The organism is Microbacterium sp. SL62 (assembly GCF_026672635.1).
Taxonomy (GTDB): domain Bacteria; phylum Actinomycetota; class Actinomycetes; order Actinomycetales; family Microbacteriaceae; genus Microbacterium; species Microbacterium testaceum_A.
Genome location: NZ_JAPPRM010000001.1, coordinates 1 through 230,686, shown reverse-complemented (window position 1 = coordinate 230,686; position 230,686 = coordinate 1). Strand labels below are relative to the sequence as shown.

The following is a 230,686-nucleotide window of genomic DNA, read 5'->3' as shown; positions in this document are numbered from 1 at the left end:
CGAGCCGTCCGGCGTCGGCGGGGTGTAATGCGGGGGAACCTGTCCGAGGTCGATGCCGGGGCCGCGCGGGGTACCGGGAGAAGGGAGGAGATGCTCAGGCGGTGAGACGGGGACCTCAACTCCATCGGAAGGCGCGGGGCCACGAGGGACAGGGAAACTTGCATCTCCACCTCGGTTGCCGCCGCCGAATGGCCGTTCCCCCGGATTATTCGCGCCCGGATCGGCCGCGTCGTCTTCTAGCTCAACCGCCCGCCCGCCGTCACCGGAGAGCGCGGCCGGAGGCGGCGTCGGAGGGGACATTCCGTTCAGGGTTTGGCTGATGGTGGTGAAGTCACCCTCTGCCTGTTGTTCGCGCTGTTGCGCGAGATAGGCGTTGAACGCCTGTACAGCTCCCTCTCCAGCCAGCAGCGAGATAGGTCCGAGGAATAGCGTCGTCCCCACCGCCGCCGAACGGACGACAGTCTCTTGACCTCCCGACAGGCTCCCCGCGGGTAAGGCCGAGAGCTTTTCCCTGGCCGCGTCCCGTTGGCCATTCGCGAGGCGGAGGGCTTCGTCGAGAGACCCCTCCAGATACGCGATCTGCTGTCCGATTGTCTCCGCCGCCGCGGCGAACTTCGCTTTCGCCGCCTCGGCGGCCTCGCCTTCGATACCCGGAAGCTGCACTGCGCCCGAGACAACCTTCCTGAGGGAGCTCAACTTTTCAACAAGATCTCGAGTCGCGGGCACGTCGAATGGCGCTCCACCTTCGGCGAGATTGATCAACGCTTGCTCGTACCGACCGGTCACGGCTGCTCAACTTTCTCTGGCGGGTCCGGCAAAACACGTCTGGGCCGACTCCTTCGAATCACGATGATGGCCGTTATCGCTCCGGCTGCGATGACTACCAAGCCGAGCCCTACCAAGACGAAGACCAGCGTGATATCAGGCACTGCCTGAGTGCTCGTCGGGCTGTCATCAGACCGAGGATTAACCTCTGCCGGGGATGTTGTGGATGGTTCTGCCACCGGAGGATACGCGGAGCCCCGGGCCGCGGCGTCTGCGATCTGCACGGCGGTCGGAGCCGCTTCGACTCGTCCGACCAAAAGATTGTCGTCGGGGTATGTCGTGGCGTCGACTTGAACGATGTTGGCTGGCCACACCAAACCGAAGCCAAAACCACTGGCCCGGTCATCCGACAATTCATGCGGTTCCCTGCCCGTATTCCGGAGCAGCGCCTGCACCAGCTGATTGGACGTGGCATTAGGCGAGCGCTGCTCTGCCAGGGCTAGAGTTCCAGCGACGAGAGGCGCCGAGAAGGATGATCCCGAGCCTCTTCCCGCGCTGTCCCAGCCGCCGCTGGAGGTACCCACTGTGGTGAGGCCCACCCCGGGGGCGACCACGGTGGTACGCGGATAGGCCAGCGAGCGACCGTCGTCGTAGGTGTTCAGTCGGCCCGCCTCGTCGACCGCAGATGCGACGATCACGCCTTGATATTCGCGGATTCCGGCGAGGTCTCGTGTGGTGGGATTGGGGCCCGAAGCGATCACGATGACGCCCTTGGCGATGGCGTTCGCGATGACGTCCGAGTCTCCGGGCTCCTTCCCCCCGGCGACCGAAGTCGTGATGATGTCGGCGCCATCGTCCAGGGCACGCTGTACGCCGAGTGCGACTGCGGTGAGTTGATCTCCGTACTCGGCGGCCGTGCAGGGCTCATCGTCCGTCTGAGTTCCGAGGCTGTAGAACGTCACCTCGGCGTCGGGCGCAATTCCGCGGATACTGCCGGGTCCTTGTCCACTACCAATGATCTGCGCCACCACGGTCGCGCCGTGTCCGGCGCCCACAGTGCGTTGTGTCGTGGTCGGTGCGGAAACTTCCGCGCAGAGTGGACGAGGGTCGACCTTCAGATTGCGACCCGCGAAGACGGGGAGATCGGGGTTGATATTGCTGTCTATCACGGCGATCTTCACGTCGGCGCCCGTCCACCCTTCGGCATGGATGGCGGCCACACCGTACGCGTCGTACCACCAGTCACCGGTAGTCGTGGCGCTCGCAGGCTCGGTGGGAGCCGTGACGAGGACCATCGCCATTGCGGCGGCGCCGAGGCCCGCCATCAGGCGAGTTCTCCAGCGGGGCCTCATCCGCCGAATCCTGACCTTGCGGCAGCGGCATCGCCGGATGAAGTGGACGTTTGTGTCGAGGGGACCGCCGGAGTCGTCCCGTTAGCGATGTCGTCGATGAGCGCAGCCGCGCTTTGAGCTTCATTGGCGCTGATCTGGTCGCGCTCGCGGAGCAGGGCGACAGCTTGTGCGAGCGCGTCGGCATTACGCAGGGCGAACTCGCGGACTTCCTGCACCCGTGCCGCGATCTCGGCGGCAACGCCCTCGAGCTTCTTCGTGTAGGCCTCGGGAGCGTCCTCTTCGCGGTTGCCGTGGACGACGGTGATCGCGGCGTCGTCGGGCAGCTCGTCGCTCGCTCGGCGGATGCGCGAGACGTGGTAGTCGCCCACTCCGTCTTCGACGCGGATCATTCCGAACATGTCCAGGTTCCTTTCGCGCGGCACGAACGGGGATCCTGACGGTCGCTGTGAGCGTCGCCCCCCGGTTTCGCTTGCGAGTCAATGATGGCGCATTCCCCGAGTCGACCACGCCTGTTATCCACAGCAGCCGCCCCTCCTCCCGCGCGCCATCGGATCACTGCTCAAGCCGCACCCCGGAACAGGGGCTCGTTGTGGCCTGCAGCGGGCGGAGCATGCCTCATCGGCGGGCAACCGCAGTCCTGCCACGAAAACCCCGCCGAACGAGCCCAGCGTGAAGCGCCCACGCGCGCACAAGGACACATCCCGGGGGAACAGGCCGCGCGTCAAAACGGCGGGGGTGTGCCGTCGTCGTCGGGGTCGGGTGGGGGTGGGTCGTCGGGGAGGAAGCGGACGGCGGGGGAGTAGGGGAGGGGTTCGTCGGTGTAGGTGCGGCCCGTGGGGCTGGTCCATTGGAGGATTCCGCCGGGGAGTTGTTTCACGCTCCAGCGGGTGAACTGCTTCTGGGTGTGGTGGCGTTGGCAGAGGTGGGCGAGGTTTGCGACGTGGGTGGGGCCGCCGAGGGCGTGGTCGCGGGTGTGGTCGACTTCGCAGCGGATGGCGGGGACGGTGCACCCGGGCCAACGGCAGCGGCGGTCGCGAGCGCGGAGGTAGCGGTCGATGGCGGTGGTGCGGTGGTAGGTGTCGGTGTGGAGGACGGCACCGGTGATGGGGTGGGTGATGACGCGGTCCCAGGGGAGGGTGGTGGCTTCGGCGAGGCTGCGGGCGGTGGCGGCGTCGAGGGGGCCGTGCCCGATGAGGTCGGCGGGGTCGTGATGCTCGGCGGTGGGGTCGAGGATCGTGAGGGCCGGGACGACGACCTGGACGCGGGCGCGGATGGCTCCGAGGGCTCCGGGACCGTCGTCGGTGCGGGTGGGGTCGGCTTCGGGGGCTGCGGTGAGGAGCAGGTCGGTGAGGATGTCGGCGCGCAGCTGCGCGGTGGTGCGTTCGTCGCTGGCTGCCTGCGGGTCGTCGAGGCGGGCGTCGATAAGGGCTCTGGCTTGAAGGGTGAGGCGGTCGTGAATTCCGATGGCGAGGACGGTGGGGAGGGTGGCGACGAGGTCCGACAGTCCGTCGGGGCCGGTCACGATCCTCACGCATCGGGTGTCGCGGCCGCGGTGGTGGCGCTCGGTGAGGGTGGTGGGGTGCAGGCGTTCGGCGAGGGCCGCGAGGCGTGAGCGGAGGCGCCCGGGGCTGAGGCCTTCTGCGGTGCTCACCGCGAGGGCGTCGAACTGTTCCCGCACCTCGACGGGGAGGGGTGAGCCGACATCGAGGATGGTGTTCACGTGGGTGCGGGTCAGAGCACCGGCCTCCCACGCCGACAACGTGTCGGGGTAGTCGTCGACGAGGGTCATCGCCCGGGTGATCTGGGTCTGCACGGTGCGGTCGGAGAGGTTCTCGGCCGCGGCGATCTCGGATGCCACCTCGCGCAGGGCGAGCTCGGCGGCGCGGGAGGACGCGCACTGTCCCGCCATGACGTCGAGGGCGAGGTGGCCGGCCTCGGCGAGGGCGAGGGCGCGGGCGCGGGCAGCGTCGGCTTCCGCGAGAGCGATGCTGGCGCGGCGGACCTCGTCGACGAGCGCCGACAGAACGCGGGGTCCGTCGGTGGGGTTCGTCGGGGAGGAGCCATCGTGCATGTGTGCATGCTAGCGGCGACCTCCGACATTGCGGCGGGGAGAAAACCCCAGGTCGGGATAAGTTACCGCGGAGTAGTCCTGTGGAGGAGCGAGGGTCCCGCGCAACCGTTTGGGAGTGAGAGGCGACGGGGCAGGAGCAGCCGTGACCGGTGGCTTCGAACGTCTCAGCCGCCTTGCGCGCAAGCGGGGGTGATGCCCGCTTGACCGGCGGCTTCGACGGGCTTAGCCGCCGCGCGGGAGCTGCCCGCGGCATCGACGTGTTCGCCGCCTCGCGCGGAAGCGGGCGGCGACTCTGTCCCCGACCACCGGCGAAACGCCAGCGAGCCGCAGCACTCATTTATCGCGCAGCGCCGCCCGCACGAACTCGACCGCATCGTCCGCGGAAACCCCGAGGCGGCGCACAGCCTCGACATATGTGCGCGCCGCACCCGCGGCGCGAGCGGATGCCGCATCGGCCCCCTTCACGAACGTGCCGGCACGGCCGCGCGTCTCGACGTAGCCCGCCTCCTCGAGTTCCTTGTAGGCGCGCGCGACGGTGTTCGCGGCGAGACCGAGCTCGGTCGCCAGAGCCCGAACGGGCGGCAGCCGCGTCCCCGCGACGAGCTCGCCGGCGTCGATCTGCGCGATGACCTGCGTCCGCACCTGCTCGAACGGCGGCACCGACGAAGTGGCATCCACGGAGAGATCCATCGCTCAGTCGTTCAGGCCGAAGAGGTCGAGAGGGTGAGTGAGGCGCCACCACGGGCTCGGCGGGTCGATCTCGCCGGTGAGCTTCACATCGACCGTGTCGGCGTCGACGGGACCGGTCGCGGTCAGCGTCCCCACGGTCGAGCCCGCCGTGGTGGTGTCGCCGAGGCTGAAGGACGTGGAGGTCTGCGCCGCGCCGCCGTTCCACAGCACGACCGTGGCTTCGGACGCGGTCACGAGATCGATGTCGGGACCCCACAGCGTCTCGGCCTTGCCGACCAGCGTCCCGGCGGGCACCGAGGGCTTCGGCTGCAGTTCCTGCTCGATGCGGGCGAAGAGGTCGCGCGCGGCCTGGTTGCGGCTGTCGGGCCCGGGCTGACCGAGCACGGCGGCGTACGCGCGCACGGTGGCGGTTCCGACGGTGATGTCTTTCGCGGTGAGCAGGTTCCAGGCATCGAGCGTGCCCGTCTTCACCCCGACCACTCCGGGGTCGGTCAGCAGAGCGTTGCCGTTCTTGAACGTGCCAGCCCCGGGCAGGGTCAACTCGGGGGTACGCACGATCTCGGCGATCACGGGATTGGCGAGCGCCCGCTCGGCGAGGGCGATGAGGGCGGAGGGAGTCGCGGTGTTGCCGGCTTCGATCCCGGTGGGGTTGACGATCGTGATGCCCTCGATGCCCCGTTCGGCGAGGTACTGGGTCGCGGCGGCCGAGAATTCGGCATCCGTTCCGAAGAGATCCGTCGACAGACGCTGCGCGTAGTTGTTGGCGGAGGCGATGAGCATGCCCTGCAGCATCTGCAGTTGGGTGAGGCTGCCGCCGGCGGGAACGTCGAGCGAGGATTCGCCCCGGGCCCGGTACTGCCAGTAATCGGCGCTGTCGGCCTGCGTGAAGCTGTAGCTTTTGCCCTGTTCTCCCGGGGCGAGGGGCAGCCGGTCGAGAACCACGAGCGCCGTGACGATCTTGGTGATGCTCGCGATCGACTCGGGAGCGCTGGCCGACGACGACAGGGTGTCGGGGACGCCGTCGATCGCGATCGCCGCTTCGCCCTCGGCGGGCCACGCCGGAACCGCCGCCGCGGCGGCGATCGGCTGCACGGCCACGGGGCGGGTCGTCGGCATGACGGCGTTCAACGGCCACAGCAGCGTCGTCGCGGCGTACGCGGCGATGATCAGCACGAAAAGAAGCGTGGGGATGACCGTGCCGGGGCGAAGGATCGGCCGACGGGCGCCGGCGAGCAGGTCCGCGGAGCGGGACGTGGCACCCGAGACGACGAAAGCGGGGGCCGGGCGCGGAGTGCTCGCATCGTCGGGATCGACCCACAGCAGTGCGCCGAGCGCGACCGGAAGAGGAGTGGCGGGAGCAGATGGCTCGCCCGTCACGGCGGGGGCGTCTCGGGAGGGGGAGTCGGATGCCGCGGGCTCGGTGGCCGCGGCGGATGCGCTGCCGGAGACCGAGGCCGAAGCCGTGACGGCGGGCGCACCGCCGAAGGGGGAGTCGGATGCCGCGGGCTCCGACGCCGCAGCGGGTGCCCCGCCCGTGAGGGAGTCGTTCGCCGCGGGGGTGGACGCGTCATGCGCCGCCAGCTCGGAGCGGACAGCCGGGGACGTGGCATCCGGAACCGAGAGGGCCGGGCCCAGGTCGTCCGTCGTGGACAGGGCGGGTCCGAAGTCGCCGGAGGCCGCCGCGCGGGGAGAAGAGTCCTGTGTACGCAGCGCACGCCGTGAGGCCGGAGTCTGCTCGTGCACCCGCCCACGCTACCCCGCCCTATACTCTTCACGACAACCACGGGAGTCCGGTGAGCCGGGCTGAGAGGAAGCGAATCCACGCTTCGACCGTCGAACCTGATCCGGATCATGCCGGCGCAGGGAGGAGAGAAATGCACACGTCCACGTCTGCCCTCGCGAACCGCTCTTCGGTCGCCACCACGGACCGTTTCCGGTGGCGCGTCGTCGACATCGTCGTCGCCGCCGTCCTCGGCGTCGCGATCGGCCTGCTCTTCTGGGGCTGGAACACCGTCGGCGGTCTCTGGTTCACCGCGATGGACGGCCTCACCCCGGGCCTCGGCGGGATCGCCGTCGGCATCTGGCTGATCGGCGGCGTCATCGGCGGCCTCGTGATCCGCAAGCCCGGCGCGGCACTGCTCGTCGAGCTGATCGCGGCGATCGTGTCGGCGCTGATCGGCAACGTGTGGGGCGTCACCACGATCTTCTCGGGGCTGGCCCAGGGCCTCGGCGCGGAGCTGATCTTCCTCGCCTTCCTCTACCTGCGGTTCACGCTGCCCGTCGCGATGCTCGCGGGTGTGGGTGCGGGCGTCGGCGCGTGGGTGCTCGAGCTCTTCCTCACCCCCAACCTGGCCAAGTCCGTCGAGTTCAACCTCATCTACCTCGGCACCCTCGCCGTCTCGGGTGCTCTGCTGGCCGGTCTCGTCGGCTGGCTGCTCGTGCGCGCCCTCGCCGCCACCGGAGCGCTCAGCCGCTTCGCCGCGGGCCGGGAAGCGCGTCGCGACGTCTGATGACGGGCCCCGCACGCGTCGACGTCGAGGGCTGGGGCTGGCGATACGCCGGTCGTAAGCTGCCCGCCACGCGCGAGGTCGACCTCGTCATCGAGCCCGGGGAGCGCGTCCTGCTGCTCGGCGCGTCGGGGGCCGGCAAGTCGACCCTGCTCGCGGGCCTGGCGGGACTGCTCGGCGGGAGCGACGAGGGGGAGACCACCGGCCGCATCCTCGTCGACGGCGCCCCGCCCGAGACGCAGCGGGGCCGCATCGGCCTGGTGCTGCAGGATCCCGAGGCGGGCATCGTGCTGTCGAAGGTGGGCGACGACATCGCCTTCGGGTGCGAGAACCTCGGCGTCCCCGCGGCGCGGATCCCCGCGCGGGTGGCCGAGGCCGTGGCATCCGTCGGTCTCGCCGTTCCCCTCGACCGCCCCACCAAGGCGCTGTCGGGCGGGCAGAAGCAACGGCTCGCCCTCGCCGGGGTGCTGGCGATGCGACCGGGACTCCTGTTGCTCGACGAACCCACGGCCAACCTCGACCCCGAGGGAGTGGCCGAGGTGCGCGTCGCCGTGGAGGGGGTCGTGGCGCACGAAGGCACGACCCTCGTGCTCATCGAGCACCGCACGGCGGTGTGGGCCGACCTCATGACCCGGGTCGTCGTGCTCGCCCCCGGCGGCGGAGTGCTGGCCGACGGACCGCCCGAGCGCGTGTTCGCCGAGTACGGGGACGCCCTGGCCGCCGCGGGTGTGTGGGTGCCGGGCCGCCCGGTCGACCTTCCCGTACTCGCTCCGGTCTCGGCGCCGGATGCCGTGCTGCGCGCGTCCGCCCTGTCGATCGGGCGGGAGAAGGGCGCCGTCGTGGCCTCGGGGCTCGACGTCTCCCTGCCGCGCGCGGCGGGGACGGTGATCACGGGACCGAACGGCGCGGGGAAGTCGACCCTCGCGCTCACGCTCGCGGGACTGCTCCCCGAACTCGCCGGGGAGGTCGTCGCCGCCGAAGAACTCGCCGCGCGCGGGGTCCGTCGCCCGGTGCGCTGGCGATCGACCGAGTTGCTCACCCGCATCGGGACGGTGTTCCAAGAGCCCGAGCACCAGTTCCTCGCCGCGACCCTGCGCGACGAACTCGCGGTCGGCCCCCGCGCTCTGCGCATGGCGCCGGCCGAGGTCGACCGCATCGTCGACGAGCTGCTGGAGCGCCTCGATCTGGCATCCCTCGCTCTCGCCAATCCCTTCACGCTGTCGGGGGGACAGAAGAGGCGGCTGTCGGTCGCGACGGTGCTCGCGGCCTCTCCCGAGGTGATCGTGCTCGACGAGCCGACCTTCGGTCAGGACCGCCGCGGGTGGATGGAGCTCGTCGCCCTGCTCCAGCGCGAGATCGCGCGCGGGCGCACGGTGGTCGCCGTCACGCACGACGCCGACGTGGTGCGTCACCTCGGTCAGCACCGCATCCGGATGGGGGATGCCGCGTGAGCGCCGTCACCATCGAGCGTCCGCGCACCGCCTGGCTCGACGGGGTGAACCCCGTCACGAAGGTCGCGATGGTGATCGTGCTGGCGGCCCCCCTGCTCGTCTCGATCGACGCCGTGAGCGCCGCGACGGCGCTGCTGCTCGAACTGATGTGCGTGCCGCTCACGGGACTGACCTTCGCCGCGGTCCTCGCGCGCCTCGTGCCCGTGATCGTCTTCGCCCCCGTCGCCGCGGTGAGCATGCTGCTCTATGCCCGGCCGGGGGGAACCGTGTACGGCACGTTCTTGTTCGCGACGGTGAGCGACGACTCGATCGCCCTCTCGCTCGCCGTGCTGGTGCGCGTGGTCGCCCTGGCCCTGCCGATCATCCTGATCTTCGCCCGCACCGACCCCACCGAGCTCGCCGACGCCCTCGCACAGGTGGCGAAGCTGCCCAGCCGCTTCGTCCTGGGCGTTCTGGCCGGAGCCCGGACGGTCGGCCTGTTCGTCGACGACTGGCGCACGATGAGCCTGGCCCGGCGCGCCCGTGGACTGGGCGACCGCGGGGCCCTCCGCCGCTTCTTCTCGATGGCGTTCGTGCTGCTCGTGTTCGCCGTTCGGCGCGGCACGAAGCTCGCCACGGCGATGGAGGCGCGGGGGTTCGGCTCCGACATCGAGCGCACGTGGGCGCGCCCCTCGACTCTCTCGGGTCGGGATGCCGTGGCCCTGGCCGCCGCGCTCGCGCTCATCGCCGTCGCCCTCGGGGCCGCGGTGGTGTCGGGGGCGTTCCGGGTGGTGGGGACGTAGACCTCCGTGGAGGGTCCGCAACGCTCGGCGCGGGTGGGCCGCCGGGCGGGGTGGACCGGAGGCGAGAGCTCGCGCTCGCCTCAGAACACGTACTCGAAGCAGAGCGATCGCGGCATCGTCTCGACGTAGGGCTCGTAGACGGGGATCGGCGTGAAGCCCGCGGCGGCGTAGACCCGCAGCGACTCGGGCTGCATGCGACCGCTCTGCAGGATGACACGGTGCGCACCTCCGCGCCGGGTGAGGTCGACCACGGTCGCGGTGAGCGCCGTGCCGATCCCGCGTCGACGGCCCGCGGGGACGACGATCAACCGCTTCAGCTCCCACTCCTCGCCGAGGCGGCGCAGGATCACGTGTCCGAGCGGCGTGTCGTCCGCATCGAGAGCCAGCAGCGTCGCGACGACCTGCTCGGGGTGCACGGCGAGGGCCTCTCCGCGTTTCGCCGCGACCTCGGGGGTGTCGTCGGCGTCGGCGTCGCGGTACCGCTCGTCGAGATCGGCATCCAGCGCGGCGCGCAGGGCGACCGCGCGGGGATCGTCGACGTCGACCTTCTCGATGCGGAAGTCCGGGAGATGCACCCATCGAGCCTAGGCGCACCGCGCGGCGACCACGGTGCGGGGCGAGGCCGACGCGTGCGGGACACGTCCGTAGGGAATGATCGCGGGGGTCGATCGGTTCGGACAGCGGCAGAATGAGCTCGGGGGATGCCATGGGATTGTCGTTCGGAATACTCGCGGTGAGTGTGGCCGTCGCGGGCGCCGTGATGTTCGTCGCCATGCCGCGGATCGGCACTCCCGGACCCATGACCCTGTTCCTGCGCTTCGCCGCCGTGGCCGGGGTGACGGCCGCGGGCTCCAGCGCGATGTACTTCATCTACGGCGCGGGGGGCGGCATCCTGACCCTCGTCCTGGGCGACGTGGCCATGGTGCTCGCACCGGCCCTGCTCATCGTCGCGTTGAGCGCTCTCGAAGGACGGCCCGCGCGGAGGACGTCGATCGGGATCCTCGTCCTCGCGCTGGCGGTCGCCATCGTGACCGCCACCGTGCCGCTTCCGGGATCCCTCGCCGTGAAGGCCGTCGCCGTCGCCGCGACCTGCGGCGCGTGCGCGTGGGTCGCGAGCCATTCGCGCGTCGAACCGTTCGGTCCGTTGCGTGTGATCGCCCTGACGAACGCCGTCTTCGCCGTCTATTCGCTCTCGCGGGCGATCGTGGGCGTCGTCGTCGGCTGGGATTCGACGCTGTTCCGCTTCGTCTTCTCGTTCGCCCCGGCGACGGTGCTCGGGGCGGCCGCGGTCCTCGCGATCGGAGCGGCGGTCGTCCGCGTGCGTTTCGGGCCGCGCGTCGCGGCGGAGGTCGCGCCGTGTCCCGCGGGAGCGGCGGTCGTCGTGGGGGACTGGGACCTGGCATCCACGGCCTACGGCCCGGATCGCATGCGAGGCCTCGTCGCCGACCTGCGCTCCGCGGCACGCGATCTCGACCCCGGCGCCGCCGATGTGCCGCGCGGGACCGAGACCACGGTCCCCGGCGCGGTCTCGGCCCTGGGCGCCCATCTGCAGACCGCGTACGGGTGGGAGCCCGAGCAGACGATCCTGCTCGTGGACGGCGCGACGACCGGCGCCGTCCGCACGCAGCCGGGGCGTCGGGCGAAGAAGAGGTGGGGCTCGGCGCGGTCCTGAGTCTCGACTACTGTGGTACTCGGTTTCAGCTTCGAAGGAGAACGCATGGATATCGCAGGAGCATCCGCCCTCGTCACCGGCGGCGCCTCGGGCCTCGGACTCGCCACCGCGCGCCGTCTGACCGAGGCGGGAGCGCGCGTCACGATCGTCGACCTGCCGACATCGAACGGGGCCGCGATCGCCGAAGAACTCGGCGGATCGTTCGCCCCCGCCGACGTGACGGATGCCGAGCAGATCGCCGCGGCCGCCGCCCTCGCCGCCGACGCCGGACCGCTTCGCGTCGTCGTGAACTGCGCGGGGATCGCGCCGCCCGCCAAGGTGCTCGACCGCGACGGGAACCCCTCGGCGCTCGCCGACTTCGAGCGCGTCGTCCGCGTCAACCTCGTCGGCACGTACAACGTCATCGCGCAGACCTCCGCCGTCATCGCGCAGACCGACCCCACCGACGGCGGTGACCGCGGCGTCATCGTGAACACCGCGAGCGTCGCGGCCTTCGACGGACAGATCGGCCAACCCGCGTACTCCGCGAGCAAGGGCGGCGTGCACGCGATGACGCTCCCCATCGCCCGGGAGCTCGCCCGCCACGGCATCCGCGTCGTCACCATCGCCCCCGGCATCATGGAGACGCCGATGCTCAAAGGACTCCCGCAGGCGGCACAGGACTCGCTGGGCCAGCAGGTGCCCTACCCCTCGCGCCTCGGAGCCCCCGACGAATACGCGCGCCTCGTGCTCGCGATCGCCGACAACGGCTACCTCAACGGCGAGACCATCCGCCTCGACGGCGCGATCAGAATGGCACCGAAATGACCGACGGCATCCTGCTCCACATCGAGGACGGGCTCGCGCGCGTCACCTTCGACCGGCCCGCCTCGCTGAACGCGATGGACTTCCCGATGGCCCGCCGCTGGCGTGAGGTCGCCCACGAGGTCACCTCCGACGCCGCGGTGGGAGCGGTGATCCTGGATGCCAACGGCCCGGCGTTCTGCGCGGGCGGCGACGTCGTGGCGATGTCGACCACGGGTGCCGCGGGAAGCGACGTGACCGAGACGGCGCACGCGATCCACGACGGCATCCGCACCTTCGCCGAGGCCCCCCTGCCGATGGTCGCCGCCGTGCAGGGCGCCGTCGCGGGCGGAGGGCTCGGGCTCATGCTCACGGCCGACTACATCGTCGCGAGCGAGAACGCGCGCTTCGTCAGCCGCTACGCCAACATCGGACTCACCCCCGACCTGGGCGTCTCGACACTGCTGCCCGCCGCGATCGGCCAGCGCCGCGCGCTGCAGCTGCTGCTGCAGGACCGCATGCTCACCGCCGCGGAGGCCCTGGACTGGGGTCTGGTGGCCGAGGTCGTGGCATCCGCAGATCTGGTGACGCGCGTCGACGAGATCGCGCGCTTCTGGCTCGAGGGGGCGACCGCCGCGTTCGGGCAGGCCACGCGCCTCGTCCGCGTGGGCGCCGCGCGCACCCTCGCCGAGAACCTCGACGACGAGGCCGCCACGATCGGCGCGGCTTTCGAGACCCCCGAAGCGCGCGCGCGGGTCGCCGCGTTCGCCGCCGCCTCCGCGAAAGGACAACGCTCGTGACGCTCGCCGGCAAGACCATCCTCATGTCGGGCGGCAGCCGCGGCATCGGCCTCGCGATCGCGCTGCGCGCGGCCCGCGACGGCGCCAACATCGCGATGCTCGCGAAGACCGACACCCCGCACCCGAAGCTCCCCGGCACGGTGCACACGGCGGCGGACGAGATCCGCGCGGCCGGAGGGCAGGCGCTGCCGATCGTGGGCGACGTGCGCGACGAGGCCTCGATCACCGAGGCCGTGATGCGCACGGTCGGCGAGTTCGGCGGTATCGACATCGTCGTCAACAACGCCAGCGTCATCGACCTCTCGGGCTCGCTCGAGCTCGCGACCAAGAAGTACGACCTCATGCAGGACGTCAACGTGCGCGGGACGTTCCTGCTCTCGCGCGCTGCGGTGCCCCAGCTGAAGGACGCCGAGAACCCGCACATCCTGTCGCTCTCGCCGCCGCTGAACGTCACGCCGAAGTGGCTCGGGGCTCACACGGGGTACAGCCTCGCGAAGTTCGGCATGACGATGGCCACCCTCGGGCTCGCGGCCGAGTTCGCCGAGGCCGGCATCGCGGCCAATACGCTCTGGCCGCGCACGACCATCGCGACCGCCGCCGTGCAGAACGTCATCGGCGGCGACCGGCTCATGGCCGTGTCGCGCACGCCCGAGATCTACGCCGACGCCGCCTACGAGGTGCTGATCGCGCCCGCGCGCGAGCGCACCGGGCAGACGCTCATCGTCGAAGACGTGCTGGAAGCCTCGGGCGTGACGGACTTCTCGGGGTACGCGGCCGTGCCGGGCACGCCGGATGAGGCGATGTACCCGGACATCTTCCTCGACTGACGCGCGGCGCGGGAGAGGCGGCGACGCCCCCTCGCGCCGCGATAAACGCCGATCCTCCCGAGACACGCAGTGCCGCGGCGTGTCTCGGGAGGATCAGCGTTTATGGGGCTGGGGCTGGTCGCTGGGGCGGGGCTGAGGGGCGGGGCCCGACCTCAGATCAGGCCCAGGTCCGCGAACGCGTTGTGCACGCCGTCGTCGAGAACCGCGGTGGTCACGCGGCCGGCGAGACGCTGGAGCTCGGGCACGGCGTTGCCCATCGCGACGGGCGTGCCGACCACCTCGAACATCTCGACGTCGTTCCAGCTGTCGCCGATGCCGATGGCATCCGTCGCCGACAGGCCCAACTGATCGAGCACCGCCGTGATCGCGGAGCCCTTGGTGACGCCGGCCTGACCGATCTCGCCGTTCGACCCGCCGGGCAGCGGGATCGAGCCCGGGATGACGTGGAAGCCCTCGCCGAGAGCGGCCGATGCGTGCGCGACGGTGTCGGTCGACGGGCTGACGAACACGGCCTTCGCGACGGCGTCGCGGTCGACCTCGGAGACCGGCCGCGGCTCGCGCCAGAGCGGCTGCTCGGGAGGCAAGCCCTCGGCTGCGAGCTCGGCGGCGCGCTTCTCGTGCCGTTCGCGGCGGTACTCGGTCATCACGGGACCCATGCCGGCGCTCGCGTACACGCCCCCGTGGGTCTGGAGGAAGTAGTGGATGCCGTGAGCCTCGAAGTAGCGCTCGAGGGCTTCGACGTCGGCGCGGGGCATCGGCTGCTCGACGATCAGGGCGTCCTCGTCGGGATCACCGCCGCGGGTCGCGTACGCGCCCCCGTTGGTGATCGCCCCGTCGAAGCCGATCGCCAGCACCTCGGGGTGGATGTCGCCCGCCGATCGCCCGGTGGAGAGCCACACGAGGTGGCCGTTCTCGCGCGCCTTCCGCACGGCGGTCACCGTCGAGGGGGCGATTACCGAACCGTGCTCGAGGATCGTGCCGTCGACGTCGAGGAAGGCGATGCGGGTCATGTGCACTCCACAGCGATCGGCGCCGGAGCGCGACCAGGTCGGGGGATCGACGCGGATGCCACGTCGAGAGCAGACGCCATCGGGCTCACGAGCACGGACGACACCGCCACCGTACGCGACCGGCGCCTGCGCCCGGCCCGCGGTTCGGCATCCGGCCCCTCACGTGCCCCCTCGTCCCCACGCCTCGCGTGCGGGGACTGGATCTGTCGCCTTCCGACCCGCGAAGCGACACAGCGTGACCGCTCAGGCGAGAGGGGACCGCGCCCAGCCGCGGTGTAGATGCGCCCGGTACCCTGGAAACCATGACCGAACAGCCCCCCGTGCGCACGACGACGCCTCGGCAGGTGCGCCCCGCGGGTGCCCCGGCCGACACCGGCATCCGCCAGGTGCGCCCCAAGACCGAAGGTTGGCAGCAGGCGAAGGACGAGACCGGTCGTCCGCTGCTGCAGTTCGCCAGCCCCAAGCGCGGCAAGCCGCCCGTGCACCTCGCCGACCTCACGCATGACGAGCGCATCGCCAAGCTCAAGGAGCTCGGTCTCCCGGGCTTCCGCGCGAAGCAGCTCGAGAAGCACTACTTCACGCACTACACGTCGGATGCCGCCGACATGACCGACCTCCCGGCATCCGGTCGTGAAGAGCTTGTCGCGGGAATGCTACCGCCCCTGCTCACCGAGGTGCGCCGGCTCGAGACCGATCGCGGCGACACGATCAAGTTCCTCTGGAAGCTGCACGACGGCGCCCTCGTCGAGTCGGTGCTGATGCGCTACCCCGGCCGCATCACACTGTGCGTGTCTTCGCAAGCGGGGTGCGGCATGAACTGCCCGTTCTGCGCCACCGGCCAGGCGGGACTGACCCGCAACATGTCGGCCGCCGAGATCATCGAGCAGATCGTGCGCGCCAATGCCCTCATCGCCGCCGGCGGCCTGGGCGGCAAGAAGCGCGACGACCACTCGCTCGACCGGGTCTCGAACATCGTGTTCATGGGCATGGGTGAGCCGCTTGCCAACTACGCGCGCGTCATGCAGGCGGTGCGCGTGATGGTCGACAAGGAGCACGGCCTGGGCATGAGCGCCCGCGGCATCACGGTGTCGACCGTCGGACTCGTCCCCGCGATCAAGAAGCTCGCCGACGAGGACATCCCGGTGACCTTCGCCCTCTCGCTCCACGCCCCCGACGACCACCTGCGCGACGAGCTCATCCCGGTGAACTCCCGCTGGAAGGTGGACGAGGCCCTCGATGCCGCGCGCGCCTACTTCGACAAGACCGGACGCCGCGTCTCGATCGAATACGCCCTGATCAAGGACATGAACGACCACGCGTGGCGCGCCGACCTGCTGGCCGAGAAGCTCAACGCCCGCGGTCGCGGCTGGGTGCACGTGAACCCGATCCCGCTGAACCCGACGCCCGGCTCGATCTGGACGGCATCCGAGGTGCCCGTGCAGAACGAGTTCGTACGCCGCCTCAACGACGCCGGCATCCCCACGACCCTCCGAGACACTCGCGGCAAAGAGATCGACGGGGCGTGCGGCCAGCTCGTCGCGACCGAAGAAGACGAGGCGGCCGCGGCGGTCACGCCGGTCGGCTGAACCGTGTCGGAACCGGGGGGAGCGTTCGCCCCCGGGCTGCGACAGGATGGGGACGATGTCTCCTCTTCGTCCTCGCCTCGTCACGTCCGCCCTCGTCGCCGCCGTCCTCTGGGTCGCCGTGGCCGGCGCGCGAGACGTCCTTCTTCAGATCCCGTCGGGCCTCGCGCAAGCAGCGAGCCTCGTGCCGCAGCTCGTCCCGACCACGCTGACCGTCTACCAGAGCGAGGGTGCGGGGCTCGTCCCGATCGTCGTGGGTGGCGTCGCCGTCGGTCTGCTCTCGCTGGCGTTCGCGGTGCTCGCCCGGCGCGGTGGGTCCACCTTCCTCAGCTCGTGGTTCGGGGTCGTCGTCGCGGGCGCCCTGGTCGGACTCGGCCTCGACCTCGGTGCGGGATGGTCGTGGCTCGCCATGTTCGGCCCCCGGGGGCTGTCGTCGAGCGGGTTCGGCGTGGCCGCGGCATCCGGCGCGCTGTGGGGACTCGTCGGCGGGTGGATCCCCGCCCTCATCGCGCGGGAACGGGGTGCCGTGGGCGATGCCTCCGCGTCGCGGCGGATCCTCGCGCCCCTGGTCTCGCTCGCCGTCGTCGCCGTGGTCGCGGTCGTCGTGACGGGCGCGCTGACCGATTCCGCGCGGGCGGCGGCGATCGCCGCCGAGGCCGCGGCGCAACGGGAGGTGGACGCCGCGCACAGTTTCGGGGCGCTTCCCGACCCCGATGCGCCCGGTGAGCCCGTGCCGGAGACGGCCGACGCGGTCCTCGACGTGGACGCCCAGTGGTGCACGCCCGACAAGGCCACGGTGCTCTCGGGAGAGCCCGACGCGGCGACCGGTCACCGCGGCATGCCGATCCGGTTGATGAACTTCTCCGACCAGCCCTGCGTGATCGAGGGATACCCCGACGTCGCCTTCGGCGATCAGAACGGGCACCTGCTCGACGTGACCATCGAGCACGGACGGTCGTTCATGGCCCAGGACCCGGGCCCGCTCCGCGTCGAGGTTCCCGCCGGGGGGTACGCGATCAGCATCCTCGGCTGGGATGCCGCCTCTCCGCACGGCGCGCTCGTCACCCATACGGTGTGGGCTGCGCAGACGCCCGGCATGGCCCGGGGGTCGTGGCCGATCGAACTCGACATCGTCGAGGGGTCCACCGTCGCCGTCACCGCGTGGACGGTCGACGTCGACCCGACGAGCCCGGGGTGAGCCGTCGCGTCCCCCGATCGGTGGATGCCGCGTCCACCGGCCCGTCGTTCCCGTCGCCGCCCCGCCCCGTCAGACTGAGGTCATGAGCGAGAACGTCGTCGAGGTCGAGAACCTCCGCAAGACCTACAAGGGCGGTCTCGAAGCGTTGCGCGGGGTGTCGTTCGACATCCGCCGGGGTGAGACGTTCGCCCTGCTCGGGCCGAACGGCGCCGGCAAGAGCACGGTCATCGAGATCCTCGAGGGCTACCGCGACCGCACGAGCGGCGAGGTGCGCGTGCTCGGCATCGACCCGCACCGCGGCGGCCTCGACTGGAAGGCGCGACTCGGCATTGTGCTGCAGAACACCGGCGAAGCGCCCACGGCGAGCGTGCGGGAGCTGCTGGCGCACTTCGCCTCGTTCTACCCGCGCCCGCGCGACGTCGACGAGGTCATCGCCTCGGTCGGGCTGAGCGAGAAGGCCAAGGTCTCGGTGCGCAAGCTGTCGGGCGGGCAGCGGCGTCGCGTCGACGTCGCTCTCGGCATCGTCGGCCGACCCGAACTGCTGTTCCTCGATGAGCCGACGACCGGCTTCGACCCCGAGGTCAGACGGCAGTTCTGGGACCTCATTCGCGACCTGCAACGCGAGGGCACGACGATCCTGTTGACCACCCACTACCTCGACGAGGCAGCCGAACTCGCGGAACGCGCGGCGATCATCGTCGGCGGAGAAATGGCATCCGTCGGTCGTATCGACGAACTCGGCGGACCGGATGCCCGTGTGCCTCTCGTGCGGTGGCGCGAGGGCGGTGAGACCCGCGAGCAGCGCACGCAGGATCCCGGAGCGGTGGTCGCCCAGCTCTACGCCCGTGTCGGCGAACCCGAGCGGCTCGAGGTCGTGCGCCCGAGCCTCGAAGACGTGTACCTCTCGTTCCTCGGCGACGAAGCGCGCCGCACGACCGCGGCGGGAGGCACCGCGTGAGCCGCGTGCTGCGGCTGGGTGCCGCCCGTGTCGCGTTCGAGGTGCGCTCGTACTTCCGCCAGGGCGACTCGGTGTTCTTCACGTTCCTGTTCCCCGTGATGATCCTGCTGATCTTCGCCGTCGCCTTCGACGCGCAGACCTTCGGCCCGCCCGGAGACGAGGTGGATGCCGCGCAGTTCTACCTCCCCGCGATGCTCGCCGCGGGCGTGCTGCTGTCGGGCCTGCAGAACATGTCGATCGACATCGCGATGGAGCGCAGCGACGGCACGCTCAAACGCCTCGGCGGAACCCCGCTGAGTCCGGTGTCGTACTTCATCGGCAAGCTCGGGCAGGTGCTGGTGACCGGATTCCTGCAGTCGGCGCTGCTCATCGTGGTGGCCGCGGTGTTCTTCGGCGTGCCGCTTCCGACCGCCCCGGAGCGCTGGCTGACCTTCGCGTGGGTGTTCCTCCTGGGCGTCACCACCTGCGCGATCCTCGGGATCGGCCTGTCGGCGCTGCCCCGCACCGGCCGGAGCGCCACGGGCGTCGTCATTCCGATCGTGCTGCTGCTGCAGTTCATCTCGGGCGTCTACATCAACTTCGCCGCCCTCCCCGAGTGGCTGCAGAACGTCGCGAGCGTCTTCCCGCTGAAGTGGCTCGCGCAGGGCTTCCGCTCGGTGTTCTTGCCCGAGAGCTTCGCGGCCGGCGAGCCGTCGGGCTCGTGGGACCACCCGCTGATCCTGCTGGTGACGGGTCTGTGGCTGGTGCTGGGACTCGCGCTCGTGCGGCTGACGTTCCGGTGGATTCGGAAGGACGCGTGATGTCGCAACTCACCGCCACCCCGGTCGCCGCCTCGGACGCGGCGGATGTCGGACTCCCCACGACGCGAGGGTGGATCGTCGCCTTCCTCGCGGCGGGAATCCTGGGTGCGGGCATCGCTGTGGCATCCGCGGTCGTCGCCGGCATCCCGTGGGCCTCGGCTGTCGCTGCGCTGACGCTTCTCGGGGCCTACACCGTGTTCATCCTGCTCGTGCTGCCCCGTCTGCTGCGGCGCGAGGCGGGGACGATGGGCGCGCTCGACGTGGTCACCATGGTGGTCACGGTGCTCGCGGTCGCGCTGTTGACCTCCCTCGTGCCGTGGCTCGCGATGCTGCAGTTCTGGGTCTTCCCGCTGCTGTGGACGCTGGCCGCGTCGACCCGCATCGCGGTGGGCGCGTGCTTCGTCTCGGCCGCGTCGATCTTCGCCGCGCTGCTGCCCTGGACCGGTGGAGAATCGTGGGCGGTCATGGCCTTCGTACAGGGCGCGTCGTTCGTCTCCGCCATCGTGCTGGGGCTCTGGATCAGCGGGATCTCGCGGTACGGCTCCGAACGCGACGCTCTCGTCACCGAGCTGACGGCAGCGCAGAGCGAACTCGCCTCTCTGCATCACGACGCCGGCGCGATGGCCGAGCGCGAGCGCCTCACCGCCGAGATGCACGACACGATCGCGCAGAGCCTCGCGGGGACGGTCATGCTCGCACAGCGCGCCCGGCGCGAGTTGGTCGAGGGAGCTCTGTCGCCGTCTACCCTCGAGCTCGTCGAGGAGGCCGCACGGGCAGCACTCGCCGAGACCCGAGAGCTGGTCGCCGGGGGAGCCCCCGCCTCGGTCGGGGCCGGCGGACTGACCGAAGCGTTGCGCACGGTGGTCGCGCGGGCCGTCCGCGAAACGGGTCTCGACGTCGAGCTCGTGACCTCGGTCGTACCGCCGCTCGATCGCGAGGCCGAGGTGGCGCTCCTGCGGTGCGCGCAGGAGGGCCTCTCGAACGCGAGACGGCACTCCGGCGCCCGTCGCGTCGAGGTGACTCTCGCCGAGCGGCACGGCGTCGTGGAGGTCGCCGTGCGCGACGACGGCGTCGGTTTCGACGCCACCGCCAGCGCGCACGGCTACGGCATCGAAGGGCTGCGTGCACGCCTGGGCGCCCTCGGCGGATCGCTCGAGGTCGACGGCACCCCGGGGGCTGCGACGGTACGCGCCGGAGTCCCTGTCAGGGCGGGACGCTCGTGATCCGCGTCGTCGTCGCGGACGACCACCCCATCGTGCGCGCGGGGCTCGTCGGCTTGTTGGACGCCGCAGACGGGATCGACGTGGTCGGAGCGGCCTCCGACGGGGTGGAGGTCGTGGACCTCGTCGAGAAGGAACGTCCCGACGTGGTGCTGATGGACATGCGGATGCCGCGCCGCGACGGCGACGAGGCGACCGCGATGCTGCGCGAGAGCGTGCCCGCGACGCGTGTCATCGTCTTGACGACCTACGAGAGCGACGACGTCATCATGCGCGCGATCGCCGCGGGGGCGAGCGGGTACCTGTTGAAGGCCGCTCCCGAAGCGGAGTTGATCGCGGGCATCCGCGCGGTCGCAGCCGGCGAGGTGGCTCTCGCGCCGAGCGTCGCCCGGGTGCTGGTGGGGCAGGCGGGGCGGGCGCCCGACATGCCGACGCTGACCCCTCGAGAGGTCGAGGTGCTCTCGCACGTCGCCGAGGGGCTGAGCAACCGCGAAATCGGCGTCCGTCTTCACCTCGGCGAGGCGACGGTCAAGACGCATCTGCTCAAGGCCTTCACAAAACTCGAGGTTGCGGATCGCACGCGCGCCGTCACGCGGGCGATGGAGCTCGGCATCCTGCGGTCGCCCTCGTGAGAGCTCGGAATCGGTCGCTTCCGACGATTCGTGGCGACACCTTCCGACCCCTCATGCGGATATCCGGATGCCGCGGCCCCGGTGTCGGTGGCCGGGTCTAGCGTGGAGGAATGGTCGCTTATCGCTATCTCGGCAACAGTGGATTCAAGATCTCGGAGATCACCCTCGGCAACTGGGTGACCCACGGCTCGCAGGTCGGTGACGACGCGGCGATCGCCACGGTGCACGCCGCCCTCGACGCCGGCATCACGACATTCGACACCGCCGACGCCTACGCCAACACGGCCGCCGAGACGGTTCTCGGCAAGGCCCTCGAGGGGCAGCGGCGCGAGTCGCTCGAGATCTTCACCAAGGTCTACTTCCCCACCGGCCCCGCTGGCCCCAACGACACAGGCCTCAGCCGCAAGCACATCATGGACTCCATCAACGGGTCGCTCAAGCGCCTGGGCACCGACTACGTCGACCTCTACCAGGCGCACCGCTTCGACTACGAGACGCCGCTCGAAGAGACCTTCCAGGCCTTCGCCGACATCGTGCGCCAGGGCAAGGCGCTCTACATCGGCGTCTCGGAGTGGACGGCAGAGCAATTGCGCGACGGGCACGCGCTCGCGAAGCAGCTCGGCATCCAGCTCATCTCGAACCAGCCGCAGTACTCCATGCTGTGGCGCGTGATCGAGGGCAAGGTCGTGCCCACCAGCGAAGAGCTCGGCATCTCGCAGATCGTCTGGTCGCCGATGGCCCAGGGCGTGCTGAGCGGCAAGTACCTGCCCGGTCAGCCCGTGCCCGAGGGCTCGCGCGCGACCGACGAGAAGAGCGGCGCCACCTTCATCAAGCGGTTCCTCCGCGACGAGACCCTCGAGGCCGTGCAGCGCCTCAAGCCGATCGCCGAAGAAGCCGGACTCTCGATGCCCCAGCTCGCGATCGCGTGGGTGCTGCAGAATCCGAACATCGCGGCAGCCCTGGTGGGTGCATCGCGACCCGAACAGCTCGCGGACACCGTGAAGGCGTCGGGAGTCACTCTGGATGCCGACACCCTCGCCGCGATCGACTCGGCCCTCGGCGACGCGGTGTACTCCGACCCCGAGAACACCTACGAGGTATCGCCGAAGCAGCGCGTGGCCTGACCCGCGGACGACGGTGGGGCGGGGCTTCGGCTCCGCTCCGCCGCGTTGCGACGCGAAGAGGGGCGCTCGGCTGCGCCTCAGGCGCCGCTCAGGAGAGGGCAGGGTGGGCGTCGTACTCTGTGCGAATGTCCTTTTCCGCTCACCGGCCGGGCCGCTTCGGCTCCGATGGCCGCATCGAGTTCACAACGGACGAGGAACGCGAGCAGTATCTCGACGACATCCTCGCCGCGCAGAACGCGGCCCACCGCCCCGCCGAGGCCCAGGACCACACGTCCGAGCCGTGGGGCGCGCCGCCCGCAGACGACGAGCCCGTCGACCCGTTCGTCGTCGACGCGCGCGACGCCGAGCCGGTCGAGACCCCCCGCGACGACGCCCCCGCCGACGACCACGACACCGTGGTGATCCAGCGCTCCCGCGCCGACGACGAGACCGCGGTGATCCCCGACGAGGTGCCCGAGCCTGCGGCATCCGTGCCCGCGGCATCCGAGCCGCGCCAGCCCCGCCTGCGCCGTCACGATCCTCGACGACCGCGTCTGTCGCTGATCCGCCGGATGGCGGTGCTCGGCGGGGCCGACAACGACGTCCTCGACGAGGTGCCTGAAGAGGTGCCGCGCTTCGTGCAGATGTTCCTCGTGCTCGCCGGAACCGCTCTGGTCTCGTCGCTGTCGATGATGTTCGCGCTGCTGACGGGAGTGCGCGTGAGCCTGTGGCTCGCCGTGCCCCTCGCGATCGTGTGGGGCCTCATCATCTTCAACCTCGACCGCTTCCTCACCTCGACGATGCGTTCGACGAAGAACATCTTCCGCCTGCTCGGCCTGGCCATGCCCCGCGTGATCATGGCGGCACTGATCGGCATCGTCGTGGCCGAGCCGCTCGTGCTGCAGGTGTTCCAGAACGACATCGTGCGCGAAGTGAACTCCACCAACGTCACGCAGGCCCTCACCGACCAGGATGCCGTCACCAGCGGCCCCGAGAAGCAGGCGCTCGACGCCGCGAGCGCGCAGGTGTCGGCGCTCGAGAACCAGGCGGCGACCGGCATCGTGACCGGAACCTCGTCGACCTCGGCCGAATCCGCCGCGGCTCAGCAGAGCGTCGATCAGCTCACGCAGCAGCTCGCCGCGCAGCAGACCGTCATCGACCAGGCGCGCGCGGTGTACCAGTGCGAGCTCACGGGCCAGGGCGCCGGCACGGTTCCGGGCTGTACGGGCGTCGCCGGCAACGGCGCGAGTTCCGACGCGGCGCAGGCGCAGCTCGCTCAGGCGCAGTCGGCCTACGACTCGCTGTCGACCCAGCTCGCGCAGGCGCAATCGACCCTCGCCGCCGCGAACTCCGCCGGGGCCGAGGCCGCCGCCTCGTCGGCCGACCAGAACAAGCAGCAGGCCGAGGACCAGCTGCCCGCCGCGCGGGCGCAATACGAGTCGGCGCTCGCCGCGTACAACGCGCGGGCGTCGTCCGTCGCCGACGGCAACGCGGGAGCGGTGGGCCTGCTCAGTCAGATCACGGCCCTCGAACGCCTGTCGGACCGCGAACCGACGCTGCGCTGGGCGCACTACCTGATCGCCGCGCTCTTCTTCATGATCGAGCTGCTGCCCGTGCTCGTGAAGGTGCTCACCGGGTTCGGTGGTCCCTCTCTGTACGAAAAGGCCGAGAAGATGCGCGGGCAGATCGCTCTCGACCGCGTCTCGGCGCGGACGTTCCGCAAGCGCGCCGACATCATCGCCGATGAGGCGAACCGCGTGCCGGCCACCGTCACCTGATGGTCGTGTGGAGCGCGGGACTGCTGCTGTACCGGCTGATGCCGGAGCCGCAGGTGTTCATCGCGCACATGGGCGGACCGTTCTGGGCGAAGAAGGACGCCGGTGCCTGGTCGATCCCGAAGGGCGAGTTCGACCCCGAATCCGAGGGGGCTCTGGATGCCGCGCGCCGCGAGTTCCGCGAAGAGCTCGGCGTCGAGCCGCCCCAGGTCGAGTGGGCGGAGCTCGGCACCTTCGTGTACGCCAGCGGCAAGAAGGTGGTCGTCTTCGTGGGGGACGGCGCCGGGTTCACGGCATCCGACTTCACGTTCGGCACATTCGAGATGGCGTGGCCGCCCCGCTCCGGGAAGACGGCCTCGTTCCCCGAGGTCGACCGCGCGGAGTGGATGGCTCCGGATGCCGCGCGCGAAGCGCTCGTGAAGGGCCAGCGCCCGGCGATCGACGCGCTCGAAGCCGCGCTGGCGGAGCTGCCCGCGTCCTGACGCGTCTCGGGCAGAACGCAGGAGAAACAGCGACGGCCCCGACGCCGACCCGCGGGATTGCGGGGGCGCCGGGGCCGTTCGCCTGAGAATTTCCGGAATTCTGCGCGCGCGGTCTGATCGGGCCTGCGGAGAGGGGCCGCGGCAGGTCGCGTGCAGAACGCAGGAGAAACGGCGACGGCCCCGACGCCGACCCGCGTGATTGCGGGGGCGCCGGGGCCATCGGCGTGCGGATCTCCGCAGTTCTGTACGCGAAGCGCGCCGGACACCGGCCCGCGGCGCCGCGCAAGAGCGGCACCGCGGGCCCGAGACATCACGGACGCAGCAGGATCTTGCCGACGCGGGGAGCGTCGCTCGCGGTGACGGCCTCGACGATGTCGTCGAGACCGAAGGTGGCCGCGACCGGGAGCGTCAGGGTGCCGTCGGCGAGGTAGCGCGACAGCTCGCCGAACAGGGCGCCGCGGGTCTCGGCATCCATCGTCTTGCTGACGACGCTGCCCCAGAAGCCCTTCACGGTGGCCTGGCGGAAGATGAGGTCTCCGGCGCCGAGTTCGAGCTTGCCGGCGCCCATCGATCCGAAGATCACGAGCGTGCCGTTCTCGCTCAGCAGCGACAGCACCTGGCCGGCCGCGGGGCCGCCGACCGAGTCGACGCCCGCGACGACCGTGCCGTCGCCGACGAGGGTGAGGGCCTGCTCGCGCCAGTCGTCGGCGTCGGTCGACACGACGTTGTCGATGCCCTGGGCGGCGAGCTCCTCGACGGCGCTCTGGCGGCGCACGAGACCGACGACGTTGACGCCGCGGGCTTTCGCGATCTGCGCGACCATGCGGCCGACGGCACCGTTGGCGGTGTTCTGCACGATCCAGTCGCCGGCCTTCAGGTCGAGCGAGTGCAGCAGGCTGATGGCGCTGAAGGGCATCGAGACGAGCTGCGAGGCGACCTCGTCGCTCAGGCCCTCGGCGACGGGGATGAGGCCCGCAGCCTTGGCGACGACCTGCTCGGCCCACACTCCGAAGGTGCCGCCGGTGGCGACGCGCTGGCCGACGGTCAGGTTCTCGACGCCCTCGCCGAGCTCCTCGATGACGCCGACCGCTTCGGTGCCGGCGCGGGCGGGGAGCTCGGGCTTGAAGCCGTACGTGCCGCGGATGGTCCACAGGTCGTGATTGTGGATCGGCGACATGAGCACGCGCAGGCGCACCTCACCGGGCCCGGGGGTCGGGGTCTCGACCTCTTCGGTTCCGACGACGTCGGCCGGCTCGCCGAACTCGTGGTGGATGACTGCGCGCATGGAATGCCTCCTGTGGTTATTTTGTAACGACCGGTCTAATATAGACCTCGGGCCTGCGAATGCAACCCGGAAGACGCTGCACAGCCGAAAGACGGAGGAAGAACATGGGCCGGATGCCGAGCTTCGAGCGCTCCGCCGTCGTCGACGCCGCGCGCGACGTGTTCTGGCGGCGTGGGTACGCCGAGACGGGTATCGCCGAACTCGAGGACGCCACGGGCCTGACCCGCTCGAGCCTGTACAACGCCTTCGGCAGCAAGCGCGGACTCTTCGACGCCGTCCTCTCGGCCTACCTCGACGATGTGGTCCGCACGCGCCTGCGCCCACTGGGCGGGGGAGACCCCGGCGCCCTCGAGGCCTATGTCGACGACATGCGTTCGGCCATCGAGGCCGACGCCCCGCGCGCTCGCCTGGGGTGCCTGCTGCTCAACGCCGGCTCCTCGCCCCTCGCGAGCGACGACGCCGAGGTGCGCACGCTCGTCTCGGACTACGCGGCCGAGATGCGCGCCGCGATCCGCTCGGCGGTCGCCGACCGTCGCCCCGACCTGACCCCGGATGCCGTGGACGCGCTCGCCGCGGTCTGCGCCTCGCTCGTGGTGGCCGGCCTCACCCTCGCGCGCGCCGATCGCGACGCGGCGCTGGGGACGCTGGCATCCATCCCCTCGACCCTGGAGTCGTGGGGGCGGAGCTGATTCCGCCGCGGCGCCCACTCGGGGTTCGGGTCAGCCCAGCTTGACGGCCGTGCCGTAGGCGACGACCTCTTGGAAGTTCTGCGCCACCTCGCTGGTGTCGAAGCGCATCGCGATCACCGCGTCGGCGCCGACGGCCTGGGCCGCCTCGACGAGACGCTGCTTCGCCTCGTCGCGGCTCTCCTGCAGCTGCCGGGTGAGACCTTGCAGCTCGCCGCCGAAGATCGATTTGAGGCCGGCGCCGAACTGCACCCCGATGTTGCGGGCGCGCACGGTGAGGCCGGTCACTTCGCCGTACACTTCGACGATCTGACGGCCGGGGACATCGTTCATGGTCGTGACGAGCATGCGCTCAGTGTGGCAGGTGAGGTAGCGGTGCGCGAGGGGGTGCGCGGAGGCACTTTGTGTATACCTAAGACGCATCCAGGAGCGGCATCTTCGCCGTATAGGGCGTAGATTGCATACACTGGAGGGATGACGGCGAGGGGGCAGCATGCGAGCGAGTGAACGCGCATATGCGACGCTCCTCGACGAGATCCAGACGGGGGTGCTTTCGCCGGGCACCGTGTTGGGCGAAGTCGACCAGTCCACCCGGCTCGGCGTCAGTCGCACCCCGCTTCGCGAGGCGCTGCGCCGGTTGGCATCCGATGGTCTCGTCGCTCAGGCCTCGGCCCGCGTCACCGTCGTCGCCGGCATCGACGTCGACGACATCCGCTCCCTCTTCGATCTGCGTCGCGCGCTCGAGACCGAGGCGGCGCGCCTCGCGGCCCGGCGCGGTGATCGCGGTGTTTTCCTCGACCTCGCGACCGAGTTCGCCGGCGTCAACACCGCGGACGCCGACGCGTACTACGCCCTCATCTCCCGCTTCGACTCCGCGATCGACGACGCCGTCGACAACGCCTACCTCTCCGCCGCGCTCCGGAGCGTCCGCACCCATCTCGTACGGGTGCGACGCATGGCGCGAGACAACCCCCTTCGCCTCTCGGCGTCGACGGGGGAGCATGAACTGATCGCGAGAGCGATCGGCGCCGGAGACCCCGAACTCGCCGCCCACGCCACCCACGTGCACCTGCACAACGCCCTCACCACCATCCTCGAAGCCCTCACGGAGGACCCCTCATGACGATCACCCACCACGTGCGCGTGCACCGCAGCGACGAGAACCTCGCCCGCGAGGGCCAGCTCGCCTGGGCCCTCGCGCGCGTCGCGGTCGACCCGGTGGCCGTCGACGACGACGTGACCGAGATGATCGTCAACCGCCTCATCGACAACGCCGCGGTCGCCGCAGCCTCGCTGACCCGTCAGCCCGTGAGCGCCGCGCGCCAGCAGGCGCTGGATCACGCTGTGTCGATCGGCGGAGCGGGCGCCACGGTGTTCGGCTGCGCGCTCGAGCGGCACTCCAGCCCCGAGTGGGCGGCCTGGGCCAACGGCGTGGCCGTGCGCGAGCTCGACTACCACGACACCTTCCTCGCCGCGGACTACTCGCACCCCGGCGACAACATCCCGCCCGTGCTGGCCGTCGCCCAGCACACCGGTCGCGATGGCGCCGCCCTCGTGCGCGCCCTCGCCACGGCCTACGAGATCCAGATCGACCTGGTGCGCGCGATCTCGCTGCACAGGCACAAGATCGACCACGTCGCCCACCTCGGACCCGCCGCCGCAGCCGGCATCGGCACCCTCCTCGGCCTCGACCAGGAGACGATCTACCAGGCCATCGGCCAGGCCCTCCACGTCACCACGGCCACGCGCCAGTCGCGCAAGGGCGAGATCTCGACGTGGAAGGCGCACGCCCCCGCCTTCGCCGGCAAGATGGCGATCGAGTCCGTCGACCGCGCGATGCGCGGCGAGACGAGCCCCTCGCCGATCTACGAGGGCGAAGACGGCGTGATCGCCTGGATGCTCGACGGCCCCGACGCCTCGTACGACGTGCCCCTGCCCGCCGAGGGCGAGAGCAAGCGCGGCATCCTCGACTCCTACACGAAGGAGCACTCCGCCGAGTACCAGGCGCAGGCGTGGATCGACCTCGCCCGACGCCTCGGGACCGAGCGCCCGGAGCTGCGCGACCCCGCCAACGTGGCATCCGTCGTCCTGCACACGAGCCACCACACGCACTACGTGATCGGGTCGGGAGCGAACGACCCGCAGAAGTACGACCCGACCGCGTCGCGCGAGACCCTCGATCACTCGATCCCGTACATCTTCGCCGTGGCCCTGCAGGACGGCGCGTGGCACCACGTCGACTCGTACACCCCTGAGCGCGCGGGTCGTGCCGACACCGTCGAGCTGTGGCACAAGGTCACCACGGCCGAAGACGCCGAGTGGACGCGCCGGTATCACTCCGAAGATCCTCAGGAGAAGGCGTTCGGCGGTCGCGTCGTCATCACCCTCACCGACGGGTCGACCGTGGAGGACGAGATCGCCGTCGCCGACGCCCACCCGCTCGGCGCGCGGCCATTCGCCCGCGAGGACTACGTGCGCAAGTTCCGCCTGCTTGCCGAGCCCGTTCTGCAGCCCGACGAGATCGAGCGCTTCCTCGAGCTCGTGCAGCGACTGCCCGAGCTGACCCCGGCCGAGGTCATGCGGCTCTCGATCGTCGCGAAGCCGGGCGTGCTGGCCCTGGCACCCGCGCCGAAGGGATTGTTCTGATGCTGTACGCCCAGACCACCGCGCAGCAGAAGCGTCGCGCGTTGCGCGAGAAGTTGGCATCCGGAGAAATCGTCCGGATGCCGGGAGCCTTCAACCCGCTGTCGGCTCGACTCATCGAGCGCAAGGGCTTCGAGGGCGTCTACATCTCGGGCGCGGTCATCTCGGCCGACCTCGGCCTGCCCGACATCGGACTGACCACGCTCACCGAGGTCGCCGGTCGCGGACAGCAGATCGCCCGCATGACGGAGCTGCCCGCGATCATCGACGCCGACACCGGGTTCGGCGAGCCGATGAACGTCGCGCGCACCATCCAGACGCTCGAAGACGCGGGGCTCGCGGGCACCCACATCGAAGACCAGGTCAACCCGAAGCGCTGCGGTCACCTCGACGGCAAGAGCGTGGTCGACGCCGACACCGCGATCAAGCGCATCCGCGCGGCGGTCGACGCCCGGCGCGACCCCGACTTCCTCATCATGGCCCGCACCGACGTGCGCGCCGTCGAGGGGCTCGATGCCGCGATCGACCGCGCGAAGGCCCTGGTCGACGCCGGCGCCGACGCGATCTTCCCCGAGGCGATGCGCGATCTCGGCGAGTTCGAGGCGATGCGTTCGGCGCTTGAGGTGCCGATCCTCGCGAACATGACCGAGTTCGGAAAGAGCGAGCTGTTCTCGACGCAGCAGCTGCACGACGCCGGCGTGAACCTCGTCATCTGGCCGGTCTCGCTGCTGCGCCTCGCGATGGGCGAAGCGGGTCGGGGCCTCGACGCCCTGGCATCCGAGGGTCATCTGCGAGAGCAGCTCGGACAGATGCAGCACCGAGCCGACCTCTACGACCTCATCGACTACGAGGGCTACACCCGCTTCGACGCCGACGTGTTCGACTTCACCGTCGAACGCTGAGGCCCCGCCTGGCCAGTGAGGTGACCATGTCCCGAAATGCGCGAACCATGTCCCAGAAGTGGTCGTCTGGACAGGGCTCAGACAACCGAAATCGGGACATGCGCCCCCGTACGAACACCGCACACGACTCAAGGGAGAGACGATGACCGACATCAAGAAGGGCCTCGCCGGGGTCACGGTCGACGAGACCGCCGTCAGCAAGGTGAACCCCGACACCAACAGCCTGCTCTACCGCGGATACCCCGTGCAGGAGCTCGCGGCCACGCAGTCGTTCGAGGCGGTGGCGTACCTGCTGTGGAACGGAGAGCTTCCGGATGCCGCGCAGCTCGCCGACCTGCGACGGGTCGAGCGAGCGCACCGGGCGGTGGCCGACGACGTCCGCGCCGCGATCGACCTGCTGCCCACGAGCGCCCACCCGATGGACGAGGTGCGCACCGCCGTCAGCGTCATCGGTGCTCGCGAGACGGCCGGGATCTCGAACGTGATGGATGCCGTGGGCACCCCCGAAGAGAACCTCGAGCGCAGCATCCGCCTGTGGGCGCAGCTGCCGGCCGTGGTCGCGTACGGCCAGCGCCGCCGCCGCGGCGAAGAGCTCATCGAACCGCGGGACGACCTCGACTACGCGGCGAACTTCCTGTGGATGACGTTCGGCGAGGAGGCCGACGGGGTCGTCGTCGACGCATTCAATCGCTCGATGATCCTGTACGCCGAGCACTCCTTCAACGCCTCGACCTTCACCGCGCGCGTGATCGCGTCGACCCTCAGCGACCTCTACTCCGCCGTCGTCGGCGCGATCGGCGCCCTCAAGGGCCCGCTGCACGGCGGCGCGAACGAGGCCGTGCTGCACGTGTTCACCGAGATCGGCTCGGCCGAGAACGTCGGGCCGTGGCTCGACACCGCCCTCGCCGAGAAGCGCAAGATCATGGGCTTCGGCCACCGCGTCTACAAGCGGGGAGACTCGCGCGTGCCCACGATGAAGGCCGCGCTCGACACCCTGGTGGAGCACTACGACCGCCCCGACGTCGCCGCCCTCTACGACGCCCTCGAGTCGCAGTTCGTCGAGCGCAAGGGCATCTACCCGAACCTCGACTACCCCTCGGGCCCCGCCTACGACCTGATGGGCTTCGACACGCTGACCTTCACCCCGCTGTTCGTCGCGGCGCGCGTGACGGGCTGGACCGCGCACATCCGCGAGCAGCAGGCCTCGAACGCGCTGATCCGTCCGCTGTCGGAGTACGTCGGCGCCGACGAGCGGCATATCGAGGGCTACGTTCCGGATGCCGACGACCTCGAGGCCCAGGAACGCCCCGAGGAAGCCGCGGGCTGATGTCGGCGCCCAGGATCGTCCTCGTCTCGGGAGCGCGCACGCCGATCGGGTCGTTCGGCGGCGCCCTGTCGGGCGTCGACGCGTACGAGCTCGGTGCGGTCGCGGTCTCGGAGGCCCTGCGTCGCGCCGGCGTCGCGAAAGACGACGTCGACGAAGTCGTCATGGGCTGCATCGCCCAGAACGGCCCCGACGCCTACAACGCGCGCCGCGTCGCGCTCGCCGCGGGGCTGCCCACGCGCGTGCCCGCCTTCACCGTGAACCGTCTCTGCGGCTCGGGCCTGCAGGCGATCTGGTCGGCGGCGCAGGAGCTGCGCTGGGGCGGCATCGACGTGGCCGTGGCCGGTGGTGACGAGAGCATGTCGCGCACGCCCTTCCTCGAGTACGGCGCCCGCGGCAACTCGCGCCTCGGCGACCGGACCCTGCTCGACGGCACGCTCGCGATCCTCACCGACCCCTTCAGCGGCCGACACATGGGAACGACGGCCGAGGTCGTGGCATCCCGATACTCCGTCTCTCGAGAAGAACAGGACGCGTTCGCCGTCGAGAGCCAGCGGAGAGCTGCGACGGATGCCGCCCGCGCGGCCTTCGCGGAAGAGATCGTGCCCGTGACCACCGGTGGCCGCAAGCCCGTCGAGGTCTCGGTCGACGAGCACCCGCGGCCGGGGACGACCATGGAAGCCTTGGCGGGGCTTCGACCCGCGTTCGAGAAGGACGGCTCGGTGACCGCCGGCAACTCCTCGGGCATCAACGACGGTGCCGCAGCGACGGTGCTGATGCGCGAGGACGACGTGCGCGAGCGCGGGCTGACGGGCCTTGCGACCCTCGAGGCCGTGACCACCGCGGGCGTCGACCCCGAGATCATGGGCTACGCCCCGGTCATCGCCCTGCAGCGGCTGTGGGAGCAGACGGGGCTCACCCCCGCCGACGTCGACGTGATCGAACTGAACGAGGCCTTCGCTGCCCAGGCGGTCGCGGTCATCCGCGACGGCGGCCTCGACCCCGAGAAGGTGAACCCCTACGGCGGGGCAATCGCTCTCGGCCACCCGGTCGGAGCGACGGGCGCGATCCTGACGGTGCGCGCGGCCCTCGACCTGCAGCGCCGCGACCTCGAGTACGCGGTCGTAACGATGTGCATCGGCGGCGGCCAGGCCCTGGCCGCGCTGTTGCGGCGGTGCTGAGCCGCCCGCCCCGCCCCGCCCCCGCGCGAGTCGCCAGAATTTGTCGCCGAGGGGTAGCCCGAAGCGACAATTCTTGGCGACTCACGCGGAGTGGGCGTGTGCGGGGGTTCGGAGAGACAGGAACACGTCGACCTCGTCTTCGGAGTCGAGGGTGAAGCCGGCGCGCTCGTAGAGGCGGCGGGCGGGGCTGCCCTGCAGCACGTTCAGGCGTGTCGGGCCGTCGTGCGGTTCGGCCAGCACCTGTCCCAGCACGGCGCCGCCGACGCCGCGACCTTGCAGAGCGGATGCCAGGTAGAAGTGCTCGATCCAGCGGGTCGCGCCGTCGGGCCGGACCGTGATGGAGCCGGCATCCGCCCCGTCGACGACGATGATGCGCGTCCACTCCGGGTGGAAGCCGTCGCGCAGGCGCTGGCGCACCCGATGTTCGTCGAAGCGGCCGAGGCGTTCGAGGTCGGCGCGCAGCACCTCGGCGCGCAGCTCGACGAGCCACTCGATGTCACCGGCGACGGCCGGGCGCAGGCGGAACTCCACCCCTGAAGCCTAGAACCGCGTGAGTCGCCATATTCTGTCGCCGGCGGGCCGGTCGAAGCGACACATTCTGGCGACTCACGCGCGGCGCGGCCCCGGGATACTGGTCGTATGAGCGTGTTCCTTCTGGGCGGCGGGCGCGATGTCGCGCGCTGCGGCGAGCTTCTGCGTCCTTTCGTCGCCGAGGCGCGAGAGCGAGCCGCGGATCGCGCGCCCGAGATCGCGCTGCTGCTCGTGCTCGAAGCCGACGACGATTCGTCGGTCGCGCGCTTCACGGCGATGCTCGAGAGCGCGGGCGCGGCAGCGGCGGAGATCCGCGTCGAGTCGATCGTCGAGGGTGAGGTCTTCGCGGCCGCGGCGCTCGAGGCCGATGCTCTGATCGTGGGCGGCGGCCTGACTCCGGCGTACCTGGACGCATTCAAAAAGATCCGGGATGCCGTGACCGACCGCGTCCGCGAGGGGATGCCGTACGCGGGGTTCTCGGCCGGTTCCGTGATCGCGGCGGGTCCGGCGCTCGTCGGCGGATACCGCGTGGGCGGGGTCGAGGTCGTGTCGGAGGACGCGGCCGAAGAGCTTGACGAGGTCGAGGTGCGCCCGGGCCTGGGGCTTCTGGACTTCGCCGTCGACGCCCACGCCGCCCAGTGGGGGACCCTGTCGCGTCTCGTGGCCGCGATCGACGCGGGGCTCGTCGCCGAGGGCGTGGCGATCGACGAGCACACGGCCCTGGTGATGTCGGCGCAGGCGGCCCCGGCCATCCGCGGCAGTGGGCAGGTCTGGCGCGTCGAGTCCGCGGCATCCGGAGTCCATGTCCAGGTGCTCCGCGCCTGACCGGAGCTGCCGCGTGAGTCGCCAGATTCTGTCGCTTGCGCGGGGACCGAAGCGACAAAATCTGGCGACTCGCGCGACGGGAAACGGCCCCCACCCCGAGGGGTGAGGGCCGTTCCGCTGCCCAAATCAGACCGTGCGACGGCGGCGCAGTGCGAAGGCGAGACCGCCCGCGACCACGAGCATCCCGCCCGCGAGGGCAATACCCCAGGGGCCCTGCGCGCCGGTCGCGGCGAGAGTGCCCGTGCGGGCGACCTGGATCGCGAGCGCGGGGAGCACGGTGCCGTCGGCGCGCGTGATGACGACCGTGTGCGCGCCGGGCTCGAGAGCCGCGGGCACGCTCACCCGGAAGGTCACTGTGCCCGAGGCATCGGCGGCCGGGATGCCGGTGATGACGATCGGCGTGCTGTTCAGCGTGGCCGTCAGCTGTTCGCCGGCGTTCAGCCCCGAGACGGTGACCGTGAACGATCCGCCCTGCTCGACGCGGGTCGCGCTCGCGCTCACCGTGACCGAGGTCGACGGCGACGACGTCGGTGTGCCGCCGGGCTGACCCGTGGGGCTCGTCGTCGGGGTCGGGGTCGGCGTCGGCGTGGCAGTTCCCTCGTCGACGGGCTTCGTGCCGGTCAGGTAGGCCCGACCCAGCGGCGACGGGGCGATGCTCTTCTTCGCGGTGAAGAAGTCGACGGTGGCCTGCAGGTCGATCTGACCGGAGTCGGCCTTGCTCGTGCCCTGTGCGAAGGCGGTGAAGTTGTCGCCGCCGGCCGCCAGGAACGAGTTGGTCACGACGCGGTAGGACGCCTTTTCGTCGATCGCCTTTCCGTTCAGCTGGACTGATGTGATGTGCGAGCCGGCGGCGGCGTTCGGGTCGTACTCGAAGGTGAAGCCCTTCGAGACGCCGAGCGCGAGCACCGGTCGCGCGGCACCCGAGGGCTGCCACTGCTGCTCGAGCACCTGCTTCAGCTGGGCCCCCGTGAGCGAGAGCGTCACCAGGGTGTTGCCGAAGGGCTGCACGTTCGCCGCCTCGCGGTACGAGACCGAACCGTTGTCGGAACCGTACAGCAGGTCGGCGCGCAGGCCGCCGGGGTTCATGAACGCGATCTGTGCGTCCTGTCCGTTGAACGAGGGGTTCTCGCTCGTAGCCCAGAGGTAGACGTCGGCCACGGTGTTGCCGAGGGTGGAGTACGCGCCGCGGTCTTCACCTCCGAAGCCGTTCTTCGCGCGGGTGATGTCGGCGGTGATGGTGCCGACCTCGACCTTGCCCTTCGTGTCGGCGGTGGCCTTGGCCTCGGCCACGATCTTCGCCGTCGCGGCCTGCGGATAGGCGATGTACTGCGTCACCGCGGGGTCGAGCAGCGCGCGCACTCCGGGCGTGATCGAGGCGAGCGTGCCGTTGGCATTCAGATCGATGTCGAGCGTGCCGAGGTTCGTGCCGTACGAGCCGGTCTGGATGACCGAGCGACCGCCGATGGTGCACGAGTACTTCTGGTGCGTGTGCGCCGAGACGATCGCGTTCACATCGGCCGAGGCGCCGCGGACGACGGCGCCGAAGTCGGTCGTCTCGGTCGCGATCGTGGTGCAGTCCGTGCTCTCGGAGCCGTCGTGGACCAGGACGATGACGATGTCGGCACCCGCCACGCGGGCGTTCTTCGCCTCGCGGTTGATGGCCTCGGTCTCGTCGCCGAACTCGATCGTGGTGATCTTCGACGGGTCGACCATGCCCGCGGTCTGGGGCGTCACGGTGCCGACGAACGCGACCTTCGTGTTGCCGACCTGCTTGATCGTGTACGGCTTCAGGGCGGGGGTCTTCGTGCCCTTGTTGTAGACGTTCGCCCCGAGGGCCAAATCGCTGAGGGCTCCCGAGTTGTTGCCGTAGGCCGGGATGACCCGACCGGTGAGGTCGGCGAAGCCGCGGTCGAACTCGTGGTTGCCCACCGCGCTGACATCGAGCGTCGCGGCCTTCAGCGCCTTGATCGTCGGGGTGTCCTGGTCGATGAACGACTCGAAGGCGCTCGCGCCGATGTTGTCACCCGCCGACACGAAGAGCGTGTTCGGGTTCTGCTGGCGGTACTTCTCGACGGCCCCCGCGAGCACGCCGGCGCCCGCGACGCCCCCGGTCTCCTGCAGCAGGCGACCGTGGAAGTCGTTGATCGTGAGGATCTGCAGGTCGGGCGTCTTCGGCTGCGTCGGGCGGACCTCGAACACGGTGGTGGTGCCCGAGACCTCGTTGCCGGTGACCAGCAGCGGCACGCCGGTCGGCGAACGCAGGGCCGACACGAAAGCGATGCCCTCGGGGCCGAGGTCTCCGGCGGCGGCCGTCTTGACGTCGGCTGCGGCGTTGCGGTTGTTGACGTACGTGACGTACGTCGCCTTGGTCGGGTCGGTGATGTCGTAGACCATCACGCCGCCCGCGCGCTCGAGGCCGATGAAGGCGTAGGTGCGACCGTCGACCACGCCGATCGTGACGTTCTCGGGCTCGGGGCCCTTGTCGTCGCTGCGGTCGTCGACGGTGTTGTTGTCGTTCGAGACGTTGAACAGCTGCGGGGCGACCTCTTTGAGCTTCTGCTCGAACTGGTCGCCCGAGTCGAAGACGAGGGCACCCTTGGTGTCCCAGATCGAGAACGAGCGGCCGCCGTAGGCGTACAGCTCGCTGTAGCAGCCGTCGGCGGTCTTGCCGAGGTCGGTCACGACCTTCAGCCGACCGAGGTCGGTGTCGGCCGAGCGGCCGGCCAGCGGTGAGGTGGCGCAGACCGCGCCGAGGCCGTTCTTGCCGAGGTCCTTGATGCGGGCCTCGTCGGTGAACGTGCCCCACTCGCGGCCGTCGCCCTCGTTCGCGGTGACGAGGTACGTCGCAGCCTTGCCGTTGGTGGTCGCCGAGTACGACGCAATCCCGTCCGGCATGTACAGGCCCTTCAGGCCCGCGACGGTGCGGATGTTCGCGCCGTCCTTATCGCTCGGGTCGAGTCCGACGGTGCCCCAGTCCTTGTAGCCGAGGGGCAGGATGCCGGTCACCTCGGCCTTCGTGAGATCCACCGTCGCGACGGCGTTGTTCTCCTGCAGGGTGACGTAGGCCACGGTGCCGTCGGTCGTGATGTACTCCGGCTCGAGGTTGCGCGAGACGCGGTTGGTCGACAGGGGCTCGGCACCTTGGTTCGGGGCGGCGACGTCGGGGCCGAACACGCGAACCTTGGAGTCGAGCGTCTTGCTCCCGCCGGGCTCGAAGGCGCGGAAGCCCGCCGTCTTGACGGCGCTCTGCGCGGGGGCCGACAGCGCGGACGACAGCGCGATGACGCTGACCGAGCCCTCGGGGTCGACCGAGAAGTTCGCCGCCGGCTCGCCCTCGTTGGCGACGACGGCGTAGGAGCCGTCCTTCGAGAAGGTCACCATGTCGGGAAGAGCGCCGACGGTGACCTCGCCGAGCTTCGCGCTCGCGGCATCCGTCTTGTTGGCGTCGAAGAAGACGAGGTGACCGGGGTCGGTCTTCGTGGTGGCTTCGAAGGCGATGACGCCGAGGCCGTCGTCGCGGACCGCGACCGAGTTGGCGACACCGTTCGAGGAGATGTCGAACAGCTTGACCGGCTTCTTGGGGTCGCTGTTGTCGAGCACCGTCACGGTACCGGCCTGCGCGTTGACGACGAAGAGGCGGTCGCGGAAGGCCTGGACGATCTCGGCCGCGGATTCCTTGTAGACGCCGGTGTCGTAGGAGCCGACCGGAGTGACCGACAGGGCGGCACCGGCGGCGCTGTTCGAAACGGGCTGGGGGACGATCGCGGCGGAGGCCGCGGTGGCGCTCGACAGGGCGAGCGCGCACACCGCCGCGGTCGTCGCGGTGAACGCGGCGGCGCGGCGGAGGAAGGTCGAAGGCATGGCTGTGTCCTCGGGTTCGGGTGGGGGAGCGACCCGCGCGGGCGGCGCGATCTTGTGGATTTTGCCTGCAATTCGTGACGACCCGGTGAACGGGGAGGGAACGCGCCGGCGTCGGTCCCCGATGCCTCCGGGCGGTCTTACGCTCGTCCCATGAGTGAGAACGTCTCGGCGGCCGCCCCCGGCGCGCACCCCGATGAGCCCCACCGCCAGGGACTCTCCCAACGCCTCAACTGGCTGCGCGCCGGCGTGCTCGGCGCCAACGACGGCATCGTCTCGACCGCCGCGGTCGTGGTCGGTGTCGCGGGCGCCACGAGCGACACCGGTCCGGTGCTCGTCGCGGGTCTCGCCGCCCTCGTCGGTGGCGCCATCTCGATGGCGCTCGGTGAGTACGTCTCGGTCTCGAGCCAGCGTGACAGCGAGCACGCCCTCATTCAGAAGGAGAAGCGCGAGCTCGCCGAAGATCCCGAGGCCGAGCTCGCCGAGCTCGTGGGCATGTACGAGGCGCAAGGTCTGTCGCGCGACACCGCGACGCGCGTGGCGAACGAGCTCACGGCATCCGACGCCCTCAAGGCCCACCTCTCGGTCGAGCTGAACATCGACGCCGAAGACGTCGTGAGCCCGTGGGCTGCGGCCTTCGCCTCGGCGGTGGCCTTCACGATCGGCGCCCTGCTGCCGCTCGCGACGATCCTGCTCGCACCGGTCGAGATCCGCGTGCCGCTCACCTTCGTCGCGGTGCTCATCGCGCTGGCGATCACGGGCTACGTCGCCGCCGTGCTCGGTGGGGCGCGACGCGGCCGGGCCGTGCTGCGGACAGTCATCGGCGGGGCGCTCGCGCTCGCCGCGACCTACGCGGTCGGTGCACTGTTCGGGGTCTCCGCGTCCTAATCGGTACCTCTATTAATTAGTAGGACGTCCAGGTATTCTGAGGGGAGCGACGACGCCGTCGCCTTCCGAAGGAGAGTCGCATGGACACCACCCCTGCTCCCGCGCTCGACGCCCCGTCGACCGGCACCCTGAGTTCCGACGAGCGCGACGCCATCCTCGACGCCGTGCGCGACTTCGCCGCGACCGAGTTCGCCCCGCACACCCTCGAGTGGGATGCCGAGAAGCACTTCCCCCGCGACGTCCTGCGCCGCGCGGGGGAGCTGGGTCTCGGCGGCGTCTACGTCAACGACGACGTGGGCGGCGCCGGGCTGTCGCGCACCGACGCGGTGGCGATCTTCGAGGAGCTCGCCTACGGCGATCCGACGGTCACGGCCTACATCACGATCCACAACATGGTGGCGTGGATGATCGACACCTACGGCACCGCCGCGCAGCGCGAGCGGTGGCTGCCGTCGCTGGTCGCCATGGAAGACCTCGGCGCCTACTGCCTCACCGAACCGGGTGCCGGGTCGGATGCCGCGGCCATCACCACCTCGGCCATCCGGCACGGCGAGACCTACGTGCTGACGGGGGTCAAGCAGTTCATCTCGGGCGCCGGCGAGGCGTCGGTCTACGTCGTCATGGCGCGGACCGGGGAGCCCGGAGCACGCGGGATCAGCGCCTTCATCGTTCCCGCCGACGCCGAGGGGCTGTCCTTCGGACCGAACGAGAAGAAGATGGGGTGGAACGCCCAGCCCACGCGCCCCGTGATCCTCGACGAGGTGCGCGTTCCCGCCGAGAATCTGCTCGGCGGTGAGGGGCGCGGCTTCTCGATCGCGATGAACGCCCTCAACGGCGGCCGCCTCAACATCGCCACGTGCTCGATCGGCGGGGCGCGCTGGGCGCTCGACCGTGCGATCTCGTACGTGCACGAGCGCTTCACGTTCGGCGAAGCCCTCGCCGAGAAGCAATCGGTCGTGTTCGCGGTGGCCGACATGGCGACCGAGCTCGAAGCCGCGCGACTGCTCGTGCGCGATGCGGCGACCGCGCTCGATGCGAAAGCTCCGGATGCCGCGACCCGGTGCGCCATGGCGAAGAGGTTCGCGACCGACGTCGGCTTCCGCGTCGCCAACGAATCGCTGCAGTTGCACGGCGGCTACGGCTACCTGCAGGACTACGGCATCGAGAAGGTCGTGCGCGATCTGCGCGTGCACCAGATTCTCGAGGGGACCAACGAGATCATGCGGCTGATCGTGGGCCGCAGCGTTCTCGCGGCGTAAGGTGCCCTCTCTCCGGTTTGGGGCGGATTCCGTCGCTCGGGGCGTGAAATCTCCGCCCCGAACTGCAGAATTCGCCCCGAAGCCACCCCGATCAGGGCTCACGCCGACGCGCCGCGGCAAGACCCCCGATCGATGTCGGTGGGGCGTGCGAGCATTCGAGGGCGGGCGAAACCGCCGCGACCATCACTCGAGACGACGGGAGTCACCATGACCGAGCCGGATGCCGGATACGAGACGATCCGCGTCGAGCAGCGGGGCCGCGTGGGGTGGATCTTCCTCGACCGGCCCGAGGCGCTGAACGCCCTCAACACGCAGTCGATGCGCGACGTGGTCGCCGCCGCCGAGGCCTTCGATTCCGACGAGGGCATCGGGGCGATCGTGGTGACCGGCAGCGAGAAGGCCTTCGCCGCGGGCGCCGACATCAAAGAGATGGAGCAGAAGTCGGGTCTCGACATGATGCTCACCGATCACTTCGGCGCGTGGGCGCGGTTCGCCGCCGTGCGCACTCCGGTGATCGCGGCGGTGTCGGGGTACGCCCTCGGTGGCGGGTGCGAGCTCGCCCTCATGTGCGACGTGATCCTGGCCTCCGACCGGGCGAGGTTCGGGCAGCCCGAGGTGCAGCTGGGCGTGATCCCGGGCATGGGCGGAACGCAGCGGCTCGTGCGTGCTCTGGGGTACTACAAGGCGGCCGAGCTCGTGCTGACCGGACGCATGATCGACGCCGCCGAGGCCGAGCGTGCGGGTCTCGTCTCGCGCATCGTGCCGTCGGCCGACCTGCTCGATGAGGCCGAGAAGGTCGCGCAGACGATCGCCGAGAAGCCGCTGCCCGCGCTGTACGCGGCGAAGGCGGCGCTCGACGTCGCGCTGGAATCGACCCTCGCCGAGGGCGTGCGCTTCGAGCGTCAGGCCTTCGCGGCCCTGTTCGACACGGCCGATCAGAAAGAGGGGATGGCGGCGTTCCGCGAGAAGCGCGCGCCGTCGTTCACGCACCGATGAGCGGGCGCGGGTGGTGGGAGCGAGTCGCGGGTGAGAACGCCCGCGGCGGTGCGCTGTCGTCCGCCCGCCCGCGCGCATCGCGGAGCGCGGCGCCAGGGATCGCGCCGGCTCAGAGCGGATCGGGCACGGGAGCCGGGTCGGCGAAGTCGCCCGCACCCTTGCGAAAGCGCGCGATGATCCGCACGAGCGCCGTCGCGTCGTCGTCGTTGAGGCCGAGGTCGGCGAACACGATGTTGAGCGCGTCCGTGGCCTCATCGACTCGCTTCCGCCCCTCCTCGGTCAGTGCGAGCAACGCCGCGCGGCCGTCGGTCGGATGCGGCTCGCGCGTCACGTACCCGTCGCGAGCGAGCCGCTCGACCGTGTTCGTGACGCTCGTCGGATGCACCTGCAGGCGCGCGATGGCGCTGGCCATCGGCATCCGCCCCTCGCGTGTGAAGGCGAGCAGTCGCAGCATCTCGAACCGCGAGAACGACAGGTCGAAGGGCTTGAGCGCGCGGTCGATCGCCGCCATCAGCAGCTGGTGCGCGCGGATCACCGAGGTCACCACCGTCATGCCGTCGGCGGCGTCATCCCAGCCGTGCGCGAGCCACTGGCGCTTGGCCTCGGCGATCGGGTCGACAGGCAGTCGTCGCGTCATCGGTCCTCCTCGCGATTCACGGTACCGCTCGCGCGGCTCGGGTACGCGGCATCCGGTCGCTTCGACGGGCTCGGCGACCTGGCCTGCGCGGTGGAGTCTCTCAGAACTCCGGCGCGTCATCCCGGTCCCGTCGACGGGCTCAGGGACCTGGCGTTCGCGGCTGGAGCCACCGACCACTATGCGCCCTGAACTCTCCCGTTGCCGCGAGGTCGCGGCATCCGCCCCCTCACCGAAGGAGCCCCGTCGATGAAGATCGTGGTCCTGATCAAAGAAGTGCCCGACACCTGGGGAGAGCGCCGGCTCGACCTCGAGACCGGGCTGACCGACCGCGCGGGCGCTGCCGCCGTGCTCGACGAGATCGACGAGCGGGCCGTCGAGGCCGCCCTCGCCTACGCCGACGGACACACTGGCACCGAGGTCGTGGTGGTCACCATGGCGCCGGCCACCGCGACGGCGACCGTGCGCAAGGCCCTCGCGATGGGGGCCACCTCGGCCGTGCACGTGGTGGACGACACCCTGCGCGGGGCCGACCTCGTGCTCACCGCCGAGGTGCTCGCCGCCGCGATCCGGCGCACCGGGTTCGACCTGGTCATCGCCGGAAACGTGTCGACGGACGGGGGAGGCGGCGTGTTGCCGGCGATGGTCGCCGAGCGGCTGGGCGTTCCGCAGCTCACGGCCCTGTCGAGTCTCGACGTCTCCGACACCGCAGTGTCGGGCGATCGCGTGAGCGACGCCGGCACCATGCGGGTCTCGGCGGCGCTCCCGGCCGTCGTGTCCATCACCGAGGCGATGCCCGAGGGGCGGTTCACGACGTTCAAGGGCATCATGGCGGCCAAGAAGAAGCCGTACGAGACCCTGGATGCCGCCGAACTCGGCGTCGAGGTCGAGGATCCCGCGGTCGCGCGGTACATCATGCTCTCCGTCGCCGAGAGGCCGCCGCGCGCGTCCGGCACGAAGATCGTCGACGAGGGAGACGCGGGCGAGAGACTCGCGGCCTTCCTCGCGGCCGAGGGGGTGGCGTGATGGCCACCGCTCTGGTGCTGCTCGAGGTGCTGCCTGGCGGGGCGCTCGCCGCCTCCGCTCCGGGCTTGCTCGCCGCCGCAGCGACCGTCGGAGACCCCGTCGCGCTGATCGCCTCGACCGCCGACTCTCTCGAGAAGGCGTCGGCCGAGGCGGCCGCGCTCGGCGCGACGCGCGTGCTCACCGCCGTCACCGACGCCGACGCCCTGACCGGTCCGGTCGTCGACGCGCTCGCCGCGGCGGTGGCGAGAGAGGATCCCGATCTGGTGCTCGCCTCGCACGCCGTCGAGTCGCGTGACGCGCTCGCGCGCCTGGCCGCGCGCCTACACATGCCCCTCGCCACCGACGTCGTCGGCGTCGGCCGCGACGACCTCGGTGTCGTCGCCCATCACGCGACCTTCGGTGGGGCCTTCACCGTCGACGGGGCTCCCACCTTCGGCCCCCTCGCCGCCACGCTCCGCCCCGGCTCCGTCGAGGCACGTCTCGACGCGCGACCGCTCGTGGTCGAGAGCCTCGAGGTCGCGGCATCCGGAACTCCCCACGCCCGCGTCGAAGGGTTCGCCGAGACCGCCGTCGCCTCGTCGCGTCCCGAACTGCGCGGGGCCGCGGCGGTCGTCGCCGGCGGTCGAGGCGTGGGTTCGCGCGAGGACTTCGCGCTCGTCGAGCAGCTCGCCGATGTTCTCGGTGCTGCGGTCGGCGCCTCGCGGGCCGCGGTCGACGCGGGCTACGTGCCCGCCGCCGCCCAGGTCGGGCAGACCGGGGTCACGGTGTCGCCGCGGCTGTACGTCGCGCTCGGCATCTCGGGGGCCATCCAGCACCGCGCGGGCATGCAGACCGCGCGCACGATCGTCGCGATCGACAAGAACCCGGAAGCCCCCATCTTCGAGATCGCCGACTTCGGTATCGTCGGAGACCTGTTCACCGTCGTCCCGCAGCTCATCAGCGCGCTCGACGCCCAGAAGAAGTCCTCCCGAGAGTAGATGGCGTCCACACCCCGCACCCCGCGACGCGGGCTGCCGCGCACCCCCGGCGGGGAGCCCTGGCCGCCCGCGGCCTCGGACGCGCCCGCAGTCGGCGACGGGGCCGAGGGCACGGATGCGGGTCCGCGCGACGGATCCGCCCCCGAGGCGCCCGTGGGTGCGCATCCGGTGCAGCCGTCCGAAGCCCCTGCCTCTGCGCCGGCCACTCCTGCCTCGCCCGAGGCCGAGGCGTCGCCCGCTCCCGGGTCGCCGGCGGCCGAGGCGCCAACCGCACCTGAGCCGGCCGCGGCGGATACTCCGGCGAGCAGTGTGCGGCGCGGGCTGCCGCGCGAGCCCGGCGGGGAGCCATGGCCGCCGGCATCCGCCGTTCCGCCCATCGCGGCGCATCCTGGTGCCGCATCAGCATCGGAGAATCGCGCCGGGACAGGATCGACCGACACCGCACGCCCGATCCCGGTGAGTGGATCCGATTCGAGCGCGGATGCCGGCAACCCGGCGCCCGTGATGGCGAGCGGATCCGGCCCCGAGGCCCGGAATGCCCACGCGTCCGCTCCTGGATCGAATGCCGCGACCCCGGTGGGCGAGGAGTCGACCGGCGTGCGTCGGGGACTCCCGCGCGAGTCCGGCGGAGCGCCCTGGCCGCCGGCATCCGCCGTTCCGCCCCCCTCCGCGCAGCCCGCCGCTGCCGAAGAGGAGAATCGCGCCGGAATCGAAGACGTCGAGCCCGCTCGTGCGATGTCGGTGAGCGCACCCGATTCCGGAGCGGATGCCGAGACACCGGCGCCCGCGACGGTGAACGGAACCGACTCCGGCGTGCAAGCCGGGACGGCGGCGCGTTCCGGCGAGACGGTGGCGGCGTCCGCCGCGTCGATCGACGCCCACGAGGTGAGCCCCGCCGCGTCGGCGAACGACGCCGTGGCATCCCCGCGCCCGCCCCTCACCGTTCCGCGAACGGTCTGGCCGGGAGCCGCGGCCCGCCACCGCGCGACGCCGCCCGCCCTCGCGCAGAAGCGTCCGACCGCCCCGCCGCGTGCCGGGGCGCAGACGCGGCTCGCCGACTTCTCACCGGTGCAGCTGCTCGGCTCGACCGCGGTGCTCGGTGTTTTCGCGCTGGCTCTCGTCGGCATCGCCGTGCTGATCGCGCGCTTCGTGCTCGCGATTGGGCCCGGGCGGGACTTCCTCGCGGCGTTCCCCGGCGAGTACCACCTGCCCGCCTCAGCGCCCGTGGGTCTTCCGGCCTGGCTGAACTGGTCGCACTTCCTCAACAGCTTCTTCCTGCTGCTGATCATCCGCACCGGGTGGCAGGTGCGGCGCGAGAAGCGACCGGCGGCGTTCTGGTCGCCGCGGAACAACAGGAAGCGGCGGATCAGCCTGGCGCTGTGGTTCCACCAGGCGCTCGACATCCTGTGGATCGCCAACGGCGTGGTCTTCGTCGTGCTGCTGTTCGTGACGGGGCAGTGGATGCGGATCGTGCCGACGTCGTGGGAGGTCTTCCCCAACGCGCTGTCGGCCGCCCTGCAGTATGCCTCTCTCGACTGGCCGACTGAGAACGGGTGGGTGAACTACAACAGCCTGCAGCAGTTGTCGTACTTCGCGATCACCTTCGTCGCCGCGCCCCTCGCGATCATCAGCGGCGTGCGCCTGTCGGGGGTGTGGCCCAAGGACGCCGAGCGGCTCAACAAGCTGTACCCGGCCGAGTGGGCGCGCAAGGTGCACTTCCCCACGATGCTCTTCTTCGTCGCGTTCATCGTCGTGCACGTCGCGCTCGTGCTGGCCACCGGGGCGCTGCGCAACCTCAACCACATGTACGCCGCGCGCGGATCGGAAGACCCCACCGCGTACACGAGCGACCCGACCGGATTGCTGATCTTCGCCGCCTCGCTCGTCGTGATGGCCGCGGCCTGGGTGGCGGCGCGGCCGGCGGTGCTCGTGCCGATCGCGCGCCTGTTCGGCGAGGTCAAGCAGCGCTGAGGCCGTCGCGGGTCGAGACCGCCGGGCCGGCGCGTCAGACGCGTCCGCGCGCCCGTAACCCCGCGGCGATGAGGTCCAGCCCCGAGGCGAAGTCGTCGTCGGCGAGTCCGCCCGCCGCGTCCTCTCGAGCCCCCGCGCTGTCGTACTGCAGGCGCTGCTGCTCGTGCCACACGAAGCCGAGTACGTAGTGCAGCACCGTGGTGGCGACCCGTCGGGCGGTCTCGTCGTCGAAGCCCTCGGCGGTCACGGTCGCCGCGAGTCGGTCGTGCGGCAGCGATGACCCCAGACCCATGGCCAACGTGCTCGAGACCACTTCGGCGCCGTCGCGGTAGGCCAAGAGGGCCTCGCGCAGGGCGCGGGCCTCTGCCGCGAGGTCGACGGAGGGGCCGGATGCCATGCGCCCGACGATCCGGTCGGACAGTTCCGCGAGCAGGGACTGCTTGTTCGGGAAGTGCCAGTAGAGGGCGCTCGCCTGCACGTCGAGGGCGGTCGCGAGACGTCTCATCGTGAGGTCGGGCAGGCCGTGGTCGTCGAGGATCTGCAGCGCGGTGCGCGCGACGTCGTCAGCCGTATGCCCTCGGGGTGCCATGCGAATGAGTATAGTGAACGCCGTTCAGTGAACACCGTTCAGGAAGGCCCCTCATGACTCGCACCCTCGACGCCACCGACCTCGCCCGCGTCGCCGTCTTCGCCGCGCTCATCGCCGTGCTGGGGCTACCCGGTAGCTTCCCGGTCTTCGGGGGCGTGCCGATCACGGCGCAGACGCTGGGCGTGATGCTCGCAGGGGCCGTGCTCGGGCCGTGGCTCGGCGCGCTCTCGGTCACCGTGCTGCTCGCGCTGGTCGCGGTCGGACTCCCGCTGCTCGCCGGCGGTCGTGGCGGCATCGCGGTGTTCCTCGGACCGAGCGCGGGCTACGCAATGGGATGGATCCTCGGGGCGGCGGTCATCGGCATGCTGGTGCACGCGGGCGGTCGGCGGCCCGTGCTGTGGCGGACGGCTCTCGCGATGGTCGCGGGTGGCGTCGTGGCGATCTACGCGGTCGGAATCCCGGTGCAGAGCCTCGTGACGCGGCTTCCCCTCGGCGAGACCGCCCTGACGAGCCTCGTGTTCCTGCCCGGCGACCTGCTGAAGGCGGCGGTGGCGACCGCGATCGTCGCCGCGCTGGTCCGGGCCTACCCGCGGGGCTTCCGCCGCACGTGGAGGCTCGGCGCGCACGCACCGGAGGCCGTCTCCGCGTGATCACCGTCGTCGACGGTGACGCACCCGGGCTTCTCGATCGCATCGCCGAGGTCCGTGCGGCCGGGCGTGCCGTGCTGGTCGCCGATCCCCGATGGAGTGCCGCGCAGCGCCACGACGTCGAGGCGCTGATCCGAGAGAGCGAGGTGCCCGCCGACGCGGCCTGGGCGACGCTCACCTCGGGAAGCCGCGGCGCCCCGCGCGTGGTGCTGCGCACGGCCGCATCGTGGAGCTCGTCGTTCGCGACCGTTGCGGCGCTTCTCGACGCGGGGTCGGACGAGGCGATCGCGCTGCCCGCTCCGCCGGCGGCATCCCTGACGCTCTTCTCCCTCGCGCACGCGCTCGCCGGCGGTCCCCGCCCCGTTCTGGGGGCCGACGTCGACGCGACGTGCGTTCACGCGACCCCCCAGGGCCTGCGCGCGCTCCTGGATGCCGGTGGGGCTCCGCGCCGCGCGCTGGTCGGCGGGTCGCACCTCGACCCGGCTCTGCGCGCGCGAGCCGCGGTCGCGGGTGTGGAGGTCGTGTCGTACTACGGTGCCGCGGAGCTGTCCTTCGTCGCGATCGACTCGGGCGAGGGGCTCCGTGCCTTTCCCGGCGTCGAGCTCGATGTGCGAGGCGGCGAGGTGTGGGTGCGTTCGCCTTTCGTGGCCCTCGGGTATCTGGGCGCGGGCGGACCCCTCGAGCGCGCGGGCGGGTGGGCCACCGTGGGCGACCGCGCCGAGGTGAGGGACGGCGGCCTGCACCTGCGGGGGCGGCGCGACGGGGCGATCCTCACCGCGTCGGCCACGGTCGTTCCCGACGAGGTCGAGGCGGCGCTGCGCGGCATCCCCGGAGTGCGGGATGCCGTCGTGTTCGGCATGCCGCGCCCCGGCGTCGGTGCGCTCATCGCCGCGTTCGTCGAGGTGGAGGGGGCCGGCCCCGACGATCTGCGGCGGGAGGCGGCCGCCCGGCTCCTCCCCGCCCACCGGCCGCGGCGGTGGTTCTTCGGCACGATCCCCCGCACGCTCTCGGGCAAGCCCGCGCGCGCCGACGTGGAGCGGCTCGCGGCCGGGACGGGACGGGTCCGTGACTGACCCGGTGATCGTCGCGGCACGCCGCACGCCTCTCGCCCTGCGGGGACGCGGGCTCCGCCACCTGGACGTCACCGCGCTGAGCGCCGCGGTGGTGTCGGCGGTCGCACGCGATGCTCGACACCCTCCGATCGCCGACGTGGTGATGGGCAACTGCACCGGACCGGGCGGAAACGTCGGACGTCTCGCCGCTCTCGCGGCCGGGTTGGGTCCGCACGTGCCCGGCGGCACCGTCGACCGGCAGTGCGGCAGCGGGCTGGCGGCCATCGCGGATGCCGCGAACGCCGTGCGCGTGGACGGGATCGCGCGCGTCGCGGGTGGGGTGGAGAGCGCGTCGACCGCGCCCCTGCGCGCGCTCGCGGGGGTGCCGTACGCGCGCGCTCCCTTCGCTCCGGCGGGCTTCGCCGACCCCGACATGGTGCAGGCCGCCGACGACCTGGCGCGCCACGACGGGCTCACCCGCGAGCGTCAGGACGCCCTCGCGGCTCGCAGCCACGCGCGCGCGGGCGCCGCCGACGCGGAGGGGAGGTTCCGCGCCGAGATGGTCCCGGTCGGCGGCGTGACCCGTGACGAGGGGGCGGGGGTGCCCCCGCGGGTGCTGCGCAGACTCGTCCCTCTCGTGGTCGGAGGCACCGTGACGGCCGGATCCTCGACCCGGATCGGAGATGGGGCGGCGGCTGTGATGGTCGCCCCAGCGGGTGCCGGCCTCGCCCTTCGCGCTGCCGTGATCACGGGGAGCGATCCGGCTCTGCCGGGGCTCGGGGCGGCTCCCGCGATCGCCGCCGTGCTCGCGCGGACGGGCCTCGGCGCCAGGGACCTCGCCGCGATCGAACTGGTCGAGGCGTTCGCCGCGCAGAGCATCGCCGTGCTGTCGCGCGTCGGGCTCCCTGACGACGACCCGCGCGTCTGCGCTGACGGCGGGGCGCTCGCTCTCGGGCATCCCTGGGGCGCGAGCGGAGCCGTCGCGGTCGTGCGGCTGTTCTCCCGACTGGTGCGTGCGGGGGCCGCGGACGGGACGATCGGCCTGGCCGCGGCGTCGGTCGGCGGGGGACTCGGTGTCGCGGCGATCTTCGAGGTCGTGCGATGACCCTTCGCTGCTCGCGCCTGACCGTTCGTCTCGACGGCCGGGGCGTCCTGGACGACGTCACCCTCGATCTCGGTGCGCGCACCATCGCCGTGGTGGGCGACAACGGCTCGGGCAAGTCGACCTTCGCCCGGGTCGTCGCGGGCCTCGTGCCGCGTGCCCAGGGCTCGCTCGAGGTGCTCGGTCAGGACCCTGATCGGGATGCCGCGGCCCACCGTCGCCGCGTGGCCCTCGTGCTGAGCAATCCCGATGCCCAGATCGTCATGCCCGTCGTCGCCGACGACATCGCCTTCTCGCTCCGCCCCGAGCGCCTCCCGCGGGGCGAGCGTGCAGCGCGCGTGAGCGCCGCTCTCGAGCGCTTCGGTCTGACCCAATTCGCCGACCGTCCGGCATCCGACCTGTCGGGCGGGCAGAAGCAGCTTCTCGCCCTCTGCGGCGCCTTCGTGCGGAATCCCGAGCTGGTTGTCGCCGACGAGCCCACCGCCTTCCTCGACGCCCGCAACGCCCGCCGGATCGCCGACCATTTGCTCGGTGACGGTTCGCACCGCGCCCTCGTGGTCACGCACGATCTCGCCCTCGCCCGACGGTGCGACGCGGCCGTGCTGTTCGCCGACGGCCGCCTGGTCGCCGCGGGCGCGGCATCCGGGGTCGTCGACCGGTACGAGGAGTCGCTGGCATGGTGAGCGGCTCCCGACCCGCGACGGGAATCGTGCATCGCCTGCCCGCGGGTCCGAAGATGCTCGCGGTGGCCGCGATCGCTCTCGCCATCGCGATGCTGCCGACCACCCTGTGGGCCGCGGGGGTCGCGGTGGCGGTCGCGCTGACGTGCGTCGTGGCCTCGGGCGTCGGGGTGCGGGCGTTCTGGCGGCAGGCGTGGGCCCTGCGCGGGGTCGTCGTGGTCACGGCCGCGGGGCAGCTGATCTTCCTCGGTGTCGAGCCTGCTGTCGCGAACACGGCGCGTGTGGCGGCGGCTCTGCTCGTCGCGGCGTTGCTCCCGCTGACGACGGGGGCGGAGGCGATGCTCGACGCCCTCGAGCGCGGACTCGCTCCGCTGGGGAGGATCGGAGTGGATGTCGAGCGCACGGCTTTGATGCTCGCGGTGACGACGACGACGATCCCCGTGCTGGCGCGACTGGCCGCAGAGGTGCGCGAGGCGCAGCGGGCGCGGGGTGTGCGACCGTCGCTCCGTGTCGCGGTCCTGCCGTTTCTCGTGCTCGCGCTGCGGCACGCCGATCAGCTCGGTGAAGCCCTCGCGGCGCGCGGGGTGCGCTGACGGAGCGCTCCGCCTCGCCGGGGCCGGAGGCGCCGCTCGACCGGTCGGTGCGGTGCACCCGAACCGTGGTGATCTCGCCGACGCGACCGCGCCACGACCCCTGCCCGGCAGCCCGACCCGCGCGCTCAGCCCGCGGCGGCCCGCCCCGCGGCGAAGCCCTCGGCGTACGCCTCGTCGGCGCCCTGGCGGAACATGTCGCGCGCGGGGTCGCGCACGATCGAGCGGGCGCCGGGCAGGTCGAGGTCGCCCACGAGGTCGGCGCGTCCGCGCACGATCGCGACCGGTCGGCGCGCGGCCTTGCCCTTGACGAGGTCGGTGGCGGCGGCGATCTCGTCGGCGACGCAGGGCAGGGTCACCACGAGGGGGCGGCCCTCGGCATCCGTCGTCCCGCGGAGGTCTTCGAACACGTGGATGCCGCCGGCTCCGATCGCGTGATCGGTCTGGCCTTCGCGCCACGCGCGCCCGAGGGTGTCGGTGACGATCACGCCCACGTGCGCTCCGGTCGCGGCGCGTAGCCCCGTGGCGAGGGCGCGGGCCGAGGCGTCGGGGTCGACCGGCAGCAGCAGCACGGTGCCCTCGGGGGTGTTGCTCGCGTCGACCCCGGCGGCGGCCGAGACGATGCCGAGCGGGTTCTCGACGATCCGCGTGACGTGCCCGGTGGGGGAGGTGCGGGATGCCACGAGACGCACGGTCTCGCGCGTGATGGCGTCTTCGCGGTCGTCGGCGCGGATGATGCGTCCCTCGGCCTTCGAGACGACCTTGCTGGTGACCACGACGATGTCGCCGTCGCGCAGGGCGCCGTCGTCGTCCGCGCGCGCAGAGACGGCATCCACGATCACCTGGACGAGGTCATCGCCCGGAGTGATCTCGCGGATGCCGTCGAGGGCCCAGATCTGCAGCACGTCAGCGGACGAAGCGCACCTCGGTGAGCTCCTCACCGAGGAAGGGCTCGGTGTGCGAGGCACCGTCGAGGGCGAAACCGTTGCGCTGGTAGAACCGGTGCGCGCGCGGGTTGTCGTCGGCGACCCACAGGTACGCGCCCTCGCCGCCGTCGATCGCGGCATCGAACAGCTGCTGGCCGATGCCGGTGCCGTGGTACGCGTCGAGCAGGTAGATGAAGTACAGCTCGCGCTCGCGGGGAGCGTCGTCGTCGCGGGCCGGACCCGAGCCGACGAAGCCGACGATCTCACCGTCGACGAGGGCCGCGTGCATGCGGTAATCCTCGCCCTGGGCGGCCCAGTGGGTCCAGAGCTCGGCCATGCGACGAGGCGAGACGGCCTCGAGGGCGGCTTTGCTGATCAGGTGATCGTAGGTCTCGTGCCAGCAGGTGGCGTGCACGCGACCGAGGGCCTCGGCATCCACATCTCTTACCGGACGGACGACGATGTCGGTTCGGGCTTCCGCAGTCATGGCGCGACTCTACGCGGGGCGTCGGCGCGGGTGAAATCGGGGCGGATCGGCCATCGGATGCGCTATGCGCCGCCGCGCCGGAGTTGTCGATGACGCACAACGACATCGCCGTTCCGTGGTCGAATCGCTACGCTCGCCCCTCGTGAACGTCCTCTGGCGCACCCTGCTGGTGCTCGCTCGTGCCCGCCGTCGCCTTCGTCGTGAAGGCCCCCTCGACCCCAACACCGTCGCGCGCATGTCCATCCGGGTGCTGCCCACCGACATCGACCTGTTGCGGCACATGAACAACGGCCGCTACCTGTCGCTCTTCGACCTCGGGCGCTGGGACCTGCTGACCCGCACGGGGCTCCTCGCGGCGATGACGAAGCAGGGCTGGTACGCGGTGGTCGCCGCCGAGACAATCACGTTCCGCCGCTCCCTCGAGCTGGGGCAGCGCTTCGAGCTCGAGACGCGACTGATCGGCCACGACGACCGGGCGGTGTACCTCGAGCACCGCGCGCTGGTGAACGGCGAGATCTACGCACGCGCGATGATCCGCGCGCGTATCCTCCGTCGCACGGGCGGCACGGTCCCGCACGACGAGCTGTTCGCCGCGGTCGGGCGTCCCGAGGGCCTGCCCGACATCGAGCCGTGGGTGCACGACTGGGCGGCGGGCTCGGCCCTCCCGTCGACGAAGCGCCCGGCGCCCAGCGTCTGGGAGTGACGCGGGCTCGCCATCACCTGCCGAAGCGGGCGTCGAGCCAGGCCACCTGCTTCATCCAGTGGCGGTGCCCGCCGCCCTCGTGGCCGTTGTAGGGGTACTCCTCGATGGCCGCATCGTCCGACGCGAGGGCGTGGAACGCGGCGAAGACGCCCGACGGCAGCACGACGTCGTCCATGAACGCCACCGAGAAGAACGCGGGCTGGGTGATGCGTCGGGCGAGGATCGCGCCGTCGACGTACGACAGGGTGCGCAGCACGCTCGCCGTGTCGTCACGATGCACCGCGAGATAGCGCGTGATCTCGGTGAACGGTGCTGAGGGCGTGCGCGTGATCGCGTTGGGGAAGTCGCACAGGAAGGGCACGTCCGGCAGGACCGCCGCGACCGCGTCGCCCGCGAGGGCCGCCGCGGCGATCGAGAGCCCGCCGCCCTGGCTGCCGCCGGTGACGGCGACCCGCGAAGGATCGACCCCGGGGAGCTCGCGCACCACGTCCACCAGGCGCACGGCGTCGGTGAACAGGCGGCGGTAGTAGTAGTCGTGCGGATCCCGGATGCCGCGCGTCATGACGCCGGGGAAAGCGGCCGCGGAGCCGTGGGGGTCGGGGGTGTCGCCGACGCTCCACGTCGACCCCTGGCCGCGGGTGTCCATGATGACGTGCACGTAGCCGGCGGTCGCCCAGTTCAGACGCTCTCCCGGCAGGCCGCGGCCGCCGCCGTAACCGATGTACTCGATGACGGCGGGCAGGAGCGCGTCGCCGTGCGGGCGCACGACCCAGCCGCGGATCTCGTCGCCGTCGAAGCCGGTGAAGGTGAGGTCCGAGACGCTCAGGGCGCGCACGGGGGCGTCGATCGGGGTCAGGGTGGCGGGCCGAGCCGCAGCGCGCGCCTCGGCGATCGTGGTCTCCCAGAACGCCTCGAGATCGGCCGGTGCCTCGAGGGCGGGGCGATAGGTCCGCAGAAGCTCGATCGGCATGTCGGTGAAGGTGACGGCCATGGTTCCTCCTGGTGTCCGGGGCGAACCGACAGTAGCAACGGGTGGCGTCACCGGGGGCGGCGGCCCCCGCTCAGCACCCGTGGATTCCGCGTCGTAGGCAACAAATGTGAGGCTTCACATTCTTGCCGCTTCGTCGGTCCAACGTTGCAAATTATTCTTGACAGTATTCCCAGCCGCCTCCAATATTGCGGATAGTGAGCGCTCACATTGAGATGCTCGCGTCGCGCCGGCCCCCGCCGGACACCCATCGTCGAGGAGGACGAGCATGGTGCTGTCACGACCTGTTTCCGAGGACCGGAGCCGGAGGGGCATCGTGCGACGCGCGGGCTCGCTCGTCGCGGCTGCCGCCGTCGTCCTGAGCGGCCTGGTCCCCGCCGCCGCCGCCTCGGCGGCGCCGCTGCCCACGCCGCTGGCGTCGTACGACTTCGCCGCGACGACCGGAACCACGGTCCCCGACTCCTCGGGGCACGGACACGACGCGGTCATCCGCGGCACCGGCTCGAGCGTCGACGGAGACGCCCTCTCGCTGCCGGGCGGAGCCTCGGGCTCCTCGGCCGCCTACGTCGAACTGCCCACGGGGCTCTTCGACGGCAAGAGCACCGTCACCGTCTCGGCCTGGCTGCAGGACCGCACCGGAGCGGGCAACCAGGCGGCGATGTTCTTCGGCACCACAGAGAACCTCCCCCAGCAGTACTGGCTGCTCAATCCCGCCAACCCGGCCGGTCAGGTCAAGTCGGTGCTGACGGACGGACCACGGATCGCGCAGCCCTGGACCCTCGAGCGGGGGATCGCGCCGACGGACGGAGCCCGCGGCATCCCGGGTCCCTCCGCCACCTCCGAGTGGGCGCTGTACACCACCGTGATCACCCCCACCTCGATCACCGCCTACCTCGGCGGCACCAAGATCGGCACGGTCGCCACCTCGCGCTCGGTCGCCGAGTTCGGCTCGGGCCTGGTCGCCTACATCGGGCGCTCCTCGTACCCCGACCGCGTGTGGAAGGGCGGAGTCCGCGACGTCGCGATCTTCGACCGCGCGCTCAGCGACGACGACGTCACGGCGCTCGTCGCACAGGGCACCCCCACGAACCAGCAGGACGTGGACACCGCCGCGCAGGCCCTCTCGATCCCGGATGCCGATGACGTGCGCGGCAACGTGACGCTGCCCGCGACCGGGACGAACGGGACGACGGTGACCTGGTCGTCGTCGAACGCGCAGGTCGTGACCGCCACGGGCGAGGTCACCCGGCCTGCCACGGGATCCGCCGCCGTGACCGTGAAACTGACCGCCACGATCGCGAAGGGTTCCAGCCAGACCACTCGCGAGATCGAGCTCATCGTGCAGCCGAAGCCGGCGGCGCAGAAGCTCGAGGGCTACTTCTTCCCCTTCTTCACGGGGGAGAGCACCACCACCGACGAGGAGATCTCGTTCGCCACGAGCCGCGGGGACGACCCGAAGAACTGGCTCACCCTCAACGACGGCAAGCCCGTCCTCACCTCGGACCAGGGGGAGAAGGGCATCCGCGACCCGTTCGTCATGCGCTCGCCCGACGGGGACCGCTTCTACATGCTCTCCACCGACCTGAACATGTTCGACCTCTACAACGGCGACTTCGGCCGCGCGCAAGAGGTCGGCAGCCGCAAGCTCAACGTCTGGCAGTCCGACGACCTCACGACGTGGAGCCCCCTGCGCCAGATCACCGTCTCGAGCGAGTTCGCGGGCAACACCTGGGCACCGGAGGCCACGTGGGACGCCGACCGCGGGGAGTACGTCGTCTACTGGGCCTCGAACCTCTACCCGAGCGCGTCCACCACGGGTCGCAAGGCGGCCGACACCTACAACCGCATGATGATGGTCACCACTCGCGACTTCGTGACCTTCAGCGAGCCGCAGCCCTGGGTCGACGTCAAGCGCGGCGCGGGCAAGGGCACCATCGACGCCACCGTCGTGCGCGACGGCGACACCTACTACCGCTTCATCAAGGACGAGGCGTCGATGACCGTGCGCCAGGAGCGCTCGAGCACGCTCACCGCCACGGTCACCGGATCGCTTCCGACCACGACGTCGACCCCCGGTTGGCAGCTCGTGAAGGAGCAGATCGGCGTCGGACAGCCCAACCCCTGGGGCGGCACGTTCACCAATGGCGAGGGTCCCACGGTGTTCGCCGACAACGCCGAGGCCGGTCACTGGTACATGCTCATCGACCAGCCGAGCTACCACGGCGGTCAGGGCTACATGATGTTCGAGACCCGCGACATCGCGTCGGGGAACTGGACCTCGGTTCTGGATGCCACCCTCCCGGCGCGCCCGCGCCACGGAACCGTCCTGCCGATCAGCGCGGCCGAGCAGCAGAGACTGCTCGCGGCGTATCCGACCGATGAGACCGCGGACTACTCGATCACTGCCGACCCGTCGAAGGACGGTGCCGCGATCGACGACGCGATGTACGGGGTGTTCTTCGAGGACATCAACAACGCCGCCGACGGCGGTCTGTACGCCGAGCTCGTGCGCAACCGCTCGTTCGAGTTCCTGCCCGTCGACAACCGGGGCTTCACGGGGATGACCGCGTGGACGCCGGTGGCCCTCGGCGGCGGCGCGGGCTCGGCGCAACCGGTCAACGACGACAAGCGCATGAACGAGCGCAACCGCACGTACCTGCAGCTCGACCTTCGCAACGGGGCCGGGACCTACGGCGTCGAGAACGCCGGCTTCGACACGGGTGTGGCCCTCACGAAAGACGAGACCTACGACGTGTCGTTCTGGGCGCGGACCACGGCGACCGGCGGAACCCCCGTCTCGCTCGTGCTGCGTTCGGCCGACGGCACCGCGCGGTCGAACCCGTTCACGGCGACCGTGGGCGGTGACGGCTGGGTGAAGTACCGCGGCTCCGTGACGGCGACGGCCACGACCGACGCCGCCCGCGTGCTCGTCCAGGCCGCCGGCACCGGGACGCTGCGCCTCGACGAGGTCTCGGTCTTCCCGCGCGACACCTTCATGGGCCGGACCAACGGTCTGCGCAAGGACGTCGCTCAGAAGATCGCCGACCTGCACCCGAAGTTCGTCCGCTTCCCGGGCGGATGCATCGTCAACGTCAACAGCCACGCCGACTACTCGGCCGGCTCCAACTACGAGCGTGCGCGCTCGTACCAGTGGAAGGACAGCGTCGGCCCGGTCGAGACCCGTGCCACCAACGCCAACTTCTGGGGGTACAACCAGTCGCTGGGCCTGGGGTACTACGAGTACTTCCAGTTCGCCGAGGACATCGGCGCCACACCCGTCCCCGACGTCCCCGCGCTCCTGAACGGGTGCGGACAGGCGCTGCAGGCGACCGATCCGGCGCAGCTGCAGCGGCACATCCAGGACACGCTCGACCTCATCGAGTTCGCCAAGGGCGACGTGACCACGACCTGGGGAAAGCTGCGTGCCGACATGGGGCACCCCGCTCCCTTCGCCCTCGATCGCATCGAGATCGGCAACGAAGAGAACTACCCCGAGGCCTTCATGGCGAACTTCGTGACCTTCCGGGATGCCATCGCCGCCAAGTACCCGGACATGATCCTGATCAGCAACTCGGGCCCGGACGACACCGGGGCGGTGTTCGATCAGCACTGGGCTCAGAACCGCGCTCAGAAGGTCGACATGGTCGACGAGCACTACTACAACGACCCGTCGTGGTTCCTCTCGAACAATCACCGGTACGACTCCTACGACCGTCAGGGTCCGAAGGTCTGGATCGGTGAGTACGCCTCCCTCGACAACCGCTTCGCCAACGCGCTGTCGGAGGCGGCGTACATGACCGGCCTGGAGCGCAACGCCGACGTGGTCAAGATGGCCTCGTACGCGCCGCTGCTCGCCGACACGAGCAGCACGCAGTGGCGGCCCGACCTGATCTGGTTCGATCGCGACCAGGTGTGGGGCTCGGCGAACTACGAGGTGCAGAAGCTCTTCATGAGCAACGTCGGTGACCGGGTCGTTCCGACCACGGCGGGCGGGGATCTGGCATCCACCGATCTCGCCGGCGCCGTCGGCCTGTCGACGTGGAGCACCTCGGCCCGGTACGACGACGTGAAGGTGACGACGCCCGACGGGAAGACGCTCTTCTCCGACGACTTCGCCGACAAGAACGACGACGGGTGGTCGAAGCTCGCGGGAGCCGGATCGTGGTCGGCCGCCGACGGCAGCTACGTGCAGTCCTCGACGACGGCGAACAACACGCTCGTCGCCGGCCCCGCACTGACCGCCACCGACTACGACGTCTCGCTCAAGGCCACGAAGCTCGCCGGCGCCGAGGGCTTCCTCGTCGGCTTCGGCGTGAAGGGGTCGGCCGACTACCTGTGGTGGAACCTCGGCGGGTGGGGCAACACCCGCAGCGTCGTGGAGAAGGCCGTGGGTGGGGCGAAGTCGATCGTCGCCGACACGGGCACCCCCCGCGTCGAGACCGGTCGGACCTACGACCTGCGCATCCAGGTGCGCGGCGCCCGGGTGACCCTCTTCGCCGACGGCGTGCAGCAGGGGCAGTTCACCAACACGGCGGTCGAACCGTTCGCGCAGGTCATGACGACGGACGACACGAACGGAGACGTGATCCTCAAGGTCGTCAACGCCCAGGCCAAGGCCGCGGTGACCACGGTGGATCTCGGTGGGCTCACCGTGCTCCCGACCGCGGACGTGACGACCCTGCAGGCGGCCCCGACGGCGCTGAACACGGCGACGTCGACGCCCGTCGCGCCGAAGACCTCGCAGATGCCGGTCTCGAGCACCTTCACCCACTCGTTCGAGCCGTACTCGGTGACGTTCGTGCGGATGCACACGCGTCCGGCCGACAAGACGGCGCCCACGGTGGCCGTGAAGACCGATCCGGTCTCGCCCGATGGAGCCGAGGGGTGGTACGTGTCGCCGCCGACGATCACGGCCACGGCGACCGACGACGTCGATCAGGCACCGCGCCTCGAGGTCAGTGCTGACGGGGGGAGCACCTGGGCGACGTACACCGGCGCGGTGACCCCGGCGGAGGGGACGTCGAACCTGACCTTCAAGGCCACCGACGCCGCGGGGAACGTCTCGCCCTTCGTCACGGCGACGGTGAAGGTCGACCGCACGGCCCCGACGACGACCACGACGGTGGATGCCGCAGCCCGCACGGTCACGCTCGCCGCGAGCGACAGCGGGTCGGGAGTGGCGCGTCTGGAGTACCGCGTCGGCGACACGGCGACCTGGACGACCGCGTCCGGAGGGCAGGCCGTTGTGAGCGTCGGTGCGGGCGCGACCACCGTGTCGTACCGGGCGGTCGATGTGGCCGGCAACATCAGCGGGACGGGATCGACCGCGGTCGGCGCGACCGCGGGAGACCCGACCCTGTCGGTCTCGGGCGACCTCGTCGCCGGGGGCGTCGTGACGGTGTCGGGAACGGGCTGGCCCACGAACGCCGACGGGGAGCTCGAACTGCGCTCCACTCCGGTGCAGCTGGGCGCGGTCCGCACCGATGCCGGTGGGGCGTTCCTCGTGAACGTCATCCTCCCCGCGGACACCCCCGCGGGCGCGCACCGGGTGATCGCGCGTATCGGCGGGGTCGAGGCAGCAGTGGGTATCGAGGTCCGGGCCGCCGCGGGTGGCGCCGCCCCCGTCGTTCCTGCGGCTCCGAGCGGATCGGCCGGTTCGGCCCCGTCGCCGCTGGCGGTGACCGGTGGGGTGGTCTCGGGTGCGGCCCTCGCCCTCGGACTGCTCGCGGTGCTGATCGGGGCGGCTCTGAAGCGTCGCCGCCGGGCGATCGGCTGAGGCCGGGCCGCCCGCAAGAAGGAACGAACGACGCCCCGGTCGCCGAGAGGTGGCCGGGGCGTCGGCGTTCCTCCGACGAGAAGAACGTTGCCCGGCCGCCGCATGGCGACCGGGCAACCCTGCTCGGAGACAAAAAGAATGTTGCCCGGCCGCCGTGAGGCGACCGGGCAACGGGGTACACCCGGAGGGGGATCAGCTCGTGAGCAGGCGCAGGCCGTAGGTCTGCAGGATCTCGTTCACGGGCTGGAAGTACGTCGTTCCGCCGGTCGAGCAGTTGCCCGAGCCTCCGGAGGTGACGCCCTGGGCCTGGTTGCCCGCGAGGAGCGAACCGCCGGAGTCGCCCGGCTCAGCGCAGACGTTCGTGCGGATCAGGCCCGAGACCGACCCCTCGGCGTAGCGCACCGTGGAGTTGAAGCCCTGGATCTGGCCGCAGTGCCAGCCGGTGGTGGAGCCCGAGCGGCAGACGGTCGCGCCGACCGCGGCCGTGGTCGAGCCCTTCACGGCGACGCTGCCACCCGCGTAGTTGGACACCGATCCGACCGGGGTGTGGTTGGGCGTGCTCACCCAGGCGTAGTCGTTGCCGGGGAACGACGAACCCTGGAAGGTGCCGTAGGTGGTGCTGTCGCCCGCGACGCCGCAGTGGCCGGCGGTGACGAACCCGCCCTGCACCGCGAAGCCCACGGAGCAGCGGCTCTGGTTGTTGATGTTGTAGGCGACACCGCCCTGGATCGTCGCGAACGTCTCGGGGGCTTGGGCTCCGGTCTCGAGACGGACGGCGCCCGCGGGGGCGTCGAGCGTGGCGACGAAGTCGGCGGCGGCCTGATCGCCGCCGGCGACCACATCGACGACGAGGTCGTTCGCCTCGACGTCGATCCACCACGAGGGGATGACGTCGGGCACGGGGCTCGACTCGATCTTCGCGGCGATCGCCTCGAGATCGTCGAGGGAGTGCTCCGCGGCGACGGGCACGGCGCCCGCATCGGCGGCGGCGGCGCGAGCGGCGTCGGTGGTCGCCGCGGCGTACACCGTGCGCGTGGACTCATCGAGCCACGTGCCCGCGAAGGCGTCGCCCGAGACGGCGGCGACCTCGTCTGCCGTGCCGACGGCATCGGCCTGGAAACGCAGGACGTCCTGCGCGCCGGCGACGTCGGTGCCGAGGTCGGCGGCCATCGCCTCGAGCAGCTGCGCGTCAACTCCGTCGACGGCCGCGTCGGGCGACGACGTGGGGGTCTGCGCCAGCGCGGGGGCGGTGGCGGCGGTGGTCAGGAACAGGCCGAGGGCGGCTGCGCCCACGACGGTTTTCGATATGCGGTTCACGTTGGAGTGACCTTCCATCCAGGGGGATAAATGGCGGGGTACCCACCGCCATACAAACACGACCCGGACGAAAAGCGAAGGAATTGCTATGAATATCTGATCGGAGTCCAACAAAAACGCTGACAGGCGCGGGCGGCCGATCCTCGGGTTGCGCGGCGGGCCGCCGAGGTGCCACGCGCGCGGTGTTTAGGCTGACGGGCATGAGCACGAACGACTCCGGCACCCCCGTTCCCGCGCTCTCCACGGACCTCCCCGGCCGTGCCGCTCGCATCGCCGGGACTCTCTCGCGCCGAACGCGGCCGACCGACTCGTCTCGCCGCGGCGCGCTGCCCACGGACCCCTCCGCGGCGGACTTCCTGGCCGCTGCTATCGACGGGATCTCGCGCCCGGAGTCCCTCACCTCGGCGGCCTCCGCGCTGCACCGCCTCGTCGACGATCTGCCGACGTCGCTCAACTGGTTCGTCCGCGGCGCTCTGCAGGTGGGCGGTGCCGTCGCCCCCGTCCTGCCCAGTCCCGCCGTGCCGATCGCGCGTCGGGCTCTGCGCGATCTCGTCTCGGCCCTCGTCCTCGACGCGCGGCCCGAGCGCCTCGGGCCGTCCCTCGAAGCTCTCGAGTCCCCGGTCGAGGTGCGCCTGGTCGGCCCCGCGGTGGTCGGCGATGCCGGGGCGCGACGCCGGCTCGACGGCATCCGATCGCTGCTCGCTCGTGAGGACGTGGAGCGGATTTCGCTCGCGATCCCCGACGTCGTGGTCGCGCCGTCGCCGTGGGCCTTCGACGCCGAAGTCGAACACGCCGCCGAGCGCCTGCTGCCGGTGTTCCTCGACGCGGTCGCCGCCCGCACGCACGTGACCCTCGTCGCCGAGGGGCGCGATGACCTCGATCTCACCGTCGCCGTTCTCACCCGCGTTCTCGAGGAGCCCCGTCTGACCGGTCTGCGGGCCGGCATCCAGGTGCCGATCGCCGTCGCCGAGACGGCCGCCGCGGTCCGCGAACTGTCGGCGTGGGCGCGCGTTCGCACCTCGGCGGGCGGTGCCCGCCTGACGGTGCGGCTGAGCGACGCCGTCATCGAGACCCCGGATGCCGTGTCGGCGGCGCGTCACGGGTGGCCCGCCCCCTCGGTCACGGCACACGACGACGTGGACGCCGCACTGGTGCGCGGCCTGCGCGAGGCGCTGAGCGCGCGCGGGCAGGAGGGGTTCGCGGTCGAGGTCGCCACCGCCGACCCCGAGCGCGCCGCCCTGGCGCTCGCCCTCGCGGCGGAGGTCGAGACCGAGGTCGTGCTGGCGCTGCCGCACACCACCGCCTGGCTGCCGGGGGACGGGTACGTGCAGACGGCCCCCGCCGCGCATCCCGATGACCTCGACGCCGTCGTCGCCGGCCTCGCCGCCGGATACGCGCGAGCCGTGGCCGGAGCGCCCGACCTCCCCCTCGCCGTGCCCGATCCGCCCGCCGGCGCAGACGAAGCGGACGCCGACCCCCCGGGTGCCGGCGATGCACCCGAAACCGCGTCGATCGCGGCCCGGGTGCGTCGCGCTCTCGCCGCCGCCGAGCTCCCCGGGCCCGCCGCGCGCGTCGCACGGCGCGGAGTCGAGGGCGATCCGGCGATCCTGCGGGAACGCGTGGGCGACGACGCCGCCGAGCCCGGGCTCACGCAGGCGGTGCTGGGCATCGCGCGAGAGGCTGCGGCATCCGGAGACACCTCCGCGCTGGGACCGGACGTGCAGCAGATGCTCTTCGGCGGCCAGTCGTTCGTCGACACGGCCGTGTTCTCGGCCCGCGAGAGCGCCGAGCTCGCCGGAGGCGCCCCCGGGTTCCGCAACGTCGCGGACACCGATCCGACCGTGCCCGCCGACCGCGCCTGGGCGGTCGCCGTCCTGGGCCGCGTGTCCGACTCGACCGCCGGCGACGCCGCCGCCGCCGCCGGGCGCGTCGACGACGAGGCGGGACTCGACGCGGTGATCGACCGCGTGCGCACCGCCGCCGAGCCGTGGGGTGCGCTCGCCGCCGCGGACCGCGCCGCCGTCCTGCAGTCGGCCGCGCGCAGCCTCGAGCAGCGCCGCGCCGAGGTGATCGAAGTGCTCGCCTCGGAGGGAGGGGCGTTGCTCTCCGAAGCCGACGCCGAAGTGAGCCAGGCGGTGGATGCCGCCGCCTATTACGCGGCGACGGCGAAAGAACTCGACCGAGTTCCCGGGGCCGTGTTCGTGCCCGATCGGGTGAGCGTGGTCGCCCCCCGATGGAACGCCCCCGTCGGCCTCTGCGCCGCCGAGACGCTGGCCGCTCTCGTCGCGGGGTCCGGAGTGGTGCTGACGCCCTCGCCGCGCGCTCGTCGTGCCGGAGCCGTCGTGGCCGAGGCGCTGTGGGCCGCGGGAGTGCCGCGCGACCTGCTCGCCTACGTCGACCTCAACGAAGACGCGTCCGGGCGGGCCCTGATCGCGCACCCCGGCGTCGACCGTGTGCTGCTCGCCGGCGCGCGCACCACCGCCGAACGTTTCGCCGCGTGGCGCCCCGCGCTGCCCGTGCAGGCGTTCACGGCCGGACGGAACGTCGCGATCGTCGCCCCCTCGGCCGACCTCGACGCCGCCGTGACCGACATCGTGAGCGGCGCCTTCGCGCGCGCCGGTCAGGCCGCCACGGCCGTGTCGCTCGTGATCCTCGTGGGCGCCGTCGGGCGGTCCTCGCGCTTCACCGAGCAGCTGAAGGATGCCGTCTCGTCGCTGCGCGTGGGGCCGTCCGACGACCCGCTGTCCGACATCGGCCCGCTCGTCGAAGAACCCGCGGGAGAGGTGCGGCGCGCCCTGACCGTCCTCGGCGACGGCGAGCGGTGGCTCGTGGAGCCGCGAGAGCTCGACCTCGGGCCCGAGACGGCCGGCCGGTTCTGGTCGCCCGGCGTCCGCACGGGCGTCACCGCCGGCTCCCACCTGACCCGGGCCGCGGTCGCGGCGCCGGTGCTCGGCATCCTGCACGCTCCCACCGTCACCCGCGCGATCGAGTTGCAGAACGCGATCGGATCGGGGTTCGTGGCGGGCCTCCACACGCGCGATGAGGCCGATCTCGACCTCTGGCTCGACAGCGTCGAGGCGGCCGTCCTGCGGGTGAACCGCCCCTCGACCGGAGCGGTGATCCAACGCGAGCCGCTCGGCGGCTGGGGTGAGGCGTCCGCCGGCGACGGCGCCATGTCGGGCGGGCCGAACCGCCTCGTGACCCTCGGCTCGTGGCGACCCTCGACGGGCGGGGCGTCGTCGTCGACCCTGCACCTGCGCGGCCTCGACTCGCGGATCACGGCGCTCATCGAGGCGGCTCAGCCCACGCTGTCGTACGAGGCGTTCGACTGGCTCCGTCGCGGAGCGCTCGCCGACGCCGTCGCGTGGGACCGCGAGTTCGGTCGCGTGCGAGACGTCTCGCGCCTGGGCGTCGAGCGCAACCTCCGTCGCTACCGGCCGGTCGACGTGGCCGTGCGTGCGACCGCCGACGCCGCGTGGCAGGCGGTCCTGCGCGTCCTCGTCGCCGCCGTCCGGTCGGGTTCGACCTTCAGCCTCAGCACGCCGGTGGGGCTGCCCGCGGCGGTCCGGCACCTGCTGGGCGAGAGCGGTGTCGCCGTGTCGGTCGAGAGCGATGCCGAGTGGCTGCAGCGCCTGGCGGGTGGCATCCCGGATGCCGCCGCCGACGACGCCGAAACTTTCGTCACGGCCCCGCGACCGGGTCGCCTGCGCCTGGTCGGACCGGCCGACACGGTCGCCGCCCTGCGCACGGCCGTCGCCGAGACGGTCGGCGGGGACGTCTCGCTCACCGTGTACGCGAACGAGGTGACCACCGCGGGTCGCCTCGAGCTGCTGCCGTTCCTGCGGGAGCAGGCGGTGTCGATCGGGGCGTTCCGCTTCGGCGCGGTCGACGCGTGGAGTGCCGCGGTCATCTGAGCGGTGTCCCGTCCTCGGCGCCGCGCGGCCCGGCCGGTGCCCAGGACGCACTCGTTCGCCGAGGACGCACGTGATCGGCGCCCCTCCGATGCGGCTTGGGCGAACGGATGCGTCCTCGGCCGCCCACCCCGGGTTTCGAAAACGTTTAGCGTGACGCCCGCGCCGGGATAGCTTCGTCGAAACCCCGAGGAGCACCGATGACCGCTGCCCACCTGACCGTCGACCCCCGCTTCGCGATCGGCACCGTGCGCCGACGCCTCTTCGGCGGATTCGTCGAGCACCTCGGTCGTCACGTCTACGACGGCATCTACGAGCCGGGCCACCCGGCGGCGGACGAGCAGGGGTTCCGCACCGACGTGCTCGAGCTCGTGCGCGAGCTGGGCGTGTCGATGATCCGCTACCCCGGTGGCAACTTCGTGTCGGGGTTCCGCTGGGAGGACAGCGTCGGCCCGCGCGCGCAGCGCCCGCGCCGTCTCGACCTCGCGTGGCACTCGACCGAGACGAACGAGGTCGGCCTGCACGAGTTCGCCGACTGGCTCGACAAGGCCGGCAGCGAGCTCATGCTGGCCGTCAACCTCGGTACGCGCGGCGTTCTCGAGGCGCTCGACCTGCTCGAGTACAGCAACGTGCCCGGTGGCACCGCCCTGTCGCAGCGGAGGATCGACAACGGCCGCGCCGAGCCGTTCGACGTGCGCGTGTGGTGCCTCGGCAACGAGATGGACGGACCGTGGCAGCTCGGTCACCGCTCCGCCGACGACTACGGCACGCTCGCGGCGCAGACCGCCCGGGGCATGCGGCAGATGGACCCCTCGATCGAACTGGTCGTGTGCGGGTCGTCGGGGGCCGCGATGCCCACGTTCGGGGAGTGGGAGCGCGAGGTGCTCACCCACACCCATGACGACGTCGACATGATCTCGTGCCACGCGTACTACCAGGAGCACGACGGCGACGCGGCCTCGTTCCTCGCCTCGGCCGTCGACATGGACCGCTTCATCGAGGCGGTCGTCGCCACCGCCGACCACGTCGGCGCCGCCCGCGGCAGCAGCAAGAAGATCGACATCTCGTTCGACGAGTGGAACGTCTGGTACGTCGACCGCGTCGACGCCGTGAAGCCCACCGCGATCGACGACTGGCCCATCGCGCCGCGCCTGCTCGAAGACGTGTATTCGGTCCTGGATGCCGTCGTCTTCGGCAGTCTCCTGATCTCGCTGTTGAAACACGCCGATCGCGTCGCCTCGGCCTCGCTCGCACAGCTCGTGAACGTGATCGCGCCGATCATGACCGAGCCCGGCGGCCCCGCGTGGCGCCAGACGACGTTCTTCCCCTTCGCCCTCACCTCGCGCCTCGCGCGGGGCGAGGCGGTGCGTCTGCGGGTCGAGGCGCCCACGATCGACACGGCGCGGTACGGAACGGTCTCCGCGGTGGATGCCGTGGCCACCGTCGACGACGCAGCGGAAGCCGTCGCGGTGTTCCTCGTCCACCGCGGCCTCGAGCGACCGGTGGACCTCGAGATCGACGTGAGCGCCTTCGGTGAGGTCGAGGTGGTCGAGACGCACCTGCTGCACGACGACGACCCCGGGGCGTCCAACACTCTCGACGACCCCGAACGCGTGCGGCCGCGAACGGTGCAGACGCGCCTGGGGAACGGCATCCTGCACCTGACTCTGCCGCCGGTCGCGTGGGCTGCGGTGTCGCTGCGCCGGGTCGGCTGAGTCGCGCGTCAGCGGTCGTTGCCCTTCGCGGGCGTCTCCGTGAAGGGCGACCCCCTTCGCAGCGGACCGCCGCGCCGCGCCGCTCGCTCTCGCGTGCGGGCGCGTGCGAGAATGGCACCGGCGTGCTCGGACCGACCTTTCCCCGCACGGCGCCACATCGATCCGATGAGCGCCGCACGGGTTCGAAGGGCCACCGGGCCCCAGGACAGCGTCCGCCGCACCTTTCCTCCGAGGAGCAGAGATGTCCGCTACCCCCACCGCCACCACCGCCGAGTCCTCGACCGGCGCGCGCGTGCAGCAGCACCGCCGGTACCTCATGTGCCGCCCCGAGCACTTCACGGTGAGCTACAGCATCAACCCGTGGATGGAGCCCTCGCGGCCCACCGACACGAACCTCGCCGTGCAGCAGTGGCAGACGCTCTACGACACCTACGTCTCGCTCGGGCATGAGATCGAGCTCATCGACCCGCTCGAGGGTCTGCCCGACATGGTCTACACGGCCAACGGCGGCTTCGTGATCGACGGCATCGCGTACGGCCCCAAGTTCCGCTTCCGCGAGCGTGCCGCCGAGGCCCCCGCGTTCATCGACTGGTTCGCGGCGAACGGCTTCGAGGTCGCCGAGCCCGTCGAGGTCAACGAGGGCGAGGGTGACTTCCTCCTCGTGGGAGACACGATCCTCGCCGGCACCGGCTTCCGCTCGACCGGTGACAGCCACCGCGAGGTCGGCGAGGTCTTCTCGCGCGAGGTCGTGTCGCTGACGCTCACCGACCCGCGGTTCTACCACCTCGACACCGCGATCTCGGTGCTCGACCCCGTCGAGGGCCCGGGCGGCGTCGAGAAGGCGAACATCGCCTACCTCCCCACCGCGTTCGACGAGAAGAGCCAGGCGATCCTGCGCGAGCGCTACCCCGACGCCATCCGGGTGGCGGATGCCGATGGCGCGGTCTTCGGCCTCAACTCGGCCAGCGACGGCAAGAACGTGATCATCTCGCCGCGCGCCGTCGGCTTCGAGGCGCAGCTGCGCGAGCGCGGCTACACCCCCGTCATGGTCGACCTCTCTGAGCTGCTGCTCGGCGGCGGCGGCATCAAGTGCTGCACCCTCGAACTGCGAGGCGGATCCCGATGAGCACCGCCGTCGACGACCTCGGCACCCGTCTCATCGCCGAAGAGGGCGCGCACCTCGCCCACAACTACCACCCGCTGCCGGTCGTCGTCTCGCGCGCCGAGGGCGTGTGGGTCACCGACGTCGAGGGCAAGCGCTACCTCGACCTGCTCTCGGCGTACTCCGCGCTGAACTTCGGCCACGGCCACCCGGCGATCCTCGCGGCCGCGCGCGAGCAGCTCGACCGCTTGACGCTCACCAGCCGCGCGTATCACAACGACCGTCTCGGGCCCTTCGCCACGGCGCTCGCGCAGCTCTGCGGCAAAGACACCGTGCTGCCGATGAACACCGGTGCCGAGGCCGTCGAGACCGGCATCAAGGTCGCACGCGCGTGGGGCTACCGCACCAAGGGCGTCGCCCCGGATGCCGCGACCATCATCGTCGCGAACGGCAACTTCCACGGCCGCACGACCACGATCGTCGGCTTCAGCGACGACCCCACGGCACACGACGACTTCGGGCCGTACGCTCCGGGGTTCGTGCACGTGCCGTACGGAGACGCGGATGCCATCGCCGCGGCGATCGACGAGAACACCGCCGCGGTGCTGCTCGAGCCCATCCAGGGCGAGGCCGGCGTCGTGATCCCGCCCGAGGGGTTCCTGCAGCGCGTGCGCGAGATCTGCACGGCGAACAACGTGCTGTTCATCGCCGACGAGATCCAGTCGGGCCTCGGACGTGTCGGTGAGACCTTCGCGTGCGACCGCGAGGGCGTCGTGCCCGACGTGTACCTGCTCGGCAAGGCGCTGGGCGGCGGCATCCTGCCCGTGTCGGCCGTCGTCGCGGACCACGACGTGCTCGGCGTCATCCACGCCGGTGAGCACGGGTCGACCTTCGGGGGAAACCCGCTGGCCGCGGCCGTGGGTCTGCGGGTCGTCGAGATGCTGGCATCCGGAGAATTCCAGACCCGCGCGAAGGCGCTGGGGGCGCACCTCGAGGCGTCTCTGCAGACCCTCGTCGGCCACGGCGTCACCGCCGTGCGCATCGCGGGCCTGTGGGCCGGCGTCGATATCGATCCGGCGTACGGCACCGGCCGCGAGGTCGCCGAGAAGCTCCTCACCCGCGGTGTGCTCGTGAAGGACACGCACGGCCAGACGATCCGCATCGCCCCGCCGCTGACGATCCGCGCGACCGAGCTCGACTGGGCCGTCGAGCAGATCCGGCACGTGCTCGCGGGCTGAGCGCTCCCCGCTCCACACCCGCGTGAGGTGCCAAGAATTGTCGCTTCGGGGACGACCCAAGCGACAAAATTTGGCACCTCACGCGAGGGGGCTCAGGCCACCGACACCGTGCGCTGATCCCAGCCCGTCGCGCCGTCGGGGGCGGGGGCCGCGGTCGCGCTCGTCTGGGTCTCGCCGGTGGCCGACACCGCGCGGCAGCGGATGACGTGCGAGCCGCTCTCGGCGTTCCACGGCAGGCTCCACTGCACCCACGTGTCAGCCGAGATCGCCGTCGCGAGCGTCGCCTTTTGCCAGGGCCCGTCGTCGACCTGCACCTCCACACCCGAGACGCCGACGTGGGTCTGCCACGCGACCCCGGCGATGACCGTGTCGCCCGCGGCGACCTGCGCGCCCGAGCGGGGCACGTCGATGCGCGACTGCAGCTTCACGGGTCCGCGCTCCGACCAGCCGCGCGAAGTCCAGTAGCCCTCGGCGCGGTCGAAACGGGTGACCTCGAGCTCGCTGACCCACTTGGTCGCCGAGACGTAGCCGTACAGACCGGGCACCACCATGCGCACGGGGAAGCCGTGCTCGATCGGCAGCGGTTCGCCGTTCATGCCGATCGCGAAGAGCGCGTCGCGGTCGTCGGTGAGGGCCTCGAGGGGGCTGGATGCCGTGAACCCGTCGACCGAGCGCGAGAGCACCATGTCGGCCTCGGCGGTCGGTTTCGCGCGGGCGAGGATGTCGCGGATGGGCACGCCGAGCCAGCGCGCGGTGCCGATGAGGGAGCCGCCCACCTCGTTCGAGACGCACACGAGGGTCGCGACGGTCTCCTGCTGGGGGAGGGCGACCAGGTCGTCCCACCGCAGCACGACCTCCTGCTCGACGAGACCGTGCACGCGCAGGGTCCAGGTCGAGGGGTCCACCTGGGGCACGACGAGCGCGGTGTCGATGCGGTAGAAGTCCGAGGCGGGCGTGATCACCGACGCGAGCCCGTCGATGCCGAGGTCGGCGGCGGCGGGAACCGTCGTCGTGGTGGCCGGCGTGGGCAGACGCAGCGCCGCTCGGATCGCGCTCACCGCTCGCGCACCCCCGCTCAGCGCGAAGGACCCGGCGGTGGCCATCACCCCGGCCAGCACGGCCACGCCCGAAAGGGCGAGCACACTGCGGCGCGAGACGCCGTCGTCGGCGGGGGACTGCACGGAACGCCGACGGAGCCGGGCGACCAACAGCCCGGTCACCAGAGCGGCAGCCGCCCCCGCCACGAGCGAGGGCAGGGGCGATAACGTCCCGGCATCCGCCCGCGTCATCGAGACGATCGCGCCGATCACGCCCAGTGCGACGAGGACGACGCGTCCCCACGGGGCTTTCCGGCGCTCGAGCACGCCGGCGACCCCGGCGATGATCAGCAGCAGCACCGCGATGCCGACGAGCAGGGCGGCCTTGTCGCCCGTACCGAACAGGTCGATCGCCAGGTTCTTCGCCCAGGCCGGAGCGAGGTCGATCATGCCGCCGCCGATGACCGCGAAGGGGCTCGCGGTGGGCGACACGATCGCCGCGGCGAGCTCGCCGAGGCCGGCGCCGAACACGGTGGCGGCGATCGACGCGACGATCGCCGCGAGGTCGCGGCGGCGGGAAGATGCGGGGGTCACGAAGGGAGCCTAGAGAGCGCCGGGCGCTCGGGCGCCGGGCGCGCGGTATTCACAGCCAACCGGCATCCGTCGCTCCGGCCTGTGCGGGACGGACCCCCGTGTCAAGGTTCTGTCGGTTTCTTCCCGTAATCCGCACGCTGTCGCGGTGAACCACCGCGGCCACTGGGCATTCCCCCTCCTCCTCCCCGACGACACCCCCGATCTCGATGAGGTCCGTACGGCTCTGGGGCGGATGGATTCCGACGGTGCCTCCGCCACTGACGTCGCTGCCACACTCGCGTGGGCGACGAGCCTCGTCTCGCCGCGTTCGCTCGGCGCGACCTGGGAGCTGCTCGCGTCGGTCGCCGCGCGCGATGTCGCGATCGCCCGCATGCTCGAGCCGCACCTCGACGCCCTGTCGATCCTCGCCGAAGCCACCCGCGAGGGGATCGACGTCGACCTCGAACCGGGCGGGTCGTGGGGGGTCTTCGCTGCGGAGGGGTCGGGCATGCGCCTCGAGGCACGGCGCTCCGACGGCGTCTGGACGCTGCACGGATCCAAGCCCTGGTGCTCCCTCGCCGCCGACCTGGACCGCGCCCTCGTGACCGCGTGGGTCGATGACGAACGCCGGCAGCTCTTCGCGCTCGACCTGCGAGACCCGGCCGTGAGGGTGCGGACCGGTCCCTGGCACGCGCGCGGGTTCGAGCGGGTCGTCAGCGCCCCGATCGACGTCGATGGAGCGGTTGCCGTCCCCGTGGGCGAGCCCGGCTGGTATCTCCGTCGACCCGGCTTCGCGCACGGTGGGGTCGGGGTGGCCGCGTGCTGGTGGGGCGGAGCCCTGCCGCTCCGCGACGCGCTGCGCGAGGCCGCCGCATCCGACCGAGCGGACCAGCTTTCGCGCGTGCACCTCGCTCGCGCCGACACCGCGCTCTGGGTCGCCCGCACCGTGCTGCGCGAGACGGCGGCGGTCTTCGGTGCGGGCGGTTCGGCATCCGAGGGTCTGCGCGCCACCCGCGCCCGCACGGTCGTCGCGGAGGCCGTCGAGACGACCCTCGCCGAAGCCGCGCACGCCCTGGGGCCGCTGCCCCTCGTCGCGGATGAGGCGCACGCGCGACGTGTCGCCGATCTGCAGATCTACCTGCGCCAGCACCACGGCGAGCGCGATGTCGCGAGAATCGGCGCCGACATCGCGACGGGGGCGGGCACGTGGTGAGCTTCGACCATCGCGAGCCCGGGACCGACGAGCGCGTCTGGGCGGACGCCCTCCGCCGCGACTCGCCATCTCTCGATCTGGACGTCGACCACCTGATCGTCGTCGCCGCGCACCCCGACGACGAGAGCCTGGGAGCGGCGGGGCTGCTCGCGACCGCGGCCGCACGCGGCATCCGGATCGATCTCCTCGTCGTCACCGACGGCGAAGGCTCTCACCCCGAGTCGCCGACGCACAGCCCCGCCACTCTCGCCCTGCTCCGCCGCCGAGAACTCGTCGACGCCGCACGCATCGTGGGGCTCGTCGCCGACCCGGTCTTCCTCGGTCTGCCCGACGGCGGGACGGACGAGCATCGGGATGCCATCGCCGAGGCGCTCCGCGAAGCGATCGACGCCGCGGCGGGCCGGCGCGTGCTGGTGGTGTCGCCCTGGCGAGGAGACGGGCACCGCGACCACCGGGTCGTAGGAGAGATCGTCGAGCAGGTCTGCGCCGCGCGCGGCGTGCGATCGCGCGCCTTTCCGATCTGGCTGTGGCACTGGGGCGGCCCCGACGACGTGCCGTGGGATCGTGTCGAGCACCTCGCCCTCGAGCCTCGTGCGCGCGACCTCAAGACCCGCGCTCTCGACGCGCACCGCACTCAGCTCGAGCCGCTGTCGGCCGCTCCGGGGGACGAGCCGATGATCCACGCGCGCATGCACGCCCACTTCGTCCGCGATGCAGAGGTCTTCATCGTTCCGGAGGGGCCCTCGACCCCGGCGGGCAGCGTCGGCCGCGAGTACTTCGACGACATGTACGCCCGGCACGAGGACCCCTGGGGCTTCGACTCGCGCTGGTACGAGGAGCGCAAGCGCGCCGTCCTCCTCGCCGCTCTCCCGAGCCGCACGTATCGCTCGACGCTCGATGCCGGGTGCTCCACGGGTGCTCTGACCGCGCAGCTGGCCGACCGCAGCGACCGGGTGCTCGCCGTCGACCTCGCGCCCGCCGCCCTCGATCGCGCGCGGGCGCGGCTCGCGGGGCGCGAGAACGTCGAGTTCCGCCTCGCGACGCTGCCCGCAGCGTGGCCCGAGGGTGAATTCGAGCTGGTGGTGGTGTCGGAGGTGGCGTACTACTGGGCGGGGGCAGACCTGGATCGCGGGCTCACGGCGGCCGTCGCCTCGCTGAGCGCCGGCGGCCACCTGGTCGCGTGCCATTGGCGGCATCCCGTCGCCGAGTACCCGCGCACCGGCGACGAGGTGCACGACGCGCTCGCCGCGCGACCCGACCTGGTGCGCCTCGCGCGGCACGAGGAGCAGGACTTCGTGCTCGAGGTGTACGCGCATCCGGGCGCTCTTTCGGTGGCGGCCGAGTCGGGGCTCGTCGCGTGAGGGCCCTGGCCGTGGTCATTCCGGCGCATGACGAGGAGGCTCTGATCGGTCGATGCCTGGCATCGGTCACCCGGGCGGTGTCGCTCGCGCGCGAGAGCGAACCCGACCTCGACATCGCGGTCGCCGTCGTGCTCGACGCGTGCGGCGACACCACCGCCGCCCAGGTTCGGCGCTGGCCCGTCGAGGCGGTCGAGATTGCGGCACGTCGCGTGGGCACCGCCCGTCGGATCGGCGTCGCGCACGCGCTGACGCGGCTCACCGCCGGTGCCGACGACACGTGGATCGCGATGACGGATGCCGACACCGTTGTGCCCCCGAACTGGATCACGCACCAACTCGACCTCGCCGACGCCGGGGTCGACCTCGTGCTGGGAACGGTCCGCCCCGACTTCGCCGACCTCAGCGCCCGACACGTCGCGTACTGGCGTGCCACCCATCACCGGGGCAGACCTCCCGGAAACGTCCACGGAGCCAATCTGGGCGTGCGGGCGAGCACGTACGCCCGGGCGGGTGGCATCCCGGATCTCGTCGAGCACGAGGACGTGGCCCTCGTCCGCGCGGCACGCACTCTCGGTGCGCGGGAGCGGGCGAGCGACGTGCACGAGGTCGAGACCTCGGGCCGTTTGACCGGCCGCACGCCCGCGGGATACGCCGCGTTCCTCGCGCGCGTGCACGCCTGGGTCGACGCTCCACCGCTGGCGGCTCCCGGCGCCTGACCCACCGGGTGGGGGTTCGTCAACCACCGCTGTGGCTCCGCACCTTCGCCGCAGACTAGCCATCCCCCGGAACGAGAGGCACCACCATGAAGGCACTGACCTGGCAGGGCAAGCGCAACGTGAGCGTCGAGGAGGTTCCCGACCCCGAGATCCTCGAGCCCACCGACGCGATCGTGAAGATCACCTCGACGGCGATCTGCGGCTCCGACCTGCACCTCTACGAACTGTTCGGACCGTTCATCGACAAGGGCGACGTGCTCGGCCACGAGCCGATGGGCGTGGTCGTCGAGGTCGGCTCGGCCGTGACGAACCTCGCCGTCGGCGACCGGATCGTCGTGCCCTTCAACATCTCGTGCGGCCACTGCTTCATGTGCCGCCGCGGACTGCAGTCGCAGTGCGAGACGACGCAGGTGCGCGAGTACGGCAGCGGTGCCGCGCTGTTCGGTTACACCAAGCTCTACGGGCAGGTGCCGGGCGGGCAGGCCGAGTACCTCCGCGTGCCGCTGGCCGACTACAACCACATCCGCGTCGGCGACGACCTGCCCGACGACCGCTACCTCTTCCTCAGCGACATCGTGCCCACCGCCTGGCAGGGCGTGCAATACGCGAACGTGCCCGAGGGTGGGACGCTCGCCGTCATGGGCCTCGGCCCCGTCGGGCAGTTTGCGGCCCGCATCGGCGTGCACCTCGGCTACCGGGTCCTCGCGATCGAGCCCGAGCCCGAGCGCCGCGCGATGGCCGAGCGCCACGGCGTGCTCACCTACGACCTGACCGACACGGTGGTCGACGAACTCGTCGATCTCACCGAGGGGCGCGGGGCGGATGGAGTGGTGGATGCCGTGGGCATGGAAGCCCACGGTAACGGCGGCATCAAGCTGGCCCAGAACGCCGTCGGGCTGCTCCCCGACGCCCTCGCGCAGAAGCTCATGGACAAGGCGGGGCTCGACCGCCTCGCCGCTGTCTACGCCTCGATCGACCTCGTCCGCCGTGGCGGCACCGTCTCGCTCAGCGGCGTGTACGCCGGCGAGGCTGACGTGCTACCGATGAAGACGATGTTCGACAAGCAGCTGAATCTGCGCATGGGGCAGTGCAACGTCAAGCGCTGGATCGACGACCTGCTGCCGCTCGTCGAAGACTCCGCCGACCCGCTCGGCGTGATGGACCTGGTCACGCACCACGCCCCCCTGGAAGACGCCCCCGGCCTGTACGAGACCTTCCAGAAGAAGGAAGACGGCTGCATCAAGGTCGTGCTGCGCCCCGGCGCCTGAGCCGCGCCGCACCCGCGTGAGTCGCCAAGATCTGTCGCTAGGGGACCCGCCCAAGCGACCAATTCTGGCGACTCACGCAAGGCGGAGGCGAGGAAACGTGTCCGCAACACGGTGCTGGGTAAAGTCGTCGCATGGGTGACCTGTTCGACGGTTACGGCTCCACGCTGGCGCCGCGCAAGACCGCATCCGGCATCCCGGCGTTCGACGAGATGTTCGGCGTTCCGGCGAGTCCCGGAGAAGCCGCCCCCTCGCGCGAGGCGTACCGGGAGCTGTACCAAACGCTCGCGCAGATGACGCAGGAAGAACTGCGCGGGCGCACCGAGTCGCTCGCGAGTTCGTACCTCGCGCAGGGCGTGACCTTCGACTTCGCGGGGGAGGAACGTCCCTTCCCCCTGGATGCCGTGCCCCGGGTCATCGCGTACGACGAGTGGTCGCGCATCGAGGCCGGCGTGAAGCAGCGGGTCAAGGCGCTCGAGGCGTTCCTCGACGACGCCTACGGCAATCAGCACTGCGTGCGCGACGGCATCCTGCCCGCGGGGCTCATCTCGTCGTCGCAGTACTTCTACCGCCAGGCGGCCGGCATCCGCAGCGCGAACGGCGTGCGCATCCAGGTGTCGGGCATCGACCTGATCCGCGACGAGCACGGCGAGATGCGCGTGCTCGAAGACAACGTGCGCGTGCCCTCGGGCGTCTCGTACGTCATCTCGAACCGCCGCGTCATGGCGCAGACGCTGCCCGAATTGTTCGTGTCGATGCGCGTGCGCCCCGTCGGGGACTACCCGAACAAGCTGCTCGCCGCGCTCAAGGCGTCGGCCCCGCCCGGGATCGACGAGCCCAACATCGTCGTGCTCACCCCCGGCGTCTACAACTCCGCGTACTTCGAGCACACGCTGCTCGCGCGTCTGATGGGCGTCGAGCTCGTCGAGGGGCGCGACCTGCTGTGCATCGGCGGCAAGGTGTTCATGCGCACGACCCGCGGCCCGCAGCGCGTCGATGTGATCTACCGCCGCGTCGACGACGACTTCCTCGACCCGCTGCAGTTCCGCGCCGACTCGATGCTCGGGGCGCCCGGGCTCATGCTCGCCGCACGCCTGGGCAACGTCACCATCGCCAACGCGGTGGGCAACGGCGTCGCCGACGACAAGCTGCTGTACACGTACGTGCCCGACCTCATCCGGTACTACCTCGCCGAAGAGCCGATCCTCAAGAACGTCGACACCTGGCGTCTCGAGGATCCCGGTGCCCTCGAAGAAGTGCTCGACCGTCTGCCCGAGCTCGTGGTGAAGCCGGTCGACGGCTCGGGCGGCAAGGGGCTCGTCGTGGGTCCCGATGCCTCGCCCGCCGAGCTCGATGCGCTGCGCAAGCGTCTCACGGCCGACCCGCGCGGCTGGATCGCCCAGCCCGTGGTCATGCTCTCGACCATCCCGACGCTCGTCGAAGACGGCATGCGTCCGCGTCACGCCGACCTCCGCCCCTTCGCGGTCAACGACGGCGACGACATCTGGGTGCTGCCCGGTGGCCTGACCCGCGTGGCGCTGCCGGAGGGCCAGCTCGTGGTCAACTCCAGTCAGGGCGGCGGCTCGAAGGACACGTGGATCGTCGGCGGCTCGGCCCCCTCGCACGTCGAGTACGGCCAGGGCAACGGCGTCTCGGGACTCGTCGCCGACCAGGCCGCGGTCACCGAGTCGATCCCGATCATCTACGACGGACAGCCCGCTCCCTCGACCTCACCGCGCGATCCGCGCCCGGGCGGAGGGCCCTCGGGCAAGGAGCAGCAGGAGCAACAGCAGCAGGATGCCGCCGTGCAGCACGGTCCGCAGGCCGAGCAGCAGCAGCAGGCGCGGGAGACGGGGCCATGCTGAGCCGCATCGCAGAATCGCTGTTCTGGATCGGCCGCTACATCGAGCGCAGCGACGGCACCGCCCGCATCCTCGACGTGCACCTCCAGCTGCTGCTGGAGGACCCGTGGATCGACGAGGACACCGCGTGCCGCTCGCTGCTCAGCGTCATGGGGTCGGCGTGGCCCGAGAACGTCGACACCGTCCGCCGCGACGACGTGCTCGCTCGCCTCGCGGTGGATCGGATGAACCCGTCGAGCATCGCGTACTCGATCACCGCGGCTCGCGAGAACGCCCGGCGCGCTCGCGAGATCGTGTCGACGGAACTGTGGGAGATCCTCAACACCACGAACGCCCGGATGCCGCGGCGCCTGCAGACCGACAAGGTCCACGAGTTCTTCCAGTGGACGCGCGAGCGGGCCGCGCTGGCCATCGGGATCGTCGATTCGTCGACCAACCGCGACGAGGCCTGGCAGTTCTTCACCCTCGGTCGGAGCATCGAGCGCACGGACATGACCGCGCGACTGCTGGCCACCCGCTCGCTCACCGAGGTGTCGGGCCCGTCGTGGACGACGATCCTCCGCTCCTGCGGCGCGTACGAGGCCTACCTGCGCACCTATCGCGGCATGCCGAGCGCCCGTAACGCGGCGGAGTTCCTGTTGCTCGACCGCCTCTTTCCGCGCTCGATCATCTACTCGATCCAGCGCGCCGAGGACTGCATGAGCGCGATCGACCCCCGCGCCGATCGCGTCGGGCACTCGAACACGGTGCTGCGGGCTCTCGGTCAGATCCGCAACGATCTGGAGTACCGCCCGGTCAGCGACATCCTGGCCGAGCTGCCCGAGCACATGCAGCGGGTGCAGACGGTCACGCGCGAGGCGTCGGAAGCGATCCGCTCGCGCTTCTTCCCCACTCAGGCCGAACCGTCGTGGATCGGAGAGATCTCATGACGGATGCCGTGACCGCCGTCCGTGCGAAGACCTCGGGAGGTCGGCGATGAAACGCCTGCGCATCGAGCACCAGACCGGGTTCGTCTACCCCGGCGACGTCGTCGCCTCGTACAACGAAGCCCGCATGCTGCCGCATTCGACCGACAGCCAGTTCGTGCTGAGCTCGTCGCTCGACATCGAGCCGTCGACCTCGGTCAACCAGTACGTCGACTACTTCGGCACGCGCGTGGCGGCCTTCGACGTGTTGTCGCCGCACGGCGCGCTGACCATCACCGCGCGTTCGCTGGTCGAGGTGCGCCCGCGACCCATCGAGCACGCCGACATCACCTGGGAGCAGCTCGCGGCGGAGGCGGCGCGGTCGATCTCGACGGTCGAGCAGCTGACCCAGACGCGGCGCACGACCCCGCACGCCGAGGTCGCCGAACTCGCGCGCTCGATCGCCGCCCAGCACGACCGGCCCGGGCCCGCGGCGCACGCGATCGCCGAGGCCATCGGGAACGCGATCGACTACATGCAGGGGGTGACCGGCGTGCACTCCACGGCGGTCGACGCCTGGGAAGCGCGAAAGGGCGTGTGCCAGGACATCGCGCACATCGCGATCGGGGCCCTGCGCGAGGTCGGCATCCCGGCCCGCTACGTGTCGGGGTACCTGCACCCGAAGCCCTCCGCCGAGGTCGGCGAAGCGGTCACCGGAGAGTCCCACGCCTGGGTGGAGTGGTTCGCCGGTGACTGGCAGGGGTTCGACCCGACGAACAACATCGAGATCGGCGACCGTCACGTGCTGGTCGGTCGCGGCCGCGACTACAACGACGTCCCGCCGCTGCGCGGCGTGTACGCCGGTCCTGGCAAGAGCAACCTCAAGGTGAAGGTCACGATCACGCGCGAGACCTGACTCCGGTCAGTCGGATGCCGCGGCGCCCGGCCTTCTTCGTCGCGTCGTGCCTCTCGCTCGCGGTGATCGTGTGTCGGGAGGAGAACGCCCGAGCAGTCGACGACATCGAGGGATGCCGGCGCACTGACCCTGGTCGTGGGGCCCTCTCGCGCGTACGATGTGGTCAGACCACATGAAAGAGAGATCCCCCATGGTTCAGCGTCAGCTGCCGAAGGTCGGCGAGCTCCTCGAGCTCATGCAGTTCAAGAAGCCCGAACTCGACGCGCGCAAGCGCCGCCTCGACGCCGCGCTCACGATCGCGGACCTGCGCACGATCGCCAAGCGCCGCACGCCCAAGGCAGCGTTCGACTACACCGACGGCGCCGCCGAGGGCGAACTGTCGCTCGATCGCGCCCGCCGCGCGTTCGAAGACGTCGAGTTCCACCCCGACATCCTGCGCCCCGCCGCCGACGTCGACACCTCGTGCCAGATCCTCGGCGGTCCCTCGGCCCTGCCCTTCGGCATCGCGCCCACGGGCTTCACGCGTCTCATGCAGACCGAGGGTGAAACGGCCGGTGCCTCCGCGGCCGCGGCCGCCGGCATCCCGTTCACGCTCTCGACTCTCGGCACCACCTCGATCGAGGGTGTGAAGGCCGCGAACCCCGTCGGTCGCAATTGGTTCCAGCTCTACGTCATGAAGGACCGCTCGATCTCGTACGGTCTCGTCGAGCGCGCGGCGAAGGCGGGCTTCGACACCCTGCAGTTCACCGTCGACACCCCCATCGCCGGCGCGCGCCTGCGCGACAAGCGCAACGGCTTCTCGATCCCGCCGCAGCTGACGGTCGGCACGATCGTCAACGCGATCCCGCGCCCCTGGTGGTGGATCGACTTCCTCACCACCCCCAAGCTCGAGTTCGCCTCGCTCAGCACCACCGGCGGCACCGTCGGCGAGCTGCTGAACGCCGCGATGGACCCCACGATCAGCTACGACGACCTCGACGTGATCCGCGGCATGTGGCCCGGCAAGATTGTCGTCAAGGGCGTGCAGAACGTGACGGATGCCGCACGCTTGGTCGACCAGGGCGTCGACGGCATCGTGCTCTCCAACCACGGCGGGCGCCAGCTCGACCGCGCGCCCATCCCCTTCCACCTGCTGCCGAAGGTCGTGCGCGAGGTCGGCAAGGACGCCACGGTCATGGTCGACACCGGCATCATGAACGGCGCCGACATCGTGGCATCCATCGCCCTCGGCGCGACCTTCACCCTCATCGGCCGTGCCTACCTCTACGGCCTCATGGCCGGTGGGCGTCAGGGCGTCGACCGCACGATCGCGATCCTGCGCAGCGAGATCGAGCGCACGATGACCCTGCTGGGCGTCTCGTCGCTCGACGAGCTCGAGCCCCGCCACGTCACGCAGCTGACGCGGCTCGTGCCGGTGGCGGATGCCGCGGGGGTCGACGCGCGGCGGTAATGCGCGCCGCGCAGCATCAGCGATTCGCGCATCTTCTGTCGGGTGAGGGCGGATGCCGCTGAGGTTGTGCGGATCGCTGAGGATGCGCGAGCGAGAGCCGGGTTTCGCAACCTCAGTGATTTGCGCATCTTCTGTCGGGTGAGGGCGGATGCCGCTGAGGTTGTGCGGATCGCTGAGGATGCGCGAGCGAGAGCCGGGTTTCGCAACCTCAGTGATTTGCGCATCTTTCGTTGTGTGGGGCAGGTGCCGCTGAGGTTGTGCGGATCGCTGAGTTTGCGCCATGTCGCCCCTCGTGACCAGCTCGTCCTCGGCGCCGATCCCGGGGATATGGCATCCATTCGATTGAATGGACTAGTCGGTTCGCACCTCGCTGTCCTCGCGACGACGCGCGGACGCCCCGAGCGTCAGCGTCGAGGCGAGTCCCAGGGTGAGGAATGCGGCGGCGGTGAAAGCCGCGGCTTTCGTGCCGTCGCTGAACGCCGCGCGGGCGTTGATCGCGAGATCCCGGGTCTCGGGCGACGCATCGAGGCCCGCGATCGCCGCTCCGGCGCTGTCGACCACCTGTGAGACCACCTGGTCGCGCTCGGCCGCGGCGATGCCGCGATCGTCGAGAGTGGATGCCAACACCCCCGCCGTGGTCGAGAACAGCACGGTGCCGAGGATGGCGACGCCGAGCGCCGCTCCGAGCTGTCGCGACGTCGACTGGGTGCCCGAGGCCTGGCCGCTCGCGGACGGCGGGACGTCGGCCAGGACCACGCCCGTGAGCTGCGCCGTCGCCAGGCCCACGCCGAGCCCGTACACGAAGAGGAAGGGGATGAGCGGGCCCCAGACGGCATCCGGCCCGACGGTGAAGGCGACACCGGCGACGCCGATGATCTCGGCGACAAGCCCGCCGCGCACGATCCAGACCGGAGCGACCTTGCCGCTGAGGGCGCCCGCGATCCCGCTGGCCACGAACGACCCGATCGCCAGCGCGAGCAGCAGTAAGCCCGTCTGCAGAGCGTCGAAGCCCACGACGAACTGCAGCCAGAGGGGGAGGGCGAGGATGATGCCGAACTCACCCAGAGACACGACCGCCGCAGCGATGTTGCCGTTGCGGAACGAGGTGATCCGGAACAGATCGAAGGCCAGAAGCGTCGAGCGACCGTGACGCTGGCGACGAAGGCCCCACGCGATGAACGCGACCAGGGCGACCACGGCCACCGCGAAGGCGATCGGCACGGGCGAGATCGGAAGCGGCCAGCTCCAGTCGCCGATCGAGGGGGCGGTCGCGACCGTCCACCATCCGTAGGTGCGCCCCTCGATGAGTCCGAACACGAGCGGGGCCATGGTGAGCACCGACAGCAGGGCTCCGACTCCGTCGATGCGCTCGGCCCGATCGCTGCGCGATTCGGCGACCGTGAGGGCGACGCCGATCACGATGACGACGCCGAGCGGGATGTTGATCCCGAAGGCCCATCGCCACGAGAAGGCCGTGGTCAGCCAGCCGCCGAGCAGGGGGCCGACGGCCGCCATGCCGCCGATCGTCGAGCCCCAGACGGCGAAGGCGATGCCGCGCTCGCGGCCGCGGAAGGTGGCGTTGATGATCGACAGGGTCGTCGGCAGGATCATCGCACCCCCGACTCCCTGGACCAGGCGCGACAGGATCAGCAGCCCTCCGGTGGGGGCCGTGGCCGCGGCGATCGAGGCGCCCGCGAAGATGATCACGCCGAGCAGCATGAGGCGGCGTCGCCCGAACCGGTCGGCGAGGCTGCCGAAGACGAGGAGGAAGGACGCGAAGACGAGGGTGTAGGCCTCTTGGACCCACTGCACCTCGGTCGACGAGATCTTGAGTTCTTCGACGATCGAGGGCACGGCGACGTTGACGATCGTCGAGTCGACGATGATCAGCGACACGGCGATGCTGATGAAGACGAGCCCCGCCCAGCGGCGCCCTGCCTGTGTTCCGTTCATGTCGCTAGCTTATCTAGCTAAATGCATCGACGGGAGGGGTTGCGCGCGCGACGATGACCGCCTCCGGCGAACGCGGGGCGCGGGCTCTCGAATCGGGCGGTCGCCCTCAGCTGCCGTGACGCGGGCGAGGCGTCGCTCGCGGAGAGCGTTCGCCCGGGGGCAACGGGATCGGCGTGGTTCCGGCGATCTCGTCGCTGAAGTCCTCGGGTTCGGGCGCGATCGTGGTGATCGGACGCGTCTCATCGAGCGTGAGGCGGAACCGCTTCGTCTCGTGTCGGTGCAGGCGGCCCGACAGTGCCGTCCAGGTCGCGCCGATGCCGCACGCGATGACCGCCACGACGGCGGCGAGGGCGATCGCCACGCGCGGGCCGAACTCCGCCGCCACCGCGCCCACGATCGGCGCTCCCACGGGCGTGCCTCCGAGAAGGATCGCCATGTACAACGCCAGGACCCGACCGCGCAGGACGGGATCGGTCGTCGTCTGGACGTACCCGTTCGCCGTCGTGAGCGTCGTGACCACGCAGAACCCCGTCAAGACCAGGGTGGCCGCGTACGCCCCGTAACTGGGGGCGAAGACGGAGAGAGTGGATGCCACGGCGAAGCCGCCGGAGCCGACGATCACGACCCGCATCCGGGCGCGTTCCCGCCGCGCGGCGAGGAGCGCGCCCGCGAGCGAGCCGATGGCGACGAACGAGCTCAGGAGCCCGAAGCCATCCGCACCGCGGCCGAACTCGAGCGCCATCGTCGACGCGAAGATGGGGAAGTTCATGCCGAAGGCCCCGAGCAGGAACACCATCACGAAGATGACGACGAGGTCGGGTCGACGGGCGACGTAGCGGAAGCCGTCGGCCAGTCGCGCCGGGCCGCCGCGGCGGTGGCGCGCCACCAGTTCGTGCGGCCTCATCACGAAGAGCGCCGCCAGCATGGCGACGAAGGTGATCGCGTTGACGAGGAACACCCATCCGGTGCCCACGATCACGATCATCACGCCGGCGGCGGCGGGGCCGATCAGGCGGGCCATGTTGAAGGACGCGGCGTTGAGCGCGACGGCATTGGACGCGTTCTCTTGGGACACGAGGTCGGACACGAAGGCCTGGCGCGCCGGGTTGTCGAAGGCCGTGACCACGCCGAGGGCCAGTGCGAATCCGAACATCAGCGGCAGCGTCATCGCTCCGCTGAGCAGCAGGACGCCGAGCGTCACGGCCAGCAGTAGCAGAGCGCTCTGCGTGCACATGATGAGCTTGCGGCGGTCGAAGCGGTCGGCGACCCAACCGGTGACGCTCACCAGCAGGAGCGGGGGAGCGAACTGGAGGGCCATCGTGACGCCCATGGCCGCGGCGTCGTTGTCGGTCAGTTGGGTGAGGACGACCCAGTTCTGGGCCGTGGACTGCATCCAGGCGCCGACGTTGGAGACGAGGGCTCCGATGAACCAGACGCGGTAGTTGAAGATCGACAGCGACCGGAACATCGACGTGCTCATCTGTCGGCCACCTTCCTCATGATCGTCGTCGCTCGAGCGAGAACCTGTCTTTCTTCGGCGGAGAGCTCGGCGAGGGCCTCTTCGACGAAGGCGTCTCGTCGGCGGACCGTCTCGTCGACGATCCGGCGCCCCAGGTCGGTGAGATCGATGGTCACGCGACGTCGATCGACCTCGTCCGGGATGCGGGTCAGGTAGCCCGCGTCCTCGAGCAGGGACACCGTGCGGTTCATCGAGGGTGCTGTGACACGCTCACGGTCGGCCAACTGACCGAGCGTGTGCGCGCCGTGAACGGTAAGAGCGGCGAGGACGGCGAACTGCCCGTCGCTCATGGTGTCGACGGCGCGCTGCGCCCGGAGGCGGCGCGCGAGCCGGAATGTCGCCATCCGCAGCTCGGACGCCGCCGCACTGTGGTCAGAAATCAGGTCGGTGAGGGGGGATTCGTCGACGCGATCATTCATGTTCCTATGGATCAGGGTAGCTCATTAGCCTTGCTAAGGGAATGGTCGGGCGCGGTCGCCGAGCGGGCCACAGCCCTAGACTCCCCCCATGCCCGAGTTCGACGACGCCTACGGCATCCGCATCGTCTACGACGTGTACGAGGCGATCGAGCCCCGCGCCGTCGTGCAGCTGCTGCACGGGGTGGGCGAGCACGCGGGCCGCTACGGTGCCCTCATCGAGGCCCTCGTCGGCGCGGGCTACACCGTCTACGCCGACGACCATCGCGGCCACGGCCGCACGGGGATGGGCCAGTGGGGAGGCGATCACGCCAAGCTCGGGCGTCTCGGCCCCGGTGGTCTCGGCGCCGCCCGCGACGCGGTGTGGACCCTCTCGCAGCGCATCCGCGAGGAGCACCCCGACCTGCCGCTCGTGCTGCTCGGGCACTCGTGGGGCTCGTTCCTCGCGCAGATGCTGCTCGATCGGCATCCGGATGCCTATGACGCCGTCGTTCTGAGTGGCTCGGCCCTGCGGTGGCCGGGCTCTTTGAACGCGGGTGACCTGAACGCTCCGTGGAAGCACCTCGGCGGTTCCGGAATGCAGTGGCTCTCGAGCGACGAGCAGGTGGGACGCGACTTCGTCGCCGATCCCCTGACGACGTCGACGCCCCTCGCGCGCCTGTTCGGCCCCCTCGAGACGCTGAAGCTGCTGGGACGTCCGCGACGCGACCTCGGACGCGACGTCCCGATGCTGCTGATGGTGGGGCGCGACGACACGGTGGGCGGCCCCCGCAGTGTGCACCGCCTCGCCGACGCCTACCGGCGGCGGTCGGGCCTGACGGATGTGACGACCCTGGTGTATCCCGGGGCGCGGCACGAGATCTTCGCCGAGCGCGAGCAGGCCGCGGTGCGCGCCGATCTGCTGGCCTGGCTCGACAAGCGGATCGCGTCTCGCGTCTGACCGCGCGGGCTGTTCGCCGTCGTTCGCACTCGTTCGAACACGTTAAATAACAAAAACACCCATGAACTAACACGTCGTGATCTAAGCGTTACGCTCGCGAATTGACCTCGTCGCGCTGACCGGCGAAGCTGATGTCGCCGAAAGCGGGATATACCGCCTCGAACGGGCCACCTGGTCCCTCATTGCCGAGGAAAGCGCACACCGACGTGACGACTCTAGATACGCAAAAGATAACAAAAGCAAACAAAAGCACACGGCGACACGCTCGACCCGAGAGGCTCGGCAACGGGATGTTCGCCGTGCTGCTGGTGGTGCCGGGCATGGCGCTCATGGCGGTCGTCGTCGCGTATCCCCTCGTCTCGGCGCTGGTCACCGCGTTCTTCAAGCAGAGCCTCGTGCTGCCCGGGCGCGAGTTCGTCGGCTTCCAGAACATCGTCGACGTGCTGCAGGACGACTTCCTGCGACTGCTCGGGCAGACGCTCGTCTTCACCCTGGGCACGACCATCGCCCCCTTCGTGATCGGCTTCGCCCTCGCCCTCGCCCTGAACACGCAGATCCGCGGATCGAAGGTCTTCCGCGGCCTGATGCTCATCCCCTGGCTCGTGCCCGGCGTCGTGGTGTCGTTCCTGTGGATGTGGATCTTCAACGCCAACTACGGCGTCATGAACGCGATTCTCGAACCGCTCGGGGTCTCGCCCCAGGCATGGCTCGCGCAGCCGGGCACCGCGATGTTCGCCGTGATCGTCGCGAAGACCTGGCAGTCCTTCCCGTGGATGATGGTCATGCTCCTCGCGGGCCTGCAGACCGTGCCGCGCGAGCTGCACGAAGCCGCCGAGATGGATGGCGCGGGCACGGTCCGCCGCTTCTTCTCTATCACCGTCCCGCAGATCGGCGGGATCATCGGCCTGGTGCTGCTGCTGGAGTTCATCTGGAACTTCCAGCACTTCGACATCATCTACGTGCTCACCGGCGGCGGCCCCGCCGGCTCCACCGAGACCTTTGCCACCTCGGTGTACGAGACCGCCTTCCACGGCTTCGACCTCGGCCGCGCCGGAGCGCTCGGTCTGCTGTGGCTCGTCCTGCTGATGGCGCTCGTCGTCGTCTACGTCCGATTCTCCGAGAGGAGTGAGAAGCGATGACCAGCACCGCCCTCCCCACCGTCGCCCCCGCACCCGAGGCCCCGCCCGTGGTCGTCGAGGCTCCCGCGCGTCGCCGCCGGCGCCCGAGCTCGGGCCTGCGCTCCGATCGTCCGGGCGTGCGCCTCGCGTCGTGGGCCGCGCTGATCGTGTGCGGCGGGTTCGCCCTGCTGCCGGTCTACTGGCTGCTCGCGACCTCGCTCACGCCTCGAGACCAGGTGTTCTCGTACCCGCCGAAGCTGTTCCCCACCGAGATCACCTTCGACGCGTACATCTCGCTGACCTCCAACCCGCAGCTGTTCACCTACCTGCAGAACAGCGTCATCGTCTCGGTCATCACCGCCCTGCTCTCGGTGATCGTGTCGGCGTACATGGGGTACTCGTTCTCGAAGTTCCGCTACCGCGGTCGCCGGCAGCTGATGTACTTCGTGCTGGCCTCGCAGATGTTCCCCCAGGCCCTGCTGTTGGTCACGCTTTACAGCGTGTTCAGCGCCTACGGCCTGCTCAACACCTACACCGCGCTCGTGCTGTCGTTCACGACCTTCACGCTGCCGCTGTGCGTCTGGATGCTGAAGGGCTTCTTCGACACCATCCCCGACGAGCTCATCGAGGCCGCCCGCGTCGACGGCGCCTCGCGGCTGCGCACCATCCACTCGATCGTGCTGCCGCTGGCCGCCCCCGGGCTCGTCGCCGCCGGACTGTTCGCCTTCGTCCGGGGCTGGAACGACTTCATCTTCGCCCTGACGCTCGCCGGTCCCGACAAGCAGACGCTCCCGCCCGGCCTCGTCAACACCTACGTCGGCGAGGCAGCCACCGCCTGGCCCGAACTCATGGCGGCATCGCTCGTGGTGTCGCTCCCCGTGGCCGTGGCGTTCATGCTGCTGCAGCGGTACCTGGTCAGCGGTATGACGGCCGGCGCCGTCAAGGGCTGACCCCGACTTCTCTCAACTCGCCCTGTCAAGGAGGACACCTATGTCTACGTTTCTGCCCAACCCGCTCATCACGCGCCGACGCGCCCTGCAGTTCCTCGGCATCGGTGCTGCGGCCGCCGCCCTCGCCGGATGCGTCCCGACGGCCAGCGGCGGACCCGCCGCCGGGGCAGCCGGCTTGAACGGCGCCGATCCGACCGACTTCTCGTTCGCCTCGTGGTCGCTCACCGAGGAGTCGGCCAAGCCCGCCCTCGAGGGCACGTTGTCGTCATACGAGAAGGCCAAGGGCGTCGCGGTCAAGCGCACCGCCTTCCCGTACAACGAGTACATCAATCAGCTCATGCTGCAGGTGACCGGCGGGCAGTTCACCGGCGCCGCGCACGTCGACGTCGCATGGCTCGGCAGTCTCGCGGCCACCGGAAAGCTGCAGGACGTCTCGGCGTTGGCATCCGGCCGCGGATACACCTCCTCGGCTCTGCAGGCGGCCACGTTCGACGGCGTGCAGTACGCCCTGCCGTGGACCATCGGCGCGATCGGCCTGATCGCCAACTCCGAGACCCTCGGCAAGGCGGGCCTGTCGGCCGACGCGTTCCCGACCACGGTCGACGAGTTCGAGAAGGCCCTCGTCTCACTGAAGGGCCTCGGCGGGGGACTCATCCCCTACGCCGCGTCGACCAAGGCCGCGCAGCTGAAGGACATCCTCATCTGGATGCAGACCTTCGGCAGCCCGCTCGTCGACGGCGACACCATCACGATCGGCGACGACGCCAGCGTCGAGGCCGTCACCTGGTACAAGGGCCTCTACGACAAGGGCCTCATCGCCGCCGACGTCGACCGCTTCGACGCCCGCAGCCTGTTCGCCCAGGGACGTGCCGCGATGTACGACGACGCCCCGGTGGGCCGCGGAGCGGTCACCAAGGAGTCGCCGGATGCGAACCTCGCCACCAAACTCGCGCCGGTGTCGCGTCCCGTGCTGAAGAAGGGCGACACCCCGCGCGCCCTCGTCTGGGGCGGCGCGATCGCGGTCGTCAACGGCACCGGTGCTGCGACCGCGGGCGACTTCGCCCAGTACGCCACGAGCGACCTCGACGCCATCCTCGCCGACTACGCGATGCGCGGTCTGCCGCCCGCGACGACCGAGGCACTGTCGTCGTCGGAGATCGCCTCCGACGCTTTCGGCGCTCAGTTCAGCGAGCGCATCACCGCGACCGCGAGCTCGAACCCGCTGTGGAAGTTCACCGCCTACTCGCAGATCGAGTCGGCGATCGCCGATCGCGTGCAGGCCGTCCTGATCGGGTCCGCCTCGCCGAAGGACGCCATGAAGCAGGCCGGCGAGGCCGCGCAGAAGCTGGTCGGTTGAGATGAGGATCCTCCGCGGGGGGAGCGCGGTCGCCGTCGCGGCGCTCGCCCTCGGGCTCGTCGTCGCGCCCTCGGCGTCGGCGACCGTGAGCTCTGCGACAACCGTCGAGGAGCTCCCCTTCGCCGTCGACTCATCGAACCAGGCAGCGTGGTGGAACCCCCTCGACGTGGTCGGCGAGACGACGTTCTTCGCCTTCAACGCCCCGGCCGCCCAGGCTGCTCGACACGAAGTGCACCTCGCCTCTCGCTCCGCGGACGGTGCGTGGACCGAAGGGTGCCTCCGGGCTTCGGCGCAGACGGCGTGCGTCACCTTCGTGGACGACAACGGTCACAACCAACCGTCCATCGTCGTCGACGGCGACGGGATCATCCACGCCTTCGTCTCGATGCACAACGAGCAGTGGAACTACTTCCGCTCCGACACCGCGGGCGACGTCCGCACGATGGTCGACCGGACCTCGACCATGCCCGACCTCGACGTCGACATCACCTACCCGGTCACGGCGCGCGGAGCCGACGGTGACGCCTGGGTGCTGGTGCGGACCGGCACGGACGCCGACGGGGCACGGGAGGGCGTGCTGTATCGCTACGACCGCGCTGCCGATGCGTGGACGCGAGAGACGACGATCGCCGCGGCGAAGGGGTATTCCTTCTACCCCGACGACCTCGAGGTGTCGCCCGACGGTCGGGTCCACGTGCTGTGGGAGTGGGGTCCGTTCCCCGCCGACCCGGCGCGGCATCTCGGCTCGTACGCCGTCTACGACCCCGCGACGGGGTCGCTCACGGACGCCGCGGGCACCACGCTGGTCGCTCCGATCACCCCCGCCGCGGCGGGATCGGTCGTCTGGCGCCCCTTCGTGCCCGGCGAAAGCATCCGCAGCTACACCCCCGCGGTGCAGTCGGCCAAGCTCGCCCTCGACGGTTCTGCTCTCGCGGGCGTCGCCTACCGCTTCGTCGAGGCGGATCGCTCGGCCTACGACGCGCATTTCGTACGGTGGGACGGCTCGGGATGGATCGATGAGAAGGTCCTCGACACCTCGGTCCTCGGCGACGGCGTCGCCACCTCGGCAGCGGTCGACGTGACCCGGGCGGGGACGAGGACTCGGCTCTACAGCGTCGTCACCGCTCAGATCTGCGGCGAGATGCGCAGCCGTGCCGTCGTCGCCGAACGCGATGATGCCGCGTCGTCGTGGACCTTCGCCGGCATCGGCGAATCGCGCCTCGGGCAGCAGCGTCTGCGCGTCCAGACGCGGCCGACCGACGACGCCGACATCGTGTACCTCTCGGCGCCGGCCGCGGCTCCCGCCCGGCTCGCGCGGGCGGTCGTCCCGCGCGACGCCGCAGTGGGGCCCGCCACCTCCCTCTCGGCCCTCGTCGCCGACCTCCGCGATGACCCGGGAGGGGTCAACGTGGCTCTCGGTGCCACGGCGACAGCCTCGTCGAGCCTGCGGTCCGACACGGGCCCCTCCCTCGCCGTCGACGGCGTCTGCAGCGACGCCAGCCGGTGGATCTCGGCGGCGGGTGATTCCACTCCGTGGATCTCGGTGGACTTCGCTGCGGCGGCGCTCGACGAGGTGCGCGTGCGGAGCGGCTACAGCGCGGACACGGGTTCGGCGGCCGTCCTCCGTTCGTTCGACGTGCAGGTGCACACCGCGGCGGGCTGGACGAGCATCGGTTCCGTCGCCGGGAACACGCAACGGCTGGTGAGCATCGCGGTCACGGGAGTGGTCGCGGACGGGGTGCGCCTGCTGATCAACGACCCCTCGGCATCCACCACCGACGTCGCGCGGGTCTTCGAGATCGAGGCGATCGCCGTGGACTGAGCCCATCGACCTCCCCTCGCACGACACTCGGACGCCCCGCGTCCCCAGGAAGGACACCCGCAGTATGCGTTCACACACGGCCGACTACGACGTGGTCGTCGTCGGCGGTGGGCTCTCCGGAGTCGCCGCCGCCATCGCCGCAGCCCGGCTCGACCGACGCGTCGCCCTCATCAACAACCGACCGGTGCTGGGCGGGAACTCCTCGTCGGAGGTCCGCGTCTGGGTGTGCGGGGCGACGGCGCACGGCAATCAACGCTGGGCCCGCGAGAACGGGATCATCGGTGAGCTGTACCTCGAGAACCAGTACCGCAATCCCGACGGGAACCCCATCCACTGGGACGACGTCGTGCTGGATGCCGTGCGCGCCGAGCCGAACATCTCGCTGTACCTCAACACCGATGTCCGCGACGTGGTCGCCACCGGCCCCGAGGGGGCGCGTCGCATCGAGTCGGTGACGGGGTGGACCATGGGAGCCGAGACCGAGACGCGCTTCGTCGCCCCGGTCTTCCTCGACTGCACCGGTGATGGACTCGTCGGTCACCTCGCCGGGGCGCGGGCGCGGCTCGGCAAGGAATCGCGCGGAGAGTTCGACGAGGACTGGGCGCCGGAAGAGGCCGAGCGCACCTTTCTCGGCTCGACGCTGCTGTTCTACACGAAGGACGTGGGGCACCCGGTGCGCTTCGTCGCCCCCGATTCGGCGAAGTCGATCCTCGAGACCCCGATCCCGTCATCGCGCATCATCCGCAGCGGTGACAGCGGTGCGCACTACTGGTGGATCGAGTGGGGCGGTGAGCTCGACATCGTCCACGACAACGAGCGCATCCGCGACGAGCTGCGCTCGGTGATCCTGGGCATCTGGGACCACATCAAGAACTCGGGTGAGTTCGACGCCGAGAACCTCGATCTCGAGTGGATCGGCAACGTGCCCGGCAAGCGCGAGTACCGCCGCCTCGTCGGCGACTACACGCTGCACCAGCGAGACGTGATCGAACAGACGCGATTCGACGACGGCGTGGCCTTCGGCGGCTGGTCGATCGACCTCCACCCGAAGGAGGGTATGTACGCGATCGGTGCGGGCGCCGTCCAACGTTTCTCGAACGGAGTCTTCGAGATTCCGTTCCGCTCGCTCTACTCCGCTGACGTCGAGAACCTCCTGATGGCCGGGCGCGACATCTCCGCCACGCACATCGCCTTCGGGGCCGCGCGCGTGATGGCCACCTGCGCGGCGATGGGGGAGGCGGCCGGGACCGCGGCATCCCTCGTCCTCGCCCGTCGCACGACCCCTCGGGGGCTGTACGAGAACCACCGCGAGGAGCTTCGTCAACTGCTGCTGCGTCAGGACGCCCCGCTGATCGGCGTCGTCGATGCCGATCCGGCGAACCTCGCCCTCTCCGCCCGCGTCTCGGCTTCGGGCGTGCGGGCGGGACTCGGCCCGAGCGACACCGCGGTCGCCCGTCCGCATCCGCTCACCGACGATGTCGGCATCGTCGTTCCCGTTCGCCCGCGTCTCGACGGATTCGAGGTGCGTGTCGCCGCCGAGCAGGACGTGGACCTCGTGGTCGAGGTGTGGTCGACGGGGCTCGCGCAGAACGTCGTGCCCGAACGCCTCGAGCATGCCGTCACGGTGACCGTGGCCGCGGGAGAAGCGAGGTGGGTGCACGCTCCGGTGCGCTGGGAACCCGAGACTCCGGCGAACGCCGTCATCGTCGTCCGCGCCCAGCCCGGGGTCACCCTCTTCGTGACGGACGAGCTGCCTCCCGGCGTTCTGACTCTGGTGCACACGTCGGACGCCGACGATCAGAACGTGCAGGTGAGCCTCGACGAGCTGCTGGTGCAGTGGCCGACGAAGCCGTTGCGGGGGCGGTCGGTCCAGTTCCGCGTTCCCACCACATCGGAGGCGCTGGCGCCGGAGCGCGCGGTCGGTGGATACCAGCGCCCCTTCGGCGGACCGAACCTGTGGGCCTCGGCACCGTTGACCACGGAAGACGCGTGGCTGCGGCTCGATTGGGACCGGCCCGTCGTCGCGCGCGAGATCGTGCTGGTCTTCGACGACGATCCCGACATCGAGCTGAACACCCTTCACCATCACCGCGATCCGCACCTCGTGATGCCCTCGCTCGTCGGCACGTACCGGGTCGAGGTCCAGGTGGCCGGGTCCGAGGAGTGGACCGAGGTCGCGACCGTGGCGGACAACCGTCGCCGCCGGCGCAGCCACCCGCTTCCCCCCGGAATGGGTGCGATCGACGCCGCCCGCGTGGTCGTGACGGCGACCCACGGCGCTTCGGAGGCCCGCATCGTGGCCTTCCGTGTCCAGGAGTGACATGCCGCGCGATACCGTAGCCCCCAGAACAGACCGCTCGGCGGTGCGCGCGAGCGCCGCCCGGTCCTCGACGAGGAGTCCCGCCATGACCGACACGCCTTCGGCCACGCGGCGGATCTCGCCGCTCTCGCGCCGACAGCGCACCGGGATCATCGCGCTCGCCGTGCCCAATCTCGAGGAGCCCTACTTCGCCGAACTCACGACCCTGCTGGCGCGCGGGGCCGAGGCGCGCGGGTTGTCGATCCTCATCCAGCAGACCGAGGGCGACCATCAGCGCGAGATCGACGTCGCGAACGGGGTGGGGCTCCCCGAGACCGACGGCCTCATCCACATCCCGCGGTCTCTGACGGTCGGGGACCTCACCCGACGTACGGATCCGGGACCGCTCGTGCTCCTCGGTGAGCACATCGCGGTCAGCCCCTTCACGCACGTCTCGATCGACAACCGCCGCACGGCTGACCTGGCGACCGCGCATCTCGCCGACGCCGGGTGCCGCCGGGTCGCGTTCCTCGGACCTCGCGTGTCACGTCCCTCGGATGCCGCCGACCAGCGTTTCGCCGGGTACCGCGACGCCGTGTCGCGCCTGGGTCTGGCCGACGACCCGGAGCTCATCGTCTCGGTCGACGCGTTCACCTCCGAGGAGGGTGCGGCAGCGCTGGGCCGATTGCACGCCTCGGGCGTCGCGTACGACGGCGTGGTGTGCTCCAACGACTCCGTCGCTTTCGGCGTGCTCGCGGCTCTGCACGAGCGCGGGCGGGCGGTGCCGAGCGACGTCGCGGTGATCGGCATCGACAACGTGCACGCCGCGCAGTTCTCGGTCCCTGCGCTCTCGTCGGTGGCTCCCGACGATCATGGGATCGTCGAAGCGGCGTTCACCGAGCTAGAGCGTCAGATGGCGGCTCGACCCGGCGCGGACGTTCCGGTGCGACACATCGTGGTGGATGCCACGGTGATCGCACGGGCGAGTACGGCGCGGTGAGCCCGACTCTCGCCGTCCGTTCCCCGCGCGGGGGCGGGCGGGTCTCAGTCGTCGCCGTGGGCGGCCACCCACAGCTCGGTGACGTGCGCGCGCAGCGTCTCTTCGGCGTCGGGTGCGAGTCCCTCGTCGGTGACCACCAGGTCGACCTCGTGCAGATCCACGATGGTGGTGAGCCCCACGGCTCCCCATTTCGTGTGGTCGGCGAGGACGACCGCTCGGCCCCCCGCCGCGACGAGGGCGCGATTGGTCTCGGCTTCGAGCAGGTTCGAGGTCGTCAGCCCCGCTGTGAGGTCCATGCCGCGCACACCGAGGAAGACGATGTCGCAGTGCAGATGCTCGAGGGACGCGACAGCGACCGGGCCGACCAGTGCGTCGGCGGGAGTGCGGACGCCGCCGGTGAGCACCACCGTCTGCGTGTAGGGCTCGTCCGCCCTATCGGGGCGGGCGAACACGTCGGCGACGGGCAGGGAGTTCGTCACGATCGTCAGGTCGTCGATGCCGCGGAGCTCGCGCGCGAGGGCCCACGTCGTGGAGCCTCCGCTCAGTCCCACCGACATGCCCGGCTCGACGAGCTCGGCCGCGCGGCGGGCGATGGCCCTCTTGCCGTCTCCGTTGCGGCGGGACTGCGTGGCGAAGTCACGGGATGCTGCGACTCCGGGCTGCGGCGTGCGAGCGCCCCCGCGGACCTTGTCGACGCGGCCGTCGGCCGCCAGCACGTCGAGATCGCGCCGGATGGTCATCTCGCTGACGCCGAGGGTCTCGGCCAGATCGGGGACCGCGGCGGCTCCCTGTCGGCGAACCTCGGCCAGGAGGCGGGATCGGCGTTCGGCGGCGAGCACGATCGCTCCTCTCGTTCGGGCTTCCAGTCTTCCACGGCGGCCCGCTCGTGAACGGCGTCATCGCCGATCCCGCGGGGGAGGGCGATTACGGCTTCGAGTTGTCGGCCCTTCGCGCGGTGCCCCCGGTCGCTCCGCCCGTCGGTTTCGCTGAGCGCTGGGAAGCCTGGGCGGCGGCGGCGGCCGAGGTCGACCCCGATCCGAGGATGACGCCCCTCGGGTGCGTGGACGGGCGGTCGCTCTTCCTCGTCGATCACACCGTCGCCGACGGTCTGCGCGTGCGCGGGTGGTTCGCGACGGCGGTGGGCGGGATGCCGCCGCGGGTGGGGATCGTCCACGGTCACGGCTACGGCGGGCGCGAGGCTCCCGACTTCGATCGCGTCCCGGACGATGCGGCGGTCTTCTTCCCCGTCGCGAGAGGACAAGGGTCGCTCAATGCCGGGCTCGGAGCACCGACGCCCGCCGACGGGCACGTGCTCCACGGCATCCACTCGATCGACGAGTACGTTCTCGGCCGATGCGCCGTCGATCTCTGGCATGCCGGGTCGGCGCTGAGAGCTCTGGCCGGACCGATCCCGCTGTACTACGTGGGCGAGAGCTTCGGTGGCGGGATCGGGGCGCTCGCTCTTCCCTGGGATGACCGTTTCGTGGGGGCGACGCTGATCGTGCCGAGTTTCGGCCAGTACGACCTGCGCCTGCGCCTGCCCTGCGAAGGCAGCGGCGAGCGCGTGCGGGCTCACGTCGGGGTCCACCCTGAGTCCCGTGAGGTCCTGCGCTTCTTCGATGCGTCCACGGCGGCGACCTTCGTCCGCGTGCCGGTGCGCGTGGAATGCGCCTTACGCGACCGTCATGTTCCCCCGCCCGGGCAGTTCGCCGTCGCCAACGCGATCGACGAGGCGCCGGGTGCCGAGTTGGAGCTCGACGTGCAGCCCTACGGCCACCGCGAGTACCGCGGACTCGACGCCGTCCGCTCGCGAGCATTCGCCGCGACGCTCGCGCACATCGACCGGGTGCTCTCGCGAGCGTCCGAGGAGAAGGAGAACCCGTGACCCAGTTCGACCTGCCGCTCGCCGACCTCGAGGCCTTCCGCCCGCCGCGAGAGGAGCCCGCCGACTTCGACGTCTTCTGGGCTGAGACGCTCGGCGAGGCGCGGGCGGCGTCGTGGTCCGCGCGCTTCACCGCGCTCGACACCGCCGACACCGGTGTGACCGGTGTCGAGGTCGACGATGTCGTCTTCGCGGGCTTCGGGGGGCACGAGGTGCGCGCGTGGCTCCTGCGCCCGCGCGGGGCTTCGGGGCCTCTGCCGTGCGTCGTGCGGTACATCGGGTACAACTCCGGTCGCGGCCTTGCCCACCAGCACACGCTGCTGCCCTCCGCGGGGTTCGCGGTGATGGTCATGGACACGCGGGGGCAGAGCAGCGGCGCGTTGCCCGGCGCGACCTCCGACCCCGTGGGCGGAGCCCCGCATGTCGCCGGTCGCGTGACCGAGGGGCTCGACGACCCGTCCCACTCCTATTACCGCCGTGTCTTCTGCGATGCGGTGCTCGCGATCGATGCGGTCCGCTCGCACCCGGCGATCGACGCGACCCGCGTCAGCGTGTGGGGGGGGAGCCAGGGCGGGGGCATCGCGCTCGCCGCAGCGGCGATGAGCGAGGGGCTCAGGTTCGCCGCGATCGACTTCCCGTTCCTCAGTGCGATGCGTCGGGCGGTCGCCATTACCGACGCCGCCCCCTACAGCGAGATCGTCGCGTACCTGCAGACTCGGCGCGGCGACGAAGAGGCGGTGTTCCGCTCTCTCTCCTACCTCGACGGCGTCAACTTCGCCGCACGAGCGAGGGTTCCCGCCCTCTTCTCGGTGGGACTGCGCGATGCCGTGTGCCCACCCTCGACCGTCTATGCGGCGTACAACCATTACGTGGGCGAGAAGAGCATTCGCGTCTACCCGTGGAACGGACACGAAGGAGGCGGCCCGGTGCACCAGCTCGAGGTGTTGCGGGCTCTCGCCGCGCGCGGCTGAGCGGACCCACCGTGCGTCCCGCCGAGTCGACGACGAATATTGCTCTTTAATCCGACATCTTTTGGTTGCCTTACCGCAAAAGCCGCACTACTGTCGGAAGGACCAGGTCACCTCGACGACGAGTCCCCCACCACCCCCGGGTCGCCCTCCATCCCCCTCGGAGCGCCCCTCTCGAACGCCTCCGCCCCCACGGAGTCGTGCCGTCGTGCGTCCCCGGTATTCGACGTCCCTCAACGAAGAACGGACCCCCGCGTGAACACTTCGGACACCCGCCGCACCGCCGACGTCGGCGCCTGGTTCATCGGCGCTCGCGGCTCGCTCGCGACCACGGCCACCCTCGGCATCCACGCCCTCGCCCTGGGCGTCGCGACGCCCGTCGGCCTCACGACCGAGACCGACGCGGTGCGCGTCGACGAGTTCCCCGCGATCGCCGACATCGTCGTGGGCGGACACGACATCTCGTCGACCCCGCTCGAGGAGCGCGCGCGTCAGCTCGCCGCCGGCGGGATGTTCCCCGTGGCCCTCGTCGACGCGGTGGCCGAGCGCCTGCGCGAGACCGAGCAGAACCTCCGCCCCGTCCCCACGATGACGGCGACCCAGCAGGACGAGATCGACCTGCTCGCGGCCGACATCGCCGACTTCCGCGACCGTCACGACCTGCGCGAGGTCGTCGTCATCGACGTCTCGTCCACCGAGCCCCTTCCGCCGTACCACCCCGGATTCGAAGACGACGCCCTCCTGCAGGCGGCCCTCACGACCCCGGGTGCGCGGGTCCTTCCGCCCAGCTCGCGCGCCGCCCTCGCCGCCATCGCGGCCGGAGCCGCCTACGCCGCCTTCACCCCCTCGGCATCCCTCAACCTCCCCGTCCTGCGCGAGCGCGCCGAACGCGCGGGCATCGCGTACGCGGGGCAGGATGGCAAGACCGGCGAGACGCTGCTGCGGACGGTGCTGGCGCCGATGTTCACCGCCCGCGGGTTCCGGGTGCAGTCCTGGGCCGGCACCAACCTCCTCGGCGGCGGCGACGGCGCGACCCTGGCCGACCCCGAGGCCGTCCGCTCCAAGCTGGTCTCGAAGAACCGCGGTCTGCACGCTCTCGTCGGCGACGACGTCGTCACCCCGCTGCACATCGACAACGTGCCCGACCTCGGCGACGTCAAGACCGCGTGGGACCACGTCAGCGCGGCAGGGTTCCTCGGCAGTCGCGTCACGCTGCAGACCACCTGGAGCGCCTACGACTCCGCCCTCGCGGCGCCCCTCGTCATCGACCTCGTCCGAGCGCTGTCTCTCGCGACCCGCGCGGGCCACGCGGGGGTCGTCACCGCCCTCGGCTGCTTCTTCAAGGATCCGTGGGGGAGCGACGTCCACGGCTTCGGCGAGCAGACCGCCCAGTTCGTCTCGTGGGTGCACGAGACCGCAGCCGCCGTCGCGGCAGCCCGGGTCGCCGCACCGTGACCCGGGTCGCGGACTACCTCGACCTCGTCCGCGCCCCCGCCTCGCTCACCGTCCTCGGCGATGCTCTCGTCGGGGCGTTGAGCGCGCGCGGGGCGGGCGGCGACGGTCCCCTGCGCGGGGGCGCGCTCGCGGCCGCGTCCGTCTGCCTGTACAGCGCCGGGATGGCGCTGAACGACTGGGCGGATGCCGACCTCGATGCGCTCGAGCGCCCCGAGCGCCCCATCCCCTCGGGGCGGATCAGCCGCGACCGCGCGCTCGCGGTGGGCGTGGGTCTCACCGCCCTCGGGGTGGGCGCGGCGTTCGCGGCCGGTCGCCGCTCGGGTCTGGTGTCGGTCGCGCTCGCCGGAGCCCTGTGGGCCTACGACACCGTGTTCAAGCCGACGGCGGCCGGTCCGGTCGTCATGGCCGTCTGCCGCGGGCTCGACGTGATGATGGGTGCCGCCGGGCCGGGGTGGCGCTCGGCCCTGGTCCCCGCGGGTGCGGTCGCCGCCCACACGGTCGCCGTCACCGCGATCTCACGGGGCGAGGTCGACGGGTCGACGGCGACCACCGGTCGCGTCGCCGTGGGCACGAGCGTCGCCGTGGCGGCATCCGGTCTACTCGGACGCTCGAACCGCTCCGCCGCCGTGCTCGGGGGAGCGCGCTACCTCGCCGCGGTCCTGCCCGGCCAGCTCGCGGTCGCTCGTGATCCCGGGGCGGCTCAGGCACGTGACGCCACCCGCGCGGGCATCGGCGCCGTCGTCCCCCTGCAGTCCGCCCTCGCCGCCCGGGCGGGCTCGCCGCTGGCGACCGTGGCCCTCGTGGGCATCGAGATTCTCGGCCGCGTGCTCGGCCGCCGCCGTTCGACGGGAGACATCACATGAACTGGACCTGGGGATACGGCACCAACGGTTTCACCGACCACCCGCTGCCCTCCGCCCTCGACGTGCTGCAGCATCACGGGTACGGCGCCGTCGCCCTCACCCTCGGCCACCCCCACCTCGACCCCTTCGCCTCCGACTGGCGCGAACAGAGCGAGGCGCTCGCCGCGGACCTCCGCCGCCGGGGGCTGCGGGTGGTCGTCGAGACGGGCGCCCGCTACCTGCTCGACCCCCTGCGCAAGCATCGGCCGACCCTCGTCGATCGCGACGCCGCGTCGCGCATGGCCTTCTTGCGGCGGGCGGTCGAGATCGCCGCGATCCTGGACGCCGAGTGCGTCTCGCTGTGGAGCGGGGTCGTGCCCGACGACGTCTCGACCGATCAGGCGCGCGTGCTGCTCGAGGAACGCCTCGTCGAGCTCGCCGCGTTCGCCGCGGACGCGGGCGTCACCCTCGCCCTCGAGCCCGAGCCGGGGATGCTGGTCGAGACCGTGGCCGACGCCCTCGCGCTCCGCGCCCGGCTCGGCCACCCCGCGAACCTCGGCCTCACGGTCGACCTCGGTCACTGCGTGGTGGTCGAGCCCGACGGGGTGGTGGGTGCTCTGCGAGCGGCGGGCCCCCTGCTGCGCAATGTGCAGGCCGACGACATGCTCCCCACCGCGCACGAGCACCTTCCGCTCGGGGAGGGCGAGCTCGACCTGGATGCCGCCCTCTCGACGCTGCGCGAGATCGACTACCGCGGCGTGATCGCGGTGGAGTTGCCGCGGCACGCGCACGCGGCCCCCGAGCTCGCGGCGTCGAGCATCGCGGCGCTGATCGCGGCGGGGGAGCGCTCGGTCATCGCCCCGACGCGGAGCGCGGTCGAAACCCCGTCCTCCGGGGACGGTCGGCCCCTCCACCCCTGGACCGCCCTCGCCGTAAAGCAGGTGCGCGCGGATGCCGCCCGCTCCGCGCGCCTGTTCGCCGCGGCGGGTCGCGAGGTGGGGCGGGACCCCCTCTCGGCCGCGCCGTTCGCCCCCACCGCCGACGACGTCGCCCGCGCCGCCCTCATCGCGGCCCTGGCCGACAGCGGGGCCGACCCGGCCGTGGCGGTCGCGCTGTACCGCCGCGGCGACGACGCCGAGCGCCGCGGGGTGCTGCGCGGCCTCGACGCGATCACCGCGCCCACCGCCGCCTGGTGCGAGGCCGGTCTGGAGCTCGTCGCGGACGCCCTCCGCGCCAACGACACGCGACTGGTCGCCGCCGCCCTCGGGCGCTTCGCCGCCGATCACCTCGACGACCACGCGTGGCGTCACGGCGTGCTGAAGTGCGTGTTCCTCGGCATCCCCCTCTCGGTCGTCGTCGCCCTCGATGCCCGCGCCGACGACGAACTCGCCGCGATGGCGGAGCGCTTCGCCGCCGAACGTCGTGCCGCCGGCCGTTCCGTGCCCGACGACCTCTCCTTCCTCCGTGCTCGCGAAAGGGCCTGACATGCGCATCTTCGACCCCCACATCCACATGTCCGCCCGCACCACCGACGACTACGAGGCGATGTACGACGCGGGCGTGCGCGCCCTGGTGGAGCCGGCGTTCTGGCTCGGCCAGCCGCGCACGAGCGTGGGGTCGTTCCTCGACTACTTCGACGCGCTGATCGGGTGGGAGAGGTTCCGTGCGGCGCAGTTCGGCATCCGCCACCACTGCACGATCGCGCTGAACCCGAAAGAGGCGAACGACGCGCGCTGCCGCGAGGTCATGGCCGAGCTGCCGACGTACCTCGCCAAGGACGGGGTCGTCGCGGTCGGTGAGACCGGCTACGACTCGATGACCCCCGAAGAAGACGAGATCCTGCGCCAACACCTCGCGCTCGGCATCGAGTTCGACCTCCCCGTGCTCGTCCACACCCCGCATCGCGACAAGACCGTGGGCACCCGGCGCACGCTCGACGTGGTGGCCGAGTCCGGCATCCCGATGGAGCGCGTGCTCGTCGACCACCTCAACGAGACCTGCGTCGACGCGGTCGCCGACAGCGGCGCCTGGATGGGCTTCTCGATCTACCCCGACACCAAGATGGACGAGCAACGCGTCGTCGCCATCATGCAGCGCATCGGGCTCGACCGCGTCATCGTGAACTCCGCGGCCGACTGGGGCCGCTCCGACCCGCTCAAGACGGCGAAGACAGGGCTGGCCATGCTCGATGCGGGGTTCAGCGACGACGACGTCGACCGGATCCTCTGGCGCAACCCGCGCGACTTCTACGCGCAGAGCGGGCGCGTGAACACCGACCCGATCGACGGCTTCGCTCCCGCGAGCCAGGGGCCCGAGCTGTTCGCCGGCAACTCCGTGCTACGCGGTATGGCATCGCGCCAGGGGGCGTGAGGGTGGAGCTGTCGTACTGCACCAACGTCCACCCCGCCGAAGACCTGCCCGGCATCGTCCGCCAGCTCGACGAGCACGCGGGCCCCGTCCGGCGGGCGGCGGGCCTCGAGCGACTCGGCGTCGGACTGTGGATGCCGGTGGGCGTGGCATCCCTCCTCTCCGACGACCCGCGGGCCCGCGGTGTCCTCGCCGACGCCCTCGAGCGCAACGGGCTGGAGCTGCGCACGGTCAACGCCTTCCCGTACCGCGGGTTCCACGACGACGTCGTCAAGCTCGCGGTGTACCGCCCCGACTGGACCACGCGCGAGCGCCGGGAGTACACGCTCGACTGCGCGCGCGCCCTCGCGGCGCTTCTTCCCGCCGGGGCCGAGGGCAGCATCTCGACGCTCCCGCTGGGATGGAGGGAGGGGTGGGATGCCGCGGCCGACCGTGCCGCGGAGGAGCACCTCGCCGGACTCGTCGAGGGCCTCGCCGCGCTGGAGCGCGAGACGGGACGCATCGTCCGCGTGGCGATCGAACCCGAGCCCGGCTGCATCCTCGACGACGTCGCCGACGTGGTGGCCTGGCTCGGCGCCCGCCCGCACCTGACCGCGGAGGGCCGCCTCGGGCTGTGCCTGGACACCTGCCACCTCGCGGTGTCGTTCGCCGACCCCGCCGGAGCGGTCGCCGCGGCCGCCGCCGCCGGCATCCGCATCGTGAAGGTGCAGGCCTCGGTCGCGCTCGAGGTGCCCGACCCCGCCGACCCCCGCACGGTGGACGCGCTCCGGCCCTTCGCCGAGGAACGCTACGTCCACCAGGTGCGCGAGGCCAGTGGTCGACGCTCCGCCGACGACCTCCCCGAGGTGCTCGACGCCGCCGCGCCGTGGCCGACCGACCGCGCCTGGCGCGTGCACGTCCACATCCCCCTGCACGCGCGTCCCGCAGCCCCCCTCCGCGCCACGACCGAGGTGCTGCTCGCCGCGGTCGACGCGGTCCTCGAGACGCCCGACGGCGGTGACGCCCACCTCGACATCGAGACCTACACCTGGTCGGTGCTGCCCGAAGAACTGCAGCCCGAAACGCTCGTCGGCGGGATCGCGGCCGAACTGCGCTGGGCGCACGCGCACCTGCCGCGCGCTGTCGCCGGGGTGCCGGCATCCGGAATCGACGAAAGGAGCCTGGTATGACCAAGGTCCTGCTGCTGGACATCGTGGGGCTCACCCCGCGCGCACTCGCCGCGATGCCCCGACTCACCGCGCTCGCCCGCGCCGGTGGGCACCTGGGGCTCGACACGATCCTCCCCGCCGTCACGTGCAGCGTGCAGTCGACCATGCTCACCGGCACGATGCCGCGCGAGCACGGGATCGTCGGCAACGGTTGGCACTTCCGCGGCCTCGGCGACCCTCTCCTGTGGCGCCAGCACAACAAGCTCGTCGCCGGAGAGAAGGTGTGGGAGACCGCGCGGCGCTCGCGCCCCGAGCTGACCACGGCCAACCTCGGCTGGTGGTTCGCGATGGGGGCGACGACCGACATCACCGTGACCCCGCGGCCGATCTACCACGCCGACGGGCGCAAGAGCCCCGACGCGTACGTCCGCCCCGCGGCCCTGCACGACCAGCTGGTCGGAGCGCTCGGCGAGTTCCCCCTGTTCCAGTACTGGGGCCCGACCGCGACGATCCAGAGCAGCGCGTGGCTCGCCGAAGCGACGCGCGGCGTGATCACCGAGCGGTGGGGTCCGGCGCCCGACCTGGCGATGGCGTACCTGCCGCACCTCGACTACGACCTTCAACGCTTCGGTCCGAACGGCCCCGAGGCCGCGCACGCGGCGCGCGAGCTCGACGACGCGATCGCCCCCCTGCTGACCGACGCGCTCGAGCGCGGGTACAGCGTCGTCGCGGTGTCGGAGTACGGCATCGAGCAGGCCTCGCGCCCCGTCGACGTCAACCGCGCCCTGCGCCGCGAGGGACTGCTCGAGGTGTACGTGCAGGACGGGCGGGAACAGCTGGACCCGTGGACCTCGCGGGCGTTCGCCGTCGCCGACCATCAGGTCGCTCACGTGTACGTTCCGGATGCGGCCGACCTCCCCCGCGTGACGGCGCTGCTGCGCGGACTCGAGGGTGTCGACGAGGTTCTCGACCGCGACGCGCAGGCGCGGTACGGCCTGGACCACGACCGCTCCGGCGAACTGGTGGTGGTGGCCGAGCCCGGCGCTTGGTTCACCTACTACTTCTGGCTCGACGACGAGCGCGCCCCGGAGTACGCCCGGGGCGTCGACATCCACCGCAAGCCCGGATACGACCCCGCCGAGCTGTTCTTCGACCCCGCCGACCGTCTCGCCAAGGCCAAGGCCGGCGCGAACCTCGTGAAGAAGAAGCTGGGCCTGCGCTACGCGATGAGCACGGTGCCGCTCGACCCCTCGTGCGTCCGCGGGACGCACGGCCGCCTGTCGTCGACGCGGCGCGACGGACCGATGCTCGTCACGAGCGACGCCGGCCTGCTGCCCGACGCCGAGTCGCTGCCGGCCGCGGGCGTCCGCGACCTGGTGCTGCGCGGCCTGGGCGTCTGACCCGGCGGGACACAACGCAGGAGTCTCGGACTCGAACCCCGTCCCGCGCCCGCCAGAGGCGGTGTCGCCGGGGCGGATCTCCTGCGTCGTGTCCGTTGGCCCGCGGTGGGAGGACGTTCGGGCCGCCGTAGCTCAAAGCCCGGCCACGGCGACCCCGCATCGCGGCTGCGGGCACAACGCAGGAGTTTCCGTCCCCATCCGCCCGCCGTGCGGCCAGAACGGTATCGCGCGACCGGATCTCCTGCGTCGTGTCGCGGGGAGCGAGGGCGCTTAGGCGCCCCTTCAGGCCCCGCCCGGGCAGACGGAAGGGCCGGATGCCTCGGCATCCGGCCCTTCTTTTCGCTTCCGACCGATCCCCCCGGATCAGCGCTGGCTGAACGCCGCGTCGAACGCCGCCCCGGAGGGCTCGTACGACGACAGCTTCCGCACGAATCCGAGCGCCTCGGGCGCTCCGACCAGGCGGTCCATGCCCGCGTCCTCCCACTCGACCGACAGCGGCCCGTCGTAGCCGATGGCGTTGAGCATGCGGAAGGCGTCCTCCCACGGCACATCGCCGTGCCCGGTCGAGATGAAGTCCCACCCGCGGCGCGGGTCGGCCCACGGCAGGTGCGACGACAGGCGTCCGTTGCGGCCGTTGCCGAGACGCCTCTTCGTGTCCTTGCAGTGCACGTGGAAGATCTTGTCCTGGAAGTCCCAAAGGAACGCGACCGGATCGATGTCCTGCCACACCATGTGCGAGGGATCCCAGTTGAGGCCGAACGCCGAGCGGTGTCCGATGGCCTCGAGCGCGCGCTTCGTCGTCCAGTAGTCGTAGGCGATCTCGGAGGGGTGCACCTCGTGGGCGAAACGCACGCCGACCTCGTCGAACACGTCGAGGATCGGGTTCCAGCGGTCCGCGAAGTCCTGGTATCCGGCATCCACCATCTGCTCGGTGGCGGGCGGGAACATCGCGACGTACTTCCAGATGCTCGAGCCGGTGAAGCCCGTGACCGTCTTGACGCCCAGCTTCGCGGCGAGGCGCGCGGTGTTCTTCAGCTCTTCGGCGGCGCGCTGACGCACGCCCTCGGGGTCGCCGTCGCCCCACACCCGGTCCGACACGATGTCGCGGTGACGCTGGTCGATGGGGTCGTCGCAGACGACCTGGCCCTTGAGGTGGTTCGAGATGGTCCACACCTTCAGGCCGTTGCGCTCGAGCACGTCGAGCTTGCCCTGCACGTAGGCCTCGTCGTCCCAGCGCCAAGGGTCGAGGTGGTCGCCCCAGCAGGCGATCTCGAGGCCGTCGTAGCCCCACTCGCCGGCGAGACGGGCCACCTCCTCGAAGGGGAGGTCGGCCCACTGGCCGGTGAAGAGGGTGATCGGTCGCGTCATCGCGGCGTCCTTTCGTCGGTGCGGTTCCGGGATCGGATTCAGGATGCCGCGAACGCGCGGCCCCCGGAAGAAGCGGTGGCCAGGTCGGCATCGACGCCGGTCCAGACGCCGTCGGCCTCGGAGCTGCGCGCGACGGCGTCGAGCACCTCCTGCACGTGCAGGCCGTCGGCGAACGAGGGGGTCGGGGCGGCTCCGGCGGCGACGGCCTCGACGAAGTCCTTCGCCTGGTGCGAGAAGCCGTGCTCGTAGCCGAGCATGTGACCGGTGGGCCACCACGCGGCGACGTAGGGGTGCTCGGGCTCGGTGACGAGGATCCGACGGAAGCCCTGCTCGGCGGCGGGGAGCGTGGCGTCGTAGAACTGGAGTTCGTTCGGGCTCTCGAGGTCGAACGACAGCGAGCCGAGGGATCCGGCGATCTCGATCCGCAGGGCGTTCTTGCGGCCGAGGCGGAAGCGCGAGGCCTCGAACGAGGCGAGGGCGCCGCTCTCGAGGCGACCGGTGAACAGGGCGAGGTCGTCGACGGTGACGGCCCCGCGTTCGGTGCCCGCGGAACCGGAGAGCCCGGACGAGGAGGCGAGGACGGGACGCTCGTCGACGATCGTCTCGAGGATGCCGGCGACGCGGCTCACGCGCTGCCCGGTGATGAACTCGGTGAGGTCGACGGCGTGGGCGCCGATGTCGCCGAGGGCGCCGGATCCGGCGCGGTCCTTCTGCAGGCGCCAGGTGAGCGGGGCCTCGGCGTCGCTCAGCCAGTCCTGGAGGTATTCGGCGCGCACCTGGCGGATGTCGCCGAGGCGGCCCGCGGCGACGAGGTCGCGGGCGAAGGTCGTGGCGGGAAGACGTCGGTACGTGAAGCCGACCATCGAGCGGATGCCGTTGTCTGCGGCCGACGAGGCGGCCTCGGCCATGCGCCGGGCCTCGTCGACGGTGTTGGCGAGGGGCTTCTCGCACAGGACGTGCTTGCCGGCGGCGAGGGCGGCGATCGCGATCTCGGCGTGCGAATCGCCGGGGGTGACGATGTCGACGACGTCGATGTCGGAGCGGTGGATGACCTCGCGCCAGTCCGTCGCGCTCTCCTGCCAGCCCCAGGTCTCGGCGGCGGCCTGCGTGCGGGCCGCGTCGCGCCCGACGAGCACGCTCATCTCGGGGGCGAGGGGGAGGTCGAAGAAACGAGGGGCGACGCGCCATCCCTGGGAATGCGCGGCGCCCATGAATCCCGCACCGATCATGGCGATGCGAAGGGGCTGGGTCACGATGGAGGTCTTTCTGTGGGGGGACGGGGGACGGGGCGCCCGCGACGAACGCGGACGCCCCGGACCGGGTCAGGACTGGAACGAGAGGTCGATGAAGGACGCGACGTTGTCCTTCGTCACCACGGGGGCGTCCAACACGATGCGGTTGGGGACGCTGGGCGTGATGAGGTCACCGGCGGTCTTGCCCTGCGCGATCAGGCGCGCCAGGGCGATGCCGTCGGCGGCCTGCGTCGACGGGTAGATGACCGTGGCCTTCAGGACGCTGTCGTCGGCCTGGATGGACTCCATCGCGTTCCGGCTGCCCGCGCCGCCGACCATGATGAACTCGTCGCGACCGGCTGCCGTGATGGCGGCGAGCACGCCGATGCCCTGGTCGTCGTCGTGGTTCCAGATGGCGTCGATCTTCGGGTTCGCCGACAGCAGCTGCGAGGTCGAGGCCTCGCCGCCCTGGACGGTGAAGTCCGCGGCGACGCGGGGTCCGACCTTCAGGCCGCAGTCCGACAGGGCGTCGGCGAAGCCCGCCGAGCGGTCCTGCGTGAGCGGCAGGGAGTCGATGCCCGCGATCTCGCCGACGACGGCATTGCTGTTGCCCTCGAGCTGCTGGCAGATGTAGGTGCCGGCGCTGACGCCCATGCCGTAGTTGTCGCCCAGGATGGTCGAGCGGGCGGCGAAGGGGCTCGAGAACTCGCGGTCGACGTTGATCACGGGGATGCCCGCGTTCATCGCCTTGATCGCGACCTCGGTGAGGGCGGCGCCGTCGCTCGGCAGCAGCACGATGGCGTCGACGCCGTCGTTGATGAAGGTCTCGACGGCCGCGATCTGCGCGTTGACGTCGTTCGTGCCCTCGGCGACCTTGAGGTCGACGTCGGGGAAGCTCTCGGCGGCGGCGAGCGCACCCGAGTTGATGGCGCCGAGCCACCCGTGGTCGGCGGCGGGGCCCGAGAACCCGATGGTGACGGTGTCACCGGCGGCGGCGTTCTCTTCGGTCGTGGTGCCCTGGTCGACTACGTTCTGGCTGTCGCCGCCCGAGCCGGTGCAGCCGGCGAGAAGGCCGACCGAGGCGACGACGGCGATGCCGGTCAGGACGAGTCGCGAACGCGACTTCCACTGTGAGCGCATGTTTCCTCCTTGAAATGTGATGCAGCTGGGGTCATCGCGGCCCCGGGTCATTCCGGAAGGAAGGGTCCACTCTGACGTGGCTCACGCTAGCAGAAGTGTCGGTTGATTGAGCATCTTTTGTTTTTCAAGCCGCATAAGTCGCTGCCCACGCTAATTCCGACAGCAGAGCGCTCGCGCGCATGCGGGAGCGGCTTCCCGGCGCGGCACCGAATTCGGGTCGCGCGACGGTGAGGCGGCGTGTTATGTTCGCCGCGTGATCAAAGTTGACCATCAGTCGTCATTACTCACCGTCCGAGGCGTGACCAAGTCCTTCGCCGGCGTCCGCGCCCTGCGCGGCGTCGATCTCGACATCGTCGCCGGTGAGGTGCACTGCGTGCTGGGCCAGAACGGCGCGGGCAAGTCGACTCTCATCAAGACCCTCGCCGGAGTGCACCGCCCCGACGAGGGAGAGATCGTGTGGCTCGGCGAGAACGTCGACATCGCCGACCCCGACGCGGCCATCGACCTCGGCATCGCGACGATGTACCAGGAGCTCGACGTCGTCGACGGCCTCACGATCGCCGAGAACATCTTCCTCGGGCACGAGCTCGCGCGCGGTGGCTTCACGCAGCGCGCCGAAGCCGCCAGGCAGACCCGCGAGCTGCTGCGCCGTCTCGGACACGCAAACCTCTCTCCGAACACCGAGGTCGGCTCGCTCAGCGCCGCCAACAAGCAGATCGTCAGCATGGCGCGCGCGCTGTCGCACGACATCAAGCTGATCATCATGGACGAGCCCTCGGCCGTCCTCGACACCGAAGAGGTCAAGAACCTCTTCGCCGTCGTGCGCGAGCTCACCGCCGCGGGCATCGCCGTCGTCTACATCACGCACCGCCTCGAAGAGATCCGCGAGATCGGCGACCGCATCACCGTCCTGAAGGACGGGCGGACCACCGCGGTCGGTCTCTCCGCCGCCGACACCCCGAAGGCCGAACTCATCCGGCTCATGACCGGGCGCGAGGTGGCCAACGTCTTCCCCGAGCGCGTGCCCGTGGCATCCGATGCCCCCGTCGTGCTCGACGTGCAGGGACTCGGGCTCGACGGGGTCTTCTCCGACGTGTCGTTCTCGGTGCGCGCCGGTGAGGTGGTGGGGCTCGCCGGACTCGTCGGCTCGGGTCGATCCGAGATCCTCGAGACGGTCTACGGAGCGCGACGCTCGAACGCCGGCTCCGTGCGCGTGCGCGACAAGGTCCTTCCCCGCGGATCGGTCCGCGCCGCCGTCGGCGCCGGCATCGGTCTGTCGCCCGAGGAGCGCAAGAGCCAGGGGCTCGTGCTCGACGAGCCGATCTTCGTGAACATCGCGCTGGCCTCGATGAAGCGCTTCGCCAAGGGCGGGTTCCTCGACGACCGCGCCGCGCGCAAGGTCGCCCGCGAACAGATCGACGCCTTCGAGTTGCGCCCGGCCGATCCCGATCGTCCCGCGCGCACCCTGTCCGGCGGCAACCAGCAGAAGATCCTGCTCGCCCGCTGGCTCGTGCACGGCACCGAGGTGCTGCTGCTCGACGAACCCACCCGCGGCGTCGACGTCGGCGCCCGCGCCGAGATCTACGCCCTCATCCGCGATCTCGCCGCCGCAGGCAACGCGGTCGTCGTCGTCTCGAGCGAGATCGAAGAGGTCCTCGGCCTCGCCGATGTCGTCCTCGTCGTCGCCGACGGTCGCATCCTGAGCACCCTCCCCTCCCACCAGATCGACGAGCACGGCGTGCTCGATCTCGTCATGAAAGGATCCGCCGCGTGAGCGAGCCGACCACCCCGACCCGTGCACGCACGGTCCCCACCGAGACCGGGGCCGTCGCGGCTTCCGCTCCCGAGCCCGCTTGGCGCCGCTTCCTCTCCGGATCGGCCGGCCGCAACATCGGTCTCGTCGTCGCGCTGCTGGTCATCGTGATCGTCGGCGCCATCACCGCGCCCGGGTCGTTCACGAGTGTCGACAACCTGCTCGTCATCCTCCGCCAGGCCTCGATCATCGGCGTCATCAGCATCGGCATGACCCTCGTGATCATCGCGGGCGGCATCGACCTGTCGGTCGGCTCGGTCATGGGCCTCGCCTCCGTGGTCGCGACCCTCGCGGCCGTGCAGGATCTCGCCGACAACCTGCACTGGAGCGTCATGGTCGTCATCGCCCTCGCGGTGGGCGTGGGCGCCGGCCTCATCAACGGCATCGTCATCGCGTACGGCAACGTCGTGGCCTTCATGGCGACCCTCGCCATGCTCGTCGGCGCGCGCGGCCTCGCCGAGATCCTGGCCGAGCGTCGCACGCTCGTCGTGCAGGACCGCGGCTTCATCACCTTCATGAACGCCGACATCCTCGGCGTGGACATCCTGATCTGGATCTTCGCCATCGTGGCGGCCCTCGGCTGGGTGCTGCTGAACCGCACCACCTTCGGGCGTCGCACCGTGGCCGTCGGCGGCAACCGCGAGGCCGCGCGCCTGGCGGGCATCGACGTGCGCCGGCACACGATGTGGCTGTACGCGATCACGGGTCTGTGCGCCGGCATCGCGGCCGTCATGATCCTCGGCCGCACGACGGCGGGCACCTCGACCCACGGTCAGCTGTACGAGTTGGATGCCATCGCCGCGGTCGTGGTGGGCGGCACGCTCCTCGTCGGCGGCCGGGGCACGATCACCGGTACGGTGTTCGGCGTCCTCATCTTCGCGACGTTGTCGAACGTGTTCATCCAGAACAATCTCTCGTCTTCCGTACAGGCGGTGGCGAAAGGTGTCATCATCGTGGTCGCGGTGCTCCTGCAGCAGCGCTTCTCCCGTCCTCCGGGACGGGGCTGACGACCCCTTATGCCGACGGCGGCTGCGTGATTCGCGTAGTCGCCGTCGGTATGTGGATGGAATGCATTGCTACTAATGGTGTACTGAGGGCGTGAAGAGGATGACGACAGATTCCGTGCAGTCGGTCAACGGCGTGAGCCAGTTGTTCCAGCTGCTGCGAGACGGCGTACCGCGTACGCGAGCGGAGCTGGCCAAGTCGACCGGCCTCGCCCGATCGACGGTCGCCGTGCGCGTCGACGAGCTCATGCGCATGGGCCTCATCACCCCCGTCGCCGACGCGGTGTCCACCGGCGGACGGCCGCCGTCGCAGTTCGCGATCAACCCCGCGGCCAAGGTCGTCGTCGCCGTCGACCTCGGTGCCTCGCACGCGACGGTCGCGATCGCCGACCTCACCGGCAAGGTGCTCAGCGAGCGCACCGGCGACATCGACATCGCCACGGGTCCCGAGCCCGTGCTCACCTGGCTCGTCGAGACCGCGACGGCGCTGCTCTCCGAGTCGGGCCGCTCCACCTCCGACGTGGCCGCGATGGGCATCGGCGTCCCCGGCCCCGTCGAGCACTCCACCGGACAGCCGGTGAACCCCCCGATCATGCCCGGCTGGGATCGCTTCGACATCCCCGGCTGGATCTACCAGCACATGCCGGTTCCCGTCCTCGTCGACAACGACGTCAACATCATGGCGCTGGGCGAGCGCAGCATCGCCTGGCCCGCCGTCGACCACTTCATGTTCGTGAAGGTCGCCACCGGCATCGGCACCGGCATCATCTCCGACGGTCACCTGCAGCGCGGAGCCCAGGGCATCGCCGGCGACATCGGTCACGTCCAGGTCGCGCGCGGCGCCGACATCCCGTGCCAGTGCGGCAATCGCGGATGCCTCGAGGCCTTGGCATCCGGTCCCGCGATCGCGCGCGCGCTGCGCGCGCAGGGCATCGACGCGCACACCGGCTCCGACGTGGTCGACCTCGTCAAGCGCGGCAACATCGACGCGATCCAGGCCGTGCGCCAGGCGGGTCGTGACATCGGCGAGGTGCTCACGACGTGCGTGAGCCTGATGAACCCCTCGGTGATCGCGATCGGCGGGTCCATGGCGCGCGTGGGCGAGCATCTCATCGCGGGCGTCCGCGAGGTCGTGTACACGCGCTCCACGCCGCTGGCCACCGAGTACCTCTCGATCGTCCAGTCGGTCGCCGCCGAGAAGGCCGCCGTGATCGGCGCGAGCATGCTCGCGGTCGAGCACGCCCTCGCCCCCGAGTCGCTGAACGCCGCGTTCCTCCGCGCCTGACCCGCGAGGGGTCACTGCCGCAGCACAACTCCAGCAGATCGGACGGCTCCGCCCCGTCGATGGGCCGCGGGCGCGCGATATGAAGGAGTTGTGCCCCCGTGCCGGGGTTCCCGATTGGGCCGGTCGGCGGGGCCGCTGCGCCATGCCGGGGCGGTGGCGCGTGCACAACTCCTGCAGATGGGCGGGTTTCGCGGCCCCGGGGGCCACGGTCGCGCGATGCGCAGGAGTTGTGCACCCGAGCCGGGGTTGTCGGTCCGCCGGGTAGGTGGTGAGCCGGTCCGGCGCGTACGGCGGCGCACCGTTTCCCCGACAGGCCGATTCCGGATGCCGGGACTTCGGCGCGTCGCGGATTTCCCCGCGGTCGTGCCCGGTGCGGGGCCCGTCCCTCCCGTGGCAGGACGCAGGACATCCGGGGGCGGCGGGCCATCGGGCCGGGCGAAGACGCCCCGACCGGGTCGGTGTTCCTGCGTTGTGGCCGGGGCAGGCCAGGCCGGGCCAGGCCGGGGCGGGCCAGGCCGGGGCAGGCCGGGCGTGCGCGGGCCCGGGAGGCGGGCCGGGCCAGCACACGAGGAACGCCCGCCGTGCACGAGCACGGCGGGCGTCATCGATCGCTCGCGGCGCGGAGTGTCCCTCTCCACGCCGCGAGCGGGTCTCAGGGCGACCGGCGCGAGGCGCGGGTCGGGACGGGGGAGGGAGCCTCGGGGACTCCCCCCGTGTCGGCCACGCCGCCGGCGGGCACCGGCTCGCGCTCGGCGGCCGCACCCGTCGCGGCGCCGGGCCCAGCGGCATCCGTCCCGTCGGCATCCGTCCCCTCGGCAGCTGATCCGGATCCGTCGGCATCTGCCCGCGCGGCAGCCACGGCGGCGGCGATCTCCCGGGCGTGGGCCGCTCGACGGCGTCGGGCGGCGATGACGCGCCAGGCCACGAGCAGGGCGACCACGGCGAGGATCGCGAGCGCCGTCCACGGCACGGCGGCCGTGGCGGCCGCGCCCTGCGACACGAGGGGGTCGAGGGCCGACGGCTCCGCGCCGGCCAGTGTGCGCGAGACGACCTGCGAGGTGGCGGTGACGTCGGCTGACAGCAGCACGAGGGGGACGACCCCGGCGACTTCGACCGTGCGCTTCAGCGAGCTGCCGGGGAGCAGCTCGGGGGCGTCGTCGGCGGCGGTCACGCGCGCCCAGCCGAACGGCCCGCCGAGGGCGACCTCGACGTTCGGGTCGAGGCGCGTGTTGCCGGTGTTGGTGAGGGTGTAGCCCACGGTCGCGGATCCCGTCTCGGCGGGGTTCGCGGTGCCGTGGTAGTCGACGACGACGTCGCCGATCGCGAGCGAGGGGGCGAGGTCGCCCTGCACGCGGAGGTGCACGCGCGAGCCCAGGCGACGTTCGGTGACGGTGCCGTTGTCGGCGGTGACGAGCATGGATGCCACGATGCCGGCCGCGTAATCGCCCGGGGCGGCGTCGGTGGGCACGGTCACGGTGAAGGGGACCTCGGCGCTCGCGCCGCTGTCGAGGGTGAGCTCGGGGGCTGCGATCGAGACCCAGCTGCCGAGGTCGGTGGATTCCGCGCCCCCGGCGAGGATGTCGAGGGCTCCGTCGTCGGTGAGGAATCCGTCGGCGGCGTACACGCGCAGGGTGATCGGCTGGGGGCTGCGGTTCGCGACGTACAGGGCGTCGCCGACCGTGCCGCCGGGCAGCAGGTCGTAGGCGTAGTTGGGCCGGTCGCGCCCTTGCGCGGTGTCGGCGGGTTTGACGCTCCACGTGACCGTGGTGTCGGGGGAGGGGGCGGCGGCCGCAGAGGCGGCGAGCGGGCTGGCCAGCAGCAGCGCGAGGCCGGTGAGGAACGACAGGAGCAATCGGAGCGGACGGGAAGTGGTCTTCGCCTGGGACATGGGCGTGGCTTTCGTGTGGAAGGGATCCCGTCGGGGCCGCGCTCTCGAGGGGCGCGACCCCGACGGGGAGGGGGTCAGCTGAGGGCGGTCAGCGTCACGGTCGCGGTGTAGGTGCCGCGGGGGGTCTCGAGCGGGAGCTTGAGATCCAGGTCGGCGCCCACGAGCGAGCTGCCTCGCTCATGGCCGTCGTTCGCCTGCGCGAGGGTGCGGGCGACCGAGAGGCCCTGGCCGCTGTCGAAGCCCGAGGGCACGGGGGCCCCGGCGACGGCGCCGCCCTGCGTCTCGAGCACCTCGGGCGTCCAGCCGAGGTACGCGCTCGACACCTCCTGGCCGTCGGCGGCGAAGTTCGACACCTGCGCGGTCAGGGACCAGCCGGGGTTTCCGGCCCGAGTGTCCTGGACGCGGATCGGGACGATCTCGCCCGCCGCTGCGTAGTGGTCGAGGTTCTCGGTCGCGACGCCGAGGTCGACGAGGCGCGAGGTGCCCTCGATCGACCAGGTGAGCTCGCCCGAGCCCTGGCCGGGGACGGTCACCGCGATCGACTGGTCGCCCGCGGGAGGGGCGGTCGGAGCCTCACCCGTGTAGTCGCCGGTGGTGGAGCCGGCGCGCACGCCCGCGCCGAACGCCGCCGCCGGGGTGTTCCCGTCGAGGGCGAGAGCACCGTACACGGTGGTGTTCGCCACGCGCAGGTTCGCGGTGTTCCCGCTGAGCGAGAGGCCCCCGCCGATCGAGTTGGCGAAGGCGTCGGAGCCGCCGTCGGCCGTCGCGCCGATCAGCACGTCGCGCGAGCTGCCGCTCACGGTGACGTCGCCCTTGACGACGGCGCCGGTCATCGACACGCCCCAGTCCGAGCCATCGATCGACACGTCCGCACCGACCGACGTGCGCACGACGTCGACGTAGGTGGCCTGCTGCGTGAGCAGCGAGCCCGCGATCGCGCTGTCGACGACCTCGACGTCGATGCCGCCGGCTTCCACCGAGCCCCCGACCTTCAGGTCGTTGACGTAGAGGAAGCCCACGGTGGTGTCGGCGGAGTAGGCGCTGACGTCGCCGGCGACGCTCGTGCCGTCGAGCGAGACGCCGTACGCGTCGGTGGCGACGACGTCTCCGGTGACCGTGACCGAGGTGGCATCCAACCATCCCCCGGCCTCGACGACGATGTCGCCCTCGACGGTCGCGCCGCCGAGGATGCAGTCCGCTCCTCCCGGGACGATGAGGTTGCCCGAGACGGTCTGGCTGCCCAGGTCGTCGGTGCAGGTGAGGTCGGCCGCGTACGCGGGGACCGCGACCACGCTGCCCCCGATGACGAGGAGTCCGACGGTGGTCAGTTTCGTGATTCTGTTCATCAGTTCTTCCTCGTCGCTCAGCCGCGCAGGGCTGCGATGTTGTCGTAGCTGCGGTCGGCGTTCGCGAGCGAGTTCCCGGGGTTCACCGGCACCGAGGAGGCGTTGTCCTGCTCGAACATGCCGAAGCGCTGACCGCGGTCGCGCAGCTGCGACAGGAACGCCGTGTAATCGATGTTCCCGGCGCCGAACTCGACGATGTCGTAGCCGTTGGCGCTGTTCGGGTTGAGCTTGCCGTCCTTGAGGTGGAGGATCGGGAACCGCCGGGGGTCGCGCGTGATGTAGTCGATCGGCTCGAACCCGGGGTAGAGGAACTTCCCGACGTGCGCCCAATAGACGTCCATCTCGAAGAACACCGTCTCGGGGTTGAGGTTCTCCCAGTACAGGTCGTACACGCGCTCGTTGGTATCGGTGGTGAAGCCCCACTCCTGCGCGTGGTTGTGCAGATAGAGCTTGATGCCCGCGGCGCGACCCTTCTCGCCCATCTGGTTCCACGTGCCGATGGCCTGCATCCACGGGTCCTTGGCGAGGGGACCGCCGTAGCCTCCGGCGATGGGTCCGCCCTGGCCCAGGTGCGGCATGCCCAGCACGTGCGCGATCTCGAGCTGCTGGTCGATGTTGGCCGGGGTGAGGTTGACGTGCGCGCCGGTCGCGCGCAGACCGTTGTCATCGAGCAGCTGGCGGATCTCCTGCGGCGTGATCGCGCCGACGTTGCCCTGGGTGTAGCCCGCGAACTCGATCTCGGAGTAACCGATGCGGGCCAGCTCCTCGAACACCGCGCGGAAGCCCAGCGAGCTGACCTTGTCGCGGACGGTGAAGAGCTGGATGCCGATGCGGTTGACGGGGACGAGACGCTTCCCGGCGCTGACCGGGGGAGCGGCCGCCGCGGCGCGGGCGCCGAAGGCGGTGGAGGCGGAGGCTGCGGCGGGCATGGCGGCGGCGCCGATGCCGACGGCGACGGATGACGCCGCCAGGGCCTTGAGCAGCGTGCGCCGGCTCATGGGCCGATCCGGCACCGTGGGGTGCGCGTGGTCGTGGTGGTGACTCATGACTCTCCTTCGAGGTGGGTCCGCCCCGGGGCCGGGGACGACCGTGAGGGTGGTGGGGGCCGCGGTACGCGACCCCCACCGGGGTGTTACTTCTTGACGGTCAGGTTCGCGCTGCCGCTGCTCTTCGCGATCCCGGTCGAACCGGTGTACGACGCCTGCACCTGGTAGGCGCCCTCCGCGCTGAGCTTGGGCAGGGTCACCTGGACGGTGCCGTCTGCGCCGAGCGTGCCGGTGAGGGTGGCGACGACCGCGTTGTTGCGACGGATGGTCACCGTGGCATCACCGGTCGGGACGATGCCCGTCGACGAGGCCACCTGAACCGTGGCGGTGGCCGCCACGGCGGGCTTGACCGGCGTCGGCGAGACGGCGACCGAGGTCGTCGACTTCGCCTGCGAGACCGTGAGACGACCGATGCCGGCCGACCCCTTGAAGGTCTCGTCGGCTCCGTAGGTGGCCCGCAGGGTGTGCGTGCCGACCGGGAGGTCCGCCGGGAGGGCGACGACGGCGTTGCCGTCGGCGTCCAGGGTCGCGCGACCGAGCTCGGTGTCGCCGACCGTGAGCACGACCTCGCCCGTGGGGGCGCCGCCCTCTCCGCGCACCGACACCGTCACGTCGCCCGGGGCGCCGTAGGTGACTCGCGGGGAGCCGAGCGAGACGAGCGTGCGGGTGTCGACCGTCGGCTCGTTGGGAGCGTCGAGGTCGATCGTGAACGACACCGAACCGAGCTCCGACACGTTGCCACCGGTGTCGGTGGCGCGGTAGCGAATGTCGTAGGCGCCGTCCTGATCGAACGTCACCCCGTACTGCTGGTTCGCCGCGAGGTTCACCCAGGTCGCGCCGTTGTCGCGCGAGTACTGGACGCTCGCGAGCGTGCCGTTGTCGGCGGCCTGCACCGAGAAGCGGACCGGCTCGTTGAACACGCCGCCGACACCCGTCGGGGTGGCGGGAGCCAGCGTGTGCGCGACGGTGGGGGGCGTGACGTCTCCGACGCCGTCGCCGACCATGGTCAGCGCGTCAACGGCCAGCTCGTCGGCCGAGGTGACATAGAGCGCCCCGCTGCCCTCGGGGGCCTCGAAGGCGATCTCGACGTCCTGCCAGCCGTTACCCGCCGGGATGGTGGCGGTCGCGAAGGGCTCGGCGTCGGCCGCTCCCCAGCGCAGCTGGACCTCGCCCGCGCCGCTGGCACGGACCACGGCCCCGTCGATCCCGGCGAAGTTCACCGGGTCGAAGGCGAGGTAGTCGCCCGATCCCAGGCCGCGGATGGCGTTGCCGCCCGAGGCGTCGGTGTCGGCGTAGGTGGTGACGCCCTCGCGACGGATCGCGTGCTCGGCCTGCTGCAGCTTCGGGTTCAGGCGAACGGTCGCCTCACCCGTGGCCGCCGGCAGTCCGTTGGCGCCGGCGTCGGTGTACGTGACCACGACCGCGCCGTAGAGCAGGGCACCGGGGCCGTGCTCGGGCGAGTTCGGGTCGGTGCGGAAGACGCCCGTGCAGCCCGTGCCCGAGACCTCGGGGTGGGCGTGCTCGTCGTGGCCGAGACCGTAGGTCCACGTCACGCGCGAGCATTCCGTGGCGTCGCCGTCCTCGGCATCCGTCGTTGTGACCTGGAACGGGATCGCCTGACCCCAGTCGAAGAACGCGCCGTTGCCGGGGAAGGCCACGGTCACCTCGGGCGCCTGGTTGCCGACCGAGATCGTGCGCGAGGTCAGACCGAAGCGTCCGCCCGGGTCGGACACGCGCAGTCGGGCGCTGTAGTTGCCCAGTTCGGTGTAGGTGTACGACGTGGTCGCGCCGGTCGCATCGTAGGTGCCGTCGCCGTCGAAGTCCCACTCGTAGGTGAGGGCGTCTCCGTCGGGGTCGGTCGAGGTCGACGCGTCGAACTCGACGGTCAGGGGAGCCTGCGACGACGAGGTGGGGGTTGCGGTGAAACGCGCCTGGGGCGACTTGTTACCGGCGACGTAGTCGATGCGGTACAGACCGGCATCGGGGTTCGCGCGGAAGAAGCCGTCGCCGTAGTCGAGCACGTACATCGAGCCGTCGGGCCCGATCTCCATGTCCATGGGGTTGTCGTGCGGCGGCTGGCCCAGGGTGCTGAGCGCCGCGTTCGGAAGGAAGTCCTCGATGTCGCTGACCTCGAAGGTGTCCCAGTCGAGCGTGAACGCGGCGATGTAGTCCTGCGAGAACTCGCCCATGAACGCCTTGCGGTCCCAGTGCTGCGGGAGCTTCGTGGGCGAGGGGTTGGTCTCGTCGTAGTGGTAGACGGGTCCGCCCATGGGGCCCTGGCCGGTACCGGCACCGAAGTTCACCAGCTCGTCCCACGGCTGGTCGCCGGGGTTGTCGCCGTACCAGAGGGTCGCGGGCTGCGCGGGGGGAAGGTCGGTGAGACCGGTGTTCCACCGCGACTCGTTCTTGAGGTTCTGCGGGTCGAAGAACGCACCCGGCGTCGCCGTGGCGAAGTCCCAGTCGTTGTAGGCCTGGTTGTCGGCGTGGACGTAGGGCCACCCGGCGTTCTGGGGCTCGTCGAGGCTGATGGCGTTCCACTCCACCAGTCCCATGGGCCCGCGGCCGGCGGTCTGGGCCACGGCCTTCGTGGCGTCGGGGCCGTAGTCGCCCCACGACAGCGAGTTGGTCTCGATGTCGACCTCGATGCGGAACGGGTTGCGCACGCCCATCACGAAGATCTCGGGGCGGGTGAGTTCGGTTCCGGGGGCGAAGAGGTTGCCCTCGGGGATCGTGTACGAGCCGTCCTCCTCGACGTGGATGCGCAGGATCTTGCCGCGCAGGTCGTTGGTGTTGCCGGCGCCGCGGCGCGAGTCGAATCCGGGGTTGTAGCCGGGGGCGTCGTTGTTGGGCGCGAAGCCGTTCGCTCCCGGAGTGGATGCCGGGGTGTTGTCGCCCGTGCTCAGGTACAGGTTGCCGTCGGCGTCGAATCCGATGTCGGCGCCGACGTGGCAGCACTGCCCGCGCTGGACCTCGACGTCGAGGACGACCTGCTCGCTCGCGAGGTCGAGGGAGTCCCCGTTCCACTGGAAGCGGGCGAGGCGGTTCACGCCGACCCACTGGTCCCAGTAGGACTCGTCGGCCCCCGCGGGGAGGGTGTTGGGGGAGTTGCCCGCCGGGGTGTCGGCCACGCCGTCACCGTCGGCGTCGCGCGGGGAGTAGACGAGGTACACCCAGTTGTTCTCGGCGAAGTCCGGGTCGAGGGCGACCGTCTGCAGGCCGTCCTCGGAGTTGGCGTAGACATCGAGGGTGTTGGTGACGCGCGTGACGCCGGTCGCGGGATCGGTCAGGCGCACGTCGCCGTTGCGGGCGGTGTGCAGGACGCGCTTGTCGGGGAGGACGGCGAGGTCGATGGGCTCGCCCACGTCCTTGGTGAGCAGCACGCGCTCGTAGTTGCTCCAGTCGAGGGCGCCGCCGTCTTCGCCGGTGTCGCCGGGGTCGGGGGTACCGGGGTCGGTGGGGTCGCCGTGGTCGCCGCCGGGGTCTGTGGTGCCGTGGTCGTGCCCGTCGTGCGCGAAGGCCGGGGCGGGTGCGGCGGCGATGGCGCCCAGGCCCAGTGCGGTGGCCGCGAGGACCGCCGTCAACCGGGACCGGACGACCGGATGCCGAGAAGTAGAGTTCATCGTGAAACAGCTCCTGTGAATGCGTTCGAGTTGTTTTCACCGGGTCGCCACACAGTCGGTCTCAACGACTGATCGTGGCGGCCCGGGCTCTTCGTGCGGTGGCGGTCGGCCACGCGCGGTGTCTGCTCCTTACTCTTCGTCGAGTGGGAGGGGTCGCCGATCACCGCCTCTCAGGGCGGTTCGTGGGGCGAGCCTCGGGGGGATGAGGTGTCCGATTGTGGGGGACGTCGCTCGTCGTCATCCTGACGGATGTTTTTCCATAGGTCAATCAAAAGTTGCGTAATGCGCACACAACAAAAGTGCGCTCGACGCGATCCTTGTGGTTTCCATTCGTCGCGGGCTAGCATCGCCGCACGGTGCGTCTCGCGCCGATCCCCCACCCGTCGGTGAAGGCGCCGACACGGCCGAGGAGGCCTCATGCTCCATGGACTGACCGGATGGCACCTGCTGATCGTCCTGGCGGTGATCGTCCTCCTCTTCGGGGCCGCGAAGCTGCCGGCCCTGGCTCAGAGCGTGGGCAAATCGGCCCGCCTGTTCAAGGGCGAGCTGAAAGCGATGAAGGACGACGAAGCGACGCCCCTCGCCGAATCGGCCACGCCCGCGGCTCCCGAAGCCCGTGCCTCGGCGGTCGTCGCCGACCCGCCCCCGACCCGCTGACCCCCCGCGTTCCGATGGTCGGCCCCCGCCGCCCCCGAGCGGGGGAGTAGCCCGTGTTCTTCGGTCTCACCATCGAGAAGATGATCCTCATCGGCGTCATCGCGGCGCTCATCATCGGTCCCGAGCGGCTTCCCGCCGCGGCGGAGTCCCTGCGGCGCGCCCTCATCCGTGCGCGCGGCTTCGCGAAGACCGCCCAGGAGCGGGTGCGCGACGAGCTCGGCTCCGAGGTGGCCGACGTCGACTGGCAGCGACTCGACCCCCGCCAGTACGACCCGCGCCGCATCATCCGAGAGGCTCTGCTCGCTGATCCGGAGCCGACCCTCGCACCGCGCGCCGCTTCGACGGACACCGACGGCCCGACCCCCGCCGCCGCTCGTCAGGCGGAGTCGGGACCCGGGGACGCGTCCGCCGCCCGCGCCGACACCGAGCGCAACGCCGATAGCACGCGCCGCACGGCCGCGTAGGCCAGGGCGTCGGGGCGGGCCAGCGCGTCCACGTGACGCACCAGGGCGAGATCGGCGAGGGGGCGCAGCACGAGCCCGTCGACCGCGAGCGGGGCCGTCGTGGTCCGGGGCATGACGGCGACCGCCGCGCCCGCGCGGACGATCTCGGCCGTCACCGAGAACTCGTTGATGCGGTGGGCGACCTCGAGAGGGCGTCCGACGTGCGCCGACAGGTGATCGAGGACCCCGGCGAGGGGGAAGCCGGCGTGCACCGACACCCACCTCTCGTCGACGAGGTCGGACGCGCGCAGCTCGGAGCTTCGAGCGAGCGGGTGGTCCGCGGGGAGCGCGATGTCGAGGGGCTCCTCAAGCAGCGGCACCATCACCACGCGGTCCGCGGGCCACGGCTCGTCGTGGGCGAGGCGGTGGGCGATGACGAGGTCGTGGTCGGCGGTCAGCCCGGGAAAGTCGCGGTGCGCGACGTCGGCGTCGGCGAGACGCAGGGGCGGAGAGCCGTCGAGTTCGCGCAGGAGGGGCCCGAAGAGCGTGAGGGCGGCGCTGTGGAAGGCCGAGACGCGCACCGGGCGATCGCTCGCGTCGAGAAAAGCGCCGACAGCCTCGCGCGCACCCACGAGGGCCTCGTCGACCCGCGTTCCCGCCGCGGCGAGGGCTTCGCCGGCCGGGGTGAGGGCGAGGGCCCGCCCGCGACGCCGGGTGAGGGGAACGGGAACGTGGGCCTGCAGGGCGGCCAGCTGCTGCGAGACCGCGGAGGCCGACACGTGCTGTGCCGCCGCGACGGCGGCGACGCTCCCCCGGTCACGGAGTTCGCGCAACACGCGCAGGTGAGCCACATCCATAAGTCAGAACTTACGCCACCGTGAAGAACATGCCGCTTGTTCTTCCGCGTAATCGCGGGGGATCGTGAGGGGGTGACCCGCCGCGCTCCCGAGATCCTCGTCGACGTCCTCCTCCTCGCCGTCGCGACGGTGTGGGGGGCGAGCTTCCTCGCCGCGAAAGAACTGGTCGCCGAAACGGGGGTCGCCTCGGGCGTGGCCCTGCGCTTCGTCGTCGCGGCGAGCGCTCTCGGCATCCTGTGTCTTCTTCGTCGGGAGCGGATGCCGCGCGGTCGCGGTCTCGTGATCGCCGCGCTCCTCGGCTGCTCGCAGGCGGCGGTCATCGGGCTCGAGACCGCGGGCGTGCACCTGACCTCGGCGACCAACGCGGGCCTGCTCATCAGTCTGGCCCTCGTCTTCACCCCGGTGCTGGAGAGCATCGCGGCGCGCTCGTGGCTCCCGAGGTCGTACTTCATCGCGGCCGTGGCCGCGGTCGCCGGGGTCGCCTTGCTCGTCTCGGGCGGGGGCCTGCGGGCCCCCAACCCGGGGGATGCGCTCGTCATCGCGGCGGCGGTCGTCCGCGCCGTGCACGTCACCGCGAGCGGGCACCTGACCCGCGGGCGTGAGGACAGCACCCTCGCTGTCGTGTTCGTGCAGCTCGTCGTGTGCGCTCTCGCCTCGACGGCCGTGGCCGGGGCCGATCTTGCGCCCGCGGTGGCGGGGCTCTCGGCGGCCGGCTGGGTCGACGTGATCTTCCTCGGCCTGCTGTGCTCGGTGTTCGCCTTCGTGGTTCAGCTCTGGGCGGTGCGGCGCACCTCGGCGACCCGCGCGAGCATCCTGATGGGCACGGAGCCGGTCTGGGCCCTCGCCGTGGGCGTGGCGATCGGGGGTGAAGCCGTCGGTCTTCCCGGACTCTCCGGCGCCGCGCTCATCATCGCCGCGTCGTACGCGGGGCAGGCGATCGAGCGTCGGCACCGCCGCTCGATCGCGGAGGCGAGCGGCGGCGCCGACGGCGAAGCGGTCAGCTCGGGTCCGCGGTCGGTCGTCGCCACCGGCCCCAGACCGTCGCCGTGAGCCCCGCCGCGACCAACGCGACGGCGAGGAGGACCGAGGCGATCTCGCCTCCGGTGACCGGCAGCCCTCCCCCGGGGGATCCGGGGCCGGCGCCGGGCGGCGGCGAGCAGTCGATGGTGCAGGTGGCGGTCGGGAGGGGAGTGATCTCGACGGTGACGCCCACGCCGTCGTCGGCGACGGCCATGGGGACGAAGAGCACGTCGCTCATGAGACCTCCACCGCCTCGCGCCGACCCTCTTCGCGAGCGCGGGCCACGAGATCGTCGAGGCGCTGGCGGGATCGACGACGACCCGAGGCGACGGCCGCGACGATGAGGGCGACGCCGACCGCGGCGGCGAGGTGCACCCACGGAACCGCCCACACCGTCACGCTGCGCGTCACGGGAGCTGCGGCGAGCGTCGAGTCGGGCACCGCGGCATCCACCGTCACGTCCTTCGTCAGCACGAACAGCGGCCACGCGGGCTGGGGCTCGGTGCGCACGTCCCGGGACTCGCCGGGCAGGAGCACTCCGCGCTCCGTCGTCGCCTCGGCCGCGTCGCTCACGGCGAGGGCGGTGTTCCCGGTGTTCTCCGCCGTGTAGGTGTAGGTGATCGACCCCGGCGCGAAGAGGTTCCACGACGGCGTGTATTCCGCACGGACCTCGCCGACGCCCACCGACGGGGCGAGCTGCCCCGTCACACGGGTCGACACGCGGAAGCCGACGCGACTGTCGACACCGACCCTCGTCCCGTCCGCTCCCGCGGAGGTGGATCGGACGGATGCCGAGACCCCGGCCGCGTGGTCTCCGGGGGTGGCGTTCTGCGGCACGGCGATCTCGAACGACACGACCCGCGTCTCGTTGGGCGCGAGCGTGACCGTCGGTTCGACCGTGATCCACGTGCCGGCGTCGGTCGAGGTGCGGTCGGCGGGGAGCATCGTGAAGCGCCCCGTCTCGGTGTAGTAGCCGTCCGCGGCGCTCAGGGCGAAGGTCGCCTCTCGCTCGCTGAAGTTCTTCACGGCGAGGTGCTCGGTGACGCGTTGACCCGGGTCGAGTTCGACCTGCATCACGCGGCGGCCGTCCGGCCCCGCAGCCGAGGCCGGGGTGACCGACCAGGTGACCGCGGAGTCGGCGGCGTCGTCGGCCAGGGCGGGCGGGGCCGCCGCGAGGGCGATCGCGGCCACGAAGACACCCGCCATGCCGGCGGATGCTCCGCGCGCGAGCGCCACCCTCATCTCGGTGCTCACCCCTCGAGCAGGGTCAGGGTGATGGTGGCCGAGTACGCCCCGGGTGCCACGGTGGCCGGCGTCTTCAGCAGCAGGCCGGCGGTGGCGGAGTACGCTCCGCCCGCGGCGTCCGCTGCGCTGTCGACGTTGGCGAGGAGCTCGGCGTCGACGAAGCCACCCGTGCCGGGGTCGACGGCGTCTCCGGGGGCGACCACCTGCGACCCGCCCGCGGGATTGCCCGAGACGATGTCGGGGTACCAGCCGAAGCTGTCCGCCGACGAGATCGCGGGCTGGCCGGCGCTGCCGGTGAAGTCGCTGATCGCTCCCATGACGTACCAGAACGATTCCGGGTCGATGTTCTCGGCGAGACGGGTGTCGGTGACGGTGACCGTGGGCAGGGTGCCCGCGAAGGTGCGGTCGGTGCCGGACGCCTCGCCTTCGGTCAGCGTGGTCGCATCGTCCGCGACGGTGAGGGCGAGGACGCCGGGCTCCGCCGCGGGGGCGATCTCGACCTGCACGTCGATGCTGCCCTCATCGGCGGCGAAGGCGCTGCCACCGCCCGCGGCGGCGAGGATGCCGACCCCGAGGGCGGCGACTCCGATGCGGGCCGAGAGGCCGCGACGGGAGGTGAAGGACATGAGTGCTCCGTTCTTCCACCGGGGGTCGGTGGAGTCGTCGGCGGGCGCCGGCGGGTGGTCGGGACGAGCGGCGAGGCGCCGATCGGCGAACGAGGGATGCCGTCGTTTCGGGCGGGCGCGGCGGACTCGGGGGAGCCTCGTGGCGGCGCTGTCACGGGTCGGTTCTGCGGGTTCGTTGCGACAGTAGTGCGGCTTCGGTAAGTCGTCAAGCAAAAGATGACTGACTGCCGAAATGCCGAAAGCCGGTGATTTTCCCGCCCTTTACCGGGATATTCGGCTTCGGATGCCCGGGCGGAGACGTTCGCAGGCGACTCCGGCTCGATTCTGCGAGCAGTTCTTAACGCAAATTAGTCAGGTTTTGTAGACGAATCGACAAAAGACTCCTACAGTGACGACGGTCGAGGGCGACCTGTGCGATCCGAGCGGTCGACGCCGCCCCCGCCGCTGATCCGAAGGAGCAATGATGCCCGTACCCGCTGTCTTGTCCGGCCCCCGCCGGCGCAGCACCCGTGTCGCGAGGACCCTCGCGGCCGGTCTCCTGGGCGGAGCACTCGTGGCCACAGGAGCGATCCTGCCCGCCGGTGCCGCCGTCGCCCCCGCCGTCAACACCCCGGCGGACCTGCCCAAGCAAGAACCGGGTGTGACGCTTCGCACCTACTCCACCCCGCCCCTCACCGAGCTCTGCACGCTCAAGTCGGGCCAGACCCCGAACGTCGACAAGCTCATGTCGACGATCGACTGGCGCACCGACGAGCAGTTCGGCGCGGGCGACAACTTCATCACGCACGCCCTGGCCAACCTCACCGTCAGCACGCCCGGCCAATACGCCTTCCGCCTGACGAGCGACGACGGCTCGCGCCTCACCCTCGACGGCACGCAGCTGATCGACAACGACGGACTGCACGGAGCGGAATCCGTCGAGGGCACCGTCACGCTCGACGTGGGAGTCCACGACCTGTTCGTCGAGATGTTCGAGGCCACCAACGGCCAGCAGCTCACCGTCGAATGGAAGGTCCCGGGCTCCTCGAGCTTCACGGTCATCCCCAACAGCGTGCTCAGCACGGAGGCGGGTGTCGTGCGCGTCACCGCCCCGGGGACGAAGTACTGCGAGGGCAGCACCGACTCCGCCGGCGACGGTCTGCGCCTGGATGCCGTGAACCCGAACTACACGCTCGTGAACCTGCGCCCCGAGGGCTTCAACCCGAAGGTGTCTGGCCTGGCCTTCCTCGGCAACGGCGATCTCGCGGTGCTGACCACCGGCTCGGTCAACTCCGGCGGATGGGACACCTCGACCCCCGGTAAGGTCTTCGTGCTGAAGGGCGCCCAGGCGGCCGACGGACCCGAGGACGTCACCGTCGTCGAGGCGGCCGGTGGTCTGCTGAACCCGATGGGCATCGACGTCATCGACGACAAGATCTACGTCTCGGAGCGCTACCAGCTCACCGAGCTCAGCGACACGAACGGCGACGGCTCGTACGAGACGAAGCGCAAGGTCGCCGAGTACCCCTCGGGCAACAACTTCCACGAGTTCGCGTTCGGCCTGATCCACGACGAGAAGAACTTCTACGTCAACCTCTCGGTCGCGATCGACAACGGCGGGGCGACCACCAACCCGCAGCCGGCGAAGAACCGCGGCACCTCGGTCAAGATCGACCGCGCCACCGGGGCGATCAGCTACGTCGCCGGCGGTCTGCGGACCCCCAACGGCGTGGCCTTCGGTCCCGAGAACGAACTCTTCGCGATGGACAACCAGGGTGCCTGGCTGCCCGCGAACAAGCTCGTCAACGTCAAGCAGGATCGCTTCTTCAACCACTACACGAACCCCGCGGGCCCGTTCGATCAGAACCCCGTCACGCCTCCCGTCGTGTGGATCCCGCAGAACGAGATCGGCAACTCCCCGAGCACGCCCATCATGCTGAAGGACGGTCCCTTCGCGGGACAGATGATCTTCGGCGACGTCACCTACGGCGGCCTGCAGCGCGCCTTCCTCGAGAAGGTGGACGGCGAGTTCCAGGGCGCGGTCTTCCGCCACTCCGCGGGCTTCGAGGTCGGCGTCAACCGCGTCATCGAGGGCCCCGACACGTCGCTGTACATCGGCGGCACCGGCGAAGGCGGCAACTGGGGCGAGGCGGGCAAGCTCACCTACGGCCTGCAGAAGCTCGTCCCGAACACCACGCAGAACGCCTTCGACATGAAATCCATGAAGGTCGTCGAGGGCGGGTTCGAGATCGAGTACACCCAGCCCCTCTCCGACGAGACGCTGGCGAACCTCGCCTCGGCGTACCGCGCCGAGCAATGGCGCTACCTGCCGACCTCCACCTACGGCGGACCCAAGGTCGACGAGGAGATCCTCTCGCTCACCGGCGCGACGGCATCCGCCGACCGCAAGACGGTCACGGTCGCGTTCGACGGTCTGAAGCAGGGCCGCGTCGTGCACCTGCGCTCGCCGCAGCCCTTCGCCGCAGCCAGTGGCGACACGCTGTGGAGCACCGAGGCCTGGTACACGCTCAACTCGCTGCCGGGCTACGTCTCGCCGGCCGACCGGGGCTGGTACGAGGCCGAGGAGGCCCGCCTGATCGGCGGCGCCAAGTTCGACGCTGAGCACAGCGGTTACTCGGGAGCCGGCTTCGCCGGCGGCATGTGGCAGGCCGGATCCGCGTTCGAGTTCACGGTGAACGCCGAGACCGCGGGCACCGTCCCCGTCTCGGTCCGCTACTCCAACGGCCCGAACCCCGCGCCCGGCTCCAAGGATGTCAACCTCTACGTCAACGGTCAGAACCTCGGGAAGTGGGACTTCGCCTCCACGGGCGACTGGAAGACCTGGGCCACGATCACGCGGGACATGCCGCTGGTCGCCGGGACGAACACCATCGCGCTGAAGTACGAGACGGGCAACAAGGGCAACATCAACGTCGACGTCCTGTCGATCGGCACCGCCGACATCTGCGCCCCGGCGCAGGTCGAGGACGGCTACCGCCCGCTCTTCGACGGCACGCTCGAGAGCCTGAACGCCGGGTGGCGCATGGCCGGCCCCGGCGGCTTCGGTCGACAGAACGACTGCAGCATCCGCGGCGAAGGCGGCATGGGCCTGCTCTGGCACAAGGCGCAGGAGCTGAACGAGTACAGCCTCAAGCTGGACTGGAAGCTCATCGCCGATCACAACGGCGGCGTCTTCGTCGGGTTCCCCGACCCGAAGAACGACCCGTGGATCGCGGTCAACCAGGGCTACGAGATCCAGATCGACGCGTCCGACGCCGCCGATCGCACCACCGGTGCGATCTACACCTTCCAGGGTGCGGATGCCGACGCGGTGAAGGCCTCGCTCAAGCCCGTCGGCCAGTGGAACGCGTACGAGATCGTCGTGAAGGGGCAGACCATCAAGATCTTCCTCAACGGCACGCTGGTGAACGACTTCACCAGCACCGATCCCGCTCGCGACCTCTCGCAGGGCTTCATCGGCCTGCAGAATCACGGTGGTGGGGAGGCGGTGTCGTACCGCAACGTCCGCGTCAAGGACATCGACGAGCCGGCCCCCCTCGCGGTGACCGCCTCGGCCGAGGTCAAGTGCCTGGCCAAGAAGGCGTCGGTGACGGCCCGCGCGACCAACACCGACACGGTGCCGGTCGACGTGACGCTCAAAACCGCGTGGGGCGAGCGGGTCATCCCCGCCGTCCAGCCCGGGGCGACGGTGTTCCACACCTTCACCACCCGCGCCGCGTCCGTCCCCGCGGGCGAGGCGACGGTGACCGCGTCCGGCGACGGTCGCACCGGCGGGGCCACGGCCTCGTACGCAGCCAAGAGCTGCGGCTGATCCCCCCAGCGCCTCCGGCGGCGGACTCGCGTCCGTCGCCGGGGGCGCTCCCTCATGTCCCAGAGGTCCCCATGCTCTCCTCCCTCGGCCGCCGCATGAGCCGGTACCGCCTTCTCGTCCTCCTCGCCTGGTCCGTGCTCGTCGTCGTCGGCGGCGCCCTCGCCGGTGACGCCTTCGACCGCACCGTCTCGGTCGCCGACGCTCCGTCCGGCAGTGAGTCCTTACGCGCCACCGAACGCCTCGACGTCCTCGACCCCGAGGGGGAGATCATCACCGCCGTCGTCCGCGGCGAGGACTTCTTCTCCCCGACGCTGCGCGACAGCGCAACCGCCGTCATGGCCTCGGTCCGCGCCGTCCCCGGGGTCGCCGAGGTAACCGACGCGTACACCGCGGGTGGGGCCATCGGTGACGACGGCCGCTCGTCCCTGGTCGTCGTCGAACTCTCGCTCGGTCTCACCGGCGACGAGGCCGTCGCCACGGCATCCGCCGTCTCCGACCTTCTCCACGAGATCGACGCGCCCGAGGTCCTCGTCGGCGGCCCCCTCCTGGCGGAGGAGGCCTTCGTCGATCGGGCGACCAGCGACGCGGCGATCGGCGAGGGCGTCGCGATCCTCGTCCTCGTCGTGCTGCTCACCCTCGCGCTCGGCTCGCTGCGCATCGCCCTCGTCCCCGTCGTCGCCGCTCTCGCCGCGATCGCCCCGACGCTCGCGATCCTGGGTCTGCTCGCCCGCGTCGTCGACGTCAACGAGTTCGCGGTGAACGTCGTCACGATCCTGGGCCTCGGCCTCGCCGTCGACTACAGCCTTCTCGTGGTGCTGCGCCTCCGTGAGGAACGCACCGCCGATCCCACCGCGCCCCTCGACGAGCTCGTCGCCCGTGCCGTCTCGGGGGCCGGCCGCGCGGTTCTCGTGTCGGGTCTCGCCGTGGCCGTGGCCCTGCTCGGCATCCTGATCCTCGGCGACCCCCTCCTCTCGGGGATGGCGCTCGGCGGTGCGGTCGTCGTCGCGGTCGCCACCCTCGCGGGCTTGACGCTCGTGCCGGCCGCGCTGTCGTTCCTGCATCGCGCGCTCCCGTCCGCTGAAGCGCGCACGTGGGCGCGCCCGTGGGCGGGCCGGGCGTCGCGCGATGGACTGCTGGCGCGCTCGACCCGTCTGGCCCAGCGCCGACCGGGGGTCGTCGCCGTCTCGACCGCGGCGGTGATGCTGCTGCTCGCCGCTCCCGTGGCATCCCTCGCGCTCGACGACTCCGACATCCGCTCCCTTCCCGCCGCGGCCGAGGAACGACGCGCGTACGAGGCGACGACGACGGGCTTCACCGGGATCGGGATCGAGCCCGTCACGGTCGTGCTCGACGGATCGATCCAGGATGCCGCCGTCACCGGCGTCCTCGACAAGATCGCGGCCCTGCCCGACGTCGCCGACGCCGACGTGGCGCAGGGGCTGCCGCCCGAGATCACCGCGGTCGCCTTCACCCCCGTCGGCGACAGCGCCACGGGGGACGCGGCGCAGCGGGTCGTGACCGAGGTGCGCGGTCTCGCGACCCCCGTCCCCCTCGAGGTCACGGGGCCTGCCGCCTCGCTCATCGACACGCGCGATCACCTGGCCGCGCGCCTGCCGTGGGCCCTGGTGATCGTCGCCGCGGCGAGCTTCGCCCTGCTCTTCGCGCTCACCCGCTCGCTCGTGGTCCCGCTGAAGGCGCTCCTGCTCGCCGGCCTCACGGTGGCCTCGACCCTGGGCGTGCTCACCGCCGTCTTCGGGTGGGGCTGGGGCGCCCCTCTGCTCGGGTTCGAGCCCCGCGGCACGCTCGATGTGACCACTCCCTTGCTGATCGGGCTCCTCGCCTTCGGGCTCACGATGGACTACGAGGTGTTCCTGTTGTCGCGCATCACCGAGGCCTGGCGCGCGCGAGGGCGCTCCGCCGACCCGCGTACGGCGAACGCCGAGGCCGTGCGCCACGGCATCACCCGCACCGGCCCCGTCGTGACGCTGGCCGCGGCGGGGATCTGCGTCGTCTTCGTCGGCTTCGCGTTCGGTGAGCTGGTCGCGATGAAAGAGATCGGGGTGGGCATGGTGATCGCGGTGGTCCTCGATGTCACCGTCGTCCGCGGGCTCCTCCTCCCTGCGCTCATGACGCTCCTCGGTCGCGCGAACTGGTGGCCGAGCGCGCGTCGCCCGATCGCGGTGCCCGCCGAACCGACGCCCACCGTCGATCACCGCGTGCCCGCGCGGTCGTAGGCTGGAGACATGCACGGCGAGTACAAGGTCCCCGGCGGGAAGCTGGTCGTCGTCGACCTCGAAGAGCGCGAGGGCCGTATCCACGGCTTCCACCTCGCGGGCGACTTCTTCCTCGAGCCCGACGACGCCCTCGACGACATCGACGCGGCCGTCAACGGCCTCGCGGTGGAGTCCGACGTCCCCACGATCGCCGCGGCCATCCGCGCGGCCCTCCCCGAGGGGGCCCAGCTGCTCGGCTTCACGCCCGAATCGGTGGCGACCGCTATCCGCCGCGCCCTGGTCACCGCGCCGGGATGGGCCGACTTCGAGTGGGAGGTCGTCCACGACGGCCCCGTCTCGCCGCGTATGAACCTCGCGCTCGACGAGGTCCTCACCACGCGCGTGGGCGCAGGGCTGCGCACACCCACCCTGCGCCTGTGGGAGTGGGACGAGAGCGCCGTCGTCATCGGCTCGTTCCAGTCGCTGCGCAACGAGGTCGACCCCGCGGGGGCGGCGAAGCACGGATTCGACATCGTGCGCCGCATCTCGGGCGGGGGCGCCATGATGATGGCCGCGAACTCGATCGTGACGTACTCGCTGTACGTGCCGGCATCCCTCGTCGCCGGTATGACGTTCGCCGACTCGTACGCGTTCCTCGACGACTGGGTGCTGCAGGCGCTGCGCTCGCTCGGCATCGACGCGGTGTACCAGCCGCTCAACGACATCGCCGGCCCCCACGGCAAGATCGGCGGGGCCGCCCAGAAGCGCCTCGCCAACGGCGGCGTGCTGCACCACGCCACCCTCAGCTACGACATGGACGGTCAGGTGCTCACCGAGGTGCTCCGCATCGGCCGCGAGAAGCTCAGCGACAAGGGGACCGTGTCGGCCGCCAAGCGCGTCGACCCCCTGCGGAGCCAGACCGGTCTGCCTCGCGCCGAGGTCATCGAACGGTTCATCCAGACCTTCACCACGCTCTACGGGGCGACGCCCGGGCACATCAGCGACGAGGAGTACGCCGAGGCCCAAGCCCTGGTCGACTCGAAGTTCGCCACCGACGCGTGGCTGCAGCGCGTCCCGTGAGCGCCGAGAACCTCGCCGACGCTCCCGCACCGGGTGGCGTCGAGATCCACCACGCCGATAATCTCACCGTCACGCCGCGCTACCCCGACGGCTCTTTCGCTCTCGTCTACCTCGACCCGCCCTTCAACACGGGGCGCACCCGCTCGAAGGCCGTGGAGTCCGCGACGCGCAAGGCGCCGGTGGACGAGACTCCGGATGCCGCCGCGCCCGATGCCGCGGAATCCGTCGACGATCCGAACATGCTCGACTTCCCCGAAGAGGAGCCGCCCCCGCCTCCCGTGGTGCAGCGCGGCTTCCACGGCCGGGAGTACGCGCGCCTGCGCGGCGACCTGCGCACCTACGACGACCGGTTCGACGACTACTGGGGCTTCCTCGAGCCGCGGCTCGTCGAGGCCTGGCGCCTGCTCGCCGACGACGGCACGCTCTACCTGCACCTCGATTACCGCGAGGTGCACTACGCCAAGGTCATGTGCGATGCGCTGTTCGGTCGCGACCACTTCTTGAACGAGCTGATCTGGGCCTACGACTACGGCGCCAAGACCAAGCGCCGCTGGCCCACCAAGCACGAGACGATCCTCGTGTACGTCAAGAACCCGTCGGCGTACTTCTTCGACTCGGATGCCGTGGACCGCGAGCCCTACATGGCCCCGGGGTTGGTCACTGCCGAGAAGGCCGCGCGCGGCAAGATGCCCACCGACGTCTGGTGGCACACGATCGTGCCGACCACGGGCCGCGAGAAGACCGGTTATCCGACGCAGAAGCCCGAAGGGGTGCTGCGTCGCATGGTGCAGGCGTCCTCGCGCCCCGGCGATCGGGTTCTCGACATGTTCGCCGGCAGTGGCACGCTCGGCGCCGTCGCCGCCCCTCTGGGACGGAACTCGGTGCTCATCGACGACAACGCCGACGCGGTGGCCGTGATGCACACGCGCCTCGAGCCGTACGCGGACTGAGCGCGACGCGGCTGGCGCGTTCGGGGGTGTGGGGCGGTGTTTTCCCGCCCAGAGCGCAAAATCCCGCCCCGAACCCCCGGCCCGCATCCGGCTCCGTGAGAAGCCTGCCCAGATGTCGGCGGTCCGCACCTAGGGTGAAGCCATGGACTTCGGCATCTTCGTTCCGCAGGGCTGGCGCTTCGACCTCGTGGGGATCGACCCCTCCGAGCACTGGAGGGTGATGAACTCGCTCGCCCAGAGCGCCGACGACGGACCCTGGCAGTCGCTGTGGGTCTACGACCACTTCCACACCACTCCCGTGCCGAGCGCCGAGGCCACGCATGAGGCGTGGACGCTCATGGCCGCCTTCGCCGCCGCGACCGACCGCGTGCGCCTCGGCCAGATGTGCACGTGCATGGGCTACCGCAACCCCGCCTACCTCGCGAAGGTCGCGGCCACGGTCGATGCGATCTCGGGCGGTCGCGCCGAGATGGGCATCGGCGGTGGCTGGTACGAGCACGAGTGGAAGGCCTACGGCTACGGGTTCCCGCCCATCGCCGAGCGACTCGGGCGCCTGCGCGAGGGCGTCGAGATCATGCACCAGGCCTGGACCACGGGCGAGGCCACCCTGTCGGGGAAGTACTACGAGGTCGACGGTGCGATCGTGCAGCCCAAGCCCCTGCAGCCCGGCGGCATCCCGCTCTGGATCGCCGGCGGCGGCGAGAAGGTCACGCTCAAGATCGCGGCGAAGTACGCCTCGTACACGAACTTCGGCGGCTCGCTCGAGGAGTTCGACCACAAGTCCGAGGTGCTGCGCGGGCATTGCGAGACCCTCGGCCGCGACGCGTCCGAGATCACCCGCTCGACGAACTTCAACACGATCGTCGCCGAGACCGAGGCCGAGGCCTCCGATCGCCTGGCCGCCGTTGTCGCGCGCCTGCGTCCGCACGTCGGAGATGAGCGGGCGGATGCCATCGAGGCCGACTATCGCTCCTCCGACGCGTTCGGCACCCCCGAGCAGATCGTCGAGCGCCTGCGCGAGCGCGCCGACCACGGCCTCGGCTACGCGATCCACTACTTCCCCGAGGCCGCCTACGACACCTCGGGAATCTCCCTCTTCGAGCGCGAGGTCATCCCGCACCTCTGATCGGCGGCGCGGCGGCCCCGCGCGCCTCGCGCGTGAGTCGCCAGAATGTGTCGCTTCTCCCGCAGGTGAAGCGACAATTCTTGGCGACTCACGCGCGTGCGCGGGCGGGTGCCAGGTTCAGACCAGAGGCGCGACGTCGGCGTAGGCGTCGGTCTCAACGGCGGGGGCGGATGCCGCGGCGCCGAACACCCGCGCGCGCCGGGTCGTGGCATCCCACGTCGGCCACCCCGGATCACCGTCGCGCGCGAACGCGACCGCCGCGGCGTGCATCTCGGCGGCCAGAGCGGGTGGGGGAGTCTCGCCCGCGATGCGGTCGACGCCCTCGGCGTCGAGGTGGTCGAACCAGAACGGCACGTCGAGGCAGTGGCAGGCGACGCCGATCGAGGGCACGGGCGATGCCCACGCGAAACGGTAGAGCCAGGTCGCGGCGTCGCCGCGCGCCCGGGCGGTCCCACGCACCGTCGCGCGGATGACCCGATCGGTGACGTATCCGCCGAGCAGGGCCGCGGCCCCGCGCCGTCGGGTGCGCTCGAGATACGCGCGTCGCCGCGATCGCCGCAGACCGAGCACGGCCAGGGCGAGAGGGACCGGCACCACTCGGAGGACGCCCGCGAACCGGGCGGTCAGGGCCGTGAATTCGTCGTCCGTCGACCCGATGACGAGGGGGATGCCGGCCCCGACACCGTCGGCGAGAGCCTCGAGCGGATGCCGGGGCAGCACCTCCGTGTCGATCACCGGCCCCAGCGGCAAGCCGCCGTCGAGCAGCGTCGCGAGCGACGACAGCGCCCGGACCAGGTGCGGCGTGAGGGTGCTCTTCTGCGCCGCGAGAATCCGCTCCTCGGGCACCGACGCGAAGCCGTCGCGGTCGGCGCGGACCCCGATGCGGGCTGCGACCCGGTCGGCGAAACGCCTGGCCGCCTCGAGCGGGACCGCGCCGATCGCGGGCGAGATCGCCATCGCGGCGTGGAAGAGTCCGGAGGCCGCGGGGCTCGACAACAGCGCGAGCACCGACCCTCCGCCCGCCGACTGCCCGGCCACCGTCACTCGGGTCGGGTCGCCGCCGAACGCGCGGATCTCGTCGCGCACCCACTCCAGCGCCGCGATCTGGTCGCGCAGACCCCGGTTGGCGGGAGTTCCGTCGATGAGACCGAAGCCGTCGAAGCCGATCCGGTACGAGATCACCACGGTGATCACCCCGTCCCGCGCGAACGCATCGCCGTCGTACCAGCGGCTCGCGGGCGAGCCCGAGGTAAAACCACCCCCGTGGATCCACACGAGCACCGGCAGAGCGGCATCCGGACCGATGTCCACCGGGGCGAACACGTTGACGTTCAGCGTGGCGTCTCCCGGCACGCTCGGCTCGGGGATGAGGGTGATCCCCGCGTCGCCCCGCTGCGCCGTGGCGCCGTACGCGGTGGCATCGCGCTCGCCCTCCCACGCCTCCACCGGCACGGGAGCGGCGAAGCGCAGCGCCCCGACCGGAGCCTGAGCGAACGGGATGCCGAGGAACACGGCGGCGGGACCCCGCCGGAATCCGCGGACGACGCCCTGGGAGGTCACGGCGAGGGGAGTGGCATCCATCCCCTCATCCTGCCGCGCCACCCGCGCGAGGGGCGACGGTTCTTGCCCGCGAGGCCCGTGTGTTCGTGGCCCCGCGGTCACGTACGACGCCCCGGGGCCACGACCGACGCCCCACCAGCCCGATCCACGCGCCGGGTCGGGAGCCTGCGTGGGTTCCGGGCTCGAGCTCTGTGCGTGCGTGGCCCCGGGGCCACATACAACGCCCCGGGGTCAGGTACGACGTCACACCAGCCCGGTTTCAGCCCGCCCCGCGCCCGCGGGCCGAAGCGATCACGCGTCGCGGCGCGCGCCCTCCGAGGGGGTCACCGTGAAGATGTTCGGGGCGAGGAAATCGGATGCCGCGAACGCGGCGCGCACGGCCGCCGTCGCCGCCGGGACGAGTCCGGTGGGGATCAGTGCGATGGCCGCTCCGCCGAAACCGCCGCCCGTCATGCGAGCACCGAGGGCGCCGTTCGCGAGCGTCGTCTCGACGGCGAGATCGAGCTCGGGCACCGAGATCTCGAAGTCGTCGCGCATCGAGGCGTGCGAGGCGACCAGCAGGTCGCCGATCGCGGAGGGGCCGTCGGCGTCGAGGGCGGCCACGGTGTCGAGCACGCGCTGGTTCTCGGTGATGACGTGACGGACGCGGCGGAAGGTCACGTCGTCGAGGATCTCCGCGGCGCGCGGCAGGTCGTCGACGGTGAGGTCGCGCAGCGATCCGACGCCGAACGCCGCCGCTCCCCGCTCGCAGGCCTCGCGACGCTCGCGATAGCCGCCGGTGGAGTGGGCGTGCTCGACGAGGGTGTCGGTCACGAGGATCGAGAGCCCCGCGTCGGCGAAGCCGAGGGCCACCGCGCGCGTCTCGAGGGTGCGGCAGTCGAGGAAGGTCGCGGCGTCCGCCACGCCCAGCATCGACGCCATCTGGTCCATGATCCCGGTGGGAGCGCCCACGGCGTCGTTCTCGGCGACGCGGCCGACCCGCGCGAGAGCGACCTTGTCGAGGCCGGCGGCCCACACGTCGTTCAGGGCGGAGGCCACGGCCCCCTCGATCGCGGCGGACGACGACAGGCCGGCACCCACCGGCACGTCGGAGGCCAGGGCGATGTCGACGCCGCGGGTCACGGCATCCGGAGCCGCCCGACGCAGCGCCCACGCCACACCCAGGGGGTAGCCCGCCCAGTCGAGGCCGCCGGCGGCGATCCGCGCGTCGAGCTCCGAGAGCGGGACCTCGACCGCGGCGTCGGCGAACGTCGAGCGCACGCGGATCACGTCGTCGGAGCGGACGGCCACGGCGGCCGCGGTGCGCTGGGCGATCGCGAAGGGGAAGACGAAGCCCTCGTTGTAGTCGGTGTGTTCGCCGATGAGGTTGGCGCGGCCGGGAGCCGACCAGACTCCGACCTCGGGGGCGTCGGTGAGGGTGGCGAGAAGGGCGCGGGCGTCGTCGACGGCGGTCATGCCGTCACCTCCGGAACGGTGTCGAGGGCGGCGCGCAGGCGTTCGGCCTGCGACTCGGGGGTCACGTCGCCGATCCAGGCGCCCATGGCGGCCTCGGATCCGGCGAGGTACTTCAGCTTGTCGGCGGCGCGACGCGGAGAGGTGATCTGCAGGTTGAGGCGCACGGCATCCCGTCCCCGTCCGACCGGCGCCTGGTGCCACGCGGCGATGTAGGGGGTGGGGGTGTCGTACAGCGCGTCGATGCCGCGCAGCAGGCGCAGGTAGAACGGGGCGAGCTCGTCGCGCTCGGCGTCGGTCGTCTCGGCGAGGTCGGCGACGTGACGGTGCGGCAGCACGTGCACCTCGACGGGCCAGCGGGCGGCGAACGGGACGAACGCCGTCCAGTGCTCGCCCCGCAGGACGACGCGCTCGCCGGCCTGTTCGAACTCGAGGATGCGCTGGAACAGGTCGTTCGAGCTGCGCGCGATCGTGTCGAGCAGGCGGTGCGTGCGCGGGGTCACGTACGGGTAGGCGTAGATCTGCCCGTGCGGGTGGGGGAGGGTGACACCGATCTCCTGCCCCCGGTTCTCGAAGGGGAACACCTGGCGGATGCCGGGAAGAACCGACAGTGCCGCGGTGCGATCGGCCCAGGCTTCGATGACGGTGCGGGCGCGCGTGCGCGAGAGCGAGCCGAACGACCCCTCGTGCTGGGGGCTGAAGCACACGACCTCGCAGCGGCCCACCGAGGTGCGGGTGCGGCCGAGGCCGAGGTGCTCGAGGTCGTCGTCGCTGCGGGGTGGGTCGACGGCGGCCGGGGCGTCGCCGATCGCCGCGTCGAGGGCGGGTCCGAACGAGGGTGACTTGTTCTCGAAGACCGCCACGTCGTAGAGCGAGGGGATCTCGGACGGGTTCGTCGGCGTCTGCGGCGAGAGCGGGTCGAGGTGCGCCGGCGGCAGGAACGCGCGGTTCTGACGATTGGATGCCACGGTGATCCAGTCGCCGGTCAGCACGTCCTGACGCATGGTGGCGGTGGCGGGACGCGGGTCGAGCGTGCGGGCGTCGATCGCGCGCTCGGCGCCGAGCGTCGTGCCGGGGTCGTCGAAGTACATCAGTTCGCGGCCGTCGGCCAGGTGCGTCGTCCGCTTGACGACGCCGGCGCCGAGGGGCACGACGGAGGAGCTGTCCGTGTTCACGATAACACGCTACATCTGGGGCGTGATATCGTCAACACGGAGGGGGCGTGATGCGCGTATCCATGGCCGATGTGGCCGAGAAGGCCGGCGTTTCGGCGCAGACGGTGTCGCGCGTCGCGAACGGAAGCCCCCGCGTCGACCCCGCCACCCGGGCGCGCGTCGAGAAGGCCATGGCCGACCTCGGCTACCGCATGCACCGGGCCGCCCGGGCCCTGCGCACGGGGCAGACCTCCACGATCGGCCTGGTCGTGTCGACCCTCGCCTCGGTCGGCAATTCCCGCATGCTGCAGGCGATCTCCGAGGCCGCCGCCGCCCGCGACTACGCGCTCGCCGTGGTGACCGTCGGAGAACGCGGCATCCGCGACGCCTTCGCCCGGCTCCGCTCGCAGGGCGTCGACGGCGCCGTCGTGCTGAACGAGGCGACCGAGCTCGCGCGCGACGCGGCGCCTCCCGCCGATCTGCACCTGGTCGTCGTGGACTCTCCGCCCGACGAGCGCTTCTCGATCGTGCAGACCGACCACGCCGGGGGAGCGCGCGCCGCGACGGAGTATCTCCTCTCCCTCGGGCACTCGACGGTGCACCACATCGCCGGGCCCGCGCGCTCCTTCGCGGCGACCGAGCGCGAACGCGGCTGGCGCGAGGCCCTCGCCCGCGCCGGAGCCGTGGTGCCCGAGCCGGTCCGGGGGATTGGACCTCGGCATCCGGTCACTCGGCCGTCAGCGGTCTCGGCGGCGCCGGCGCGATCTTCGTGGCGAACGACCAGATGGCGCTCGGGGCCTTGCGGGCCCTCGCCGACGCGGGTCGGCGGGTGCCCGAAGACGTCGCCGTGGTGGGCTTCGACGACATCGTGGATGCCGCGGAGTTCCGCCCGCCGTTGACCACCGTGCGCCAGGACTTCGACGCGCTCGGTCGTCGCGCCGTGGCCGCCCTCGTCGCGGCGATCGAGGGCGGGGAGCCGATCGTCGAGTCGGTCCCCGCGGCGCTGGTGGTGCGCGCGAGCAGCGCCGCGCCCTGACCGGGATGCGGTGGTGCACCAAATCCCTCGGTGGTACACTCGGTGTATGCCGACGGTCCGACCGCGCACGCAGGTGACGCACACACCCGACGTCGAGGACGCCCTCGAGATCGCGCGCTCGCGCTGGCCAGACGAGTCGCCGAGCGCTCTCCTCATGCACCTCGTCGTGAGGGGTGGCCAGGCGATTCGAGACGAGCAGGCGCGGCACGTACGCGCCCGTCGGGGCACCGTGGATGCGATGGTCGAGAGATTCGCGGGGATCTACCCCGAGGGGTATCTCCGCGAGCTTCGCGAAGACTGGCCCGAGTGATCGTCCTCGACGCCGGTGTCGTCATCGCCCTGTTCAGCCCCGACGACGCGCACCACGGTCGGGCGAAAGCGCTGCTCGCGGAACACCCCGGGCCCTTTCTCATGCACTCGCTGACGGTGGCGGAGACACTGGTCGCGGCCGCGCGCGTCGGGCGCGACGCAGAACTCTGGGGTGCCCTCCGCGACCTCGGGGTGGAGGTCGCACCGATGCCCTCCGACGAGCCCTTCCTGCTCGCGCGTCTGCGAGCGACGCACGCGCTGAAAATGCCCGACACGTGCGTCCTCGCGGCGGCGGTCCACGTGCACGCTCCCGTCGCGACCTTCGATGCGCGTCTCGGCACCGTGGCCGAGGCGATGTCGCTTCGGTTTGCCGTGCCCGACGTCGACTGACGGCCCCGCAGGCCTCTTCCGTCCCGCTCGTCATGCCCGGGGCAGGCTCCTGCCCACCGCACCGCGGCCCCGCCCTCGCCCGCTGCCCCGAACCGATCGGCATCCGGAAACGAAGAACGCCCGCGGATGCCGGAGCATCCGCGGGCGCCTCTCGTGGGGAGAGTCTGTTACTTCTTCACGGGGATCGACTGCGACTCGAGCGCGCCGATCGTGGCGTCCTGACCCTTCTGAAGGGCGTCGGCGAGGGTGCCGCTCCCGCTGACGGCGGCCTTGAAGCCGTCCGAGACATCGGCGTAGGTCTTGGTCATGGTCGGACCCCAGGTGAAGTCAGGGGTGACCTCGGTGGCCGCCTTCGCGAAGACGTCGTAGATCTTCTGGCCACCGTAGAAGTCGACGCCCTTCGCGAGCGAGGGGAGCTTGAGACCCTCGGTCGTGGCCGGGTAGATGTTGGCCTCTTCGTTCAGGGCGGTGAGTGCCTCCTGCGACGTGTTCAGCCACAGCGCGAACTTCGTGGCCTCGTAGGCGTGCTTGCTGCCCTTGAGGACGGCGATCGACGAGCCGCCCCAGTTGCCCGAGACCGCGTCCCCGGCCTTCCACTGCGGGAGGTCGGCGACGGCCCAGCCGCCGGCGGTGTCGGGAGCGCCGCTCGAGATCGAGTTGGCACCCCAGACGGCGGAGTTCCACGTCCACACCTTGCTGGAGTTGTAGGCGTTGTTCCACTCGTCGGTCCACGCCGGGTACGTCGAGACGAGGTCCTGGTCGATGAGCGACTGCCAGTAGTCGGCGACCTTCTTCGAAGCGGGGTCGGTCAGCGAGACCGTCCAGCCGTCGGAGTCGTTGCCGAACCACTGTCCACCGGCCTGCCAGACGAAGCCGGCGAACTGGTTGATGTCGGACTGCGAGAAGTTCGTGATGTACCCGCCGAGTGCGCGGACCTTCTTGGCCGCCTCGGTGTACTCGTCCCACGTGGTGGGGATCGCGATCCCGTTCTTCTCGAACAGGTCCTTGCGGTAGAACAGCGCCATCGGGCCGATGTCCTGCGGGATGCCGTAGACGGCGTTGTCCTGGCCGAGAGTGGCCTGATTCCACGCCCACCCGACGAACTGGTCCTTCGCGGCCATCACGTCGGCGCAGCCCGCGATGTTCTCGACGCCGTCCTGCACGAGGAAGTTGGGGAGGGCGTCGTACTCGATCTGGCCGAGGTCGGGCGCGTTGCCGGCCGCGATCTGGTTGAAGAAGTTCTGGTAGGTGCCGTTGTTGCCGTTGGGGCCGGTCTGCACCTTCACCTGGATGTCGGGGTTCGCCGAGTTCCACATGTCGACGACCTTCTCGATGCCCGGGATCCACGAGGTGAACTCGAGCGTGACGGGTCCGTCCGAGGGGGCGCAGTCGGCCGCGGCCGCGGCGCCCGCGCCGGCGCTGTCGCCGCTTCCGCCGCCGGCGCAACCGGCCAGCAGGAGAGCCGACAGGGCGACGCCCGCGGTCGCCGTGAGGATTCTGTTCTTCATGGAATGCCTTTCTCTGGGTGCCCGGGCGGGCCATTCCGCCCGGGGTGAGGGGCGGCCGGAGCCGCCGAGGGTTTACTTCAGGGCGCCGGTGCCGAGACCGTTGCGCCAGAAGCGCTGGAGGAGCAGGAAGATGACGATGAGGGGGATGACCGACAGCAGGGCGCCGATCAGCACGAGACCGCGGAGCTCCGGGATCTGGTTCAGCTGGTTGTTCCAGCCGTAGAGACCGAACACCACCGGGAAGAGCTCTTCGCTGCGCAGCATGATCAGCGGCAGGAAGAAGTTGTTCCAGATCGCGACGAACTGGAAGAGGAACATCGTCACCAGGGCGGGGCTCATGAGGCGCAGGCTCACGGTGAAGAAGGTGCGGATCTCGCCCGCGCCATCGAGGCGGCTGGCCTCGAGCAACTCGTCGGGCACCGACGAGGCGGCGAAGATGCGCGCCAGGTACACCCCGAACGGGCTGACCAACGAGGGCAGGAACACGGCCCAGAAGGTGTTGGTGAGCTGCACCTGGCTGAAGATGAGGAACAGCGGCAGGGCCAGGGCGGTCGCGGGGACGAGGACGCCGCCGAGCACGACGTCGAAGATGATCTCGCGGCCCGGGAAGCGGTACTTCGCCAGCGCGTATCCGGCCATGGCGGCCAGCAGCGTCGCGACCGCGCCGCCGAGACCGGCGTAGAGCAGCGAGTTGCCCAGCCAGCGCAGGAAGATCCCGTCACGGTAGGCGAACAGGTCGCCGATGTTCGAGAACAGTCGCATGTCGGCGAACCACAGCGGGTTCGTCGTGAGGATGTCGCCGGTGCTCTTGCTCGAAGCGACCAGCAGCCACCACAGCGGCAGCAGGAAGTAGACCGTGAACACGGCCATGATGAGCATCGCCGAGGTGCGCGAGACCAGGGGCTCGCGGATGGCGCGCGAGCGCGGCGAGTCCGAGCGGGGGGCGCCGGAGCGTCGGCGGGAGGTGGTGACGGCGCTCATGCGTTGCCCTTCTTCTGCATCCACTTCATGAACCCGAACGACAGCACGAAGGTGGTGACGGCGAGCACCACGGAGAAGGCCGCGGCGAGGTTGGAGTTGGGGATGGATGCCGTGGCGTAGACGGTCATGTTCGGTGTGAAGGTGCTGGTGACGGCCGAGCTGAACGAGCGGAACACCTGGGGTTCGGCGAGCAGCTGCAGGGTGCCGATGATCGAGAAGATCGCGGTCATGACGATCGCGGGCCGCACGAGGGGGATCTTGATGGACCACGCGATGCGGAACTGCCCCGCGCCGTCGAGGCGGGCCGCCTCGTAGATCTCACTGGGGATCGACAGCAGCGACGAGTAGATGATCAGCATGTTGTAGCCGACGTAGACCCACGTCACCACGTTCGCGATCGACCACAGCACGAGGTCGGCGCCGAGGAAGTCGACCTTCTCGGTGAGGGCGGTGAAGGGCGAGAGGTTGGGCGAGAACAGCGAGCCCCACATGATCGCGGCGATGACGCCCGGAACGGCGTACGGGACGAAGAAGGCGAGCCGGAAGAAGCGCTTGCCCTTCAGCAGCGGCGAATCCAGCAGCAGGGCGAACAGCAGAGCGAGTCCGAGCATGATCGGCACCTGCACGACGCCGAAGGCGAGCATGCGCAGCATCGAGGCCCAGAACGCCTCGTTCTGGAACACGAGCGCGTACTGCGAGAGCCCGCCGAAGACGAGCTCGGCTTTGCCGAACGTTCCTTCGCGGCGCACCACGAGCAGCGACTGACCGATGGCGAAGATGATCGGCAGCACGTAGAAGAGGGCGAACAGGATGCCGAAAGGGGCGAGCAGGATCGCGATGGAGCCCTTGTGCAGGACGCGCGGGCGGCGGCGGGGGCGCGCGGCCCCGGTCGCGCTGGCGCGCGTCGTGCCCGTCGGGGCGGGGGCGGTGGTGGTCACGAGGCCTCCTCGATGATGCGGACGGCACCGCCGGCGACGGCGACCGAGCCGTCGATGGCTTCGCCGCTGATCGCGTCGCGGCCGTGCGCTGCGATCTCGACGGTGTCGGTGGTGTGGTTGATGACGAACAGGAACGCGCGCTCGGCGTCGGCGCGGCGGACCACCTCGACCCCGGGGCGGGTGTCGACGGTGCGGATGCCGGCGGCCTCGGCCGCACGGGCGAGCAGTGCGCGGTAGGCCGACGGTTCCGGGAGGGTCGCGAGGTACCAGGCCTGGCCGTCGCCCACCGTGCGGCGGGTGCGGGCGGGGAGTCCCGCGGCCGGGCCGTCGCTGAAGCGGGCGTCGACCTCGGCGTCGACGGCGCGCAGGCGCTCCGACCACACGGTGCCGGTCGAGCCGTCGTCGAGGGTGACCGACTGCGCCGGGCCGAGGGGCGAGAACTCCTCCGACACGATGCCGAGCAGGTCGCGGAACGCGCCGGGGTACCCGCCGAGACGGACGCGGTCGTCCTGGTCGACGATGCCGCTGGCGAAGGTGATCACGGCGGTGCCGCCGTCCTCGACGAAGCGCGCGATCGCGGCGGCGTCGGCGTCGCGCACGAGGTGCAGCGCGGGCACGATGACGAGGCGGTAGTCCGAGAGGTCGGCGGAGGCCGAGACGACGTCGGTCGAGATGCCGGCCGCGACCAGGGCGGCGTGAGCGGCGTGCACCTGGTCGAGGTAGCGCAGGTCTTCGCTGGGGCGCCCCTCGTTCTCGAGCGACCACCAGCTCTCCCAGTCGAACAGGACGGCGGCGTCCGACGCCACGCGCGTTCCGGCGATCGGCTGCAAGGAACGCAGCGTCCGGCCGACCTCGAGCACGCTCCGCCACTGGGCGGTGTCGGTGCCCGCGTGGGGGAGCAGGGCCGAGTGGAACTTCTCGGCGCCCTGTGCCGACGCGCGCCACTGGAAGAAGCAGATCCCGTCGGCTCCGCGCGCGACGTGCGAGACGACGTTGCGCAGCAGCTCGCCCTCGCCCTTGGCGAGGTTGTGCGGCTGCCAGTTGACCGCGCCGGTCGAGGTCTCCATGAGCAGCCAGGGTGTGCCGCTCGCCAGGCCGCGGGTGAGGTCGGCCGCGAACGACAGCTCGGCGATCGGGTCGGCCAGGCGCCGGTCGAGGTAGTGGTCGTTGGCGATGACGTCCATCTCGCCGGCCCACGAGAAGTAGTCGAGAGCGCGGATGTGCGCCGTCACCATGAAGTTGGTGGTGACGGGGGCGGTGCTGCGCTCGCGGATCACGCGCGCCTCGGCGCGGTACAGCTCGAGCTGCTGGTCGGACGAGAAGCGCTGGAAGTCGAGCAGCTGTGCGGGGTTGCGCAGCGACAGCGCGGCCATCGGCGGGAGGATCTGGTCCCACGCGCTGTAGCGCTGGCTCCAGAACGAGGTGCCCCAGGCCGTGTTGAGGGCGGCCACCGTGCCGTAGCGGGCCTCGAGCCACTCGCGGAACGCGACGGCGCTGGCGTCGCAGTAGCAGAGGGCGTTGTGGCATCCGAGTTCGTTCGAGACGTGCCACATGGCCAGGGCGGGGTGATCGGCGTAGCGCTCGACGACGCGGCGGCTGAGCTCCGCGGCGTACCCGCGAAAGACGGGGGAGCTGGGGCAGTACGCTTGTCGACCGCCCGGGAAGCGGCGTGTGCCGTCCTCGGCCACGGGGAGGATCTCGGGATGCCGCGTGGTCACCCAGGGCGCGGGGGAGGCGGTCGCGGTTCCCAGGTTGACCCGGATGCCGTGCGCGTGGGCGAGGTCCATGACCTCGTCGAGCTCGTCGAAGGTCCAGACGCCGGGGGCGGGGTTGATCCACGACCACCCGAAGATGTTGACGGCGACGAGTCCGACGCCCGCGTCGACCATGAGCCGCATGTCGTCGTCCCACACGGCGCGGTCCCACTGCTCGGGGTTGTAGTCGCAGCCGAAGACGAGACCTTCGCGGGTCAGGGCCGACAGAGCGTCGCCCGTGCGGGTCAGATCGGCCGGACGATCGCTTTCGCGATCGAGCGGGGCCAGATGGTCGACGGCAAGCATCCGGGAGGCGCTCCTTTGCGGGTTTCTGTGAACGTGCACACATTTGCCCGCCGGTTCTTCCCGACAGAATGTGTGAACGTGCACATACTGACACGGCGTCGCGCGATCGTCAACTTCCGCGGCCCGATAGGGTGAGGAGCATGACGCCTCCTCCGCCCGGGCGCCGGCGCAGCACCGTGCACGACGTCGCCAAGGTCGCGGGGGTCTCGCGGGGCACCGTGAGCCGCGTCCTCAACGGCGGCTACGTCTCGGACCACGCCCGCGAGGCCATCCAGGCGGCCATTCGCGAGGTGGGCTACGTGCCCAACAACGCCGCCCGGAATCTCGTGCGCCAGCGCACGCAGGCGGTCGGATTCATCGTGCACGAGCCGCACTCGCTGTTCCTCGAAGACCCCAACATCGGCGGAATCATGCTCGGGGCCAACACCGCCCTGTCGAACGCCGACTACCAGATGGTGTGCGTCGTGGTCGATACGGACCGCGACACCGAAAGGGTCGCGCGCTACCTCAGCGGTGGCTTCGTCGACGGGGCGGTCATCGTCTCGGCGAGACACCACGACCCGATCACCGACGTCGTCGAACGACTCGGGCTCCCCGTCGCCTACGTGGGCCACCCTCCCGGCATCCGTCGCCCCTGGGTCGGCATCGACAACCTCGGCGCCGCTCGGGCCATCACCGAACGCGTGCGCGCATCGGGACGCCGTCGCATCGGCATGATCGCCGCGGCCCTCGACCGCGACTCCGGCAGCGACCGGCTCGCGGGCTTCCGTGAGGCGCTCGGCGAGGACTTCGACGAGTCGCTGGTCGAGCCCGTGCCACTCTACGCCTTCGCCGACGGCGAGGCGGGGATGCGACGCCTGCTCGAGCGCGCTCCCGACATCGACGCGGTGTTCGGAGCGTCGGATGCCGTGGCCGCCGGCGCCGTGCAGGCCCTTCGCGCGGCCGGTCGCCGCGTGCCCGACGACGTCGGCGTGGTCGGCTTCGACGACAGCGCGTGGGCGGTGCGCACCGACCCGCCGCTCACTACGATCGACCAGCCCGCCGAGGGACTGGGTGCCGCGGCCGCCGAGGCCGTGCTGCTGCAGCTCTCGGGCGGGGTGGCCGATGCCGGCGGCATCCTGCTCGACGCCCCGATCGTCTGGCGCGCCTCGGTCTAGCCGCGCCGGCTCGCCCCGCCGTCCCCGGCCCCGATTATCGGGTTTGGGGCGAGATTCTGCGCTCGGGGCGTGAATTTCCCGCCCCGAGCGACGGAATCCGCCCCAAACGCCGCGGTGTCACGCGTCGGTCGACGTCTGAGATGTGGGGCGACATCTGCAGGTCGGGGCGTGAATGTCCCGCCCCGAGCGACGGAATGCGCCCCAAACCGCCCTCCGGCGTCAGCGCGGCTCGCGCCACCCTCGCTCGAGGATGCGGAAGCCCGCTTCGATCGTCTCCGCGGCGTCGTCGTGCTCGAATGCCAGGATCTGCAGCTGCAGCACCATGCGGGCGTAGACGCGGGTCTCGGCATCCGGCGCGCTCTGCCCGGTCGTCTCGGCGATCGCCTGGGCGAGCGCGTCTTCGTGGCGGAGCCACATGCGCGAGGCGTAATCGTGCAGGGCGGGCGTCTCGGTGATGAGCTTCATGAACTGCCGGCGATGCTCGCCCGTGGGGTCGAAGGCCAAGCCGATGAGCTCGCGCCGGTAGAGCTCGCGCAGGGCGTCCGACACCGTGGTTCCCGGGGTGCGGTCGCGCACCGCGCCGACGAGCAGGTCGCGCTGGGCGTCGTCCTCGTCGAAGACGAGAGCCTCCTTCTGCGGGAAGTGCGTGAACACCGTCGTCGGTGACACGTCGGCGGCCTCGGCGACCTCGCGGATGCTGACCTCGTCGAAGCCGCGCTCCACGAACAGGATCGTCGCCGCGTCCGAGATGGCCTTGCGGGTTGCCGCTTTCTTGCGCTCGCGGCGGCCGATCGTCTCGCTCATAGCCCCACAATACCGGGACGACTCCGAAATCGTGTTGACAACAAAACTGGTACGAGTACAGTTACGGCGTGACTTCACCTTCGCTCTCTCCTCAGTCGGGCCGCCGCGCCTGGGTCATGCTCGTCGTCATCACGACGCTGACCACCGCCGGCATGACCGTCGTGCTCCCCGTCCTGCCCTTCGTCGTGCTCCGCTACGTGTCGAACCCGGCCGATCTGGCCGTCTGGGTCGGCATCCTCGAGACGGTCAATGCGCTCTGCGCGTTCCTCGTCGCCCCCTTCCTCGGCCGCATCTCCGACCGCTTCGGTCGCCGACCGGTGATCATCGTCGCCGGGTTCGGCGCCGCCCTCGGGTTCCTGCTCTTCGGCGTCGGCGGGGCGATCTGGGTGCTGCTGCTCGGCCGCATCGTCCAGGGCGTCACCGCCGGCGACCTCCCCGCCCTCTTCGCCTACCTCGCCGACATCACCCCGCCCGACAAGCGCGCGCGTCGCTTCGGCGTGCTCGGCGCGACCGCGGGTATCGGCACGATGGTCGGCCCCGCCCTCGGCGGCACCCTCGCCGCGATCGACGTCGATCTGCCCGTCTTCGTCACCGCGGGCCTCGCGCTGACGGTCGCGATCCTCAGCATCTTCCTGCTGCCCGAGAGCCTCGCGCCCAGCAAGCGCATCACCTCGCTCGACCTGCGGGCGGTGCACCCGTTCGCGGTGTTCCGCGGGGTGTTCCGCCGGCCCGAGCTGCGCGGGCTCATGATCGGCCTGATCCTCGTGGGGCTGCCGTTCGGCTTCTTCGTCAACAACTTCAGCGTGCTCGCGCTCGACGCGATCTCGTGGACCCCCACCGCGATCGGCCTGCTCACCGCGTGCGTCGGCATCATCGACATCGCGATCCAGGGCGTGCTGCTCGGCTTCCTGCTGCCGCGCATCGGCGAGCGGGGCGTCGTGGTCAGCGGCATCGTCACCCAGGCGGTCGGGCTGGTCGCCCTCGCCGGGGTGGCGTCGCTGCTCGCCCAGCCGTGGCTGTTCATCGTCGGCGCCCTGACGCTCGCGGCGGGCCAGGGTGCGGCTCAGGCGACCATGGACGGTCTGCTCTCCAATGCCGTCGGAGACGACGAGCAGGGCTGGATCGCCGGGGCCGCGCAATCCCTCAACGCCGCGGTCGGAACGGTCGCCCCGCTGGTGGCGGGCCTGCTCTACGCCCACGTGGCCCACGCCGCGCCGTACGTGCTGGGAGCCGTGCTCATGGTCGCCGCTGCCGTCGTCATCGGCCGGGCGCGCTTCACCAGTCCCTCGCTGCGGACGAAGACTCCGGATGCCGCGGAGCCCGTGCTCGCGTCGGAGTGACGCTCCCGAGCGGGGGTGATTCCGGATGCCGTGCGCTGAGGCCGCGGCATCCGGTCGATCTCACGTCGCTCTCTGCCGCAGTCCGGCCCGGTCGGCGAACCGGTCGATGGCATCGAGGATCTCGTCGTTGCGCCAGAACGGACCGAGGCCGTGTTCGGCCTTGGATTTCAGGATTCCACTGTCTACGAGCGCCTGCAGCGGGGGATAGACGTTCGGCTGCAGCGAACCGAGTTCGCGCGCAGCCGTCGCCGCGTCGATGACGGGGCGGGTCGCGATCACATCGAGCAGTCGCCACGCGTTGCTCGATCGGCGAACCGTCAACCGATCGTTCCAGGCCGTTCTGATCGCGTCGATGTCGGCGACGAGTCGGCGGGCGTTCTCGACCGCGCGCAGCGATGCCATGGCGAAGGCGTGGACGATGGGCGAGACCTCGCCCGCTCGATAGGCCATCAACGCTCGGTGGTATCCGTCGACATCTGCGAGCAGGCCCGCCGAGACGGGGATCGCGACATTGCGGGTCGTCCCCCGGAACCGGAGCAGAGCCTGCGCCAGGGCGCGCCCCATGCGGCCGTTGCCGTCCGTGAAGGGGTGGATCGTCTCGAACTGCGCATGCGCGACGGCCACCGCCGTGAGTGCGGCGATGTCCGTCCGGCGCGCGAAGCGCACGACGTCATCGACGAGGTCGGGGACGCGGGCGAAGGCGGGAGCGACGAACTCTGCGCCGACGGGCGAGTCGGACCGGGTTCCGATCCAGACGGCCTCGGTGCGGAACCGGCCGGGCGTGTGCCGCGGCTGGTCGTGCAGAAGGGCCGCGTGCATGGCGAGGATCGATTCAGCGGAGAGGTCGTCGGCCACCTCGAGAGCGGTGGCCATCGCGCGGGTGTTCGCGGCGATCTCGAGCGCGTTCCGGCTCCCGCGCGCGCCGAGTTCCGCGCTGAAGATCGCGCGCGCGCTCGCGGTCAGGTTCTCGATCTGCGACGACGAGACCGACTCCGAGCGCAGAAGAACGGGGGCGAACGCCGAGACGCGGTGCCCCAGTTCGCCATCGAATCGTGCGAGTTCTCCCGCCGCCTCGTCGGCCAGGGCCGTCGTGTCGCGGTCGCATCGCGGATCGAGCGAAGCGATGAAGGGCGGCACTGCAGCGGTGTAGAGCCTCGGCCCGAGCGACGTGAGCGGCGAGACGGAGGGCGTCCACGACAGCTCCTCGCTGCCGATCGCAGGCCACGGGCCGTCCTGCGGCGGTGCCGTGGCGGCGTCCTCGTTACTCATAATCGCTCGAGCCTTCGTTCTGAGTAAACAACGTACTCATAATGCGAGGGTGGCGGCATTCTGGGTGACCGGCCCCGTCAGCCGGGCAGATCGTTCGTGCCCCGCGGATGCCGTGCGCCGCGGCATCCGGAATCTTCTACGCCGAGGGACCCCAGGGCATCGGACGCTCGGGGTCGCGCGAGCTGTCGTCGGGGATGTGGGGGAGGGCCTCGCCGCCCGCGCGGATGCAGAGCCAGCGCAGTTCGCGGTCGCTGTCCGGGACCGCGCGCCACGTGCGCCACACGTTCTGCCCGACCCGCACGACGCTGCCGGGGCCGACGTCGACCACGTCATCGTCGAGGCCCATCTGACCGCGCCCCTCGAGGAACACGTACAGCTCCTCGACGCGGGTGTGCGTGTGCCAGTATCCGGCCTCCTCGCCGGGGGCGAGGGCGTTCGCGGTCATGCCGATGAACTGCATCGTCAGCTCGTGGTCGACCACGCGGCGTCCGTCGCGTGAGCGGGCGGGGGCGAAGCCGCCGAAGTGGTCGCGCCAGGCGTCGAGCCCGCCGATCTCGGTGATCTCGTAGTCGCTCATCGGGTCTCGCTCTCGGGGTCGGTCAGCTTCCAGCCGTCGTCGGTGCGGCGGTAGATCGTGCGCAGGTGCTTACGGTCGGGGGAGCCCTGCCAGAACTCCACGCGGTCGGCGACCAGGCGCCACAGCACCCACTCGCCCGGGCCGATGCCGTCGCGAGCGGCGGCCGAGCGCGCGGCGAGATCCGCCACCGACTCCTCGGCCGAGGCCTCCACCACGCGCCCGCGCACGCGAACGCTGCGCAGCACCGCCGGCCACCAGAAGGTCAGCGCCGCGGCGGGATGTGCGGCCAGCTGCGCCGCTTTCGCGGAGGCCCGTGGCCCGGCGAAAGCCCACCCGTCGGGCCCGAGGTCTTTGAGGATCAGCGTGCGGGCGTCCGGGGCGCCGTGGGCGTCGACCGTCGAGAGCGTGGCACCGTGCGCCTCGGCCACGCCGGCGTCGACGGCCTGCCGGATCCACCGCTCGAAGAGCTCCTCCGGCTGGTCGGGAAGGGGCTCGGCATCCGGGGTCGGTGGGGCGCCGGTGAGGGAGGGGAGCGAGCGGAGCCACGTGGCCATCGTCATGCCCCCATCCTGCTCCCTCTTCTTTCGCGTGAGGCGCCAAGAAGTGTCGCCCACGGGTGCCGCCGAGCGACACATCTCGGCGCCTCACGCGCGGGGAGAGCGGGGTGCGGCGCGGGCGGGCGGGCGCGCGGCGTCACCAGAACAGGGGATGCAACGAGAACAGGCCGATCCGCGCGGGACCGGCCTGTTCTCGGCGCACGCGCCTGTTCTCGTGACGCGTTACTCCTCGAGCTGACCGAGCGACGGCTCCGCGACGAAGCGCGCGACCGGATCGACGGCGTGCTCCAGCTCGAGGACGACGATCTCGTTCGCCCCGGCGTGCGTCGCGGGACCCGGCACGTACAGCGTGTTCTGAGGGACGTTGTTCCAGTAGCGGCCGAGGAAGAAGCCGTTGACGAAGGCGTATCCCTTGCCCCACGAGGTGGTGTCGAGGAACAGGTCGACGGGGGCGTCGAGCTCGAACGACCCGCGCAGCAGAGCGCGTCCAACAGTGCCCGTGCCGCTTCCCGCGGCGGCCTCGAGGGCGACCGGGGTCGCGGTCCACCCGGTGAGCGCCTCGCCGTTCAGCGTCACGGAGCCGACGAGCCCCTTCGCCTCGCCGAGGCGGTCGGCGTAGTTCACCCGACCCTGGTCCTCGACGAGGACGGTGAGCCGTGCGCCCGCGGGGATCGTGAGTGCGCGCTCGTGCAGAGCCCGCGACAGTCGACCCACCGGCGTCCCGTCCACGTGCACCCACGCGAGGTCGCGGATCTCGTCGAAGACGAGGGCCGCGGGCCCGGCGAACGCGGGGAGGTCGACGTCGTAGCGGACGAGGGGACCGAGGTGGGCGATCTGCTCGAAGCTCGGCGGGTCGTCGGCGATGGCGGCCGCGTTGAGGGGCGGCATCCAATCGCCCTCGCCCGAGAGGGCGACCTCAAGGGCGGGGGCGTCCGGCCGGGGGCCGGGGACCTGCTCGGGGACGGGCGCGTACTTGGCGATGACCTCGCGGAACGCGTGGAACTTCGCCGTGGGGTGTCCCGACTCGTCGATCGGGGCGTCGTAGTCGTACGAGGTGACGATGGGGTCGTAGCGGCCCTTGTCGTTCGCCCCGTTCGTCGTGCCGAAGTTCGTGCCGCCGTGCACCATGTAGATGTTCACCGAGGCCCCGGCGGCCAGCAGCACGTCGAGGTCGTGGGCGGATGCCGCGGGGTCGGTCGTGTGGTGGATGCTGCCCCACCAGTCGAACCAGCCGTCCCAGAACTCGCTGCACATCAGCGGTCCGGTGGGCTGGTGCTCGCGGAGGGTGGCGAGCCGTTCCTCGGAGCGCGAACCGAACGAGCCGGTGAGGTGCAGCCCGGGAAGGCTGCCGGCCTCGAGCATCCACGGCATCGGCTGGTCGACGGTGGTCAGCGGCACCGTGATGCCGGCCTCCTCGGTCACGCGGACGAGCTCGCGCAGGTAGGTCTTGTCGGAGCCGTACGCGCCGTACTCGTTCTCGATCTGCACGAGCACGACGTTGCCGCCGCGATCGATCTGGCGCGGGGCCACGATCTCGTACACGCGGCGGAGGTACTCCGACACCGCCTCGACGAACTGGGGCTCTGAGCGACGGATGCCGATGCCCGGCGTCGAGGTCAGCCACACCGGCAGTCCGCCGTTGTGCCACTCCGCGCAGATGTAGGGGCCGGGTCGCACGATCGCGTGCAGGCCCTCGGCGGCGATGAGGTCGAGGAAGCGGCCCAGGTCGTTCCAGCCCGTGGCATCCCACTCACCGTGCACCGGCTCGTGCGCGTTCCACGCGACGTAGGTCTCGATGGTGTTGAGGCCCATCGCCTTCGCCGTGCGGATGCGGTCGGCCCAGTGCTCGGGGTGGATGCGGAAGTAGTGCAGGGTGCCGGAGATGACCTGGTGGGGCTTCCCGTCGAGCAGGAAGTCGGTCTCGCCGATGGAGAAAGTCGTCACGATGTCTTTCGGTATCAGTCGTTGAGGTGCGCGGTCAGGCGCACCCAGGCGAGGGCGGGGAGGGTGAAGCGCAGGATGCCGTCGGAGCCGGCCTCGACCGCGAGGGGAGCCGGTGCGACGGGCTCGCCGTCGGCGGAGTTGGTGGTGTGTCGATCTCCGCCCTCGGGGACGGTGACGATCACGGCCTCGACGTCGGAGACGCGGCCGAGGTCCAGCTCGACCGGGGTCGCCGACTCGAGGTCGCGGTGGGCGAGGAACACCGAGACGATGTCGCCGTCCACGGTCGCGACCGTGTCGACGGCGTCGACGCGGCCGTGGCGAGCGGTGTCGATCGTGGCACCCTCGACGCGGGGGACGACGACGCGACCGGATGCCGCCTTCGCGGTGAGGGCGAAGGGATGGAAGGTGGTCTGGCGCCAGGCGACCCCGCCACCGGGCTCGGTGCGGATCGGGGCGATGACGTTCACCAGCTGAGCGAGGTTGGCCATCGACACGCGGTCGGAGCGGCGGATGAGCGTGATGAGGAGGGATCCGACGACGACCGCGTCGGTGACGGTGTAGTCGTCCTCGATCAGGCGCGGCGCGATGGGCCAGTCGCCCGTGAAGACGCGCGGCTTGTCGACCTCGTTCCACCGCGTCTGGTTCCAGACGTTCCACTCGTCGACGCTGATGCCGATCGGACGCCCGTCCGGGGTTGTCGCCCCGACCTCGTCGATGATGTCGGCGACCTCGCCGATGTAGCGATCGAGGGCCGCGCCGCTGGCGAGGAAGCTCGCGGGGTCGGCAGGGTCTTCCTCGTAGTACGCGTGCACGGAGATGTGGTCGATGAGACCGGCGGTGTGACGGAGCACCGTGCGCTCCCACGCGCCGAAGGTCGGCATCTCGTGGTTCGAGCTGCCCGCGGCCACGAGCTCGACCGTCGGGTCGATGAAGCGCATCATGCGCGCCGTCTCGGCCGAGAGGCGACCGTACTCGTCGGCGGTCTTGTGGCCGATCTGCCAGGGACCGTCCATCTCGTTGCCCAGGCACCACAGGCGGATGCCGAAGGGGTCTTCCCGGCCGTTCTCGCGCCGGCGATCGCTCAGGGCGGTGCCCGAGGGGTGGTTCGCGTACTCGAGCAGGTCGGCCGCCTCGGCGACGCCGCGCGTGCCGAGGTTCACGGCCTCCATGACCTCGAGGCCCGCGGCATCCGCCCATTCGGCGAACTCGTGCAGACCCACCTGGTTGGTCTCGGTGCTGTGCCAGGCGGCATCCAACCGGACCGGACGCTGTGAGCGAGCGCCCACGCCGTCCTCCCAGCGGTAGCCCGACACGAAGTTGCCGCCGGGATAGCGCACGACGGTGGCGCCCAGCTCGCGTACGAGCTCGAGCACGTCGGCGCGGAAACCCTCGGTGTCCGCGGTGTCGTGGCCGGGGGAGTGGATGCCGTCGTACACGCAACGGCCCATGTGCTCGACGAACGAGCCGAACAGGCGGCGGGGGACGGCGGCTCCGACCGTGGTGCGGTCGACGACGATGCGGGTGGGGGAGGTCATTCGGGTCTCTCCTGGCGAGGGAATGGAAGGGGCGGGCCGCATGCGTGCACGCGACCCGCCCCGGGAACTGCTTACTTGTTGACCGAGAAGCCCTGGTCGTTGCCGTACTGGACGAGCTGGTCCTGCCACGCGGTCAGGCCCGCGTTGAGGTCGCTCTTCTTCGAATAGGCCTGGCCCACGGTGTCGCCGTAGATGCTGTTGGCGTACACCTGGAACGGCAGGTAGCTCCAGCCCTCGCGGACCTCGCTCGAGGCCTGCGTGAGGACCTGGTTGATCTGCTGGCCGCCGAAGTAGTCCGACTTCTTGTCGACGAAGGCGGGGTCGCTCAGCTGAGCGGTGGTGGAGGGGAATCCACCCGACTCGGCGAAGATCTTCAGGCTCTCATCGTCGTTGTTGAGCCACTTGAGGAAGCCGGCCGCGAGGGCGGGGTTCTTGCTCTGCTTGGTCACGGCCTGGCCACCGCCGCCGTTCTCGGCCGTCACGGCCTTGCCGTCGTAGGTGGGGATGGGGGCCACGGCCCACTTGCCCGAGCCGTCCTTCACCGAGGACTCCAGCACGCCGGGCATCCAGGCGCCGATGACGAGCGAGGCGATCGAGCCGTCACCGAGGCCCTTGAACCACTCGTCGCTCCAGCTGGGGGTGTCCGAGAGCAGGCCGCCCTCGATGAGACGGTTCCAGTTGTCGGCGAACTTCTTCGACCCGCTGTCCTGCAGGTCGATGGTGACGTCGGTGCCCGAGGTCTTGAACGGGGTGCCGCCGGCCTGCCAGATCATGCTGGTGGTGAAGCCGGAGTCGCCGGTGTCGGCGGTGATGTACTTGGTCGGGTCGGCGGCGTGCAGCTTCTCGGCCGCGGCGACGTACTCGTCCCACGTGGTCGGGACGGCGATGCCGAACTGGTCGAAGACCGACTTGTTGTAGAACAGGGCCATGGGGCCCGAGTCCTGCGGCAGGCCGTACAGCTTGCCGTCGAAGTTGACCGAGCCCCAGGGGCCGGTCGCGTAGTCGCCCTTGAGATCGGCGAAGCCGTACGACGACAGGTCGAGCAGCGAGTCCGAGAGGGCGAACTGCGGGAAGGCGTAGTACTCGATCTGGACGACGTCGGGGGCACCCGAGCCCGCCTTGATGGCGTTCTGGAGCTTGGTGTACTCCTCGGTGTTGGTGCCGGCGTTGACGTAGTTGACCTTGACCTTGGGGTACTTCGCCTCGAAGGCCTTGACCTGGGCCTCGGCCGAGGGGGTCCAGGACCAGTAGGTGATCTCGCCGCCGGCCTCGAGGGCCTTCTCGATGTCGTCGGCCGATCCGCCGGCGGCGCCGCCGGCGTTACCTCCGGAGCACGCGGTCAGGGCGCCCACCGTCAGGGCGGTGGCGGCGACGGCGAAGACGGCCCGCCGAGCGGCGGTGCTCTTGCGCATGAATGTCATCGGTTCCTTCACTTCGTTGTTGTGGAGTCGGGGCGGGAGCCCCGGGGTGTTGTGGTTTCCGGGGCAGGACGCTCCGGTTGTGCGGTGTTGCGGGTTTCCGGGGCGATGCCCCGGTCAGGGGGAGCTCGGGTGGATCACTCCTTGACGCTGCCGGCGGTCAGACCCGACTGCCAGAAGCGCTGGAGCAGCAGGAACGCGGCGACGATCGGGATGATCGAGAGCAGCGATCCGGTGATCACGAGGTTGTAGATGGGCTGCGCGGCGACACCGGTCGCCTGCGCGTTCCACTGGTTGAGGCCGACGGTGAGCGGGTACCACGCGGGGTCGCTCAGCATGATCAGCGGGAGGAAGTAGTTGTTCCAGGTCGCCACCACCGCGAACAGCAGCACCGTGACGATGCCGGGCGTGAGCAGGCGGATCGAGATGGTGAAGAAGGTGCGGAATTCTCCGGCCCCGTCCATGCGGGCGGCCTCGAGCAGCTCGGTGGGGATGGCGTCGGTCGCGTAGACCCAGATCAGGTAGAGGCCGAACGGGCTGATGAGCGACGGGATGATGATCGCCCAGGGGGTGTTGGTGATCCCGAGCTGGCTGAACAGCAGGAAGGTCGGCACGGCGAGGGCGGTACCGGGGACGGCGATCGCACCGAGCACGACGGCGAACACCGCCTTACGGCCGCGGAAGTTGTACTTCGCCAGGCCGTAGCCCGCGAGCGTGGCGAGGAGCGTCGCTCCGCCGGCGCCGACGACGACGTAGAGCAGCGTGTTGCCGAGCCAGCGCAGGAAGATCCCGTCGCGGTAGGTCAGGGTCTGCGCGATGTTGTCGAACAGCGCGAAGCTGTTGCCCGGCCCGAGGCCGAAGGTGCTGAACAGGTCGGGCTGGGTCTTGGTGGCGTTGATGACCAGCCACGCGAGGGGCACGAGCGTGTACAGCAGGTACAGCGCCATCACGATGGTGAGGACGACCGATTTCTTGCTGTGCGTGGGCGAGGTGCGCGCGAAGCGGCGGCGGGCGCCCTGTCGTTCGGTGGTCACGGCGACGGTGTCGGTACGGGGTGCGGTCGCGGTGGTCATCGCGCCTCCTGACGGGAGCCGCGCAGCTGCACGACGTAAGCGATGACGGCGGTGATGACGCCCATGATGATGGCGATCGTGGCCGCGTAGTTGTACTGCTGGCCGGCGAACGAGAGGTTGTACGCGTACATGTTCGGCGTGAAGAACGTCGAGATCACGTTGGGCGCGAGCGGCTTGAGGATGTTCGGCTCGTTGAAGAGCTGGAAGCTGCCGATGATCGAGAAGATGGTCGCGATGACGACCGCGCCGCGCACGGCGGGGATCTTGATCGAGAAGATCGTGCGCCAGGCGCCCGCTCCGTCGATGGATGCCGCTTCGTACAGCTCGTTGGGGATGGTCTTCAACGAGGAGTAGAAGATCAGCATGTTGTAGCCCACGAACTGCCACGTGACGATGTTGCCGATCGACAGCAGCATCCATTCGGGCAGGAAGGGCTGCACGAACTGTCCGCCCAACAAGTCGTTCAGGTTGCGCGTCAGGCCGAACTGGTCGCCGTAGATGTAGCCCCACATCAGCACGGCCACGACGGCGGGCACCGCGTAGGGGAGGAAGATCACCATGCGGTAGAAACCGGCCGCGTGAAGCCGTGCGCTGTCGATCGCGAGGGCGGCGCCGAGGGCCAGCAGCAGCATGATCGGCACCTGCACGACGAGGAAGATCAGGACGCGCCCGAAGCCGTCCCAGAACTTCGCGTCGCCGAAGGCCGCGATGTAGTTGTCGAGACCGACGAAGGCGTTGCCGCCGATGAGCTGGTCGCGGAACAGGCTCAGGTAGACCGAGTACGCCAGCGGCGCCAGGAACACGAGGGCGAAGACGAGGGCGAACGGGGCGACGAACAGCCAGCCGCGGTCTTCGATTCGGGAGCGCCGCTTGCGCTGGGGGGTGCGCAGGGCGGGCGGGGGTGCCGCAGTGGTCGTCATCGTCCGGTGCCTCTTCGTTGGTGCGCATTTCGGTCGGGTTGGCCGAGATGTTGACGTAAACATAACTCGACCCCGCTAGTGTGTCAACGTCAACATCCCAAGGGGGCATGCATGAGCGAGACGACGACGACGTCGACCGCGATTCCGACGCGCGAGCGTCGACGCGAGGTGTCGATGGCCGACGTGGCCGCGGCCGCGGGGGTGTCGGGACAGACCGTCTCGCGCGTCGCCAATGGTCGCACGAACGTCGACCCCGACACTCGCCAGCGGGTGCTCGACGCGATGTCCACGCTGGGGTACCGCCCGAACAGTGCCGCTCGGGCGCTGCGGTCGGGGCGCTTCCGCAGCATCGGCGTCATCATGTTCTCGCTGAGCTCGTACGGCAACACGCGCACCCTCGACGCGCTCGCGTCGGTGGCCGCGGCATCCGGATACTCCATCACCCTCATCACCGTGCAGTCGGCCTCTCAATCCGACGTGTCGGGCGCATTCCTGCGCCTTCACGAGCACGCGGTCGACGGGATCGTCATCCTCATCGAGACGCATCGACTCGGCGAGAACGAACTCTCTCTGCCGACGGGGCTGCCGGTCGTCGTCGTGGACTCGAGTGCCGACTACCCCTACGCCGTCGTCGACAACGACCAGGCCCAGGGGGCGCGTCTGGTCACGGAGCACCTCCTCGACCTCGGCCACGAGACCGTGTGGCACCTGTCGGGTCCGCCCGAGTCGTTCGCCGCGGAGCGGCGGCGCGACGCGTGGCGCTCGGCGCTCGAGGACCGCGGATGCCGTGTGCCCGAGGTGCAGATCGGCGACTGGACCGCCGACTCCGGGCACCGGATCGGTCAGGCGCTCGCCCAGGATCCGGCCGTGACCGCGGTCTTCGCCGCGAACGACCAGATGGCCCTCGGGGTGATCCGGGCGCTGCACGAGGCGGGTCGCGTCGTGCCCCGCGACGTCAGCGTCGTGGGCTTCGACGACATGCCCGAGGCGGCGAACTTCTGGCCGCCGCTCACCACCGTGCGCCAGCGCTTCGAGCGCGTCGGCGAAGAGGCGATGAGCGCCCTGATCGCCGACATCGAGGGCGAGGGCGGCGAGCACGCCCGTACCCTCGTTCCGACCTCCCTGGTGGTTCGCGCCAGCTCCGCGTCGCGCCTCTGAGTCGCGCACCTGAGCCGTGCTTCTGAGCCGCGCGCGGGTCGCGTGCCGCGCGGGCGAGCCCGCACCGTGGTGCCGCGCTCACCGATCGTCGGCGCCGGCTCTGCGCCGTGCCTCAGAGGAGGCGCTCCGCTCGTGAGACGCGCGAAGGCGACACATTCTGGGGAAACGTTGCGGCAATCCATAGTGCTCCCTTAGGCTCGATGTTGACGTCAACATGTTGACGTCAACATCCCCACCTGAGGTCGCACCGCTGCGGCCGGATCGGAATGACGATGAAGTCAGCTCGACTGTTGTCGATGACCTGCGCCGTGGCCCTCGCCGCCGGCGCGATCACCGCCACGGCCGCCGTGGCCCCCGCGCCCGCCGAGGCGGCGACCGCCGCTCCCGTGCGCATCACTCCCAACCCCGCCACCGCCTCCGAGAAGCCGTTCGAGGGGTGGGGGACGAGCCTCGTCTGGTTCGCCAACGCGACGGGCAATTACCCCGCCGACGTCCGACAGAAGCTCTTCGACGCCGTGTTCGGCGAAGACGGGCTCAACCTCAACATCGCGCGGTACAACATCGGCGGCGGCAACGCCTCCGACGTGCCGTCGTACCTGCGCCCCGGCGGAGCGGTCCCCGGCTTCTGGAACCCCGACCTGCAGGCGACCGACGCCAACGGCGCGATCACCTCGAACTACGCCGACCGCGCACGCTACAAGGCGGCCTGGAACCCCGACGACCCGAACGCGTACGACTTCTCGAAAGACTCCGCCCAGCGCTGGTGGCTCGACGCCCTCAAGGGCAAGGTCACCCACTGGGAGGCCTTCAGCAACTCCCCGCCGTACTTCCTCACCCAGAGCGGGTACGCCTCCGGAGGCATCAACAACGCCACGAGCGAGCAGCTCGCGCCCACCGACATGGACAAGTTCGCCGGGTACCTCGTGAACGTCGTCGACGAGCTCGAGAAGAAGCACGGCATCACCTTCGACACGATCGACCCGTTCAACGAGCCGAACACGAACTACTGGCAGACCCAGATCCCCAACGGCGCGACCTGGCCGACGGGCGGTCGCCAGGAGGGCGCGCACATCGGGCCCCAGGCGCAGGACGCCATGGTCAAGGCGCTCGCGGCCCGCCTCGCGCAGCCGAGCACCACCACCGACGCCGTCATCTCGGCGATGGACGAGACCAACCCCGGCATCTTCGCCACCAACTGGAACGCGTGGTCGGCTCAGTCCAAGAGCTCGGTCGACCAGCTGAACGTCCACACCTACGGCACCGACGGCCGGCAGGTCGTGCGCGACATCTCCAAGGCCGCGGACAAGCCGCTGTGGATGAGCGAGGTCGAGGGCAACTGGACCGCCCAGAACAAGGGCTTCGTCACCGACGACATCGAGAATGGCCTCGGCATGGCCCAGCACATCGTGGGCGACCTGCGCGAGCTCGAGCCCGACGCGTGGGTGTTCTGGCAGCCGGTCGAAGACCTCTACAACATGGAGAAGGTCGAGAAGCTCAACTGGGGGAGCGTCTTCATCGACTTCGACTGCAACGCCCAGGGGATGTCCGAGCGACGCCTGAAGGACGGTGACGCCGACCCCTCGTGCCAGGTGCTGACGAACGAGAAGTTCAACACGGTGCGCAACTTCACCCACTACATCGCGCCCGGCGACCACCTCATGGCGACCGACAACGCCCAATCGACCGCGGCGATCGACGCCGACGGTCAGGGCGCCACGATCGTGCACGTCAACTCCGAGGCCTCGGCCCGCACCGTGCAGATCGACCTGCGCGACTTCGGCACCGTGGCACCGGGGGCGACCGTGACCCCGATCGTCACGACCCAGTCGACGGCCGATGCGCCGACGCTCAACGCGCTCGCGAAGGGACAGCCGGTCGCGGTGGACGCGGCATCCCGAACCGCGACGCTCACCATCCCGGCCAAATCCGTCGTGACCTTCGAGATCGACGGCGTATCGGGAGTCTCCCCCGACGCAGCGGCCTTCCGCGACGGCCAGACGGTGCAGCTCTCGGGCCTGCAGAGCGGACTCGCGCTCGACGGCGCCTCGACGCTCGCCGTGCGCACCGCCGCGACGACCACCGACGCGGCCCGCGCCCAGTCGTGGACCGTGCGCACGATCGACGGCGCAGGCACGAACCGCCACCGCTTCACCCTTCAGAACGGGTCGGGGAAGTTCCTCGCCTCGAACGGCACCAACACCGCTCTGGTGGATGCCGACCCGGCCGCGGCCGCGACGAATCCGGCGCTGCAATGGATGGCGTCGACGACCGACGGCACTTACTACTCCCTGTTGAACGTCGCGAGCGAACGCGTGCTCGACGTCAACGGGGGGAGCACCACCCCCGGCGCGTCCGTGGGCCTGTGGACCTCCAACGGCGGCGGGAACCAGCAGTGGCGCATCGTCGGCACCGCGGTCCTCGGTGCCGAGCCGGTCTCGGCGGCGACGGCCGTGGGCGTGAGCCCCACCCTGCCCGGTACCGTCACCCTGCGTTACGCCGGGCGGACCCTCCGCAGCGCCGCAGTGACCTGGCAGACCGACGGCGTGGACTTCTCGCGCCTGGGCACCGTCCAGGTGCGCGGTACGGGTACCGACCTGTTCGGGGCGCCTTTCGAGGCGACCGCGACGGTCGAGGTGGGGCCGTACACGGCCACGCGCCCGGCATCCGTCACCGTTCCCGCCGGCAGCGCACTCGACGTGGTGAAGAGCCAAGCCGACGGCAGCGTCCAGGCAGAGCTCAGCCCCTCGGGCTCCGGATTCTGGGTGCCCGTGCAGTGGGCCTGGGACGGGCTGACCGATGCGTCGTTCGCCGCGACCGGAACCGTCGCCGTCACGGGCGTCGCGACGGGACCGAGCGGAGAGAAGCTCGACGCGCGCCTGACGGTCATCGTCACCGCGGCGTCGGAGCGCAACGTCGCCCCGCAGAGTCAGCCGTCGGCGACCTTCACCGAGAGTTCGCAGTACGGCGTCGCCAACACGATCAACGGCAGCTCCACCGACAAGGGCTGGTCGAACTGGCGCTCGGGGACGAAGAACGGCCAGGACACCCTCAGCTACGTGCTGAAGCAACGCGAGACGCTGACGCACGTCGCGGTGCAGTTCTACCGTGACGGCAACACGCTGAGCTGGCCCACGACGATGCGCGTGGACCGTCGGGTCAGCGGCGGCGCGTGGATCGAGGGCGACCTGGTTCCGGTCCCCACGCCCTCGAGCGGAGCGCCCCGGGTCGATGTTCCGGTCGTCGGTGCCGCCGACGAGGTCCGCGTGGTCATGAACGCTCGATCGCAGACCCACATGATCGTGTCCGAGGTCGAGATCTTCGCCGCGGCCCCGGCTCCAGCCGGCATCGCCGACCTCGCCCGCTTGACGGTGGGCGATGAGCCGGTCTCAGGGTTCGCCGCGGACACGCTCGACTACACCGTCAGCTCGACCGGCGCGGCGTGGCCGACGCTGCACGCTCTGGCGGTCGACGAGGACGCGAGCGTCGTCGTGACCCAGCCCGGCGCCTCCGCGGGCGCCGCCACCGCCCGTGCGGCAGCCGTCGCCGCGGCGGACAACGTCGGGACCGTGCAGGTCACGGCCCCCGACGGCACCTCGCGCACCTACTCGGTGACCGTGGATCGCGTCGTCGGCGTGACCTCTGTCGCTCTGACGGGTGAGGCCCGCGTGGGCTCCACCCTGCGGGCGGCCGCCGTGACCGACCCGGCCGATGCCGGAACAACGTTCGTGTGGATGCGCGACGGGGTCGCCATCGACGGCGCCACCGCCGACGGGTACGCGCTGACCGCAACCGACGAGGGGCGACAGATCACCGTCCAGGTGACGGCGACGGCGGCCGGCTTCACCGAGGGCCGTGCCGTGTCCACGGCGGTCGTTCCCGCTGCGGCCGTCACGGACCCCGGCACCGACGGCGGGTCGGGCACTCCGGGCGCGGGAGCGGGCTCCGGATCGGGAGGATCGGGTGCCGGTGCCGGTGCCGGGTCGCCGGCGGGCTCCGCGAACAACGCCGCAGGGTCCTCGACGGCGAACGGTCGCGACCTGGCGACCACCGGTCAGAACACCGAGGGGGTGGCCGGGTTGACCGTCGGTGCCCTCCTGCTGCTCCTGCTGGGAGCCGCTGCGGTGGTGCTGCGGCGCCGCTCTCGCGCGTGACCCTCTGAACCCGAAGGCCGTGACGGCCGCCTCCCCGCGACCGTCACGGCCTTCGGCGTTCCCGGGTGGCGGGGGTGGCGGCATCCCACCCCCTCGTCGCACATCCGTGCAACCCCGACCTTCTTCACCCGCGGGCGGGAGAAGATTGACCGTCCGCAACGATCCCCACTGAGGAGACCCATGCACGTCAACGCCTACGCGGCGTCGTCCGCGACCTCACCCCTCGAACCCACGACCATCGAGCGCCGCGAGGTCGGCCCGAAGGACGTCCTGATCGACATCGCCTACGCCGGCATCTGCCACTCCGACATCCACACCATCCGCGGCGAGTGGGGCGACGTCCCCTACCCCCTGACCGTCGGCCACGAGATCGTCGGTACGGTCGCCGAGGTCGGCTCCGAGGTGACCAGCCACAAGGTCGGCGACCGCGTCGGCGTCGGCTGCATGGTCAACTCGTGCCGCGAGTGCGAGAACTGCCTCGCGGGCGAGGAGCAGTACTGCGAGAAGGGCAACATCGGCACGTACGGCGCGAAGGACGTCGACGGCACGATCACCCAGGGCGGCTACAGCGAGAAGATCGTCGTCGACGAGCACTTCGTGCTGCGCGTTCCCGAGTCGATCCCCTACGAGAAGGCCGCTCCGCTGCTGTGCGCGGGCATCACGACCTACTCGCCGCTGAACCACTGGAACGCCGGCCCCGGCAAGAAGGTCGCCGTGGTCGGCCTCGGCGGGCTCGGTCACATGGCCGTCAAGATCGCCCACGCCATGGGCGCCGAGGTCACCGTGCTCTCGCAGACGCTCAGCAAGAAGGACGACGGCCTGAAGATGGGCGCCGACCACTACTACGCGACGAAGGATGACGAGACCTTCGAGAAGCTCAAGAAGAACTTCGACCTCATCATCAACACCGTCAGCGCTCCGCTCGACCTCAAGCAGTACCTGGGCCTTCTCGCCCTGAACGGCACGATGGTCAACGTCGGCGCTCCGCCGGAGCCCCTGCCCATCCAGGTCTTCACGCTGTTCACCAACCGTCGTTCCTTCGCGGGTTCGTCGATCGGCGGCATTCGCGAGACCCAGGAGATGCTCGACTTCTGCGCCGAGAACGGCATCGCGCCCGAGACCGAGCTCATCTCGGCCGACCAGATCAACGAGGCGTACGAGCGCGTGCTGAAGAGCGACGTGCGCTACCGCTTCGTGATCGACGCGAAGACCTTCGCCCCAGCCTGATCCGGCCGCGGCATCCCGCTGCCCCCGTCGCCGATAAACGCTGTTCCCGCTCAGAAACGCGGCCTCGCCGCGTGTCTCGCACGGATCGGCGTTTATCGGCGTGGTGGGCGGATGGAACGGGTGGGCGGATGCCGCGGGTCCCGCCGCCGCATCCCCGCTCCGTCACCCCCTCGGAGTGCCGGGGCGGCGGTATCCCCTGGCCCCTGTCACCGATAAACGCTGTTCGTTCTCAGAAACGCAGCCTCGCCGCGTGTTTCGCCAGGAATGGCGTTTATCAGTGCCGACCGCCCGCCCGATCAATCGACCGCCCGCCCGAGCAACCGACCGCGCGCTCGAGCAACCGACCTCTCGCTCGAGCAACCGACCGCGCCGCTCGCAAGGCCGGCGCACGCGAAAGCGGCGCCGCCCCGAAGGACGACGCCGCTTCTGGCGGGTCTTACTGGCCGAGCGCCGCCGAGACGACCGCCCGCGCCTCTTCCTGCACCTCGCGCAGGTGGTCCTCGCCGCGGAGCGACTCGGCGTAGAGCTTGTAGACGTCCTCGGTGCCCGAGGGGCGTGCGGCGAACCACGCCGACTCCGTCTGCACCTTCAGCCCGCCGATCGCGGCGCCGTTGCCCGGCGCGTGCGAGAGCTTCGCGGTGATGGGCTCACCGGCGAGTTCGGTGGCCGACACGGCATCCGGAGAGAGCTTCGACAGAGCCGACTTCTGCGCGGGCGACGCCGCCGCGTCGACGCGCTGGTATGCCGAGGCGCCGAATTGCTGCTCGAGCTCGGCGTAGCGCTGCGACGGGGTCTTGCCGGTGACGGCGAGGATCTCGGCGGCCAGCAGGCAGAGCAGGATGCCGTCCTTGTCGGTGGTCCACACGGTGCCGTCCTTGCGCAGGAACGACGCACCGGCCGATTCCTCGCCGCCGAACGCGACGGAGCCGTCGAGCAGGCCGGGGACGAACCACTTGAACCCGACGGGCACTTCGAGCAGCGTCTTGCCGAGGGCGTCGGCCACGCGGTCGATGATCATCGACGACACGAGGGTCTTGCCGATCGCGGCGTCGGCGGGCCAGCCCGGACGGTGCGAGAACAGGTAGTCGATGGCGACCGCGAGGTAGTGGTTGGGGTTCATCAGCCCCGCGTCGGGGGTGACGATGCCGTGGCGGTCGGCATCGGCGTCGTTGCCGGTGAGGATGTCGTACTCGTCGCGCGCGGCGACCAGCGAGGCCATGGCCGAGGGCGAGGAGGGATCCATGCGGATCTTCTCGTCCCAGTCGAGCGTCATGAACTTCCACGTCGGGTCGACCTCGGGGTTCACGACGGTGAGATCGAGGCCGTAGACCTCGGCGATGAGCGCCCAGTACTCCACCGATGCCCCGCCCAGCGGGTCGGCGCCGATGCGGACGCCGGCGCTCTTGATGGCGTCGACGTCGATGATGGATGCCAGATCCCTGACGTACGCGTCGCGGAAGTCGTACTGGCCCAGGCCGTCGAGGTCGATGTCGGCGTGCGGCGTGCGATGCACGCCCTCGAGCCCCGCGGCGATGAGCTCGTTCGCGCGGTCGGCGATCCAGCCCGTCGCGTCGGTGTCGGCGGGTCCGCCGTGCGGGGGGTTGTACTTGAAGCCGCCGTCGCGCGGAGGGTTGTGCGAGGGAGTGACGACGATGCCGTCGGAGCGACCCGGGTCGTCGGCCGCGAGGTCGCGGTTGTACGTGAGGATCGCGTGGCTGAGCGCGGGGGTCGGCACCCACGCGTCGCGGGAGTCGACGCGCACGTCGACGCCGTTGGCGACCAGCACCTCGATCGCGCTGCGCTCGGCCGGCAGCGACAGCCCGTGGGTGTCGCGACCGAGGAACAGCGGACCGGTGATCCCTTGCGCTGCGCGGTAGTCGACGATCGCCTGGGTCGTGGCGAGGATGTGGTCTTCGTTGAAGCTGGTGCTCAGCGACGAACCGCGGTGACCGCTGGTGCCGAAGGCGACGCGCTGCTCGGGCACCGCGGCATCCGGCTTGCGGTCGTAATACGCCGCGATCAGTTCGTCGATGTCGATGAGATCGGATGCCTCTGCGGGCTGCCCTGCGCGACTGCTCATGCGCCCAGTCTGCCCGCTCCCTCCGACATGCGCACACGCTGTGACGCATTCTGAGAGAATCCGTGGTCGCGTCGCGGGCGGTCGCCGCTCGATGCGGTCCGCAACGGTGGCGTGGGCCCGCTGTCGCGGCATCCGGAATCTTCCCCCAGGTCTAGGCTGGACGCCGTGCTGCCCGACACAGAGACCGTGCCCGCCCGCCGTACCTACAGCTACCTGGGCCCGGCCGGCACGTTCACCGAGGCGGCCTTGGCGCAGGTGCCCGAGGCGCGCGATCAGATCTGGCGTCCCGTGCGCAACGTCGGCGAAGCGCTCGCCGACGTCGTTGAGGGGCGGTCGGATGCCGCGATGATCGCCATCGAGAACTCCGTCGACGGCGGCGTCTCGACCGCGCAGGATGCCCTGGCGACCGTGCCGGGCCTGCGCATCGTGGGCGAGTACCTCGTGCCGGTGAACTTCGTGCTCGTCGGTCGCCCCGGAGCCACCCTCGCCGACGTCTCGCTCGTCGCCGCGCACCCGGTCGCCTACGGGCAGTGCCTCGGATGGCTCAGCAAGAACCTCCCCGCCCACGCGCACCTCCCCGCCGAGAGCAATGTCGCGAGCGCGCTGGGCGTGCTCGATGGGACGAGTGCGGCGGATGCCGCGGTGGCGGCCCCCGGCATCGTCGCCCACCACGACCTCTCGGTGCTGGCCGAGAACATCGGCGACAACCCCAACGCGGTGACGCGTTTCGTTCTCGTCAGCCGCACGGTCGCTCCGGCTCCGCCCACCGGTGCCGACAAGACCTCGCTCATCGTCGAGCTGCCCGAGGACCACCCGGGTGCCCTGCTCGAACTGCTCGAGCAGTTCGCCACGCGCGGGATCAACCTGAGCCTGTTGGCATCCCGCCCCATCGGCGACGCCCTCGGCCGGTACCGCTTCGTGATCGACGCCGACGGTCACGTGCTCGACGAGCGCATGGCCGACGCCCTGCTGGGGCTCCGCCGGTTCAGCCCGAAGGTCATCTTCTTGGGGTCGTACGCCCGCGCCGATCGCGCGATCGTCCGGTACCCGCAGCGCTACAGCGACGACGTGTTCGTCGAGGCGCGGGACTGGCTGCGCGGCCTGCTGAGTGGTGAGCCCGAGGCCTGACCCGCCGCCAGGCCCCTGTGCTCGTCGACGGGCCTAGAGCCCGCGTCGCTGACCGGTGGCCTCGAAAGGCCTAGCCGCCCCGCGCGCCCCGGTCCCCGAGCTCGTCGACGGGCCTGGAGCCCGCGTCGGTATCGGCGGCCGCGAGAGGCTCAGCCGTCTCACCCGCGGCGGCGACGCCTGCAGCGTCAGGCCGCGACGGTCGCCGGAGCCGCGATCAGCTCGAGGGTCTGCACGCGGCCCTCGGAGGTCTCGCCGTCGTAGGCTCCCGCCACCGGCGACACCATGATCTCGTCGACGCCGTGCTGCGCGGCGAACGCACTCAACTGCGCGCGCACGTCATCGCCGGTGCCCACGAACCACTTCTGCCGGGTCGAGGCCATGATCGATTCGGCCATCGCGTCGAACGGCTCCGCCTTCGCCTGCTCGACCGTCTCGAGCGGAACCATGGGGCGGTTCGTCCGCAGCCGCGCCATCATGCGCAGCTGCGGCAGCGCGCGGTCCTCGGCCTCTTCGGCGGTCGGCGCGGCGACGACGTTGGCGGTGACGAAGGTGCGCGGGCCCTCACCCGACTCGTTGGGAACGAACTGGTCGCGGTACACCCCGAGTGCGTGGGTGAGCCCCTCGCCCGAGAAGTGGTTCGCGAAGACGTAGGGCAGGCCGAAGCTGGCCGCGAGCTGCGCCGAGTAGTCGCTCGAGCCGAGAAGCCAGACCTGGGGCATCCCGGATGCCGCGGGCGTCGCCTTCACCTGGTACTCGGTGCCCGAGGTGAAGCGCACGGTGGCACCCTCCGGCGAGGTGAGCGCCATGATGTCGGTCACGTGATCGGGGAAGCGGGAGACATCGCTCGTGGTGCCCGAGCGGTTCAGCAGCTGGGTGATGACCGGGTCGCTGCCGGGGGCACGGCCGATGCCGAGGTCGATGCGGCCGGGGGCCAGGGCCTCGAGGGCGGCGAACTGCTCGGCGACGATGAGGGGGGAGTGGTTCGGCAGCATCACGCCGCCCGATCCGACGCGGATACGCGAGGTGCGGGCGGCCGCGGCGGCGATCAGCACGGGGGGCGTGGTCGACGCGACCGACGGCATGTTGTGGTGCTCGGCGAACCAGTACCGGCGGTACCCGAGGCGGTCGGCGCGCTCGACGAGGTCGAGGGCGGCGCTCACCGCCTGTGCGCTGTTCTGTCCGCTGCGGACGGGGACGAGATCGAGAACAGAGAGGGAGGGCATGGCGTCGTTCACCCCGAGAAGAACGCCCGATCGATCCCCGCTATTCCTCTCCGGGCGTCGCGGCGGGCCACGAGGGGTGCAGGGCGATGCGGCATCCATCTTCAGCGTTCTCTCAGGAAAACCGCGTGACGAAAGCGCGGCCCACCGCGTCTCACCTGTGACATCGCGGGACACACGGTCCCGGAACGACGGAAGGAAGCGAACATGGCTGAGAACACCACCACCACCGCCACCCCCACCACGAAGGACGGCGGCTCGACCGTCATCGTCGACGCCGTCGTCGCCAAGGTCGCCGGCATCGCCGCGGCCGAGGTCCCCGGCGTCCACGCACTCGGTGGCGGCGCCGCGCGCGTGATCGGCAACATCCGTCAGGCCGTCGGCGCGAAGGACCACGCCCAGGGCGTGAGCGTCGAGGTCGGCGAGACCGAGGTGGCCGCCGACATCGCCATCCAGGTCGACTACCCCGAGCAGCTGCAGCGCGTGGCGTCCAACGTCCGCGCGGCCGTGCACCAGGCCATCACCGAGCTCGTCGGCATGAAGGTCGCCGAGATCAACGTGACCGTGGTCGACGTCTTCATCCCGGGTGACGACGAGGACGACGCCGACGAGCAGCGCGTCAACTGACACCCGTCGATAAGGGGCGTCACCGCGAGGTGGCGCCCCTTTCGCCTGGGCGGTGGGCCTTCCGCCACGCAATGCTCGCGCATAGGTTGGAGGGCGACGTGGATTCAGGGGGGATGAATGCGCTGGATCAGTCCGGTCGTGGCGGGTGCGACCATCGTTGGAGCGGGGTTCCTGGGTTTCGCCCCGACCTCCGTGGGGTTGAGCAACGGGGTCGGCGACCTGCAGTGCCGACCCCTGCTGTCATCCGTGTCGGGGGCCAGTCTCGTCGGCGACCGCGCGGGCGATCAGTCCGATGTGACCGAGCGCTGGCTCGAGAGCGTCGGCTACATCGATGAGGGAGAGAACCCGAGCGTCGAGCTGGCGGCGCGGGCGGACGCGACGGCGCAGGGGCTCTGCGGCGAGGCGCGGCAGTCTCGGATGACGTGGATCGGTCTGGTCGCGGTGTTCGGCACCGGCCTGACCCTGCTGGCGGCACGACGACGAGCCGCGCTGCCCGAGGGCGACGGTGCGCGCGATTCGGCGGGTGCGCAACGATGAGCTCGACGGACGTCTCCGCTCTCATTCCGCGATTCAAGCGCGCGGCCATCGACGCCTACATGCGCACCAGCCCGTCCGGATGGGAGATCAACGGCGACTCCTACGAGATCGACTCGTCGAGCGCGCACTACACGGTCACCCGGCCCGGGCCGGACGGGGAGGCGGCGGAGACTGGTCGAGCGACAACTTCATCGCCGACATCTTCGTCGGCGGCGGCAAGGACGAGGAATTCGGCGCGGCGTTCGACAGCATCCGTTCCCGCATCGACGAGGCCATCGCCCCCTGGCTCCACCTCCCCGATCCCGGCACGATCGAGGGCGAGGTGGCCTCCGCGGTGGCCGTCACACGGAAGCTGTCGAGGTCGGCTCAGCCCCCGTGGCGCACGTGGGAGTACGCGTCGAGCGCGCGCTTGCGCGTCTCGCCGAGGTCGACCATCGGCTCGGGCGGGTTCTCGCCGAGGTACTCGGGCGCCCACTCCCTGATGTAGGCGTCGTGCGGGTCGAACTTCTTGCGCTGCGTGTCGGGGTTGAAGACGCGGAAGTAGGGAGCGGCATCCGCGCCGCTTCCCGCGACCCACTGCCAGTTGAAGGGGTTGCTCGCGGCATCCGCGTCGACGAGGCAGTCCCAGAACCACCGCTCGCCATGACGCCAGTCGATGAGCAAATTCTTGATGAGGAACGATGCCGTGACCATGCGCACGCGGTTGTGCATGACGCCGGTGTGCCAGAGCTGGCGCATGCCGGCGTCGACCACGGCCACGCCCGTCTTGCCCTGCTGCCAGGTCTCGAGGTGCGACCGGTTCAGCTTCGGCCAGGGGAAGGCGTCGAATGTGCGGCGCCAGTTCACCGTCGCGATGTCGGGGGAGTGGTAGGTCACGTGCCAGGCGAACTCCCGCCATACGAGCTCCGAGAGGAAGCCGCTCGCGCTCTGCGCGTGCTGGCCCGATCCCCGGTGCTCGAGGGTGTCGTGCCACACCTGGTAGGGGCTGAGCTCGCCCCAGCGCAGGCGGGGTGACAGGTTCGAGGTGGCACCGCCGGCGAACTCGTCGCGGTACTTGGAGTAGTCGCCCAGGTCGTCGTCGAGGAACTCCTTCAAACGTGCCTTCGCGGCGGGCTCTCCGGGCTCCCACGTCTCGCGCAGGCCTCCGGCCCAGTCGGGCTTCGTGGGGAGAAGGCCCCACGAGCCGAGGTCGTCACCGCCGACTCTGCCGTCGAATCCGGGGATCTTCCGTGCTTCCGGCATCGGCGGGCGCGGGGCCGGGAGCTTCTGAACGGCCCGGGCGAAGGGGCTGTACACGCCGTACGGCTTGTCGCTCTGCGTGCGCACCGTCCACGGTTCGTAAAGCAGGTTGGCGGCGAACGACGCGACGGTCACGCCGTCGTCACGTAGCTTCTCCTTGATGCCGGCGTCGATGTCGCGCTCCGCACCGCCGTAGCGCCGGTTCCAGAACACGGCTCCGGCGCTGATCTCATCGACCAGGGAGGGGACGACCTCGGCCGCCTTGCCGCGCCGCAGCACCAGCGACCCTCCACGCTCGCTCAGGCGCTCGCCGAGCGAGGTCAGCGACCCGTGCAGCCACCACCGCGCCGCCCCGCCGATCTCGCGGACGCCGTCCGACTCCTCGTCCAGCAGGTACAGCGCGACGATCGGTTCGTCGCGGTCGAGCGCTGCGCGCAGCGCCGGGTTGTCGGTCAGGCGCAGGTCGTCGCGGAACCAGACGATCGAGGGTGAAGCCATTCTCCGACGCTATCCACCGCGGCATCCGGTGCTTCGGGCTTGACACCCGTGCGGCCGGCACCGCCTGGTGAACGTCAGAGCGACGAGGTGTCGTGCCCCTTCGGCAGCGCGACCGAGAGCCCACCGGGAACGATGCGCGTGTACACGCGCGTCGCTTCGCCGAACTCGTCGCCGTCCAGCTCGATCGGCTGCGCGGGCGCGGTCGCCAACTCGATGCCCGTGCCCCGCAGGTAGCGCACCGACGAGTCCTTACGGCGCTCGAGCACGCGTCGACCGGCGCGGAAGCGCCGCAGCACCGAGTTGTCCCACACGATCTTGCGCCAGACGCCCAACCAGCCGAGCACGCCGCTGGGCTGCAGCACGGCCACGTCGAGGCTGCCGTCGGCGATCGAGGCGTCGGGGATCAGCGCGACGCCGCCCTGCAGAGCGCCGCAGTTCGCGAACAGCACGCTGTGCACCTTCGCCGAGTGCAGGCGGTGCCCGTCCAGCTGATACATGACGCGGAAGGGTTTGGCCGAGACGAGCGACCTCGCCGCTCCATCGACGTAGGCGACCCAGCCGACCTGCTTCTTCAGATCGTCGCGGGTGTTCTGGATCATCGCGGCGTCCAGACCGATGCCCGCCATGACCGAGAATCCGTGTTCTTCGATCTCGCCGCTGGCGCGGCGGATGCGCGCGATCCCGGTGTCGATGGAGAGGACGTCGCCCTCGAAGGTCGAGCGGATCATCGCGTCGCTGTCGGCGAGGGGCAGGTTGAGGTTACGAGCGAGCAGGTTGCCCGTCCCGCTCGGGATGATCGTCAGGGGCACACCCGTCGAAGTCAGAGCCTCGGCGACGGCGCGGACGGTGCCGTCGCCGCCCGCCACGAGCACGGCGTCGACCTTCTCGTCGAGGGCTGCGCGGGTGGCGTCGTCGCCCAGGTCGTCGACCGTCGTCTCGTAGAACAACGGCTCGGCCCAGTCGGCCGCGGCCGAGAGTTCGGCCACGCGGGCGCGCAGCGTGTCGGGGTCGACCTTGACGGGGTTGTAGACGAGGGCGGCCCTCTTCTTCTGGGTCGTTTCGGCGTCGATCGGCGCTTCTTCGCCCTCGGCGTCGACGCGCTGCGTCTTGCCGGGCATCTCCGCCGATGAGTCCGGCTCGACGTCCTCGGGCTGGTGAATGGTGTCGTCGGGTTCCGCGGCATCCTTCGGGTGAGGGACGTCCTTGCGCGGGCGGTCGCCCACGTCGTCGCCCAGCCGTGCCGCGTGGAAGTGGTCGTCAGAGCCCCCGGCCGCGGCGGCATCCGCCCTCACCTCGGCGGGAGCATCGGCGGGGACGGTTTCGGGAGCGTCCGCGTCGTCACGCGGCTCGTCAGGGGCGGCCATGGCATCCACCATAGGACCGCGGTCGATCCCGTCACCCGTCATCGAGGCGGGCTTGACGGAGGGATGCCGAAGCCGCACTCGCCGTGAGAGGAGCCCGTCCTTTCGCGTTCCGGCGCACGCCGCGCGTGCTCGCGACAGCGCAGGACACGTGCCGCCTCGACCGTAGGATGGACGCGTGATCGACCTGACTCTGCTGCGTGAAGATCCCGAGCTCGTGAAGCGCTCCCAGATCGCCCGCGGGGAGTCGCCGGATTCGGTGGACGACGCCCTCGCCGCCGACCGCGACCGCCGCGCGGCCATCACCGCCTTCGAAGAGCTCCGTGCCGCGCAGAACGCGCACGGCAAGCGCGTCGCGCAGGCACCGAAAGAAGAGAAGGCCGCCCTCGTCGCCGAGGCGAAGCAGCTCAGCGAGCAGGTCAAGGCCGCGCAGCACGCCGCGACCGAGGCCGAGGCGGCAGCCGAGGCGGCCCTGGCGAAGATCGAGAACATCGTCATCGACGGTGTCCCGTCGGGTGGCGAAGAGAACTTCGTCACGCTGCGTACCCACGGCGACGTCCCGACCTACGACTTCACCCCGCGCGACCACCTCGAGATCGGCGAGCTGCTCGGGGCGATCGACATGGAACGCGGCACGAAGGTCTCGGGCAGCCGCTTCTACTTCCTCACCGGCATCGGCGCGCGCCTCGAGCTCGCGCTCATGACCCTCGCCCTCGACCGCGCGCTGCAGGCGGGCTTCACCCCGATGATCCCGCCGACGCTCGTGCGCCCCGAGGTTATGCGCGGCACCGGGTTCCTCGGCCAGCACGCCGACGAGGTCTACCACCTGCCGAAGGAAGACCTCTACCTGGTCGGCACGAGCGAGGTGCCCCTCGCCGGCTACCACATGGACGAGATCCTCGACTTCGAGCGCGGCGCCAAGCGCTATGCCGGGTGGTCCACCTGCTACCGCAGCGAGGCGGGCTCCTACGGCAAGGACACCCGCGGCATCATCCGCGTGCACCAGTTCAACAAGCTCGAGATGTTCGTCTACACCGACCCGGCCGATGCCGAGGCCGAGCACGACCGTCTCGTCGCGATGCAGGAGCAGATGCTGCAGGACCTCGGCCTCGCCTACCGCGTGATCGATGTGGCCGCCGGCGACCTGGGATCGAGCGCCGCGCGCAAGTTCGACATCGAGGCCTGGGTGCCCACGCAGGATGCCTACCGCGAGCTGACGAGCACCTCGAACTGCACGACGTACCAGGCGCGCCGCCTCGAGACCCGCTTCCGTCCCGCCGACGGCAGCAAGACCCAGCCGGTCGCGACCCTCAACGGCACGCTCGCCACCACGCGGTGGATCGTGGCACTGCTCGAGACGCACCAGCGCGCCGACGGATCGGTCACCGTCCCCGAGGTCTTGCGGCCGTACCTCGGCGGGCTCGAGGTCATGGAGCCCATCGCGTGAGCGACGAGGCCGCTCTCCCCGACACCGGTGCCGTTGAGAGCGCGCCGAAGCAGGAGGCGGCCCATCTGGTCGCCGATCTCGCCGACGCTCCTCAGCTCGGGCGTCTGCTCATCGCTCTCGACATCGACGGGACGGTGCTCCTCGAGGACGACACCCTGAGCCCCGGGGTCGTCGAGGCGGTCGCGCACGCGCACCGCGCGGGTCACGAGGTCATGCTCGCCACGGGACGCAGCTGGGACAGCACCCACACGATCATGGACCGCCTCGGCATCCGTCCCGAGTACGCCGTCTGCTCGAACGGTGCCGTCGTGATGCGCCGGGTGGGGGGACCGGATGCCACCGAGTACGAGCGCGCGCATGTCGAGACGTTCGACCCCAGCGAGGTGCTGACGCTGTTGGGCGAGCACCTGTCGGGTGCGCACTTCCTGGTGGAGCTGCCCGACGGCACGCGCAAGTTCACCGACTACCTCGACGACTGGAATCTCGAGAAGGCGCACAAGGTGACCTTCGCCGAGCTGTCCGCCGAGCCGGTGTGCCGTGTGGTGGTCGTCGCGCCCGAGCAGACCGACCAGGACTTCCTCGAACTCGTCGAGCGGATCGGGCTGACGCAGGTGTCGTACGCCATCGGGTGGACGGCGTGGCTCGACATCGCGCCGCAAGGTGTCGACAAGTCGACCGCGCTCGAGCTCGTGCGCGGGTGGCTGGGCATTGCCCCCGAGCGCGTCCTGGTCATGGGCGACGGTCGCAACGACATCGAGATGATGCAGTGGGCCGTCCGCAATGGCGGGCGGGCGATCGCGATGCACCAGGGCCCTCCCGAAGTGCATGCCGCCGCAGGCGAGGTCGGCCTTTCGGTGACCGAGGGCGGCGTGGCCGCGATCCTGCGCGCGCTCTGACCCGCTGCAGGATCGGCGGCCCGAGGGCGTCAGACCCGCGCGGACTCGCCGGCCACGTGCGCGGCACGGTCGGCGCGGAACGCGGTGCGATCCACGACGGTCATCGGGCGACGGGCGGCGCGGCTATCGGCCAGGCGGGCCGCTTCCCACGCGAGGAGTCCGATCGGCGGCAACAGGAGCAGCGCGGCGACCCACGTCGCCTTGAGGCCGGGGGACGCCTGCGGATCGCGGACGGCGACGATCGCGGTGAAGACGGATGCCGCGTAGACGAGCGCGAAGACGGCGAGAACGATCTGCGCTGACAGCGTGGTGACGAGCATGGTGACCTCCTCAACTCGGACGGCCCGACGGGTCGTGGGGTGATGTTCTCGGTCTACGCCGGGCGCGAGCGCGCGGCAATCCCTCCGCAGTGGAGCGCAGGAAGTCCATAGCGGGGGCGTAGCCGACGCTCAGACCCCTTCGCGCGCCCAGGCCTGCCGCACGGCCGCACGCAGGGTGCGTGTGTCGGAGCGATCGAGCTCCCGACGGCTGCGGTCGAACGCGGCGCGCGCGGCCTCCCGGAAGAGAGGGGCGCGGTCGGGGGAGGATGCAGCGAGCGATGCAAGGCACTTCTGCAGGCGCACCTGCACCTCGATCACGGCGGCGCCGTCGCGCGCCAACGGTCGGAAGGCGTCGTCGACGAGATCGATGAGGCGTGGCGCCGGGACGAACACCCGCTCGAAATCCACGGTGGAATCGATGGGGACGGCGAAGGCCCGCGAGAAGACGCGGTGGAGCGCCGCGATCACCTCGATCGCCGTACCGGGGTCGTTCGTCGCGGACGAAAGGGCGAGGCTGCCGATCTCGGTGAGGGCGATCACTCCGAATCGCGGATCCTGCTCGTACGTGCGGTGGTTCTCGATCCGGAAGGCTCGCCGCACCCCCGCGGCGACGTCGGCATCGACGGGACCGTCGACGAGGGCGAGGGGGACCCGTGCATCGGCGATCCTGCCGGGGACGGCGCGGACGTGCACATCGATCTGGTGCTGGCGTGCGAGTCGGTCGAGCCCCGCGACGTCGACATGGGTGACGTATCCGACGCCGTCCGCGTGTACGGGCACCGCCCCCGCTGGTGGTGTCATGGCGGATCGCGCGCCCAGCGTCGGCCGCGCTGCATGCCACTCGAGTGAGGTCGTGGCCGCCTTCTCGACCCGATCGATGACGTCTGCCATCCGTCCGAAGGTCGACAGGTGGGCGATCCATCGCAGGAGCGTTACGACGACGATGGCGATGATGACGAGGGTCGCCACGAAGAGGATCGTGCGCCCCTGGCTTTCGTAATACCCGGTGGAGAGGGCGACGATTCCGACGAGCGAGAACGCGAAGGCGCCGACGAACGTCGATACGGCATTCTGCGAGGTCGGGTCGGCGATCAAGAGCTGCGTCGATCGTGGGGTGGCGGTCGTGGTCGCCGACGAGAAGGCCGTGACCATCGCCGTGACCGAGAAAGTGCTCACGGTGAGCATCGCCGTGGCGATGATCTGCAGCAGCTCGTCGACGGAGCCGGCCGCGAGATCGACGCTGAACGAGAAGGGCAGCAGAGGCCCCACGAACCGCGCGGCGAGCGCCACCGCGATCGAGATCGCGGTGAAGAGCGCCGCGCGCACCCACACCTGCCGTCCGAGCCGGAGGAAGAAGGATGCCAGCGGGCTTCGGGTCATCGTCGCCATGGACGCGACGTTATCCGGCGCGCCCCCGCGAACCCGGGGGCTGGACGAGGGAGGGACTCGCCTGAAAACGCGCCCTCATTCGCCTACGGATATGCGATGGAAATGTGGGGCAACTTGTCGGACATGCCGTGCTGACAAGGTCGGGTCACCCAACGATCGTCGGATGCCGAGAGGCCCACGCGGATCCCGGTCGTGCTCGTTCCATCACCCGAGGAGCCTGACCCACGCATGTCTGCACACAGCCCCGCATCACGCCCGAGAGTGTCACGCCGCCTCGGCGCCGTCCTCGTGGCGGCCCTGGCCTTGTTCGGGCCCGTGCTCGCCGCGCCCGCGGCGCACGCCGCCCCTCCCGCGGCGATCCTGTCGCTGTCGATGAGCCCTATGAGCGTCACCGCCGGTGACGCGCTCGTCGCCACCATCACCGGATCCGGTGTGAGCGATCTCTACTCCTATGACCTCGAGATCACGTTCGACCCGACGCTGCTCGCTCCCGCGGCCGATGCCCCGACCGGTCCCGCCGGTGGGTTCACCTCGACCGTCACGGGCCCCGGCTCCCTGACCGTCTCGCACACGCGCCTCGGTACGTCTCCCGGTGTGAGCGGCGCGAGTGGGGTCGTCCTGGCATCCATCCCCCTCCGGTCGCTCGCGGCCGGGTCGGCCGTCGTCGAGCTGTCGTCGGTGCGTCTCGTGTCGTCGACCGGTGACGTCGTGACGGCTGCAGCAGTGGCCTCCGGAACCGTCGTCATCGCGCCGGTACCCGTCTCCGTTCCGCAGCCGTCCACGTCGTCACCCGCGCCCTCGCTCGAGGCGTCCGCGTCTGCGTCGGCGACTCCCGCACCCGCGGCGAAGGGCCCGGGCGACCTGGCCACGACAGGTGTCGATGCGACGCCGTGGTGGGTCGCCGGTGCTCTCGGTGTCGCTCTCATCGCCGGAGGCGCCCTGTTCGTCCTCCGCCGCCGTCAGGCGGTGCAGGAATGACCGCGTCCCGTTCGTCCGTCTTCTTCCGCGAAGGATCCGTCATGACCCCCCTGGCCCGCCGTGTTCTGGCCGTGTCCGCCTCGATCGGTGTCGTCGTCGCCGGGGCCGTCGTCGCCCCCACCACGGCGCTCGCCGCCCCCGCGCCCGCACCGTCGGTCGCGCCGTTCCTCGCCCCGTACTACGCCGAGCTCGACGTCACCGGCGATGCCCAGGTGACGACGGCCGACCTCGAGGCCCTCGCCCCCCACCTGGGGATGACCTCGAGCGATGCCGGATGGGCGGATGCCGCGGGCTTCGACCTCGACGACGACGGTGCCGTGACGGCATCCGATCTCGCCCTGCTGTCGGAGCGCATCATCTACGACGACGGTCCCTTCCAGATCGTCGAGGCCGATGCCGTGGCGATGCAGGCGGCGATGAACGCGGGCGTGATCACCTCGGTGTCGCTCACCCAGCAGTACCTCGACCGCATCGCCGCGTACGACAAGGTCGTGCGCCCGACCGGTGTGCGACCGCTCAACTCCATCATCACGACGAGCAAGGTCGCGCTCGCCGCCGCGGCGACAGCAGACGCCATCCGCGCCGAGAAGGGCATGACCGGCATGCTTCTCGGCATCCCGGTGGCGTTGAAAGACAACTACAACACCGCCGACATGCCCACCACCGCCGGCTGCGGCTGCTGGAGCGGCAACCAGACCTCGACCGACGCGACGATGGTCACGGGGCTCCGCGCGGACGGAGCCGTGATCGTGGCGAAGGCCTCGATGGATGAGTTCGCGATCAACCTGAGCTCGCAGTGGTCGGCGTTCCAGCCCGACGGCACCGCGCTGACCGTGTCGAGCCCGTACGACACGACCCAGACCTCGGGCGGATCGAGCGGCGGCACGGGAGCCGCGATCGCGGCGAACCTCGCCGGCATCGGCTTCGGCACCGACACCGGGGGGTCGATCCGCATCCCCTCGACCTACAACCAGCTCGTGGGCGTGCGCCCGACGGTCGGTCTCGCCAGTCGCGACGGCATCGTGCCCCTCGCCCTCTCGCAGGACACCGGTGGTCCGATCGCCCGTTCGGTCCAGGATGCCGCGATCGCCCTCGACGCGGTCGTCGGCGAAGACGCGGGTGACCCGATCACCGCACGCCAGGCCGGAAAGGTCCCCGAGACGTACACGTCGTACCTCGACGGGGAGTCGCTGAAGGGCAAGAAGGTCGGCTACATCGCGTCGATGCTCGGAACGAACCCCACCACCCAGCGTCTCTTCGCGCAGGCGAAGGCGGCCATGGAGGCACGGGGTGCGACGGTGGTCGCCGTCACCGCACCCGACGGGTTCTCGGCGATCGTGGGTGAGGGGAGCGGCAGTGGCCCCGAGTTCAACCACGACCTGCAGAACTACATCACCGCCTACCTCGACCCGACGGTGAGCGCGCGCAGTCTGCTCGCCATCTCGCAGTCGCCGAACATCGTGCCGGGACGCGCGAGCAACCCGTACGGCCAGCGCGCCGCCGTCACCGAGTCGACCTATCAGGCGTGGGCCGGTCCGCAGGGCTCGCACACCCTGCAGCTCGCGAAGGGCAAGCAGATCATGACCGCGTTCATGGACGACCAGAAGCTGGATGCCGTCGTCTACCCGACCGGCAACCCCTACGGCACCATCGGCACGAACATGCGTCTGAGCCCGAACACGGGCCTGCCCGCCGTCACGGTGCCCATGGGTCAGGGGCTCTCGACCGAGGCGTCGACCGGGGGAGTGAACCTCGAGTTCCTCGGCCGCGACTTCGCCGAGGGTCCCCTTCTGGGCCTCGCCTACGGCTTCGAGCAGGCGACCCACGCCCGCACGACGCCCGCGGCCTACGGCCCGCTGGGCTGAGCGACGAGGCGGTCCCGGGTGCTCGCTCGCCCGGGGTCGCCTCACGCGGGTCCTGTCGTGCGACCGCGAGTTCGCGGCTCGGTAGACTCGGGTCGTTCGGGAGGGTTGTCCGAGCGGCCGATGGACCTGGTCTTGAAAACCAGTGGGCAGCAATGTCCCGTGGGTTCGAATCCCACACCCTCCGCAACGACGAAGCGGGCCCCGCAGGGGTCCGCTTCGTCGTTATCGCCGGCTGAGCGGGATGAGAACGTCGTCGGGTCCACGCCGCGCGACTCGTCGACGCTGGTCGTCTCGATCATGCACCGTCGGGACGCCTCCCGCACCTGACCCTCGGCGAAACGCCCGATCTTCACGGGATTCACAGATCCTGATCCCTAGTATTACTGCGACCTCCGGCCGTGCCGCGGGTCGACGTGCTGCCGGGCCGGTGGCATCCGTCTCGAAAGGACCCGAGTGAGCAAGACCTCCACCCCGCGCGGTCAGCGGACCGTCGCGCGCCACGGGCGACTCACCTCGCCGGGGCCCCTCGCGCAGCTGTTCCGCGGCGTGGCGATCGCCCTCGCCGTCCTCCTCGTGTCGGGTGGTGCGGTCCTCGCGTACGCCGCGGTCGACCTCACTCAGAGCTTCACCGCGGACGCGGTCGAGCTCAAGGGTCAGCCGGCGGTCCCGCCGGATCTCGGCGAGCTCAAGGGCGGCGTCAACATGCTCCTCGTCGGCACCGACGAGTGCGAGCCCAGCTTCGCCCAGCTCTTCGGCGATCGCTGCACCGGTGCCGACTCGGAGGGCAGCCTCAACGACGTCAACATGCTCGTCCACATCTCCGACGCGCCCCGCCGGGTCACGGTCATCTCGTTCCCGCGCGACCTGATGGTGCCGATCCCCTCGTGCACCGATAAGGACGGCAACGAGACCTCGGCGATGAGCAAGCAGCAGATCAACTCCGCGTTCTCGTACGGTGGCCTCTCGTGCGTCGTTCAGACGGTCTCGGAGCTCAGCGGCCTCGAGATCCCCTTCGCCGCCAAGGTCAGCTTCGGCGGGGTGATCAACATCACCGACGCGATCGGCGGTGTCGACGTCTGCATCGCGAACGGGATCAAGGACCGCTACACCGGCATCGACTGGCCCGCCGGCATGCGCACGGTGCAGGGTCTCGACGCCCTGCAGTTCCTCCGTACCCGTCACGGCGTCGGCGACGGCGGCGACCTGGGGCGCATCTCGAACCAGCAGCAGTACATGTCGCGTCTGGCCAACAAGCTGAAGAGCCAGGACGTGCTGTCGAACCCCGCGACGCTCTACAAGCTCGCCTCCACCGCTCTGCGCAACGTCGACCCGTCGACCTCGCTGACGAACCCGCTGACGCTGGTGCAGATCGCCTCCGCGGTCAAGGACGTGCCGTTCAACGAGATCGTGTTCATCCAGTACCCGACGTACACCGATCCCTCGAACCCCAACCGCGTCGTGCCCGACCGCACCGATGCCGACACGCTGTGGGCGGCCCTCGCCGCGAACCAGCCGCTGGAGCTCTCGGGCAACCTCAGCGACGGTAACGGCGTGGTCGTCGACCAGAACGCCACCCCGGCGCCCACGCAGGCTCCCGCGCCGGTCGACACCGCCAGCCCCGCGCCCACTCAGACGGCCCAGGCCTCGCCGGCCCCGACGTCGGACGCGATCCAGCTGCCGAGCGGCATCGCCGGGCAGACCGCCGCGCAGGCGACCTGCTCGAACGGAAACGTCCGCGGTTGACCCTCGCCGCCCGGCATGTCGGACGTGGTTCGAATGCCGGGCGGCATCCGGTTAGTATGGACCGGTGTGTTCGCGCCGCAGGGCGTCGATCACCTGGAGACGTCGCATAGTCAGGCCTAGTGCACCACCCTGCTAAGGTGGAGTCCCCGTAAGGGGACCGAGGGTTCAAATCCCTCCGTCTCCGCAGAAAAAGCCCCGGTTCGCCGGGGCTTTTCTGGTTTCACCCGACGGTGCCCGCGGGGTGTCGCGAGCGCCGTCGGGTGGACGTCAGGAGCGGATGAACGCCAGGATGTCGGGGTTGATCACGTCGGCGTGCGTGGTCAGCATGCCGTGGGGGTAGCCCTCGTAGATCTTCAACGTCGCGTTCGACAGCAGCTCGGCCTGCTTGAGGGCGGCGGCCTGGTAGGGCACGACCTGGTCGTCGTCCCCCTGCAGAACGAGCACGGGCACCGAGATCGCTTTCAGATCCTCGGTCTGGTCGGTCTCGGAGAACGCCTTGATGCCGGCGTAGTGGGCGAGGGCGCTGCCGGCCATGCCCTGGCGCCACCAGTTGTCGATCACTCGCTGTTGCACCTCGACGCCTTCGCGGTTGAACCCGTAGAAGGGGCCGGATGCCACATCCTCGAAGAACTGCGCGCGGTTGGCGGCGAGGGCGTCGCGGAATCCGTCGAACACCGAGATCGGGAGACCCTCGGGGTTGTCATCGGTCTGCAGCATCAGGGGCGGAACGGCCGCGACGAGCACGGCCTTGGCGACACGGCCCTGGGGCTCGCCGTACTTCGCGACGTAGCGGGCGACCTGTCCGCCACCGGTGGAGTGGCCGACGTGGACGGCGTTGCGCAGGTCGAGGTGCTCGACGACAGCGTTCACGTCGCTCGCGTAGTGATCCATGTCGTGACCGGTGTCGATCTGCGACGAGCGACCGTGGCCGCGTCGGTCGGTCGCGATCACGCGATAGCCCTCGTTCAGGAAGTAGAGCAGTTGCGCGTCCCAGTCGTCGGATGACAGAGGCCACCCGTGATGGAACACGATGGGCTGAGCGTCGTGATCGCCCCAGTCCTTGAAGAAGATCTCCGCGCCGTCGTCCGTCGTGACGTACCCCATGAGTGAACCTTTCGTGTTCTGCTGCTCGGCGGTAAGTGGAGCGAGCGCCTCTGGGAGCGCTCACACAACAGCATGAAACCCTCCTCGTCGCCCCGTGTCCAGCACGAGTGCGAAGTGTTCAGCCGCGATGCATCTGAAAGGCACGCGAGTGGTGACCGGATCATCGGTCACGCCGCCGCGGGATGGTCGTCACCGGCCGGGTGGTCAGCCCTGCCGCTCGAACACCATCGTGGCCTGGATCCGGTCGCCGCCGCCGAAGCCGGTGCTCCCCGACGAGGCGGTCGTGATCGTGTGCAGGCGGAAACCGAGCGCGGCTTGGCGGTTGATGACGTTCTCGAGTTCGGTCAGGTTGCCCGAGCCTGTGCCGAAGAACTTCTCCCTCAGCACCACCTGGAGCACGACGTAACTGAACCCGTCCTGGGCGGGACGCGGCTGCGCGCCCGACACGGCATCGGCCTGCGCCCGTTCGATGAAGCCCGCGACGCCCGGTTGCGGGGCGGCCGGCTCCTGGAACTGCTCACTCCACCGCTGCCCGTCCCACCAGCGCATGCGCCCGGAACCGTCGTCGTACCACCCTGCCTGTGCGTCGCTCATCGCCCGCCCCCTGTTCGTCGCTCCGGACCCCACGGCCGGGTGCCGCTGGGCTCGAGTATCTCGGAGCCTGCTGCTCCGCTGCAACGCGCGGGGTCAGGCGCGGTGCATCTCCACCGCACTCACGCCCGAGAGCCCCAACCAGGAGCGGCCGTCGGGACCGTCGACCACGGTGAGGAGCACGGCCTCGCACCCGCGGCACCGCGCGACGGCCCCCATCGCCGAGGCGTAGACGGCCGCCGTCGCGAGCAGTCCCGTCAGCCCGCAGTGCGTGCATCGAACTCCGGATGCCGTGGCGTCCCAGCCGAGTAGATCGTCGAGGCGACCGGCGAGGGCATTGCCGTCGAGAAGCGTCATCAGGAGCCTCCGAATCGCTCGGTGCGGATGCGGGCGGATGAGTGACCCGCCTCGATGAGCCAGCCTGCGACCGCCTCGACGAACGGAGTCGGTCCGCAGACGAAGACGCGCGGCTGCTGATCGGCGGGGATGACCGCGGCGCGCAGACCTTCGGCGGTCAGTCGTGCGGGAGCCCGTTCCGCGTCGGCCGGCGCCCGGCGCGTGTAGACGAGGTCGAGGGCGAAGCGATCGTCGACCAGCGCGGCGAGCTCATCGGCGAAGAACACGTCGTCGGGGGAACGGACGGAGTACAGCAGTCGGAACGTGCTCGGATCGGCGCTGGCCGCGTGCGCGGAGGCCATGGCGAAGAGCGGGACGACCCCGGAGCCACCCGCGATCAGCTGCACCGGAGCGGGGTCGTCGGACGGCGTCCACACGAAGAACGCCCCGAGCGGCCCGTGCACCTCGATCCGATCGCCTTCGCGCAGATCGTGAACGAGGAACGGCGAGACCTCCCCGTCGGGCACCTCGTCGACGGCGAGCACGATGCGCGTGCCCGGGCCCGCCGATGCGATCGAGTACGACCGGCTCGCCTGGTAGCCGTCGGGTGCGGTGAGGCGCACGTCGAGGTGCGAACCCGCCTCGTTGCCCGGCCACGTGGGCACGTCGAGCTCGATGCATCGGGCGGTCGCGGTCTCGGGGCGCGAGGCGACGACGATCGCGGTGTGCCAGGCCGCGGTGCGCGCGGTCACCCGTACCGTTCCTCGCGCCAGGGGTCGCCGTGCAGGTGGTAGCCGTTCTGCTCCCAGAATCCGGGCTTGTCGGCGGGCATCGTGATGAGCCCCTGCACCCACTTCGCGCTCTTCCAGAAGTACAGGTGCGGCACCAGCAGGCGGGCAGGTCCCCCGTGCTCGGGCGTGAGAGGCGCCCCGTCGGCCTCGAAGGCGATCCAGCTCTTGCCACCGAGCAGATCGTCGAGGGCGATGTTGGTCGTGTACCCGCCGAACGAGTGCACCATCGCGAAGCGGTGGGAGGTGTCGACCTCGGCGAAGAGACGATCGAGAGAGACGCCGCGCCAGGGCATGTCGAGCTTCGTCCAGTGCGTGACGCAGTGGATGTCGACGGAGACGTCCTCGACCCCGAGGGCCTCGAGCTCTGCCCGCGTCCAGCGGTGCACGCCGTTCTCGGTGCCGATCGCGAACTCCCAGCCGTCGTCGTCGACGCGGGGTGTCGGGCCGGCCGACAGCACGGGCCAGTCCCCGACGAGCGTCTGACCGGGAGGGAGTCGGGGGTCGCGCTCGCGTCGTCGTCCCGAGAATCCGCGTGTGATGAACGACATGGGTCTCCTCTGCGGTGGCGGTGGCTTCACCCTAGCCACGGTCGCGTGGCGGCGACAGGGCGCCGCGCGCCGGGGTCTGGCGACGCAGGACGACGCGTGCGCGAGGGGACCTCTCGTCGCCGGAACACCTCCCATGGCCATCCGGCCCGGCGCCACCCCGTCGGCCACGGCCCCGCGCCCCGATAGGGTCGTGCCTGCGGTGCGCACCTCGCGCGCCCTCGCACCCCGGGAGAATCGCATGTCCGTCGGACTCCTCGCCGTCGTCGATGACATCCTCAGCGCCGCGATGCGCGCGAGTGCCAAGACGGCCGGTGTCGTGATCGACGACGCCGCCGTCACTCCGCAGTACGTGCAGGGGCTGACGCCCGCGCGCGAGCTGCCCGTGGTCTGGAAGATCGCGCTGGGCAGCATCATCAACAAGTACGTGATCATCATCCCGATCGCGTTGCTGCTCACGACGTTCGCCCCGTGGGTGCTTCCCTACCTGCTCATCATCGGCGGCGGGTTCCTGTGCTTCGAGGGGGCCGAGAAGGTGCTCGAGTGGTTCGGCGTGCACCACGAAGACGCCGAGTCCGACGAGCCGCGCGACGAGAAGAAGCTCGTGCTGGGGGCCGTGCGCACCGACCTCATCCTCAGCACCGAGATCATGCTCATCGCCCTCTCGAGCCTCGACCCGAACTTCGGAATCTGGATGACGCTGGGGGCGCTGCTCATCATCGGTCTGGCCATGACGGTGGTCGTCTACGGCGCGGTCGCGCTCCTGGTCAAAATCGACGACATCGGCCTGCGCTTCATGAAGAGCGAGTCGCGGGGCGTCCGCCGCTTCGGGGCCCGGGTCGTGGCATCCATGCCCGCCGTCTTCCGCGTGATCAGCGTGATCGGCACGGTCGCCATGCTGTGGGTCGGAGGGCACCTGGTGCTGCAGAACCTCGCCGACACCCTCTGGTCGGGCCCGTTCGATCTCGTGCACGTCGTGACCCACGCGATCGAGGCCGCGGGACCGGTCGTCGAGTGGATCGTCGAGACGGCGATGTCGGCGGTGTTCGGGCTGATCCTGGGGCTGATCATCGTGAGCGTGGTGACGGGCATCTCGCGAGTAACGCGCCGCGGCGCGGCCGCGCACTGACGCTCACGCGGGGGCGGTCGAGAAGCGCTCGCGCAGCTCGGCCTTGATCACCTTGCCCGATGCCGTGCGGGGGAGGGCATCGACGATCACGACCTCTTTCGGCAGCTTGTAGCGGGCCACCTGGCCGTCGAGGTGGGCGCGGACGGCGGCGGTGTCGACCTGCGCTCCGGGGGCGACGGTGACCACCGCGAGGGGCACCTCTCCCCAGCGATCGTCCGGGATGCCGATGACCGCGACCCCCGTGATGCCCGGGAGGTCCGCGATGAGCGACTCGACCTCGGCGGGGTAGATGTTCTCGCCACCCGAGATGATCATGTCCTTCGACCGACCGCACACGTACAGGTAACCGTCGGCGTCGAGGTAGCCGAGGTCGCCGGAGCGGAACCAGCCGTCGTCGGTCGTGGCCGCGCGGGTGGCGTCGTCGAGCCCGTGGTACCCGGCGAACACGTTCGGCCCGCTGATTTGGATCTCGCCGACCTCTCCGGACGGGACCGGCAGCCCCTGCTCGTCGACCACGCGCACCTCGGTGAAGAAGTGCGGCAGCCCGACGCTGCCCTGCTTCGACCTCGTCATGTGCGAGCCCAGAGAGGTGGCGCCGGGGGAGGTCTCGGTCATGCCGTATCCCTGCGAGAACGACAATCCGCGGGCCTCCCACGCGCTCAGGATGCGGTCGGGAACGGCGGAGCCGCCGCAGGTGAGGGTGCGCAGACTCGAGACGTCCGAGTCGCTCCACGCGGGATGGTCGGCCATCAGCTGGAAGGTCGTGGGGACGCCCGAGATCATCGTCACCCGGTGGCGCTCGACGAGGTCGAGAGCGCGCCCCGCTTCGAAGCCCTTCTCGAGCACGAGGGTCGCGCCTTTCAAGACCACCGGGAGGGCTCCCATCCCCAGGGACGCCACGTGGAACAGGGGCGAGATCATCAGGGCGACGTCCTCGGAGACCACGTCGTAGTCGATGACGGTGTTGACCGCGACCGAGGTGAGGTTGTCGTGCGTCAGCACGGCACCCTTCGGCCGCCCGGTGGTCCCCGAGGTGTAGACGATCGCCGCCGGGGTGGCGGGGTCGGCGACCACGAGCGCGGGCGCCGGGCCCGCGGCATCCAGGAGGCGGGACAGGCCCGGCTCTCCGTTCCGACCGGACGCGCCGGTGCGAATGCGCGGCGGCGTCTGCTCGGGCGACGGCAACGCGTCGAGGCGATCGTCGAACGCGGGATCGTGCACGAGGGCGCGCGCGCCGCTGTCACGGAGGACGTGAGCGATCTCAGGACCCGCGAGTCGGGTATTGACCGGCACGAAGACCGCGCCGATCCGCGTCGCGCCGAACAGCGCGATCAAGAAGTCGGGGCTGTTCTCGCCGAGGTACGCGACGGCGTCTCCGGCGCCGATCCCCCGCGAGGCGAGGACGGCCGAGAACGCCTCCGCGGCATCCGCGAGCTGGGCGTAGGTCAGGTGCTGGTTCTCGCCGTAGACGACGGCGGGCTTGTCAGGGGAGCGGAGACGCCGGCGGGGGAGCCAGGCTCCGAGACCTTGGGTTCTCATGCGCGATCTCTTCGTCGAGGGTGCGGGATGGAGGGGGGGGGAGGGGCCGGGCCCCTCCCCTCAGGCGTAGAAGCGGTAGAGGCCGCGCGCGACCACGGCGGGCTTGCCGCCGCCGTCGACCTGGATCGTCTGGTCGACGGCGAGCTGGTAGCCCCCGGCGATCTCGGTGACCTCGGCGATGACGGCGTTCATGCGCACGCGGGCTCCGACCTTCACCGGTGAGATGAACCGCACCTTGTCGAGGCCGTAATTGACCTTCGTGGTCACGCCGGCGACGTCGAGCAGCTCGGTCCAGAACGTCACCGCGAGCGAAAGACTCAAGAATCCGTGGGCGATGGCGCCGCCGAAGGGGCCGTCCATCGCGCGCTCGGGGTCGGTGTGGATCCACTGGTGGTCGTCGGTGGCGTCGGCGAAGAGGTCCACGCGGTCCTGCGTGACCTCGAGCCACTCCGACCAGCCGAGATCGGTGCCGGCGAGACCGGCGATGTCGTCGTACGAGACGGTGGTGCTCATGAGTGCTCCTTGAAGGGGGTGGTCAGGCCGAGCAGGCGCGCGGCGTTGTCGCGGACGATGCCGGGCATGACCTCGGGCTTGAGGGTGGTCTGCCCGACGTCGCGCAGCCAGCGGTCGGGCGTGAGCAGCGGGAAGTCGGATCCGAAGAGGACGCGGTCCCGCAGGAAGGAGTTCGCGGCGCGAACGAGCTGCGCGGGAAAGTACTTCGGGCTCCATCCCGACAGGTCGATCCAGGTGTTGTGCTTGTGCGTGGCCACCGAGATCGCTTCGTCCTGCCACGGCACCGAGGGGTGGGCCATGATGATCTGCAGGTCGCCGAAGTCGGCTGCGACGCCGTCGAGCAGCATGGGGTTCGACAGTCCCAGGCGCAGACCCCGGCCGCCCTTCATTCCCGCGCCGATGCCCGTCTGTCCCGTGTGGAACAGGGCGACGACCCCCGCCGTCTGCAGCGTCTCGTACAGCGGGTAGTGCCGCTCGTTGCTCGGGTCGAATCTCTGCACGGTGGGGTGGAACTTGAACCCCCGCACGCCGGACTCCTCGATGAGGCGCCGAGCGCGCTCCACGGCATCCGCGCGGTTCGGGTCGACGGAGCCGAACGGGATGAGCACGTCGTTGTGGCGAGCCGCGCCCGCGGCGATGTCGGCGCTCGAGAGGGGCGGGTGGTCGAGATTGCCCTCGGCATCGACCGTGAAGACCACTGCCGCCATCGAGCGCTCGCGGTAGTACGCCGCGATGCTGTCGAGGTCGGGTCGCGCGGCGTCGGTCGCGAAGTAGCGACTCGCGGCCGCGGCGAGATCATCGGGAAGCGAGGTGTGCCCGTGCCCGTCGACCTCGACGTGCACGTGCACGTCGATCGCCGTCAGTGCCCCGACGTCGATGGCGGGTTCGTAGTGGGCCACGGTCGTCACGCGGTGGCAGCCGGGCGCTGGAGCTCGACGGGGAGGGCCGGGAAGCGCTCGCCCACGCTCTGCAGGTCGCCGACGGCCTCGGCGAAGCCCGCGGCGAGGGCTTCGGCGGTCCAGCCGCCGTCGCGATAGACGGTGGCGACGGGCTCGGGGTGCGACCACAGCTGCAGGCGGTCACCGCCGATGCCGATCGCCTGGCCGCTCACCCCGGCTGCCGCGTCGGAGGCGAGGAAGGCGATGAGCCCCGCGACATCGTCCGAGGTGCCGAAACCCAGGTCGCGTCGGAAGAAGGCGGGCATGGGCTCTCCCGCTGCCTCCGCCTCGACGGCCGCGGCGAAGTAGGGCACCGTCGCGGTCATGGCGGTGGCGGCGACGGGGATGACCGCGTTGACGGCGATCCCGGCCTTCTTGAGTTCGAGGGCCCAGGTGCGCACCATGCCGACGATTCCGGCCTTGGCCGCCGCGTAGTTCGTCTGGCCGAAGTTGCCGCGCTGACCGGTGGGCGAGCCGATGCAGATGATCCGCCCGGCGATCTCGTTCTGCCGCATGTAGGTCGCCGCGGCGCGCACCGTGGTGAAGGTCCCTCGCAGGTGCACGCCGATCACCGTGTCGAAGTCGTCGTCGCTCATCTTCCACAGCACGGTGTCGCGCAGGACGCCGGCGTTGGTGACGAGGATGTCGAGTCGGCCGTAGGCGTCGACGGCGGCGGCGACGAGGGCGTCGGCGGTCTCGGTGGGTCCGACCGGCGCGACCACTGCGACCGCCTGGCCGCCCGCATCGACGATGGTCTTCACCGCGGCGTCGGCGGTGGCGGCGTCCACGTCGTTGATGACGACGGCCGCCCCCTGGCGGGCGAGCTCCTGGGCGTAGGCGAGGCCTAGGCCGCGGCCCGAACCGGTGACGATGGCGACTTTGCCGGTGAGCGTCATGGTGACTCCTTCGATCGGTGACATCGTGGCATCCAATCGTTGAAAATGTCAATGATTGCTCTTCGCTACACTTGCGGCATGACCTCCGTGGCCCCCGACGATCCCTCGGGCTCGTCGCGCCTGGAGCACTCGCCCCTCGCCGACGACCTCGGCTTCCTCCTCGCGCGGGCCTCGGCCGTCTCGCAGGCGGCGGCCAACGAGGCCCTCGCCGCGCACGAACTCAAGGTGCGCTCCTACTCCGTCCTCGCGCTCGCGGTGACCGGCGGTCGGCCCTCGCAGCGTGAGCTCGCCGCCTTCCTGCGCCTGGATCCGAGTCAGGTGGTCGCCCTCATCGACGATCTCGAGCGTCGCGGTCTCGTCACGCGCGAGCCCGACCCGCGGGATCGGCGGGCCAACGTCGTGGCCGCCACGCTCGCCGGGCGTTCGCTCTACCGGCGCGCGCAGGCCGACGTCGAGGCGGGCGAACGTCGCGCTCACGCGGGGCTCTCGAGCGCCGACCGCGCCGAGTTGGCGCGCCTGCTGCGGGTGGTCGCCTTCCCCGGCGGGGAGTGACGACGCCACTTGCGACGCATCCGAGCCGCCCCGCGCCCCGGGGCGACGCCATGCCCGACGCTCAGTCGCGCGGGTGCAGACGGTCGAGCAGGTCGAGGCCGTGGCGCGCCCAGGCGATCTCGCCCTCGGCACGGTCGAGGAATCCCTCGTAGGTGAACACCTTGAACGCCACCACCGCGTCGGGGTCGTGGCGGGCGTCGGTTTGGAGCCGGCGCGCGAGGATCGGGTGCGAGCGCCTCCGGATGGCATCCAGCTGGGACTGCCATTGTGCGCGGCGCAGCTCGTACTGGGCGATGTGCTCGTGCAGGTGTCGGCGGGCGACGTCGGGATCGGCCCACTCGAAGTACGCGGCGCGCAGGTGCGCGGGGTCGCGTTCCCTCGCGTATTCGATGGGTCCGTCCATCCACGCCCGGAAGGCGTCGACCCCCTCGTCGGTGACGGTGTACTGCGTCTTCGTGGAGCTCGCCCCCCACGGGACCGACTCGTCGCGCAGCAGCCCGTCGGCGACCATGCGCTTGAGCTCGGGGTAGATCTGCGAGTCGGGCGCGTGCCAGACGTGCCCGACCGACACGTGGAAGGCCTTGGCCAGGTCGTAACCGGTCATGGGGTGCGCGGTCAAGAGGGCCAGCAGGGCGTACCGCAGGCTCATGGGCGACTCCTCGGGGTGCTTGCGGATGCTCGGCATCCACCGTATCTTCTCGGCTATAACTATCCCGATAGTGAGTGGACGAGGGAGTTCCGATGCAACAGACCGTGGCCGCCAAGCTGCTCGACCACCCGCGCAACGCCTGGTACGTCGCCGCGTGGGATCACGAGGTCGGACGCAAGAAGATCCTCGCGCGCACGGTCGCGGGCCGGCCCTTGGCGCTCTATCGGACCGAGGACGGTCGAGCCGTCGCCCTCGCCGATGCGTGCTGGCATCGCCTCGCACCGCTGTCGCAGGGCGCTCTGGTCGGCCCCGAAGACATCCGCTGCCCGTACCACGGCATCACCTACGACGCCCGGGGCCGCTGCACCTCGATGCCCGCGCAGGAGACGATCAACCCGAGCGCCCTCGTCCCCTCGTTCCCGGTCGTCGACCGATATCGCTACGTGTGGGTGTGGGTGGGCGACCCGGCGCTGGCCGACCCCGACCTCATCCCCGACATGCACCAGATGACGGATGCCGCCTGGACCGGCGACGGCCTGACGATCCACGCCCCGTGCAACTACCAGCTCGTCCTCGACAACCTGATGGACCTCACCCACGAGGAGTTCGTGCACTCGAGCAGCATCGGCCAGAAGGAGCTCAGTGAGAGCGAGTTCGTCACCAGCCACACCGACACCACGGTGACGGTCGAGCGCTGGATGCACGACATCGAGGCCCCGCCCTTCTGGCTGAAGAACATGAGGGACAAGTTCCCCGGCTTCGAGGGGCGCGTCGACCGCTGGCAGATCATCCACTTCGAGGCGCCGTCGACCATCTGCATCGACGTCGGCGTCGCCAAGGCCGGCACGGGTGCGCCCGAGGGCGACCGGTCGCAGGGGGTCAACGGCTACGTGATGAACACCATCACGCCCGAGACCGCGCGCTCGAGCCACTACTTCTGGTCGTTCCAGCGCAACTACCGACTCGACAGCCAACTCATCACGACGCAACTGCGCGACGGCGTGCACGGCGTGTTCGGAGAAGACGAGGCGATGCTCGCCGCCCAGCAGGCCGCGATCGACGCCAATCCCGATTACGAGTTCTACAGCCTGAACATCGACGCGGGCGGCATGTGGGTGCGCCGGATCCTCGAGCGGATGCTGCTCGCCGAGGGTCGCGATCACGCCCCGGCACCGCGTGCGGGCGCGCAGGTGGTGCGCTGAGGTGGCGGTCTCGCGCACCGAGGTCTGGCAGTACGGCACCGTCGCGGCATCCCGTGCCCTCACGCCCGAGATCCGCCGCATCGAGATCGACGTCGACCAGCCCGCGCCGGTGAGTCCCGGCGCACACGTCGACGTGCGTCTGACCATCGCGGGTGAGCAGGACCGCCGGTCGTATTCGATCGTGGATGCCACCGACGGCGGCCGCCGCATCGCCCTGAGCGTCTACACGTCGCCGGTGAGCCGCGGAGGCGCGGCGGTGATGAACGCCCTCGCGCCGGGGGACCGGCTGGAGCTGACCCAGCCGCTGAACGACTTCCCCCTCCGGCCCGGCGCCGACCGCTACGTGCTGATCGCCGGCGGCGTGGGCATCACCGCGATGGTGGGCATGGCCGCGCGTCTGCGCGACCGGCGGGCCGACTACCGGCTGCTCTACGCCGGTCGTAGTCGACCGCTCATGGCCTACGTCGACGACCTGCGCGAGGCGCACGGCGAGCGACTGCGGCTGCATGTGCGCGACGAGGGCACGTCGCTGTCGATCCCCGACCTCGTCGACGGCATCGCGGTGGGGACGGAGGTGTACGTCTGCGGGCCGATCCGCCTGATGGATGCCATCCGGCGGGAGTGGATGACGCAGGGGCGCCCCATCGCGGATCTTCGCATGGAGACCTTCGGCAACAGCGGCTGGTTCGAGGCGCAGGAGTTCGTCGTCCGCGTGCCGGCGAGCGGCATCGAGGCGCGCGTCCGTCCGAATCAGTCGATGCTCGAGGCTCTCGAAGGTGCCGGCGCCGACATGATGTGGGACTGCCGCAAGGGGGAGTGCGGTCTCTGCGAGGTCCGCGTCGTCGGCCTCGCGGGCGACATCGACCACCGGGACGTGTTCTACAGCGAGCGCCAGAAGGACGCCCGCTCGAAGATGTGCTGCTGCGTCTCGCGCGTCGTCGCACGGGACGGCGGCTCCGCCGTGGTGGAGATCGTCACGAGCTGAGGGCCGTGTAGCGCGCCGTCGAGATGACGGGCGCTGCGCGAGACGACGGCGAATCGCGGATCGGCTCGCGCCTCGCGGGTGATCTGGGCGCGTGACCCCGTGCGTCAGTCGTCGAGGCGCGAGTGCTCGCCGAGGCGGTGCCAGGCGCGGTTGTGGTAGACCAGCGCGGCACCGGATTCGCCGGGCTCGAGGTCGCGTTCGACGTCGACCTGCAGGGCTTGAGCGGCGATGACCGTCGAGCCGCCGGCATCCATTCTGCTGACGACCTTGCACCGGAGCCACGCGCGCACGCCGTGGTAGACCGGCTCGCCGGTGGGCAGCCGCGACCACGTCGAGGTGTCCGCGAAGCGATCGAGGCCGCTGGTGGCCCCCGCGCGAGCGAGCGAGATGTCCTCCGCGTCGAGCAGGTGCACCACGATCGTGTCCGCCGCGATGATCGTGGGCGTCGCCGACGACAGCGCCGACACCGAGAAGATCAGCAGCGGCGGGTCGGCGCTCACCGACGACACCGACGAGGCGGTGAGCGCGACGGGGCCGTTCTCGCCGAACGCGGTGATGACGGCGATGCCGCCGGGGTGGCCGCGGAAGGCCCTCTTGAAGTCGTCCGCCGAGACGGAGGTGCCGATGGCGGGGGTGCTCTCGGGGGCGCCGTGCGGAAGCGAAGTCATGAATACGACGGTAGGCGCTCGCGCGGTGCGAAGGCCCCGTGGGCGCAACACGGCGAAACGCTCTAAGCGATCACGTCCGTGGCGATCTTCTCTGTGTGAGGCTTCACATTTATCAATCCGTGATCTTTTGCGGCCCCGAATTGCTTGACATGGCGTGGTCTGTGAGCGCTAACATTCACACACGGCTCACCCGAGGGGCTGCATCACATGACCGGCATCGGAGCCGGCGAAACGAGGAGGTTTCATCATGAAGGCGAACAAGATCATCGCGGGCATCGCGCTCGTCGGCGCGATCGCGTTCACGGCCACCGGCTGCGCCGGAGCGGGCGGCGGCGGAAACGCCGGCGGCGGCAGCGGCGACAAGATCACGGTCGGCTTCGCCCAGACCGGTTCCGAGAGCGGATGGCGCAGCGCCAACACCGAGTCGATGAAGGAGGCGTTCAGCGAGGCCAACGGCTTCAACCTCGTCTTCAACGCGGCCGACAACAAGCCCGAGGCGCAGATCGCCGCCGTCCGCAGCTTCATCAACCAGGGCGTCGACGCGATCGTCCTCGCACCCATCGTGAGCGACGGCTGGGACGACGTCCTCAAGGAAGCCAAGGACGCCAACATCCCCGTCATCCTCGAGGACCGCACGGTCTCGGCATCCGAGGACCTCTACGCCAGCTGGATCGGCCTCGACTTCAAGAAGGAGGGCGAGACCGCCGGCAAGTGGGTCGCCGACAACTTCGGCACCACGCCCACCAACATGGTCGTCCTCGAGGGCACCACCGGTTCGTCCGCTGCCACCGACCGCGCCACCGGCTTCAACGACGCGATCAAGGGCACCGACATCAAGGTCCTCGACTCGCAGACCGGCAACTTCACCCGCGCCGATGGCAAGACGGTCATGGAGGGCTTCCTCCAGAAGTACGGCTCGCAGATCAACCTGCTCTTCGCCCACAACGACGACATGGGCCTCGGCGCCCTCGAGGCGATCAAGGCCGCCGGCCTCAAGCCCGGCACCGACATCAAGATCGTCACGATCGACGCGGTGAAGGACGGCATGACCGCCCTCTCGAACGGCGAGTTCAACTACATCGTCGAGTGCAACCCGCTCCTCGGTGAGAAGACCGCCGAGGTCGTCAAGAAGGTCGTCGCCGGCGAATCCGTCGACAAGAGCTACATCGTCGAGGACCAGGCGTTCGACCAGGAGCAGGCCAAGAAGGTCCTGGACAGCCGCCCCTACTGATCCGCAGGGATCCGTCGCCGACTCCCCTCGGCGACACCCCGTCCGATCGCCCCGGCATCGACGGAACATCCTCCCCGGCGTGCGGGGTCGGTACTCACCGGCCCCGCACGCTCCCGATCCGAGAAAGCGATCGACAATGACATCCGAACGGGCCGCCGCGACGACCTCCGAACGGGCAGCCGTGGTGGAGATGCGCGGCATCAGCATCCAGTTCCCCGGTGTGAAGGCGCTCGACGGCGTCGACTTCACCCTCTACGCCGGCGAAGTCCACTCCCTCATGGGAGAGAACGGCGCCGGAAAGTCCACTCTCATCAAGGCCCTGACCGGCGTCTACGGGATCGACGACGGCGTCATCCGCGTCGAAGGGACCGAGCGACAGTTCCGGGCCACCGCCGATGCCCAGGCCGCGGGAATCGCCACCGTCTATCAAGAGGTCAACCTCTGCCAGAACCTCACCGTCGGTGAGAACGTCATGCTCGGCAACGAGATCCGACGCGCCGGCATGGTCGACTGGAAGGCCACGCACGCCGCGGCCGCCACCTACCTCGCCGAGCTGGGCGTGCACATCGACACCCGATCGATCCTCGCCAGCCACTCGATCGCCGTGCAGCAGTTGGTCGCGATCAGCCGTGCCATGGTGGTCGACACGAAGGTGCTCGTGCTCGACGAACCCACCTCGAGCCTCGACCGCGGCGAGGTCGAGCAGCTGTTCGGCGTGGTCCGCGATCTGCGCGACCGCGGCGTGGCCATTCTCTTCGTCTCGCACTTCCTCGACCAGATCTACGAGATCTCCGACCGCCTTACGGTGCTGCGCAACGGCACCCTGGTGGGGGAGTACCCCGTCGCGGAACTGGGCCGCGAACAACTCGTGGCGAAGATGATCGGCCGCGAGCTCGGAGAGCTGGATGCCATCTCGGCCAGCGCCGAACGCTCGATCGACCGCACGGGAACACCGGTGCTGCGCACCCTCTCGCTCGGGCGGAAGAACGCCCTCGAGCCCGTGGACCTCGACGTCTACCCGGGCGAGGTCGTGGGGTTGGCCGGGCTCCTGGGTTCCGGCCGCACCGAGCTCGCCCGCCTCATCGCCGGTGCGGATCGTCCCGACGACGGCACCGTCCAGGTGTCGGGCTCCGGGGCGCGCACCGGGTCGCCGCGGCACGCTCTCGACCGCGGCATCGCGTTCTCGTCGGAGGACCGTCGCGCCGAGGGCATCGTGGGCGACCTGACCGTCGCCGAGAACATCGTGCTCGGCATCCAGGCGCGCCGCGGCGCCCTGCGCAAGATCAGCGCCGCAGAGAAGCAGGCCGTCGTCGAGGAGTACATCACGGCCCTCGGCGTGCGCCCCGCCGACCCCAACGCCCTCATCCGCAACCTCTCGGGCGGCAATCAGCAGAAGGTGCTCCTGGCGCGCTGGCTGGCGACCGCTCCCGAGCTGCTCATCCTCGACGAGCCCACGCGTGGCATCGACGTCGGCGCGAAGGCCGACATCCAGCGCAAGGTCGCCGAGCTCGCCGAGAAGGGCCTCGCGGTCATCTTCATCTCGTCCGAGCTCGAAGAAGTGCTGCGCCTCGCGCAGCGCGTGGCCGTTCTGCGCGACCGTCGTAAGATCGGCGAATTGGCCACCCGCGACGTCGACCTCGACGCGCTCGTGGCCTACATCGCCGAGGGGCAGCCCGAATCGGCCGCAGCCGCGTCGCACACCGCACCCGAGACACTGTCGTCCGATCGGGAGAAGATCGCATGAAGAAATTCCTCACCCACCGCCTCGTGTGGCCGATCGCGGCTCTGCTCGCGCTCATCGCCATCAACACGATCTCGCGGCCGTCCTTCCTCAGCATCACCATGCAGAACGGTCAGTTCTACGGGTCGCTGATCGACATCCTGCGCAACAGCGCGCCGCTCATGCTCGTCGCCCTCGGCATGACCCTGGTCATCGCCACCCGGGGCATCGACCTCTCGGTCGGCGCGATCATGGCTGTCTCGGGTGCCGTCGCCCTCACGGTCATCGAGGCCTCGCCCGACCCCGGCAACCTCGGCGTCGTATTCACGGCGATCGCCGCGGCCGTCGGCGTGGCCCTGCTCCTCGGAGTTTGGAACGGCTTCCTCGTGTCGGTGCTCGGCATCCAACCGATCATCGCCACGCTCGTGCTGATGCTCGCCGGTCGCGGCGTCGCCCTGCTCATCACGGGCGGCTTCATCACCACCATCAACAGCGATCCCTACAAGTTCATCGCCGGCGGATACGTCCTGGGGCTCCCCTTCGCGTTCTTCGTCGCGATCTTCGCGGTGATCGTGGTCGGCGTGCTCGAGCGTCGAACGGCCCTCGGCATGCTGACCGAGGCGGTGGGCATCAATCCTGAGGCCAGCCGACTCGCGGGGGTCCGTTCGCGCGGCATCATCTGGGGCGCCTACATCGCCAGCGGCGCTCTCGCCGGTATCGCGGGCATCCTCTACAGCTCGAACATCATGGCCGCCGACGCCAACGCGGCGGGTCTGTACATCGAATTGGATGCCATCCTCGCGGTCGTTCTGGGCGGAACCTCCCTCGCGGGCGGCAAGTTCAGTCTCGCCGGCACGGTCGTGGGCGTCTTCACGATCCAGACGCTGAAGAGCACCATCACGTTCCTCGGCGTCCCCCCGGCGGTCAGCCCGGTGTTCATGGCCGCGGCCGTGCTCATCGTCGTGCTGCTGCAGTCGCGTCGCTTCCGCGCGTACTTCCACACGGCGGGGCGCAGTGCTCTCCGTCCGATCACCCGACGTCCTGACGCAAAGGTGCTGTCCTGATGGCCACTCTCACTGAAGAACGACGCTCGACGTCGTCGTCCGCGGTCTCGTACCGCCGCTTCCTCAGCCGTCACATCTCGTGGGTACCGGTCTTCGCCGCGGTGATCATCCTGGTCGTGATGATCGCGGGAGCGATGTGGTACTTCCCGAACTTCCAGCTGAACCGCATCATGTCGTCGATCCTGCTCGACAACGCGTACCTGCTCGTCCTCGCGGTGGGAATGACGTTCGTCATCCTCACCGGCGGCATCGACCTCTCGGTCGGTGCGGTCATGGCCTTCACCGGCATCCTCTGCGCGAAGATGCTCGGCGACGGCGTGCCGGTCGCGGTGGCGATCCCCGCGATGGTGCTCATCGGCGCGGCGATCGGCCTGCTCATCGGCATCCTGGTGCAGTTCTTCGACGTGCAGCCGTTCATCGCCTCGCTGATCGGCATGTTCCTCGCTCGCGGTCTCGCCTTCGTCGTCAGCCTCGAATCGATCAAGGTCGACAACGAGGGTCTGCTGTGGCTCCAGTCGACGCGCTTCTCGTTCGCGGGGTGGTACATCACGCCCACCGGGATCATCGCTCTGCTGACCGTCGCTCTCGCCGCGTTCGTGCTGCGCTACACGCGCTTCGGCCGCACGGTCTACGCCGTCGGCGGCAACGAGCAGTCGGCTCGCCTCATGGGACTCCCCGTCGTCCGCGCGAAGCTGTCGGTCTACGTCATCAGCGGGGTGTGCGCGGGTCTGGCAGGGATCGTCCTGACCGCGTACTCCGGCGCCGGCTACCCGCTGAACGGTGTGGGCACCGAGCTCGACACGATCGCCGCGGTGGTCATCGGCGGCACCCTCCTGACCGGCGGCAGCGGATTCGTCATCGGATCGATGATCGGCGTCTTCGTGTACGGACTCATCCGCACGATCATCTCGTTCTCGGGTGCGGAGCAGTCGTGGACGCGCATCACCGTCGGCGCCCTGCTGCTGCTGTTCGTCGTCGTGCAGCGCGTGATCGTCTCGCGCTCCGCCCTCAGCAGGTGAGGCCTTCACCCGCGGCGGCGCGAAACATGCTCCGCGGCGGTGTTAGCGCTCTCGCTCCGTCGCGGGCATGATGGACCCCATGCCCGCCGCCGTCGCCCCGCCCCTCCTCGAGGTGCGCGGGGCGTCGGTGCGTTTCGGGGTCGAGGCGGCCCTGTCCGGGGTGGACTTCCGTCTGCGAGCCGGCGAGGTCCACTCGCTGATGGGCGAGAACGGGGCCGGCAAGTCGACGCTGATCAAGGCGATCACCGGGGCGTTGCGTCTCGACGACGGCGCGATCCTCATCGAGGGACGATCGGTGCGGCTGGCGTCTCCGGCCGAAGCCCAGGCCGCCGGCATCTCGACGGTCTACCAAGAGATCGATCTGCTGCCCAACCTCACGGTGGCCGAGAACATCTCCCTCGGACGTGAGCCCCGCCGGTGGGGGATGATCGACCACGCCGAGATGCGCCGCCGTGCCTCGTCGGCCCTGGCGGCTCTCGGCGTCGACGTCGACCCGGCGTCGGTCCTGTCGTCCCACCCGCTCGCGGTGCAGCAGCTCGTCGCGATCGCCCGCGCGGTGTCGGTCGAGGTGAAGGTGCTCGTCCTCGACGAGCCGACCTCGAGTCTCGACGCCGACGAGGTCGCCGAGCTCTTCCGTGTCATCCGCGAGCTCAAGGACACCGGTATCGCGGTGGTGTTCGTCTCGCACTTCCTCGATCAGGTCTACGAGATCTGCGATCGCGTCACCGTGCTGCGCGGCGGCCATCTGGTCGGCGAGTACGCCACGCGCGAGCTCCTGCGGATCGATCTCGTCGAGAAGATGCTGGGCGCCGCCGCGGGGGTCCTCGCCCCGCTCGGGCAGCGTACCGTCGACGACAGCGAGGGGCCGGCCGTGGTCAGCGCGCGCGGACTCACCGCCGGACCGCGGCTACGTGAGGCCGACCTCGACCTCGCCGAGGGTGAGGTCATCGGGGTCGCGGGCCTGCTCGGATCGGGTCGCAGTGAACTCGCACGAGCGCTGACCGGGGTCGACCGCCCGGGATCGGGCGAGGTGTTCGTCGACGGTGCTCCCGTGCGCTTCGGCTCGCCGCGCGAGGCGATGAGCCGTCGCATCGCCTATTCGTCCGAGAACCGGCGCACCGAGGGGGTCATCGGCGACCTCAGCGTGCTCGACAACATCAGCCTCGCCCTCCAGGCGCAGCGCGGCGTCCTGCGCCGGATGAGCACCGCGCGACGTCGCGAGCTCGCCACCAGCTGGGTCGAGGCGCTGCACATCCGCCCCGCGGACATCGATCGCCCCGTCTCGACGCTGTCCGGGGGCAATCAGCAGAAGGTGCTCCTCGCGCGGCTTCTCGCGCTCTCTCCCCGCGTGATCGTGCTCGACGAGCCCACGCGCGGCATCGATGTCGGCGCCAAGGCCGAGATCCAGCGCCTCGTGGGAGAGCTGTCCGACAACGGACTCTCGATCATCTACATCTCGGCAGAGCTCGACGAGGTGCTGCGCGTCGCTCACCTGGTGGCCGTCATGCGCGACGGCGTCCTGGCGCAGATCGTCCCCGCCGCCGACCTCACCCCCGATGCCCTCCTGGCTCTCGTGGCCAAGCCCGAGAGTCCCGGTGAGGCGGCGAATGGCTGACGACAAAGCGGCGCGCACGGCGAACATCTTCGATGTCGCCCGGTTGGCGGGCGTCTCGCACCAGACGGTCTCGCGCGTGCTCAACAACATGCCGAACGTGCGTCCCGCCACCCGCGCGCGCGTCGAGCAGGCCATCGCCCAGCTGCGGTACAGCCCCTCGCCGGCGGCGCGCGCCCTCGTGACGCGGCGCACCCGTACGATCGGTCTGGTCACCCCGGGCAACGTCGACTACGGTCCCTCGTCGATCGCCATGAACTTCAACTTCGCCGCGCGCGCGGCGCGGTACAACGTGGATGCCATCAGCTCCCCGCAGAGCGACGCGGTCGCTGTGCGCGCCGCGATCGACGGTCTTCTCAAACAGCGCGTGGATGCCATCGTGCTCATCGTCGTCGACACCGAGGTGCTGGCATCCGTCCAGGCCCTCGACCTGGACATCCCCATCGTCGCCTCGGCCACGACCAGTCGTCCGCACCCTCGGCTCGTCGCGATCGATCAGTATCGCGCGGGCCGCAGCGCCGTGCGGCACCTGCGCGAGGCGGGGTACGGTCCGATCCGTCATATCGCCGGTCCCGCTCGCAACCCCGACGCGGTGGAGCGCATCCGCGGATGGCGCGAGGAGCTCGCGTCCTCGCGCAGCGAATCGACCGCCCTCGTCCACGGCGACTGGTCGGCCGAGAGCGGTTACCGCATCGCGAGCGAGGCCGACATCGCCCCCGGCGAGGGCATCTTCGTCGCCAACGACCACATGGCGATCGGTGTGCTCTCGGCCCTGCGCGAACGCGGACTGCGGGTGCCCGAGGACGTCGGTGTCGTCGGGGTCGACGACGTCCCCGAGGCGGCGTTCCTCTACCCGTCGCTGACGACCGTGCGGCAGGACTTCGCGGCTCTGGGCGAGATCCTCATGCAGAAGGTGCTGCTGGCCGTCGAAGAACCCGACACGGTGAGCGAGAGCACGCCCCTGCCCACGCGCCTCATCGTGCGCGACTCGGCGCCGGTCGAACGGCCCGTCGGGTCACGCCGCTCCCGCTGACCTCGAGCTCGCCACCGGCGCACTAGGGTGATCGGGGCGGCCCCGAGACCCCACCGCCCGCGCGCCGAGAGCGTCAGCGGAGCGGGATGCCGCGCTGGCCGGGAAACGCGATGTGATGACATGCCGTCGGGCAACCGGGCCCACGGCTGTTGACGTAACCATGCTGGTGATCTGGACGTGTGAGCGCTAACATGCGAGGACCGTCGAAGACGACGGTTCCTGCAATGACGCACCCACGAGAGGACCCCACCCCCGTGACCCCTTACGATCGCTCGGCGCCGCCACGACGCCGTTCTCGCTGGACGCTCGCCGTCCCGGTCATCGCCGCCCTCGTCGCGGCACCCCTCACCGCCCCCGTGATCGCCGGCGCCGTCGCCGCCGACGCGGGCCTCGTCGCCTCCTACCCCCTCGACGAGACCTCCGGAACGGTCGCGCGCGACACCTCCGGCAACGGCCGCAACGCCACATTCGAAGGCGGCCCGACCCTGACGGGCGCTGACGGCGTCCGCCTCGACGGAAACGACGACGACGTCAAGCTGCCCAACGACATCCTCAAGGGCCTCGACTCCATCACCGTCAGCACCGACGTCATCGTGCGCTCCGAGCAGAGCGGCAACTACTTCATCTGGGGTCTCGGCAACACCAAGGCGCCGGACGGAAACGGCTACCTCTTCTCGACGGGCAACCCGGCGCGCACCGGCATCGCCCTCGGCAACTGGACCACCGAGCAGAAGGCCGAGAGCACCACCGCCCTCGAGCGCGGGGTCTGGAAGAAGTTGACCTACACGCTCGATGCGGCGTCGAAGACATCGCGCATGTACATCGACGGCGTCCAGATCGCCGAGAACACCAACACGACCTCCCTGCCGAGCATGATCGGCGGCGGAACCACAACGGCGAACTACCTCGGCCGGTCCAACTACACCCCCGACAAGCGCCTGGCCGGAAGCCTCCGCGACTTCCGCATCTACGACCGCGCGCTCACCGCAACCGAGGTGAAGGGCCTGGTCAAGACCCCCGAGGACAGTGCCGCGGTGCAGTCCGCGCTCAGCGCGCTGGCGGTCACGAACATCGACGACGTCCGCGGTAACCTCACGCTTCCGGGCACCTCGCAGGGGCTCCCCGTCACCTGGACGACCTCGAATGCCTCGGTGGTCACCGCCGACGGCGTCGTCACGCGACCGAGCGCGGATGCGACGGTGACCCTCACGGCATCCATCACGAAGAATGCCGTCACCTCGACGCGAGCGTTCACCGCGACCGTCCGAAAGGCCGCGCAGATCGGGCCCTTCGAGGGGTACACGTTCGCCTACTTCACGGGCAACTCCGTCGCGGGAGAGAACATCTCCTTCGCGGCGAGCAACGGTAACAACGCGCTGTCGTGGACGGAGCTCAACAGCGGGCAGCCGACGCTCACCTCGACCTTCGGTGAGAAGGGCCTTCGCGACCCGTTCCTCATCCGCTCCCCTGAGGGCGACACGTTCTACCTCATCGCCACGGATCTCTCGATCGGTCGCGACGGCAACTGGGACCGCGCGCAGCGCACGGGATCGAAGTACCTCGAGGTGTGGGAGTCGCACGACCTCGTCACCTGGAGCGCTCAGCGCCACGTCAAGGTGTCGCCGGACACGGCGGGCAACACCTGGGCCCCCGAGGCCTACTGGGACGAGTCCCTCGGCCAGTACGTCGTCTTCTGGGCCTCGAAGCTCTACCCCGAGAACGACCCCAACCACACCTCGAACGTCGCCAACAGCATGCTGTACGCCACCACGCGCGACTTCGTGACCTTCAGCGACACCAAGGTCTGGCAGGGCGGCATGTCGCGCATCGACTCCACCGTCATCAAGGCGAACGGCGTCTACCAGCGCTTCACCAAGGACGAGGGCGCCGGCACCACCGGGTGCAGCGACATCATCCAGGAGAGCTCGGCCGTGCTGACGGCACCGCTCGACCAGTGGAAGCTCGTCACCTCGTGCATCGGCAAGAAGGCCGGCACGCAAGCCGTCGAGGGACCGAGCATCTTCAAGTCGAACCCCGGCGACGTCAACGGAGACAAGTACTACCTCTTCGTCGACGAGTACGGCGGACGCGGGTACATCCCCCTCGCGACCACCGACATCGCCAACCCGGACTGGAAGGTCCCGGCCTCGTACCGCCTGCCCGGCAGCCCGCGGCACGGAACCGTCATGCCCGTCACACAGGCCGAACTCACGGCCCTGCGTGCGAACCTTCCGCAGCCGCTCGCGGCCAACGAGAAGGGCGAGCTCCTGCGGTACGACTTCACCGACGGGTCAGGGTCGACCCTGCACGACCGCTCCGGTGCGGGGCGCGATGCGCAGATCAAGGGCAACGCCGTGTGGAACGCCGACGCCCTCACCTTCGACGGCACCGACGACTACGTCGACCTGCCCGACAACGTGCTCGCGGGCACGACCGACATCACGGTCCAGGCCGAGATGCGCGTGGACGCCGCGCAGAAGAACCCGTACTTCCTGTACGCGTTCGGAAACACCGCGCAGGACGGCACCGGCAACGGCTACCTCTTCGCGACGGGGAACAATCAGCTGCGCGGGGCGCTCACCACGGGCAACTGGTCGGGCGAGCAGAACGCGCAGTCCTCGGCCGCCCTTCCGCGCGACCGGTGGGTGAACGTCACCTACACGCTCAGCGGGTCGACGGCACGCCTGTACCTCGACGGGCAGCAGGTGGCGGAGAACACCAACGTCACGGTGCGGCCCGGCGACATCGGCGGCGGTCGTACCCTCGCCAACTACATCGGCAAGTCGGTCTACAACGCCGACAACCTGCTCCGTGGGCAGGTTCGCGAGTTCGCGCTCTACAACCGGGCCCTGAGTGCGGACGAGGTCGCCTCCGCGAACCCCGGCGTGCTGTCGAAGGTCAGCCTGCAGGACCCCAGTGTCCTGAAGGTCGCGCCGATCATCGACTCGGCGACGCGAACGGTCACGTTCCCGGTGAGGCCGGGCACCGACCTGACGAAGCTCCGTCCGACCTTCACGACCGCGTCGGGGACGACGGCGACCCCGGCCTCGGGGACGCTGCGCAACCTGAGCTCCCCGGTGACGGTCACGCTCAAGACGGCGGGGCAGGATGACACGGTCTGGACGCTGACGGCAGTCGAGATGAAGAGCCCGGTCCTGCCGGGGCTGTACGCCGATCCGAACATCGCGGTGTTCGGCGACACGTACTACATCTACGCCACGACCGACGGCACCCCGGGCTGGGGCGGCAACACCTTCTACGTCTGGAAGTCCAAGAACCTCGTGGACTGGACGCGGTCGGACAAGCCGTTCCTCACGCTCGACGGCGCCAAGGGCAACGTCCCCTGGGCCACCGGCAACGCGTGGGCCCCGACGATCATCGAGAAAGGCGGGAAGTACTACTTCTACTTCAGCGGGCACGAGCCGAACGCCAACCGCAAGATGATCGGTGTGGCCGTCGCAAACAGCCCCGAGGGCCCGTTCACCGCCGAGGCGCAGCCGATGATCACCAACGGCGAGAGCGTCAATAGCGGGCAGGCGATCGACCCGGCCGCGTTCCGGGATCCTCAGACCGGCAAGTACTACCTGTTCTGGGGCAACGGCAAGCCCGTCTACGGCGAGCTGTCCGACGACATGAAGAGCATCAAGGCGGGCACGATCAAGCCGATCACCGGTCTGCCGGACTTCCGTGAGGGGCTGTTCATGAACTTCCGAGACGGGACGTACCACCTGACGTACTCGATCGACGACACCGGATCTCCCGACTACCGCGTCGGCTACGCCACGTCGACGAGCATCGACGGGCCCTGGACCTACCGCGGCATCCTGCTGCAGAAGGATCCGTCGCAGGGCATCCTCGGACCGGCGCACAGCTCGATCATCAACGTGCCCGGCACCGATGAGTGGTACATCGCGTACCACCGCTTCGCGATCCCCGGCGGTGGCGGGACCAACCGCGAGACGACGATCGACCGGATCCAGATCGGCTCCGATGGGCTCTTCCAGACCGTGAAGCCGACGCTCACCAGCGTCGCCCCGCGCGAGGTCCCCACGGAGACGAACCCGGAGCCGAGCCCGTCGCCGTCGCCCAGCGGTTCCTCGACCGGCAGCCCGTCGCCCTCGCCGAGCGACGCGCCCACCGGGACCCCGTCCCCGACCGTCGCCCCGACGGGGCAGCCCACGGCGCAGCCGACGGCGTCTCCGGCTGGGCCCTCGGCCTCGGTGTCGACGTCGACCGTCGAGCGCGGCGGCACGGTGCGGGTGACCGTGACGGGCCTGAAGGCCGGTGAGCAGGTCACCGCCGAACTGCGCAGCACGCCGATCCGCATCGCCGGCATCCCCGTCGCCGACGCGGCAGGTCGGGTCGTCTTCGACGTCCGCATCCCCGCGGACCTCGAAGCGGGCGCGCACACGATCGTCGTCTTCGCAGCGGATGGCTCGATCATCCAGCGCCTGCCGATCACGGTCGTGCCGAAGGGTCAGCTCGCCGCCACCGGTGCGCAGGGCCCGCTCGGGGGAGCGCTGCTGGCGACGTTCCTGCTGGTCGCGGGAGCGGCGGTCTGGGCGACGCGTCGGCCGCGAGGCGCCCGGGCGTAAGACTCGGACCCTGAAACGAGAAGGACCCCGGATGCCATGGCATCCGGGGTCCTTCTGCGTTCGGTGTCAGCCCAGCAGCGGCACCGCGCCCACGAGCACGCCTACCGCGAGCATGACGAGCGAGACGACGGTCGCGCGCCACAGCACCTTCTTGTGGTGGTCGCCGAGGTTGACACCGGCGAGCGAGACCAGCAGCAGGATCGCGGGGACCAGCGGGCTCTGCAGGTGCACCGGCTGGCCGGTGATCGAGGCGCGGGCCATCTCGACCGGGGCGATGCCGTAGTTCGCGGCGCTCTCGGCGAGCACCGGGAGGATGCCGAAGTAGAACGCGTCGTTCGACATGAAGAACGTGAACGGAATCGACAGTACGCCCGTGATGACGGCGAGGAACGGCCCCATCGACGAGGGGATGACCTGGGTGATCCAGTCGGCCATGGCGGTGACCATGCCCGTGCCGTTGAGCACGCCGACCAGCACACCGGCCGCGAGCACCATCGACACGACCCCGACGATGCTGGGCGCGTGGGCGACGATCTCGTCAGCCTGCGAGCGCAGCTTCGGGAAGTTGACCACGAGCGCGATCGCGGCGCCGACCATGAACACGAAGGCCAGCGGGAACAGATCCATCACCAGCAGCACCATGACCGCCACGGTCAGCGCGAGGTTGAACCAGATGAGCTTGGGCCGCAGCGTCGCACGGTTGGGGTCGAGCATCGTGTCGGCCATCGCCGTGTCGGCGGCCTCGACGAGCTGCGGGGCGGCGACGGCTCCCTGTCCACCGCGGACGGTGACGATGTTGCCGGTGCGCAGCGACGCGAGGGCGCCGGGCTTGTGCTCGGCTCCGCGGAAGATCTTCGGGGCGCCGAGGCGACCGAAGCCTCCGGTGCCGTCGATCTTGGCGGTGTCGATCGAGCCGGCCAGGCGCTTGCGCTCCGACAGACCGAGGAACCAGGCGAAGGCGAGCGAGACGACCAGGCCCGCGAGCAGCGAGGGGATCATCGGCACGAAGACGTCGGTGGGCTGGAGCCCCAGGGCGGTGGCGGCGCGAACGGTCGGGCCACCCCACGGCACGATGTTCAGCGTGCCGTTCATGAGGCCCGCGACGCAGGTGAGCACGACGGGGCTCATACCCAGGCGCAGGTAGAGCGGCAGCATCGCCGAGGTGGTGATGATGAAGGTGGTCGAGCCGTCGCCGTCGAGCGAGACCGCGCCCGCGAGGATCGCCGTACCGAGCACGATCTTGGCCGGGTCGTTCCCGAGGAAGCGCGTGATCACACGGATCAGCGGGTCGAACAGCCCGACGTCGATCATGATGCCGAAGTACATGATGGCGAACAGCAGCAGCGCCGCCGTGGGGGCCATCTTGCCGATCGCGTCGATCACCATGTCGCCCAGGCCGAAGCCGGCGCCCGCGATGAGGCCGAACACGGTGGGCACGATGATGAGGGCGACCATCGGGGTCATTCGTCGCGTCATGATCAGCGCCATGAACGACAGGACCATGAGGAAGCCGAGGGCGACGAGCACACCGTCGGCGGGCGTGTAGGCCACCGCGTACTCTTCGGCTTCGGCCGCAAGGATCAGGGGGGTCATCGCGACTCCTTCGTCGTGGATGCCGGCACGGGGCGCGCCGTCGATTCGGTGACACTACGGATGCGGGGTGCTCGGCCGCGCGCTTGCTCGCATTGCGGGGCCTTATGCGCGTACCGTGTGTTCTGCGCATTTCGCGCACGATGAGGTCGCGGAGCGGAGGAGGTGCACATGAGGTTCGCCACGCGCATGCTTCTCGTGCAGATCGCCACCCAGCTCGTGGTCGTGGCCGTCTGCACCGCCGTCTTCGCGTGGCTCGGCGTGCAGCAGCTCAAGGCCGAGGCGGATTCCTCGGCCCTCAACATCGCCCGCTCCGTGGCCGAAGCGCCCGAGGTGCGCGAGCGCGTGGCGCAATACTCGGCCGATCCCGGCACTCCGGATGCCGCGGGCCTCCGCGGCGGCGAGCTTCAGCAGTACGCGGCCGACGTGACCGCCCGCACACAGGGCCTGTTCGTCGTGATCACCGACGACCACGGCATCCGTCTCGCGCACCCCGATCCGGACCGGTTGGGCGAGGTCGTCAGCACGAGCTTCGCCGACGCGCTCGCCGGGCGCGAAGTCGTGACGTGGGAGACGGGGACGCTGGGCGAATCGGCCCGTGCGAAGGTGCCGGTCTATCCGCCCGGCGGGGGAGCGCCCGTGGGTGAGGTGAGCGTCGGTTTCGAGCGCGCGAGCGTGTTCGACGACCTCCCGGCCCTCATCGGTGGGATCGCGGTCGCCGTGGCGCTCGCCGTGGCGATCGGGGCCGTGGTCGCCCTGCTGATGCGCCGCCGACTCGAGCGACTGACCCTCGGCGTCCAGCCCGAAGAGCTGGTGTCGCTCGTGCAGACGCAGACCGCCGTTCTCGAGAGCGCCGACGAGGGAGTGCTCGCCCTCGACGACGCGGGTGTCGTGCGGGTGTGCACGCCCTCCGCCGAGCGGCTCCTCGGGATCACGGATGCCGTGGGCCACCGCCTCGACGAGCTGGGCCTCCCGACGGCCGTCGTCGGCGCTCTGTCGGGATCGGGTTCATCGAGCGGCCTCCCGCTGGGTGATCGCGTGGTCTTCCTCGACGTGCGTCCGGTGCGACGCGGAACGCGCACGCTCGGCCGGGTGGCGACGCTGCGTGACCGCACCGACGTCATCGCCCTGTCCGGCCGTCTCGACAGCGTCCGCGCCATGGGCGATGCCCTGCGGGTGCAGCGCCACGAGAACGCCAACCGCCTGCACGCCGCGGTGGGTCTTCTCGACGCCGGCCGCACCGACGAAGCGCGAGCGTTTCTCGCCGACCTCGTCGACCGCGGGTCGGTGGACTGGGCCGTGCCCGGCATCGAACTCGTCGGCGACCCCATGCTGCAGTCGTTCCTCGGCGCCAAGGCGCTGTCGGCGCGTGAGCGCGGCGTCGCCCTGCGCGTGGCCGACGACACGTTCTCGACCGCCTCGATCGACGACGTCGAAGACGTGGTCGCCGTGCTCGGCAACCTCATCGACAATGCCGTGACGGCCGCGGCGTCCGCTCCCGAACCCCGCGGGGTCGAGGTGAGCGTGCTCGACGACGCCGACGCGGTCGTGCTGACGGTGGCCGACACGGGTCCCGGCATCGCCGACGTCGAGGCGATCTTCGCGCCGCGCGAGCGCGGAGATGATCCGGATGCCGTGCACGGACTCGGCATCGGACTCCCGCTCTCGCGCGAGTTCGCCCGGCGCCGGGGCGGCGAGGTGTGGGTGGTCGACGCGGGCGGCGGTGACCACGGCGCGGTGGTGGCGGCGCGACTGCCGGGCGTGCGAGGCGGGACGAGCGAGCGAGAGGGAACGAGCGAGTGAACGGCATCCGGGTTCTGGTCGTCGACGACGACTTCCGCGTGGCGGGACTGCACCGCGACGCGGTGGCGGCGCGGCCGGGCTTCGTCGCGCTCGAGCCCGCGCGCACGGTGGGTGAGGCGCGCGCCGCGGTCGCCGCGCACGCGCCCGACCTCGTGCTGGCCGACGTGTACCTGCCCGACGGTGACGGCATCGAGCTCGTGCGCTCGCTCGACGTCGACGCGTTCGTGCTGTCGGCGGCGACGGATGCCGCGACCGTGCGCCGCGCGTTCTCGGCCGGCGCGCTGGCCTATCTCGTCAAGCCGTTCGATACGCGGGTGCTCGCCGAGCGCCTCGACCGCTTCGCCCGATACCGCAATCTGCTGTCGAGTTCGCGCCCGCTGTCGCAGGACGACATCGACCGAGCGGCCGCGGCGATGCGGGGCGAGCGCGACGGACCCTCGCTCGCGCGCTCGGCGACCGAGCAGACCGTCCTCGCCGCCCTCGGCGCCGACGAGGCGTCGGCGACCGAGGTGGCCGAGCGCATCGGGGTGTCGCGTGCCACGGCGCAGCGCCACCTCACCGCTCTCGCCGAGCGCGGGCTCGTGCAAGTGAGCCTGCGGTACGGGTCGACCGGTCGCCCGGAGCACCGCTTTCGCGCCGGCGCCTGACGCTCAGCCCTCCAGCACCGCCCACCCGCGCGGGCCGAGCTCGACCCGCCCGTCGGCGAGGGTGCCGTCACCGGTGGCGATCGTGCGCGCGTCGGCGGCCGGCACCGACGTCGGCTCGTCGCCGATGTTCAGCGCGACCACCACCGCGTCGTCTCCCACGGCGGTACGCAGCACGATCGCGGCGTTGGCCACCTCGACCACGTCGGTGTGCGCCCGCCACAGCCACGGCTTGCGGCGGCGCAGCGCGATGAGCGCCCGGTGCGCTTCGAGGATCCGCTCGTCCACCTCGCCGGCCTCCGCGGCGGATGCCGGGAACTCCGGCCGCACCGCGTCGTCGCCGCCCTCGCGCTCTTCCTTCACCCCGGTCCACCCGAACTCGTCGCCGGCGTAGACCGACGGGGTCCCCGCGACGGTGAAGAGCACGGCGAGGGCGTGCGGCACGAGGTCGGGTCCGATGGCCGAGGCGATGCGGGTGACGTCGTGGTTGCCGACGAAGGTCTGCGGGGCGAAGGTCGCGAGCAGTTCGTCGTGCCGCTCGATCGCGTGGCTCAGCTCGAAGAGGTTGCCGTCGGCGATGCCGTGCCAGATGCCCTGCCACAGCTCGTACTGCGTCAGCGAGTCCATCGTCGAGGCGCGCACGATCGCGGGTCCGTCCCCGTGGATGACCTCGCCGACGAACCACGCCTCCGGGAACCTCTCGCGCACGCGCGGCAGCACCTCGGCCCAGAACTCGGTCGGCACCGCGTACGCGGCATCCAGCCTCCACCCGTCGATCCCGCGCTCGAGCCAGTGGCACATGACGTCGACCAAGAGGTCGGCGACCGCTGGCGACGAGTGGTCGAGGGCGACGAGCGCGCCGTGCCCCTCGAACACCCCGGCCTCGAAGGTTCCGTCGACCCAGCGGCCGCGGAACAACTGCGGTCCGTCCTCCGACGCGTCGCGGAAGGCGGGGTGCGCCCGCCCGACGTGGTTGAACACCCCGTCGAGCAGCACCCGGATGCCGCGCTCCCGCGCCCCCGCGAGCAGGCGGTCGAAACCTCCGTCGTCGCCGAGGCGCGGGTCGATGCGCAGGTGGTCGACGGTGTCGTAGCCGTGGGTCTCCGACGCGAACACCGGCCCGAGCAGCAGCCCGTTCAGGCCGAGCTCGATGACGTGGTCGAGCCAGGGCTCGAGGCGGTCGAGGCGGTGTTCGATCTCGGCATCCGGCCCCTCGCCGTCGCGGATCGGTGCGCCGACGAAGCCGAGCGGGTAGACGTGCCACCACATGACGTGTTCGGGCCACCCAGCCATGGGGCCTCCACCTGTCCGGGGATCGGACCGGACCCCTCGACGCTATCCGTCCGCGCGATTCGCGCCGCGGGGGTTGTCCTGTCGCTCCGGATGCCGTGGCTCACGCCCGCGCACGATCCTCGGGCAGCGCGAAGACGGGCAGGTCGAGGGCGTTCTCGCGCGCCGCCTCGACGGCGGCGGCGACCGCGCCGATCGAGACGATGTCGGCGCCGAGGCCCGAGGCGACGACCTCGGGGGCGGGGAGGTCGAGGGCCCGCGGCAGGGCGGCGATCGCGGCGTCGATGATGGGGCCCGCGCCCGCGACTTCGGGCTCGCCGCGCGGATCACCTCGGTTGGATCGACTCCCGAACCACCACCGGCATGTCCACGAGGTGACGACCGACGGGGGGACCGCCCGGCGTGAGCAGCAGCTCGACCGCACGGCGCCCCATCTCCTCGTGTGGCAAGCCGATGGTCGTGAGGCCCGGGCGGAGGTAGGCGGCGAGCTCGTCATTGTCGAACGACACGAGCGAGACGTCCTCGGGGACGCGGAGTCCCGCATCGCCGAGAGCCTGGAGTGCGCCGAAAGCGAGCCGGTCGTTCAGGCACACGATCGCCCGAGGGCGCATTCCGTCGTTGAGCAGGCGCGCGGTGAACTCGTAACCAGGGGCGGGCTCCCACAGCCAGATCGACTCTTCGTGCAGAAAGCTCGCTCCGGCGTCGGACATCGCCGCTGAGATTCCCCGAACGCGCGCAGCGACGGTGTCGGAGCGGAAGAGGTCGCGTTCTGCGTCCGCGTCGTACCCGAGAAGGAGGATGCCGTCGCGGATGCCCGCCTCCACCAGGAGTTCGATCGCGCGGCGTCCACCGGTCTCCTCGTCCGGCAGGACGCTGCATCCGTGCAGTTCATTGGTCGCGTTGAGCATGACCGTGCGCAGCCCCGTCGGCAGGGGCGGGACGAACGTCTCTCGAGCGCGCATCGAGGCGAAGATGATCCCGTCGACTTGACGATCCAACAGGGCCGAGACCGCTTCGGCCTCTCGCTCGGGCTCTCCGCCGGTCTCCGCCACGAGCACCACCTGCCCGGCTGCCTCGGCGGCACCCAGCGCGCCCTTGATCAGGCCGCTCGCGAAGCGCGTCGTGGCGACGAGGTCGGAGACGAATCCCACGGTGTGCGACGTGTCGGTCCGAAGGGCCCGTGCCGCCATGTTGGGTCGGTATCCCAGCTCCGCCGCAGCGGCGTGGACGCGCTCGTGCGCGTCCTTCGACAGGCGGGTGTCGGGCCGACCGTTCAGGATCATCGAGGCCGCGGCCGGGGAGAGCCCGGCGAGGCGGGCGACGTCAGCCAGCGTGACCCTCTTGCCCATCGATGCTCCCCGTTCTGCGGCGCCGGTGCCGCGGTAACGATCTTCGCAGTGATCTTGACAGCGTCACGGACGTCTGCGTAAATGATGCTGCTAAATCCTTTCAGCAAAGGGTAGCGCACCAGAAAGTCCGACGCCGGAACCACCCGAGCGCCGGCTACGCAGCATTGACGAAGGAGTCGACATGAACCCCCGTTCCCCGCGCCGTCGCAGAGGGGCATCCCTGGCGCTGCTGACCATCGCGGGTCTGACCGGCGCCGCGCTGACCGGATGCGCACCCGGCAGCTCCGCTCCCGCCGCACAGACCGATGCCCAGGTGAGTACAGAACTCACCAGCGACCCCGTTCAGCTCACGATCGCCGATGAGACGGGATTCCCGGTCACCGACAAGCTGACCGAGGAATTCACCAAGCAGCACCCCAATGTGACGTTCACGATCAACCGCGACACGTTCCAGAACCTCACCGCGAACGCGCCGAAGCTGCTCGCCAGCTCCACCCCGCCCGACCTCATCCGCCTCCCCACCCTGGGCGACACGGTGCGTGACGGCCTCGTGGCCAACCTCGACCCGTACTTCGACGCGTACGGCTGGAGCACCTGGCCGGCGTCCCAGCTCGCGCCGCTGCGCATGAGCGCGGACGGCGTACGCGGATCCGGCTCGCTGTACCAGCTCGGCCTCGGTTACAGCATCACCGGCATCTACATGAACACGACCCTCGCGGACCAGTTGGGCATCGACTCCCCGCCGCAGACCCTCGCTGAGCTCGAAGACGACATGGCGAAGGCGAAGGCCGGGGGAGTCCTGCCGATCATGGCCGGCGACAAGGACGGCGTCGTCAACTTCGTGGTGCAGGCCGCGATGAACCAGTACGTCGACAAGGACCAGTTCTTGTCGTGGATGTTCAATGAGCCCGGCGCGCGTTACGACGAATCCGGCAACGTGCAGGGTGCCGAGCTCGTGCGCAAGTGGGCGGATGCCGGTTACTTCCCCTCCGACATCAACGCGATCGACTATTTCACCTTCACCAGCCGCTTCTCGGCGGGCGAGGGGCTGTTCACGTTCAACGGCAACTGGGAGGCGGCGAACTACCAGAAAGCCCTCGGGTCCAATGTCGAGTTCTTCCTCGTCCCGCCGGCGGAAAAGGGCGCCGACCACGTCGCGATGGGTGCGGCGAACTCGTTCTCGGTCGCGGCGAAGTCCCCGCACATCAACGAGATCGTGTACTTCCTCAACTGGGTGCACACCGACCCCACTGCGCGTCAGATCATCGTCGACGTCACGGGCGCCTCTCCCGGCGGCGACCCGGCCCAGGAGCTGCCGAAGGTCGAGTCCGGCTCGCTCATCGAGAACGCGCTGAAGATGTCGGCGCAGATCGGTGCCGAGAACGGACAGGTCGACTTCATGGCCAACACCACGGCGGGCATCTACGCCGGCTCGATCATCCCCGAGTCGCAGCTGCTCGTGACCAGCCAGATCACCGGCCAGGACTTCGTCGACCGGGTGCAGAAGTTCTACGAGAGCGAGGTCGGCAAGTAATGACCGATCGTGCGGTCGCCGTCGCGGCGGCCCCCCGAACCGCCGACGCCGATGCGGCGACGACGACCGCACCCCCTCGCCGGGCCGCCGCACGCGCGGTGGCCCGGCGGGCGGCCCTCGTCGGGTGGCTCCTGCTGATTCCTGCCCTGGGCTTCTACGTCGCGTTCGTGGTGTGGCCCCTCATCCAAGGCGTGCAGTACTCGTTCTACGACTGGAACGGCATCGGCGTCGCCCGCTGGGTCGGCGTCGACAACTACCTCACCGTCTTCACCGACCCCGACCTGCTCGGCGCCATCCGCAACGCCTTCATCCTGATCGCCTTCTTCACCTTCATCCCGGTGGGGCTGGGTCTCGTGCTGTCGACCCTGATCCGCGGCATCCGGAACAAAGCCTTCGCGGCCACCGCCCAGACGGTTCTGTTCCTGCCGCAGATCATCCCCCTCGCCGCCGCCGGCATCGCCTGGTCGTGGATGTACGCCCAGACCGGCGCGGTCAATCAGATCCTCGGGTGGCTCGGCCTCGGCTGGATCACCCGCCCGTGGCTCGCCGACTACGGCACGGCCCTGCCGGCGGTGGGACTCATCGGTTCGTGGGTGCTCACGGGCCTGTGCACCGTGCTGTTGCTGACCGGTCTCGGCAAGATCGACGTGTCGCTGTACGAGGCGATCCGCCTCGACGGCGCGGGCTGGTGGCGAGAGTTCTTCACCATCACCCTGCCCGGGCTCCGTCAGGAGATCGCGGTGCTGGTCACCGTCACGGTGATCGCCGCCCTGTCGAGCTTCGACATCATCTACACCTCCACCCAGGGCGGACCCGGGCGCGCGACGCTCGTGCCGGGTCTGTCGATCTTCCGCATCGGGTTCACCCAGAGCGACGTGGGCCTGGCCTCGGCCTTCGGCATCGTGCTGATGGTGCTGGTGCTGGTGGTCGTGCTCCCCATCCAACGCCTCTCGAGAGCGAGCGACTCGTGATCGCCAGCCGCACCGAGCGCCTGCTCGGCATCGTCCTTCTCAGCGTCGCCGCGATCGTGACGCTGCTGCCCCTGATCAGCATGTTCTCCGCCGCCCTGCAGCCGGCCGAACGCAATCCCACCGGTCTGACCTGGCCCACCGATCCGCAGTGGGGCAACTTCGCCACCGCGTTCGAGACGGGTCACGTCTGGCAGCTCATGGGCTCGAGCCTGGTCATCGTGCTGGGTGTCGTGCCGGCGAGCCTCATCGCGGCCACCCTCGCCGGCTTCGCGCTGGGGTCGCTGCAGGTGCGCTTCGGCCGCGGCATCCTGGTCTTCTTCGTCCTGGGCCTCACGATCCCGTTCGAGGCGCTGATCATCCCGCTGTACTACCAGGCGCAGTCGATGGGCACCGTGAACACCCCGTGGGCCGTGATCTTCCCGCTGATCGGGCTGTACATGCCGTTCGGCGTCTTCTGGATGCGCGCGCACTTCATCAACGTGCCGCGCGAGCTCTCCGAGGCCGCGCGGGTCGACGGCGCCTCGATCTGGCGCGAGTTCCGCAGCATCCAGCTGCCGCTGGCCGCTCCCGCCCTCTCGGCGCTGGCCATCCTGCTGTTCATCTGGACGTGGAACCAGTTCCTGTTGCCTGTCGTGCTCATCGCCGACCCGCTGCAGCGCACCGTGGCGGGCGCGCTGACGTTCTTCCAGGGTCAGTACTCCCTGAGTATTCCCCTGCTCAACGCCGGCGCACTCATCATCATCACCCCGGCGGTGCTGCTGTTCCTCGTCTTCCAGCGGCAGTTCATCCGCGCGCTCGTGCAGGGCGCCGTCAAGGGCTGATCGCCCCTCCTCCTCTCGAAACGGATCTCATGACGTTCACGCTGCCCGACCACTGGGTCTGGGATTTCTGGCTCGCCCGCGACGGCGACACCCACCACATGATGTTCCTGCAGGCACCGATGAGCCTCGGTGACCCCGACCTGCGTCACCGAAACGCCAGCGTCGGCTACGCCACGAGCGATGACCTGCGTTCGTGGACCGTGCACGGAACGGTGCTCGAGCCCTCGGGCGGCGATGCTCCGGATGCCACGGCCACCTGGACCGGGAGCATCGTGGGGGCGAATGCCGACTGGCGCATGTTCTACACGGGCTCGCGATTCCTCCGCGACGGCGAGATCACCAACGTCGAGACGGTGCTCGCCGCGGCCTCGACCGACCTCGCTACGTGGGTCAAGGATCCCGAGGTCGTGGTGGCTGCCGATCCTCGCTGGTACGAGACCCTCGACGCGGGAACCTGGCACGAAGAGGCGTGGCGCGACCCGTGGGTGTTCGCCGATCCCGACGGCGACGGGTGGCACATGCTCGTGACCGCCCGCTCCCGCGAGGGCCGCGAGCGTGATCGGGGGGTCATCGGCCACGCGTGGTCCGCTGACCTGCACCACTGGGAGGTCCGTCCCCCGCGGAGCGCCCCCGGTGCGGGTTTCGCGCACCTCGAGGTGCCGCAGGTCGTGCAGATCGCGGGCCGGTGGGCGCTGGTGTTCTCGTGCGACGCCGCGCACCTGGCGGGGGAGCGCGAGGGGCAGCCCGGCGGGATCTGGGCCGTCGCGCTCGATGATCCGCGCGGGCCGTATCCGGTCGAGCGCGCACGTCTCGTCGCCGACGAGCGCCTGTACAGCGGCCGTGTCGCCGCTGACGCCGAGGGCCGAGCCGTGATGCTCGCGTTCGAGAACGTCACGACCGACGGGGTCTTCGTCGGAACCCTCTCCGATCCGCTGCCGCTGCGGTGGGACGACGATCGCCTCGTCGTGGCGGAGGCGGGACGATGACCGCGGTGCAGGGGACCGTCTCGACCGGTTTCGAAGTGGTCGGTGAGGCCTTCGCCGCGGCGTTCGAGGGGCTGCCCGAGATGGGCGGGGCTCTCGCGGTGCGGGTCGACGGACGCGCGGTGGTCGACCTCTGGGGTGGAACCGCCGACAGTCGCGACGGCCGGCCCTGGGAGCGCGATACCCCGACGGTGGTCTTCTCGTGCACGAAGGGGCTCATGTCGATCCTGGCGGCGCGGCTCGTCGAGACCGGCCTGCTCGATCTGGACCGCCCTCTCGCCGACATCTGGCCCGCGTTCGCCGCGCACGGCAAAGGCCGGGTGAGCGTCGGCGACGTCTTGGCGCACCGGGCCGGGGTCTCCGCTCCGCGCGTCGACGTCACGCGCGAGCAGCTGCTCGATTTCGCGGCGATGGCGCAGATCGTCGCCGACCAGGAGCCCCTTTGGTCGCCGGGTGACGGGTGGGCCTATCACGCGCTCACCCACGGGTGGCTGTCGGGCGAAATCGTGCGGCGCGCGGGCGGTGTCGCGCCCGGCGACGCGTTCGCGGCGATGGCCAAGGCCGTGGGCGGCGGGGCGTGGCTCGGGATGCCGGCCGAGGTCGCGGCATCCGCCGCTCATCTGCGCGTCGGTCCGACGCTCGACGCCCTCGTGGCCCGGCAGGCGGCCGAACGCGATCCGGCGACGATGGACTGGCTGGACCGCGCGATGACCCTCGGCGGAGCGTTGCCGGCGACGCTCGTCACCGCCGATGACGGCTTCAACGCCGACGACGTGCGCGAAGCCGTCATCCCCGGTGCGGGGGCGGTCGCGACTGCGCGCGCGCTGGCGGCGATGTGGTCGGCCACGGTGGCCGAGACCGATGGCGTCCGTCTGCTCCAGGACGACACCCTCGAGGTCGTCACGCGCGAACGCACGGCGGGTGCACCGGTCTTCGCGGCGCCCGCGCCGTGGCCGCGCTGGGCCGCCGGGTTCCAGCTCGATTCCGAGGCCCGCCGCTACCTCGGCCCCTCGAGCTTCGGCCACGACGGCGCCGGAGGCCAGGTTGCCTTCGCCGACCTCGATTCCCGGGTCGGATTCGCGTTCGTCACCAACTGGATGGAGGCCGATGACCCGCGCGCGACGCGGATCGTGGATGCGTTGCGGAGCGTGGTGGGCTGAGCCGACCGCTCAGCGCACCCGCACCCAGCCGTCGCCGCGCCGCTCGATCGCCCCGGCCGCCGCGAACGCGTCGAGCCACCCGCCCATCGGCCACGAACCCCACCGTTCGTGGAAGGTCGCCCCGTTGCGCAGGATGTCGTCGAGGTGCCGCCAGGGCGGAGAAGACACCGGATGCCACTGGTGGAAGGCGTCCGCACCCCCCACCCAGCGCATCTCGACGTCGGCTTCGCGCGCGGTCCAGGCGAGGTCGGTGTCTTCGGCGCCGTATCCCTCGTAGCCGGGGTGGAAGCCGCCGATGCGGTTCCAGGTCGGGGCGGTGACAGCGAACGACAGCGACCAGAACAGGTCGTATTCGTCGCGCGACGCGGCGCGGGTCCCACCCGCGGGAAGGGCGGGGCGGGCGCGGTGCGGTCGGACGAGGAAGGGCAGATCGGATGCCGTTTCCGGGCGCTGCACGCTCGAGAGGTACGTCACCGCTCCGCAGAGCACGGCGTCGGGGTGCGCCAGCGCGGCTGCCCGGTAGGCGGGGAGCAGCCCCGCGCCGGGAAGGCAGTCGACGTCGAGGAAAACCAGCAGTTCCGCTCCCGCTCCGAGGGCGGCGGCAGCGGCGCGGTTCCGCCCCTCGCCCACGCGCAGACCGTGCGGCCCCGGCGGCACATGGAGCGTGAGGGTCTCAGCATCCGGGGCGTCCTCAGGGGGCGTCTCGTCGAGCCACGCCTCGACGCGCACGATCTCGCCGGCGACCTCCGCGAGGATGCGGCGCTGCCGCTCGAGGTGCTCTCGGCGTGCGGCCGAGGCGACCGTGATGACGGCGGTCCTCACGGGAGGATCGCCTCGACCGCCGCAGCCATGCGGCGCGCGCCGCCTGCGACTTGCCACCGCGACCAGTCCGGCTCGTCCCGGGCGGCTCGTTCGACGAGGTCGACGAGGTCGGCGGGGGAGATTCCCGCCGCCGCCCGCCGAGCGAGACCCCAGCGTTCGAGGGCCTCGGCCGTGTGGTGCTGCTCGTCGAAGGGGCGCTCCTGCGAGATCACGACGGTGCGGGCGCCGGATGCCGCGAGATCGGCGACGCTGTTCTGCCCCGCGGCGCTGACCACGACCGTGCTGCGGGTCAGGAGCGGCCACGGATCGTCGATGCGCGACGCGGCGTCGTGACCGACGGCGGTGACCTCCCATCCGCGATCGCGCAGGAGCGAGACGACCTCGTGACGGGCGTCGTCGTCAAGCATCCGGCCGAGCAGCAGCACGCTCCGCTCGTCGCGCGGGCCGTCGACGTCGCGCCCGTCGAAGCGCGAGATCCCGCCCGTCCACATGACGCGGTCGGAGTGCTCCGACAGTGCCGGGGTCGCCACGGCCCCGTGCGCCCACGGAGCGACGATGCGATCGGCGAGGGAGTAGGAGAGGGCGTGCGGGGCATCGGTGCGCGCGCCCGGCTGGGTCACGGCGATCGTGCGCAGCCCCAGGAGGCGCGCGAACGCGACCACCTCGGCGCTGACGTCGACGACGAACGCCCGCAGATCCCGCGCGGCGGCAGCGGTGGCGATGGCCGCCAGGCGGGCGCGGTGCCCGGGGTGTTCGTGCGGGGCCCAGTGCAGGGCGCCCCGCGCGGTTGGCTCTGCGTCACGCGGGTCGACGGTGGTGCCGTCCGCGGATTCGAAGGGATCGGCGTCCGGGGGCAGATCGATCCATTCGATGTCGGCGGGCAGCCCCGCGGGCCGCGGCATCGACGAGAACGCCACGACCGGCTCCCGCAGGTGCGGCGCCACGGCGAGGAACCGCGAGAGGTGGCCGAAGCCGTGGTGGTGGATGTACCAGCCGATCACCACGACACCGCCGGCATCCGGCGGGCGGGAACCGGCTGCGCGCTGTGGGCGAGAACGCGTTCGACCTCGCGGTATCGCTGAACGAGCGAGTGCTGGCGGATGGTCGCGCGCCGCGTCCACACGCGGGTGAGGGGGTCGCGCGCACCCGTCTCGGCCAGCTGCGTGGCGGCCTTGGCGAGAGCGACGACGTCTCCGGGCATGACCGTGGTGGTTCCCGGGATCCCGGCCACCACCTCGGATACCCCGCCGATGTCGAACGCGGCGACGGGCGTTCCGGTGGCGAGGGCCTCGACGATGACGAGGCCGAACGGCTCCTCCCACATCGGGGTGACGAGAGCAACCGCCGACGATCCCACGAGGCGGCACAGGTCGGGCTGTCGCAGAGGGCCGACGTACCGCGCGTGCGCGCCGAGGCGCGGCACGATCTCCTGCTCGAAATAGTCCACGTCGCCGATACGGCCGGCCAGAACGATGTGCGCGCCCGCCTCGCGGGCGGCCTCGATGGCGAGGTGCGGGGCCTTCTCGGGCACGACGCGCCCCGACCACACCCACGATCGTCCGCCGTCGCCGCGGGTCCACTGTTCGGTGTCGACGCCGTTGGGGAAGACGAACGCGTCGACGCCCTCGACCGACCAGGCGCGGGCAGTGGCCTGGCTCACCGCGACGAAGCGGTGGGAGCTGTCGCGCACCTCCGCGGCCGCTTCGAGCAGCGGCTCGAGCGGAGGGGTGTGAAGGGTCGTGACGACGGGGATGTCGGCCTCGAGACTCCACCGGATGGGTGCCGGGTGCAGGCTGTGGTTGTCGACGACGTCGAAGAGGTGGCGGTCGGCGACCAAGCGGTCGCGCGCGGCGTCGAAGGCGGCGTCGACGGCGGCGGCGTACCCCGACGGGTAGTCGGTGTCCGAGGCATCCTCGGGGCGGGTCCACTCGGGCGTCGGCAGGCGGAACTCGTCCGTGTTGCCGAGGAAGTCCGAGCCGTCGGCGGCGCACAGGGTCACATCGTGACCGCGGGCCCGCAGCCAGCGCACGCGGTCCCAGACGGCCGCTTCGAGGCCGCCGGCGTGCGGCTGGCGAAGCGCGTAGCGCGAGGGGGCCACGACGAGAACGCGCAGGGGGCGTTGGTCGCGGATCATGCCGCGAGCTCCCGTGCGAGGACTCTGCGGTACACCTCGACGTGCGCGTGGCGCACGTGTTCGAGCTCGCGGAGCCGTTCGGTTCGTCGGCGCTCGATCTCGGCGGCGCGTCGGCGCGAGCCGGGCACCGACCAGGCGGGACTCGTGGCGTCGATGACGGCGCGCTCGAGCGAAAGCGGTTCGCCGAGGTCGAAGGTGTGGAAGTCGGTCGGGTGCTGAGCCGCCATGTGCCCCACGCGGGTCCCGACGACCGGCACGGCCAGGTCGTAGCAGAGCTCGGCCCAGCCCGACTGGGTGCCGTGGCGATAGGGGAGCAGGCACGCGTCGAGATCCGCGAGCCAGGCGGCGAGCTCGTCGTCGTCCTGCCGCGGCCCTCTCTCGATACGTACGCCGTCGCATCCCTCGGCGAGGAGGACGATGGATGCCGCGGCCTCCTCGTCGCGGACGCGCTCGTTCATGCGCACGACGCCTTCGATCCGCGCGCCCTGCGCCCGCAGGTCCGCGATCGCGCGCACGAGTGTCGCCGTTGTCGCGACGCCGTCGATGTTGGGCCGGAGGTCTCGCAGATGGACTCCGACGCGCACGGTGTCGTGGGCGGTGCCCACCGGTCGCTCCGCCTCCCCCAGCAGTGTGGGGTGGGCGACCACGGTGGCGGTGCGCCCGGTGATCGCGGCCACCTCGTCGGCAGCGGAAGCCGTCAAGGTGATCAGCTCGTCGGCGGCATGCGCCAGCACCGCGAGACCGGCCCGGTGGGCGTCCTGCGACGACAGCTGCGGATTCTCGAGGTCGTGCACCGTGTAGACCAGCGGCTTGCCCAGACGCTCGAGTGCGGCGACGGTGAGCGCGAGCTCGTCCGCGGTGTAGGACTCGATTCCGAAGTGGACGTGCACGAGGTCGAACTCCGCGGCGTGCGCTTCAAGCCATTCGGGGAGCAGGACCTGGGGCGGCCACCACTGACCGGCGGGTGCGCCGGGCGGGGGCGGGTCGGCGAGAAGCCGCACGCGGGCAGGGTCCGCGACGGCGGTGACGTACGGATGGGCCGAGGGAACGGCCGCGACCTGGACCGGGGGGACGGTGGTGGCGACGATCTTGTCCTCCTCGAAGCGTTGCGTGCGTAGGGATGCGCGTACCGCATCACCAGGCACATCGCAATGCAACGGGGCGGTTGTGACGACGATGGCACCGACGGATACGTTCCTCATCATGGGTGGCAAGAGAGCGGGGCTGAACAGCCTTGCGGACCACGGTGACGCGGTGATAGCGCGACGAGCGCACTATGCCGCCTTCTTCGGCGATGAGACACCGCCCGCGGGCTTCGGCATCGTCGTCGGCAATTGCCAGGCCGAGTCGCTGCGCCTCGTGGTCTCGTCCGATGCGCTGCCCGCGATCCGGGTGCCCGCCGTGCACGAGCTCGACGCCGCCGACACCGCTCGACTGCACGCGTTGCTCTCGAAGGCGGCGTTCCTGGTCGCCCAGCCCATTCGCGACGACTACCGCGGCCTGCCCCTGGGCACCGCGCAGTTGCGCGGGTCGCTTTCCGCCGGCGCGCGGTCGGTGACCGTTCCCGCCATCCGGTACGCGGGCCTGCATCCCTTCCAAGCCGTCCTGCGCCTTCCCGCGTTCCCCGAGGACCCGCCGCTGGTCGCCTATCACGACGTGCGCACCGTCGCCGAGGCAGCGGGGCTCTCCGTTCCCGCGATGCTTCCCCCGGCCGCCGTCCGCTCGATCGCCGACGCCTCCGCCGCCGAACTGCGGCGCCGCGAGGGGATGGGCCTCGACATCGTGGCATCCGACCTCTTCGTCCCCGTCGTCGCCGACCTGATGCGAACCGTCAATCATCCGGGCAACGCCGTCTTCCTGCCGCTCGGCGAGCGCATCGCCGCGGCTCTGGGAAACCCTGGCGGGGGTGCCGATCCCGGCCGCCCCATCCTCGCTTCGGTGCGTGCGCCGCTCGAATCCTGGGTCGTCGACGCGTGGGCGCTCGATGAGGCCCCTCGAGAGGACTGGATCGTCGCCGGCGAAACGCTCGCCGCGGCTGTCGTGCGCGAGGCGCACCTCGCCTACTACCGCGAACGGCCCGCCCTGCTCGCCGCCGTCGTCGAGCGCATGACACCGCTCCTGCGCACCTGGGCGGCCGCGGCGTGACCGCTCCGACACCGGGGATGGATGCCACCCCCGTGCTCCTCGCCCAGTCCGGGCCGCACGGGGTCGCCGTCTACGCCCGAGAGATCGCGGTCGAGGTGCAGCGCGAGAGCCCCGGGACTCGCGTCGTGACCCCCGACGCGATCGCCGAGCTCGTCCCCGGAACCCCCGTGCACGCTCACGTCACGGATCGCCTGTGGGGTGCCTCTCCCGAGGAGGCCACGGAGCGCGTCCGAGAGCTGGCGCGGCGCCACCCGCTCACCGTCACCCTCCACGACGTGCCCCAGTCCTCCGACGGACCGCGCAACCTCCCGCGTCGCCGGGCGTTCTACCGCGGGGTGACGGAGGCGGCCGTGGGCGTCGCCGTGAACAGCGCCCATGAGCGCAGCCTTCTCCGCGAAGAAGGAGTCTGGACCGGCCCCGTCGAGGTCGTTCCCCTGCCGGTGGAGTCCTCGCCGGTCGGAGAGCGCCCCGTTCCCGACGAGTCCGTCGGCGTGCTCGGCTACTTTTACCCCGGCAAGGGGCACGACGAGGCGCTCGCTGCCGCTGCAGAAGCGGGTGTGAAGAGGCTGACCGTGCTCGGTCGCGCCTCGGACGGACATGCCGACGACCTCTCCGCCTTCGTCGGGCGGGCCGCGGCAGCCGGGGTCGCTGTCGAGGTCACCGGTTGGCTCGACGAGGCCGACATGGCCTCCCGTGTCCGCCGCGTCGCCGTCCCCGTGATCGCGCACCGCCATGTCTCCGCTTCCGGCTCTCTCGCCTCGTGGATCGGCTGGGGGCGTCGCCCTCTCGCCGTGCGCAACCGGTACGTGGACGAGATGGCCGCTCTCCGCCCCGGCACGGTGAGCACGGTCGACGAGGCGGGCCTCGCCGACGCCATCGCGTTCGCGCGCGCCACCGGTGACAGCACGTGGCACGGCATCCATCCCGTGCCCTTCGGGCGAAGCGACGCCGCTCGCGCCTACCTGGACTGGTGGGGAGCCCTCACCGCATGAGCGACACCTGGAACGACCGGATGCCGTGGGTCCCCGGCAACCGCTGGGACCTGCTCGCTCACCGCGAGCCCGAGCCTCCGCGCGTGAGTGTGATCGTCACGCACTACGCCCAGCCGACCGAGCTGCAGCGCACCCTCATCGCGCTCGCTCGCCAGGACCACCCGGCTGACCGTCTCGAGGTCATCGTGGCCGACGACGGTTCGGCCGAGACGCCGGTCGTGCCCGCGGGGGTGCGTCTGGTCCGCCAGGAAGACCGCGGCTTCCGTGCCGCCGCGGCGCGGAACCTCGGAGCAGCGGCGGCATCCGGTGACGTGCTGTGTTTCCTCGATGCCGACACGACGCCGGAGCCGGATTACGTTCGCCGGCTCACGCGCCTGCCCGCGTTGCTCCTCGAGGCGGTGACCGTGGGGCGACGGCGTCACGCCGACCTGGCGGGAGCGAGCGTCGACGCGCCGATCGCCGCGCTCGGCCCGGTTCGCGAGTTGACCGAGCCGGCCTGGCTCCGCGACGCCTATGCCGCGAGTCGAAATCTGCTGGACGCCGACGACCGGTCGTACCGCCACGTCATCAGCGCGGTACTCGCGTGTTCCCGGGCCTTCTTCGAAGAGGTGGGCGGGTTCGACGAGACGTTCTCCACCTACGGCGGAGAAGACTGGGAGTGGGCGCACCGCGCGTGGCAGGCGGGGGGAGTGCTCGCTCACGTTCCGGATGCCGTGGCCTGGCACGACGGTCCCGATTGGGCCGGCCGCCCCGAGGAGCACGCCGCGCAGGGCAACAGGCAGACCCTCAGCCTGGCCGAGAAGATCCCGATCGAAGGGTCGCGGCCCCGTGGATTGCTGTCACGAGCCATCGACGTGGAAGTACATCTCCCCACGGGGATCCCCGCCGATGCCGCCTTCCTCTCCGTGGACTCCCTGCTCGCGGCCCTTCCTCATCTGCGCGTCGTGACGGATGCCGCCGACCAACCCCTGCTCGCGGCCGACCCGCGGGTGACCCCCGCGGGGGGTGTCGATCCCCGGGTGACGGTCGAACTCGAGCAGCCGATCGTGGTCCTGGATGCCGCCCCCTTCGCGAGGGCTCTCGCCCTGCTGTCGAGTGCCGAGGTCGGAGGAGTCGTGTTCGTCACCGGCGAGGGTGAGACCGTGGGCCGCGCGGCGAATCGACGGGCGCGTCGTCGCGCGAAGCGCTGGGGTACGGATGACGCGCTCGACACCGTGAGGGTTCGCGTGGAGGGCGCGCACATCGTCGGCGCGCGCCCGCACCTCGAAGCCTGGGTCGGCGCGTGGGGAGGGCCAGACAGGTATCTCTGACCCGCGTCGAGCCCTCGCGAACGAGCGCGACACGCCCGGGACGTGCCTGGATTCGACGGGTCGGTCGTTCCCGCGTAACTTATTACTTGTTCGCCCCACAGGGGAGAGCGGAGCGGCCAAAAGGCCCCGCGTCCTCTCAAGTAGCGAACCGCCCCCCAACACCAGCACTTGAGAGTTTCGACTCTTTGGTGTACAGTTGGGATCCTGCCAATCGGCACACCTCCTCACTGCAGCGAAGTCCTTTCTTGGTCTTTGCGAGACGTGATCGGCGTGTCGTCATGGTGGACATATTGAAGTGAACTGCCTCACGGGTAGGTCGAGAGATCGTTTCTGTGGGTGCGTCCGTTCCTTGAGAACTCAACAGCGTGCACTTGTCAAATGCCAATTTATTCCTCGTCGGTCTTCGGATCGCGAGAAATTCCTTTGGATCAAAGTCCAACCCTTTCGGGGGTTGGCGTGAAATTCGTCAGTAATGATGTTTTTCTTTGGTCAGTTTCAAACTCGCTGCGGCCCCGTTTTCCCGGTGGTTGTATGCATTTCTTTTTTACGGAGAGTTTGATCCTGGCTCAGGATGAACGCTGGCGGCGTGCTTAACACATGCAAGTCGAACGGTGAAGCCAAGCTTGCTTGGTGGATCAGTGGCGAACGGGTGAGTAACACGTGAGCAACCTGCCCTGGACTCTGGGATAAGCGCTGGAAACGGCGTCTAATACTGGATATGAGACGTGATCGCATGGTCGTGTTTGGAAAGATTTTTCGGTCTGGGATGGGCTCGCGGCCTATCAGCTTGTTGGTGAGGTAATGGCTCACCAAGGCGTCGACGGGTAGCCGGCCTGAGAGGGTGACCGGCCACACTGGGACTGAGACACGGCCCAGACTCCTACGGGAGGCAGCAGTGGGGAATATTGCACAATGGGCGAAAGCCTGATGCAGCAACGCCGCGTGAGGGATGACGGCCTTCGGGTTGTAAACCTCTTTTAGCAGGGAAGAAGCGAAAGTGACGGTACCTGCAGAAAAAGCGCCGGCTAACTACGTGCCAGCAGCCGCGGTAATACGTAGGGCGCAAGCGTTATCCGGAATTATTGGGCGTAAAGAGCTCGTAGGCGGTTTGTCGCGTCTGCTGTGAAATCCCGAGGCTCAACCTCGGGCCTGCAGTGGGTACGGGCAGACTAGAGTGCGGTAGGGGAGATTGGAATTCCTGGTGTAGCGGTGGAATGCGCAGATATCAGGAGGAACACCGATGGCGAAGGCAGATCTCTGGGCCGTAACTGACGCTGAGGAGCGAAAGGGTGGGGAGCAAACAGGCTTAGATACCCTGGTAGTCCACCCCGTAAACGTTGGGAACTAGTTGTGGGGACCATTCCACGGTTTCCGTGACGCAGCTAACGCATTAAGTTCCCCGCCTGGGGAGTACGGCCGCAAGGCTAAAACTCAAAGGAATTGACGGGGACCCGCACAAGCGGCGGAGCATGCGGATTAATTCGATGCAACGCGAAGAACCTTACCAAGGCTTGACATATACGAGAACGGGCCAGAAATGGTCAACTCTTTGGACACTCGTAAACAGGTGGTGCATGGTTGTCGTCAGCTCGTGTCGTGAGATGTTGGGTTAAGTCCCGCAACGAGCGCAACCCTCGTTCTATGTTGCCAGCACGTAATGGTGGGAACTCATGGGATACTGCCGGGGTCAACTCGGAGGAAGGTGGGGATGACGTCAAATCATCATGCCCCTTATGTCTTGGGCTTCACGCATGCTACAATGGCCGGTACAAAGGGCTGCAATACCGTGAGGTGGAGCGAATCCCAAAAGCCGGTCCCAGTTCGGATTGAGGTCTGCAACTCGACCTCATGAAGTCGGAGTCGCTAGTAATCGCAGATCAGCAACGCTGCGGTGAATACGTTCCCGGGTCTTGTACACACCGCCCGTCAAGTCATGAAAGTCGGTAACACCTGAAGCCGGTGGCCCAACCCTTGTGGAGGGAGCCGTCGAAGGTGGGATCGGTAATTAGGACTAAGTCGTAACAAGGTAGCCGTACCGGAAGGTGCGGCTGGATCACCTCCTTTCTAAGGAGCATCTGACGCCCTGTAATGGGGTTGTTCAGGCGCCGGATCAGACCGAATGTGTCTGCCGGTTAGCTCATGGGTGGAACATTTGACTTGGTGTCGGGGACGAGGTTCTCGGGTTTAGTACGTGGCTTGCCACTGGAACGATCTGGTTCGGAGTTGTCGATACATGCACGCTGTTGGGTCCTGAGGGGCCGGGCGCTGATCGCGTCAGTCGTATGGCTGGTGGTGGTTGGTGGCTGTTCCTCGAGGGCCTGCTTCGGTACCGGTGTTCCGGTGGCTGGGGTGGGTACCGCCCGTACTTTGAGAACTACACAGTGGACGCGAGCATCTTCGACATGAGCCTTTTGGTTTGTGTCGTGAAGATGATCTTAAAGATCATTAGTCAATTTTTTGACGATTCAACTCATGTGATTTCAAGTCTTTAAGAGCAAACGGTGGATGCCTTGGCATCTGGAGCCGAAGAAGGACGTAGCAATCTGCGATAAGCCTCGGGGAACTGATAAGCGAGTTTTGATCCGAGGGTGTCCGAATGGGGAAACCCCGCCAGGGCGCGTGCGTACCTGGTGACTCCCGCCTGAATATATAGGGCGGGTAGAGGGAACGTGGGGAAGTGAAACATCTCAGTACCCACAGGAAGAGAAAGCAAAAGCGATTCCGTAAGTAGTGGCGAGCGAAACCGGAAGAGGCTAAACCTAGCGTGTGTGATAGCCGGCAGGCGTTGCATGTTGGGGGTTGTGGGACTTTTCTGATTGTTCTGCCGAATGATCGACGTGACAAGAGGGTATAGACGAACGGTTTTGAATGGCCGGTCATAGAGGGTGCGAACCCCGTAGTCGAAATGCCTGTTCTTGGCGTGAAGAGTATCCCAAGTAGCACGGGGCCCGAGAAATCCCGTGTGAATCTGTCAGGACCACCTGATAAGCCTAAATACTCCCAGGTGACCGATAGCGGACAAGTACCGTGAGGGAAAGGTGAAAAGTACCCCGGGAGGGGAGTGAAATAGTACCTGAAACCGTTTGCTTACAAACCGTTGGAGCCTCCTTAGTAGGGGTGACAGCGTGCCTTTTGAAGAATGAGCCTGCGAGTTAGCGATACGTGGCGAGGTTAACCCGAGTGGGGTAGCCGTAGCGAAAGCGAGTCTGAATAGGGCGATTCAGTCGCGTGTCCTAGACCCGAAGCGAAGTGATCTATCCATGGCCAGGTTGAAGCGACGGTAAGACGTCGTGGAGGACCGAACCCACTTAGGTTGAAAACTGAGGGGATGAGCTGTGGATAGGGGTGAAAGGCCAATCAAACTTCGTGATAGCTGGTTCTCTCCGAAATGCATTTAGGTGCAGCGTTGCGTGTTTCTTGCCGGAGGTAGAGCTACTGGATGGCCGATGGGCCCTACAAGGTTACTGACGTCAGCCAAACTCCGAATGCCGGTAAGTGAGAGCGCAGCAGTGAGACTGTGGGGGATAAGCTTCATAGTCGAGAGGGAAACAACCCAGACCACCAACTAAGGTCCCTAAGCGCGTGCTAAGTGGGAAAGGATGTGGAGTTGCTTTGACAACCAGGAGGTTGGCTTAGAAGCAGCCACCCTTGAAAGAGTGCGTAATAGCTCACTGGTCAAGTGATTCCGCGCCGACAATGTAACGGGGCTCAAGCACGCCACCGAAGTTGTGGCATTGACATTTTTGGTAGGCCTTCGTGGTCCAGCCGTGTTGATGGGTAGGAGAGCGTCGTGTGGCGAGTGAAGCGGCGGGGTGACCCAGCCGTGGACGCTACACGAGTGAGAATGCAGGCATGAGTAGCGAAAGACGTGTGAGAAACACGTCCTCCGAAAGACCAAGGGTTCCAGGGTCAAGCTAATCTTCCCTGGGTAAGTCGGGACCTAAGGCGAGGCCGACAGGCGTAGTCGATGGACAACGGGTTGATATTCCCGTACCGGCGAAGAACCGCCCAAGCTAATCCAGTGGTGCTAAGAGTCCTAGCTCGGAATGTTGTTGATCCCTTCGGGGTGAGACGCGTCCGTGTGAACGCTCGACCCCATGCTGGTGCGGCTAGCGTATTAACAGGTGTGACGCAGGAAGGTAGCCCAAGCCAGGCGATGGTAGTCCTGGTGCAAGTGCGTAGGCCGAGTGATAGGCAAATCCGTCACTCATACAGGCTGAGACACGATGCGGATAAAAAGTGGGTGATCCTATGCTGCCGAGAAAAGCATCGACGCGAGGTTCTAGCCGCCCGTACCCCAAACCGACTCAGGTGGTCAGGTAGAGAATACCAAGGAGATCGAGAGAATCGTGGTTAAGGAACTCGGCAAAATGCCCCCGTAACTTCGGTAGAAGGGGGGGCCATCCACTTATTAGGACTTGCTCCGAAAGGGTGTGGTGGCCGCAGAGACTAGTGGGTAGCGACTGTTTACTAAAAACACAGGTCCGTGCCAAGTCGCAAGACGATGTATACGGACTGACGCCTGCCCGGTGCTGGAAGGTTAAGAGGACCGGTTAGCCGCAAGGCGAAGCTGAGAATTTAAGCCCCAGTAAACGGCGGTGGTAACTATAACCATCCTAAGGTAGCGAAATTCCTTGTCGGGTAAGTTCCGACCTGCACGAATGGCGTAACGACTTCCCAACTGTCTCAACCGCGAACTCGGCGAAATTGCATTACGAGTAAAGATGCTCGTTACGCGCAGCAGGACGGAAAGACCCCGTGACCTTTACTACAGCTTGGTATTGGTGTTCGGTGTGGCTTGTGTAGGATAGGTGGGAGACGGTGAAGCATTCACGCCAGTGAGTGTGGAGTCATTGTTGAAATACCACTCTGGTCACTCTGGATATCTAACTTAGGACCGTGATCCGGTTCAGGGACAGTGCCTGGTGGGTAGTTTAACTGGGGCGGTTGCCTCCCAAAATGTAACGGAGGCGCCCAAAGGTTCCCTCAACCTGGTTGGCAATCAGGTGGCGAGTGTAAGTGCACAAGGGAGCTTGACTGTGAGACTGACAGGTCGAGCAGGGACGAAAGTCGGGACTAGTGATCCGGCAGTGGCTTGTGGAAGCGCTGTCGCTCAACGGATAAAAGGTACCTCGGGGATAACAGGCTGATCTTGCCCAAGAGTCCATATCGACGGCATGGTTTGGCACCTCGATGTCGGCTCGTCGCATCCTGGGGCTGGAGTAGGTCCCAAGGGTTGGGCTGTTCGCCCATTAAAGCGGTACGCGAGCTGGGTTTAGAACGTCGTGAGACAGTTCGGTCCCTATCCGCTGCGCGCGTAGGAAGTTTGAGAGGATCTGACCCTAGTACGAGAGGACCGGGTTGGACGAACCTCTGGTGTGTCAGTTGTTCCGCCAGGAGCACCGCTGATTAGCTACGTTCGGGATGGATAACCGCTGAAAGCATCTAAGCGGGAAGCCGGCCTCAAGATGAGACTTCCATACCATTTATGGTGAGAGGCTCCCAGCCAGACTACTGGGTTGATAGGCCGGATGTGGAAGCGTAGTAATACGTGAAGCTGACCGGTACTAATAAGCCGATGACTTGATAACACACCTGTTTTTGGTGCTTGCGTCCACTGGTGGTTCTCGATGTACGGTCGGGAACTCAACAATGATCATGTCGTTGTTGGTTTTGAAACATCAATAGTGTTTCGGCGGCCATAGCGAGAGGGAAACGCCCGGTTACATTCCGAACCCCGAAGCTAAGCCTCTCAGCCCCGATGGTACTGCAAGGGGGACCCTGTGGGAGAGTAGGACACCGCCGG

186 protein-coding genes, 2 tRNA genes, 3 rRNA genes, 1 pseudogene and 1 riboswitch (1 of these 193 cut by a window edge) are annotated in these 230,686 nt (G+C 70.4%); of the genes and pseudogenes, 118 read left to right on the top strand and 74 right to left on the bottom strand.

Annotation, left to right across the window (positions count from 1 at the left end; genetic code table 11):
* The 6 genes from OVA26_RS00950 to OVA26_RS00925 all read right to left on the bottom strand — a co-directional run.
* On the bottom strand, nt 1-786 hold the 5' portion of the coding sequence (locus OVA26_RS00950) for a hypothetical protein (RefSeq protein WP_268102556.1). Its footprint begins 582 nt before the window's first position; only the first 786 of its 1,368 coding nucleotides appear in the window; the start codon lies at nt 784-786; its stop codon lies beyond the left edge, outside the window.
* A complete protein-coding gene (locus OVA26_RS00945) occupies nt 783-2,090 on the bottom strand; it encodes a S8 family serine peptidase (RefSeq protein ID WP_268102554.1) in 1,308 nt (435 codons plus the stop codon). Before OVA26_RS00945 ends, OVA26_RS00950 begins: the two co-directional genes overlap by 4 nt.
* Nucleotides 2,091-2,113: 23 nt before the next feature.
* Nucleotides 2,114-2,515 carry a hypothetical protein gene (locus OVA26_RS00940; protein WP_268102552.1) on the bottom strand — a complete coding sequence of 134 codons (402 nt, stop codon included), beginning with the start codon at nt 2,513-2,515 and terminating at the stop codon, nt 2,114-2,116.
* A 323-nt stretch (nt 2,516-2,838) separates the two neighbouring features.
* On the bottom strand, nt 2,839-4,188 hold the full coding sequence (locus OVA26_RS00935; RefSeq protein ID WP_268102551.1) for an HNH endonuclease signature motif containing protein: 1,350 nt from the start codon (nt 4,186-4,188) through the stop codon (nt 2,839-2,841).
* A 333-nt stretch (nt 4,189-4,521) separates the two neighbouring features.
* Complete coding sequence (locus tag OVA26_RS00930) at nt 4,522-4,866, bottom strand: GntR family transcriptional regulator (protein WP_442786046.1); 345 nt, start codon at nt 4,864-4,866, stop codon at nt 4,522-4,524.
* Between the two features lie 15 nt (nt 4,867-4,881).
* Complete coding sequence (locus OVA26_RS00925; protein ID WP_268102549.1) at nt 4,882-6,621, bottom strand: D-alanyl-D-alanine carboxypeptidase family protein; 1,740 nt, start codon at nt 6,619-6,621, stop codon at nt 4,882-4,884.
* Nucleotides 6,622-6,650: 29 nt separating this feature from the next.
* A riboswitch (TPP riboswitch) is annotated at nt 6,651-6,761 on the top strand.
* Between OVA26_RS00925 and OVA26_RS00920 the strand changes: the two genes are divergently transcribed.
* The 3 genes from OVA26_RS00920 (at nt 6,753) to OVA26_RS00910 (ending at nt 9,618) form a co-directional block, all read left to right on the top strand.
* Nucleotides 6,753-7,388, top strand: coding sequence for an ECF transporter S component (locus OVA26_RS00920; RefSeq protein ID WP_268102547.1), 636 nt, complete (start codon nt 6,753-6,755; stop codon nt 7,386-7,388). It overlaps the preceding riboswitch by 9 nt.
* Nucleotides 7,388-8,836, top strand: coding sequence for an ABC transporter ATP-binding protein (locus OVA26_RS00915; protein WP_268102546.1), 1,449 nt, complete (start codon nt 7,388-7,390; stop codon nt 8,834-8,836). Before OVA26_RS00920 ends, OVA26_RS00915 begins: the two co-directional genes overlap by 1 nt.
* Entirely contained in the window at nt 8,833-9,618 is a 786-nt protein-coding gene (locus OVA26_RS00910) for an energy-coupling factor transporter transmembrane component T family protein (RefSeq protein WP_268102545.1), read from the top strand. Before OVA26_RS00915 ends, OVA26_RS00910 begins: the two co-directional genes overlap by 4 nt.
* An 80-nt stretch (nt 9,619-9,698) precedes the next feature.
* On the opposite strand, the gene OVA26_RS00905 is transcribed toward OVA26_RS00910, so the two are convergent.
* Nucleotides 9,699-10,193, bottom strand: coding sequence for a GNAT family N-acetyltransferase (locus tag OVA26_RS00905; RefSeq protein WP_268102544.1), 495 nt, complete (start codon nt 10,191-10,193; stop codon nt 9,699-9,701).
* A gap of 131 nt (nt 10,194-10,324) precedes the next feature.
* Between OVA26_RS00905 and OVA26_RS00900 the strand changes: the two genes are divergently transcribed.
* From OVA26_RS00900 to OVA26_RS00885, 4 genes are read left to right on the top strand one after another with little or no spacing between them, the layout of a single operon-like run.
* Nucleotides 10,325-11,290, top strand: coding sequence for a hypothetical protein (locus tag OVA26_RS00900; protein WP_268102543.1), 966 nt, complete (start codon nt 10,325-10,327; stop codon nt 11,288-11,290).
* Between the two features lie 45 nt (nt 11,291-11,335).
* A complete protein-coding gene (locus OVA26_RS00895; protein ID WP_268102542.1) occupies nt 11,336-12,097 on the top strand; it encodes an SDR family NAD(P)-dependent oxidoreductase in 762 nt (253 codons plus the stop codon).
* Nucleotides 12,094-12,873: an enoyl-CoA hydratase/isomerase family protein gene (locus tag OVA26_RS00890; protein ID WP_268102541.1), complete on the top strand. Its 780-nt coding sequence runs from the start codon at nt 12,094-12,096 to the stop codon at nt 12,871-12,873. The genes OVA26_RS00895 and OVA26_RS00890 overlap by 4 nt, the downstream gene beginning before the upstream one ends.
* The gene (locus tag OVA26_RS00885) at nt 12,870-13,700 is read left to right on the top strand and encodes an SDR family oxidoreductase (RefSeq protein WP_268102540.1); all 831 of its coding nucleotides are present in this window, start codon (nt 12,870-12,872) and stop codon (nt 13,698-13,700) included. Before OVA26_RS00890 ends, OVA26_RS00885 begins: the two co-directional genes overlap by 4 nt.
* A gap of 152 nt (nt 13,701-13,852) precedes the next feature.
* Here OVA26_RS00885 and OVA26_RS00880 read toward each other — a convergent pair whose 3' ends face one another.
* A complete protein-coding gene (locus OVA26_RS00880) occupies nt 13,853-14,710 on the bottom strand; it encodes a Cof-type HAD-IIB family hydrolase (RefSeq protein WP_268102539.1) in 858 nt (285 codons plus the stop codon).
* Between the two features lie 302 nt (nt 14,711-15,012).
* On the opposite strand from OVA26_RS00880, the gene rlmN reads away from it, so the two are divergent.
* The 9 genes from rlmN (at nt 15,013) to OVA26_RS00835 (ending at nt 24,461) form a co-directional block, all read left to right on the top strand.
* Complete coding sequence (gene rlmN / locus OVA26_RS00875) at nt 15,013-16,296, top strand: 23S rRNA (adenine(2503)-C(2))-methyltransferase RlmN (protein ID WP_144784172.1); 1,284 nt, start codon at nt 15,013-15,015, stop codon at nt 16,294-16,296.
* Between the two features lie 55 nt (nt 16,297-16,351).
* Nucleotides 16,352-17,491, top strand: coding sequence for a DUF4232 domain-containing protein (locus tag OVA26_RS00870; RefSeq protein ID WP_268102538.1), 1,140 nt, complete (start codon nt 16,352-16,354; stop codon nt 17,489-17,491).
* An 82-nt stretch (nt 17,492-17,573) separates the two neighbouring features.
* Complete coding sequence (locus OVA26_RS00865) at nt 17,574-18,449, top strand: ABC transporter ATP-binding protein (protein ID WP_268102537.1); 876 nt, start codon at nt 17,574-17,576, stop codon at nt 18,447-18,449.
* Complete coding sequence (locus OVA26_RS00860; RefSeq protein WP_268102536.1) at nt 18,446-19,249, top strand: ABC transporter permease; 804 nt, start codon at nt 18,446-18,448, stop codon at nt 19,247-19,249. The genes OVA26_RS00865 and OVA26_RS00860 overlap by 4 nt, the downstream gene beginning before the upstream one ends.
* Entirely contained in the window at nt 19,249-20,472 is a 1,224-nt protein-coding gene (locus OVA26_RS00855) for a sensor histidine kinase (protein ID WP_268102535.1), read from the top strand. The genes OVA26_RS00860 and OVA26_RS00855 overlap by 1 nt, the downstream gene beginning before the upstream one ends.
* On the top strand, nt 20,469-21,101 hold the full coding sequence (locus OVA26_RS00850; protein WP_268102534.1) for a response regulator transcription factor: 633 nt from the start codon (nt 20,469-20,471) through the stop codon (nt 21,099-21,101). The genes OVA26_RS00855 and OVA26_RS00850 overlap by 4 nt, the downstream gene beginning before the upstream one ends.
* Before the next feature lie 110 nt (nt 21,102-21,211).
* Nucleotides 21,212-22,225, top strand: a complete 1,014-nt coding sequence (locus tag OVA26_RS00845; RefSeq protein ID WP_268102533.1) for an aldo/keto reductase family protein — start codon at nt 21,212-21,214, stop codon at nt 22,223-22,225.
* A 125-nt stretch (nt 22,226-22,350) separates the two neighbouring features.
* Nucleotides 22,351-23,982: a DUF4407 domain-containing protein gene (locus OVA26_RS00840; RefSeq protein ID WP_268102532.1), complete on the top strand. Its 1,632-nt coding sequence runs from the start codon at nt 22,351-22,353 to the stop codon at nt 23,980-23,982.
* Nucleotides 23,982-24,461, top strand: coding sequence for an NUDIX domain-containing protein (locus OVA26_RS00835; RefSeq protein WP_268102531.1), 480 nt, complete (start codon nt 23,982-23,984; stop codon nt 24,459-24,461). The genes OVA26_RS00840 and OVA26_RS00835 overlap by 1 nt, the downstream gene beginning before the upstream one ends.
* A gap of 310 nt (nt 24,462-24,771) precedes the next feature.
* Here OVA26_RS00835 and OVA26_RS00830 read toward each other — a convergent pair whose 3' ends face one another.
* A complete protein-coding gene (locus tag OVA26_RS00830; RefSeq protein ID WP_268102530.1) occupies nt 24,772-25,746 on the bottom strand; it encodes a zinc-binding dehydrogenase in 975 nt (324 codons plus the stop codon).
* Nucleotides 25,747-25,859: 113 nt separating this feature from the next.
* Here OVA26_RS00830 and OVA26_RS00825 point away from each other — a divergent pair, with 113 nt between their 5' ends.
* The gene (locus OVA26_RS00825) at nt 25,860-26,435 is read left to right on the top strand and encodes a TetR/AcrR family transcriptional regulator (RefSeq protein WP_268102529.1); all 576 of its coding nucleotides are present in this window, start codon (nt 25,860-25,862) and stop codon (nt 26,433-26,435) included.
* A gap of 30 nt (nt 26,436-26,465) precedes the next feature.
* On the opposite strand, the gene OVA26_RS00820 is transcribed toward OVA26_RS00825, so the two are convergent.
* Complete coding sequence (locus OVA26_RS00820; protein WP_268102528.1) at nt 26,466-26,780, bottom strand: YbjQ family protein; 315 nt, start codon at nt 26,778-26,780, stop codon at nt 26,466-26,468.
* A 145-nt stretch (nt 26,781-26,925) separates the two neighbouring features.
* Between OVA26_RS00820 and OVA26_RS00815 the strand changes: the two genes are divergently transcribed.
* From OVA26_RS00815 to OVA26_RS00795, 5 genes are all read left to right on the top strand, one after another.
* Complete coding sequence (locus OVA26_RS00815; RefSeq protein ID WP_268102527.1) at nt 26,926-27,555, top strand: GntR family transcriptional regulator; 630 nt, start codon at nt 26,926-26,928, stop codon at nt 27,553-27,555.
* A complete protein-coding gene (locus OVA26_RS00810) occupies nt 27,552-29,078 on the top strand; it encodes an MmgE/PrpD family protein (protein ID WP_268102526.1) in 1,527 nt (508 codons plus the stop codon). Before OVA26_RS00815 ends, OVA26_RS00810 begins: the two co-directional genes overlap by 4 nt.
* On the top strand, nt 29,078-29,977 hold the full coding sequence (gene prpB, locus OVA26_RS00805) for a methylisocitrate lyase (RefSeq protein WP_268102525.1): 900 nt from the start codon (nt 29,078-29,080) through the stop codon (nt 29,975-29,977). The genes OVA26_RS00810 and prpB overlap by 1 nt, the downstream gene beginning before the upstream one ends.
* A gap of 142 nt (nt 29,978-30,119) precedes the next feature.
* A complete protein-coding gene (locus OVA26_RS00800; protein WP_268102524.1) occupies nt 30,120-31,304 on the top strand; it encodes a bifunctional 2-methylcitrate synthase/citrate synthase in 1,185 nt (394 codons plus the stop codon).
* Nucleotides 31,304-32,482 (top strand): thiolase family protein, encoded by a 1,179-nt coding sequence (locus OVA26_RS00795; protein ID WP_268102523.1) that lies wholly within the window; start codon nt 31,304-31,306, stop codon nt 32,480-32,482. Before OVA26_RS00800 ends, OVA26_RS00795 begins: the two co-directional genes overlap by 1 nt.
* A gap of 81 nt (nt 32,483-32,563) precedes the next feature.
* On the opposite strand, the gene OVA26_RS00790 is transcribed toward OVA26_RS00795, so the two are convergent.
* Nucleotides 32,564-33,013, bottom strand: coding sequence for a GNAT family N-acetyltransferase (locus tag OVA26_RS00790; protein WP_268102522.1), 450 nt, complete (start codon nt 33,011-33,013; stop codon nt 32,564-32,566).
* A gap of 108 nt (nt 33,014-33,121) precedes the next feature.
* Here OVA26_RS00790 and OVA26_RS00785 point away from each other — a divergent pair, with 108 nt between their 5' ends.
* On the top strand, nt 33,122-33,838 hold the full coding sequence (locus OVA26_RS00785) for a Type 1 glutamine amidotransferase-like domain-containing protein (protein WP_268102521.1): 717 nt from the start codon (nt 33,122-33,124) through the stop codon (nt 33,836-33,838).
* A 126-nt stretch (nt 33,839-33,964) separates the two neighbouring features.
* Here the strand turns inward: OVA26_RS00785 and OVA26_RS00780 are convergent, their stop codons facing one another.
* Nucleotides 33,965-37,699 (bottom strand): choice-of-anchor I family protein, encoded by a 3,735-nt coding sequence (locus OVA26_RS00780; RefSeq protein WP_268102520.1) that lies wholly within the window; start codon nt 37,697-37,699, stop codon nt 33,965-33,967.
* A 150-nt stretch (nt 37,700-37,849) separates the two neighbouring features.
* Here OVA26_RS00780 and OVA26_RS00775 point away from each other — a divergent pair, with 150 nt between their 5' ends.
* From OVA26_RS00775 to OVA26_RS00765, 3 genes are all read left to right on the top strand, one after another.
* Nucleotides 37,850-38,584 carry a VIT1/CCC1 transporter family protein gene (locus OVA26_RS00775; protein ID WP_056224507.1) on the top strand — a complete coding sequence of 245 codons (735 nt, stop codon included), beginning with the start codon at nt 37,850-37,852 and terminating at the stop codon, nt 38,582-38,584.
* A gap of 80 nt (nt 38,585-38,664) precedes the next feature.
* The gene (locus OVA26_RS00770; protein WP_268102519.1) at nt 38,665-39,843 is read left to right on the top strand and encodes an acyl-CoA dehydrogenase family protein; all 1,179 of its coding nucleotides are present in this window, start codon (nt 38,665-38,667) and stop codon (nt 39,841-39,843) included.
* A gap of 207 nt (nt 39,844-40,050) precedes the next feature.
* A complete protein-coding gene (locus tag OVA26_RS00765) occupies nt 40,051-40,839 on the top strand; it encodes an enoyl-CoA hydratase-related protein (RefSeq protein ID WP_268102518.1) in 789 nt (262 codons plus the stop codon).
* A 109-nt stretch (nt 40,840-40,948) separates the two neighbouring features.
* On the opposite strand, the gene OVA26_RS00760 is transcribed toward OVA26_RS00765, so the two are convergent.
* Nucleotides 40,949-41,476 (bottom strand): MarR family winged helix-turn-helix transcriptional regulator, encoded by a 528-nt coding sequence (locus OVA26_RS00760; protein ID WP_268102517.1) that lies wholly within the window; start codon nt 41,474-41,476, stop codon nt 40,949-40,951.
* A gap of 246 nt (nt 41,477-41,722) precedes the next feature.
* Here OVA26_RS00760 and OVA26_RS00755 point away from each other — a divergent pair, with 246 nt between their 5' ends.
* The 3 genes from OVA26_RS00755 to OVA26_RS00745 all read left to right on the top strand — a co-directional run bounded on the left by OVA26_RS00755 (nt 41,723) and on the right by OVA26_RS00745 (nt 45,447).
* Nucleotides 41,723-42,499, top strand: a complete 777-nt coding sequence (locus OVA26_RS00755) for an electron transfer flavoprotein subunit beta/FixA family protein (RefSeq protein WP_268102516.1) — start codon at nt 41,723-41,725, stop codon at nt 42,497-42,499.
* A complete protein-coding gene (locus tag OVA26_RS00750) occupies nt 42,499-43,476 on the top strand; it encodes an electron transfer flavoprotein subunit alpha/FixB family protein (protein WP_268102515.1) in 978 nt (325 codons plus the stop codon). The genes OVA26_RS00755 and OVA26_RS00750 overlap by 1 nt, the downstream gene beginning before the upstream one ends.
* Before the next feature lie 456 nt (nt 43,477-43,932).
* Nucleotides 43,933-45,447, top strand: a complete 1,515-nt coding sequence (locus tag OVA26_RS00745) for a cytochrome b/b6 domain-containing protein (protein ID WP_326493348.1) — start codon at nt 43,933-43,935, stop codon at nt 45,445-45,447.
* A gap of 34 nt (nt 45,448-45,481) precedes the next feature.
* Here OVA26_RS00745 and OVA26_RS00740 read toward each other — a convergent pair whose 3' ends face one another.
* Nucleotides 45,482-46,036, bottom strand: coding sequence for a TetR/AcrR family transcriptional regulator C-terminal domain-containing protein (locus OVA26_RS00740; protein ID WP_268102513.1), 555 nt, complete (start codon nt 46,034-46,036; stop codon nt 45,482-45,484).
* A 53-nt stretch (nt 46,037-46,089) separates the two neighbouring features.
* On the opposite strand from OVA26_RS00740, the gene OVA26_RS00735 reads away from it, so the two are divergent.
* From OVA26_RS00735 to OVA26_RS00715, 5 genes are read left to right on the top strand one after another with little or no spacing between them, the layout of a single operon-like run.
* Nucleotides 46,090-46,686: a biotin transporter BioY gene (locus OVA26_RS00735; RefSeq protein ID WP_268102512.1), complete on the top strand. Its 597-nt coding sequence runs from the start codon at nt 46,090-46,092 to the stop codon at nt 46,684-46,686.
* Nucleotides 46,683-47,756 (top strand): AMP-binding protein, encoded by a 1,074-nt coding sequence (locus tag OVA26_RS00730; RefSeq protein ID WP_268102511.1) that lies wholly within the window; start codon nt 46,683-46,685, stop codon nt 47,754-47,756. The genes OVA26_RS00735 and OVA26_RS00730 overlap by 4 nt, the downstream gene beginning before the upstream one ends.
* Nucleotides 47,749-48,840 (top strand): thiolase family protein, encoded by a 1,092-nt coding sequence (locus tag OVA26_RS00725; protein ID WP_268102510.1) that lies wholly within the window; start codon nt 47,749-47,751, stop codon nt 48,838-48,840. Before OVA26_RS00730 ends, OVA26_RS00725 begins: the two co-directional genes overlap by 8 nt.
* Nucleotides 48,837-49,520 (top strand): energy-coupling factor ABC transporter ATP-binding protein, encoded by a 684-nt coding sequence (locus OVA26_RS00720; protein WP_268102509.1) that lies wholly within the window; start codon nt 48,837-48,839, stop codon nt 49,518-49,520. The genes OVA26_RS00725 and OVA26_RS00720 overlap by 4 nt, the downstream gene beginning before the upstream one ends.
* A complete protein-coding gene (locus OVA26_RS00715; protein WP_268102508.1) occupies nt 49,514-50,110 on the top strand; it encodes an energy-coupling factor transporter transmembrane component T in 597 nt (198 codons plus the stop codon). The genes OVA26_RS00720 and OVA26_RS00715 overlap by 7 nt, the downstream gene beginning before the upstream one ends.
* Nucleotides 50,111-50,235: 125 nt before the next feature.
* Here the strand turns inward: OVA26_RS00715 and cofE are convergent, their stop codons facing one another.
* Both cofE and OVA26_RS00705 read right to left on the bottom strand, forming a co-directional pair.
* Nucleotides 50,236-51,012: a coenzyme F420-0:L-glutamate ligase gene (cofE, locus tag OVA26_RS00710; RefSeq protein ID WP_268102507.1), complete on the bottom strand. Its 777-nt coding sequence runs from the start codon at nt 51,010-51,012 to the stop codon at nt 50,236-50,238.
* Between the two features lies 1 nt (nt 51,013).
* Nucleotides 51,014-51,520, bottom strand: a complete 507-nt coding sequence (locus OVA26_RS00705) for a GNAT family N-acetyltransferase (protein WP_074694718.1) — start codon at nt 51,518-51,520, stop codon at nt 51,014-51,016.
* Nucleotides 51,521-51,662: 142 nt separating this feature from the next.
* On the opposite strand from OVA26_RS00705, the gene OVA26_RS00700 reads away from it, so the two are divergent.
* Nucleotides 51,663-52,223, top strand: a complete 561-nt coding sequence (locus OVA26_RS00700) for an acyl-CoA thioesterase (RefSeq protein WP_268102506.1) — start codon at nt 51,663-51,665, stop codon at nt 52,221-52,223.
* Nucleotides 52,224-52,236: 13 nt separating this feature from the next.
* Here OVA26_RS00700 and OVA26_RS00695 read toward each other — a convergent pair whose 3' ends face one another.
* Entirely contained in the window at nt 52,237-53,214 is a 978-nt protein-coding gene (locus OVA26_RS00695; RefSeq protein WP_268102505.1) for an acetylxylan esterase, read from the bottom strand.
* Nucleotides 53,215-53,479: 265 nt separating this feature from the next.
* Here OVA26_RS00695 and OVA26_RS00690 point away from each other — a divergent pair, with 265 nt between their 5' ends.
* On the top strand, nt 53,480-58,987 hold the full coding sequence (locus OVA26_RS00690) for an alpha-L-arabinofuranosidase C-terminal domain-containing protein (RefSeq protein ID WP_268102504.1): 5,508 nt from the start codon (nt 53,480-53,482) through the stop codon (nt 58,985-58,987).
* 192 nt (nt 58,988-59,179) lie between these two features.
* On the opposite strand, the gene OVA26_RS00685 is transcribed toward OVA26_RS00690, so the two are convergent.
* The gene (locus OVA26_RS00685; protein WP_268102503.1) at nt 59,180-60,304 is read right to left on the bottom strand and encodes a S1 family peptidase; all 1,125 of its coding nucleotides are present in this window, start codon (nt 60,302-60,304) and stop codon (nt 59,180-59,182) included.
* A gap of 200 nt (nt 60,305-60,504) precedes the next feature.
* On the opposite strand from OVA26_RS00685, the pseudogene OVA26_RS17400 reads away from it, so the two are divergent.
* The 5 genes and pseudogenes from OVA26_RS17400 to rocD all read left to right on the top strand — a co-directional run.
* Nucleotides 60,505-61,560 (top strand): annotated as a pseudogene (locus OVA26_RS17400) (proline dehydrogenase family protein); the annotation flags it as partial.
* 471 nt (nt 61,561-62,031) lie between these two features.
* Nucleotides 62,032-64,218, top strand: coding sequence for an aldehyde dehydrogenase family protein (locus OVA26_RS17395; RefSeq protein WP_442786065.1), 2,187 nt, complete (start codon nt 62,032-62,034; stop codon nt 64,216-64,218).
* Nucleotides 64,219-64,415: 197 nt separating this feature from the next.
* Complete coding sequence (gene arfA / locus OVA26_RS00675) at nt 64,416-65,930, top strand: arabinosylfuranosidase ArfA (RefSeq protein ID WP_268102501.1); 1,515 nt, start codon at nt 64,416-64,418, stop codon at nt 65,928-65,930.
* Nucleotides 65,931-66,171: 241 nt separating this feature from the next.
* On the top strand, nt 66,172-67,056 hold the full coding sequence (ddaH, locus tag OVA26_RS00670) for a dimethylargininase (RefSeq protein ID WP_268102500.1): 885 nt from the start codon (nt 66,172-66,174) through the stop codon (nt 67,054-67,056).
* Nucleotides 67,053-68,270 carry an ornithine--oxo-acid transaminase gene (rocD, locus tag OVA26_RS00665; protein WP_268102499.1) on the top strand — a complete coding sequence of 406 codons (1,218 nt, stop codon included), beginning with the start codon at nt 67,053-67,055 and terminating at the stop codon, nt 68,268-68,270. The genes ddaH and rocD overlap by 4 nt, the downstream gene beginning before the upstream one ends.
* 92 nt (nt 68,271-68,362) lie before the next feature.
* Here the strand turns inward: rocD and OVA26_RS00660 are convergent, their stop codons facing one another.
* Nucleotides 68,363-69,901, bottom strand: coding sequence for a molybdopterin-dependent oxidoreductase (locus tag OVA26_RS00660; RefSeq protein WP_268102498.1), 1,539 nt, complete (start codon nt 69,899-69,901; stop codon nt 68,363-68,365).
* Between the two features lie 145 nt (nt 69,902-70,046).
* On the opposite strand from OVA26_RS00660, the gene OVA26_RS00655 reads away from it, so the two are divergent.
* The 8 genes from OVA26_RS00655 to OVA26_RS00620 all read left to right on the top strand — a co-directional run bounded on the left by OVA26_RS00655 (nt 70,047) and on the right by OVA26_RS00620 (nt 79,568).
* Nucleotides 70,047-71,093 (top strand): acyl-CoA dehydrogenase, encoded by a 1,047-nt coding sequence (locus OVA26_RS00655; RefSeq protein WP_268102497.1) that lies wholly within the window; start codon nt 70,047-70,049, stop codon nt 71,091-71,093.
* On the top strand, nt 71,087-72,454 hold the full coding sequence (locus OVA26_RS00650; protein ID WP_268102496.1) for a PIG-L family deacetylase: 1,368 nt from the start codon (nt 71,087-71,089) through the stop codon (nt 72,452-72,454). Before OVA26_RS00655 ends, OVA26_RS00650 begins: the two co-directional genes overlap by 7 nt.
* Nucleotides 72,451-73,170 (top strand): glycosyltransferase, encoded by a 720-nt coding sequence (locus OVA26_RS00645; RefSeq protein WP_268102495.1) that lies wholly within the window; start codon nt 72,451-72,453, stop codon nt 73,168-73,170. The genes OVA26_RS00650 and OVA26_RS00645 overlap by 4 nt, the downstream gene beginning before the upstream one ends.
* A gap of 86 nt (nt 73,171-73,256) precedes the next feature.
* Nucleotides 73,257-74,438 (top strand): zinc-dependent alcohol dehydrogenase, encoded by a 1,182-nt coding sequence (locus tag OVA26_RS00640; protein ID WP_056224462.1) that lies wholly within the window; start codon nt 73,257-73,259, stop codon nt 74,436-74,438.
* 131 nt (nt 74,439-74,569) lie between these two features.
* Complete coding sequence (locus OVA26_RS00635; protein ID WP_268102494.1) at nt 74,570-76,300, top strand: circularly permuted type 2 ATP-grasp protein; 1,731 nt, start codon at nt 74,570-74,572, stop codon at nt 76,298-76,300.
* Nucleotides 76,294-77,226: an alpha-E domain-containing protein gene (locus tag OVA26_RS00630; protein WP_056224458.1), complete on the top strand. Its 933-nt coding sequence runs from the start codon at nt 76,294-76,296 to the stop codon at nt 77,224-77,226. The genes OVA26_RS00635 and OVA26_RS00630 overlap by 7 nt, the downstream gene beginning before the upstream one ends.
* A gap of 46 nt (nt 77,227-77,272) precedes the next feature.
* Nucleotides 77,273-78,118 carry a transglutaminase family protein gene (locus tag OVA26_RS00625; protein WP_056224456.1) on the top strand — a complete coding sequence of 282 codons (846 nt, stop codon included), beginning with the start codon at nt 77,273-77,275 and terminating at the stop codon, nt 78,116-78,118.
* A 190-nt stretch (nt 78,119-78,308) separates the two neighbouring features.
* A complete protein-coding gene (locus tag OVA26_RS00620; RefSeq protein WP_268102493.1) occupies nt 78,309-79,568 on the top strand; it encodes an alpha-hydroxy acid oxidase in 1,260 nt (419 codons plus the stop codon).
* Nucleotides 79,569-79,919: 351 nt separating this feature from the next.
* Here OVA26_RS00620 and OVA26_RS00615 read toward each other — a convergent pair whose 3' ends face one another.
* The 3 genes from OVA26_RS00615 to OVA26_RS00605 all read right to left on the bottom strand — a co-directional run bounded on the left by OVA26_RS00615 (nt 79,920) and on the right by OVA26_RS00605 (nt 83,459).
* Nucleotides 79,920-81,521: an MFS transporter gene (locus tag OVA26_RS00615; protein ID WP_268102492.1), complete on the bottom strand. Its 1,602-nt coding sequence runs from the start codon at nt 81,519-81,521 to the stop codon at nt 79,920-79,922.
* A 106-nt stretch (nt 81,522-81,627) separates the two neighbouring features.
* Nucleotides 81,628-83,001: an MFS transporter gene (locus tag OVA26_RS00610; protein ID WP_268102491.1), complete on the bottom strand. Its 1,374-nt coding sequence runs from the start codon at nt 82,999-83,001 to the stop codon at nt 81,628-81,630.
* Nucleotides 82,998-83,459: a MarR family winged helix-turn-helix transcriptional regulator gene (locus tag OVA26_RS00605; RefSeq protein WP_268102490.1), complete on the bottom strand. Its 462-nt coding sequence runs from the start codon at nt 83,457-83,459 to the stop codon at nt 82,998-83,000. Before OVA26_RS00605 ends, OVA26_RS00610 begins: the two co-directional genes overlap by 4 nt.
* Before the next feature lie 88 nt (nt 83,460-83,547).
* On the opposite strand from OVA26_RS00605, the gene OVA26_RS00600 reads away from it, so the two are divergent.
* The 7 genes from OVA26_RS00600 (at nt 83,548) to OVA26_RS00570 (ending at nt 92,942) form a co-directional block, all read left to right on the top strand.
* Nucleotides 83,548-84,396 carry an alpha/beta fold hydrolase gene (locus tag OVA26_RS00600; protein ID WP_268102489.1) on the top strand — a complete coding sequence of 283 codons (849 nt, stop codon included), beginning with the start codon at nt 83,548-83,550 and terminating at the stop codon, nt 84,394-84,396.
* A gap of 290 nt (nt 84,397-84,686) precedes the next feature.
* Complete coding sequence (locus OVA26_RS00595) at nt 84,687-85,535, top strand: carbohydrate ABC transporter permease (RefSeq protein ID WP_268102488.1); 849 nt, start codon at nt 84,687-84,689, stop codon at nt 85,533-85,535.
* A complete protein-coding gene (locus tag OVA26_RS00590; RefSeq protein WP_268102487.1) occupies nt 85,532-86,464 on the top strand; it encodes a carbohydrate ABC transporter permease in 933 nt (310 codons plus the stop codon). Before OVA26_RS00595 ends, OVA26_RS00590 begins: the two co-directional genes overlap by 4 nt.
* 40 nt (nt 86,465-86,504) lie before the next feature.
* Complete coding sequence (locus OVA26_RS00585) at nt 86,505-87,821, top strand: extracellular solute-binding protein (protein ID WP_268102486.1); 1,317 nt, start codon at nt 86,505-86,507, stop codon at nt 87,819-87,821.
* Between the two features lies 1 nt (nt 87,822).
* Nucleotides 87,823-89,643, top strand: a complete 1,821-nt coding sequence (locus OVA26_RS00580) for a BNR-4 repeat-containing protein (protein ID WP_268102485.1) — start codon at nt 87,823-87,825, stop codon at nt 89,641-89,643.
* Nucleotides 89,644-89,707: 64 nt separating this feature from the next.
* A complete protein-coding gene (locus tag OVA26_RS00575; RefSeq protein ID WP_268102484.1) occupies nt 89,708-91,963 on the top strand; it encodes an FAD-dependent oxidoreductase in 2,256 nt (751 codons plus the stop codon).
* 85 nt (nt 91,964-92,048) lie between these two features.
* Nucleotides 92,049-92,942, top strand: a complete 894-nt coding sequence (locus OVA26_RS00570; RefSeq protein WP_268102483.1) for a LacI family DNA-binding transcriptional regulator — start codon at nt 92,049-92,051, stop codon at nt 92,940-92,942.
* 44 nt (nt 92,943-92,986) lie between these two features.
* On the opposite strand, the gene OVA26_RS00565 is transcribed toward OVA26_RS00570, so the two are convergent.
* Entirely contained in the window at nt 92,987-93,781 is a 795-nt protein-coding gene (locus tag OVA26_RS00565; RefSeq protein WP_268102482.1) for a DeoR/GlpR family DNA-binding transcription regulator, read from the bottom strand.
* A gap of 47 nt (nt 93,782-93,828) precedes the next feature.
* Here OVA26_RS00565 and OVA26_RS00560 point away from each other — a divergent pair, with 47 nt between their 5' ends.
* The 8 genes from OVA26_RS00560 to OVA26_RS00525 all read left to right on the top strand — a co-directional run bounded on the left by OVA26_RS00560 (nt 93,829) and on the right by OVA26_RS00525 (nt 103,004).
* Nucleotides 93,829-94,827 (top strand): acetylxylan esterase, encoded by a 999-nt coding sequence (locus OVA26_RS00560; protein WP_268102481.1) that lies wholly within the window; start codon nt 93,829-93,831, stop codon nt 94,825-94,827.
* Nucleotides 94,824-95,795, top strand: a complete 972-nt coding sequence (locus tag OVA26_RS00555; protein WP_268102480.1) for an acetylxylan esterase — start codon at nt 94,824-94,826, stop codon at nt 95,793-95,795. Before OVA26_RS00560 ends, OVA26_RS00555 begins: the two co-directional genes overlap by 4 nt.
* Before the next feature lie 252 nt (nt 95,796-96,047).
* Nucleotides 96,048-97,247 carry an inositol-3-phosphate synthase gene (locus OVA26_RS00550; protein ID WP_268102479.1) on the top strand — a complete coding sequence of 400 codons (1,200 nt, stop codon included), beginning with the start codon at nt 96,048-96,050 and terminating at the stop codon, nt 97,245-97,247.
* Complete coding sequence (locus OVA26_RS00545; RefSeq protein WP_268102478.1) at nt 97,244-98,110, top strand: SCO3242 family prenyltransferase; 867 nt, start codon at nt 97,244-97,246, stop codon at nt 98,108-98,110. Before OVA26_RS00550 ends, OVA26_RS00545 begins: the two co-directional genes overlap by 4 nt.
* Nucleotides 98,107-99,573 carry an EboA domain-containing protein gene (locus OVA26_RS00540; protein ID WP_268102477.1) on the top strand — a complete coding sequence of 489 codons (1,467 nt, stop codon included), beginning with the start codon at nt 98,107-98,109 and terminating at the stop codon, nt 99,571-99,573. Before OVA26_RS00545 ends, OVA26_RS00540 begins: the two co-directional genes overlap by 4 nt.
* 1 nt (nt 99,574) lies before the next feature.
* Entirely contained in the window at nt 99,575-100,459 is an 885-nt protein-coding gene (locus OVA26_RS00535; RefSeq protein WP_268102476.1) for a TatD family hydrolase, read from the top strand.
* Nucleotides 100,456-101,625 carry a metabolite traffic protein EboE gene (gene eboE, locus OVA26_RS00530; RefSeq protein ID WP_268102475.1) on the top strand — a complete coding sequence of 390 codons (1,170 nt, stop codon included), beginning with the start codon at nt 100,456-100,458 and terminating at the stop codon, nt 101,623-101,625. Before OVA26_RS00535 ends, eboE begins: the two co-directional genes overlap by 4 nt.
* Nucleotides 101,622-103,004, top strand: a complete 1,383-nt coding sequence (locus OVA26_RS00525) for a nucleotide pyrophosphatase/phosphodiesterase family protein (RefSeq protein WP_268102474.1) — start codon at nt 101,622-101,624, stop codon at nt 103,002-103,004. Before eboE ends, OVA26_RS00525 begins: the two co-directional genes overlap by 4 nt.
* Nucleotides 103,005-103,367: 363 nt before the next feature.
* Here OVA26_RS00525 and OVA26_RS00520 read toward each other — a convergent pair whose 3' ends face one another.
* The 3 genes from OVA26_RS00520 to OVA26_RS00510 form a co-directional block, all read right to left on the bottom strand.
* Nucleotides 103,368-104,372 (bottom strand): sugar phosphate isomerase/epimerase family protein, encoded by a 1,005-nt coding sequence (locus OVA26_RS00520; RefSeq protein WP_268102473.1) that lies wholly within the window; start codon nt 104,370-104,372, stop codon nt 103,368-103,370.
* Nucleotides 104,373-104,410: 38 nt separating this feature from the next.
* Nucleotides 104,411-105,601 (bottom strand): Gfo/Idh/MocA family protein, encoded by a 1,191-nt coding sequence (locus tag OVA26_RS00515; protein ID WP_268104842.1) that lies wholly within the window; start codon nt 105,599-105,601, stop codon nt 104,411-104,413.
* Between the two features lie 93 nt (nt 105,602-105,694).
* Nucleotides 105,695-106,744, bottom strand: coding sequence for a substrate-binding domain-containing protein (locus tag OVA26_RS00510; RefSeq protein ID WP_268102472.1), 1,050 nt, complete (start codon nt 106,742-106,744; stop codon nt 105,695-105,697).
* A gap of 298 nt (nt 106,745-107,042) precedes the next feature.
* Here OVA26_RS00510 and OVA26_RS00505 point away from each other — a divergent pair, with 298 nt between their 5' ends.
* The 3 genes from OVA26_RS00505 (at nt 107,043) to OVA26_RS00495 (ending at nt 110,846) form a co-directional block, all read left to right on the top strand.
* A complete protein-coding gene (locus tag OVA26_RS00505; RefSeq protein WP_268102471.1) occupies nt 107,043-108,518 on the top strand; it encodes a sugar ABC transporter ATP-binding protein in 1,476 nt (491 codons plus the stop codon).
* A complete protein-coding gene (locus tag OVA26_RS00500) occupies nt 108,515-109,564 on the top strand; it encodes an ABC transporter permease (protein ID WP_144784327.1) in 1,050 nt (349 codons plus the stop codon). Before OVA26_RS00505 ends, OVA26_RS00500 begins: the two co-directional genes overlap by 4 nt.
* 100 nt (nt 109,565-109,664) lie before the next feature.
* Nucleotides 109,665-110,846 carry an ROK family transcriptional regulator gene (locus OVA26_RS00495; protein ID WP_056224407.1) on the top strand — a complete coding sequence of 394 codons (1,182 nt, stop codon included), beginning with the start codon at nt 109,665-109,667 and terminating at the stop codon, nt 110,844-110,846.
* Nucleotides 110,847-111,498: 652 nt separating this feature from the next.
* Here OVA26_RS00495 and OVA26_RS00490 read toward each other — a convergent pair.
* The 4 genes from OVA26_RS00490 to OVA26_RS00475 all read right to left on the bottom strand — a co-directional run bounded on the left by OVA26_RS00490 (nt 111,499) and on the right by OVA26_RS00475 (nt 118,746).
* Nucleotides 111,499-112,734 carry a DUF916 domain-containing protein gene (locus OVA26_RS00490; protein ID WP_268102470.1) on the bottom strand — a complete coding sequence of 412 codons (1,236 nt, stop codon included), beginning with the start codon at nt 112,732-112,734 and terminating at the stop codon, nt 111,499-111,501.
* 74 nt (nt 112,735-112,808) lie between these two features.
* Nucleotides 112,809-114,080, bottom strand: coding sequence for a hypothetical protein (locus tag OVA26_RS00485; RefSeq protein ID WP_268102469.1), 1,272 nt, complete (start codon nt 114,078-114,080; stop codon nt 112,809-112,811).
* Between the two features lie 17 nt (nt 114,081-114,097).
* Nucleotides 114,098-115,126 carry a sugar phosphate isomerase/epimerase family protein gene (locus OVA26_RS00480; protein WP_268102468.1) on the bottom strand — a complete coding sequence of 343 codons (1,029 nt, stop codon included), beginning with the start codon at nt 115,124-115,126 and terminating at the stop codon, nt 114,098-114,100.
* Nucleotides 115,127-115,212: 86 nt separating this feature from the next.
* Entirely contained in the window at nt 115,213-118,746 is a 3,534-nt protein-coding gene (locus OVA26_RS00475) for a PQQ-dependent sugar dehydrogenase (RefSeq protein WP_268102467.1), read from the bottom strand.
* A gap of 417 nt (nt 118,747-119,163) precedes the next feature.
* Between OVA26_RS00475 and tatA the strand changes: the two genes are divergently transcribed.
* Both tatA and OVA26_RS00465 read left to right on the top strand, forming a co-directional pair.
* Nucleotides 119,164-119,403 (top strand): twin-arginine translocase TatA/TatE family subunit, encoded by a 240-nt coding sequence (gene tatA / locus OVA26_RS00470; RefSeq protein WP_268102466.1) that lies wholly within the window; start codon nt 119,164-119,166, stop codon nt 119,401-119,403.
* A 53-nt stretch (nt 119,404-119,456) separates the two neighbouring features.
* Nucleotides 119,457-119,867: a twin-arginine translocase TatA/TatE family subunit gene (locus OVA26_RS00465; RefSeq protein WP_268102465.1), complete on the top strand. Its 411-nt coding sequence runs from the start codon at nt 119,457-119,459 to the stop codon at nt 119,865-119,867.
* On the opposite strand, the gene OVA26_RS00460 is transcribed toward OVA26_RS00465, so the two are convergent.
* Nucleotides 119,780-120,703, bottom strand: coding sequence for a LysR family transcriptional regulator (locus tag OVA26_RS00460; protein WP_268102464.1), 924 nt, complete (start codon nt 120,701-120,703; stop codon nt 119,780-119,782). The two genes, OVA26_RS00465 and OVA26_RS00460, sit on opposite strands and share 88 nt — an antisense overlap.
* Before the next feature lie 72 nt (nt 120,704-120,775).
* Here OVA26_RS00460 and OVA26_RS00455 point away from each other — a divergent pair, with 72 nt between their 5' ends.
* A complete protein-coding gene (locus tag OVA26_RS00455) occupies nt 120,776-121,753 on the top strand; it encodes a DMT family transporter (protein WP_268102463.1) in 978 nt (325 codons plus the stop codon).
* On the opposite strand, the gene OVA26_RS00450 is transcribed toward OVA26_RS00455, so the two are convergent.
* The 3 genes from OVA26_RS00450 to OVA26_RS00440 are packed head-to-tail and all read right to left on the bottom strand — an operon-like array spanning nt 121,701 to nt 123,594.
* On the bottom strand, nt 121,701-121,961 hold the full coding sequence (locus tag OVA26_RS00450; RefSeq protein WP_268102462.1) for a hypothetical protein: 261 nt from the start codon (nt 121,959-121,961) through the stop codon (nt 121,701-121,703). The two genes, OVA26_RS00455 and OVA26_RS00450, sit on opposite strands and share 53 nt — an antisense overlap.
* Complete coding sequence (locus tag OVA26_RS00445; protein WP_268102461.1) at nt 121,958-122,977, bottom strand: WxL protein peptidoglycan domain-containing protein; 1,020 nt, start codon at nt 122,975-122,977, stop codon at nt 121,958-121,960. Before OVA26_RS00445 ends, OVA26_RS00450 begins: the two co-directional genes overlap by 4 nt.
* Nucleotides 122,974-123,594 (bottom strand): hypothetical protein, encoded by a 621-nt coding sequence (locus OVA26_RS00440; RefSeq protein ID WP_268102460.1) that lies wholly within the window; start codon nt 123,592-123,594, stop codon nt 122,974-122,976. The genes OVA26_RS00445 and OVA26_RS00440 overlap by 4 nt, the downstream gene beginning before the upstream one ends.
* Nucleotides 123,595-124,057: 463 nt before the next feature.
* Between OVA26_RS00440 and OVA26_RS00435 the strand changes: the two genes are divergently transcribed.
* The 5 genes from OVA26_RS00435 (at nt 124,058) to OVA26_RS00415 (ending at nt 132,774) form a co-directional block, all read left to right on the top strand.
* Nucleotides 124,058-127,405, top strand: coding sequence for a family 16 glycoside hydrolase (locus tag OVA26_RS00435; RefSeq protein WP_268102459.1), 3,348 nt, complete (start codon nt 124,058-124,060; stop codon nt 127,403-127,405).
* 71 nt (nt 127,406-127,476) lie between these two features.
* Entirely contained in the window at nt 127,477-129,639 is a 2,163-nt protein-coding gene (locus OVA26_RS00430) for an MMPL family transporter (protein ID WP_268102458.1), read from the top strand.
* 9 nt (nt 129,640-129,648) lie between these two features.
* A complete protein-coding gene (locus OVA26_RS00425; RefSeq protein ID WP_268102457.1) occupies nt 129,649-130,698 on the top strand; it encodes a lipoate--protein ligase family protein in 1,050 nt (349 codons plus the stop codon).
* Nucleotides 130,695-131,648 (top strand): DNA-methyltransferase, encoded by a 954-nt coding sequence (locus tag OVA26_RS00420; RefSeq protein WP_268102456.1) that lies wholly within the window; start codon nt 130,695-130,697, stop codon nt 131,646-131,648. Before OVA26_RS00425 ends, OVA26_RS00420 begins: the two co-directional genes overlap by 4 nt.
* Before the next feature lie 142 nt (nt 131,649-131,790).
* On the top strand, nt 131,791-132,774 hold the full coding sequence (locus tag OVA26_RS00415; RefSeq protein ID WP_268102455.1) for an LLM class F420-dependent oxidoreductase: 984 nt from the start codon (nt 131,791-131,793) through the stop codon (nt 132,772-132,774).
* 117 nt (nt 132,775-132,891) lie between these two features.
* On the opposite strand, the gene OVA26_RS00410 is transcribed toward OVA26_RS00415, so the two are convergent.
* The 3 genes from OVA26_RS00410 to galT form a co-directional block, all read right to left on the bottom strand.
* Nucleotides 132,892-134,355 (bottom strand): carboxylesterase/lipase family protein, encoded by a 1,464-nt coding sequence (locus OVA26_RS00410; RefSeq protein ID WP_268102454.1) that lies wholly within the window; start codon nt 134,353-134,355, stop codon nt 132,892-132,894.
* A gap of 270 nt (nt 134,356-134,625) precedes the next feature.
* Nucleotides 134,626-135,789, bottom strand: a complete 1,164-nt coding sequence (gene galK / locus OVA26_RS00405; protein WP_268102453.1) for a galactokinase — start codon at nt 135,787-135,789, stop codon at nt 134,626-134,628.
* Complete coding sequence (gene galT, locus OVA26_RS00400; protein WP_268104840.1) at nt 135,786-136,877, bottom strand: galactose-1-phosphate uridylyltransferase; 1,092 nt, start codon at nt 136,875-136,877, stop codon at nt 135,786-135,788. Before galT ends, galK begins: the two co-directional genes overlap by 4 nt.
* Before the next feature lie 134 nt (nt 136,878-137,011).
* On the opposite strand from galT, the gene OVA26_RS00395 reads away from it, so the two are divergent.
* The 4 genes from OVA26_RS00395 to OVA26_RS00385 are packed head-to-tail and all read left to right on the top strand — an operon-like array spanning nt 137,012 to nt 138,675.
* The gene (locus OVA26_RS00395; RefSeq protein ID WP_442786045.1) at nt 137,012-137,839 is read left to right on the top strand and encodes a LacI family DNA-binding transcriptional regulator; all 828 of its coding nucleotides are present in this window, start codon (nt 137,012-137,014) and stop codon (nt 137,837-137,839) included.
* Nucleotides 137,725-137,976, top strand: a complete 252-nt coding sequence (locus OVA26_RS17390; RefSeq protein ID WP_442786044.1) for a substrate-binding domain-containing protein — start codon at nt 137,725-137,727, stop codon at nt 137,974-137,976. The genes OVA26_RS00395 and OVA26_RS17390 overlap by 115 nt, the downstream gene beginning before the upstream one ends.
* A 46-nt stretch (nt 137,977-138,022) precedes the next feature.
* Nucleotides 138,023-138,286: a hypothetical protein gene (locus OVA26_RS00390; protein ID WP_268102452.1), complete on the top strand. Its 264-nt coding sequence runs from the start codon at nt 138,023-138,025 to the stop codon at nt 138,284-138,286.
* Nucleotides 138,283-138,675: a type II toxin-antitoxin system VapC family toxin gene (locus OVA26_RS00385; RefSeq protein ID WP_268102451.1), complete on the top strand. Its 393-nt coding sequence runs from the start codon at nt 138,283-138,285 to the stop codon at nt 138,673-138,675. The genes OVA26_RS00390 and OVA26_RS00385 overlap by 4 nt, the downstream gene beginning before the upstream one ends.
* A 167-nt stretch (nt 138,676-138,842) precedes the next feature.
* Here OVA26_RS00385 and OVA26_RS00380 read toward each other — a convergent pair whose 3' ends face one another.
* The 4 genes from OVA26_RS00380 to OVA26_RS00365 all read right to left on the bottom strand — a co-directional run bounded on the left by OVA26_RS00380 (nt 138,843) and on the right by OVA26_RS00365 (nt 144,162).
* The gene (locus OVA26_RS00380; RefSeq protein ID WP_268102450.1) at nt 138,843-140,183 is read right to left on the bottom strand and encodes an ABC transporter substrate-binding protein; all 1,341 of its coding nucleotides are present in this window, start codon (nt 140,181-140,183) and stop codon (nt 138,843-138,845) included.
* Between the two features lie 72 nt (nt 140,184-140,255).
* The gene (locus OVA26_RS00375) at nt 140,256-141,164 is read right to left on the bottom strand and encodes a carbohydrate ABC transporter permease (RefSeq protein WP_268102449.1); all 909 of its coding nucleotides are present in this window, start codon (nt 141,162-141,164) and stop codon (nt 140,256-140,258) included.
* Entirely contained in the window at nt 141,161-142,102 is a 942-nt protein-coding gene (locus OVA26_RS00370) for a carbohydrate ABC transporter permease (protein WP_442786043.1), read from the bottom strand. Before OVA26_RS00370 ends, OVA26_RS00375 begins: the two co-directional genes overlap by 4 nt.
* The gene (locus OVA26_RS00365) at nt 142,099-144,162 is read right to left on the bottom strand and encodes a beta-galactosidase (protein WP_268102448.1); all 2,064 of its coding nucleotides are present in this window, start codon (nt 144,160-144,162) and stop codon (nt 142,099-142,101) included. The genes OVA26_RS00370 and OVA26_RS00365 overlap by 4 nt, the downstream gene beginning before the upstream one ends.
* 140 nt (nt 144,163-144,302) lie before the next feature.
* Between OVA26_RS00365 and OVA26_RS00360 the strand changes: the two genes are divergently transcribed.
* Nucleotides 144,303-145,319: a LacI family DNA-binding transcriptional regulator gene (locus OVA26_RS00360; protein WP_056224366.1), complete on the top strand. Its 1,017-nt coding sequence runs from the start codon at nt 144,303-144,305 to the stop codon at nt 145,317-145,319.
* Nucleotides 145,320-145,538: 219 nt separating this feature from the next.
* On the opposite strand, the gene OVA26_RS00355 is transcribed toward OVA26_RS00360, so the two are convergent.
* Entirely contained in the window at nt 145,539-146,123 is a 585-nt protein-coding gene (locus OVA26_RS00355) for a TetR/AcrR family transcriptional regulator (RefSeq protein ID WP_268102447.1), read from the bottom strand.
* Nucleotides 146,124-146,191: 68 nt separating this feature from the next.
* On the opposite strand from OVA26_RS00355, the gene OVA26_RS00350 reads away from it, so the two are divergent.
* Nucleotides 146,192-147,463, top strand: a complete 1,272-nt coding sequence (locus OVA26_RS00350) for an MFS transporter (protein WP_268102446.1) — start codon at nt 146,192-146,194, stop codon at nt 147,461-147,463.
* Nucleotides 147,464-147,523: 60 nt separating this feature from the next.
* Here the strand turns inward: OVA26_RS00350 and OVA26_RS00345 are convergent, their stop codons facing one another.
* The 8 genes from OVA26_RS00345 to OVA26_RS00310 all read right to left on the bottom strand — a co-directional run bounded on the left by OVA26_RS00345 (nt 147,524) and on the right by OVA26_RS00310 (nt 156,756).
* On the bottom strand, nt 147,524-148,732 hold the full coding sequence (locus OVA26_RS00345) for a Fic family protein (protein ID WP_268102445.1): 1,209 nt from the start codon (nt 148,730-148,732) through the stop codon (nt 147,524-147,526).
* A 136-nt stretch (nt 148,733-148,868) separates the two neighbouring features.
* Nucleotides 148,869-149,309 carry a cupin domain-containing protein gene (locus OVA26_RS00340; RefSeq protein WP_268102444.1) on the bottom strand — a complete coding sequence of 147 codons (441 nt, stop codon included), beginning with the start codon at nt 149,307-149,309 and terminating at the stop codon, nt 148,869-148,871.
* A complete protein-coding gene (locus OVA26_RS00335; RefSeq protein ID WP_268102443.1) occupies nt 149,306-149,869 on the bottom strand; it encodes a pyridoxamine 5'-phosphate oxidase family protein in 564 nt (187 codons plus the stop codon). Before OVA26_RS00335 ends, OVA26_RS00340 begins: the two co-directional genes overlap by 4 nt.
* A 219-nt stretch (nt 149,870-150,088) precedes the next feature.
* Nucleotides 150,089-151,810 carry a glycoside hydrolase family 35 protein gene (locus tag OVA26_RS00330; protein ID WP_268102442.1) on the bottom strand — a complete coding sequence of 574 codons (1,722 nt, stop codon included), beginning with the start codon at nt 151,808-151,810 and terminating at the stop codon, nt 150,089-150,091.
* Between the two features lie 14 nt (nt 151,811-151,824).
* Nucleotides 151,825-153,345 (bottom strand): alpha-N-arabinofuranosidase, encoded by a 1,521-nt coding sequence (locus OVA26_RS00325; RefSeq protein WP_268102441.1) that lies wholly within the window; start codon nt 153,343-153,345, stop codon nt 151,825-151,827.
* Nucleotides 153,346-153,416: 71 nt separating this feature from the next.
* A complete protein-coding gene (locus OVA26_RS00320) occupies nt 153,417-154,757 on the bottom strand; it encodes an ABC transporter substrate-binding protein (RefSeq protein ID WP_056228009.1) in 1,341 nt (446 codons plus the stop codon).
* Nucleotides 154,758-154,900: 143 nt separating this feature from the next.
* Nucleotides 154,901-155,836: a carbohydrate ABC transporter permease gene (locus OVA26_RS00315; protein WP_371129311.1), complete on the bottom strand. Its 936-nt coding sequence runs from the start codon at nt 155,834-155,836 to the stop codon at nt 154,901-154,903.
* Complete coding sequence (locus tag OVA26_RS00310) at nt 155,833-156,756, bottom strand: carbohydrate ABC transporter permease (RefSeq protein WP_056224355.1); 924 nt, start codon at nt 156,754-156,756, stop codon at nt 155,833-155,835. Before OVA26_RS00310 ends, OVA26_RS00315 begins: the two co-directional genes overlap by 4 nt.
* Nucleotides 156,757-156,867: 111 nt before the next feature.
* On the opposite strand from OVA26_RS00310, the gene OVA26_RS00305 reads away from it, so the two are divergent.
* The 3 genes from OVA26_RS00305 (at nt 156,868) to OVA26_RS00295 (ending at nt 163,292) form a co-directional block, all read left to right on the top strand.
* Nucleotides 156,868-157,914, top strand: coding sequence for a LacI family DNA-binding transcriptional regulator (locus OVA26_RS00305; RefSeq protein WP_268102440.1), 1,047 nt, complete (start codon nt 156,868-156,870; stop codon nt 157,912-157,914).
* 296 nt (nt 157,915-158,210) lie between these two features.
* Nucleotides 158,211-162,065, top strand: coding sequence for an RICIN domain-containing protein (locus OVA26_RS00300; RefSeq protein ID WP_268102439.1), 3,855 nt, complete (start codon nt 158,211-158,213; stop codon nt 162,063-162,065).
* Nucleotides 162,066-162,245: 180 nt separating this feature from the next.
* Nucleotides 162,246-163,292, top strand: coding sequence for an NAD(P)-dependent alcohol dehydrogenase (locus OVA26_RS00295; protein WP_268102438.1), 1,047 nt, complete (start codon nt 162,246-162,248; stop codon nt 163,290-163,292).
* 436 nt (nt 163,293-163,728) lie between these two features.
* Here OVA26_RS00295 and pgm read toward each other — a convergent pair whose 3' ends face one another.
* Nucleotides 163,729-165,372 carry a phosphoglucomutase (alpha-D-glucose-1,6-bisphosphate-dependent) gene (gene pgm / locus OVA26_RS00290; RefSeq protein WP_268102437.1) on the bottom strand — a complete coding sequence of 548 codons (1,644 nt, stop codon included), beginning with the start codon at nt 165,370-165,372 and terminating at the stop codon, nt 163,729-163,731.
* A 165-nt stretch (nt 165,373-165,537) separates the two neighbouring features.
* On the opposite strand from pgm, the gene pheA reads away from it, so the two are divergent.
* Nucleotides 165,538-166,500, top strand: coding sequence for a prephenate dehydratase (gene pheA / locus OVA26_RS00285; RefSeq protein WP_144784394.1), 963 nt, complete (start codon nt 165,538-165,540; stop codon nt 166,498-166,500).
* A gap of 185 nt (nt 166,501-166,685) precedes the next feature.
* Here the strand turns inward: pheA and OVA26_RS00280 are convergent, their stop codons facing one another.
* On the bottom strand, nt 166,686-167,723 hold the full coding sequence (locus tag OVA26_RS00280; RefSeq protein ID WP_268102436.1) for an LLM class flavin-dependent oxidoreductase: 1,038 nt from the start codon (nt 167,721-167,723) through the stop codon (nt 166,686-166,688).
* Nucleotides 167,724-167,927: 204 nt separating this feature from the next.
* Between OVA26_RS00280 and OVA26_RS00275 the strand changes: the two genes are divergently transcribed.
* Complete coding sequence (locus tag OVA26_RS00275; protein ID WP_136587376.1) at nt 167,928-168,347, top strand: Asp23/Gls24 family envelope stress response protein; 420 nt, start codon at nt 167,928-167,930, stop codon at nt 168,345-168,347.
* 117 nt (nt 168,348-168,464) lie between these two features.
* The gene (locus OVA26_RS00270) at nt 168,465-168,884 is read left to right on the top strand and encodes a hypothetical protein (protein WP_268102435.1); all 420 of its coding nucleotides are present in this window, start codon (nt 168,465-168,467) and stop codon (nt 168,882-168,884) included.
* Nucleotides 168,885-169,250: 366 nt separating this feature from the next.
* Here OVA26_RS00270 and OVA26_RS00265 read toward each other — a convergent pair whose 3' ends face one another.
* Both OVA26_RS00265 and OVA26_RS00260 read right to left on the bottom strand, forming a co-directional pair.
* The gene (locus OVA26_RS00265) at nt 169,251-170,621 is read right to left on the bottom strand and encodes a cryptochrome/photolyase family protein (protein ID WP_268102434.1); all 1,371 of its coding nucleotides are present in this window, start codon (nt 170,619-170,621) and stop codon (nt 169,251-169,253) included.
* A gap of 74 nt (nt 170,622-170,695) precedes the next feature.
* A complete protein-coding gene (locus tag OVA26_RS00260) occupies nt 170,696-171,985 on the bottom strand; it encodes a diacylglycerol/lipid kinase family protein (RefSeq protein WP_268102433.1) in 1,290 nt (429 codons plus the stop codon).
* 175 nt (nt 171,986-172,160) lie between these two features.
* On the opposite strand from OVA26_RS00260, the gene serS reads away from it, so the two are divergent.
* Together serS and OVA26_RS00250 are read left to right on the top strand one after the other, a co-directional pair.
* The gene (gene serS / locus OVA26_RS00255; protein ID WP_268102432.1) at nt 172,161-173,429 is read left to right on the top strand and encodes a serine--tRNA ligase; all 1,269 of its coding nucleotides are present in this window, start codon (nt 172,161-172,163) and stop codon (nt 173,427-173,429) included.
* The gene (locus OVA26_RS00250) at nt 173,426-174,325 is read left to right on the top strand and encodes an HAD family hydrolase (RefSeq protein WP_268102431.1); all 900 of its coding nucleotides are present in this window, start codon (nt 173,426-173,428) and stop codon (nt 174,323-174,325) included. Before serS ends, OVA26_RS00250 begins: the two co-directional genes overlap by 4 nt.
* A 29-nt stretch (nt 174,326-174,354) precedes the next feature.
* On the opposite strand, the gene OVA26_RS00245 is transcribed toward OVA26_RS00250, so the two are convergent.
* Together OVA26_RS00245 and OVA26_RS00240 are read right to left on the bottom strand one after the other, a co-directional pair.
* Complete coding sequence (locus OVA26_RS00245; RefSeq protein ID WP_268102430.1) at nt 174,355-174,645, bottom strand: PLDc N-terminal domain-containing protein; 291 nt, start codon at nt 174,643-174,645, stop codon at nt 174,355-174,357.
* Between the two features lie 129 nt (nt 174,646-174,774).
* Nucleotides 174,775-176,034 (bottom strand): DUF2254 domain-containing protein, encoded by a 1,260-nt coding sequence (locus tag OVA26_RS00240; RefSeq protein WP_268102429.1) that lies wholly within the window; start codon nt 176,032-176,034, stop codon nt 174,775-174,777.
* A gap of 261 nt (nt 176,035-176,295) precedes the next feature.
* Between OVA26_RS00240 and OVA26_RS00235 the strand changes: the two genes are divergently transcribed.
* The 5 genes from OVA26_RS00235 (at nt 176,296) to OVA26_RS00215 (ending at nt 180,804) form a co-directional block, all read left to right on the top strand.
* Nucleotides 176,296-177,012, top strand: coding sequence for a cohesin domain-containing protein (locus OVA26_RS00235; RefSeq protein WP_268102428.1), 717 nt, complete (start codon nt 176,296-176,298; stop codon nt 177,010-177,012).
* Nucleotides 177,013-177,053: 41 nt separating this feature from the next.
* Nucleotides 177,054-178,877 carry an amidase family protein gene (locus tag OVA26_RS00230; RefSeq protein ID WP_268102427.1) on the top strand — a complete coding sequence of 608 codons (1,824 nt, stop codon included), beginning with the start codon at nt 177,054-177,056 and terminating at the stop codon, nt 178,875-178,877.
* A gap of 99 nt (nt 178,878-178,976) precedes the next feature.
* Nucleotides 178,977-179,061: transfer RNA gene (locus OVA26_RS00225), tRNA-Ser, on the top strand.
* A 269-nt stretch (nt 179,062-179,330) separates the two neighbouring features.
* Nucleotides 179,331-180,620, top strand: a complete 1,290-nt coding sequence (locus OVA26_RS00220; protein ID WP_268102426.1) for an LCP family glycopolymer transferase — start codon at nt 179,331-179,333, stop codon at nt 180,618-180,620.
* Between the two features lie 95 nt (nt 180,621-180,715).
* Nucleotides 180,716-180,804 (top strand) — tRNA-Ser (locus tag OVA26_RS00215).
* An 83-nt stretch (nt 180,805-180,887) separates the two neighbouring features.
* Here OVA26_RS00215 and OVA26_RS00210 read toward each other — a convergent pair.
* From OVA26_RS00210 to OVA26_RS00190, 5 genes are all read right to left on the bottom strand, one after another.
* Nucleotides 180,888-181,724 carry an alpha/beta fold hydrolase gene (locus OVA26_RS00210; protein WP_268102425.1) on the bottom strand — a complete coding sequence of 279 codons (837 nt, stop codon included), beginning with the start codon at nt 181,722-181,724 and terminating at the stop codon, nt 180,888-180,890.
* A gap of 204 nt (nt 181,725-181,928) precedes the next feature.
* The gene (locus OVA26_RS00205; RefSeq protein ID WP_268102424.1) at nt 181,929-182,318 is read right to left on the bottom strand and encodes a DUF2510 domain-containing protein; all 390 of its coding nucleotides are present in this window, start codon (nt 182,316-182,318) and stop codon (nt 181,929-181,931) included.
* A 93-nt stretch (nt 182,319-182,411) separates the two neighbouring features.
* Complete coding sequence (locus OVA26_RS00200; protein WP_268102423.1) at nt 182,412-182,672, bottom strand: DUF6510 family protein; 261 nt, start codon at nt 182,670-182,672, stop codon at nt 182,412-182,414.
* Complete coding sequence (locus tag OVA26_RS00195; protein WP_268102422.1) at nt 182,672-183,403, bottom strand: FAD-binding oxidoreductase; 732 nt, start codon at nt 183,401-183,403, stop codon at nt 182,672-182,674. The genes OVA26_RS00200 and OVA26_RS00195 overlap by 1 nt, the downstream gene beginning before the upstream one ends.
* Nucleotides 183,400-183,990 carry a molybdopterin-dependent oxidoreductase gene (locus OVA26_RS00190; RefSeq protein WP_268102421.1) on the bottom strand — a complete coding sequence of 197 codons (591 nt, stop codon included), beginning with the start codon at nt 183,988-183,990 and terminating at the stop codon, nt 183,400-183,402. Before OVA26_RS00190 ends, OVA26_RS00195 begins: the two co-directional genes overlap by 4 nt.
* A gap of 238 nt (nt 183,991-184,228) precedes the next feature.
* Here OVA26_RS00190 and OVA26_RS00185 point away from each other — a divergent pair, with 238 nt between their 5' ends.
* Complete coding sequence (locus OVA26_RS00185) at nt 184,229-185,116, top strand: DUF808 domain-containing protein (RefSeq protein WP_268102419.1); 888 nt, start codon at nt 184,229-184,231, stop codon at nt 185,114-185,116.
* Nucleotides 185,117-185,119: 3 nt separating this feature from the next.
* Here the strand turns inward: OVA26_RS00185 and OVA26_RS00180 are convergent, their stop codons facing one another.
* Genes OVA26_RS00180 through OVA26_RS00165 form a run of 4 tightly spaced genes read right to left on the bottom strand, consistent with a single transcriptional unit; the run spans nt 185,120 to nt 189,002 of the window.
* Nucleotides 185,120-186,655, bottom strand: coding sequence for an acyl-CoA synthetase (locus OVA26_RS00180; RefSeq protein WP_268102418.1), 1,536 nt, complete (start codon nt 186,653-186,655; stop codon nt 185,120-185,122).
* Between the two features lie 60 nt (nt 186,656-186,715).
* On the bottom strand, nt 186,716-187,168 hold the full coding sequence (locus OVA26_RS00175; protein WP_268102416.1) for a MaoC family dehydratase: 453 nt from the start codon (nt 187,166-187,168) through the stop codon (nt 186,716-186,718).
* Complete coding sequence (locus OVA26_RS00170) at nt 187,165-188,067, bottom strand: amidohydrolase family protein (protein WP_268104838.1); 903 nt, start codon at nt 188,065-188,067, stop codon at nt 187,165-187,167. The genes OVA26_RS00175 and OVA26_RS00170 overlap by 4 nt, the downstream gene beginning before the upstream one ends.
* Nucleotides 188,068-188,072: 5 nt before the next feature.
* Nucleotides 188,073-189,002 carry an SDR family oxidoreductase gene (locus tag OVA26_RS00165; protein WP_268102414.1) on the bottom strand — a complete coding sequence of 310 codons (930 nt, stop codon included), beginning with the start codon at nt 189,000-189,002 and terminating at the stop codon, nt 188,073-188,075.
* A gap of 78 nt (nt 189,003-189,080) precedes the next feature.
* Between OVA26_RS00165 and OVA26_RS00160 the strand changes: the two genes are divergently transcribed.
* Nucleotides 189,081-189,554: a MarR family winged helix-turn-helix transcriptional regulator gene (locus OVA26_RS00160; protein ID WP_074694782.1), complete on the top strand. Its 474-nt coding sequence runs from the start codon at nt 189,081-189,083 to the stop codon at nt 189,552-189,554.
* Nucleotides 189,555-189,615: 61 nt separating this feature from the next.
* Here the strand turns inward: OVA26_RS00160 and OVA26_RS00155 are convergent, their stop codons facing one another.
* Nucleotides 189,616-190,239, bottom strand: coding sequence for a PadR family transcriptional regulator (locus OVA26_RS00155; protein ID WP_326493347.1), 624 nt, complete (start codon nt 190,237-190,239; stop codon nt 189,616-189,618).
* Nucleotides 190,240-190,295: 56 nt separating this feature from the next.
* Here OVA26_RS00155 and OVA26_RS00150 point away from each other — a divergent pair, with 56 nt between their 5' ends.
* Both OVA26_RS00150 and OVA26_RS00145 read left to right on the top strand, forming a co-directional pair.
* Nucleotides 190,296-191,405: an aromatic ring-hydroxylating dioxygenase subunit alpha gene (locus tag OVA26_RS00150; RefSeq protein WP_268102412.1), complete on the top strand. Its 1,110-nt coding sequence runs from the start codon at nt 190,296-190,298 to the stop codon at nt 191,403-191,405.
* Nucleotide 191,406: 1 nt separating this feature from the next.
* Nucleotides 191,407-192,390: a PDR/VanB family oxidoreductase gene (locus tag OVA26_RS00145; protein ID WP_268102411.1), complete on the top strand. Its 984-nt coding sequence runs from the start codon at nt 191,407-191,409 to the stop codon at nt 192,388-192,390.
* A gap of 104 nt (nt 192,391-192,494) precedes the next feature.
* Here the strand turns inward: OVA26_RS00145 and OVA26_RS00140 are convergent, their stop codons facing one another.
* On the bottom strand, nt 192,495-193,058 hold the full coding sequence (locus OVA26_RS00140) for a flavin reductase family protein (RefSeq protein ID WP_056224308.1): 564 nt from the start codon (nt 193,056-193,058) through the stop codon (nt 192,495-192,497).
* Between the two features lie 247 nt (nt 193,059-193,305).
* On the opposite strand from OVA26_RS00140, the gene OVA26_RS00135 reads away from it, so the two are divergent.
* From OVA26_RS00135 to OVA26_RS00105, 7 genes are all read left to right on the top strand, one after another.
* Nucleotides 193,306-194,289: an ABC transporter substrate-binding protein gene (locus tag OVA26_RS00135; protein WP_056224306.1), complete on the top strand. Its 984-nt coding sequence runs from the start codon at nt 193,306-193,308 to the stop codon at nt 194,287-194,289.
* Nucleotides 194,290-194,425: 136 nt separating this feature from the next.
* Nucleotides 194,426-196,033 carry a sugar ABC transporter ATP-binding protein gene (locus OVA26_RS00130; protein ID WP_268102409.1) on the top strand — a complete coding sequence of 536 codons (1,608 nt, stop codon included), beginning with the start codon at nt 194,426-194,428 and terminating at the stop codon, nt 196,031-196,033.
* The gene (locus tag OVA26_RS00125; RefSeq protein ID WP_056224302.1) at nt 196,030-197,073 is read left to right on the top strand and encodes an ABC transporter permease; all 1,044 of its coding nucleotides are present in this window, start codon (nt 196,030-196,032) and stop codon (nt 197,071-197,073) included. The genes OVA26_RS00130 and OVA26_RS00125 overlap by 4 nt, the downstream gene beginning before the upstream one ends.
* On the top strand, nt 197,073-198,092 hold the full coding sequence (locus OVA26_RS00120; RefSeq protein WP_056224301.1) for an ABC transporter permease subunit: 1,020 nt from the start codon (nt 197,073-197,075) through the stop codon (nt 198,090-198,092). The genes OVA26_RS00125 and OVA26_RS00120 overlap by 1 nt, the downstream gene beginning before the upstream one ends.
* Before the next feature lie 70 nt (nt 198,093-198,162).
* Complete coding sequence (locus OVA26_RS00115; protein WP_268104836.1) at nt 198,163-199,707, top strand: sugar ABC transporter ATP-binding protein; 1,545 nt, start codon at nt 198,163-198,165, stop codon at nt 199,705-199,707.
* Nucleotides 199,700-200,737, top strand: coding sequence for a LacI family DNA-binding transcriptional regulator (locus tag OVA26_RS00110; RefSeq protein WP_268102408.1), 1,038 nt, complete (start codon nt 199,700-199,702; stop codon nt 200,735-200,737). The genes OVA26_RS00115 and OVA26_RS00110 overlap by 8 nt, the downstream gene beginning before the upstream one ends.
* A 254-nt stretch (nt 200,738-200,991) precedes the next feature.
* The gene (locus OVA26_RS00105; protein WP_268102406.1) at nt 200,992-205,332 is read left to right on the top strand and encodes a family 43 glycosylhydrolase; all 4,341 of its coding nucleotides are present in this window, start codon (nt 200,992-200,994) and stop codon (nt 205,330-205,332) included.
* A 66-nt stretch (nt 205,333-205,398) separates the two neighbouring features.
* Here the strand turns inward: OVA26_RS00105 and OVA26_RS00100 are convergent, their stop codons facing one another.
* Nucleotides 205,399-206,925 (bottom strand): CitMHS family transporter, encoded by a 1,527-nt coding sequence (locus OVA26_RS00100; RefSeq protein ID WP_268102404.1) that lies wholly within the window; start codon nt 206,923-206,925, stop codon nt 205,399-205,401.
* A gap of 168 nt (nt 206,926-207,093) precedes the next feature.
* Here OVA26_RS00100 and OVA26_RS00095 point away from each other — a divergent pair, with 168 nt between their 5' ends.
* Together OVA26_RS00095 and OVA26_RS00090 are read left to right on the top strand one after the other, a co-directional pair.
* Nucleotides 207,094-208,725: a sensor histidine kinase gene (locus tag OVA26_RS00095; RefSeq protein WP_268102402.1), complete on the top strand. Its 1,632-nt coding sequence runs from the start codon at nt 207,094-207,096 to the stop codon at nt 208,723-208,725.
* Nucleotides 208,722-209,372, top strand: a complete 651-nt coding sequence (locus OVA26_RS00090) for a response regulator (RefSeq protein WP_268102401.1) — start codon at nt 208,722-208,724, stop codon at nt 209,370-209,372. Before OVA26_RS00095 ends, OVA26_RS00090 begins: the two co-directional genes overlap by 4 nt.
* 3 nt (nt 209,373-209,375) lie before the next feature.
* Here the strand turns inward: OVA26_RS00090 and OVA26_RS00085 are convergent, their stop codons facing one another.
* Entirely contained in the window at nt 209,376-210,662 is a 1,287-nt protein-coding gene (locus tag OVA26_RS00085; protein ID WP_268102400.1) for an alpha-amylase family glycosyl hydrolase, read from the bottom strand.
* A gap of 323 nt (nt 210,663-210,985) precedes the next feature.
* The gene (locus tag OVA26_RS00080; RefSeq protein WP_268102399.1) at nt 210,986-212,008 is read right to left on the bottom strand and encodes a LacI family DNA-binding transcriptional regulator; all 1,023 of its coding nucleotides are present in this window, start codon (nt 212,006-212,008) and stop codon (nt 210,986-210,988) included.
* Between the two features lie 181 nt (nt 212,009-212,189).
* Between OVA26_RS00080 and OVA26_RS00075 the strand changes: the two genes are divergently transcribed.
* From OVA26_RS00075 to OVA26_RS00055, 5 genes are read left to right on the top strand one after another with little or no spacing between them, the layout of a single operon-like run.
* Nucleotides 212,190-213,542 carry an ABC transporter substrate-binding protein gene (locus tag OVA26_RS00075; protein ID WP_268102398.1) on the top strand — a complete coding sequence of 451 codons (1,353 nt, stop codon included), beginning with the start codon at nt 212,190-212,192 and terminating at the stop codon, nt 213,540-213,542.
* A complete protein-coding gene (locus tag OVA26_RS00070; RefSeq protein ID WP_268102397.1) occupies nt 213,542-214,513 on the top strand; it encodes a carbohydrate ABC transporter permease in 972 nt (323 codons plus the stop codon). The genes OVA26_RS00075 and OVA26_RS00070 overlap by 1 nt, the downstream gene beginning before the upstream one ends.
* Entirely contained in the window at nt 214,510-215,334 is an 825-nt protein-coding gene (locus tag OVA26_RS00065; protein WP_268102396.1) for a carbohydrate ABC transporter permease, read from the top strand. Before OVA26_RS00070 ends, OVA26_RS00065 begins: the two co-directional genes overlap by 4 nt.
* 29 nt (nt 215,335-215,363) lie before the next feature.
* Complete coding sequence (locus OVA26_RS00060; protein ID WP_268102395.1) at nt 215,364-216,320, top strand: glycoside hydrolase family 68 protein; 957 nt, start codon at nt 215,364-215,366, stop codon at nt 216,318-216,320.
* Nucleotides 216,317-217,477, top strand: a complete 1,161-nt coding sequence (locus OVA26_RS00055; RefSeq protein WP_268102394.1) for a serine hydrolase domain-containing protein — start codon at nt 216,317-216,319, stop codon at nt 217,475-217,477. The genes OVA26_RS00060 and OVA26_RS00055 overlap by 4 nt, the downstream gene beginning before the upstream one ends.
* A 9-nt stretch (nt 217,478-217,486) precedes the next feature.
* On the opposite strand, the gene OVA26_RS00050 is transcribed toward OVA26_RS00055, so the two are convergent.
* The 4 genes from OVA26_RS00050 to OVA26_RS00035 are packed head-to-tail and all read right to left on the bottom strand — an operon-like array spanning nt 217,487 to nt 221,578.
* Complete coding sequence (locus OVA26_RS00050; RefSeq protein WP_268102393.1) at nt 217,487-218,299, bottom strand: glycosyltransferase family 2 protein; 813 nt, start codon at nt 218,297-218,299, stop codon at nt 217,487-217,489.
* On the bottom strand, nt 218,296-219,300 hold the full coding sequence (locus OVA26_RS00045) for a hypothetical protein (RefSeq protein ID WP_268102392.1): 1,005 nt from the start codon (nt 219,298-219,300) through the stop codon (nt 218,296-218,298). Before OVA26_RS00045 ends, OVA26_RS00050 begins: the two co-directional genes overlap by 4 nt.
* On the bottom strand, nt 219,297-220,433 hold the full coding sequence (locus OVA26_RS00040; protein WP_268102391.1) for a glycosyltransferase: 1,137 nt from the start codon (nt 220,431-220,433) through the stop codon (nt 219,297-219,299). Before OVA26_RS00040 ends, OVA26_RS00045 begins: the two co-directional genes overlap by 4 nt.
* Entirely contained in the window at nt 220,430-221,578 is a 1,149-nt protein-coding gene (locus OVA26_RS00035) for a glycosyltransferase (RefSeq protein ID WP_268102390.1), read from the bottom strand. The genes OVA26_RS00040 and OVA26_RS00035 overlap by 4 nt, the downstream gene beginning before the upstream one ends.
* 31 nt (nt 221,579-221,609) lie before the next feature.
* On the opposite strand from OVA26_RS00035, the gene OVA26_RS00030 reads away from it, so the two are divergent.
* The 6 genes from OVA26_RS00030 to rrf form a co-directional block, all read left to right on the top strand.
* Nucleotides 221,610-222,578, top strand: coding sequence for a WcbI family polysaccharide biosynthesis putative acetyltransferase (locus tag OVA26_RS00030; protein ID WP_268104835.1), 969 nt, complete (start codon nt 221,610-221,612; stop codon nt 222,576-222,578).
* Complete coding sequence (locus OVA26_RS00025) at nt 222,575-223,570, top strand: hypothetical protein (protein ID WP_268102389.1); 996 nt, start codon at nt 222,575-222,577, stop codon at nt 223,568-223,570. Before OVA26_RS00030 ends, OVA26_RS00025 begins: the two co-directional genes overlap by 4 nt.
* On the top strand, nt 223,567-224,880 hold the full coding sequence (locus OVA26_RS00020) for a glycosyltransferase family 2 protein (RefSeq protein ID WP_268102388.1): 1,314 nt from the start codon (nt 223,567-223,569) through the stop codon (nt 224,878-224,880). Before OVA26_RS00025 ends, OVA26_RS00020 begins: the two co-directional genes overlap by 4 nt.
* 543 nt (nt 224,881-225,423) lie before the next feature.
* A 16S ribosomal RNA gene (locus OVA26_RS00015) occupies nt 225,424-226,944 on the top strand.
* 414 nt (nt 226,945-227,358) lie between these two features.
* A 23S ribosomal RNA gene (locus OVA26_RS00010) occupies nt 227,359-230,471 on the top strand.
* Between the two features lie 100 nt (nt 230,472-230,571).
* A 5S ribosomal RNA gene (gene rrf / locus OVA26_RS00005) occupies nt 230,572-230,686 on the top strand; the annotation flags it as partial.

Coding starts and splice junctions, on each gene's coding strand:
- OVA26_RS00320 (WP_056228009.1), bottom strand. CDS start 154,757: ATGCGCAAGAGCACCGCCGCTCGGCGGGCCGTCTTCGCCGTCGCCGCC.
- OVA26_RS00360 (WP_056224366.1), top strand. CDS start 144,303: ATGACGCCTCCTCCGCCCGGGCGCCGGCGCAGCACCGTGCACGACGTC.
- OVA26_RS00580 (WP_268102485.1), top strand. CDS start 87,823: ATGAGGATCCTCCGCGGGGGGAGCGCGGTCGCCGTCGCGGCGCTCGCC.
- OVA26_RS00625 (WP_056224456.1), top strand. CDS start 77,273: ATGAAACGCCTGCGCATCGAGCACCAGACCGGGTTCGTCTACCCCGGC.
- ddaH (WP_268102500.1), top strand. CDS start 66,172: ATGTCCGCTACCCCCACCGCCACCACCGCCGAGTCCTCGACCGGCGCG.
- OVA26_RS00570 (WP_268102483.1), top strand. CDS start 92,049: ATGACCGACACGCCTTCGGCCACGCGGCGGATCTCGCCGCTCTCGCGC.
- OVA26_RS00510 (WP_268102472.1), bottom strand. CDS start 106,744: ATGCGCTCACAGTGGAAGTCGCGTTCGCGACTCGTCCTGACCGGCATC.
- OVA26_RS00480 (WP_268102468.1), bottom strand. CDS start 115,126: ATGAGTCACCACCACGACCACGCGCACCCCACGGTGCCGGATCGGCCC.
- OVA26_RS00395 (WP_442786045.1), top strand. CDS start 137,012: ATGCGCGTATCCATGGCCGATGTGGCCGAGAAGGCCGGCGTTTCGGCG.
- rocD (WP_268102499.1), top strand. CDS start 67,053: ATGAGCACCGCCGTCGACGACCTCGGCACCCGTCTCATCGCCGAAGAG.
- tatA (WP_268102466.1), top strand. CDS start 119,164: ATGCTCCATGGACTGACCGGATGGCACCTGCTGATCGTCCTGGCGGTG.
- OVA26_RS00075 (WP_268102398.1), top strand. CDS start 212,190: ATGAACCCCCGTTCCCCGCGCCGTCGCAGAGGGGCATCCCTGGCGCTG.
- OVA26_RS00150 (WP_268102412.1), top strand. CDS start 190,296: ATGCAACAGACCGTGGCCGCCAAGCTGCTCGACCACCCGCGCAACGCC.
- OVA26_RS00040 (WP_268102391.1), bottom strand. CDS start 220,433: ATGATCCGCGACCAACGCCCCCTGCGCGTTCTCGTCGTGGCCCCCTCG.
- OVA26_RS00775 (WP_056224507.1), top strand. CDS start 37,850: ATGAGTGAGAACGTCTCGGCGGCCGCCCCCGGCGCGCACCCCGATGAG.
- OVA26_RS00275 (WP_136587376.1), top strand. CDS start 167,928: ATGGCTGAGAACACCACCACCACCGCCACCCCCACCACGAAGGACGGC.
- OVA26_RS00640 (WP_056224462.1), top strand. CDS start 73,257: ATGAAGGCACTGACCTGGCAGGGCAAGCGCAACGTGAGCGTCGAGGAG.
- OVA26_RS00430 (WP_268102458.1), top strand. CDS start 127,477: ATGCTCTCCTCCCTCGGCCGCCGCATGAGCCGGTACCGCCTTCTCGTC.
- OVA26_RS00095 (WP_268102402.1), top strand. CDS start 207,094: ATGAGGTTCGCCACGCGCATGCTTCTCGTGCAGATCGCCACCCAGCTC.
- OVA26_RS00340 (WP_268102444.1), bottom strand. CDS start 149,309: ATGAGCGACTACGAGATCACCGAGATCGGCGGGCTCGACGCCTGGCGC.
- OVA26_RS00410 (WP_268102454.1), bottom strand. CDS start 134,355: ATGGATGCCACTCCCCTCGCCGTGACCTCCCAGGGCGTCGTCCGCGGA.
- OVA26_RS00515 (WP_268104842.1), bottom strand. CDS start 105,601: ATGATCGGTGCGGGATTCATGGGCGCCGCGCATTCCCAGGGATGGCGC.
- OVA26_RS00305 (WP_268102440.1), top strand. CDS start 156,868: ATGAGCGAGACGACGACGACGTCGACCGCGATTCCGACGCGCGAGCGT.
- rlmN (WP_144784172.1), top strand. CDS start 15,013: ATGACCGAACAGCCCCCCGTGCGCACGACGACGCCTCGGCAGGTGCGC.
- OVA26_RS00610 (WP_268102491.1), bottom strand. CDS start 83,001: ATGAGCACGTCGATGTTCCGGTCGCTGTCGATCTTCAACTACCGCGTC.
- OVA26_RS00765 (WP_268102518.1), top strand. CDS start 40,051: ATGACCGAGCCGGATGCCGGATACGAGACGATCCGCGTCGAGCAGCGG.
- OVA26_RS00620 (WP_268102493.1), top strand. CDS start 78,309: ATGGTTCAGCGTCAGCTGCCGAAGGTCGGCGAGCTCCTCGAGCTCATG.
- OVA26_RS00155 (WP_326493347.1), bottom strand. CDS start 190,239: ATGCCGAGCATCCGCAAGCACCCCGAGGAGTCGCCCATGAGCCTGCGG.
- OVA26_RS00865 (WP_268102537.1), top strand. CDS start 17,574: ATGAGCGAGAACGTCGTCGAGGTCGAGAACCTCCGCAAGACCTACAAG.
- prpB (WP_268102525.1), top strand. CDS start 29,078: ATGCTGTACGCCCAGACCACCGCGCAGCAGAAGCGTCGCGCGTTGCGC.
- OVA26_RS00210 (WP_268102425.1), bottom strand. CDS start 181,724: ATGGGGTACGTCACGACGGACGACGGCGCGGAGATCTTCTTCAAGGAC.
- OVA26_RS00190 (WP_268102421.1), bottom strand. CDS start 183,990: ATGTCGTTCATCACACGCGGATTCTCGGGACGACGACGCGAGCGCGAC.
- OVA26_RS00140 (WP_056224308.1), bottom strand. CDS start 193,058: ATGACTTCGCTTCCGCACGGCGCCCCCGAGAGCACCCCCGCCATCGGC.
- OVA26_RS00915 (WP_268102546.1), top strand. CDS start 7,388: ATGACGGGCCCCGCACGCGTCGACGTCGAGGGCTGGGGCTGGCGATAC.
- OVA26_RS00020 (WP_268102388.1), top strand. CDS start 223,567: ATGAGCGACACCTGGAACGACCGGATGCCGTGGGTCCCCGGCAACCGC.
- OVA26_RS00615 (WP_268102492.1), bottom strand. CDS start 81,521: ATGAACGGAACACAGGCAGGGCGCCGCTGGGCGGGGCTCGTCTTCATC.
- OVA26_RS00635 (WP_268102494.1), top strand. CDS start 74,570: ATGGGTGACCTGTTCGACGGTTACGGCTCCACGCTGGCGCCGCGCAAG.
- OVA26_RS00490 (WP_268102470.1), bottom strand. CDS start 112,734: ATGTCCCAGGCGAAGACCACTTCCCGTCCGCTCCGATTGCTCCTGTCG.
- OVA26_RS00835 (WP_268102531.1), top strand. CDS start 23,982: ATGGTCGTGTGGAGCGCGGGACTGCTGCTGTACCGGCTGATGCCGGAG.
- OVA26_RS00815 (WP_268102527.1), top strand. CDS start 26,926: ATGCGAGCGAGTGAACGCGCATATGCGACGCTCCTCGACGAGATCCAG.
- OVA26_RS00945 (WP_268102554.1), bottom strand. CDS start 2,090: ATGGCGGGCCTCGGCGCCGCCGCAATGGCGATGGTCCTCGTCACGGCT.
- OVA26_RS00345 (WP_268102445.1), bottom strand. CDS start 148,732: ATGAGTAACGAGGACGCCGCCACGGCACCGCCGCAGGACGGCCCGTGG.
- OVA26_RS00795 (WP_268102523.1), top strand. CDS start 31,304: ATGTCGGCGCCCAGGATCGTCCTCGTCTCGGGAGCGCGCACGCCGATC.
- OVA26_RS00590 (WP_268102487.1), top strand. CDS start 85,532: ATGACCAGCACCGCCCTCCCCACCGTCGCCCCCGCACCCGAGGCCCCG.
- OVA26_RS00055 (WP_268102394.1), top strand. CDS start 216,317: ATGACCGCGGTGCAGGGGACCGTCTCGACCGGTTTCGAAGTGGTCGGT.
- OVA26_RS00895 (WP_268102542.1), top strand. CDS start 11,336: ATGGATATCGCAGGAGCATCCGCCCTCGTCACCGGCGGCGCCTCGGGC.
- galK (WP_268102453.1), bottom strand. CDS start 135,789: ATGACCGCCGTCGACGACGCCCGCGCCCTTCTCGCCACCCTCACCGAC.
- OVA26_RS00270 (WP_268102435.1), top strand. CDS start 168,465: ATGCGCTGGATCAGTCCGGTCGTGGCGGGTGCGACCATCGTTGGAGCG.
- OVA26_RS00085 (WP_268102400.1), bottom strand. CDS start 210,662: ATGGCTGGGTGGCCCGAACACGTCATGTGGTGGCACGTCTACCCGCTC.
- OVA26_RS00935 (WP_268102551.1), bottom strand. CDS start 4,188: ATGCACGATGGCTCCTCCCCGACGAACCCCACCGACGGACCCCGCGTT.
- OVA26_RS00920 (WP_268102547.1), top strand. CDS start 6,753: ATGCACACGTCCACGTCTGCCCTCGCGAACCGCTCTTCGGTCGCCACC.
- OVA26_RS00115 (WP_268104836.1), top strand. CDS start 198,163: ATGGACCCCATGCCCGCCGCCGTCGCCCCGCCCCTCCTCGAGGTGCGC.
- OVA26_RS00310 (WP_056224355.1), bottom strand. CDS start 156,756: ATGACGACCACTGCGGCACCCCCGCCCGCCCTGCGCACCCCCCAGCGC.
- pgm (WP_268102437.1), bottom strand. CDS start 165,372: ATGAGCAGTCGCGCAGGGCAGCCCGCAGAGGCATCCGATCTCATCGAC.
- OVA26_RS00830 (WP_268102530.1), bottom strand. CDS start 25,746: ATGCGCGCAGTCATCCACCACGAGTTCGGCGAGCCGGCCGACGTCGTC.
- OVA26_RS00110 (WP_268102408.1), top strand. CDS start 199,700: ATGGCTGACGACAAAGCGGCGCGCACGGCGAACATCTTCGATGTCGCC.
- OVA26_RS00245 (WP_268102430.1), bottom strand. CDS start 174,645: ATGCTCGTCACCACGCTGTCAGCGCAGATCGTTCTCGCCGTCTTCGCG.
- OVA26_RS00695 (WP_268102505.1), bottom strand. CDS start 53,214: ATGGCCGTCACCTTCACCGACATGCCGATCGAGCTTCTGCGGACCTAT.
- OVA26_RS00315 (WP_371129311.1), bottom strand. CDS start 155,836: ATGACCACCGCGACCGCACCCCGTACCGACACCGTCGCCGTGACCACC.
- OVA26_RS00365 (WP_268102448.1), bottom strand. CDS start 144,162: ATGCTTGCCGTCGACCATCTGGCCCCGCTCGATCGCGAAAGCGATCGT.
- OVA26_RS00630 (WP_056224458.1), top strand. CDS start 76,294: ATGCTGAGCCGCATCGCAGAATCGCTGTTCTGGATCGGCCGCTACATC.
- OVA26_RS00440 (WP_268102460.1), bottom strand. CDS start 123,594: ATGTCCTTCACCTCCCGTCGCGGCCTCTCGGCCCGCATCGGAGTCGCC.
- OVA26_RS00100 (WP_268102404.1), bottom strand. CDS start 206,925: ATGACCCCCCTGATCCTTGCGGCCGAAGCCGAAGAGTACGCGGTGGCC.
- OVA26_RS00940 (WP_268102552.1), bottom strand. CDS start 2,515: ATGTTCGGAATGATCCGCGTCGAAGACGGAGTGGGCGACTACCACGTC.
- OVA26_RS00600 (WP_268102489.1), top strand. CDS start 83,548: ATGCCCGAGTTCGACGACGCCTACGGCATCCGCATCGTCTACGACGTG.
- OVA26_RS00595 (WP_268102488.1), top strand. CDS start 84,687: ATGTTCGCCGTGCTGCTGGTGGTGCCGGGCATGGCGCTCATGGCGGTC.
- OVA26_RS00265 (WP_268102434.1), bottom strand. CDS start 170,621: ATGGCTTCACCCTCGATCGTCTGGTTCCGCGACGACCTGCGCCTGACC.
- OVA26_RS00900 (WP_268102543.1), top strand. CDS start 10,325: ATGGGATTGTCGTTCGGAATACTCGCGGTGAGTGTGGCCGTCGCGGGC.
- OVA26_RS00705 (WP_074694718.1), bottom strand. CDS start 51,520: ATGACTGCGGAAGCCCGAACCGACATCGTCGTCCGTCCGGTAAGAGAT.
- OVA26_RS00260 (WP_268102433.1), bottom strand. CDS start 171,985: ATGGCCGCCCCTGACGAGCCGCGTGACGACGCGGACGCTCCCGAAACC.
- OVA26_RS00205 (WP_268102424.1), bottom strand. CDS start 182,318: ATGAGCGACGCACAGGCAGGGTGGTACGACGACGGTTCCGGGCGCATG.
- OVA26_RS00575 (WP_268102484.1), top strand. CDS start 89,708: ATGCGTTCACACACGGCCGACTACGACGTGGTCGTCGTCGGCGGTGGG.
- OVA26_RS00535 (WP_268102476.1), top strand. CDS start 99,575: ATGCGCATCTTCGACCCCCACATCCACATGTCCGCCCGCACCACCGAC.
- OVA26_RS00735 (WP_268102512.1), top strand. CDS start 46,090: ATGACTCGCACCCTCGACGCCACCGACCTCGCCCGCGTCGCCGTCTTC.
- OVA26_RS00185 (WP_268102419.1), top strand. CDS start 184,229: ATGTCCGTCGGACTCCTCGCCGTCGTCGATGACATCCTCAGCGCCGCG.
- galT (WP_268104840.1), bottom strand. CDS start 136,877: ATGTACTTCGACGACCCCGGCACGACGCTCGGCGCCGAGCGCGCGATC.
- OVA26_RS00520 (WP_268102473.1), bottom strand. CDS start 104,372: ATGACGCGACCGATCACCCTCTTCACCGGCCAGTGGGCCGACCTCCCC.
- OVA26_RS00760 (WP_268102517.1), bottom strand. CDS start 41,476: ATGACGCGACGACTGCCTGTCGACCCGATCGCCGAGGCCAAGCGCCAG.
- OVA26_RS00525 (WP_268102474.1), top strand. CDS start 101,622: ATGACCAAGGTCCTGCTGCTGGACATCGTGGGGCTCACCCCGCGCGCA.
- OVA26_RS00380 (WP_268102450.1), bottom strand. CDS start 140,183: ATGAAGAACAGAATCCTCACGGCGACCGCGGGCGTCGCCCTGTCGGCT.
- OVA26_RS17395 (WP_442786065.1), top strand. CDS start 62,032: ATGCTCTTCGGCGGCCAGTCGTTCGTCGACACGGCCGTGTTCTCGGCC.
- OVA26_RS00845 (WP_268102533.1), top strand. CDS start 21,212: ATGGTCGCTTATCGCTATCTCGGCAACAGTGGATTCAAGATCTCGGAG.
- OVA26_RS00755 (WP_268102516.1), top strand. CDS start 41,723: ATGAAGATCGTGGTCCTGATCAAAGAAGTGCCCGACACCTGGGGAGAG.
- OVA26_RS00230 (WP_268102427.1), top strand. CDS start 177,054: ATGACCCCCCTGGCCCGCCGTGTTCTGGCCGTGTCCGCCTCGATCGGT.
- OVA26_RS00295 (WP_268102438.1), top strand. CDS start 162,246: ATGCACGTCAACGCCTACGCGGCGTCGTCCGCGACCTCACCCCTCGAA.
- OVA26_RS00325 (WP_268102441.1), bottom strand. CDS start 153,345: ATGACCTCCCCCACCCGCATCGTCGTCGACCGCACCACGGTCGGAGCC.
- OVA26_RS00375 (WP_268102449.1), bottom strand. CDS start 141,164: ATGAGCGCCGTCACCACCTCCCGCCGACGCTCCGGCGCCCCCCGCTCG.
- OVA26_RS00415 (WP_268102455.1), top strand. CDS start 131,791: ATGGACTTCGGCATCTTCGTTCCGCAGGGCTGGCGCTTCGACCTCGTG.
- OVA26_RS00180 (WP_268102418.1), bottom strand. CDS start 186,655: ATGAGAACCCAAGGTCTCGGAGCCTGGCTCCCCCGCCGGCGTCTCCGC.
- OVA26_RS00280 (WP_268102436.1), bottom strand. CDS start 167,723: ATGCCCTCCCTCTCTGTTCTCGATCTCGTCCCCGTCCGCAGCGGACAG.
- OVA26_RS00495 (WP_056224407.1), top strand. CDS start 109,665: ATGACGACAGATTCCGTGCAGTCGGTCAACGGCGTGAGCCAGTTGTTC.
- OVA26_RS00605 (WP_268102490.1), bottom strand. CDS start 83,459: ATGAATGATCGCGTCGACGAATCCCCCCTCACCGACCTGATTTCTGAC.
- OVA26_RS00690 (WP_268102504.1), top strand. CDS start 53,480: ATGGTGCTGTCACGACCTGTTTCCGAGGACCGGAGCCGGAGGGGCATC.
- OVA26_RS00070 (WP_268102397.1), top strand. CDS start 213,542: ATGACCGATCGTGCGGTCGCCGTCGCGGCGGCCCCCCGAACCGCCGAC.
- OVA26_RS00130 (WP_268102409.1), top strand. CDS start 194,426: ATGACATCCGAACGGGCCGCCGCGACGACCTCCGAACGGGCAGCCGTG.
- OVA26_RS00785 (WP_268102521.1), top strand. CDS start 33,122: ATGAGCGTGTTCCTTCTGGGCGGCGGGCGCGATGTCGCGCGCTGCGGC.
- OVA26_RS00585 (WP_268102486.1), top strand. CDS start 86,505: ATGTCTACGTTTCTGCCCAACCCGCTCATCACGCGCCGACGCGCCCTG.
- OVA26_RS00485 (WP_268102469.1), bottom strand. CDS start 114,080: ATGAACAGAATCACGAAACTGACCACCGTCGGACTCCTCGTCATCGGG.
- OVA26_RS00165 (WP_268102414.1), bottom strand. CDS start 189,002: ATGACGCTCACCGGCAAAGTCGCCATCGTCACCGGTTCGGGCCGCGGC.
- OVA26_RS00030 (WP_268104835.1), top strand. CDS start 221,610: ATGGCACCGACGGATACGTTCCTCATCATGGGTGGCAAGAGAGCGGGG.
- OVA26_RS00390 (WP_268102452.1), top strand. CDS start 138,023: ATGCCGACGGTCCGACCGCGCACGCAGGTGACGCACACACCCGACGTC.
- OVA26_RS00720 (WP_268102509.1), top strand. CDS start 48,837: ATGACCCTTCGCTGCTCGCGCCTGACCGTTCGTCTCGACGGCCGGGGC.
- OVA26_RS00820 (WP_268102528.1), bottom strand. CDS start 26,780: ATGCTCGTCACGACCATGAACGATGTCCCCGGCCGTCAGATCGTCGAA.
- OVA26_RS00870 (WP_268102538.1), top strand. CDS start 16,352: ATGTCTCCTCTTCGTCCTCGCCTCGTCACGTCCGCCCTCGTCGCCGCC.
- OVA26_RS00890 (WP_268102541.1), top strand. CDS start 12,094: ATGACCGACGGCATCCTGCTCCACATCGAGGACGGGCTCGCGCGCGTC.
- OVA26_RS00135 (WP_056224306.1), top strand. CDS start 193,306: ATGAAGGCGAACAAGATCATCGCGGGCATCGCGCTCGTCGGCGCGATC.
- OVA26_RS00460 (WP_268102464.1), bottom strand. CDS start 120,703: ATGGATGTGGCTCACCTGCGCGTGTTGCGCGAACTCCGTGACCGGGGG.
- OVA26_RS00240 (WP_268102429.1), bottom strand. CDS start 176,034: ATGGCGACGATGACCCGAAGCCCGCTGGCATCCTTCTTCCTCCGGCTC.
- OVA26_RS00840 (WP_268102532.1), top strand. CDS start 22,351: ATGTCCTTTTCCGCTCACCGGCCGGGCCGCTTCGGCTCCGATGGCCGC.
- OVA26_RS00300 (WP_268102439.1), top strand. CDS start 158,211: ATGACCTGCGCCGTGGCCCTCGCCGCCGGCGCGATCACCGCCACGGCC.
- OVA26_RS00810 (WP_268102526.1), top strand. CDS start 27,552: ATGACGATCACCCACCACGTGCGCGTGCACCGCAGCGACGAGAACCTC.
- OVA26_RS00200 (WP_268102423.1), bottom strand. CDS start 182,672: ATGACGCTTCTCGACGGCAATGCCCTCGCCGGTCGCCTCGACGATCTA.
- OVA26_RS00435 (WP_268102459.1), top strand. CDS start 124,058: ATGCCCGTACCCGCTGTCTTGTCCGGCCCCCGCCGGCGCAGCACCCGT.
- OVA26_RS00715 (WP_268102508.1), top strand. CDS start 49,514: ATGGTGAGCGGCTCCCGACCCGCGACGGGAATCGTGCATCGCCTGCCC.
- OVA26_RS00740 (WP_268102513.1), bottom strand. CDS start 46,036: ATGGCACCCCGAGGGCATACGGCTGACGACGTCGCGCGCACCGCGCTG.
- OVA26_RS00750 (WP_268102515.1), top strand. CDS start 42,499: ATGGCCACCGCTCTGGTGCTGCTCGAGGTGCTGCCTGGCGGGGCGCTC.
- OVA26_RS00825 (WP_268102529.1), top strand. CDS start 25,860: ATGCCGAGCTTCGAGCGCTCCGCCGTCGTCGACGCCGCGCGCGACGTG.
- OVA26_RS00160 (WP_074694782.1), top strand. CDS start 189,081: ATGACCTCCGTGGCCCCCGACGATCCCTCGGGCTCGTCGCGCCTGGAG.
- OVA26_RS00770 (WP_268102519.1), top strand. CDS start 38,665: ATGGACACCACCCCTGCTCCCGCGCTCGACGCCCCGTCGACCGGCACC.
- arfA (WP_268102501.1), top strand. CDS start 64,416: ATGACCGCTGCCCACCTGACCGTCGACCCCCGCTTCGCGATCGGCACC.
- OVA26_RS00540 (WP_268102477.1), top strand. CDS start 98,107: ATGAACTGGACCTGGGGATACGGCACCAACGGTTTCACCGACCACCCG.
- OVA26_RS00880 (WP_268102539.1), bottom strand. CDS start 14,710: ATGACCCGCATCGCCTTCCTCGACGTCGACGGCACGATCCTCGAGCAC.
- OVA26_RS17390 (WP_442786044.1), top strand. CDS start 137,725: ATGGCGCTCGGGGCCTTGCGGGCCCTCGCCGACGCGGGTCGGCGGGTG.
- OVA26_RS00125 (WP_056224302.1), top strand. CDS start 196,030: ATGAAGAAATTCCTCACCCACCGCCTCGTGTGGCCGATCGCGGCTCTG.
- OVA26_RS00335 (WP_268102443.1), bottom strand. CDS start 149,869: ATGACGATGGCCACGTGGCTCCGCTCGCTCCCCTCCCTCACCGGCGCC.
- OVA26_RS00355 (WP_268102447.1), bottom strand. CDS start 146,123: ATGAGCGAGACGATCGGCCGCCGCGAGCGCAAGAAAGCGGCAACCCGC.
- OVA26_RS00855 (WP_268102535.1), top strand. CDS start 19,249: ATGTCGCAACTCACCGCCACCCCGGTCGCCGCCTCGGACGCGGCGGAT.
- OVA26_RS00175 (WP_268102416.1), bottom strand. CDS start 187,168: ATGAGCACCACCGTCTCGTACGACGACATCGCCGGTCTCGCCGGCACC.
- OVA26_RS00800 (WP_268102524.1), top strand. CDS start 30,120: ATGACCGACATCAAGAAGGGCCTCGCCGGGGTCACGGTCGACGAGACC.
- OVA26_RS00425 (WP_268102457.1), top strand. CDS start 129,649: ATGCACGGCGAGTACAAGGTCCCCGGCGGGAAGCTGGTCGTCGTCGAC.
- OVA26_RS00120 (WP_056224301.1), top strand. CDS start 197,073: ATGGCCACTCTCACTGAAGAACGACGCTCGACGTCGTCGTCCGCGGTC.
- OVA26_RS00060 (WP_268102395.1), top strand. CDS start 215,364: ATGACGTTCACGCTGCCCGACCACTGGGTCTGGGATTTCTGGCTCGCC.
- OVA26_RS00780 (WP_268102520.1), bottom strand. CDS start 37,699: ATGCCTTCGACCTTCCTCCGCCGCGCCGCCGCGTTCACCGCGACGACC.
- OVA26_RS00080 (WP_268102399.1), bottom strand. CDS start 212,008: ATGGGCAAGAGGGTCACGCTGGCTGACGTCGCCCGCCTCGCCGGGCTC.
- OVA26_RS00475 (WP_268102467.1), bottom strand. CDS start 118,746: ATGAACTCTACTTCTCGGCATCCGGTCGTCCGGTCCCGGTTGACGGCG.
- OVA26_RS00450 (WP_268102462.1), bottom strand. CDS start 121,961: ATGAGCGACGTGCTCTTCGTCCCCATGGCCGTCGCCGACGACGGCGTG.